Raw genomic sequence first — 230686 nt, forward strand, 5'->3', positions numbered from 1 at the left:
TCATAAAAGAATTAAGGCAAAATTAAAGGGTATGAGCCCAGTACAATACCGGGCTCATACCCTAGAGGCTGCCTAATGAAACGACCTGTCTAACTTTCGGGGGTCACTTCAATTTAACTCCTTAATCTTTTTCGGCTTCTTTTTCCTATCTCTGGATCACGACCAATATTAATAAAGATACGGTACTTATTTCCTCTTTTTCGAATATGTCCTTCCGCTTAAAACACTCCTTCATTTTATTTTGAGCCATGGTGTATAAGTCTTGTTTTAATTTTACTGCTATGAAAATTACATAGTTGGACATATGAGAGATGGATATATTTTACCATATTTAGATTGTTATTAAGGAATAAAAAAAGAGCCATAAGGCCTCTTTTTTGCTGTGTTCATGGAAAAAATTGAAAACGTTTGATAAATAGCTGCAAAAGTACAACATGTGGTTGCTAAAACACTAGCTAACCATCTTGAAGCATGAGTTTTTAACAGTAAGATATAAACTAATCCAAAAGTAACCAAGCGGAGGTTTGTTGATTCTTATTAGGATTAATTTGTTTTTTTGAGATTGATTGTTGTGGTGTTAAATTTGGGACACTCCCCATTTTAAAACCTCCATTACTTATGTATAGAATTTAAATTGTTTAAAAGTATTATATATGCTAAATAGATAATTTTAAACCTATCTGGATAAAGAGAGGTTTTATAAAATTTAAATAAAATTCTTATTTGAACAGAAAAAAAGCGTCCGGGAAAGCGCTCTTTGACTAAGACTCAGATCAAGTGAAAATGTAGCAGTAATTTATTTTATATATGTTTCTAGGATATGCGCAAATTTCAAATGATATAGTTATTTTACTATAGAAAAATAAGTGACTCAGTAATTGTGTCAGCCGAGTCACCCAGTACTATCGATCCAGATAATATTCTTTTTTATATGTAGTTATAGCGAGTTCTTAGAGGCTAACTCAAAACCGCAGTTAAAGAACAAAGAAATTTATTTTAGAGAGTTTTAGAATTTGTTATGTTAATGCTACAACAGCAAGAGTTAAGCCCAACGTATTTAATGTATTAGAATATGGTCCTACATTAACAGTAAGAGTACTTGTTATACCTAAAGGTGTAGTGAAAATAGCGGGTGCTGATACAGAAGTGAATCCTGCAGTATATCCCAGAGAAGTACCAGAGCCAATAATTGGGTTATTATTAAGATACATAGTGATACCTGCCGAATTACCTCCTGGTTGAATGATAACTTGCACTTCATAGATTGCCAAATAGGTTCTTCCACCTTCAAGTAAAACAGTTGTTGGTGGTGTGAATGAGATTGCCGTACCATTAGAATTTACCACGGTATCTAATGGAATCGCAGAATTTACAGAGACTATTGATGGGGTAGTCTGAACAACATTTAAACTGTTAGCCGTGGGGGATGGACAAGTGCAAGATTTGTGAATGTTTGAGTTATTATCATTTTGGTAATTCACAAATAATCAAGCTCCTTTGCGTAAGATAATTTTTTATCCTATATAAAACGTAGCTTTTTTGTATCTAAGTTATTTTTAATAAGTCTTTAAAGATAAGTCAAATATTGGTGGTCAGTCAACTCTTAAAAGTATTTGATATTCTGGGATTTCAAAGTGTATCTGATAAATATATATGAAATTTTTTTAAGGACATTACCTTAAGTTCGGAAACATAATAAAATAGTTATTTTGTTAAATAAAAAAACATGCACAAAAATTGTGCATGTTTAAAAAAAGTTATGTCTTGTCTATGTAAATATATGCTTAACTAATATATACCGTATGTATGTTTGAGCAAAATGGTTATTTATTAACAAATATAAAGAGCGCTTTTTAAGGTGCTCCATGAACAAGCCTAATATTGAAAAAGAATCTCACATGATATTTTATGTATGTTCTTAATACATGTGCAGATTTTTCTTTTGTGCAACGAAGCAGCCAGTTAATAAAACTAACTGCTTGTTGTACAAAAGAAACGTTGCGCTTACAGAAATAGTTTGTAACATTAAGTTACAAAAATAGTATGAACAGAGTTAAAAATGTTATTCAGAAGTGAAAGAAAAAAATAAAAAAGAGCACCATGCATTGAAGTGCTCTATAAGATAGGCGGTAACACTTTGAGCTGGATGTTTAGGTTAAAATTATATGTCGTAGAAATAAGACCTAAAATTTATTTTCAACTCAATAGAAAAGAGCAGCTAGCAAAGGCTAACTGCATTGAGAACATTATAACCATTAATTTAAGGAGTACATATAGTGTGGACAAAAACATCAAGTTTATGTAACAAAAATTAAAATCGAACAGTTATTGCAAATAACTGTTTGATTTGATACAACCTGGGTAAGAAGCAGATTGTATTTTGATTAGTATTAGGGAAAGTATTAAATTTTATTTAGTTCGTTAACAAAATCCTTATTTAAAAATTAAAGAGCGCCTTGGGAGAAAGGCGCTCCATGACCAAGATGTTTAAATGATTAATAATAAGATGATCATGATTATTGTATGTACATTTCTAATGAATGTGAAGTCTTTAAATGCATTCAAAAAGAGCACGTATATACATGCTCTTTGACAAGAAAGGTAGATTTTTTATGAGTGGATTCCCCCATCCAATAACATATGCTTGTCCAGTTAAAAGATGAAAGGGTTTAATGAAATCTTTAATTGGTAGAAAGGGATTAGTTTAGTTTTGATTCTGCTAATCCCCAACTAATTATAAAAAGTAAGCCGAATATGAGAGCGTAAATAATACAGGAAATTATTAAACTAGCTATAGCGACTTTTTTGTGATGAGCCTTTTGGAGCAAAAACAGCTAAAACAATTGAGACAGGTATTAAAAAGAGTATATAAATGTTTGAAAGCATTGATAATAAACCAAAAAATACGATTAAAGTTAATAAAAATGAAGTGATTCCAAAGTATTTCCTCATTACTTTAGCCTTTCTTGGAAAAAATAAATAATACAGATTATACCATAAATGAATAAGATTGAAGTGAAATTTTAACAAAAACGCTATTTTAATAAGAGTTGGTTCTCACTCAAAAGCAAGGGTTGCATAGGGAGTTCCAAAATGTTCTTTTTAGATGTATTAATGGTTAGGGAAACATAAATCTGGGAATAAAACTTGATATTCTGGGATTAATCGAAGGTCAACAGTTGTACTTGCAAAGAATTTATATTTTGTTTCTAATTCAGCTAGTGTAACTAGGTGATGCGTACCTAAGCCCTTCTGTATGCTATGTTTAGAAAGGGTTGGGCCAATTTGTAATTTTCGATTTTTCATAGCTGTGTTCCATGGACTGTAAAAGAATTTTAAAACGAAAGCAGGGTACATGTAAACGATAAATGAATGATTTGACCAATGCCTTCCGGCTATATAGTTACCATGCGAATAATTGTGGATTAGTCTACCTCCGTAGTAAGGGGCAGGTGGAGTAGGATCGAGTATTCTCCCATGATAACGCTGTTTGACAAGGGGAATTCCGTATCTCGGATTGGAATAACCATGAGTAGGGTCATCTACCATCAGAATAGTCCTAATAGCATACATGTTTTTCCTTAAAGTGACGAGAGATGAGAAAAAGGCTTCCTTATCAAAACAGCAAAGAAATTCAGTAGTATTTAAAACCATTTTCCACCCCTTAATTTCTTTTTCTATTTCCATTATCTCTTTATCAACTAATATAGCATCAAACTCTAATACTTTTGAATCTCGGATTTCCCAATGAGGCGCAAATAATTTACATATTTCTACTGAACGATCAGTAGAGCCTCGATTAATAAGAATACCGTGATCAAATAGTTTTGTGTGGTGCATTAGCCACCATGGGAGTAGATACTCTTCATTGTAAAAATGGGAAATTAAAGTTGTCTTAATAAAAACCCCTCCTTATAAACATGGATAAAATAATTCTTGCTCTAGTATAATGCTTATCCTAGTAAATACATATGTCTTGAGTATATTTGAGCAAAATGTTTATTTACAAATAAAAAGAGCGCTTTGGGAGGAAGGTGCTTTATAACCAAGTCTTTTTTTTGAAAAAAGGTTCACATCATATTGTATGTATGTTTCTTAGATAGGTGTAGTTTTATACAAAAATCTTTATTTTATAACAAGAAAAAAGAGTACATGTTTATATGTGCTCTAAGATATTCTTTTTAATATCTGTACAAGTGTTTCATTAGCGCAACAATATTAGTAAAGCTACGGTCAAAAAAGATGGATTTAAATGAAAACGTTATTTTGGGGAAGTTGAGCAATGGAGTTAAAGGAGTATGCCATTTATAAGGGAAATCTAAATGGCTAATATGTACTAAAACAATACAGGAGTGCGCTCAACATTTGAGCGTACTTCCTAAGAAAATCCTCTTTTATAAAATAACGGATAATAGAAAGAAAGTGACTAGTAGAAAGCAAGCTCATAATTATTTAACTGTTATGCTGTTAGGCGAGGTCTAATATGAAAATTTTATTTGCATCTAATTTGTTTCCCGGCTCATAAGATATTAATAGGCAAAAAACGAAATAAAGGATGAAAGGGGAAATAACAGTAAATGAGTTTACAAGAGCTGCTAATATCAAGAACAAATACAGCGGTGGTCATGAAATCAGGAAATGATTCAACAGCATTTATTGGAGGGAACCCTTTTAAAACAATTAATGGTGCGATTACAGCGATTAATACTACAGGAGCTACAGGGATTACAATTTTTGTGTTTCCTGGAATTTATGACGAAAAGGTAGTTATCCCTAATGGAAATTCATTACGAGGAATTAGTCTATGGACAGTAATAATTCGTCAACAGAATGCAACATCAAATACTACTGTACTCACAATGGGAGAAAATACAAGAGTAGAAGATATTACGGTATTAGGAACCTCTTCTATCCATGTGGATTTAACAGGGATTGCTTTTCCTGGAACAACATCACAAACTTCTAGATTAAGAACAGCAGTTATAACTGTGGATAATTCTACAGCATCAACAAGTGGGACTTCAAATGTTTATGGAATTCATTCTTTTGGAACAGGAATTCCAGATGAAAGTATAAGTACTGTAAGAGCAACAACGATAACAGTAAAATCAGCCGGTTTAGGGAATAAAAGAGCCATATTGGTTAATACAAATTCACATAATTTTCATTGCCGTGATGTTAATTTAACCACTACTAGTTCAGTTGGAGCAGGATCTTATATTGGGGCAGAAGTAAATCGAATAGGAGCACAATTAAGTTTGCGTTTAGCGTCGATTCAAGGCACTACAGCGGATATATCACAATCAGCTGGAACATTGATTTTAAGTTCAGCGAATCTTATAAATTCTAACGCTAATAATTTGGGCTTTTCTACAGTTTTACAGCCTACTACAATTATTTGGGCAGATCCGTCGGGTCTACCAACTGGAGGGACTCGTTTTTATAGACCAGGAACAGCGGCTGTTTCAAATACAGAAGTATTTATCCGATTAAGTCAAAAATCTGTTATAAAATCACTATCGGTACGTGCTCGAGTTGGCCCTGGAGGGACAAATATTGATACTTGGACTATTCGAAAAAATGGTGTGGATACACCTCTTGTAGTTTCATTAACTGGTGCCCAGACTTCTAATATAACTAATAATATTTCAACAACATTCCAAGCGGGGGATAGTATCTCGTTAAAAGTAACAGTTTCTACGCTAAGCGCGATAGCAGATACAGTAATACAAGTTGATATTTTCTGAAAGTTAACAAATGAATTGTTGTGTTAATGCAAGGGTAAGTAATGAAACTTATTTCTTTTAAAAATACATCTATATAAGTGAAGCGTTTAAGAGGAATTCTATAAGTTGATAATCTTTGTATCACAATGTAAAAGAAATTTATTTAAACATGAAAAATTAATAAAAATTTCATTTTGTAGAGAAATGGGGTGATTAAGGATGGGCATTGAATACGGAATGTTTGTATTAAAAAAGAGTAGACTTTAACCTACATATAAAAGTACTGGAATTTTTCTAAAGGAAGGAATATCTGAAATATAAATATAATTGAGGGGAGTGAAATAATAATGGAAACTAGTACTTTTTTAGGGCTGTTCTGGGGATGGATGACGGTTATCGTATTAGGAATACTTTTCGTCCGTCCATCGGTGCTACGTGATTTGAAAAAATTAGTGGTTGAAGACAGAGGGTTTGGTATTATGTATGGTTTTCTATCAATTTTCCTAGGATTAGGTACTGTAATTCTACATAATGTATGGGTATTCAACTGGAAGGGATTCCTAACGGTTATTGCATGGCTTGCATTATTAAAGGGAATTTATATAATTGCATATCCTGAACCTTCCAAGAAAACAGACTTTGAAGTAAGGATACTTTCAACACGTATAGTACTCGCTATCATTGGTGCTTTGGCTTTATGGATGCTTATAGTAATCTATATAAAATAATCTTTTTTTAATAAATAAAAGAGCCTGATGTGAGAGAAAAGGCCTTTTCAAAAATTGTATATGAGGAAAATCAATGTCAATAGTTTAACACCAATAAATTAGAATTAATTCCAGGTATTAAGTATTGAGAAATAAAATTGAACGCAACAAATTGGTTAACTTTATGAGCTAACCAATTGTTACACAAAAGAAAATTAGGCCCTATAAGTAATAGATGTGTAACTTAAAGTTACAGTTATAGTGTAAGCGAGATTGAAAATGTTATACGAAAGTAATTCTGTTTAAAAGTTTTATTTTGTCATAAATAAAAGAGCAGTTAGCCCAGCCTAACTGCTCGATACAGAGGTAATAGTCTAGCTACATAGATATTATATGCTGAGTTATTGATTTTATTTGTGTAAAACACAAAAAAGAGCAGCTAGCAAAACCTAGCCGCTCTAAACAGTGATGTGTCTCTAGATGTAGTTGTAGTATAAACAGAACGTTGAGTTTTATTCATGGGGAGATAGAAATTGGCTTGAAAATAGAATATAGTCCGGCTAGGAAACTAGAGGACACAAATAAAAACCTTTAACTTCCGCTAAAGATAATTATGTTAATGATCTAGTGATTGCGGTTCTGGTAAGGGCAAGAAGAGGACCGTGTAAAAATAGAGTTGTAGAAATAGAAAGAGTGGATTCCTTGTGAGAGAGTAAGGATCCACTTTTTTCTTGCAACTGATAAAGAGACACTATATCTGACTTATATAAATATCCTATTTGTTCAAATTTGTACTTGCTAATGGTACAATTATATTCATGGAGGGATATTATGGTAAGTTTTTATGTAACACTGTTTCTTATATTTGGTACTGCGATATTTTTATTTTTCTTGTCTGGTTCATCAAAAATTAAGGCTAAAAATCTATCATTGATAATGATCTGTTTAAGGATAAATCTACTCACAAGTCCAATGGCTTTATTTATAGGTGTGATGGCAACAGACTCTCCATATAGCACTACGCTTGATTTTTTTGGAGGATGTCTCTTTATTCAGGGAATACCGCTCCTCCTCCTACTTGCAGCTTTTTTGAAGTTTGCAATAGCAAAGAAAACAAAACAAGTATAGTATAAACTCTATATTTCTTTTAATAATTTAAGGTTATATATTTTCTGTATTAGCCGCTTTTAACCACGCTTCGTAGAATTCTATAACTGATGCATACCGTTCTGCCCGATTGTCACTTACAGCACGATACGCTACCTCATATAATTCCTTACTTGCTTCCCATTTTATAAAGGAACGATCTTTTTCACCGCCTAAAAGTGAGAAAGCCATTGCTCCCATATTAAATACATTTGTTCTTTCATCAATTATAGCGTTTAGTTCAAATTCCTCTGGTGACATAAAACGGGAGGAACCCCATAGCCGGCCCATTTTATTTATGTAAGGTTTCTTACTGTATAAATCTATATCACAAATTTTTGTCTCGTTTGTATTAAAATTATATAGAATACTACCGTCATAAAAATCTATTGCTACATAGTTTTTCTTTTCTACATAAGTATGGAAAGAAAAAATGGAATGTAAGGAATGAATTCGTTCTATAGCAGATAAATGTCTAAATTTATAAAATGGAGAGTTTGGATTTTTATATTTCTCAGGAGGTGGGAAACTCCAATGCGAATGAAGACATTCACCATCAAACCAATCGAAAATTAATACATATCCAGATTGAACTGGAAAATGATCAATTAGTCTTATGAGCGATTCATGCTTTAAATCTTCATAGATAGTAACTGAATTTTTTAGCCTTTTAATAGCGTGACCCGTTGTTCCTTCAAATGCAATTGTTTGTGCTCCTGCGTATTTAATAAATTTCTTATGCCCATCTTTTTCTACACCAAAACTTATATTACCTGAGTCTTGCTGGTCAAAAACTGCAAATACGGTCCCTAATTTAATAAGCCAATCAAAATTATGATATTCTTTTAATTGGAATGTTACGTTATTTAACTGAATTTCCACGGAATTTTCTTTCATATATTACCTCACATTTAATATAATTAAGTTGTACATTCCACTATTCGACATATTTTATGGAAATCCTATGCTAATAATATAAAATTTTATAAATATAATGATAAACACTTATAAAGAGGTGAATACAATGGATCAACAAATTGTTATTAAAGCATATCAAAAAGACTGGGTTGAAGAGTATATAAAAGAAAAAGAGAAATTCTGTTCCTTGTTAGGACAAGAAATAATTGCCGTTGAACATATAGGAAGCTCAGCAGTAGAAGGATTAGGAGCTAAACCTCTTATTGATATGATGATTGGCGTAACAGACTTACAAATTACTGAAAACTGGATTGAAGTTCTATCGGAAATTGGATATGAGTATGTTCCAAAAGATGCAACGAATTGGCGTTTTTTTAGAAAGGGAAAATGGAGAGCGGGTACTCATCATTTGCATATTTATATTTATAATAGTGATGAGTGGAGAAACAATATTTTATTTCGTGACTTTCTAATAAGCCATGAATGGGCACGTAAAGAATATAGAGAATTAAAAGAGAGGCTTGCTATTACATATGCTTTTGATCGTGTTTCATATACAAAGGCAAAAGCGCCGTTTATTCGAAAAATATTAGAATTGGCTAGAACTCAATGAATTTATAGATTCCTATCTAACTAGTTTTGAAACCCCTTCCTATACTTTTTATAGGGAGGGGGATTTTTTTATGTCAAAATATATAATTTCTAATTATTGGAGGCAAACTATTTTATTTATTTTGATATTTCTAGTACATTGGAAATATTAAGGGGGAATTAAGCAATGAAAGCTATTGTACATCAATATGAAAAAGGATTAGAGGGATTAGAATGTAAATTTCTACCTGAGATAAGTCCTAATGCAGGTGAAGTAAAAGTCAAGTTAAAAGCTGCAGGATTAAATCATAGGGATTTATTTATTATAAATAATAGAAAAGAAATGGATCTACCATTAGTAATAGGGTCAGATGGATCAGGAATTGTTACAGAAATAGGAGAAGGAGTTTCAAATATTACACTACATACAGAAGTTATTATTAATCCTAGTATTGGATGGGAACATGCTACTGAAGTACCAGAGTTACCGGAAGTGCTAGGTGGACCGAAAGGTGGAACGTTTGCTGAATATGTAATTGTACCGGCTGAAAATGTAGTAGAAAAGCTGGCATATCTTACTTGGGAAGAATCAGGTGTTTTATCTTTATCCGCACTAACTGCATATAGAGCACTTTTTACAAAGGGTAGATTGAAGTGCGGTGAACATGTTTTAATTCCGGGAATAGGCGGTGGTGTTGCTACATTTGCCATGTTATTCGCGAAAGCAATTGGTGCTAAAGTGAGTGTTACCTCAAGGGTAGAGAATAAAAGGGAACATGCTGAAAAATATGGTGCAGATATTTCTTTTAATAGTACCGGAAATTGGGAAGAGAGCTTACAAGGTGAAAAAGTAGATTTAATAATAGATAGTATAGGCCCGGCAACTTTCTTGAAATATTTTGATGTATTAAAACCAAATGGAAGAATCGTGAATTTTGGTGCAAGCTCAGGAGATACAATTGAATTACCATTACGCGCATTATTTTATAATCAAATTGATATTATGGGAACATCCATGGGTAGCCGTGAGGAATTTAATGAGATGATAAAGTTTATTGAAAAATATCAAATTAAACCAATTATTGATAAGGTTTACTCGTTAGAAGAAGCAATTCGAGCACTAAGCCGTATGGAACATGGGGAACAATTCGGAAATATTGTACTTCAAATGAATTAAAAAATATGATTTTACAATTAGTATATTTAAATGAATATGTTATGTATTTCAAACATGAAAAAAATACGAACCGCCTTATTATAAAGGCTTACCGGTTTTATACATAAATAGCGTATAAAATTTGTTTTATAATTGTCGCATGAGTAATAGTAAAATGAGAATTAGATGAAAAAAGTTTAAGCCTATTTTCATAATGGTATTGTATACTGTGTAAATCAAGAACACTTGTATGTAAGGAGAGAGTTTAATGAATTACACAGTATTTCAGTGGTTTAATAATTTTGCTGATTCATCCAAACTATTAGATACGTTAATGATTGCTATTACAAATAGCGCTGCATACGTAGCCGTTCTATTTATGTTTATCTTATGGTTTAATAATGGAAAGAAAGAGAAGGCAATTAGAAAACAATATACAGTTTTATATACGACGCTTTCGGTTATTATTGCATTAGTAGTAAATGTTCTTATACACGCGGTATATTACCATCCGCGCCCGTTCGTATCACATGATGTACACCAATTAGTACCACACGCAGCAGATTCATCATTCGTTAGTGATCATTCTGTACTTGTATTTTCAATCGCCTTCGTATTTATTCTTAGAGGAGAAAAACTGAAATATATCGCGCTATTATGGGCAGTACTAGTCGGTATATCACGTATGTACGTAGGTGTTCATTATCCTTTAGATATACTTGGTGCAGCATTCTTAACACTTATTACGAGCGCTTTAGTAATGCAAAGTACACGTATGTTTGAACCAATAGCGAAACTTGTATTCAAAATGTATGCATTAGTAGCGAGACGAATTCCTTTCTTAGCGAAATATAACCATATCGCATAATTTTCCTATAAAAAGTTCCCCTTTGGACATCCAGAGGGGAATTTTTTATAGGAAATACGAAAAGAGTTTAGAGTGCTCTGTAATCAAGTTGTACTAATTAATATTCTGAAATTTCACGCACCATATTTACAATATATAAAATAATGACGCAAAATAACAACAGTTAGTTTTGCATTGTTTTAAAGGAATTAAAAAGAAAACTTCGAAACATATAGTATCGCAAACAAAAACTACAAATTTTAAAACGGATCTTCGTACGAATCCATTCCAAAAGAGAGGAGATAAGTATGCAAAAACTCCAAACGAATAAAGGCGCTCGATATATGATGATTGCTTTTATTGTTTTGTTTCTTATTATGATTTTGCGTATATTCTATATTCAGGCAGTAGGAGTCGTGCATAATGTGAATGTAAAGGATCTCGCGAATGAACAACATAATAAAAAAGGTGTTTTAGAAGCGAATCGTGGCACTATCTATGATCAAACCGGAAAGGTGTTAGTACAAGATTCTACAACGTATCGAGTTGTTGTGAATTTAAAAGGAAAAGATAAAGTGAAAAATAAAGATGAAACCGCACAACAATTAGCCAATGCGCTTGAAATTGATAAAGAAGAAGTATTAAAAAACTTTCATGAAGGGCGTACGCAAGTTGAAATTGGGAAAATTGGTCGGAACTTATCTAGGGAAAAGAAGGAAAAAATTAATGATTTAAAAATACCAGGTGTATCTTTTATGTCGGAAAAAGCAAGAGTGTATCCGAATGAAGACTTTGCATCCTATATACTTGGTTTTGCTAGACCAGATGATAAAGGGAATACGGAAGGGAAGTTTGGGCTTGAAAAGAGTTTGGATAAATATTTGCGCTCTACAAACGGGAATATAGAATATGTGGGTACACGAAGGGGAATTCCGCTTACAAATGATATAGGTAAAGTAGAACCAGCTAAAAATGGGAATAACGTATATTTAACGCTTGATAAACAAATTAATAGTTTTTTAGAAGAAGCGATGAACAAAGCGCAAGAACATTATGATCCTTCTATGTTAATTGGCATTATTGCTGATCCAAAAACAGGAAAGGTTTTAGCGATGTCTAGTAAACCTAGTTACAATCCTAATGTAGGTGATATCGAATACTTTTTAAATGACCCGATTGCAAATGCATATGAACCAGGTTCAACAATGAAAGTTTTTACGTTAGCAGCTGCCATTAATGAAGGTGTATATAACGGAAAAGAATATTTTCAATCTGGAAAATATTCCGTTGGTTCCTCTGATATAAAAGACCATAATGGTGGATTTGGATGGGGATCAATTACATTTGATGAAGGTTTTGAAAGGTCATCAAACGTAGCTTTTTCTATTTTAGAAGATCAGTTACTGAAACCAAATAAATTTAAGCAATATATGAATAAATTTGGTTTCAATCAAAAAACAGGTATAGATTTACCTGGAGAAAGTAAAAATACTTTATTATTAAATACACAAATTCAACAGGTTACAACTTCTTTCGGTCAAGGTTCTACAGTAACTCCGATTCAATTAATCCAAGCGGCTACTGCTATAGCAAATGACGGGAAAATAATGCAACCATATATCGTTGATAAAGTTGTAAATCCAACAAACAAAGAAGTTATTATGGAAAATCAACCGAAAGAAATTGGGAATCCGATAAAAAAAGAAACAGCGGACAAGGTTAGAAGCTTAATGGAGCGTGTTATAACATCTTCAAAAGGAACTGGTACAATGTATAAAGTGGATGGTTATCCAATTGGAGGTAAGACAGGAACAGCACAAATCCCGAATCCTGAAAACGGCCGATATATGGAAGGGAAAGAGAATTACATTTTCTCCTTTTTAGGAATGGCTCCAATTGATGATCCGGAGTTAATCGTATACTTAGCTATTAAGCAGCCAAAGTTAAAAGGAGATGAGTATGGAGCTCAGCCTCTTGCTGAAATATTTAAACCTGTTATAAAAAACAGCCTTGAATATTTAAAGGTGAAACCGTATACCGAAAAACAAATAGCTGATGCAGCGAAACAATCTCAATTAAAAGTACAAAATTATGTAAATCAATCGATGGGTACAGCAGAGAAAAGTGTAGAAAAAGAGAAGCTACAGCCGGTAATTTTAGGAGAAGGAAAAATAATAAAACAATATCCACAGTCTGGCGAGGTAATGAGTGAAGGTGATCGTATATTTTTATTAGGGAATAACGCACAAATGCCAAATGTAAAAGGTTGGTCCATGCGTGATGTTATGTATTTCTCTAAGCTTTTGAAATTAGATTTGAAAACTTCTGGTACAGGTTATGTAACGAGCCAAAGTATTGAAAAAGGACAAGATTTACAAGAAGGAGATACACTAGAACTAGAATTAGAACCGCCGTTACAACCGTTAACAGAGGCGAATACGAATTAATTCAAACTTGTTGAAGAACCTATATCCAATAGGTTCTTTTTTAAAAATTTATGAGTAATTTCACGCACCGTATTTTTTAAGAAAATAATAAATAAGATTTTTAACAGTTACTAAAACAAAAAAACTTACATATATTGAAATTAGAACGATTGTTCAATTTTTTTATATTAAACGACAGAAGGAGTCTACATTGAATAAAAGACGATACGATAGCGATTTAGCCAAAGAAATAATAGCAGAGAAAGCGATAGAGTTATTTTCCTTAAAAGGGTATACAAGGACCTCAATTGATAACATTGCGAAATCCTCTGGTTATAGTAAAGGACATATATATTATCATTATAAAAATAAAGAAGAATTATTTGTTTATTTAGCTAAAGACAGTATGAGAAACTGGCACGATAAATGGAAAATAGTAGAAAAAAAGTATGCAAATGCTACTGGGAAATTATATGGAATGGCTAAATTTGTACTTTATAATTACAAAACGCCGTTATTAAGGGCAGGGCAAGAGCTTGCCTCTGATCCGAGCACGAATCCTTCTACAGTAAGACAGCTTTATGGTTTAGCTGCTATCCCTTTAAAGGCATATCATAAAATTTTGGATGAAGGTATACAAAGTGGCGAATTTTATATAGAAAATGTTGAGGACTCCAGTCTTTTATTAGCTTCATGGCTTGGTGGTTTATGTCAATTCATTCATTCAATTGAAACAGAGAAATTAGAAGCTTTATTTGATAAAACCATTACAATTTTTTTACTCTCTATTACAAACAAACATGTGTAGCGTTACAAGCGAATTAGAACGATTGTTCAAATTCTTACACTCGTCCGTTTTCATTATATGTATAAACAACAGGAGGTTATTTATATGGATGAGCAAAGAGTCGCAATTATAACTGGCGGCGCTTCTGGTATTGGTAAAGCTTTAGCCATTCAATTAGCAAATAAAGATATATTCGTAATTATCGCTGATATTAATGAAGTCTGTGGCCAGAACCTTGTGAATAATATAAAAAATAATAATCAACTAGCTAGGTTCGAATATTTAGATGTTACTAACGCTGAATCCGTAGAAAAACTTATTATAAAAATAGTTAATGAGTTTGGTAGAATTGATTATATGTTTAATAATGCAGGAATTGCTATGTATGGAGAAGTATACGATATGTCTTTGGGTGATTGGAAACATATTATTGAAATAAATTTATTAGGAGTAATTTACGGAACACAATTGGCTTACCAATTCATGAAAAAACAAGGATTTGGTCATATCATTAATACTGCTTCTGCAACTGGTTTAGGACCAGCCCCCCTTTGTACCGCGTATGCAACAACCAAACATGCTATCGTAGGTTTAACAACTTCATTACATTATGAGGCGGAAGAATACGGTGTAAATGTAAGTGTGCTTTGTCCAACTTTTGTAGATACACCCATATTTGAAAAATCAATTGCAATTAATATGAATAAGAATCAAATTATAAAACAACTAAAAACAAATAAGCCAATTTCAGCTGACAAGTTTGCTGAAATTGCACTGAAAGCTATTCATAAAAATAAATTAGTAATTTGTCCAATGCCATTAAAAAAAACGATGGACGTATTCTTTACTTTATTTCCTTATCTTCATAAAAAGCTAATGCGTTTCGTATGTCGAATTGGTCGTAAAGCAAAAATGACGAAAATATAAATATCTGATTATTTTTTATTTACAGTTAAAAATATTTGTGATAATATGGAAAAAATTAAATGCAGTGAAGAGAAGAGTAAATAAAATGATTTTTTCACAGAGAGCTCCATTTAGCTGAAAAGGAGTAAAAATTCTTTATTGAACCAAGCCTCTGAGCAGCGCATCGGAACCTATTATTAGGGGATGGTGTGACGGGAGCTCCCGTTATAGAGCTATGGTATAAGCATGAGTTAGAATGCAGTACCTGATAAGGTTAATATGGTGACATATTAACAAACTAGGGTGGCACCGCGATGATAAATCTCGTCCCTAAGATTAAAAGTCTTGGGGGTGGGATTTTTTTATTGTTTTAAAACAATTTGGAAAGCGGGGGCCAAAAATGAAAAACTTTCTTAAAGATTGGAAATATCCTTTATTACTACTGTCCGGTGTTGGTATTGCGAATTTAGGGGCATGGATTTACTTAATAGCATTGAATGTACTTGTCTATCATATGGGCGGCTCAGCCTTAGCTGTTGCTACTTTATATGTAATAAAACCATTAGCCACTTTATTTACAAACGCTTGGTCTGGGAGTATGATTGATCGTTTAAATAAACGGAAATTAATGATTCACCTCGATATATATCGTGCGTTATTTATCGCTATTTTACCTTTACTTCCGTCACTTTGGATTGTTTATGTATTTGTATTCTTTATAAGTATGGCCAGTGCAATTTATGAGCCAACTGCTATGACGTATATGACGAAATTAATTCCGGTAGAACAAAGACAACGTTTCAACTCATTACGTAGTTTAATAGGATCTGGTGCATTTTTAATTGGTCCGGCGATAGCAGGGGTTTTATTAATTGCGAGTACACCAGAGTTTGCTATATATATAAATGCTATAGCATTTCTCTTATCAGGATTCATTACATTACTTTTACCTAATCTTGATAAGAAAAAAGATTCGGATACAACTAGTAATACATTATCCCTTACAGTATTAATAAAAGATTGGAACACTGTTATAAATTTTAGTAGAAAACATGTGTATGTCGTATGTGTGTATTTCTTATTTCAAAGTATGTTCGTATTAGCGACTGCTACTGATTCACTTGAACTATCGTTTGCGAAAGAGGTATTACTACTAACAGATAGTGAATACGGTTTTCTAGTTAGTATAGCTGGTGCAGGATTTATTTTAGGTGCCATAACAAATACAATTTTATCAAAGAAATTAGCACCTTCATTTCTAATTGGAATAGGATCATTATTTATTGCAATTGGTTATTTAATTTATGCTTTTTCAAATGTATTTTTAATAGCTGCTATTGGATTCTTTATTTTATCTTTTTCAATGGCATATGCAAATACAGGATTTTATACATTTTACCAAAATAATATCCCTGTTCATATGATGGGACGGATTGGGAGTATATATGGACTTGTTATTGCGATAGTAACAATCTTTATTACAATATTATCTGGTGTTGCGACTCAGTTCATTTCTATACAACTTGTAATTATTGTAGGTTCATTGATTATGTTATTTATTACTGTCGTCTTGTGTGTGTTTACTTTATTCCCATCACAATCTAAGTTGTATTCTACTGAATCAATAAAGTGAAACTTTAATCAGGCGGGCATCCCCCACTGATTATCAGCCCTCACCAATCGGGCTTTTACGGGCAGCAGGGTCCCCACTTAACTTCTTTGCTTTCGCTGAATTTTGAGATGGGGGTCTTACTGCCCACAAATAGCGGGATAAATTCGAAATGAACTTTGTGTTCTCATTAACAATTTATCGTATTTAATAAAAGGGTTCTTTCCCCTTTATATGGAAAAATCAATAAGGGGAAAGAACAATACCGAAAGATAAGGGTGGTTGTCGTGATAAAAACAAAAGATGAAATTGATAAAATTGTAAAAGAAATACAAAAGAAAATAAATTTCTCAGGGGTAGTTTTAGTACAAAAAGAAAAAGACTTAGTCTATGAAAAAGCTTTGGGTTACGCAAACCAAAGTGAATGTATAAACAATACGATACAAACAAGATTTGGCATTGCCTCAGGATGTAAAATTTTCACTGCAATTGGCATCTGTCAACTTGTTGAAAAAGGTTTTATTTCTTTTCATACAAAATTAAAAGATTGTCTAGAGATAAAATTTTCAAACTTCGATGAAGATATTACAATACATCAACTACTAACGCATAGCGCTGGTATACCAGATTATTTTGATGAAAGTATTATGGATAACTTCGAAGATCTTTGGAAACAAACACCTATGTATCTATTAAAGAGCTTAAAAGACTTTTTACCATTATTCCAAAAAAGTAATATGATGTTTGCACCTGGAACTAAGTTTCACTACAACAATGCAGGTTTTATCATACTTGGATTAATAATAGAAGAACAGACGGGACTTAAATTTACGGAGTATATAGAAAAGAACATTTTTAATTCGATTGGCATGAATGATTCTGGCTATTTTTCGTTAGATAGATTACCAAGACATACAGCTCTAGGATATATAAAGGACGAAACCAACCAAAATTGGAGAACAAACGCCTACTCTATACCGATAAAAGGAGGAGCTGATGGAGGTGCATATGTTACTGCACCAGAAATGCTGAAATTTTGGGCGGCCCTATTTAATAATGAAATTTTAGGAAAGGAATATACAAAATTACTTTTAACTCCCCACATTCAAGTAAATGATAAACAGTCGTACGGATATGGAATATGGATTGAAACACAAGAAAACAACATTTTTAAATACCATGTTATGGGTTATGACCCAGGCGTGAGTTTTCGCTCGGCTGTATATCCAGACTTAGGCATTACATTGGTTATTGTTTCAAATAAATGTTCAGGGCCTGAAAAATTATTGACAGAAATCGAAAGAGCTTTTTAATTATATGGATATAAAAGAAGAGATACGAAAACAATTTAAACGGGTTTATGACTGTTTCTGTTTTGAAAAGTATTTTAGTTAATGAGTAACCCTTTATTTAGTAAATAAAGGGTTTTTGTAATTCTGCACAATTACATATGATTATATGGATTTTTAAATTAAAAAACATTACTATATAGTTGTAAATTATAACTATTAATTTATATGAAAGGATGTGTTAGTAATTTGTATATGATCAACGGTAGTTTGTTTATTATTTTAGGGGTTATTTGCTATTTAATTGTACGTGGAATATTAATTGTTACCAAAAATAAAAAACATGTGATTTGGTGGAAAGAAATAATAAGTTTTTTATTCGTGGTCTACATTTGCATGGTTGTTGCAGTAACTTTATTCCCTTTACCAATCGGTTTTCCTTCTAATCTTGAAAATTTGAATCGCTCGGTCAATATAATACCATTTGCATCAATTATTAAAGACATCAATCAAATTGGTAGTGCTTATGATGGAGATGCCCTATTTATGATTGGTCTAATTGTAAGAAATGTAGGCGGAAATATTTTATTATTAATGCCTTTAGGATTTTTAGCACCAATCCTATGGGATAAATATAAGAAATTCAAAAATACAATTTTATTAGGATTTTCTATATCAGCTAGTATTGAATTGTTACAATTAATTCAGTCTTTATTTAGTGGAGTGGGACGTATTACTGATATTGATGATGTGATCTGTAATGTTCTAGGTTCTATTGTTGGATATTGTATTTATAAAATACTTTTTTAAAACTATCTACTAAATTCAATATTCGAAAGTCAGAAAAAAATGATGGTAGTAATCTGGAATTTATTAATAAATGACATTGAAAATAAATTCATCCTGTGTTTAACGACACTGTGAACGGTAATACTAATTAACATTGAACTTTTACAACAAGGGATGATAATATGATATACATTTACACAGATTTTGGTGGAACACATACTACCTCACTAGCTGCAGCGTATCATTTAAATAAACTACCAACGGATCGCAAATTAACGAAAGAAGAAATTTTGAATGTAGATTACTTTAATAAATTGAAAACAGAAGATATGGGAAAAATTATTTTTCATGGGATCGATGAACATGGTCATCCTGTATATACGATTGGATGCGGCGCATCAAAAGTTGTTGTACCTGCGATGAAGCATTTAGGAGAAATCTTGCAAAAACATTATCAAAGTCATGAAAAAATTATTTTTTCTAATACATCACCAACCGTACCTTTACCAATGACTTTCGGTGGTCTGTTTTCTAGAAGGTTCCATATCGACTTTATTGGTGTACCGTTACTCGTATGGGGAGCAAAAATTTGCTGTGATAATATACAAAGGCTTGTTAGTTATACTAAAGAAGCTGGCCGATTAACGAATGATTATGTTGTAATTTTAGATAATGAAACCTTTAAATAGTATATGATAAGAAGAAAATCGAGCAAATTCCTTGATTTTCTTTTTTATTTGTGAAATAGACAAGAAATAGTCACAATTAATATGCATCTACTATAGCCAAAACAATAAAGTCCTGTTACTATTACAGGGATATTCTCTTTTCGTAACATAAATATATAGAAAAGTCAGAAAAGAGGAATTGAATTAAGGGAGGAACAACATGAAGCGTGTTGCTTGGATTACTGATAGTACAACTGCGAGTTTTAAAACAGAAGGAGATAACTTTGTTATCCCAATTGAAGTTATTATTGATGGTGTGTCGTACAAAGATTGTGAAGAAGGTGTGCGTGAGCGCGTTTATAACGCTTTGAACGAAGGTAAAACTGTCACTACATCACAGCCTAACATAGGGGAAATGGTAGAGTTATTTTCGAAATGCAAAGAAGAATATGAAGAGGGATTTGCAGTTGCTATTAGCGGAAAAGTAAGTGGAACCTATCAAAATATGAAGTTAGCTGCAGAAATGGCAGGTTTTCCGTTGACGGTATTAGACAGTGAAACAACAAGTTATCCAATGGATGAACTAATTAGAAAAGCGAAATCGTTATACAATGATGGTATGACTTTACAAGATATACACAAAACATTAGTAGATGAAAAAAGAAGACCTTTTCATGTATTTCCAAAGAGTTTAAAAGGTCTATATGCAAGTGGCCGTGTAAAGGGTATTCAATTTTTACTTGGAAGTTTATTAAGTGTCAACTTAATATTAGAAGTAAAAGGTGGAGAGCTTTTACTTGAAAAAAAAGTTCGTAAAATCCAAAAATGTCGAGAATATATTAAAAATGAACTTGAAAAAGAATTACCAAAAGTACTTCACATGTTCCATGCTAACGATAAAGCTGGAGCTGAAGAATGGATTGCAGATATTAGACAAGCATTCCCTGAAATGGATTTCAAATTATATCCATTACCAATTTCATTTGCGGTTCATGCAGGTGAAGGTACAATTGCAATTAGTTATTAAAGTAAAACCCGTGAATAATTCACGGGTTTTTTCATAGTATCGGGAAAGACCTTATTATACTATAAGGTCTTTTGTACCTCTTAAAATGGCTTGAATAGCATTTATTTGAGATCATTAGGTAGTTAGAGATTGATGACTATCTTTAACGAAAAAAGTTGAAGTCATATTTTTTAATGTCAATAAATCAGAATCTTCTTTCTTTTATTTCTACAGTTACAATCTATTTACATATAAGATTATTAGGATTATATTGACACTGAAAGAGAAAACAATAGATGGAAGGGGATGTTTTTTATGTTTAAAAAAGCAGCACTAGGGATTTCATCGTTAGCAATCACAGCGTTCGTCGGATTAGGAATGGCAACAGAAGCTTCAGCTGGACCAGCAGCACCACTTACTTCACTAAACGTCGTACAAGTAGAGTCTGAGCTAGGCGGGGTAGAAACAATTAATCAGAACAGCTTCAGCACATCGCGTAACCACGGGGGAAAATATTTATATATTACAACGAAAGAAATGGGCTATGGCCAAAACCCATTTGCTAAAATGAATGGTTCTAATGTAAAAAGCATTGATTCCACTATAATTGGGGGAAGACCAATCGTTGGCTGGTATTATAAATGGGATGCTTCTGGACACCAACAAGGAACCTTTGAGTACCAAAAGACATCTATAAATGCACCATTTAATACAATGCGTACGTCAATTTATATCCAATAATTTTGAAAGCGTTCGCACATATAGAATAGTGAAAAAGGTACTTCTAGGAGTACCTTTTTTTGATTTGAATCACGTTCATCTATATTTATAATCCCGATTCCACAGCAAGAATGCTTCCCATAAAACAGATTGTATTTTTTATTTTGAATAAAATTTTAGCAAATAAGTTAAATTTAGAAATTCATTCAAAAGGGTATAGTGTTGAACATAATTAAATAATATCGAAATAGCGCAGGATGATGATCCTGCGCTTATCTATCGTAATTCAGCTGTTTTTCTAATGACAATTTTATCAATTTCATCTTCTTCATCACCGATAAATAACCCGCGTTCTTTTAAATATGCCTCAAAATATAAATCTGCTTCAGCGCGTTCGTCATATGGCTTTACAGAGAGAACGAAACCTAATTTGTTTTGTTCTTCTAAATGAGCAGTGGAGATGTAAGCCGGTACATTATGGCGTAAAAACAGTTCTTTAACCGGAATAATCATATCTTTCATTAATTTCGTTAGCATACCCATTTCAAAATCGAAATTAAAGCGATCTATACTAGATAAATCAGCGAATACTACACCGATAAAACCTGTATTAAATACTTCTTGATATTCTACATCTTTGTCATGGCCGCCGTAAAAATTCTTTTCGATCAAATAATTTACAAAATAAGCAACGCCATCACTTTGTTCAAATGGTTTCGTTGAAAGAACAAAGCCAATTTTCTTTTGTTTATGTAAATACACACATGACATGTATGCTGAAATGTTATGTTCTTTAAACAAAGCGCTTGTTGCTCCAGAGAGACCATCTAATACGTGATGAACAATTTGAAGTTTTTTACGAGCGAAATAATAGGATTTCTTTTGTAACTCCAACGTATCAATAAAGACAGAGCCGATAAAGCCTGTATTTGAAATAATAGGTGCTTGCTTTTTTCTTCCTCTGCGCTTTAATGAAGCCATTGTTAAAATCATCCCTTCATGTACGTTTAAAATAAAAAAGAACGTTTGTTCGTATATTTATATTTTACTATTAAAACGCTATAAAGTAAAGGGTTTTTAATGAAAATATAACAAAAAAGACACCTTATAAAAGGTGTCTTAAACACTGTAGGGAATAGGATTTACCCTAACTATTTATATTATGATACAGAAACAATCTCTTCTGTATCTTCTACATCTAAATGACAGTCCATAGTACGAACATCTTGATCTTCATGACTTCCGAAATAAATAGTAATTTTCATATGTATCGCTCCTTTATTCTAGGAATACCTAAAATAATTACTAGTAATGTTAATATTTATTATATACCACTTTTTTCATTCCGACAACGTTATATCATTTTTAATTATTTTAAACTATAGAGCACAATTTAAAGAGGTACTTTTTATAGAAAAAGGTAAATTTCTAATATGTTATATTTAATATAGAAGAATTCGAGTATTACTTTTTATGAAAAGGAGAACTATTGATGAATTATAAACAACTACTAATAGATAACTTTGCATATAAAACTTCATATGTTGCGCAATTTGTGACCGGAACGAGTATAAAAGAAACGAAAGATTATATTGCTGTTGATTGCGGATTACCTGCCGATACATTTAATATCATCACTCTACTAAACAATAATTTAACGGTAGGGATAGAGAAATTATATAAGGAGGTAGACTACTATAATCAAAAGAAATTTCCAATGAGTGTTTGGTTATGGGATGAGGAGCAAGAGCGGGATATAAAAAGCGAGTTAATTAAAATCGGTTTAAAAGAAGCGGAGCAAAATATCGCGATGGTAGCAGATTTAAAAACAATTTCTCCAACAATAAACATGCCAGTAAGTTTTACAATTCAACAAGCATCATCACCTGGACTAATAAAAAAATTTGGAAAAACGTTAGCTAATCTATTTGGCACATCAGAGGAAGGTATACATGTACAAGCATTCTATAATCAAATTTCTACTCTTGATTTATGGAACAGTGAGAATATGAAACTATTTTTAGGATTTTATGAAGGCGAAGTCGTAACTGTTGGTTCATTGATATGTTCAAAAGATAGTATTGGTATTTATGACATAGCAACGAAAGAAGAAATGAGAGGACGAGGATTCGGATCTATTATGTTCAATTTCCTTCTGCAAGAAGCACAAAAATTTAAAAATACGTATTGTGTATTACAAGCTTCACCCGATGGAATCAATATTTATAAAAAATCGGGATTTCAAGCTATCGGCAAAATGACTGTATTCGAAAATCGACATTTAATTAAGTAAATCATTCAAGTTAAATCGTCTTTATATAGGAGCTTATAAATCGTTATGAAAAAGATATATCTCGTTACAATAATTTGTGCCTTTATAGTAATAAGTATCTTTGTTTTTCAGAAAACAAATGAATATAAGTATACTAAGGCTATTAACCAATCAAATCATATAAAAAATATCGCACATAGAGGCGCTTCTGCGTATGCACCTGAACATACAATAGCAGCATATCAATTAGGACAACAAATGAATGGAGATTATATAGAAATTGATCTCCAAATGACAAAAGATGGACATTTAGTGGCTATGCATGATGAAACATTAAACCGTACAACGAATGGTACTGGGCTGGTGAAAGAGCATACATTAGAAGAAATAAAGCAACTAAATGCTGGCTCTTTTTTCAATGGAAAATATCCGAACTTAGCAAAGAAAGAATTTGAAAATGTTAAAGTCCCAACATTAACAGAAATTCTTGAAACGTTTGGGCATAACGCGAACTATTATATCGAAACAAAATCACCTGATGAATATCCAGGAATGGAAGAAAAATTATTAGAAATTATTAATCACTACGAAATACATGATAAAGTTATTATTCAATCGTTTAGTGAAGAAAGTGTACAAAAGATTCATAGCTTAAATAGTAATATATCCATAGTACAATTATTACCTTATAAAAAAGTAGTTCAATTAACAAAATTAGAGATAGAAAAGTATAAAATGTACTGCATAGGTCTTGGTATGAATTACAAATATATTGATTCAGATTATGTAAAGAAAATAAAGAAAAGCGGATTAGAAGTTCATCCATTTACAGTAGATAATGAAAATGATATGAAAAAGTTGCTTGCATGGGGAGTCGATGGAATGTTTACTAATTATCCAGATCATTTACATTCAATATTGGATTTGAAAAATCATGAATAAGTAGTGTTATTCATAAAGGAAAAATTTACACAACCTGTATACTAGGATTATCAATGCAAGAAGGCAGGTAGCATATAAAAAGAAAATACCAAAAACCGCAACTGGAAGACTTAGGTTGTGGTTTTTTTATTGCTTCCATTTCAGTTTACAAAGTTTGAAGCTAGAAGTGAAAACCTTTTTAGATGAATTGGCTTCTTATGTATTTGTACTTCGTGTCGTTCTAGGTATATGTACAACCCATGAGATGAATTTTGCATAGGATAATAGAAAAGGAGATGTTGCATATTGAAATACCACAATAGAAATGTAAGTAATCTGAATAAATTAGCGGATAATACGAAAGCTGCAGCTTTTAAGTGGTATCAGTACTGCATTAACAATGGTATTGAAGTGTTAATTTATGAAACAATCCGTACGGTCGAGCAACAACGTGAATATGTTCGTAAAGGAGCATCACAAACGATGCGCTCATATCACTTAGTAGGACAGGCATTAGATTTTGTTCCAATTCAGTCGAATGGTACAGAAGATTGGAATGGCTATAATAAAGAACCGTGGGCATCAGCAATTCGTTATGCTAAACAAATTGGCTTTGAATGGGGCGGTGACTGGAAAGGATTCGTGGATAGCCCGCATTTGCAATATAACTACAAAGGATATGGAACGGATACTTTTGGGAAAGGTGCTCAAAACGTAGTGACTTCTCCTCCATCGAATGATAGTGTAGGGGTTGCGTATATTAACGGTAGTAATGTAAATTTACGAAAAGGACCTGGTACTGGATACGGCGTTATTCGTCAATTAGGGAAAGGAGAGTCCTACAAAGTATTTGGAAAATCAAATGGCTGGTTAAATTTAGGTGGCGATCAGTGGATTTATAACGATCCATCATATATTCGTTATACGGGAGGGAATGTACCAACATCTTCACAATCATCAAACGATGGTGTAGGTGTAGTTACTATAATCGCTGATGTATTGCGTGTTCGTACCGGCCCAGGAACAAATTACGGCATTGTGAAAAACGTGTATCAAGGTGAAAAATATCAATCGTTTGGATATAAAGATGGTTGGTATAATGTTGGTGGAAATCAATGGGTTTCTGGTGAATATGTTACGTTTATAAAGTAAATATAAGAGCCGTCCTGTTGGGCGGCATTTTATTTTAAATATTCATAGGGCGAGCACTCATAATATCATTCGTGATACATAGAGTATAATTTTTCATTCTAATAATCAGAAAGTAATCAAAATGTAATTAATTTCAACTACGCTTTTTATATTTTTTTGATACACTGGCTACGAGGGGAATACCAATTAAGGTGGGTAAAAACCAAAACCATATTGGCGGAAGTAAATTTATAATAGGAATATGGATGCCGACATTTACTAAAAGTGCGGTGACTGCACCTATATAAGAACCTAACATACCTCTGATGTGGTGATGGAGCCAATTTTTCCAACGTTTTTTTCGTGCAAGGTATCCATAAATCGCAAATGAATAAGAGAAGATTGCTACATAAAATAAATATGCGACTTTATCCCAGTTGATAATGGATAATATTATTGCCGTAAGGGTAATGACAACATAGGATGCATGATATATTTCGCCCCATTCGGTATGTTTTCCTTTCTTCTTTTGAGCAACCATCGCTACAATACCAGTGATTAAGCATATTGTTCCAAATAGGATGTGTATGGTTAAAAGAATGTTAAAAATGCTCATAATAATTCCTCCTTTTTTATTTTTATAGTATTGCAGTATAGGAGAAAAGTTGAAAAATATAGTTAGTTCGGCTTAATATATTGAAATAAAGGTACTCCTAGAACAAAATCCAATGATTGAAATGTTTTCTTAAATTTAGTGAGATGATTATTACGTTAAGTGAAGGAGAGACTTCTATGTTTACATCTATTACATATTTACAATCGGGCAATGACAAGCAACAAAAAATATATGATGTTTTGAATAACCTAAACATCATGGAGGATTTAGCTTTATATAATCCCGTTCTTTGTGGGACAATCCCGATAAGAATTGATACTCCTCAATCTGACTTAGATATTGTAATGGAAGTATATAACTTTGATGTTTTTGAGCAGGAAATGAGATCTTTATATGGTTCTTATGGAGGGTTCAACATTAAAAAGAAAAAAATTAAAGGTACTGAATCGATAAAGGTGAATTTTGAATTCGAAGGTTTTGAATTTGAATTATTTGCTCAACCTAAGCCAGTGCGTAATCAAAATGCATATAGACATATGATAGTGGAGCACATGTTATTAATGCAGCATCCCCATATAAGGGAAGAAGTTATTCACTTAAAGGAACAAGGTTTAAAAACAGAACCTGCATTTGCTCAAGTATTAAATATTGACGGAGATCCTTATGAAAAACTTATTTTATTAGGGCAGGAAATGAAATTGTGGTAAATAAGATACGTAAAAAAATCCTCCAAAAACAAAAGAGGATTTTTTTATGCCGTTAACTTTCGAATTAATTCACTGAGCAATTTAACCCCGTAAGTCATTTGTTCTGGAGAAGCATATCCATATGATAAACGAATGTACTGATCTGATTCTTCTTCATAAATACGTCCCGGGTTTAAAAGAATTCCTTTTGATAGTGCCTCTGAAAATAGTTTTTTCATCGGAATGTTATGCACAACCTTTAGCCATATAAAAAATCCACCACTAGGAATATCCCACGATGCAACATCTGCACAATACTTATTTAAAGCTCGTATCATTATTTGTCTTCGTTCTTTCAGGTGAATTCTTACGTTTGCTACATGGTCTTCATAAAAACCTTCATTTATCCATTCAGCAGCTACTCTTTGAGATAAAGAGCTGGATCCATAGTCTGTTTGCATTTTTATATCTGACAATCTATCAATAACAGGTTCTGGTCCGATTATCCATCCAATTCTAAGTCCTGGGGTAAGTGTTTTAGAGAGACTACCAATATATAATACATGTCCATGTTTATCCATTGACTTTAAAGGAGCTGGTGGTGATTTATCAAGCCATAACTCTCGGTAAATATCATCCTCGATGATAGGCAATTGCTCTTTTTCACATATTTTTAATATTTCTTTTCTTCGCTCTTTGGACATCAATATCCCCGTTGGATTTTGAAAACAAGGGATTGAATATAAAATATTATTTTTTTGACTATACTTAATTCGTTTTAATAAGTCGTTAGGTAAAATACCTTGATTATCCATTGATATACCGGATAAATTTATATTTGCTGATTGAAAAACATGAAGTGAATATAAGTAAGAAGGTTGTTCAAGTAAAACAGTTGATTTTCTATGTAAAAGACCAATTGATATTAATTGTAATGCTTGGAGTGCACCAGAGACTATTAATATAGAACCCGGTGATGCATGTATTCCAAATGATTTTACGTATTTGCTTATTGCTTCACGTAACGGATAAAAACCTTTTTGTTCTTCGTATCCGAAATAATCTAATTCCTCACTGACGTTTTTTATTATAGATTGCATAGTTTCAAGCGGGAAAAGATGAGGTGCAAGTTCACCTTTACTAAGATGAATAAGCGTTTTATTTGCTTCCGCTTCATTTATTTCTCGCACCATTAACTTACTTGGTTTATGAATACCGGCCTTTACATATTCACTCCAATCGGGCGGGGGATTAGTTGCTAATAATGACCATGTATTATTTGTTACAATTGTTCCTGCTCCGATTTGTCCTTGAATTAAACCATCTGCCATAAGTTCATCTAGCGCAGTTATTACAGTACTTCGATTTACATGAAATAATTTTGCTAACTGCCGCTGACTAGGGATTTTACTTCCAATTGGCCATTCTCCGTTTTCAATTTTTTCTTTTATATAGTCTATTATCTGCCAATATTTAGGCACTTTTTTATCGGTTGTCATATAAAAAACTCCCTCGTTTATTTAAAAGATTCAAAGTGGTTGGTTTTTCCGATAAATAACTGGTTGAAGACATTGTATCAACTATTAAATATGATGAAAAGAAATAATTGGTAATTTAAAAATGGTTGGTTTTTTAGGGAAGGAGAGAAAACATGCATAATAAAAAATGGGATTTACGCATTATATGTGCTCACGCTTTTACAATTCTTATATGGGGAACTGCTTTTCCAGCAATTCGTATGGGGCTTGAATCTTATACGCCTGAACACCTTACTTTACTACGTTTATTAATCGCCTCATTTATACTTTTGTTATTTTCATTTATATACAAACTACGACTACCGGATTTAAAGGATATCCCAGCATTTTTTATATTTGGTGCTTTAGGGTTTACTATTTATCACATCGCATTAAACTACGGCGAAAAAACAGTAAATGCTGGATCTGCAAGTTTAATTATTTCAGTCACTCCAATAGTGACGGCAATTCTTGCTTCTGTTTTTTTGAATGAAAAAATGAAATTAAATGGCTGGATTGGTGGTGTAATGAGTTTTGCAGGAATTGTCTTAATTTCACTTAGCCAAGGCGACGCTATTCAATTAAATAGCGGGGGATTATTTATATTATTAGCGGCGATTTCAGAAAGTCTATTTTTCGTTTTCCAAACATCTTACTTAAAAAAATATGGCTTCTTACCATTTACCATATATACAATTTTGTCTAGTACTGTATGTATGCTTATTTTCTTACCCGGAGTTTATCAAGAAATACTAGCAGCCCCTCTTGAAGTTAACTTGAGCGTTATATATTTAGGTGTCTTTCCAACAGTACTCCCGTATATTACATTGGCCTATATTATATCTCGTACTGGTGCTTCTGAAGCAACAAGTTCTCTATATTTAACGCCAATAACTGCGTGTTTCATTGCTTGGATATGGTTAGGAGAAGTGCCAACTTTAGTTTCAATAATTGGCGGAGGAATTACTATACTTGGAATTGTGATTGCTCATATACCAGTATTAAGAAAAGAAAAACATAGGAATTTAGCAAATAATCAATCCGTATAATGTAATTCAATAATGATTTTATAATACTTTTTTATATAGTTTCTTTCTTATGTTGATAAATATAATATTTTGTATTTCAGTTAAATATTGTATGTTACATTTTATGTAGTAAGCATTTTAAAAGGAGATGACAACATAATGAATGGAAAAAGAAAAATTTTCACATGTATTTCTATTATAGGAATCGGACTAGCTAGTTTTTCTAATTCTAGTTTCGCAGCAAATGTAACGGACAATTCAGTACAAAATTTTATTCCCATAGTTAATCAACAAGTAGCTGCTGTAAAGGAAATGAAACCATTTCCCCAGCAAGTTAATTATGCAGGCGTTATAAAACCGAATCATATTACACAAGAAAGCTTAAATGCTTCTGTAAGAAGCTACTACGATAATTGGAAAAAGAAATATTTGAAAAATGATTTATCTTCTTTACCTGGTGGTTATTATGTAAAAGGAGAGATTACAGGTGATGCGGATGGATTTAAGCCACTTGGAACTTCAGAAGGTCAAGGGTATGGGATGATAATTACAGTATTAATGGCTGGTTATGATTCGAATGCTCAAAAAATCTATGACGGTTTATTTAAAACAGCAAGAACTTTTAAAAGTTCTCAAAATCCTAATTTAATGGGATGGGTTGTCGCAGATAGTAAAAAAGCACAAGGTCATTTTGATTCTGCTACTGATGGGGATTTAGATATTGCGTATTCTCTTCTTCTTGCTCATAAGCAGTGGGGATCTAATGGAACAGTTAATTATTTGAAAGAAGCACAAGACATGATTACAAAAGGTATTAAAGCTAGTAATGTTACAAATAATAACCGACTAAATTTAGGAGATTGGGATTCTAAAAGTTCACTTGATACGAGACCATCTGATTGGATGATGTCACACCTTAGAGCATTTTATGAATTTACAGGTGATAAAACTTGGCTTACTGTTATTAATAATTTGTACGATGTTTATACGCAATTTAGTAATAAGTACTCTCCAAATACAGGACTTATTTCAGATTTCGTTGTAAAAAACCCACCACAACCCGCACCTAAAGACTTCTTAGATGAGTCAGAATATACAAATGCATATTATTACAATGCTAGTCGGGTACCATTGAGAATTGTAATGGACTATGCGATGTACGGCGAGAAAAGAAGTAAAGTCATTTCTGATAAAGTTTCTTCGTGGATTCAAAATAAAACGAATGGAAATCCTTCTAAAATTGTGGATGGTTATCAATTAAATGGATCTAATATTGGTAGTTATTCAACTGCTGTATTTGTTTCACCGTTTATTGCTGCAAGTATAACGAGTAGCAATAATCAAAAGTGGGTAAATAGTGGATGGGATTGGATGAAGAATAAGAGAGAAAGCTATTTTAGTGATAGTTACAATCTATTAACTATGCTTTTTATTACGGGAAATTGGTGGAAGCCTGTACCCGATGATAAAAAAACACAAAATCTAATAAATGATGAAATCTATGAAGGATACGATAAATAATCAAATTTGAGAATATTTACCTAAGAAAAGGAATTAGCATACGCTAGTTCCTTTTTATATCTTGTAAAACATTATCCATTTTAAACTTTGCATATGTATACTTGCTTTTTTCATATAAATAGCTATTGATGACTCAATTTTTTTATGAGGGGAGAGTATTTCTTGGAAAAAGTATTATTTTTCGGAGACCCAGGTATTGATGACTCATTTGCCATTATGTATGGTTTACTGCATCCCGAAATTGAAATTGTCGGTATTGTAACTGGATACGGAAATGTTGAGCATATACATGCTGCACATAATGCAGCGTATATTTTACAGTTAGCAAATAGACAAGGCATTCCTGTCATTAGTGGTACAACAAAACCACTTACAGAAGAAATTACTACGTACTACCCTGAAATTCACGGAGCAGAAGGATTAGGTACTATCCATGTTCCAGAAAGCGTATTATCTATTCCAATATACAATTTTGGCAGTATTGCTGCGATTCTTATAAAGTATGGAAAAGATTTAACGATTGTTGCTGTAGGAAGATTTACCTCGTTAGCAATTGCTTTTAATTTATGGAATGATTTAATGCTAAATGTAAAAGCAATATATTTCATGGGTGGTGTTTTTTTAGAAGTAGGAAACGTTACGCCGTTAGCAGAGGCAAATGTGTATGGAGATCCTATAGCAAGTAAAATTGTTTTCCATCAAGCAAAGAATTTATTAATATTCCCTTTAAATGTAACAAACAAAGCTGTGTTAACACCAAATGTATTTAGCTATATTCAAGCTAATACAAAGAATCCATTTCATATGATAATGAAACCAATGTATGATTACTATTTATCTGCATACCAAAAACTTAATCCATCTATCGAAGGACCTTTGCTACATGATGTGGTTGCAATAAGTGGATTAGTAAATCCAAGTTTTTTTGAATTTGTGCATCGTACAGTAAATGTAGATACATACGGAGATACGAAAGGACAAGCATTTGCTGATTTCCGCCCTAGCTCTATATCTGAAGGGGCCCATATAGCATTAGAAATAGATGAACAAAAATTCATTCAAGATTTTATAAAAATCATGTTATAAGTTGTTGTCGAAAAAGGGAATTATTTCAATGCGTTGAATATAAAAATACATCCCTCTAGATAAAGGAGCTTACAATATTGAATGTCCAGTTAAAGGTTGTTACGAGAGAAAATTGGGAAGAAGCATTAAAGCTACAAGTTAAAGAAAATCAGTTGAAATTTGTTCCATCCGTAGCAGTTTCGCTTGCTAAAGTATATATAAAACCAGATGGTGACAATGTAGAGTACATACCATTCGCTATATACGATGGTGACCTTATGGTTGGTTTTGTAATACATGCAGTTGTAAGAGAGACATCGGATATGTATTGGATTAACGGATTTATTATTGATCAATCGCAGCAAGGTAATGGTTATGGAAAAGCAGCCTTACAAGAAAGTATTAATATAATAAAAAATACGTTTAAGGCGTGTAAAGAAATTAGATTAACCGTACATAAAGATAATATCTCTGCAAAGAAACTATATGAACGATACAGTTTCAAATCATTAGAACAGGAGTATGATGGCGAGCAAGTATATCGTTTATTCGTTTAACTATTAGGAAGTAAAGGCGTGAAATGAAATATGCAATTTACTGAAGTGAAAATTGAAGTGTTCATTCCTGAAGAATATATTGAAACATTAAGGGATGAATTAAATAAAATTGGAGCATGTAAAACGGGCGAATATGACCATTGTTTTTCCTATAGTTCAGTGAAAGGATATTGGAGACCTTTAGACGAGGCATCTCCTTTTAATGGAGAAATTGGTCGAATATGCGAAGGGCAAGAATGTAAAGTTGAAATAAAGTGTAAACGAGAACTTGTAAAAGATGCTCTTGAAGTTATTAATGATATTCATCCGTATGAAACACCTATGATTTATATTATACCAATACTAAATGACTATTTTGAGCAACTATACATTGAATAATTAGGAGGAATATCAATTAAAAAGTAAATTTCATCATATTGTACGAGCAGTCATGATAAAAGATGAAAAATTATTAGTTGCTGAATATATTGGCCATCATTATTTTTTACCTGGTGGCCATGTTGAGATTGGAGAATCAGCAGAGAATGCATTAATAAGAGAGTTAAGAGAAGAACTTGGAGTAAACTGTAGTATACAACAATTTTTAGGAGTCATAGAAAATCAATGGCAAGATAAAGAAGTGCTTCATCATGAAATTAACCACATTTTTGAAGTAGAGTCACAAGATTTACATACGGACTTACCACCGAAATCTAGCGAGTCTCATTTAGCATTTCACTGGATAGATTATAATAAAGAATCCTTAAATGATTATGAAATCATGCCAATGCCTTTAGTGAAGGAATTACTTGAAAGAAAGTTAAGTGATGAACTACTAAATTGTTGGATTAGTAATTTTTAAATCACTTTATTTATAGTAAATACGTCCATCGAATGAATATAAAGAAAATAGGCTCAAAAACAAGGTACATCACCTAGTGTAAGTTCATATTTTGTTGATGTACGTATTTAGTCTATAGCCTTGTTTCAATCTTGTTTACAAAAATATATAAACTTTAACGTTTGGGCGGAATTTAAATTTATAAATGGAGGGGTTCGTAATGAATCAATTTCAACATGAACTACAAACATTAAACCTTAATGATTATCAAACTGGTAATGTTGTGTATTGGGATCAACAACAAAGTCAATATCCATACTATTACATTCAAGACGATGCACGTCGTTGCGGAGGATGCGGAGGTTGCGGAGGTTGTGGTGGACGCTGTGGCGGTTGTGGCGGCGGTAGATGTGGTGGCTGTGGTGGACGTTGCGTAGGTTGCGCTGGTTGTTTTGGTTGCTTTAATTGCTGGAACTGGTGGATTATTTAAATATATTACATCATTAATATTTTATATGAAAGAAAGGTGTAAACATTGTTTATACTTTTCTTTCATGCTGTAATTTTCGAACGTATTAAGGGGGATTTATTTGTATACATACGATAAGTTGATTTCTTGGGTAGAAAATATTAAAGAAAAAAATCATAGTTCTGCTACAGCACTTTGTATTATAAAAAATAATAAAATCGTACTAGAGCATTATAGTGGTTACCACTCAAATATCTCTACAAGTAAAAAAGTAACCGCGTCATCACAATTCAACGTTGCTTCTGCGAGAAAAAGTTATTTAGGTTTAATGGTAGCATACGCACTTTACGAGGGGAAAATAAACTCTATTGATGATGAAGCGACAAAGTATTTTAAAGACTTTGATTCTGCATTGCTTGGTAAAACAACGATAAGACATTTAGTAACACATTCGCACGGATTAGAAGAAACGAATGACGGGACAATTTTTCGTGAATTTGAACCGGGACAATCATGGGCATATAGAGATATTAATGTAAGAATGATGACACGTCTTATTTACCAGCTATATAACAAAAGTGTTCCTGAATTGTTAAAGGAGCGTGTGTTTAAACCTGCTAATTTTCAAGAAACAGGTTGGAGAGTTCAGCGAGATGAAAATTTAGTTGACGTTGTTAATAATCCAAATGAAGACGCAATTAGTGAAATTGGTACAGTAGATGACGGTACTGAAAAAAATCTGTTTGTCTCAGCTAGAGAATTTGCTTATTGGGGTAATCTTCATTTAAATCAAGGTGTGATAAACGGTAAACAAATTGTTCCAAAAGAAGTTATAAAAATCGCTACGAGTTTGCAGAGTCCAACATTTATAAACAAAGAGCTACCACAAAATGGGGTGTTTTGGTTCGTCCAAAATGAACCTGCACAATTAAGTGAGCTTGGTGAACGTATTCCAAAAGGGTCGTATCAAATATTAGGGATTACTGGACCGACTATTTTAGTAATACCTGAATATAATGTAGTTGTTGCAAAAATGTATAACAAAAGATATAACTACGGCGGTGATAATTACTTATATTATTTACGTGAATTTAGCAATTTAGTCACTGATACATTTAGTAGCGGTAATAGGGCATAATTAATCCTATAACAAAAAGGAGTGATTGAAAGTGAAAGATAAAGTGAGCAAAAATAAAAAACAAAATATAAAAGATGTAAATACAGAGCAAAATGCAATTTACAGCGATCCTAAAGATGCAGCAAATATGCAAACTGTACCGCAGCCGAAGGATTTTGATGAAATCGAATATTAATTTTTCATCCAACTATATGATGAATGAAAAATACGTCTTAAGTCCCATCACATATAATAAATTATTTGATAACATATATACATAAGCATTTGAAAATGTCTTATCTTAACAAAGCTTTCTTTAGAAACATTCGATATAACCTGCAAAAAGGCACTTCTTTATGAAGTGTCTTTTTGTGTATATGAACTTAATTACCATTTTCCGTACAGTATCTTACAATTTATGATGGATATACTAACTGTGAAAATTCATGTCAAGATAAAAGAAGGGGACAGTTAGTATGAAACAAACTTCTATAAATCCGTTACTAATTGTTCTAGGTACAATCATTGTTCAAATTGGCCTTGGAACAATTTATACATGGAGTTTATTTAATCAACCCCTTGTAAGTAAGTTTGGATGGAATCTTAATTCAGTAGCGATAACTTTCTCCATAACAAGTTTTTCTTTATCATTCTCAACTTTATTTGCAGCAAAATTGCAGAAAAAATTAGGACTTCGGAAACTTATTGCTACTGCAGGAATTGTTTTAGGACTCGGCTTAATACTTAGTTCACAAGTTTCTTCCTTACCACTATTATATTTATTAGCTGGTGTCGTTGTTGGTTATGCGGATGGAACGGCTTATATTACATCACTATCTAATTTAATTAAATGGTTTCCAAATCGGAAAGGGCTTATTTCAGGTATATCTGTATCAGCATATGGAATGGGCAGCTTAATCTTTAGGTATATAAACGGAAATCTTATCGATAACCTTGGTGTATCACAAGCATTCTTATATTGGGGTATTATCGTGTTACTTTTAGTATTAATCGGATCGTTCTTCTTACGAGAGGCAATTGTAAGTAATGCTGTAACTGAAACATTACACAATGACTATACTCCGCGTGAAATGATGCGAACGAAACAAGTATATCTCCTATTTTTTATGTTATTCACCTCGTGTATGGGTGGTTTGTATTTAATAAGTATGGTAAAAGATATCGGCGTACAACTCGTTGGACTTAGCGCAGCAACCGCTGCAAACGCCGTTGCTATGATTGCAATCTTTAATACAGTAGGTAGAATCATTCTTGGGACGTTATCAGATAAAATCGGCCGCATGAAAATTGTCTCTGCAACGTTTATTATTATAGGTTTGTCAGTCTTTACTTTAAGTTTTATTCCGCTAAATTACGGAATCTATTTTGCTTGTGTAGCAAGTGTCGCCTTTTGCTTCGGCGGTAATATAACTATATTCCCAGCTATTGTCGGAGATTTCTTTGGATTAAAAAACCATAGTACAAATTATGGGATTGTCTACCAAGGTTTCGGATTTGGTGCGCTTGCAGGATCATTTATTGGAGCGATACTCGGGGGATTTCAACCAACTTTCATTATAATCGGTGTTTTAAGTGTTATTTCCTTTATTATTTCAATATTAATTCGTCCACCAAATGCAGAAAAGAAAAAGGAACTAAAACATTTACATCGGAAAGTAGCTTAATACTAAAAAGAGTCCTAATATAGGTCTCTTTTTTTGTGTAGAGAGAATAGAGTTATTTAATTTAAAATGAAATGATTTGAGAAGCAATAAAGTTGTTTATTTCTTAATGAACTAAGTAGCAGATACGTAGAATATTCATATTGTTTTATAAAGGAACTAACATGTTGTTAAAAAACATTTAGAAAATTACAGTTAACCAACTTTGTGATGGAACGTGCACTTCATTCATAGACCATTATTTTCTTATAAGTTTACAATGAAAGTAGTTGGCTTATATTGATTACAACCATAATTTCTTCTGTTGTGGCATTCGCTACAACAAATATTGATGACATTTTTATACTGCTTGTTTTATTTTCACAAGTAAGAACAGAAGTAATTAGGAAAGAAGGTAGAGCTGTCCGCGAAAAAGTTATGAGAAAAAAACTTTATATTGTTATTGGACAATATTTTGGGTTTAGTATGATTGTTTTTCTAAGTATCGTTGGGTCTTTAAGCTCTTTTTTCATTCCTGTTTCGTGGATTGGGTTATTAGGATTCGTGCCAATTTATATGGGGGTTAAAGGACTGTTGTCACTTCGTTCTTATAAAAGTAATGAAGTTATCGATAACGTTACTGGTTCATTATTTAAAGTAGCTTCAATTACATTAGCTAATGGAGCTGACAATATTTCGATTTATATACCAATGTTTGCTAGTCAAACTCTTGAAACAAATATCGTTACATTAGTTATCTTTTTTTTCATGATAGCGATATGGTGTTTTATTAGCTACAAATTGCTAAAAGCTCCTATACTAGCTAAAGTACTTGAGAAAAACTGTTATATTATTGTTCCAATTGTTCTAATTGGTTTAGGAATGTTCATTCTTTTTCGCAGTGATACAATTGGACTATTCTCCTAAGGTGTTGAAATAACGGAAGTTTTCATAAAAAAGAATTGAACAATTTTAATATTTTTTTGAGCAATTACATTCATTGAGATTAATTGGATTCTACACAACGTATATAAGTCTTATTACAGATGAAATGTAGTAGGGCTTTTTTATTTTAGTGAAATGAAACAATTGTATTAGTCATCTACGACTATTATTTAGACAGGACATTAGAATTATGAAGTTGAATAGCTATCGTAAAAGGAGTGTGACACTTAAAATGAAAATAGTACAGCAGTGGGTACAAGAAGATAGTGATTACATAAGAGAGAAAGTGATTGAATACAATCAAAAATATCTTGCAGATGAAGAAAAAACCCCTTCAGAGAAGGTTAGTTTCATAGTAAGAAATGAAAAAGAAGAAATCGTAGGTGGGGTAACAGCAATAATTTTTTGGCACCATGTACACGTTGACTTTCTATGGGTTTCTGAAGAATATAGGCATGAAGGCTACGGAAGCAAGTTAATAAAACTTATTGAAGAATTTGCAATTGAAAAAGGATGTAGGTTAATTAATTTAGATACTTTTAGTTTCCAAGCTCCTGATTTTTATAAGAAACATGGATATAAAGTAATTGGAGTAAGTGAAGATCATCCGAAAGGACATAATCATTATTATTTAGAAAAACGGTTAAAAAGTATATAGAATTTGTTAACGTTAGTATTTGAAATACAAATGCAATAAGGGCGAGGTTAATATTAATTTCAGTATTAATTGAATCAATTTTTATACTAAAACTGCAAGAACGTACTTTGGATAATCTTCCTAAGGTACGTTCTTTTTTTATATCAGTAGCCTATTCTTATTAACTCCAACAATAGTGGTAAAGGCAAGACTTAACTAACTTATATATATTAAAAGGAGTTAATGGTAGAATGAATAGAAGACAGAAAATTCCTTTTATTTAAAATAGAGGAGGTACATATGAAAAAAGTTAATGTTACATACGCGATTTTGTACGATAAAACTAATGAAAAGATCTTAATGGTAAAAAACAAAGGGGAAAATGGTTCTTATTATACATTACCAGGTGGCGCAGTTAAACTAGGAGAAACATTAGAAGAAGCAGTAATTCGAGAAGTAAAAGAAGAAACAGGGTTACATATAAATGTAAACGGGATTTGTTCTATCAGCGAAGCCTTTTTTGAGGAAAGAGATCATCATGCAATTTTCTTTAATTTTCTAGGCGAAATAATCGGCGGAGAGACATATATATCAAGGCCAAAAGAAATCGAAGAGATTACTTGGATGGAATTACATATAGCAGCTCCATATTTACGCATACCAGAACATTTACTAGATTTATTACAAAAGAAAGAAACAGTACCTTATTTTTTTAACGGAACAATCGTTCATCAATCTTCATAAAAATATTATCTTATGTAAGGCGGGGAAAACATGGAGTTTATCGTTAATCACAAACAATTCACTCAATCACTTTCAGAAGTCAACAAAGCAATATCAACAAAATCTTTAATTCCTATATTATCTGGTATAAAAATAACTGCAGATCAATCTGGAATTACTTTAATTGCAAGTAACTCGAATATTTTTATTAAAAAATTCATTCCTGTTTCAATTGAAGACGAAAAAATTGCAACTATTTTAAAGGCAGGAACTATTGTTGTACCTGCAAAGTATTTCATTGAAATAATAAAGAAAATGCCAAGTGATATAGCAATAAAAAGTAAGAATGAGCAAATTATTAAGATACAATCAGAAGAAATCACATTAAGTTTAAATGGATTTCCTGCAGATGAGTTTCCGAATGTACCGCTTATAGATAATCATGCAGAAATCAAAGTAGAGACAGAGCAATTGATTGAAGTATTTAAACAAACAGTCTTTGCAGTAGCAAAAAATGAATCTAGACCTGTTCTTACTGGGGTGCATATAGAGTTATCTAATAATAAGTTCATTTGTGCTGCAACTGACTCACATAGACTAGCTATACGCGAAACATTGCTTTCCTCAGATGTAAAAGCAAATTGTATTGTACCAAGCTCAACCATTAGTGAACTTCTAAAATTAATGAACGGCAATTCGGAATTCGTATATATCTACCTTTCAGAGAGTCATATTATATTTACGCTCGGAACAACTACATTATATTCAAGACTAATTGAAGGGAAATATCCTAATATTTCTAACCTTATTCCAAATGACTTTAAAACGATTATTAACATAGATAGAAAAAAGATATTACAAGGTGTAGATCGATCAAGTTTATTAGCAAGTGAATGGGCCAATAACAATGTTAACTTAGAAATCATAAACGAATCTACAATTAAAATTTCTTCAAACGCTTCTCAAATTGGGCAAATATCCGAAACGCAACAGATAGATGCGATTCAAGGTGAAAAACAATTAAATATATCTTTCGATGGGCGTTTTATGGTTGATGCTTTAAGAGCAATAAAAGAAGAAACGATTACTTTAAGCTTTGGCGGTTCTATGAGACCGATATTGATTGAAGCAGGAGAGCAATCTGCAGCAGTACATCTTATATCACCAGTAAGAGCTTATTAGGGATAGAGGAAGTGATTACATTATGTACAAGCAGACTTTTGTTTTATGAAATCATAAATTAATACATTATAAGAATGATGTATTAGTATAGCAAACAGTTTACTAAATCCTACATAATATAATTCAATCATAGACAAAGCAGCAATGGTAATCTGAAATACAAAGCAAAATAATAATAACCTAAATATAAAAGCCATAGATTAATCGATATGGGGTGAGTACGATGAAGAAAATAATTGTTTTACTCATTGGTATAGTTTTAATTATTTTTGCTTTTTATCAATACAACAAAAAAGATTATGCAGCTAAAAGTACTAACTTGTATGTAGAAAACTTTAAAGGGGAAAATGATTCAATAAAAATACAATCTGCTATTAATAAAGCAGAGTCTAGTAAAATTAAAACTGTATTGCTTGATGATAAAAAGTATAAAATCACGTCACCAATCATTGTTAAAAAAGGTGTGAAATTATTATTTGGTTATGGATCCCAATTTGTAGTTGAGGGAAACTTTAGAGTTTTAGAACTAGAGAAAAACGCATCCATTGAAGGAGCGTATATAGCTATTGACGATCCTAAATTTAACTCTGAAGTTATTTATTTAGACGGTAAAAATAAATATTATAACACTTGGAACAAAACACAAATAAAAGATATAAATATTATCAATTGGACGGAAACGAATAAAGGTACCGGAATTTCTTTATACTCTGCTGGAAAAGAAAATGAAATTTCGTTTGTTAACTTCGAAAATATTAAAGTTGTAGGAATGGAAACTGGACTGAAATTAGTAGCGAAAAAACCGAGCACCGGACAAGCTTGGATAAATGCCAATCGTTTTATGAACTTTTCTTTAGAAGACTGTGTAAATATGATTTATATGGATAGTCAAGTAACTACGCCAAATGAAATTAGTGGGAATCAATTTACAAACCTTCAAATACAGCCTTCAAATAAAACAAAAAGCGTTATACAGGTAAGTGGTCAACATAATGAATTTCATGGGATGGTGTGGGATTTAAATAAAATAAAACATGAAAACGAACTCATTGAACTGACTGATAAGAGTATGAATACAGTGGTTGAAATGTCCAGTGTACCAGCAAATAGAGTATTAGATAGTGGGAGATCCAATATAGTAAAATAAGTTTAAATACAGAAAAAAGAGCGAATTCTTTATAAGAGGATTCGCTCTTTTTATGTTTTAAAATTAAATTTCCTTCCACCAAGCTGATAAAGGATAGTCTGTAGATTTTAACGTAATAGATTCGCCAATTTGTGGTGTTGTAATTTTCACTCCTAAACGGTTGGCTTCTTGTGTAACACGTTCTATCGGGTCACTCCATTCGTGTAATGCTAACGTAAAAGCACCCCAATGAATCGGAAGAAGTAATTCTCCTTTAACATCAATATGGGCTTGTACCGTTTCTTCAGGCAACATATGAATAGCAGACCACCTCGGATCATATTGTCCGCATTCCATTAATGTAAGATCGAATGGACCGTATTTATCACCAATTTCCTTAAAGTGAGGGGCATAACCGCTATCACCACTAAAGAAAATTTTAGTCTTTTGACCAAGAATAAGCCATGAACACCATAATGAACAATCTCTATCTGTCATACCACGTCCAGAGAAATGCCTTGCAGGCGCACATACTAACTTAATATTATCAAACGTAATTTCGTCCCACCAATTATGCTCACTAATTTTACTAGGTGAAACACCCCATTTAATAAGATATTGTGCAACTCCAGTTGGAACATAAAAGTGCTTTGCGCGATCTTTTAACTGCATAATACTTTTGTAATTCAAATGATCATAGTGATTATGAGAAATGATAATCGCATCAATTTCTTGAAGGTCATCACGTTCTAAAGAAAAAGCACCACTATAGCGTTTACTATTAAACAAAGGAAATGGGGAAGAGGCATCTCCAAACATAGGGTCTAATAATAGTTTTTTACCTTCTATTTTCAAAAGAGAAGCAGAATGGCCAAACCATGTAACACTCTCAAACGATTCATTATCTTTATTTGATAAAACGATAGGCAAATCCTTTATAGGACGCAGCTTTGATTTCATTTTAAAGTAATCCGTCATTAAACTTATAATATCTTTCGGTTTAAAACTCATATCAGTATGAATTTGATTTGTATATTTCTTATTCATCAGTTCTCCTTTTTACGATTAACAATTTACGTATGTGGTTATTGTAGCTATTTGTAGTTTAAACTATATCATTTTACCTTTCATCATAAATTCGTCAAATTCATTATTCGTATCTATAAAGTACAAATCGCAAAGTGGCAGCTAAAACAAATATTAAGTACATGTTGTAAATTGTTTTTATTTAGTAAATTCCTTCTTATACGCAACAAAGAACATACGTTTCGTTGTTTGTTATAGAAGAAAATATGTCTCTAATAAAAGAAAGGAAGGAGAGGATGTAAGTGCACATAGAGCGAAAAAAGAAATCAAAATGTAAACTATCAAAAGCTGAAATCATTCATATGTATGCAGAAGGGGAAAGTACTTCAGAAATCGCGATGCTTACTAATGTTTCTGCAAGGTATATTCGTATGGTTCTAACAGACAACAACGTTCCAAGGCGCGCTATAGGGAGCTGGAAGAGAAAGTATGACATAAAAGAAGATTATTTTAAAACTTGGTCAAATAATATGGCTTATATTTTAGGATTTATAGCAGCAGATGGTGTTATACAGAAAGAAAATCAATACAACTATTTTCAAATTGGATTTATAAAGACAAAGATATTTATTTGCATAGAAAATATGAAGTGTTTCAGAAAGAAAGTCTGAGTTTAGATCAATTACAAGATTGAAAATTAAAACAAACTCAAACTGCCGTTAAGCAAAGAAAACAAAATTTCCTTGAAGAATATATGAAAAATAAATGTAATGCTACAACTTGTTCAAATTTAGAAATAAGCGAATCGGCTTTCAAACGTTGGCTAAAAAATGATAATTAATTTAAAAGAGATTATGAAAAGATTAAGTTAATTAAAGATAACTTATTAATTGAAATTGAAGCAATTGCTGTAGCAAACTAATTTTAAGAACTTATTCGTAATCATATCAATGCAATTCGTTTAATGCGTTCAGTTAAAACGAATTGCATTTTTTATTGTCTTAAATATAATTTATATCTGGAGACATTATCATCAACAACTCATAAAACAACAACAAATAAGCACACAATCGATTACACAGAATGAATCCGATGAAAAGGGAAGCGTAACAATCTAAACTAACATATAATAAGTTTATTACTTTTATCCAGTTAACATAATATATATTATAGGAAGTTATAGAAACAAATCGATTACAGGTATCAAAAACCAAGTAAACTATACTTAATGAGACGTAACAGAGATTTTTAGTGAGATTCACATGAAATCTTATCTAAACAAATTTCTTCAGTTTTTATCGTTTTTATTTGTTATAAATTCATCACAGCAAATCTTAATCAATAATCGCTTGAGATTTAACGAATCCAAATCATTTTTGATCGGCAAGAAATTTTTATACAGAAAAATTATTTCTATACAAAATATAAATTAGTGATTTTATTTTATGTTTTACTTAATGAATTGATTGCTATTTGCACACATTTTACAACTTTACATTATTTGTTGTTATTTCTGTTATTTAGGCTTGACTTTCATTACACTCATTGTTTTTTATTCTAGTTAACATAACGTTTATTTTTAATATAAAAAAATCTTCCCTTACCTTCAGGAAGATTTTTTGTTTGCTATTATTTTATTTATATCTTCTAGTAACAATCCCAATTGTAAATGACATTGGAAAAATCTAGATTTAACAGCTCTTCCTTACGTATAAAGAAATTAGCAACACCAGAATCTCCCCACATAATATTTAATGAATCGTCTGTATCGATTTGCAGCAATAATATGTCATGCTGTTGGTATTTTTCTTCCCATTCTCTCGGATCTGTCTGTGTGAAAAATGGATATCCGCCAATTTTATGTCCTTGATCTTTACATAAATCATCATACAGTTCGCCTAATTCTATATTATTTTCTTCATCAACAATTTCTTCCCAATCAATGTTATCACTAAAAATCATTTCAAATCGATAATCTCTTGGTGTTACTGGTTGATATGCCAACTCAAACTTTAGTTTTGCTGCTTCGGGTATGATAAAATTCTCTAAATCTAAAGTGTTTAAATAACTAAAATCAGTAATCACCTTAGTTAAATCCGCTGTGATTGTAGAATGATAAACAATTCGAAAGTCTTTTTGGCTTGTGGGATGATCAAAATCTGCTCCAAAAAGATCTTCTTCAGCACTTATGAAAAACTGTAACATTCCATGTTGAGGCATATGTTCAATGTTTGGTATTTCTTCAAGGTTTAACTGCGCAAGTAGCATCATAGGTTGTCCGTTTGAGTCTTTAGGATGCTCTTGATCTATAGGTAAATACGGATAACCACCAAACTTACTTTCAAAAAGGGTTGTCTCTGCTAATGTTCCAGACACTTTAACATACGGTTTCACACTTTCTTCTAAAATACTACGATACTGTTCTAGTTCTTTCGGAATTTGAAGTTGATACGTATTCTTCACTACATTTGCCTCCCTTTAGTAATGAATTGAAAATGCCTAACTTAATTATATAGCAAGCGATAGCTTAATTGAAAATCGTTAAAAATCCATTTTCACCCTCATTTTTTGCGCGCTTGGTGGACAAAGTAAATTATGCTCTAAAACCTTTTTATTGATAGTTCGAATTAATTCCGCTGCTTCTGCCGTATTTGTATTTTCTTTTAGCTTTTCTTTTAAATCATCAATTTCCTTTGAAAGCTCAATCCACCTAGGTAATACATGATTATTTTTCAAAGTTCTATACAGTTGCTTTTCAGGATTGTACGAAAGATCTTTATCTAGATTTAGAGGTTTCTCCTTACCAGGTAAATTATCAAAAGACCCTTTCTTTTTTGCTTCTTTTACGATAGAACTAATATGGTCCTCATACGTAAATGTCCAAACTTTCTCATCTTTTACTAAAATCTCTTGCTTTTTTAGTTTTTTATCTAGTTCTTCTTGATTCATAGAATCTCTCCTCTTTACATTTTATAGTAGCGTTTTTGTACGTTTCAATGCTTTCAATCCATCAAATAACTTTTCTCGCCACCAAATACCGTCATATCCGCCTTGAAACTCTTCATAAGTAATCTGGATACTCTTTTTCTTTTAAAGCTTTATACAGGCGTCTATTAGCCGTTAAAAGAGGTTTGTTTTCGAGTTCTCCTGCTGCAATATAAAAATGAGGTTGAGTCGCATTTAAATCTATAGATGAAATTTGATTTTCATAACCATCCTTTTTCCAATGCACGGATCCAGACATTGACAACACGTTTCCGAAAACATGTGGATTTTAAAGCGCTGCATAAAAAGCTGCTAGGTCACCAAGACTGAAACCAGCAATTGTTGTATGATTCCTTTCTTGATAAACGTGATACTTAGATTGAATCCACGGAAGTAATTCCTTCGTTAAAAATGCATTCATTTTATCGTTATAAGTTAGCTCTTCTAATCGATCGACAGGATCTATAGCAACAGCAATACACGATGGGATTTCTTTTTCGTAAATTAAATAATTAAGTGTTTTTGTGATTGAAAGGTCATTAATGAATGAATTCCCATCAAATACAATGAGAAGTTCTTGAAGATGTGAAGTGTGAGAATAATCATGAGGCGTATAAATATGAATTTTGCGTGTGTTATTTAAAATCGAACTATAAAAAGAATATGTTTCAATCTTTCCGGATGGATAATCATTTGAAGGAAAACGACTGCTATATTGCACCTCCATTCCTATGTTTAACACAGACGCTTTATTGGTACCTTCTCCAAATGTATTTCGATTAAATTGGTCTATTTCGTACTGTTCACTACGCTTTATCCAATCATTTTCGAAAACATCGTTTACTGAAAAATAGTACGTTGAAATAAAACTCTTATCCGTCCTAAACGTTACATACCAAATATCTGTCTGTAACAATCGTTGTAATTGATTTACAGACAAATCCCAACCAGGAAAACTACCGAATACATAAACGTTTTCAGTGTTTTGATCCCCTAACCATATATACGTTATAAGCTTATACTGATTATCTGCAGGGCATTGTTCTATTAGTGGCGTGTGATTTGACTTTATTTCATGCAAAAAAGTATAAAGAGCTTTTTCGTTTCCATTCTTTAATTGATTTTTAAGCTTCTCTAACTTAGGACTGATTATTGTAGTCACCTCTCTTCCTCCTTTGTAGTATTCTATATGTAGTTTTTTTCATTAGAATCCCTATATAAAAGTAGTCGTAAGTTATTTGTTTAGCGAAGTTATTTATTAGAAAAGTAATCAATTGCCTGAATAGAAAGTTCTAATGATTTTATTCTTCTTTCTAAAAGCGTTCTTTGAGGACTCCCAAGCTTTGACTTAACGTAAATCTTTTCAATTGATGGAAGCAAACCAATTAGAACATTACGAGCTTCTGCTAAATCTTCCTGAGTATAATGATGAGTTTCTTGCTTCCAAACACTTTCTAACATAGCTAAGCCGATACTAGCTGCTTTGAGTCTTTTTTTCACTAAAGTAGTATTTGATCCTTTTTGAGTCATCTGTGATAAGGCATTTTCAAGTTTACTAATTGTTGACTGTAAAGATTTTATTGATTCTACTTTATCTATATTTGATACGTTTTTCATGTTAATGTTATCCCTTCTATGTTGCTAACTTGTTTTGTTTAATGTTTAATGAAATCCTTAAAAGCTTGATTTCACTCGAAATATTTTAACATAAATAACTAACTGTATTCGAGTTGGACAATAACTTAAAGTAAAACAGCTATTCCTCTCTCCTCCCCTGCATCATTCTATTATATGTACTTCTTTCTTCTCATTAGAATTCCTATATAAACTAGTTGTTAATATTGAATGTTTTATGAACAAAAAAACGTACAAGTAATGTAACCTGTACGTTTTCGCTTTTATTCAGTAAGGTAATAAAGTAATAGCTTTCTGGTCTTCTCATAACTTATGAAATCTCTATACAAAATGGGATAATTCACAATTTCTGTTTCTAGAAAACGATATTGCGGAAACCACTCGAAAAACGATTTTCTTAACCACTTTATTTGTTGAAACGTAATGTTCTGTTCGTTTCCATTTAGTACAGAATTTAAAGTAGCTGCTGTATGCATCCAATAATGATTAAAATCAGCGTTTATACAGTCATCTTCGGTAAATTTACTTTTTAAATCTCGCTGCAATTTTGCTGTAGCACGATAAGGAAACGGTTTATGAAGTGGACTATGCATTTTCTGCAATTCCTTAAAAATAATTCGTTTTCCTAACTTCAACTTTCCACCCCTTTATTTCTCTATCCAATTTAATAAGTTTTCATAATGATATTGAGCATCGATATACCCAAGATTATATAGATTAACGAGCTTTTCCTTATTTCTTTCTATTCCGCTTATGGGAAGCTGTACACTTGGTTGAATTACATAAAAATTATCTTTTTGTTCTTCTCGATTCATATAAGATATCGTCTCATTATAAAAACGATAATGGTCTACTAAATTCTCTGCGATTTTCGGATATTTTCTATATAAAATTTTAGCCAGGCCTGAAAATTTATTTCGCTGCTTCTCATATCCTTCTGGCTTTGTCATAATGACAACGTTCTTTTCATAACCATCCTTTTGGGCTTTCAAAACTGGTATAGGGTCTATAATCCCTCCATCTAATAATTTTCGATTATTATATTCTACAGCAGGTGCTATAAACGGCACAGAGCTTGAGGCGCGAATGATTTTTAAAATATCATTTCCGTGTTCTGCTTTATTATAATAAATGGCTTGTCCTGATTCGCAATCAGTCGTCCCTATGACAAACTGTTCATTACAGTTTAAGAAAGTTTGAAAATCAAATGGTACAATTTTATTAGGTACTTCATCAAATAAAAAATCCATTCCGAATAATTCGCGTTTTCGAATCAAATTTCGATAAGATATATAACGGTGATCTGCTACTAGCTCTGTATTTACTTTCTTATTTCTCCCTTTTTGACGTGATAAATAAGTTGCTCCCATACAGGCTCCTGCTGATACGCCGACTACATACGGAAAGAATAAGTTCTTTTCCATGAAATATTCGAGTACACCTGCAGTATATAAACCTTTCATTCCTCCGCCTTCTAATACTAAACCTATATTCTTCATGCTATATCCCTCTGCTTCTTTTTTCTTAATTCCATATTAGCATAAGATTTTAAGATGAGGTTATATAAACTAATTACAACAATAACCAGAAACTACTAAAGTAAAGTCATAATATCTTTGAGAGTAACATGTTACAATATAAGTAATTCATTCCACATATATTAAAGGAGGAATTTAATATGGGGTTATTTAGCGGTATTTTAGGAAATGCATCAAATACGAGTTCTGAAAGTGTAGAACGTGATTTAGAGAAGATTATGCTAGACGATGAAAAAGTAGAGCATGCTTATAAATTAATTCGTTATCTAATCGTATTTACAAATCGTCGTCTTATTTTAGTAGATAAACAAGGAGTAACTGGCAAAAAAACAGAATACCATTCTATTCCTTATAAAAGTATTACACAATATAGCATCGAAACGGCTGGGCATTTTGATTTAGATGCAGAACTTAAAATTTGGGTGTCTAGTATGGAGGATCCAATTACGAAAGAATTTAAAGGTGACGATAGTATTTTAAGCATTCAAAAAGCGTTAGTAACCTTTACGACAAAGTAGTGGTTTTTGTATTTTTATTCATTTCAAAAATTACTAACCCGAGTATTTTGGAAGAATATACATTATTTTTGTATATTTAATCTTAAATAATGTAGAAAGGTAAAGCGTATTTTGTATGCTTTACCTTTCTTTTTTGTAATAAACAAGTGTAGTTTTATCATTTAATTCCTTTTTAGCTTCTGTTCTTTTATACTCCATCTTTTCATACAAAAAACAATTTTTCTCTTCTTCTAAAATAGTAGCAAGTTCCCAGCTCGTTGCTTCAGGAAACATTTCCTCAATTAATGTAAGTACCTTTTGGGCAATTCCTTTTCCTTGATAACTCGGGTGAATAAACATTGGACTGATCCAAAATTTAGAGGGTGTTTCTTTTTGTGAAATGCATATCGCTCCAACAAGATTCATAGCCACTATTATTTTATAGAAGCCACCGTCTACATGATTTATTCTACAAATAGTTTTTTCGATAGTTTCATTTGCTGGATTTGTTTCATAGTCTTTATATTTATGTAATAAAGAGCTAAATGAGTCTATTTGCATTTGAAATATAACTTCTGCATCAGTTTCTGTCGCCTTCTCTAATATAATCTCCATGTTACCAATTTAGACGCTTTCTTAAAGAAGTAATATGAGCGGTATGGTGACGACCATGCCATGCGTATAGTCCTATTGCAACAGCAAGTTTTGTTTCACCAGTTTCAGGATGGTTAAATGTCTTTTCTAAATCTTCAATTTTTAGAGAATATAACAGGTTAACCCATCTTTTATGTAATGAATCTAGCATTACTAGTGAAACATCTACCGGTAATTTTGAATCGGGTAACTCTGCCCACTTCTCTTCTTTATACGGCTTAATAGTTGGATTCTTTTCTGTCAGTGCTAATTTAAAGCGTATGTAGCTATTCATATGGCTATCAACGACGTGATGAACTACTTGACGTACAGTCCAACCTCCAATGCGATATGGTGTATCTAACTGCTTCTGATCTAAATCTTTAATTGCCTTTGTTAGTTCATTAGGTAAATCTTCAATTTCTTGAATCCATGTATCAATCATTTCTGCAGTTATAGGACGTTTGTATGTAAATTGGCCAATTGGATAACGTAAATCATTCATGAATAAGTCCTCCTTATTATAAGCGCGAAGTATTTCTCCAAATATAGTGTACAAACTTCACATGTTCTCCATGTAATTCTACAGATGTTACATCTGATTCGTTTTGATAAGAAGAAAATCCGCTTTTTTCTAGTACAATTTGTGATGCGAGATTATTAGTCGTTGTTTTAGCATGAACTTCAGTAATTTCATTATTTTTCGCTACATCTAAAATTAATTTTACGGCTGCTGTTGCAACTCCTTTTTTAGTAAATTTTTCTCCGACCCGATACCCTAGCGAACTAATTCGAGTTTCTGTATCTATATCTACTAAATTGATTCGTCCTACAATTTCTTTTTCTTCATTACGAATTAAATAAAAATAAGAATTTCCATCCACCTGTTCTATTAATAAATCGTCTAGTAGTTTTTGGAAATATTCAAATTCAAAATATTTTGAGCCACGATTTGGTACCATTGTTTCAAAAAAAGATTTATTCGTAAGTTCAAACGTATATAAATCCTTAGCATCTTGTTTCTTTAGTTGCTCTATGTATATTTCCATCCCGTATTCTCCTTCTTGATTTACTAAATGTTATACATTCTTTTTTAATCAATTATATTCCTGCTATTTCTTTCGATTAAGTAATACAGCTAGTAGCACTTTCGGATGAAAAAGATGAAATGGACTACGAATTAAATTCATCACTCGTACTAACCGAATATAAACATCAGAATTACTTGCAGATAGTCGATATATTTGTTTCGTATACCATAGCTGAAATTTTTGTTTTGTAGTTAATTCTCTCTTTAGTTGCGGGTGACGTGAAATTTCTGTTGTTGTCATATCCCAAGCGGTTTCTATTATAGTAGCTGCCTTTTTATAAAATTGTTGTGTAAATGTTTTATCAAGTTGTTTTCTATCTTGCAAAAGTAATTGCAATTGGTGAGCCTCCATAGCAGCAACTGAAATACCTTGGCCGAAAACGGGATCAAAACGACATTGCGCATCTCCAACAACTAATAATCCTTCTGGTACATTATTCACTAAATCAAATCGCCGGCGTACTTGATAAGGAATTTTGTATGTCTTTATATCAGTAATTCCCTCAGCCTTATTTAGGAAATCTGTAACATTAGAAATTGATAGGTTTTCAGCAAAATCATAAAACTCATCATCTGTTTGTGGTGCTTTCTCATTTGCGTATCCACTAAAAGTAACAAAATAACGATTATCTTCTATCGTTTGAATAAGAACACCATAAGGGTTATCAGGGAAACTCGGAGACATTAGCATGTTACAACAGTCTAACTCCTCATTTTCTTTAAGTTTGAACATTTTCGTTGCGTAAAATAAATCAATACGAACTTTCTCTTCTTTTACTTCAATTTCGTATTCTCGTAGCCACTCTATACTTTTCGAGCCAAATCCACTCGCATCAACTACAAGATCCGCATGAACTTCTTCTTGTGTGTCTGTCTCTAAATATTTAACTTTTACTCCACACACTTTGTTAAGCTTTGCATCTACCAATAACCCTTTAACCAATGTTCCATATTTAATAGTAATATTTGAAATTTGATGTATTCGTTTTTGAATATGCCATTCTAGCAAAGGACGACTTTGTTGAATCATATGTATTTCCCCTATGAACGGTTGTTTCCATAGACCGAATTGATTCCATTTCAAATCACGCGTAAAGTTGTTTATAATACTACCCGCTTCTATTAATTCATTCGTAATATTAGGAAACAATTCCTCAATTGCGATTTCTCCACCTTTTAATAACACATGAGGATGATTACTTTGTGGAACTCTTTTTATCGAAGACTTTCCATCCCATCTTTCACCAGCTTCTATAATGATTACTTCTTTAAAAGAAGTTGATAATGCTTTTGCTGCAAACTTTCCTGCCATGCTTCCACCAATAACGATAGCCTTATTAAACATATTTTCCCCCTTAATAAAAAGAGATCCTGCCTTGTATGAATGAAACAGGATCTTAAACTAATTAACTTCTTTATCATTATACTTAAAATACATCAGTAAATTGCAACATTAAAATTAAAATACCTAATCCCCATACGTAATACGCGAATACTTTTAAGGAGTGACGTTTTAAATATTGAATCATCCATGAAACAGCTATATATCCAAAAAACGCTGCTGATAACGTTCCGACAATTAAAGATGTACTAGAAATAGATTCTGCTTTCCCTTGAAAAACGTCTACAAATTGCAAAATGATAGCTCCGACAATCGCTGGCGTTGATAATAAGAAAGAAAAGTAAGCAGCAGTTTCGCGGTCCAACTTCCTCCATAATGCAGCGACGATTGTCATTCCAGAACGAGAAATTGCCGGAAAAATAGCAGCCGCTTGAAATGAACCGATAATAAATGCATCTTTATATGTAATGTCGTCCATTTTTTTACGACCATTCTTTTGTTTATCCGCCAAGTAGAGAAAGAATCCTGTCACTAAAAACTCCCAACCAATTGTAATACCTGTTTTTGAAATATCCTCAAAAAAATCTTTAAACAACAATCCGATTACAACTGCGGGTATCGTTCCGACAATAAGTAGCAGCATTAATTTTGAAAATGGATTTTTAATTAAATATATAAATTCTTTTTTGTAATAAATAAACACCGCAAGTAAAGTCCCAATATGCAGCATCGTATCTAAAAATAAGCCAGCCTCATCTAATCGGAACAAATGCCTTCCTAAATAAAGATGTCCGGTACTACTGATTGGTAAAAATTCTGTTAAACCTTGAATTATACCTAGTATGAAAGCTTCTAACCAATTCATGATGGTCTCCTTTCTCTTTTGCTTGTACCAATATATGAGGGTTAAATTTTCGATATGAAAAAAACTATATTTCTCTATGAATTTACTTTTCATTTATGGATATATATGTAAAGAGGATTAAGGAGGGTTATTATGTGGAAGCACAAAAAATTCGGTAATGTATTACTTTGGGTGGGCCCTATCCTTGTATTTTTAGGATTATGTATGACAAATGTTATTTCAGATATTCCTTTCTTTGAGGGAAAACATAAAACGGTTGGTATTGTACTTATATTTATAGGTGTAATCTGTTTTGTTGCTGCTAATCATTTGAAAAAAGGAGAAAGATATGAAGAATAAATCTAAATAAAAAACAATCCTGGCATATTAACTAGGATTGCTTTTTATTAATGTTGATTATTTGTAGAATACTTTATCAACGTTATATTTCGCTTTGTATTCATTAATGATATATGTTTCGTAAATTTCTCTTTCTGTTGGATCTTCTACGATACATGCATCAATGCGGTATACTTCATCACGGTGGTTTTTAATTGGTGAAACATTATCTTCAAAATGCTTCTTAATACGTTGTCTAATTTTACGAGCTTTACCTACGAAAAGAAGTTCGTCATTAATATTGTAAAACATAAAAATGCCGCCTTTATCTCTAGGGAACAAGTGGAAATCGATAAATCCATTAATTGGAGTAATGATTGGCTCGTCTCCTTTAATAACTTGTTTACGTTCAGTAATTGAAACATCAGCTTCAGGAATATTAATTTTAATCAAGTTCATTCACGTCCTCTTTTATTATAAAGATAAATAATAGCATACATAAGTAAGAAAAGCTATGCTCAAAGGCATATTTCATTTTATAATTCAAATATTATAGGTGTATCATGTAAACTTTTCTTCCAAATCATATGATCACTGGATTCTCCCCAGTAATCTTTCAATACATAGCTAGGTTTTCCAAACTTTTTTATCCATATACTTTGCGCATTTTTATATCCACTATCTAAACAATATTCTGTTATCCCTCTGCTAAGTAATGTAAGAAACATTGTATGTAGTAATAAACTCCCTATTCCCTTTCTTTGATACTCCGGAAGTATGAATACAGTTCCTATTTCATACAAATTTTTAAGTACACCACCTGTACAACTATTAATCAATGTACTTGCTGGACCGATTTCGATTGTTCCAATGATTTTATCGTTACTTGTATCAATTGCTAATAAAAAGTAACGACTTTCTCCGTTACTATCAAAATCACTTTTCAAATACTGCTTTTTTGAGTTAATTTCATTTTCTATGTCATCCAATAATTGTGACAATCCTTCATTTTTGTATGTATTCGTAATAACTATACGGAAAAATAAATATAGTTCATCTACATCATTCAAATTCGGTCTTCTAACTGCAACGTTAGTCATAAATTCAATCTCCAATCCTCATTATGCCATTATCAATACAACACTTTATATAATCTATTCATCATTATTCTGCAAAAACCTGCATAAATCCAACAGTATAGAAAGCTCATTATAAATATTGATAAAATAATTTTTATATCCATAGTTGTATGAACAGCAGGACCAAGTACCGGAAAGTGGAAAACATCGAGAACGATCATAATACCTATAAGTAGACAAGTTGCTGAAAAAGAAACAATCCAAATTCTCCTCTTTAATTTTAAAAAGGATACTCCTAAGGATAGACCTAATAAGCCTGTAGTAAAAGGAAAGACAATTAGTTCACTGGGCTCAATAATAAATAATAGAAAAATAGTAAGAACATAAGAAAGTATTCCCTCACGAATAGAATAGAAAATAGCAAAAAAAATCGGTAATGTCGAAAATGGGCTAATGAGCAAACCTATACCAGGAACTAAGTTCCCAGCTGCTTGAAACATGGTGGCCAATGCACTCATCAAAGCTGTAAGTACTAACTTATTCGCAAGGGACAATTTTCTTTTATGAACAAAGCTCGTATCATGTTCTATCATCAGTTGATACCAATAACGTACAAACCAATTCATTAAAATACCCCCTAAAGATACCACATTCATTACTTTCTATATTATTCATACACTTATGGTTTATGAGTTGCTTTCTACTAGTTATAAATCACTATATAATAGATACTTATAGATTGAAGATTTTTAGGGGGACAAGTCAAGTTGTGCGTTTTGGAAGCAGAATAAACTCTTTATGTTTTTAAACTGAGAATTTATATCGTATCAAGGAATAATTTCAAAAATGGTACCTTTGTTAAAATCAGTTACTTTCATAGAACTGTAAACTCCTAAATATAATTTAGTTTGATCCGAATTTGTTCCTAAACTCATATAATAAGCTGGTTGCGTACCAAAATCATAATTGGTTTCAATAGCATGAAAGTCAGCATGTTTACCATCTGTACCTGCTCTAGTATAAGCTAAAACACCCTTAACTGGTGGTCGAAAATCTTCTTTCTTAGCAAGGTCAGTAAAAACAACGCTACCTGTTAAATTTGGAATTGCATTTCCCATATATGGCTGAACTCCTGTAAGTGAAGTTCCTCCAAACTTATCTGTTCTAGAATCTTTATGAAAATAACTAAGTAGAGGCAGAATACGCTTCACTGAAGTTTGTATTGTTTCATCATAATAAACCATTGTTCTCTCATCCAAAGCCTGATTTTCGGAACAATGTCGTATAAAAGAAGTAGGTAAATTCCCTTCCCATCCTCGCCACCCAAAATTGATAAAACCATCTTGATTGGGAGTTAACCTCATAAAATGCATTTGAACAAGTTCTGTAACTGGTATAGGTTTATATTGAACAAATGAAAAAACAGACTCTACAATATCCTGTCCGACATTTCCGGCGTATTTGATATATTGATTATAAAACCTTTGAAATGAAATGCCGGTTATATTACGTACTCCTTTTGCAACTACTGTAAGTGTTTCTTGTATAGATAAAGGAAGTTCATTAAAACGTGTAACTACAGGAGGGTTATTTATAAATGTATTTTTATTTACATCGATTTCAATTATTTTTCCTGCTATTTCCAAATCATCTTGACTTAAATTAAATGGATCATAACCTGATCCGCCATCTCCATTTGTAAAAACAAGTTTTCCAGTCTCAGGTGAAAAGTTTAAGCTATTGACTCCGTTATGATTAAAAAACGGGCGTTTTATATTAAGTAATGTTCTACGTTTTTGAGGTTGACCGTTTGATTGAAAAATCCATTCTTCAATTGTATCAATATGATCATATTGAGTATCTCTATTTACCCACTTTAAATTTAAAGTTTTAGGGTCACAAGGATTCGGTTTAAATTGTTTAGAAAGTGCACCTGGACCTTGAGTTCCAGCTACTGAATAATGAAGATAAAATAACCCATTTTGAAAAAAGTGTGGATGGAACGCAAGTCCAAGCAATCCGCGTTCATCATAACCGCTACTAGAAACACCTTCTTCAAATGTACCTAATTTAATAATTAGGTGACGAATATCTAAAAATGTCTTTATAACTCCGTCCCCTATGTAAAAAATCTCTCCTAATTGAGTTGCGATAAATAGTCTTTCGGTCGATTCACCTGGAAGTATCGTTGTTTTCAATACAGTTGGTAAATTTACGTTATGAACAATGGGTCGTAAACTAACTTTAACTTTTGTCAATTAACTGTACACCCCTTTTTACTCTTTTTTATAGAAGAATATGATTAGAGTAGTTCTGTTAGTATCAAATAAGTCGCATTCCTTTTTATTACAATTTTGTATATAATATAATTATCGATATATTAGGGGGATTAATTATGACACTCTTATTACAAATCATCGTACCACTTATATGTGCATTATACTTATTTACCCTCTATCATAACGGGAAGTATGGATCAGCTTCATTCATTTTAGCAGTCATGATAGGAATTTTCGGCTTAGAGAATTTCTTTCAATATGCTAGTCTAACAGATCATGCTATTTATCCATATTGGGGCAGTTTGAAGGCCGTTGTTATCGTTTTATCAGTCGTATTTCTATTTAAAAAAGGTGGTTTAACAGGAAAATATTGATTTTTAATGCGGTACCTATTTTCTTGTTAAATTGCTTTTATTTTATAAAAGAAGAAATATTTATGTAAAAACAAGAAGGGATGTGTTACATATGTCTATAAATATTATTTCAATAGTCTCTATCATAATATGGATTGTGTTAATTACAGAACTTATAAAACCTTCAAAAGAACAGAATGGACGAAAGATAGTAACTTTAGTAACTGCTGGTTCCGCATCAACACTTATTTTGACGGTTTCATTTATTCAAAATGTCCCATTTTGGAATTGATAGTGATATAACTAACAAAAATATGTATAAATAAAAAGATTAGGATTCATTCCTAATCTTTTTATATTTTGAGGTAGCACCATATCCCTAGCAAGCTAAGGTCTTGAAGTATCCCCTAAACAAAATTTAAAGTTTTTCTAAAGTTATTTATGTGAATTCAAATCGTTTTCAGGAACATATGTGGTTCTTTTATAATTTAAATTTCTTTTTAAACTTCTTATATTTTCTGTACGAACGTCTAACAATGTTTAACATAAAATACGGTATTTTAACAGTGAAAGGCAATTTATAAATGAAAGGAAAATAAAAAGTGAAATATGCCTTTTCTAGATCCCTCCACTTACTATCTTCTTTTGTTTTTAAGAAATCAGATACATCTACTACATATCCCCTTCCTTTTTCCATCATCACATTTTTCCCGTGAACATCACAAGGAGTTAATCCTTGTTCCCTCGCATACTCTAAAGCCTCATTGATATCAAGTATTACCTGCTTAGGAATTTTAATCCCCTTATGAATAGCATCGTATAAGGTAATTTCTTTTAAACGTTTCAATACTATGAAATTTTCTCCTTTATATATAAGCTTTGAATAAGAAGGATGATCTCCAATTCTTCGGTATACTTCTGACTCTTTTTCAATTCCTTCTCCTTCTCGCACGTAAACTTTCACTACCCAATCTTTGTATTCTCTGTGCATGAATACTGCGGCATAATTACCTGTTCCTAAACACTTCCAAAGTCTAGGAATATCTTTAACTACTACAGGCTCGAATTCATCCACACTTCTTATTCTTACCTCTTTTAATAATTCGTCCTTTATCAATCCCACAAAACTATTTATACTCATCATTCCCACTCCGGTTTTGCTAAAAGGGGCCCACCCACATTTTAACGAAAATATTACACTAAGCGAATTTTAGCATAAAACGAGTCATCTTTCTTCTTAAAATAAAAAGCTGAATCGTTCTATTTGAACTGTTGAATACTTAATATTTATTCTGTTATTCATAGCCAAAAACCGTACGACATAAAAATGTTTTTAACTATTTTCATTTTATCAAAGTCAACTGTATAGGTTTTTTCTTAGTGCAAGTTCTCTTAGTTCATTAACCATGCCAAATCTATATTACTCTATTTTATAATCTAAAACATTGTTTAGAAGTGTAGCAAGGTTTTTTTAATTGTTCAATTCTTGTTCCACTAATATCTTTGTTAGCAAAAACTTTTATTGTTTTAATAGTCTTTTGTTTAATTCCCACAATGCTGTTTTGTTGCTATCCCATTTCAAAAGCGTTACTGCTTCCTCGAAGCATAACCATTTATAATTGAAGTGTTCTTTAGATAATGATATGTTTTTTGTAGGGACTTTAACTGCAAAAGAAAATTCTTTTATTACATAAACCTCTTCGCCCCAAAGGAATCCTCCAACTACATCCTCTACTGGTAGTGAAGACACAGAATCTAATTGTATATATGGACATTCTCTTGTAATACCAGCCTCTTCAAACGCTTCCCGTTTTGCTGATTCAATAGGAATCTCACCGTCTTCTCCGCCACCAGCTATTCCTTGCCAATAACCATAATCACTTCGTTTGAAAATAGCATATTGAATGGAATCGGCAGTTTTTATATAAGGAAATATCAATACTTGATATGGTGCTCTCATTGCTTAAGCTCCTCTCGAAAATAAGTTTTAAATAAATATAAATAAAGAGCCGACATCACAATTCTACATTATTAATGCAGGTTTATAATGTCAGCCCTCTATTTTTAAAGAATTTTATTTTTCATAAACAGGCTTACTCTTAACAGAGGAAAAACTGCTTATTCCCTGTCGAATATGTTTGGCATGGTTTTTTCTAAATGTTAGCAGTACCCTATATTATTCAATTGCGCCAGCAACATCATAATCATTTAAATCTAATTCAATCGTTTGTCCGAGCGCTAGTTTAGCAAGTTCCGCTCCTAGGTATGGACCAGCTGTTAAACCCGAAGCGCCTAATCCATTCGCAACGAGAATTCCTTCAAAGTTAGGTAGTGGTCCGATAACAGGTAAGAATCCTGGTGTGAATGGTCTGAATCCAACTCTCGTTTCAAGCATTGTAGCATTTTCTAAGCCAGGTGCAACTGCTAATGCCTTATGGAATACTTCATGTAAACCACCTGCTGTTACACGATGATCGAAACCAGTATCATTCTCATGTGTTGCACCAATTACGACATGCCCATTGTCAAACGTTAAAATATATTGATCGTTCGGTGGCATAACAACTGGCATATTTTCTGTTGCTGTATTTTCGATTTGCAGATGAACAATTTGTCCTTTTTGGAATGTAACTAAGAAATTAATTCCTAATGGGTTCAAGATTTCGTTCGCCCATGCGCCTGCAGTTACAATAACCTTTTCTGCTAAAAGTGTTTCATCGTTTACTGTAACTCCAGTAATATGATTTCCTTCACGGACTAATACTGCATCGCCTTTTATAAAAGTTGCACCATGTTTTTTCGCAGCACTTATTAATGCATTTCGTAATAATCTTCCATTTACTCGTGCAGCACCACTAATATGAACAGAACTATATTCTTCTGATAATGCCGGGAATAATTTTTTTGTTTCTTCAGCTGATAAGCGAGTGATTTCACCAATCTCTGGGGCATCTTCACGTCGTTTATAAGCTCGCTCTTCCATTTGATCTAACTTTTTCTCGTCAGTATGTAAACTAATTGCACCTACACGATTATATCCTGTGTCAGTTTCACCGTCTTCTTCTAATTGCTGAATTAACGAAGAATAGTAACGTGCACCGCCTTTAACAATTTTATACCATGCTTTATTACGACGCTGTGATAGCCATGGACATACAATACCTGCTCCTGCATCAGTTGCTTGCCCTAATTGTTGGCGATCCACGATAGTAACATTCGCACCTGCCTTAGCAAGATGATAAGCAGTAGACGCTCCTAAAATTCCAGATCCAACTACAATATACGATTTCATTTCAAACACCTTTTCTCTTTTTGCTAATTATATAAATATAAGAACATTCCTTAGTATAATGGAAGGAATACTTTTTTCAATGTACTCATCACAATTAATTGTTGCAGCATTGTGACTTTCTTAGTCATTATTTTTTCTTTTTACGGAATAATTCAATTGTTTTATAGCCTTGTGAAAGGATTTCTATCATTTTCTCTAGACGTTTTTCACGTGTTTTTTCTTGTTTCACAGAAAAAAGATTACGTGCCCAATCTTTTTGGTATCCAGGCGTTAAACTTTGATAAAACTTAAGTTCATTCGGATGATTAGCTAATAATGCTTCAACATCTTTAATTCGATCTGCATAATCGGCAACACATTGACTCATAGCAGATGTTTTCGTTGTTTTTTTCTTCTCGCGTTTTAAACCTACAACAGTAAAGACTTCATCCATACTTACCATTCGTGCAAATTTAATATCGCTTTCTCCCACATAACCATCTTCTCCAACGTTTAATGCCGGAAACATCTCATCACGGTGAATAAACGTACTATAACGAGCATTACCTTTTTTCGGATATGCGAAGAACACGTAACCTTTTTCAATTAGTAATTCTTCATTACTAATAATAAAATTCGTTTGTTTCACCATTTCATCAAGCGTTTCTACAAATATAAAGATAGCATCGTGTTTTTTTGAGAATGCAGTTTCTTTACCTGTAAAAATGTCATAATCACTTGGTTCGTTAATAACGACCATATTTGTATACTTATTAAGTTTCAATTTATCAATAACTGACATATTAATCTTCCTTTACATTCAAAATTCATTGTACATACTTTTTCGTACTGTTCTAGTGTATTATATGTATTAAGAAAATCAAATTTTAAATCATATTATCCTGCTGCAAAAAAGCCAGTTTTTCATACATATGAAGAAGCTACGGAAATATTAAAAACATTAACTATACCGCAGTTTCCGAAACATATTAGACGAAAACCATTTACACCAAAAATAATAAAGATAGCCGCTTCTGAATAAGTACCGGCTATCTTTATTATTCATAACTTAATAGCAAATAAAGTATATAAAAACTCTCTATATTGATCTTCTGTAATTTCACGCTTAGTTTTTTCCCCATGAATCATTTCAGTTAAACTTGTATTCGTTAATGAAATATGGCCGGAGTTCGTCAACTTTACTGCAATTGGTCCTTTATTAAAAATAGACTTCTCATCTTCTATCACTCTTCTTTGAACATCGTTTACTACTATCTCATCAATAATATGTTTATAAAAAGCATGACAAACTTTCCATTCTCCATCAGTATCTATTCTTTCTAAAACATAATTTCCTTTACTCGTATCTTTCCGTCTCACCCGGTACGAACCATTTTTTGAAGAAACAGACTCGCCAGTAAAAGGTACAGGAACTAGAGGTACTAACGAAGCTATACCTACATCAATTAAATACTGTACATTTTCATAAGTTAAAATAATTGTTATATGGCCATCCTCAAGTGCCCATGCACTTATATCATTTTTATAAACCGTACCCAATGCCAGTTGTACATCATAGCCACAGTCTTTTAAGAAATAGTAAAAAAGAGTATTTAATTCGTAGCAAAGTCCACCACGGGAACTAGTTAAAATTTTCTCCCGTAAGTTTTCCAGAGAGATTTGATTCGTATTTCGTGCTATAACATCTAAATTCTCAAATGGTATAGTGTGCGCAAACGAAAAGAGTATAGTAGGTAATTCTTCAAACTTTACTTCATTACGTTTTTTTAGATTTAATCTTGTGAAAATCTGATCTTGTAAACTTGTCATAATTAGCACCCCTTAAAAATTTATAAGTTTAAATAATATATGCTGATTGTAAATTTTAAGGGGCACTGTAACAATGTACATTTCATTTAACTGTACCGGTACAAAAATTACGATTCACGAGTTAAATTAATAGAAGGCGTCATTACAAATATCTTTTCTGTAATTACTTCTTTTCGGGGCAAACCAAAAGCTACGAATATAAATTTAATAGTTTATCTATAGGCAAATTATTACTATCACTTAAATCAACAAAATATTGACGTTGCCACGTTTGGCTCTTTTTAGCTTGATTGCTAACGGTGGTATCCCAAACAGGATAAATTCTCATTGCCATTTTCCCTGTTTGATTTTGTGTTCTCAATATTTTTTCTTTAAGAAGAATCTCTTTAGGAAAAATAAATTGTCCTACTTTATTATCAGCAATACAAGTGATTACTAATAAATCAGGAGCAGCTTCATAAGAGAAAGCTCTATTTCGCATATTTTCATCTTTCTCCCAAAATGAAACAAATTGCCCAATTTTATTAGGAGTCAATTTTGATTTTCTAAAACGAATGGTTTTGTTATTTAAGTGGAATAAACATCCTGCATATTCTGCGTTTTGCTTTTCTTCTTTTAGATTCGTAATCATTAAATTGTTAGGTTTGTAAACTATATTGTTTAAATTTCGGATCGTATCATTAAAATTGTTCAAAAAAACTCCCCCTTTATTCATCTCTTAGTTTACCACAAACATCAGTTCTTCTATATCGTATATAATCATTAACTAAGTGAAATGGGGGAATTTAGCAGGATATAATTATTACTTTAATGTACTTAGTTTTTCAATTGCTTGTTGTTCAGTTGCTAAGTAAAAAATGTCATTCCCTTTATTACATTCATAAATAAAATCCTTTAAGCTTTTACTAGTATATATAGAGAAATCTCCAACAATAGCAATCTTTACCTTGTAGTTTATAAACTGTTGAAGGATATCGCCCGCAAGCCGTGTTTTTAGATCAAAGAAATCTTCACTTATTAAAGATTTATGGATAATAATATGTTTCGCATCTACCTCATATTGAACTGTTGCCATAGTATCTAATGCAGACTGAACATTCGATATTAATACCAATAACCGCAATATTGATTCCATCGATTACTACTTTCTTTATTTCCATAGTCTCACCCCTTTATAATTTACACAGTATGAGTAAAATTGTTTTACAAAACTTCGTATTAATCATAGATTAAATTAGCCTCAGCTATTAAAATGGCCTCTATTTTTTGTTGTAAATATATATTTTTTTATTACTAATACGGTCAATGAAATTAATGATAGTTCCTTTTTTTTTATATTTTTGAATATATATATGGAATTACTTTTACTTGTTATAAAAATATTGTGGAGTAACATAACTTAACAAACTATCCAAAGTGTTAATCTCGGCATATGGTTGTATTTTGGTAGTATTCTTGATTTTCTGAGGGTTAAACCACACACCTTTTATATTTGCATTTTGAGGACCAGCAATATCCTTTTCTAAGTCATCTCCAACAAATAAAGTATTTTCCGGTTGTAAATTTAGCTTATTTAATGCTAGTTCGAATATACGTTTATCAGGTTTACTAAATCCCACTTCTTCAGAAATAATGATTGTTTCAAAATACCTATTTAAATTCGTGTTAAATATTTTAGCTTTTTGCCTCTGAGTTGAGCCATTTGTTATAATTCCAACTTTAAAGTGCTTCTTTATTTGATTTAAGAAATGAACAGTATTTTGGTCTATTGAAAAACATCTAGGGAAATTATTATTCCAAAAATCTTGGATGTAATTGCGTGGCAATCTATACTTCGGCGGGAATTCATCAAACAACGATTCTAAAACTATTGTTTTATCACACATGCCGTATTCCCTTTTATCGTATTCTTTGAAATTCTGTAACATGTTGCTTTTAGCCGCACCATCTACATTTTCATAACACTTTTCTAAAACAATTAAAAATAATGCCTCTACTGCTTTATCCCTATCAAGTAATGTATCATCTAAATCAAACAGCATCGCTTTATAACCCATCAAATAATTTCACAACCTTTCTCGCATGATTTAAATAATCCTTAGTTCACACCTTAAGCGTTTACTAAATTAGCAAAAAAACTCTAAAGTTTGTGACGTACACTCTATAATTTCGCTAACTTTTTTTATATTGAAATTCATTTTCGTTTCCCCTTCTAGTAAGTAGCGAAAGTATATGTTCACACAGTTTAAGAAATCACATACAGTTCCCAATATTATACATTAGTTTTTTAGAAATATAAATCGTTCAGCTTTTCATACGATAAGTTTTTTCAAGCATACAATTATTTTTTCATAAAAAGGAATATGGCTAATAATATTTTTTTGGAGAATACACATTCTTGAAAATGAAGCTAATACGTTAAACGTCCTATGAAGTTCCTATTGTATCTCCACATAAACTCCAGATAGTGCGGCTATAATGACTACCAGAGGTGATATTATGAAAAACTATCATATTCTCGTGGTAGAGGACGATCAAGAAATTCAGGAATTAATTAAACAATTTTTAATGACACAGCATTATACAGTGGTAGTCGCTTCAGATGGACTAGAGGGTATGACACAATTTAATAAGCAATCGTTTGATTTAATTCTTCTAGATGTCATGATGCCCAATCTTAATGGGTTTGAAGTTTCTAAAATGATTCGAAGTCAGTCAAACGTACCAATTATTATGCTAACTGCGTTGGAAGAAGAGGAAGATCAAATGAAAGGATTCGACCTTGGGATCGATGATTATATAACAAAGCCCTTTTCATTTCATGTTTTGATTAGACGAGTCGAAGCGGTACTTAGAAGAAGTTATGATAAAAATGTAAATAATCATTTGATATTTAAAGAAGTGCGTATTGATGTGGATGCATATAGAGTATATGTAAATGACGTTGAAATTATATTAACGACAAAAGAGTTTGAAATTCTACAACTACTATTTCAAAATGAGAGAAAAGTACTCACAAGAGAAAATATCGTTGAAAAGGTTTGGGGTTACGATTATTTTGGAGAAACACGAATAATTGATACACATATTAAAAACCTACGCAAAAAATTAGCTATCCCTTATATTAAAACAATAAAGGGTATTGGATATAAAATTGATGAATAGTATTGTGAAACTCATGAAAATGAAGCAAATTACTTATAAACTCTTTATGACTACATCTCTCATTTTATTATCCTTTGCAGTATTGATTTATTTAACTTTATACTTCTTTCTCCCTACATTTTATGAGCAATATAAAACAGATCAACTTCAAACAGGGATAAACGAAATCATTGATAAGTCTAAAAATCTTACGTTTCAAGATGCGATACCACTTTTTGATGAATACGCCAAAAAAAATAATGCGATGCTTTATCTTCAAAATAAAGAAGGAGTAATTATTTACTCTCCTTCATTTTCTTTTATTCAAAGTGGTACGCAAAAAACAGTAGTTACTAAAGCAACACGATTCGAGAATACAAGTACCCTTAGCAATTCATATAACGTTACGAAACCAATTCAATTCCAAGATGGTAGTTTAACGCTTATAGTCTTTGCTACATTTCAACCGATTGATGAAGCTTCACAAGTTTTAGTACGCTTTCTCCCCTATATTAGTATCATTGTGCTCGTTATTGGTATAGGAAGTGCTTATTTTTATTCCAGGTTTATTACAAAGCCACTTATTTATATTAATGAAGGTGCACAAAAGATGGCAAATTTAGATTTCTCCGAAAAAATTGAGGTTCGCTCTACAGATGAGTTAGGAGAATTATCTAATAGTTTGAATGACATGTCTATTAACTTGCAACAAGCTATGTTTGATTTAAAAAAAGCAAATGAACAATTAAAAAATGATATTGAAAAAGAAAGAGAAATAGAAACAAAACGAAGAGAGTTTTTTGCGATTGTAGCACATGAATTAAAGTCTCCTCTTACTGTAATGAAAGGATACTTAGAAGGAATGATATACAATATTGGCCCTTATCAAAATCGCGATCAATATTTAAAGAAAAATCATCAAATTATTGAAAGTATGGAACAATTAGTTCGTGAAATTTTAAGCGTATCGAAATTAGAACAACACACCTTCAAACTAAAAGTAGAGGAAGTTAATCCTTCAAAGTTAATAGGTACAATCACAAAAGATCTCGAATTTTTTGCTTCTCAAAAAAGCATCGAAATAATAAAAGAAATTGATTCTGACCTTTCTATTTATACCGATTGTGCTCTTTTAGAAAAAGCATGTAAAAATATTATTCACAATGCGGTTATGTATTCACCACATAATGAAAAAGTCTATATAAAGTTAATTGAGGATTCTAAACAAGGTCAAATCGAAATGAAAATTATAAATACAGGTGTCAATATTAAAGATGAAGAGATACAACAAATTTTCAAACCATTTTATCGAATTGAAAAATCAAGGAATCGAAATACTGGAGGAAATGGTTTAGGGCTATATATTGTTAAACAAATTCTTGAAACGCTAGATATAAAGTATTCAATAAAAAATATGGAACATAGTGTACAATTTTGCATGAGTATTCCATTATCTAAACATAAAAACAAACAAACTCTCCTTTAAATAGGACGAGTTTGTTTGTTTTTGTAGTAAGTATAAATTTATTAACAGGTTTTTCACGTAATGGACAAATGCTGCTTCTTAAATGGCGATTATCATAAGTAGTGACAAACTGTATTCAATTTACATATTTATCTTCTACTATAACAGCAAAAAAAAACGAAATTCTGCTTAGCAGCAAATTAGATTCTCTTATTTGAGATGCATTTCATCTATGAAACTGAAAAGGAAGATGAAAAATGCACATTTCCCTCCATTTTTCAGATTAATTTAGAATTTTTTTATGGTAAGCTATATGTAAAGATTAAACATAAAACATAAAGGATGATTCGTATGCAAATAAGACCACAAGTAAGTGAATATAACTCCTATTATGCAACGTATACCAACTTGGTATCAGACGGAAATATCATACATATTCTAGAACAACAAATGAAGGAAACGAATCTTTTATTAAAGGGAATTTCTGATAGTGAGGGACTTTTCCGGTATGCTCCTACTAAATGGAGTATAAAAGAAGTAATGGGTCATATAGCAGATACAGAACGGATTATGGCGTATCGATTACTATCAATCGCTCGAGGCGAGACAGCAGAACTTCCAGGCTATAATGATGATATGTATGTTCTTAGAGCTGCTTTTGATAAGCAATCTATGCAAGATCTTCTTGAGAATTTAATAGTTGTTCGCCAATCTACCCTGCATTTACTTAGAAGCTTAGATAAAGAAGCTTGGTTACAAAGAGGAAATGCGAATAATTCTGAAGTTACAGTTCGTGCATTAGCATACATCATTGCTGGTCATGAGCTTCATCATCTTCAAATTATAAAAGAACGTTACCTTGGTTCTGATTTATATCCAGCAACTTAATATATTTCAAGAAAAAGAGTCCTATTTATGTAGGGCTCTTTTTCAGTATTTATAACGGATTAGCGCTTAGAACCATGGCAATATTATTAAAACGGGAACGACAAACTATTTTAACATTCAGTACAGGGAGACCATTTTGATTATGGTTTGATATTATTATAAATCAAATATAAAATTTTGAAAATTATGTTAATTAAATAACTACGATATTTATATTAGATTTCATTTACGACCAACTTCATCTTACTTAAATACACTGCACGATCTGATTTTTTAGCAACCTCCTGTGAGTGCGTCACAACAATAATGCATTTATTCTCTTTATGTGCAAGTTCTTGAAACAGTTCTATAATATCCATTGCGGTTTCCTCGTCGAGGTTTCCTGTCGGCTCATCTGCAATCAGTAAATCAACATTACAAGATAGTGCTCGAGCAATTGCTACACGCTGTTGTTGACCACCACTTAGTTGCAGGACGTTTCGTTTCGCTTCAACTTCTGTGAGTCCTACCCTCTCTAATAATTGTAATGCTCTTGCTGTTTTATTTTGCACTTTAACACCTGTAATTTCCATTGCTGTTAAGACATTTTGAAGAGCTGTCATATAGGTTATCAAATTATAAGATTGGAAAATTACAGATACATTTTGATTACGGTATCGATCCAAACCAATTTTTCTAATATCTTTGCCATTATACAGTACATAACCATTTTTAGGGACATCCAGTCCACAACCTAAGCTCAGGGTTGTGGTTTTGCCAGATCCGGATGGTCCTAAAATCGTGTAGAAATGACCTTTTTGAAAAGAAAAGTTAACATTATCTAGTATCGCTACATTTTTTCCATTACTTTCATAATAATAATCCAAATTTTTAAACTGTAAAATCGTCTCCATATCGAGCCTCCTCATTCATCTTTTAAAAGAATTTGTTTTGGGTTTAAACGTAGAATAGATAATGCTGGAAGAAGTGTTGCTATTATAGCAATAGCTAGTCCAATTCCACCCATTTTCCCTACATCTTCTCCTGTTACACTTACATCAATTTTATCAATTGGATCTTCTTTTTGATTTTGTAGAGTACCACCAGGTCCAGCCATCATTACAGTACCATTTTGCGAGGTATTTGTTTCTTCGCCTGCAGTAGCAATTTCATTCGACAGTAAATTATCCCCGATATATTGAGAAACTTTAGCTCCTGTTGTTATGGATAATCCAAATGCTAAAATAGCGACACACACTACTTCTACTACGAATTGCGCCATTAGTTTCCACTTTTTCTCTCCAATAGACAATAGAATTCCCATTTCTTTACGACGTCCTTTAATTGATAGCATAATGATTAATCCTAAAATAATTGCACCTGCAATCGATACAATATAAATAATCATTTGAGAAGTCGAAGAGATATTTTCGATAGGACCAATCATTTGCTTGTACAATGAATCATGCGCATCTAATTTATAATAATTAAAATCAATATTAGATTTTTTTGCTTCTTTTTTAAATGCATCAATATATTGTGGATCATTCAAGAAATACACGACTTGAACACTACTTATACCTGGGTCTACTTCTAATTTTTTCATAGTTGAATGCGGCATATATAGTTTATTAGCTGGATCCATAATAGGAGGAGCCTGTTGCCCCATTGCTTGCTCATTTGTTTCGTAAATACCGATAATTTCAACCTCAAGGGTTTCCTTCTTATCCCCTGATTGCACTTTAACTTTGTCTCCTGCTTTCAAATTGTTTAATTCCGCTAATCGTTTTTCCATTAAAGCTACATTCTGATCCTTCATTTGCTCTGTAATTGGTTTTCCATCAATGATTTTACTTTTTCCGTTTTTAAAGCTTTCTTGTAATGCAGTCTTGCGAACTCCCTCAATCATAAAAGAAGCATTCATATCTATTTCTGTACCAGAGCTTGAACCGCCTCGCGCAGCCGCCATTCCCACTTTACCTTTTCCTTCTTCTTCTCCTTCTGAAGCTCCTACTAGTTTAAGCCCATCAGAAATACCGAAAGTGTTAGCTATGTAATTATAATCTTTTACATACTTGGACTTCGCTAATTGATCTGTTTCTTTTGCATCGAGCTGAGGCGGATTTGGCATTTCTCCAGTTTCCTTAGCTTTTTGACCTAATTTGTCGAAATCAAGACCTAAAGTAACATCTACACCAAGTTTTTTTCTTGCAGCATCCGCTGCTTTTTTTGATGCATTTTGAATTGTGAAACCTGAAAGAACCAAATTTGTAACAATTAGAAAAACTGCCATCAAAATTAATGATGTTCCTATCCTTTTTTTCATACTGAGAATTGCTCGTTTCATAAAATTCATTTTTTCTTACCTCCTTGATATCTTGTATTCTACATAGGTTATCTAGAGTTTATATGGAGCTAATCGGTAGTTTAACGAGAGATATAAGGAGTTTATGTGTAGTTATTCATTTACCTGTTCAAGAAAAACTAGAACACAAATTCAAAAACGCAGTCGTTGTTGAACATTGGTAAGAAGTAGTCAATTTAAGAGAATTATAGAAAAAGAGGCTAAGGCTTGATTTAATGTATGTAACATGAAAGATATATTTATTATATAATTTCTATACAATAAATATATAGAAGCTGATTGTGAATATCTATATGGGAATTGTAAGGTTCCTCATAGAAATTACATCTTTTAATAAGAAAAGAAGCAAGTAAACATTCTTTTATATGGATAAGAATATTAACTTGCTTCTTACATTTTAGTATAAATTATCTATTGTAAGCTTTATAATATAATATACAAATTCATCACCTATTTTTATAATTCAAGCACCTACTAGTAGGAAAAGAAAATATTTCCTACTTAATTTAAAACATAAATTTTGTTTATGTTTTAAACAATATGTATTTTGGAGGAGGTTAATTTGATTTTTTCAAAACTCATTGATCGGTACGCCTTATATGATTTACACAAAAAAAGAAGTGTAGCATTTCAGTTTACTTCCCTTTCTAACACTTCATTAAATATAAAGAACATAGAATCTTTTTATAAAGTAAAACCATCACATTTTCATTTTGACATTAAGCATTCAAAGCAGGAAAATGAATACATGGTTGGGCAATTCAACTATAAAAGTTCGGTTCAATCCGGTGATTCACGCAACGACTCTGTAACTGGGGAATTATTCTTACATAAAAATGAAAATGCACCTCATGTTATCTTTGTTCACGGTTGGAGAATGGATTCTAACGAACGTGTGAAAAACATATTCCACGATCATATGACCAGCCTGAAGTGGAATATGTATTATTTCACTCTACCCTATCATTTTGAAAGAAAACCCGATCAATCCTTATTCAGTGGAGAGTATATGGTAAGTGCAAATATTGAACGAACAGTACAAGCAACTAGACAAGCGGTAGCTGATTTACGAGCTTTGATTAAATGGATTAAAGCAAATAAAAAGGGGCCCCTGATTCTAATAGGAATTAGTTTAGGCGGATTTATTACTAACTTAACCTCTCTTGTTGAAGAAGAAATTGATATGTTAGCATCCATTTTCTATGCAAATCGACTTTCTTATTCTATTTGGAATACAACTCCAGGTAAATTTATTAGAGAAGACTTGGAACATCATGGTGTTACGTATGATGATTTAATAGATTATTGGAAAATCACTGAACCGAGTCAAGCATTGCCAAAAGTAAAAAAAGAAAATATTTTATTAATTTCAGGTAAGCATGATCTATATGTGCATTCTGAGGATACAGACTACTTGTGGGAATCTTGGGAAAGACCTCCACGATATATTTATAAATGTGGGCATACCGGGATCGTTCTTAAACGTAAAAAAATTGCAACTGATACTATTGATTTTATTCAAAATCGATTGAACTCCCCGCCCTTATCCAATGTCATGCCTTAAATCGCGAGATTACTAAGTACAAAATCTTATACTTATATTGTTATATTTTTTACTAGTCACCTTTGTAAATCTTCGTCCCCTAGCCTTACACGATTGAAAATGAAATAAAATAAATAACTAAGGAACTAATTTACCATATAGAAAAACAATGCTCAGCATTTTCACCAGTGATCGCTGTATATGCAATATTACATACAAAAATCTTTATTTGTTACGTTATTAATTTAAAAATAAATTATTCATCCATTAATCTATACCCTCCGTATTTACAGTTATGGATACCCTAATTACATATGAAAAGGGAGAAGAAACATTGGTTAGTTCTTCTCTCTTTGTTTATTTTTAAGATAACTATCTATAAAATTTTTCTAATGTACATAATTACAACGACATTAAAACACTTTGCTCTTAAATCCACTACTTGTATTACTGATTGCATGAAACTCCTTCTTGAGAAAGGTTTTAATTTCTGAATGTTCTGTTGACTGTTATAACATATCCAATTTACAATTTAATTGTGGTGTTCTTTCACAATTAAACTACTTAGAATACACTTCATTTATTTGAAAACAATTACAAATAGAGGTGCTAAAATGAAAACTAGAGTAAATCCAGAATTATTACAAGGGTTAGAGATGTTTCCGGATCTCGATTTACGCCCAGAAAATTTGCAATCAATCAGAGAAGGAATAGCTCAAATGAGACCACCTACCGTTGTTGATGACTCTCTTTCTTTAACAGATAAAGTCATTGTTGGGCCTGATGATAATCCGTTACCATTACGAATTTATCGTCCAAAATCAAATCATGAATCTTTACCTGTCTTATTATGGATACATGGTGGAGGTTATATCTTAGGGTCTATAGATGATAACGATGATACTTGTATGAGGTTTGCAAAAGAAGCTAGCTGTGTGGTCGTGTCTGTAGACTACCGCTTAGCGCCTGAATACCCTTACCCAGCACCAATTGAGGATTGTTATTCAGCTTTAAAATGGATTGCTGATAATGCAAAGTCATTAAACATTGATTCGAATCGAATTGGGGTTGCAGGAGTAAGCGCTGGCGGTGGACTAACAGCAGCATTATCATTATTAGCCCGAGATCGAAAATATCCTTCAATTTGTTTACAAATGCCACTATATCCAATGATTGATGACAGAAATGATACACCTTCAGCGAATGAAATTAAAGAGGGATTTGTTTGGAACCAAAAGGCAAATGAAGCTGGCTGGAAAATGTATTTAGGAGAAATGTATGGAACGGATCAAATCCCTGCCTATGCAGCACCTTCTCGAGCTGAGGATTATAGTGACTTACCGTATACTTACACATTTGTTGGTCAATTAGATCCATTCCGCAGCGAAACATTAACCTATGTAAGCAAACTAGCACAAGCTGGTGTTGATGTGGAGTTTCATTTATATCCAAATGCCTATCACTGGTTTGAAGGGTTAAATCCAAATGCCGATGTATCTATTTATGCTGTGAACGAAATAGTACAAGCAATAAAAACTGGTTTCAAACGAGTATCCAAGGTTGAGGCTTAATCCCATTACAAGAGAAACACTTATAAATAGTATATATGTATTTATCATTTAAATATAATAGCCGATTCTAAATAAGAATCGGCTATTATATTTAAAATCCGCCTAATATATCAAGGTTGAGAAACAGATATAAGATGTTTAGGCGATGTGTTTATTTCCTCTGCTAATGCTTTTATGTTCATCATGATTTGAAGTATTTCTTCTTTTGTTGTCCTTGGGTTGATAGAGCAAAGTCGAATTACTACTTTTTCTTTTAATTTAGTCGTACTTAGCATAGCAAATCCTCTTTGATTAATTTCTTCCACCAATTTTTTGTTTATTTCATGAATTGTATCTGTAGATGTTAGCTCACATGGAATATAACGAAAAGTAACAATTCCTAATTGGGCAGGTGTTACTACTTCCCAATCTTTTTCTTTCCTTAAAAACTCTTCAACTTGTTCAGCTAGCATAATGCCATGATCAATTGCCTCACGAAAAGCTGTAACTCCGAATGCTTTAAAAGAAAGCCATACCTTTAATGCTCTAAATCTACGGGAAAGTTCAATTCCACGCTCTCCAAAATTCACTTTTTCTTCTATATTAGTTTCCGTATCCCTAATATACTCTGGGATCATACGAAACGTTTCGCTTAAATATTGACTATTTCGAATGAGTACACAACCAACATCATAAGGCTGAAAAAGCCATTTGTGCGGGTCTAACGTTAAAGAATCGGCACGATGAATTCCACTTAATAACTCCCTTCCTTTTTCACTGAGAATTGCTGCAGCCCCATAAGCCCCATCCACGTGTAGCCATATATCTTCATCACCACATAGATCAGCCAATTCATCGAGGGAGTCCACCGCTCCGCAATTCGTTGTCCCTGCATTAGCAATAACACAGAATGGTTTTTTCCCTTTTAATCGATCTTCTTTTATTTGTTTTCTTAAAGTACTAACTGAAATTTTTAAATCTTCATCTGTCTCAATTCGGCAAATTTGGTGCTGTTTAAAACCTAATACTTTAAGTGCTCGATCTACAGAAAAATGAGTTTGGTTAGAAAAATAAACAATCGCATTTTCTATGTCATTATTCAGCTTGACCTGTCTCGCTACAGTAAGTGCAGTCAAATTAGCCATGGAACCGCCACTGACAAATAGTCCTTCAGCTGAATCAGGGAATCCTAGCATTGATTTTAACCAGTTAATTGTCGTTAATTCAATTTGTTCGGCACCTGCACCTACTATCCAAGCTGTAGGAAATACATTAAACCCACTTGCTAAAAAATCTGCTAATACACCAACATAATTATTAGGACCTGGCACAAAAGCCATAAAATGAGGATGATCCACATGAGTAATTTGATTAAACACATTGTTATTAAGAAAATGAAGTAATTCTTTTGGATTAGATCCGTTTTCCGGAATCGTTTCAATTAGCTTGTCTCTAAAAATATTACTATCAATCGTTTCTGAAACTGGTTTACTTTTTAAATGATTCATATGATCAACAATCAAGTCAACCGCTTGATATCCTAACTGACGCATCTCTTCGGCTGATAACTGCAAGTTTTTTGTCATTTGGTTTACTCCTATTCTATTTAAAAAGGCGAGTTCTTGCTCGCCTTTTCATTTTTTATAATTTGTAATCACCAATTGCTTGTATTGGATTTTGAAGAATCATGTTGATTAATCCATGGATGTGATTTAATATTCCCTGTATTTTCTCTGCTTCATATACGGTTTGATCAAATCCAAACTTTATTGTAAGCTTTTCTTCAGGGAAGCACATAATTCCATACTTTACATGTGGCTCATCAACAACTTCGTAATCCGTGATAGCAAAATTTCTGTTTTCATTTGAAGAAAAGATTGCTGGATTAGTTGGATAGTTTTCAAAAACCCAAAGATGGTCAGTCAACTCAGTTTTTAATTCACTTTGCTTTTGTATATCAACAAATGAATAGTATGCATACTCATTACATTTCAATGTCTCTAGTTGTACCTTTTGCAGGAAATCCACAAAAGATTGCGTTTCTGTCCATGCCAATCGGATAGGCAAAACATTTGTGAACAGACCGAACATATTTTCAATTCCTTCTACTTCGGGAGGTCTGACTGATACTAGATTAGGCAATACTACTTCTCTCGTTCCGTTGAATTTGCCAAGCAATATTCCCCATACAGCTAGTAATGCCGTATTCATAGTTATATTATTTTTAGTTACAAATGTCTGTAACTGATCAGTCAAATCCTTGTCTAATGTTAAATCCATAAAAGTGAAGTTTAACCCTTCACTTTTAGATGGGACTTTCTTTTTAGGAATACTAATTTTCTGATTGTATCCTGATAAATAATCTTGCCAAAAATGACGTGCTTTCTCATGATCTTGTGCCAAAGTCCAGTCTATGAATGTTTCAAAAGGTTTTACCATAGGTAACTCCGCCATAGTTCCCGCATTTGTAGTTTCGTAGAGCTGGAATAATTCGTCTATCAAAATGCTGACGCTCCACCCATCACATAATAGATGATGGGAACTCCAAATTACCTTATGCTCATTATTACCTAGTTGGAATATACAGAGACGTGTCATAGGTTCATCATTTTTGAATCCTCGACTTAAATTTTCATTCATCCACTGTTTTAGGAATTCTTTCTGTTCTTGTTTCGTCATCTCAATCAAGTTTTTTATTTCTGAATTTATTTGAACATCATATAGAACAGCTTGCCAAGGTTTTGCTTGTTCATCTTGCACAATTATTGTTCTTAAAGAATCATGACGATCAACTAATTGTTTGAAACACTGAATAAAGAGTTTAATATCCAACTCCCCCTCAAGTGCCCAAATTGTTTGTTCAAAATATGCATTTGTATCAGGTTCATTCGTAGCATGTTCATAAATAACTTCTTGGAAAGGTGCTAACGGGTAAATACGTTCTATTTTTATATCCGGCATTTTTTCTTGTATTTTGGTAAGTGTTTGTTGATTAAGTTGTTTATCTTTAATATTTAGTAATGTAGCTTTATTATCGTTCATTATGTTTACATCATTTGTTTGTGAACTTGAAAAATGGTCTAGCTTTTTAACAAATTGAACCATATCCCTTAATATAGGAAATGAAAATAGATTTTTTGGTTCAAGCTCAAATCCTTGTCGATACAGTCTGACGGACACTTGAATCGCTTTTATCGAATCTCCACCTAAGGCGAAGAAATGATCATTTACTCCAACTTGATCTATTTTGAGTACTTCTTGCCAAATACTAGTTAATATTTTTTCCATTTCAGTTTTTGGAGCAATAAATACTTCATTTGTTTGTTTCTCGGGAGCAGGGAGCGCTTTCCTATCTAATTTACCGTTTGGAGTCAAGGGTAATTGGTCCAAATAAACAAAATAAGAAGGAATCATGTAATCTGGCAAGTGATCTCGCAAATGCTTTCGTAGTTCTGTTGTACTAATATTTTGCTTAGTTACCACATATGCAACTAAAAATTTTATTCCGTTCTCATCTGTTTGATCAATTACGACAGCATGTTCGACTTGTTTATAAGTTAGAAGACAATGAGCGATTTCTTCTAACTCTACTCGATACCCTTGAATTTTTACTTGGTAATCTTGGCGGCCTAAAAATTCAATATACCCCTCAGAATGCATTTTTCCACAATCTCCTGTTTTGTATATAAGACCAAAATCAGGATGTGACACAAACGCTTCATTTGTTTTCTTTTCATCATTTAAATATCCTTTAGCAAGGCCCACTCCCCCGATATATAAATCTCCAATTACACCAACAGGGCACATTTTCTTTTCATAGTTCAACACATAATACGTTTGGTTTGCCAAGGGCATCCCGTATGGAATACTATTCCAATGTGATTCCACCTGTTTGACCGGATAATAAATTGACCAAATCGATGCTTCTGTTGCCCCTCCTAGTGAAACTACTTCTGCAATCGGAAAATGTCGTTTTATTTTTTCTGGTAAAGAAAGCGGAATCCAATCTCCACTATGTAAAACTAAACGTAAAGAAGAATGTTCAAAATGAGAACCTACTTGATCCAATGCCAAATCCATGATTGCAGGCACTGTATTCCAAATTGTAATCCCTCTACGTTCGACAGTGCGGATTAATTCTTGCATGTCTCTCGGATCACGAATCATTACTAACATTGCACCTGTGCTTAAAGCTCCGAAAATATCGTATACAGATAGGTCAAAACACATGGAAGAGATACCAATAATACGATCATCTTCATTTACCTCATATTTTTGATTTATGTCTTGAATAGTATTTGTAACCGCTTGGTGAGTAATAATTACTCCTTTTGGTTTTCCTGTACTTCCTGAAGTGTATATAATATAGGCAATATCTTCTGGACCAGCAATAGAGGGCATATCTTCTGTTGTATAAAATGACAAATCATTTTCTTCATAAAGACTAGGTTCTAATAAAAGCTTGCATGAGCTATTTTTTAAAATATATGTTTGGCGATCTAAAGGATGATCGGGATCAATCGGAACATAAGCAGCACCTGCTTTTAAAATACCTAGCATATTAACAATTGTGTCAACTCGTCTTTTGGCTAAAAGACCCACTTTGTCACCAAGACCAATGCCCTGCTCTTTTAAGAATTGGGCAATTTGATTGGAGCGTTTATGAAGTTCCGAGTATGTTAACCATTTTTGCTCAAATACCACCGCTACTTCATTCGGTGTACGTTTTACTTGGTCTGTAAATAATTGATACAGAGTAGTTGAAGGTATTTTTTCTGTTGTTTCATTGTATTGTTCAATTAAAGTTTGATCCGATTCTTTCATCTGCAAAGATGTTATATCGCTTTGTTTCACCAATTGTTCCAATAAGTTAACAAATTGGGAAAACATTGCTTCTATCACATCAATATCAAACAACTCTTCAACATAATTCCAGCTAATTAATAACTCTCCATTTTTTTCAATTACTACATTATCCAAATACACTTGTGGAGTCCGAGCATGAATATAGCGAAGAGAACCAAGTTGTTCCCAAGAGAAAGCACCTGCACCTGCTAACATCGAGGTGAAAACGATTGGCATAACTGCTTTTGGCGTCATTTGATGATATCGAGTAAAATCTCGAATAAAGTTAACTCCATCGTAATGACGATGTTCAAGGCCATCTAATAAAGTAGCTTGCGTTTCTTTTACTCTAGTAAAGAAAGTTTGCTCTGGTTTTACATCAACATCCAACAAAATAAGCGATGTGAAATCTCCTACAATCTGTTCTACTTCATCATGAACAGGATAACGGTTAAATACAGTCAAATTAATTGCTAATCGACGTTGATTACTCCAATATGCCAACACATCACCATATATTGTACAAAGTAGAGCGGAAGGCGTTACCTCTTTCTCTTGTGCTAACTTTCGTAGCTTTGTCCATTTTTCATTGTCCAGGATTTTTGTAAGTGATTGGAATTTAGGAGTAGCAATCTCTGCTGGATCCTTTTTTAACAGCAAAGAAGGTGCAAACGGAAAGTCAGGCAGCTTACTTGTCCAATAATCTTTTGCTGTTTTATATTCTTCGCTTTGTTCCATTTCATCATAGATAAACATATAATCTTGAAAATCAAAAGATAAAGATTCTAATTTTTGATTTGGTTTATAATAATAATGCAACAAATCCTGTCCAACAATGTTCATGCTTGCTCCGTCCATTAATAAAGCATCGTATCGAAAACATAATAAATACGTGTCTTCTTTTAAAAGAAAAGCTTTCAATTCAAACAAAGGCCATTTTCCCAAAGGGAATACATGGTTAGTCATTCGAGAACGCTCTTCTTGCAAGCGAGCATTTTGATTCCTATCATCTAAATCTATGAGACTCACTATTTCAATCTCGTAATCAGGAACGCTTTGTAATATTTGCTGTTTTCCCTCTGGTAAAATTACAGCTCGCAACATTGGATGACGATGGATTACCTTTTGAAAACTTTTTGAAAGACGATTGATATCCAATGTTGTTTCATATTCAAAATATGTTTGAGGTGAAATACCACTTAATTCAAACTGTGAATTCCTTCCTAACATATACGCTGTCTGAACTTCTGTTAAGGAAAATGGATTAGATAAATCTTTAACATGAGTTGGTCTACTTTCAAAGTTTTCCTCTTTATGCTCTAACTTTACACAAGAACTCAGTTGAGCGATTGTGGGGTGTTTAAAAAAATCTGTTGTACTTATTTTTAAGCCGTCTTTTCTTAATAAATTAATTACCTGAAGTGCTTTAATAGATTCTCCTTTTAATGCAAAAAAATTATCATGAATTCCGATTCGCTCAATCTCCATAACTTTTTCCCATGCACGCACTAATTTTTGTTCAATTTCATTGCGCGGAGCAACGTATGGAATTGATACATAATCCGTTTGTGTTATATCCAACAATCTTTTTCTATCCACTTTTCCATTTGGATTCAATGGAATCTCTTCTACCTGAATCATTTTTTCAGGAATCATAAACTCCGGTAATTTATCACTTAAATATTTTCTGATTTCACCAAAAGACACCTTGTTATCCGATACATAGTAGGCAGCTAATAATTTCCTATTTCCATACACTTGATCAACAACGATAGCCTGATTTATTTCTGGATATTCCCTTAATTGAGTTTCGATTTCTCTTAATTCAATCCGATACCCCCGAATTTTCACTTGATGATCCATTCTACCTAAATATTCAAGTTCTCCATTAGGCAACCAACGAACGAGATCACCTGTATGATACATCATTTCCCCTGCCGCAAAAGGACTCGGTACAAACTTTTCATCTGTCAGTTTATTTTTACCAAGATACCCTCGTGCTACCGCTACGCCAGCAATGCAGAGTTCACCGGGAATTCCAAATGGTTTTAATTGGCCATACTTATTCAATATATAGGAATGATAATTCCGGTTAGGTTTGCCAATCGTAACTTCTTTGGAAGTGCTCAAGTCTTTTACTGTTGCGCAAATGGTTGTTTCTGTGGGACCATAAATATTTAAAATTGTTGCTTCACTGATACAACGAATTTTTTCAACCAAATCAATGGAAAATGATTCTCCTGCTAATAAAATAGATTTTAAATCTTTTAGAAAAATCGCCCCTTCTGGATCACTCAAAATCACTTCCATTCGCGATGGCGTTGATTCCCATAAATCCACCTTATGTTTTTTGACCAAATGAGCCAATTCTTTTGTTGCAAACTGGTCCTCTGTAGCAATTACTACTTTTGAACCTTGCGTTAAAGGAAGACATATTTCTAACAAGGAAATATCAAAAGATACACTAGCAAGAAACAAGAATGATTGATTAGCTATTACTTTTTCTCTCATTACATTTAAAAAATGAACTAGCGATTTTTGTTCTATCATTACCCCTTTTGGATTTCCTGTCGATCCTGATGTGTAAATAACATAAGCTAAATCATTAGGATTATGTTCTCGTACTAAATTACTTTCTTCACCTTGAAAAAGATATTCTTTATCAAGATACAGTACTTCACCTGCAAATTGTGGCAATACTTCCTCTGTTCGCTTACTAAGTAAATATTTTGCTTGACTATCTTGTAACATATATTCAATTCGTTCAGTTGGGTAGTTAGGGTCGATTGGTAAATACGCTGCTCCTGCTTTTAAAATCCCCATCATACCAATAATCATTTCTAATGACCGATCTACCATAACACCAATAATACTTTCTTTTGAAACACCTTTACTTTGAAGAATAGAAGCCAATTGATTCGCTTTCTTATTCAATTCTCTATATGTCAAAGATTGATCATTACAAACAACAGCAATTTGATCTGGAGTTTTTAATACTTGCGCTTCAAACAAATCTTGAAATGATTGAAACAAGTCTATGCCTGTTTGAAAAGTATTCAATCCTTCTAACAACTCTTTTTCTCCTTCTGCAATAATACAAATATCTTTCAATGCCAAATTCGGATTTTGTGAAACTTGCTTTAAAACATAACAATACGAATTGGCAAACTGTTGCAAAGAAGAGAATGAACGGGACTTGCAAGAAATTTGAAATTCAAATTCATTATGTATTTCATTCCATTTTCTTCGTATCCATAAGACTAAATTATTCTCTGCGTATTCTTCTAGTGAATTTTCATTATGTAATCCTTCCATCCCGATTACAATTTGAAAAGGAGTTAAATTGTGTTTAACTAATAATTCAGAGAGCGGATACTCCTGATTTTCATACCCGAATAAAGTCGTTTGTTCAATCTCATTTACTAACTGTTTAAAGGTGTGATGCGGATGGATTTCACTTCCTAAAGGAATCAACTTATTAAGATTCTCACTTTGTTCAAGATTCTTTTCAATTATAGGAATACCAATAGTAATTCTTTCTTGATCTGTATAATGTGCCAAACAAACTCTTAAAGCGGCTTGAAACCAGCTAAATAATAATAAATCTTGAGACTTACTTATTTTTTGTATATTTTTACTAATTTCTACATTCACTATGACTTGAACGTACTCACAAGGTGTTTCTTTATTTAGTTGGTAATCGCTATTAAATACAGAAAAATCGAGAATCTCGGAAGATAATTGCTCCTTCCAAAACGCTTCTACTTCTTTATTTTCATGAATCGAACTTCGATCTTTAATGTGCATTTTTATCTTTATCCCCCTAATATTCATTTCTTCTACTCGTTAATTTTCAAGCCAACTTCAAGCCCATGGAGAAACACTTGATGGTTATCCAAACATAAAAATTGCTGAATCTCTTCAAATTTCATATGACCAACTGAACAAACCCCTAAATTTAATGTCTCAGCAACCATATTTAAGGTAGCAGTGATAATGCCTGACTCAATACAAGCAAATAAATATCCATCTGAACCGTATTTCGGAATGGAAGCGTTCGCATTATAAACCAAATAAACTGAGAATGCAGATTGAGTAAATAAATCTTGATTAATTAACTCATGATCACTTTTGATCACTTGATCAATGTTGTTTACAATCACAAGACTATTTTTTGATGGGTTATAATAATAAAATCCAGCTTTCATACCCTCTATACGTTTTGGTTTTATATAAACAAAGATATCAATGGGATAGAGCCCGCCTGCACTTGCGTAATGATAGTATATTTTTTCTTCCTTAACCTGTTTTAGAGTTGATAAGAATTGGGAAAATTCCGAAAAACCAATGTGTTTTTCCATTTCAAATTGACGACAAGACCTACGTTCCTTGATTATAGTGGGTAGCTCATCTGTTGTTTCAAGTTGAATTTCGGTTGACCGTGCAGCAACGTGCGTGCGATTTAATTGTTCACTCATATACTTATCTAACTCTTCTTTAGAAAAGCGAATCTGGTTGCTATATGGATTTGGAAAAATCTTTTCTTGTGAAGAAAATACTTCTCTTGGGTGTAATATGTTACTTACTAACACACGATTTTTTATCATGAGTTCTATGTTTTTTTGTGTCTCTTCTACATTTCCTAACGAAAAGCGCTCTACTAGTTCACTAATTTTCACACCTTTTTGAGCCATAAAATAAAAATCAGGAAACCACTCAGACAGAATACCTGTAAATCTCATTTCCCCTATCAAAACTTCATTATGCAACTTCTCCCAATGCTTAATCGGAGACCAGTAATAAATTTTCTCGCTCATATAACCCTCCATAAACGTTTAACTTATTTTGAGATGCAATTTTCTAATTTACAAAAATTTTTTCGGATTCTGCTCCTTGTCTCATAGTGATTATAAATACATGCACTTTAACGAAACTTGAAAATAATGAAATAACTTTTTCTTCATTAAAATTTTTTATTTCATCATAAAAAATGATTTCTTTTTGGATATTTCACATCCTTTCCCATAGTAATCCTATAAGGTATAAACCATTTATAACATTGAGAATATTCATGTATTTCCAATGTGAAATTATTGTAATGGATTGGAGAGCAGTTGAATATAGTTATTAAATCAAATAATGTTGAGAAAGTTTTATTTATTATATCGATAAAATTTTATGATTCATTTTATTACAAATAGATTAAGAAAAGAGCTTTAAATTTTTCTTAAAAAGTTAGTGTAAAAATACAACATATTATTACATACAAAGAAGTTACTTACATATCATCTTCAAAATAGAGAAAAGACACCTTGAAGGGTGTCTTTTCTCTATTTTGATTCCATATACTTTTGGCGCCTTCGTTATTTTTAAGCGGTTTATAGGAATTAATACAATTCGAACATCTAGCTCGTTATATGTTCGAGTATGTAATAAAAATTATATAAATTACGAATGGATTTCAGATAATTTTATCGATAAACGCAAAGATATATTCTACTCCTACGGTTACAATAGCAATAACCTATTGCTTATTTTTTATTAAATTGTAATATAATTACAGTATGTGAAATTATATTACATTAACTTTAAAAGCGAAGTGAGAATAATCTTCACTTCGCTTTTAAAGTTTGCAATCCTTATTAAATTTGCTCAATTCAGTATTTATTTCCACACTCTTCGCTTTTATTTAATCGGTTTTTCTGATTTTAAAACAATGGAACTTAGTGCAGGAACTTTAATTTTATTGTCATGTACAACATAAAGTGGTTTACTTCCCGCCTGCTTCCCGTCTACTAGTACTTTCCAAGGACCTTTAAATGGAAGTGTTATTTCAACAGCTTCTCTATTTGCATTGTGAGCCACTGTAAAGTATTCATGTTTATTCCCCTCTATTGTATAAGTTACAGTATTTTTCGGAGCATCAATAAATGATACGTGTGTTTTTATTTGATCTGCAGATGTCATTCGAAAAGCTGAGTACTTTTTGCGTAATTCTATTAAACCCTTCATATAATCTACTTCATTATTAAACGTTGCACGGCGCAACCAATCCATCTGGTTAATTGAATCTGGAGATTTGTAACTATTATGATCACCGTATTTCGTCCGCATAAACTCTTGCCCTGCATGTAAGAATGGAATTCCTTGTGATGTTAATAAAATCGAAGAAGACAATTTGTGCATTTGTTTTCGCACTTCATCGCTATCATCTGAATTAGTTAACTCAAGTTTATCCCATAATGTATGATTGTCATGTGCTTCCACATAAGTTAATACCTGTTCCGAATCTTGATAGGTAGATGAATTTTTATCGTAGTCAATACCTGCCGTAATCCCTTTTTTAATACGATCTTCCATGTTTTCCTTCCCATTTATAAAACCATTTTCCTTCTCCTCAAATACACTACCCTTCAATCCATCACGTATATTATCATTAAAATGAGCAATCCCTTTCATTTTCCCTGCATTTTTTTGATTTGCTTTCAGCTCAGCTGCAAGAGGTGTATTTAAATCCCATCCTTCTCCATGTAGTATAATAGAAGGGTCAATTTGATTAACAGCTTTACGTATTTCATTCATCGTTTCATAATCATGAATACCCATTAAATCAAAACGGAATCCATCTAAATTGTATTCTTTTGCCCAATATGTGACGGAATCTATCATAAATTTCCTCATCATTTTTCTTTCTGAAGCAGTATCATTTCCTACTCCAGTTCCATTTGCAAATGTTCCATCTTCATTGTAACGATAATAATAACCTGGAACTAACTTATGAAAATTAGATTCAGCAGCGTTATACATATGGTTATATACGACATCCATCACTACTCGAAGATTATTATCATGTAGTGTTTGAACCATTTGCTTTAATTCAGTTATTCGAACAATTGGCTCATAAGGATTTGTAGAATAGGAGCCTTCTGGAACGTTGAAATTTTTAGGATCATATCCCCAGTTATATTGCGGTTCATTTAAAGTCTCTTCATTTACAGAAGCATAATCAAATATCGGTAAAAACTGAACGTGAGTAACACCAAGATCCTTTATATGATCAAGTCCTGTTTTTACACCTTCTGGCCCTTTTGTTCCTTTTTCTGTTACACCTAAATACTTCCCTTTCTGTTTAATACCACTTTCAGGTTGAATGGAAAGATCGCGTACATGTAACTCATAAATAATAGCATCTTCCGGATTTTTAAATTTTGGCTTTTTGTTTGCTTTCCATTTTTTCGGATTTGTTTCTTCTAAATCAACAACTGCACCTTTATCTCCATTTACAGAAGCAGCACGTGCATATGGATCAACTGCTTCAGTCCACTTATCACCAATTTTGACTTTATACGTATAAAAGAGCCCTTTTTGATTCCCCTTTAGTTCTGCAGTCCAAGTTCCTTTTTCACCTTTTTGCATGTTTATTTCAGTACCTATTTTATCACTCCATTTTTTATATGTAACCAACTTCGCTTCACTTGCAGTAGGAGCCCATACACGGAACTTTGTATATTGCGGAGTATATATATTTCCCAAATCATTACCACCATAATAAAATAAATTGTCGAATTCCTCGCTACGAATGACTTTACCGATTTCAGTATTCGTATCATCTAAGTTTTCAATTTTAACTTTGTATGTTTGTTTTAAATCAATTTTCTGTTCCATAATTATTTTAACCTTATTAGTAACATCTCCACTGTTTATATCATAAGGAGTAATATTCTTAATTTTAATGCCTTCAATTTCAATTTTCTTTTCCTTAATATTAAACGGGACATTAGTCGTTACAGTAATTTCATGGAAACTATCAATAGTTGCTTTTTGAATTGAGAGATCCGATGAAGGCTTAGAGTTATATACTTTTTCATCACCCGAAAGAATCCATACTTCAGCACGACCGTCCTTTATATTTTCAATCCAACGATCTCCACCATCTTTTTCCCATTCATTTGTTCGAACTATAAATCCTACACGATTATAGTCACCTTCTATTTTTATCTTAGCGTATTTTCCAAATTCATCTTCACCAGTAAATTCATAAGATGTACCATTCGCATTTTCTCCCCATAACCAAAGATTCCAGTCTTTTGTATTTCCAAGCTTTTCTTTGTAATGAATGATAATTTCAGTTGTTTTTGAATTTGAAATTGCCTTCACACTCTGAAAGGAGAAAACAGATGATAACATAACGATTAAAGTAAGTAATAAAACTGTTTTGTTAATTAATCTTTTTATAATTTGCACCACATACACCCTTTCTTCAAATATTACTCTCGATTTAATATGTTTACACTACATAACACTGCTTAAATTAATCTAGAAATCTCTTTTACTTCACCTCCATATTGGCTATTTTCACGTATGTATTTCAATGACCTTTTAATACGAAAGCGTTTGCATTAATGGTTAAAAAAATAGATTTGTTTATACCTTCATATATTTGTAAATACTAAAAGATCAGGGAAATCATTTTAAAGCAATCGTTTGTTATCGCTTTCATTTTATAGACTTTCTATCAAGAGGTCAATATATTATTAATTTTCTGTTTTTATACACTTTAAACCTTATTTATATGTCGCTACTTCTTAAAGGTAAAGCGCCTCATTATTGCTTAGTCAGTTTATTTTCAACAATACATTGCTACGTAAAAAACAGCTAATATCCTTAAAATGATATTAGCTGTTTTTCATAATGTTTTAATATACGAATGAGAACTATATTTCTAAATTACTTAATTTTTGCTGCATCAAATGCTTTTTGAACTGCTTGAACTTCAGCTGTATTTGCACCATATTTATTAGTTGCCACTCGAATACATGCTGATCTCAATTCTTTGAAATTAGAAGTCATGTTTAACTCATCTGTATTTGCATAATAGAAAATATCAAACATTTTATCTTCACCAATTCCTTTAACAGTTACTCCGTTATGAGTTCCGCCTTTTGCAATGAGATACGCAACTTTATTAATAATACTTGAATTAAAATGAACACCGCCTTGATCCCATCCATTAAAATCGTTAAATTCACTGTAATCATCTGGATAAGGTACTCCTAGTGAAGATGGAACAGAAGCTGGGTTTTCCATATCACGGAAAATAGATCCCGTTTGTTCTCCCATTGTCCAGTTAAAGTTTCCATTATTTACGTATTTCTCAATAGATGTTCCCATAATATCAGATAGCGCCTCATTAATCGCACCAGATTCCCCGAAATATTCAAGATTAGATTCGCTAGAAGTAACAGCATGTGTAAATTCATGTCCAGCTACGTCATATGCTTTAACAATAGGATCGCCATATACAAGCATACTTCCATTATTAGCACTTAATGCATTCTGCCAATTTTTCGGATCATTCGTCTCTTCAGAATCCCAAGCGTGTACAACTGAAACTACTTTTTGTCCTTTATTATCAAAGCTATTACGCTTGTATTTATCTTTATAAAAATCAAATACTTTTGTTGCTAAGTAATGAGCACTTACTGCTTTTGGATCGTTAAATGTTGCCGAAGTACTAGTCGCTAATGTACCAGGATAATAGCTTTCTTCTTTAGTAATATCTCTGTAATTCACATCATATGTTTCAATGCCTTGCCCTCTTGTATAATCAGCAAGAGCATATTTGCCATTACTTTGTTTAGAGATACCAAATGAACGAGAAATACCTAAATCATCTTTTCCTGTTCCAGTTAATGATGTAAGACTGCTTTGTTTACTTTTCTTTAAAGCGCCAACTAGTTTGTCACTGGCTTTTAAGTTAGATTCTTGTACCATATTTTTTAACATATCACCATTTTGTGCATTTACTAAATAAGTACCAGAAATATAGTTTGGTGTTGCAGCTTCAAACGTAACTTGGTATGCATTTTTAGCTTGTCCATTATTTTCATCAACAAAAATAACCTCTTTAACTTCTGGCTCAGAAATAAACTTGATATCGTTCCCGTACTTCGTATAAATAAATTGTTTTGCTTCATCTTTTGATAGATTAATAGGTTTTTTCAATTCTTCTTGTTTTAGATTTTGCGCGCTATCACCTGAAACACTTTTAATAACACCCTTATTATCTACGTGCGCAGTTAATTGATGGCCATATACTTCTTTTCCTTCGTATGTTTGCTGCATACGCACAAGTGTAGTTCCATCATACGAACCACGTTTTTGAAGGACTTTATAATCTACTCCAGTTTCTCCATTGACTTGTTTTTGGGACAGAGCTTGTTCTGTTTTCTCCTTAAGTGCATCCTTTACTACATTTTCTGGTGCCTTTTGTGACGGCTGTGTAAGTTCACCCGAACGGAACGATTCCTCCTGAATTTGAACTTGTAGTTGATCTGTTTCCTCTGCATGACCTACCCCATATGGTGCCACAGCTGTTAAAGCCAATCCTGTTGTTAATGCTACCTTAGTTAATGTCTTTTTGTTTTTCATTATTTCACCTCGTATAATTTTTGAAATAGAAAGCTTGTACAAAGTATACTGTCTATTTCTGTCGGAAAAAAGAGAAAATACACAATTTATGTAACATTATGCAAAATTACATAAATTGTGGTCAATATTATAAATAATGAATGGAACACATATGAACATTAATTTGAATAAAAGAGAGTCCTTATAGGCGCTCATCCAATTGGTTAGTTATTAATTATCTATATTCATTCTAATAAAAGTATACTTAAATCTAAATAACAACATAAAAACCCACTCTTTACTACTGTAAGAGTGGGTTTCATGCTATTAAAATAACAATTACTATAAGAAACCTTTTAATTTATATTTTTTTAGTAATCCTACTAAGTTTTTTGTAAAATTCACCTTTTGTCTTTGCATGAATAAACTCATTTGGACTAATATTTACTTTTTGTGAGAGTGCTACAATCTCTTCTTTTGAAATTGAGTCTCTCGTATTTATAGATGCTATATTTGTGTATTTTCCGTCTTCTGTTTTTGGAATTTCTAAAATCCCTTTATTCACGAGATCAACTACAGCCTTATGCTCTGAAGAATGTAAATCTACACCAGTAATTTTCCAATTACGCATAACTTCTGGCGTGTATACACCATTCTTTACCTCTTTTAAATATGTAATAGCAAGGTTACGAATGGTTCCACCTGTTTCTCCAAATGCATTCTCTTGTTTAGATGACCAAATTTGTTCAAACTTACGCCCCTCTAAAGCTCCTCCTTTTGCCTGAAGAGCCTCCATTCTATATGCATTCATTCCCAGCGTCATAACATCGCTCATTTTGATTGGTTTGTTTGTACGAATAGAGCGTAAATTTGTAATTCTGCTTCCGTATGGTTTTGTTAAGTCAATTTCGTATTTTACTCCTCCAAAGAAATCGTTCGTACTGTATTTAGATGCACGGCGGGTTTTATCAAAACTAACGGTTACATCTCCGACACGAGATGAGTTAAAATATCCTGCTGCCCATTCCATATAGTCTTTTAAATCTTTTCCAGAAATCTTATATACTGTAATTTCTCCCAAGGCATATTGGTAATTGTACGCAATATCCTTTTTCTTAATAGGACCTGTATCTAAACGGGTATAATCATTATCAATTTGATGGGCTACTACACCTGCTTTACTGTAGTAGAGCATGACTTCATGAAAGAAATCTGATAAAGGTGTTTCTTGAATCTGAACACTTGGAATACCCTTTATTTCATTTTCAGGAACAAGATTTCTACCCTTTAATTGAGCGACTACAACATTTGCATCTCCTCTCGCATATTCGTGAAAAGGTGTTAATGTTTCTTCAAGTGTAGGATCAGATAATATCGTTGTTCCATCAGCATTTTTTACAGGTATAGCGGTAGCGGTTTTATCTTTTAAAACCAATTTCCCATCTTGCTTTGTAAAAGTAAGGTCAATACGTGAAATATGTGTTCCATATTTATCTGGTTCCGTAATAATTACGCCATTTACAACTTCTTTTTTTACAAGTTTATGCATATGAGCTGCAAAAATAGCGCTTAATTCCGGACAAGCATTTGCAATATCTTGAACACCAGTACCAGGGATACCATTCTCATTTTCTAATCCCATATGCATAACTCCTACCATTACATCTACTTTACCTTCTAATTCCTTAATTGCCTTTTTCGTCTCTTCTACCGGATTTTTCACCACTAAACCATCTAAGTGATCTGTCCCTTTTTCAAAATCACTAATCATTGGTGTATTCATACCAATAATCCCAACTTTAATTCCACCTTTTTCTACAATTGTATATGCAGGAAGAAAGCGCTCTCCATTTTCCTTATAAATATTTCCCGCTAACGTTTTTCCCTTATATTGCTCACTAACTTTTTTCAATGTATCTAATCCAAAATTGAATTCATGATTTCCAAATGCCCAGGCGTCATATCCCATTGTATTCATCGCTACCATCATTGGCGATTGTGGTTTATCGTTGAATAATTCTACTGAGTTTCCTTGAATTGTATCCCCAGCATCTACTAATATGGTATTTGGATTTTCTTGACGGACCTTCTTTATAACCGTATAAAGCTGCGTCAAACTTCCACTCATATTTGCTCCATCAAGCGCATAATCCCAAGGCATAAATCTACCATGAATATCTGCAGTACCTAACAATGTAATATTAACTTCAGATTCCTCAGCCTTAGAGATAGGTGGTTTGACTATTACTGCTGTTCCAAGCAGTAATAGAATTACAAAGTAACATACATAGTTCTTCCATTTCATTTTTTGCATAATAATAATATTTCTCCCCTTTTTGTACTTTCATAAAGTTGCTTGAACTTTAAAAATGTAACTTATTATTCAGGAAACTTCAACTACAAAAGATAATTTTGAAGGGGGTTCTGTTGCAAAAATAAAGAGAATAAATTGCATACATCCCCTGACAGAATACCCCTTCCTTAAGCGTGTGAAGAGTACTTTCAAAATAAGGACATATCATTCATCATCATAAAATCATTATTTCAATTTACTAAAATTCGCATATAAAATATGTTATGATGATTATTTTTTGAATTTCATTGTCGAAGTATTTCCTTCTCAATGAAAATACTTCCAAAAAAATAACCCCGCTCTTCATTTAAGACAGGGTTACACTTATACAGAAAATCGGATAGTTTCATATTTTCTTAAGCTTATTGGTTACTTTCAACTAATTTCATTCTATTTTTGTTTTCTTCTGAATCAATATGAATCAACCGTTTTCCCTGTTTATAATACGCATCAATAAATAGGGAATGATTTTTACTTTTCAATTTCACAAAGCAATTTTATCTCTTTTATTTGTGAAATATGACGCTGTTCATGTAAATAAATCAGTTCTATCCACTGATCAAGGGATAATTCTCCAAGAGCTGGATGCATCACTGCTTTTTTTGCTAATATAGACTCATCTTCTATTGTACTCAGGAAACGCATCAATTCTTTTCTCGATTCGTTTAGCATATTGAGCATTTGCTCCACTTCAAATGGTTCTATACTTGGTTCAATCATTTCTGGAGCTATAAACTTTTTCGTTCTATCTAATAAAATAGTGTGAATTTCTTTACGCTCATTTTGGGTACTATCTAACTTTTTTAATCCTGATGAAATAACTGTTATAACTCTCTCATCTAATAAAACTAAATGATGACAAACTTGTGCAATACTCCATTTATCCTTATCTGGTTTCCTATTAAATTGAGCATCACTCAACAAATTAATTTCCTCAACTAATTGATCTCTCGTTTCATAAAACTTGTCATTTACAAATGTATCCATGTGGATTCTCCTTCATTGCAACCTACATACTTAAATTCCTACGCTAGAAATATTATCTTCAAAAAAAGTTTTTCTTTCACTACTATTCCAATTTCATTTTAAAGCTACAAATGAAATTATTTGTTTTTTATATCTTTTTAATTGGCACAAATAAATTAACCTTTAACTTTCCGTCTAGATCTTCAGCAACATTATTTAAGCAAAACTCTAAATTATCTCTATCATAATCTGCATCATACTCACTATTTGGTAGCCACTCTGCATACATGTATTGATACGCTTCACTTAATTTATGAGGTTCATCATAGAACTGGTATAGACCATATGTACCTCCATCTAATCTTTTAAATTGCACATCATGATGCTTTTCTTTATCGAAGTTTTCAGGAATCGTAACACATGCATCATGCCGGCACTTATGACTTGCAACAAGTTCAGGATTATCCAATGATATTCCGATAAATGATTGCTCTGGTGGATACAGTTTATTTTCAATTGACCAATTCAGTAACTTTCCCCAGTGATCTTGCGGTTCAAAGTAGCTACCAGTTCGTCTTATATACGCTACTTCTAATGGTGGTAATTTTTTTATAACAACTTTCATTTATATCTTCTCCCCTATAAATATGTACACTGTTTAATTAGCTTTCTTTAACATTTATTCCTTCTTAAATAAAAAGAATTCTCTAATCATATAAAGTGAAACTTTAATCAGCGGGAGATGAATTTGAATTGAAATATAATTGATTACTATTACTACTAAAGTAGTATGTACTTTCATACTTTTATTTGATTTTACATTCTTTTTAAATCGATATATTAATTGTAAGAAAATAAAAAGGTGGAGGATTTTAATTGATTAAAGGAATATACGAAGCGCATTTACCAGTGAGTAATTTACAACAATCTATCGAATTTTATGAAAAACTAGGGTTGAAGTTAGCCTGGAGCGATGAATCAACAGCATTCTTTTGGATTGAGGATGGGAAAAGTTGGCTAGGATTATGGGCGGGCTCTGAATACGAAACAAAATATCATCCTTCTTTACGTCATATTGCATTTAGAGTTTCCTATGAGGATTTAAAAGAATCATTACATTGGTTACACTCACTTCAAATTAAAGCTGTTCCGTTTGGGAGTAATGAATCTATTGAACCATTTGTCCGTCCACATCAAGGTAATGCATCTGTTTATTTTATTGATCCAGATGGTAATAGCTTAGAACTTATTTGTCATATTTTTGTACCTAACGCACTAAAACATATAAATGATAAATTATCCTTGAAAGATTGGGAGACACTATTAGCTGACACATTTGAATGAATATTAGTTATAAATCATAATGGCTCACCTTTATTTTTATAACATGTATAACAATCTTGAATAATAATGTCCTATCAATTTATCATTAAATAAATGTAAAAAATGACCCTATTTATTCATTTTTAATGCGTATGTATGTACATTTGTTAATTTATTCGATATATTATGGGTATTGAATGATTACGTGAAGTGTATAGGTCGCTTATATAACACCTTATATTTTTATATCCGTGAAAACTACAAAGTGTATGAAAATCCATTTGTCAAATGAATTTAGTGCGGAAGGAGGTTTGTGGTTACTTCATAGGGTATAATAATCAGTTTTTTACTGATAAAAATATAGGAGGCGACATAATGTTTCGTACGATTTCAAATTTCATGAGAGTAGCTGAGATAAGAAGGAAAATCCTTTTTACACTAGCGATGTTAATCGTTTTTCGAATTGGCACGTTTATTCCAGTTCCTCATACTAACGCAGAGGTATTAAAAGTACAAGATCAAGCTAACGTTCTAGGTATGTTAAACGTATTTGGCGGAGGAGCATTGCAACACTTCTCAATCTTTGCTGTAGGTATTACACCATATATTACAGCTTCCATCATAGTACAGTTACTACAAATGGATGTTATACCTAAATTTTCGGAATGGGCAAAGCAAGGAGAAATGGGCCGTAAGAAATCAGCTCAATTCACTCGATACTTTACAATCATTCTCGCATTCATACAGGCCATCGGAATGTCTTATGGCTTTAATAATATAGCAGGTGGACAATTAATAACAGATCAAAGCTGGACTACATACTTATTTATTGCGACAGTTTTAACTGCAGGTACTGCATTTTTACTTTGGTTAGGCGAACAAATTACCGCTAACGGAGTTGGTAATGGTATTTCGATGATTATCTTCGCAGGTCTCGTTGCCGCCATTCCAAATGTTGCAAATCAAATTTATTTACAACAATTCCAAAATGCTGGCGATCAGCTATTTATGCACATAATAAAAATTGTTTTAATTGGACTCGTAATTTTAGCGATAGTTGTTGGTGTTATTTACATTCAACAAGCTGTACGTAAAATACCGATCCAATATGCAAAAGCTGTTTCAGGAAACAATCAATATCAAGGAGCAAAAAACACTCATTTACCGCTTAAAGTAAATAGTGCTGGTGTTATACCAGTTATCTTTGCTTCTGCATTTTTAATGACGCCGCGTACAATTGCGCAGCTCTTCCCTGATTCAAGCGTATCAAAATGGTTAGTTGCAAATCTTGATTTCGCACATCCAATTGGAATGACACTTTATGTCGGTCTTATTGTTGCTTTCACATACTTCTACGCATTTATTCAAGTAAATCCTGAACAAATGGCTGAGAATTTGAAAAAGCAAAATGGATATGTTCCTGGTATTCGTCCTGGTAAAGCAACTGAACAATATGTAACTAAAATTCTATACCGTTTAACATTTATCGGTGCAATTTTCTTAGGTGCTATTTCTATATTACCGCTCGTATTTACGAAAATTGCTACGTTACCACCTTCTGCTCAAATTGGTGGTACAAGCTTACTTATCATTGTCGGTGTAGCACTAGAAACTATGAAGACGTTAGAAAGCCAGCTTGTAAAACGTCATTATAAAGGCTTTATTAAAAAAGTGAATTAATTATAAAAAACACAGTTGGTTATTTTTCCAACTGTGTTTTTTATTTTATCAGTTCTGTAATTAATATACAGGGCTGTTGCTTTATTAAACTACATCTCCTTCTCTAATAACCGCCCTTTTTTGAAATAAGTCCGTAGTGTTGAACGATTGGCCAAAAATACACCAATCAATATAAGACAAGCCCCCATTCCCATTGTAGGATTTAAAGGTTCTCCTAAAATGATATATCCCACAATTATTGCAATCAATGGTGATACATATAACCACGTCGATGGAAATACTGGATTTGTTTTTGATAAGAGCCAGTAATATAATCCGTGGCCACCAATCGATCCGATAAATATGAGATATAAAATAGGCCATTGCACACTCCATGAAGTTAATACGGTTACATTGGGTTGTTCTACAATAATAGATGCGATTAATAGTAAAATCCCTCCATAAAACATTTGAATACCGTTAATAAGAAATGGTGATACATTTGATAAATCTGAAAGTATTTCTTTCGAACGAATAGAGCCTATTCCGTAAAATAACTCCCCTATAACTAAAACAATACAAGCAATACTCCATATGAAACTTACTTGTTGATGCATTCCTGGTAAAGAAACAAATATAACACCTATTAGTGCAATAACTAAAGCAACGAGTTGTTCCTTTTGTAGCTTCTCCCTATTCCTCTTTGCTTGTATTAACAAGATCATCATTGGTCCCGTAGCAGAAAGAACAGCAGCTAATCCTGAAGAAATATACTGTTCTGACCAATATAAACTTGCGAATGTCATGAATGTTAAACAAAATCCAGCATACATAATGCGTTTTGAAAATATATGTGGCATAATTTCTTTTCGCTTGAATTTAAAAATAATCATAAGGATTATGCCTGCTAAAAAGAAGCGAATTCCTGCTGAAAACAACGGTGGCGCCCCTGCTTCAATTCCAATTTTTATCGTTAAAAATGTTGTCCCGAAAATAATACATACTAAAATGTAATTAAAAATGACCATTTTGCTTCCTCCTTTTTACTCTTAAAATGAGTATAGAGGGTATGGTGTATAACAGTGTATCGGTACATATAACAGTTACTTCAAGTTGTAGTTGATTCCCTATATATTTTTCGCTTTAATTAAGTTAAAAAGAAAAATAGGTGAACCTATGAAAATTGTATTGCGTAAAGAAACAAACATACCGTATTACAAGCAAATATATATGCAAATTGTTGACAGAATACAAAGTGGTATGCTTTCACATGGTGAATCTCTTCCTTCTTTACGTTGTATGGCCACAGATTTACAAATCAATGTATTAACAGTTCGCAAAGCGTATAAACAATTAGAAACCAAAGGGTATATACGCATCGAACAAGGAAAAGGTGCTTACATATATAAACGGGTAAAGAAAGATTTCAAACCAATTCCGTATAAATGGCAACAAACGAAAACGATTAATGTTATGCGTTCTCAATATGCAATGAATAAACACCGTAAATATTATGATTTTTCACAAGCAATTCTGTATCCTCGTCTATTACCAAATCCATTTTTGGCAGACGAAATGCATAAATTGCTGGATAAAAATCCAATGTTGTTAGCAACTTACGGGCCAGTTCAAGGCGATTATGAACTGCGAGTTGAAATAGCAAATTACTTACATGAACACCAGAAATTAGTGACAGACCCATCTCAATTATTAATTACAAGCGGAGCACAACAAGGAATTGATTTAATTGCTCAAACATTATTAAAACCTGGAGATATTGTATTAGTAGAAAGTCCGTGTTACAGTGCTGCGCTTGATGTTTTCATCAATAAAAGTGTTCAAATCATTCCCGTTTCTCTTGATAATCATGGAGTTCGCGCCGACTTAATTGATGATATTTGTCAAAGTAAAAATCCCGTTTTATTGTATACGAATCCAACCTTCCAAAACCCGACAGGTACAGTAATGAGTAAAGAACGAAGAGTGGAACTTATTGAACTAGCGGAGTTATATCAATTTTTTATCATTGAAGATGATTCTTTCGGGGAAATATATTTTGAGGATGCTATAGTCCCGCCTCCAATCAAAAGTTTTGATAAAGATGGCCACGTAATATATATAAAAGGATTTAGTAAAACGTTAGCACCAGGACTGCGTATCGCAGCACTTATTGCCGATGGTCCTATTTTTGAATGGCTATATGCAGTGAAAGGTTCAATGGATATCGGTAGTCCCTTATTAACACAAAAGGCACTTCTGCCGTTTTTACGTGCGGAACGTATGAAAAACCATTTAGAAAAATTACGTACAGCTTTACAAATGAGACGTGATTTAACAATTAATATATTATCGCCATTAAAAGAACTAAACTTTGAAATACCAAATGGAGGTTTTAATTTATGGGTGACACTGCCTGATTCGATAGATCCCTTTACCTTATTACAAAAAGCAAATGAAGTAGATGTCTCTTTTTTACCAAGAACAGCTTGTCTATTAAATTACGAAACAAATGATAACCAATTAAGAATTAGCTATTCAATGTTAAACGAGAAAGATATGGAAATTGGATTAGAGAAATTACATGATACAATACGAAAAAGTATTTGTTAGAAGCAATCTCACATTAGCCAACAATAAATAATACCCGAAAATGAAAATGTATAGTATGGGATATTATTTATTGTTGAGCTTTTTCGTTATTCTTAACAATCGGTTTTAAAACTTGTCTTTCTTTTAATTCTTCAACACTGCCATATTGATCAATAACAATTGCTTTCATTTCCTTTCCTCTCCTCCTTGCTGTTTATTTTAATAACATACAATTATTTCTCAAAATTTTTTGTCTTGAATTAACATATAATTATTTTTGGGGGTAATTATGTAAGAAGCATTATAAAGTGAAACTTTAATCAACCCTCGTCAATCGGTCTTTTTCAGGAAGTTGGTCCCCTCCCAACTTCTTTACTTTCCCTGAATTTTGAGATGAGACTCTTACCGCCCGGCAAATGGCAAATAGCGGGATGAATTACAATACGAATCTTACACACATCTTAGAATCATCCAAAACTGTTTTATTAATTAAATTCAAAAGAAATGGGGCTAACTATATGAGTGAAAAGATATTTAAAATAAATGGAATTGATATATGTACAGAAAGCTTTGGAAACCCTAAGAACCCTGCTATTTTATTAATTATGGGCGCTACATGTTCCATGGTTTATTGGGACGAAGAGTTTTGTGAGCTGTTGGCTAGTACGGGGAAGTTTGTTATTCGCTTTGATAACCGTGATGTTGGACGCTCTGTTGCCTATGAACCTAGAACTTCCAATTATACAGTAACAGATATGGCTGAAGATGCAATTGGAGTACTAGATGCTTATCATATTGATAAAGCTCACCTATTTGGTATGTCATTAGGTGGTATGATTGCTCAAATTGCCGCTGTAAAACATCCCGAAAGAATTTTGACGCTAACTTTACTAGCGACTAGTGTAATAGGATCTGATGACAATACTCGCGATTTACCTCCAATGGATGAAAGAATTTTAACACATCATGTAAATGGCACAAGTATAGATTGGGCAAATAAAAATGATGTGGCAGAGTATTTAGTTTCAGGATCTCGTCTATTATGTGGATCAGAACGAATATTTGATGAAAATAGAGTTTATAAACAAGTAAAACAAGAAATAGAACGCGCAAACAATTTATTAAGTATGTTTAATCACGCTTTACTTCAAGGTGATGATGCATATGAAGGTGTACTTCAATCCATACAAGCACCTACATTAGTTATTCACGGAACAGACGATACAGCACTCCCATTTGAACATGGCCTCGCACTAATTGGTGAAATTCCAAACTCAGTACTATTAACTCTTAAAGGAGCAGGCCATGAAAACCATCCAGATGACTGGGAAAGCATAATTAATGCTGTTTCTAAACATACATCTAAAATTTAGATAAATAACTAATGGAAGGGGCACAAATTGTATTGTGCCTCCTTCTAGTTACAAACAAAAACCCATCACTGTATTCGTATGTATAGTGATGGGGACTTTTTATACTTTTCTATGTTTAAAAAAATGGACAATCTAATTGATCAACAGATTCCCATAATTTTTTTTTTGCATTTTCGGTGGATGTATTTGTGTCTAGTGTCATGTTTTTAAAAGGGTTTACTTCGACTTTTAATAAGGATGAAGGCTCCACATATAATGAGAAAACATGGCTGTTTGGTAAAGCTTTTGAAACGTCAATATCTCCTACTTGTTTAAATAGTTGCTGTGCAGCAAAAAAGAAGAAAGTAGTTGGATTTGATTGTTTATTCAGCCACGCAAGCATTTCAGGTGATACCGATTTATGAATATTGATTTTTACTCGATCACCACGTTTATATCGCCTAGATCGCATACTTCCACCAACTAACTTATCGTTAAGTTTGTAAATCCTAACTCTTTTTGCTTATGCTCTCTATATTTTGGTGAACAAGTATATACTAATAATCCTCGTGCATTTGTAAATAACGGATTATCTACAAAGATTACATTTTTGAGTCGTCCTTTTTGCTTTAAAATCATTTTTAAACTGTTTTTAATAATTACTGCACCCCCGCCATAAATAAACACGTATGGATCGTCTTTCATATCATCAATTTTGTTTATAATATCCGTTGCAACGCGCGCTGCTAAACCTAATAATGCTGGTTGTGATTCCTCAACTAATAATGCATTTCTAGGGTGTTTATCATTTAAATAAATTTGATTGAACTCTGTAATACTATCAATTGTCTTTGTTGGATACTTCCGGTTCCATCTCGTAATAATTTGTAGTAACGTTTCTTTCACACCATACGATAAACCCTTACTTAGTTGTGGTCTAAAGTTTACGCCTAGTGATACTACTTCTTCTGTCGTCCCTGCGCCAATATCAAAAGATAATAGTGTTTTATCAACAAAATCAATTTCTGACACTTTATTTTGTTCACATTCTATTTTATGTTTCACAACATTTCCTTCTTCATCGTATACAATGCCCCACGTCCCAGAAGCACCCTCAGGCAGGCATTTACAATACTCAATTGAAACATTAATTGTCACATCACGTCCGTTCGGATAATGGAAAATAACCTTATGATTTCCCATATAACGTTTTGCATTTTCAGCAGCTATTTCTTGTGTAATAAGCTGCATAGGAAGAGCGACAGATAAATCATAACGAATATTAATATGACTAGAAGTTGGACTTTGACGCATAGCGCTTACAGCTAAACCTGATAGAATTGTAATAACCATTAACTCATCAGTCGACTTATTCGATTTCTTCTCAACCTCAGTACCTTTTAATTGATCTTGGATGACTTTTTCTCCAACGATGTATCGTACATTATTTAACATTAACGATGGCGAACTTATAGTCACATCAATGTGGTTTTCTAATTCAGATAATGAGACATCTACCTCATCTAAGAGTCCTGTAGGCTCACCTATATATAAAGAATAAATACTCGGAATAAAAATAGGGTCTTGCCCTTTCACCATTAACTTCAAACCGTTGTTTCCTGCATCTGCACCAGCCTTTAAAAGTATAGACATAACTACCCCCTAAATTAATCTGACATCCCTTCCAAATATATGCGAGCCCATTCTTTTACATTCAAATGTATTGTAATTTTTTACTCATTACAAAAACAAGATATTACATAATTACGCATTGCGTGTAAAAAACATTTGACACAAAACTTCCCAAATTTTATACTATAGTTGTAAATAGTTTTTTACAATAGTGGAGGTGTTGTTCTAATATGAATCGTAATAAATTCATTTTAATAACAATCGTTTTATCATTAGTCGCAGTCCTTATACATGGTACCTATAAATACATCAATGAAGGTGTAATTTTAGGTGGAACCATTTTCTCAAGCGCTTTAATACTTAGCTACCTCCTTAATCATATTACATGGGGAGATCCCCGCGGTGTGTCAGAAGAAAGTCAAGATGAGATGGGACAACAAATTACATATAAAAGCTTTAAAATCGCATATTTTGTGCTTGTAGTTGTAATGTTCCTTTTATTAATCTTCTCCGAAGGATTTTCTATGGGAGCTAATTTAGATGGAGTAAAAAACCTCCCTCTGTTCATCGCAATTTGCTCTTCATTCTTTATTTATCCTATTGTCGAACTCATAGTTGCAAAACAATATAAGTAAAAAGATGAGGTTTTCTACATGTAGAAAACCTCATCTTTTTATATTTACATACTCTCTACAATTGCTTTTAATTTATTCACAGTCCGCCAATTCCTAACTGTAGCTGGTGTATGTAACTTCTGAAACTGGTTCATTAATTTAGAATTTCGAATGCTATTTTTGAAAAATAAATAAACGACCTTCTCATCTATATAGCAATCTTCAAGTTCACTTTTAAATGTAAGCAATTGACTACTCTCTTCTTCAGAAAGTACATTAGCTAAAAAAGCAATATGAACACTTTCTCCTTCTAACAATGAATGAACTTCATATGGACATTGTTTAATAATATTTATAAATTCATCATGTGTTCTTAGCATGACTGGAACATCGAAATCAAATTCTTTTTTTATTTCAGATTGTATTCGGTCCTTTAGAAAGTTTATACCTTCCTCAGATTCGAACACAATATTACCACTTTGTATATATGTTTTCACTTGTTTTAACCCTATTGATTCAAACACTCGTTTTAAATCAGCCATTTTGATTACTTTATGGCCACCGACATTGATTCCTCTTAGTAATGCAATATAAAGTGTCATATTATCCCCCCCACAGTAAAATGAACTTATCAATTGAATCGGTTTTCCCACTCATATTTCTCGGATATTTATTTTAATTCTTCTAACATATCATGAATAGATAATACCTCAAATAAAATAATAGATTCACTTGAAAAATGGTGATGATAATGATTTGGTTTATAATCTTTTAAATCATTTTTATAACTCCAAGTTGGGATGTTAAAAAAATCACAAACTAACACTGTAAGAAAAACTGCAATCCCAGTTTTAATCACTCTTCCCCCAACAATATACCATTTTCTATCTTGATTCATTTTTTATATCCTTCATTTCTGTTTCATTTTATATACATATATTATATATTGTTAAAATAAAAAAACCTACTACATGAATATTCAAGAGTAAGTTTTTTATCTCGTTATTCCATTATAGGTAAATGCATTATTATTTGTTGGCCAATTGGCCCCATTCTCCTAAAACCTTTATCTTGGAAGCCGACTTTTGCATATAAATTTTGTGCAGGAATATTTCTTTCATTCACAGCAAGTACAACTTCATTTTTTATTGGAAAATAACGTTTTACAAACTCTTCTAATAATAACAATGAATTTTTAGCGTATCCTTTTCTTTGTCTATTGTGATTAATAGAAAATGATGTTAAAAGTAAAGCATCCTCATTATCAGTGAACTTCTTTACTCTATCTCCTGTTTGCAATGCGAAAAGACCAACAGGTAACCCGTTGTAATCTAAAATAACAATCACGTTTTTTGTACGATCACTTTTTGCTTTCTCCAGTAATGCGCTTGGATCTGATGTAAACTGGACTTGTTCACTTGGTAAAGTAAATGTTTGTATAACTTCTTTATATTTCTCCTTATACGGAACTAATTGAATTTCCCCTGTGTGTATGTTCATGCTAAACTCTCCCATTTTTTAGCTTATTAACTTATACCTTGCTGTGCTTTTGAATGCACTCTTCCATCTAAAAAGGTAATTTCAACAAATGAATTTGGATCGTTTCCTTTCCAAGCAAAAATTTGTTTAATTTGTGTAGAATGTTCTACCCCTTCTTCTATAAGTAAATCCCCTTCAAAACCAATTAAATCTTTCACTTCTGTATAAGTCATTCCTTCATTTATGTTCGAGAAATGATTTATATTAATAGAATCTTTCTGTTGCCTTTCCATCACAGTAGAAGAAGTTGCTGTTTGATTTTTCACTTCTTTTCTCTGTTCACACGCTGTCATACTGAAACCTAAGCATAAACTAAACAATATACATGCGCTTTTTTTCATCATAACAGTTGTCCCTCCCATCATAATTAAACCATATATTCCCTTGAAAATAAACTGAATATTTAATATTACATTCAAAAACCTCGTACAATTAAGTACGAGGTTAATTTCATTTATTCAAATGATTATTTGATTGATCATCCTGTTCTTTTCTTAACTCTTGTTCTTCATCTTTTGGTAATTGTTTATCATTATCTTTAATTGGATTCGTTTCTCTATTTTCAATCATATCATTTGGAACTTGTGGCATTACTCGGCCCACAATAGCCGCTAATTCATCTAGTATACCTTCACCTGTTTTTCCTTTTTTAATTTGCTTTCCAATTTGTTTTAGGCGTTCATACGTATCAACATCTGCTACAACGACTGCATTAGCACCGTCAGGGTCATTTTTTAAACTTTCTGCAACAGAGTATTTAATTGATTCAACACGAGTTCGATCAAGTTTTGCTTTTACGTCTATACCTACAATAGCATATTTTCCAAAAACGACCGCTGTTGCATCATTCACACCTGGCAAACTTGCTGCTAAAGATGCTAAATGATCTGCTGCTTTTTCATTTGGCTTATTTGATTTATTCGTATAATTAACATTTTTCATTGAAACATTTTTTTGTTCCGACTTTTCGTTTGGATTGTCTTTTTTTCCAATACTGCATCCAGTTATAACGAAGCAAAGCATCAATATATATATTAGAGTTTTCATTATTTTCACCACTTCACTATTAAGGTTTAATCATAAATTTTTTCAACAGCTTGCATTTTCTTTACCTTTTCCTCGGCCCCGCTATTAGCATTAATGAATATTTGATACGTATCTTTTCCTAAAGTACCTATAAATTCATAGCAAAGTACTTCATTATGCAAATCATTGACTACTAAAGCTTTACGTTCTTCCATAACTTTTACATCCGGATTGATTTTCTTTCTTGCTTCTGCTGCAGTTAGCTTTGCCGATGGAACTGTTCGCTTTTGATGTGACGCTAAGTATTCTTTTGCGGAGAACCCAACGATAGAACCATCATCTAAAGCAATTTTCATTTGGATTGCTTCTGGATAAATTCGTACTCCATTTTCATTTACTACATACGTAAATACACCAACATTATCATATTGAGAGCTATCATAAAGCTCCATATTATTAAACTTATGGTCCTTTAAAAATTTCAAACCTTTACTACCTGCATCGTTTAAACTAACTTTCTGTTCTTTAATTTCGCGGTTATTCATAACCCAAATTGGATATCCGCCTTTTCCGGTAATATCCATATAGAACTCATTGTTCGTTGCTTCATCTTTAATTTTCACACTATAGAAGGATTCTTTCGCACCTTTTCCGCTTTTCTCAACATCTACTTTTTCATTTCCTTTTAAATTCAAAAACGATTTGGCAATTTTCGCCGCTTCATCTTTAGAAATTGCCTTTCCTTCCGCTTCAAATCCACCTTTTTTATTTTTTTGCGCACTTGTAAAGGTCGGTCCGAAGTTTGTAGAAGAATATGATGTTACGTTTTTCTCTACAGTTTTCAATCCATCAATAATTGTGTTATCTGCTGGATCGCGATTTGATGCAAGTGCCATTTCTACATCCATCCAGCGTAAATTATTTTTCAAAACAAGATGTTGTACTTTTCTTAGTTCATCTTGTATATTTCCTGCATTTGAATATAAAGTTTGCAACGTTTTATATTCTTGCTCATTTAACGGTTCTTTTTCTAAATCACGAATGGCTGCACGGTAACTAAAATCACCGATATTCGCTAAAAATTCTTCCGTTTTATTAAATGGCATTAATGTTAAAGGAAGTTGCCCTACATCCGAGCGAGCTTCAGATGTTAAACGCCATACATCCGCTAGTGCAGGTGATAAAGATGATCGTGAATTCATCGCAAGTGTTGTACCAATTTTATCGTGCAATAAATCGACTTCGTATGCTAAATCATGGAATGCACGTTGATAACTATTTTCCGCTCGAATTAAAACCGCATTTTTCTCTTGGTGCTCTTTATAGCCCCAGTATCCTGTTCCTACTACACCGACTGTTAATAATACAATGATAATACCTCTTAACATTGTCCCACCTCCACTCTATTTACAGAAAATATGTTTACCGATTTTTTTAATTTGTGGACGAGTCCAAATCCATTTACTAGTCGCAGTATCTGGATTGAAATAATATAAAGCATTTCCTGTTGGATCCCATCCGTTAATCGCATCTAAAACTGCTTTTTTTGCTGTTTCATTTGGCGTTAAATATATTTGTCCATCGGCTACCGCTGTAAATGCTCTAGGCTCAAAGATTACACCTGAAACAGTATTTGGGAACGACGCACTTGTAACACGATTTAAAATAACAGCAGCTACTGCAACTTGTCCTAAATACGGTTCACCACGTGATTCCCCGTATACTGCGTTTGCCATAAGCTGAATATCATTTTGAGAATAACCGTTCGGAACATTTGTCCCTTTATTTTGAGGTGGTTTATTCTCCTGTGCAGTGCCACCACTATTTCCTTTATTCGTTGTCGTCCCTTTATTAGCAGTTGACTTGTCATACTTCGTTGCCTTCACGAGCATTTGCTTCGTTTTAGCTCCAGCTAAACCATCAACGGGTAATCCGAATTTCTCTTGAAAATTCCGAAGTGCCCAGTATGTACCCCATCCGAAAACACCATCCACTTTTCCCGTATAAAATCCGTTATATTTCAAACGAGATTGCAGTTCAATGACATCTTCGCCAGATGCCCCTCTTTGAATGACTTGATTAGAAAAAGCTTCTACATTCTTTAGTTGTATACTACTGACCATTAAAGACAGCCCTATGAACGCAAGTAAAACTGCTATTTTAAAAATAGCCTTTTGGCGCATAATTTTTCCTCCTTAATTACGGAAATGATTTCTTGGTTATGTTTTGTAAAAGCCTCGCTTTTATGTAAAGAAGACAAAAAAATCCAAACTAATATCGTTGAAAAAATATGTAAACAATATACAAAAAAGATAAAAGGAGTTCATCATGAAGAAATTGTTAAAGCGTGTCGCACTTGTCATTCTGTTCCTAACAACATGTTCAAATATATATACAGGCTCATCAATTGTTCATGCGCAGCCGCCGTATGCCAAATGGGGTAAGCTAGCCGTAGAAAAGACGAAAGAACAATACCCAAAAGCAGAAATTATTGACTATCTTCATATAGGTAGAAAACCCAAAACAGTTCAAATAACTGTTGAAAAATTTAAATTGTGGTTACGTGAAGATGGAAAAGAATATGGTGTTTTTGTTGATGTAGAATTTGAAACAAAGACGGAGAAATTTATAAAGATGTCGTTTCAGAAGACGAGTAGATAAAGTGAAACCCCCACTGTTAAAAACAGACACAGTGGGGGTTCTTGCATTTCTAAAATTCTTTTCTAAAGTTTCGATTCCCTAAAAATCTTACCAATATACAAATAGCGCCAATTACAACTGCTATCCCTATACTGTATAAAAGTACTTTACCATACCCACCTATTCTTGGATCTAAAAACGGATATGGATACCAATTCACGATTGGACCACGTACTAAGCTATATACCACATAAAAAAACGGGAATAAGAGCCAACTTGCAGATTGTTTCCAAGTGATTTTCTTAATAGGTGGATTTAAAATCCAATCTAAAAGCATTGTAATCGGCATGATATAATGTAGCACAGTATTTACCCATGGTATTGCCGTTTGAAGTGATTCTTCTAACCCTCTTAATAATAAAAAATAAATGAGTCCAGTCGTAAGTATGTATACCGTTGCTGCACCACGAAGTATACCAAACTGCTCTGAGCGACCAAATGTAGCTGTTACGATACTACTTAAAAGGAGAATACATGCAACTAAAATGTTACTTTCGATAGTGAAGAAACTAAAAAAGTTAACTGGATTAAACGGCTTCACTTGTGCCCTAATTATGAATTGCGTAATAATGGCGCTACATACTAGAAGACTTAAACAGAATCTAAATAAAGATAAAGTTTTTTCATCCCTCATACATTCCCTCCTTTTCTTATATATAATTGGAGTTTCCCTGTACATGCTCAATAAATAGTTTTAATGGAACGAGCCCACGTTTTGGCATATGACTACTTATAATAGCTACTACTTCTAATTGAGGAATGATAACAATGTATTGTCCGCCATATCCCATAGCAAAATATATACAATACGGTATGTGAAATCTTTCGTTATGTAATACCCACCAGTGATAGCCATATGCGCCGACATGTTCATATGTTTCAAATTGCGCCCTGCTTGACTCTTCTAACCATTGCGCTGATACAATTTCTTTCCCATTCCAAAATCCATTTTGTAAACATAATTTTCCTAATTTTAATAAATCGGTAGATTTCATTTTCATACCGAAGCCACCTACATATATACCCTGCGGATCTTGTTGCCACTCGTATTCGTTAATTTTTAATGGATCAAATAAATATTTCTTTGCAAACCGCTCTGTCGAAATTCCAGTAGCTTCTTGAATAATATAGCTCAGTAAATGAGAAGAACCTGAATTATAATTCATTTTTGTAGCAGGTTCTTCAATTATTGGCTTTTCTAATATGTACTGTACCCAGTTCTCTGATTCTACAAAGTCATTTGGGAATACTACTCCATTCCCAAACTCTTTCCAGTCCTCACCAGTAGTCATTGTTAATAAGTGATATAGCGTTAAATCATGTTTTTCCCCAGGTACATTTTCAATCCACTCTGTAATTGATGTATGTATATCATTTATATAGCCCTTATCAATTGCAATACCAATTAATAAAGATACGATACTTTTTGTAATCGAATTTATTTTATATAAGTTATTTGCACATTCGGGTGTTTTATAATACTCAGTTGTTAATTCCCCTTTTTGATAAACAAGAAATGTATTCACTTTTTTCTTTTCGAATTTATTTTCTAGTTGCTTGAAATCCAAAAACTTTACCTCCATTTAAATAGTTACTCCATTTATTATATCTTGTTCCTTCATTTTAAACATAATTGTGCTCAAATAAAAATAAACCTGTCAGCCATAATGAACTGACAGGTTTATTTTTATAATTTCGTACGAACATTCCAAAGCTCTGGGAAGAATTGTTGATCAAGTACTCGCTTTAAATAAGAAACACCGGAGGATCCACCTGTACCCATTTTATGCCCAATAATTCTTTCTACTGTTTTCATATGACGGAAACGCCATTGTTGTAGCCAGTCTTCAATATCAATCAATTTTTCAGCAAGCTGATATAAATTCCAATATTTTTTCACATCCGCATACACTTCCAACCATGCTGCTTCTACTGTTGCATCTTCTTCATAAGGCTGCGTAATATCACGGTTTAACACATCTTTATGAATAGGGAATCCTTCTTTTACTAATGCTTGAATCGCGACATCATATAGACTTGGTTCATGTAGCGCTTTATGAAGTCGTGCATGTAATTCTGGATCCTTTTCATAAATTTTTAATGCGTGTGGCGTTTTATAGCCAAGTGCATACTCAATCATACGATATTGATACGATTGAAAACCTGAAGCTTGACCGAGTGAATCACGAAACTCAATATATTCTGATGGTGTTAATGTCGCAAGAATATCCCAAGATTGAATAATTTGAGACTGAATTTTTGATACACGTGCTAACATTTTAAAAGCTGGTTGTAATTTATCTTGTTTAATAGATTCAACCGCCGCATTTAGCTCATGTAAAATGAGCTTCATCCAAAGCTCACTTGCTTGGTGAATAACGATAAATAACATTTCATCATGATGGTCCGATAATCTTTTTTGAGAAGATAGTAAACTATCTAATTGTAAATACTCCCCATACGTCATATTCTCTTTAAAATCCGTATGAATCCCTTTTTCCATAATTACTTTTTCATTTTCTTTCATATTAGCCAAACGCCCCTTTTATATGATTCTACTTATATTGGTCTAATAACGGCTCGAACTGGACTTCCATCTGCATCAGTTAATGCAAGTGGTAATGCAATAAGTTCATAATCACCGTCTGCTACATGATCTAGTACGACATTTTCTAAAATATGAATTCCATGTTTAAATAATTGATGATGCGCTGCTAATTCTTTATCATCTAGCGGATCAACTGATGGTACATCTACTCCGATTAAACGAATACCTTTCTCTGAAAGAAACGACGCTATGTCTGCACGTAAATGAGGGATCACCTCTGGAAATTCTTCAGCTTTTCCATGTGAAGATGTACGTAATAATAATCGTTCTACACCTTCTAAATGAAAGCTTTCTAATTCCTTTTTCCCGATGCTTTCAAGATTAGAAACGTCAATAATCCGTGCTGGGCCAACATAAACTTGAACATCTAAATCCAATACTTTCTTTCCATCATTATCAAAATGAAATGGTGCATCAATATGAGTGCCTGTATGAATACTCATCGTTAACTTTCCGACATTTACTGAGCCACTTTCTTCTTTTGACCATGAAACTTCATACGAGAACGGTGTGTCTCCTGGCCACGTTGCAATATTATTATTTAGCGGTTGTGAAATATCAATCCACTCTGATGTTTTCATATTTATGCCACAACCTCTCGCTTATTTTCAAACTGCTTATACTCTTCATTTTTCATAATTTTCTTTAATATTTGTACAGATTTCCACACTTCTTCGTATGTGTTATATAAAGCGACCGGCGCAAGTCTCACCCCATTTGGCGCTCTAAAATCTGGAATTACTCCATTTGCTTTTAGTGCTTTACATATACGTGCTGCTTCTGCATGCTCTAAATAAATGTGCCCGCCTCGTTTTTCATCCTCTAATGGATTTCCAATTGTAAATTCGAAATCTTTTAATTCATGTCCAATTAAATTCAGCATGTATCTCGTAATATGTAAAGATTTCTCACGTAAACGTTCAATACCAGCATCTTTGAAAATTTCAAGTGAACCAATTAATGGTGCTGTACTTAATACGTGCGGTGTACCAATTTGATAAGCACCTGCATGATCAGCAGCTGTTAATGTATGCTCCATATCAAACTGTTTATCTTTTCTAGAACTAAACCATCCAGACAATCCTGGCAGTCTATTAAAATGTTTACTATTTACATAAAGGCCTGCAACACTACCCGGTCCTGCATTTAAATATTTATAATTGCACCAAACAGCAAAATCGACATCCCAATCTTTGAAATGATGCGGAATAGATCCTATTGAATGGCATAAATCAAATCCAATGTGAATGCCGCATTTATGAGCTTCCGTTGTTAAACGTTTCATATCAAGAATTTGACCACTTCTATATAAAACAGAAGGTAATAAAATTAAAGCGATATCATCTTCCATCGCATGGATAATATCTTCTTCAGAAAGTGTTCTACCATCTCTGCTTTTCACTCTTACTAAATGCTCATCTGGATCTAATCCTTTTAAACGAATTTGACTTTGAAGTGCATATATATCTGATGGGAATGTTAATTCATCCGCAAGAATTTTTGTACGTATTCCTTTCGGCTCATAAAATGTGGCAATCACTTGGTGTATATTCGTCGTCGTAGAACCGGTTACAATGGTTTCTTCTGGTAAAGCTCCAATAAGAGGTGCAGTCAACTCACCTAATTTCTCCGAGAGAAAAAACCACGGATGCTCACCCTCTGTCCAGCCGTCAATGCCATACTCTTTCCATGAATCTAGCAAAATAAGTAACGATTTCTCTGCTCTTTTTGAAAGTAGTCCTAATGAGTTTCCATCTAAATATATCGTTCCTTCTTTTTTATAGAATTCAGTTTGAAAATCTTTCAGTTCATCATGTTTATCACATTCAAGCGCATATTCATAATTCGGTTGAAATGGTTCTTTATACATGGTGTCACCTTCTCTTAATTTTCTTTTTATTCTAACTAATTGAAATATATCACCTCAATTGATACGACGTCAATGATATTATGTCAGTTGACTTTATATATGAATTTCTTTTACAATACAGTTATATTTTCAGATATTTCAGTATAAAGAGGTGATTCTTTGAAAAACAGTACCCTTTCATCAAGAAAACACCGCTCCTTAGAAACGAAGAAGAAACTATTACACTCTGGTTACACTATTTTTATACGTAACGGATTTCAAAAAACGACAATTACACAAATTATTAAACATGCAGAAACTGGTTACGGAACAGCATATGTATACTTCAAAAACAAAGATGATCTCCTAATTAGTTTAATGGAAGATGTTATGAATCGTTTTTATAATATCGCTGAACGCTCTTTTTCTCCACAAACAAAAGAAGAAGCACGTATAATGATCCAAAATCAAGTTAGAGCATTCCTGCAATTAGCAAATGAAGAACGCGCTATTTTGCAAGTTGTAGAGGAAGCGATAGGATTATCAAGAGAAATACGGCAAAAATGGGATGAGATTCGGGAACGTTTTATAAAAAGCATTAAACAGGATATTACATACTCTCAAGAAAGTGGATTGGCACAACCTAATTTAAATAAAGAGATTGTAGCACGCGGTTGGTTCGCGATGAATGAATCGTTTCTTTGGACTATTATGCAAAACGACAAAAAGATTAACTTAGAGGAAATTGTGTATTCGTTGACGGAGATGTATACGACGGGGTTATATAAATAGCACACCTGCAATAAATACGGTGTGCTATTTTACAACTATAAAAATATTTTATCTGGGTAAGGCAATGCTAAAAGGGGCTTTTCAGATAAAGAGAAATATTTTAGTTTTAACGATTCACCATCTATCGATTTCAACTCGCCACTAGTAACTTCACACTCAAACACAACAACAATATATTCTACTTCATCACCATTCGGATATATATGGCGGTACTTTTCTCCTCCAAATACTCCTTTTTGTTTTTTTACTTGTACTTCCAATCCTGTTTCTTCCCAAACTTCCCGAATTACTGCTTCTTCTGGAGTTTCCCCAAGTTCAATTGCTCCAGCTGGCAAACTCCAGTATTCCCCGCCAGGATATTGAAACAAAATATCTCCCTGCCCATTTTTTATAACAGCAGCTACACTTGGCATGAATATTAGTTCATGTCCTAATTGCTCACGGATTTTTTTATAATATAGCGACATAGACATAAAATTCTCCCCCACTTCATTAGTAAATACCTTTATTTCCTGACATCTATTGTATAATAATACCAATAACAATTCCTATATAGAAAGGACAAGAAAATGTCTCAAGAACAACTAATAAATAGTTTTCTATCATTTTTAGGTGCTACAAAACAGCATACTAGCTTAAGGTTTTTAAATGAACTTATTAAAGCTCATCAAGAAAAAGTAAAGTGGGAAACTCTTACTAAAATAATTGACTGGGAAAAAGGTAATAAAACAGGTCATTTTTTTCCTTCCATTGAGACATACATATACCGTATTACAACAAAAGGTCTCGGGGGTACTTGTTGGACGCACTCAATTGGATTTCATTGGTTATTATCAAATCTTGGTTTTAATGTTCATTATATGTATATGGATCCCGGACATTTATGCTTACGGGTTAACTTAGACCAACCTTATTATGTTGATATTGGTTATTGTGCACCTTTATTCCAATCTTACCCACTTTATGAATCATTTCAAGTAAGTAATGTAAGAGAAACTTTCACTTATGAAGTCTCAAATAATAAGATTGAAATTACTAGAAATCCAGGTCCCACAAAAACCTTACACATAGAACCAATACACTTATCAAATATGAAAGAACTTATTTCAAGGTCTAACGATTGGCGTACATCTCCTGTATTAAAGAAAATTCAGATTTTCGGTTATATCGATGGTATTCCAACTTCTATTAATGATAATGTTTTAAAACGATATTTCCAAGGTAAGAAAAGAGAACAAATCATTACATCTTCTGAACTTAATTATTGGATAACAGAAAGATTTTGTGTTGATAAAGAAATATATGAAAGAGCTATTGAGATTTTCAATGAAAAAATTTTCAAACAGTAAAAGCGTTACTCATGAGATTGAGTAACGCTTTTACCTTAATATATTTTTAATATTAATCTTCTTTATGATAAGCAGCTTCTACACATTCTGCTAGACGTTCCATTTGTTCTATAGTTAAACCTCGTGAAATCCAGCCTGTTAACTTATACATCATTTTATAATAAAAATTACTAGGTTCATATTCTGAAATTAATGTTAGTGCTGTACCTTCCTCATCTTCTTCTAACATATAAGTCATTGCTGAATATCCTTGCTTCATTTCACTACCTAGTGAAATAATATGGGGTGTATCGTATTCAAGAATTTCTACTTCTGCCTCAAATGTTTTCTTACCTACTTTTTGAACAGAAATATATTTATCTCCTACACGTGGATTCTCTTTATCCATATTTGAAGGATAGCGATTTTCTATTATAAACGTATTCCATTCTTTTATTTTTTCATCTTCTATTATATAGTCACATACAATATCCATTGGTGCTTTTATTACTATTTCAATTGCAAAACTCATTATACTGCCCCTCTCAAATACCCTATCCATTTCTATTTAACTAAATCATTATGCCATATTTTATATAGTGAAATACAAGTGGAATTTTAACTTTTATTGCGAGAATATTTTTCGTAATAAGAAAATCATGAATAAATAATTTAAATACTTATTCATGCAAAATGTTTTACTAACAATACAACAATTAAATATAACGCAACGAGTAGTCAAGCGATGCCCATACTTTTATTTTCTTTATTTTTAAAATTTTGCACTCCTAAGCTAACTAACATAATCCCTATAAGCGTTTGTAAAATTAGCATACTCTGTTCCGAAACATCATTCCAACTATAAATAGAATACCCCCTTACAATAATTGCAAGTACAATCGTTAAGATCCTATTCATATGAAAATCCTTCCTATAAAAAAAGAAGCCACTAAGTTTCCTTAGTGGTTTTATTAACAATTTATATTTAGTAAAATTACTTTTTATGAGTTTGATATAAGTCAATAGAATTTCCTGTCCAATATAACTACGCATGTTAGCCCACTTTTTCTTTATTCAGTCTACTTACAATTCCAACAATAAATTTATATTCAACCCTTCTCTTCTTATCTTTCTTAAAACCCTCTTTCGTATCAAAAATAAAACAAGTTTTCCGAAACCAAATACGTACGTATAAAGACTCAAAATAAATAGGTTTTATAATACCTCGTTCTTCAAATTCAGTCCCATCTTTATTTTCAGTTTCCGTTCGAACAAACCACCTATTCCCGATGCCAATTTCAATATACTTCACATAAGTCCCCCTTCCGGAAATTAATTTCTAACAATTCTATTATTTCCCCGGTAAGCGCACATTCCGACAGAACATGAGCCCACAAAGAAAAAGTAGATTGCAAAAATCTACTTTATAACTTATATTTTTGCATTCGTTTATAAAATGTACTACGGGGTACATTTAATAGTTTTGCAGCTAACGAAACATTTCCATTTGTCTTTTGTAATGCTTCAATCATGCTATCACGCTGTATTTTTTCGCGAAAATGTAATGTATGTTCTGTTTTATTTTCAACTTGTAACTCAAGTTGTTGTTGATTTCCCCTCATTGTTTGTAACAAAAAAACTACTTGTTTTTCGCATATTTCCCGTCCTTGCGACAAAATGTAAATGCGTTCTAATACATTTACTAGTTCCCGAATATTTCCGGGCCATGTATGTTGTAAAAATTGATTGTATATACTCTTTGGAAATACAACATTCCAATTCTTCTGTTCGCAAAAGTGTTGTATAAAATATGGGATATCCTCTTTTCTTTCTATTAACGATGGAACATATAACGGATAAACGTGCAAACGATAATATAAATCTTGACGGAATTTCCCTTCTTCTACTAACCGTAGTAAATCTTTATGTGTGGCAGTAATAATACGAATATTTACTGGTACCAATTTTGAACTCCCAATTGGAGTTATTGTGCGTTCTTGTAAAACACGCAATAATGCTACTTGCATCTCTGGTGGTACTTCACCAATTTCATCTAAAAATAATGTTCCTCCGTTTGCTTGTTCAAATTTCCCTTTATATCCTTGACGTCGCGCACCTGTAAATGCACCTTCATCATAACCGAACAATTCACTTTCCATTAATTCTTTAGGCAAAGAACCGCAGTTTACAGCTATAAAGGGCCCGTCTTTTCTTGGACTATTTTCATGAATCGCTCTCGCGACATATTCCTTTCCTACTCCTGTCTCACCACATACATACACACTAGCATCAGTCGGTGAAACAAGCTTAATTTCTTCTAGTGTGTGTTGAAATGCTTTACTTGTCCCGGTAACTCCTGGAAAAGTAATTCCTTTTATAAATGTGAAAGTAGAATATGTATTCATTTGTTTGTTTTCCTTTAAATACATACATTTCCCGATCATTCTTTCATTACTATATACCGGTATCTCTAATTTAGTTTCCAATCCATGGTGCACTAACTCTTCAAGTTTCATTCTTGACCAATTAGTTACTCGTTCCCGAACGCTCTTACTCGCAGAAACGATAACATCACGATGATTACAAATAACTACTTGTTCATCACTATCAATGACATCTAAAAAACGATGGATTAAGTGTAATTCATTTTGATGAACTCTTATGCTACATTCACGCTCTATCGCATGTGCAATTGAAGTTACCATACCGAGCATATATGGATGCGAAAATTCAATTGGACAGGAGAAATCTAGAACACCAATTAATTTCCCGTCATCATTATGAATGGGAGCAGCCGCACAACTCCAGCTATGAGATACCACGGAGTAATGTTCAGTACCACTTATCATAATAGCTTCTTCAATTTCTAGCGCTGTTCCTATTGCGTTTGTCCCCACAGCTGCTTCCGTCCATTTTACACCTTCAATAAAATTAATATGTTTCGCTCGCTTTAACGTTTGTTTATTTCCACTTAACGATAGAACATAACCGTCTGGATCGATTAATAATGCCATCATTTGTAGTTCATCAATGGTTTTTCTCATATTTTGTATTTGAGGTAATGCTATATCAAGGAAAATTTCACTCTTTTTCTTTTGATCTTGAAAAATATTAGAAGACAAAATTTTCTGACCTTTATTCATGTGAGGATTCACATTTGCTTGTTTACATCGGTACCATGATTCTGAAATTCTTTCGTTTATACGGTTCGAATCAAGGACTCCTTCATTAATAAACTTTTTCCATGTATGTAAGTAAAACGGTGAAGCTAACATTGTATCATCTCCCTTTTAATTGTTTTGGAGATTTATAAAACATACTTTTATTATAAAACTGAATAAAAGCGTTTTCAATAAAACTAGAAAGACGACACAAATATGTTAATAATTTGAATATCCTAATGCATTTCTTTATTCTTTTTTAGTAGCACTATATTTTGTATAATGGACGCAAAGAAAATACATAACCAAAACCACTTTTGTGGATTACCATTTATAAAGAAAACAATCACGGCTATTGCAAATAAAATAGTGGATGCTAAACTAAAATATAATTTTGTTTTCATTCCTATTATCCCTCACCCCTCTATTACTTTACAGTACATACTAACTCTTCATTTTTCATCTCTACTATGTACTCCTGTAAAACATATTCTTTCCCACCATGTTTTTCATACCGTTCATGTATTCTTTTAATATGCCTCTCGTCACTTCTAATTTTCGATTCTATTTCTTTATACTGTTCATAACTATCATATTCCCATATGGCAAATACTTCATACGTACCATTCTTATTATCTTTCATCCAGCGTCCTATTAGCCTAGAACCATGCTTTAACTGATTAGGTAAGTTTGTGTGATTGAAATGATCATTAAATACTTCTATGAATTCATTTTTCACTACATAGTACTTCCTTCTGTAAAACATACTTCTTCACCTCTTTCATGAAAAGTATTAGTAAATCTTCCCATCACTACCGTATTATAATACTTTCCATCCGATAGTCTTTTGTCATTTTTCAAAATGCCTTCTACTTCAAAACCTAATTTTTTATAAAGATGAATAGCTTTCTCGTTTGTCTCTAATACTTGTAAAGATATTTTATTTACTGCATTTTCTTCAGCCCATTTAATAGATTGTTGCAATAGACTCTTACCCATTCTATATCCCCAAAACTCTTTTAAAATGCAAACACCAAACTCCACTTTATGAGATAATCTCTTAAAATTTGATCCTTCACATCTTGAAAATCCAACGATTCGATTGTGCACTTCTACAACTAAAAAGAGATTCTTCGTTTCTTCACTATCTGTTTTTATTATTTTTTGAAACCCTAGGTCATCTATAAATCCCTCTCCAGCATCTCTATCCATATTTTCAGTTTCTCCATCAATCTGAACTCTAATTTTCGATAACTGCTCAGCATCTTTTTCAGCTGCAGAACGAATTGTATAAGTTAATCCATTTATATGATACTCTTGCTCTTTTACAATCATGTCAAACTCCTTTCAAATCAATATAATGGCGCTATTACAACTTGTTTACCTTGTTTCTCAAAGTCCTGAACAGTTTCTTTACTCGCCTCTTCGTCAGTTATAATAAGATCAATTTCTTTTAAAGACTCTCCTCTTATAAAACAATCTATTCCAAGTTTATTATGCGGAGCTAAACAAATATTTCTTCTAGCAATTTCACTTACTCTTTTACTAAAATAAGCAACTTCAGGTGTTGCAGTACTAATACCTTGTAATGAAATGCCTCCACCTGTAGAGAAATAAAGATCAATAGAAAATCTACTTATCAATTCAGAGGCAAGTGTATCAGTAATATTCTCTGAAGGTTTTACTTTTCCGCCAATTAAATACGTATCAATATTCTTATATTCTCGTAGATAACCAGCTATTTCTATAGAATTCGTAATAACCGTAAATGATACTTCCGGTAAATATTTCAGCATCGCACTATGAACGGGAGCCCCGCCAATAAAAATTGAATCACCTTCTTGTATATAAGATACCGCAACTCTTGCAATTGTGTCCTCATATATTGAGCTATCACTATAACGTTTAGCTGGTTCCGCGGCTAAATTTCTCACTCGCGTAAGTTCAATTGCACCTCCGTGCGTTCTTTTTAATAAACCATCCTTTTCCATAATAGACAAATCTCTTCTTATAGAATCAATAGACATATCAAATCTTTCCGCAAGATCCTTTGCGATTACTCTTCCAGCTGTATTAAGTAGTTCTAAAATTTTCTCTCGACGCTCTTCAGTAAACATGTTATCACCACCGTTATTGAAGATTCAGAAACTTAAACTTTATTTTAATTATATGCATGTCTCTTCTGTTTTACAATATTTTCAATTCTTATTTATTCCGTTTTATACAGTCTTCTCCCTCTTTCTATCCTGTTAACTTGACAACCAAATAAATATATATCTGTATATTACGCAAAAATACTTCCATTCACCTTTCTATTGATGTAAAATTATTCCTATGTTTTACTTTTTAATACAGAAAGGGATTACTATGAAATCATTAATCAAAACGACATGTACAGCATTATTATTTACTGGAATATTGACAGGATGTAATAGCAATACTACATCAAAACAAGAAAAGAGTGCTCTCGAAAAGAATGCAATGCACTATGGAGAAATAGTTAAAAACGAATACTATAGAGCGACAGTTGAAAATGCAAAGTTTGAAAAAATAGACAAAGAGCGGCGCCTTACTACTCGTGTTATGATTAATAATGTTCGGGACGATGGACAAACTATTGATCTTTCGGAAATAAAATATTTCATACAAGATGAAAAAACTGGTCAGAAATATGAAGGTGAAGCTCATCCGGTAGATGACGAGCACTATAAAAATGTTCCACACGAATTCTCTTTAACTACTGACGTTGTGTTTGAACTGAAAACTTCACCAAAAGATTTAAATAATATGTATTTATACATAGATAGCAAAGCTGCGCCGTTAACAAATACATATTGGAAGCTTGATAATTTAGTATCTAAATAGAAAGACCAGTCTTACATGACTGGCCTTTTTACATTCATACATTTATCTTTCATTAACACTTATATTCATTTTCTAATAACAACTTGAATAACATCAGCTAAACCAGTGTGCCCCTTCCCTTCAACTCGCTCTTGTTCTCCATTAAAGAAATGAATTACCTTATGTTCTTCACACCAAGTAAGAATATTAATTGGATCATACAGCATATCAACATCTTTTGGTCCACCAGTACTATAGTTTATTTGTTTTTTTGAGTAAACTTCAAACATAATTAAACCACCAGGCTTTATCGTTTGTATCATTTTACCTAATATCATTTTTTTATAATCATCATGAAAATGTCCAAATACCATAATTGCTGCATCATATTCATTTTCTGGCAAACTATCAGCTAATAAATCTACTTTTTTTGTATGCACGTTTACGTTATGCTTCTCTGCCAATTTTTTTGTCTTCTCTAATCCATCTTCCGAATAATCAATAGCTGTTACTTCGTTCCCTTGTCTTGCTAGAAATACAGCATTTCTACCTTCTCCCTCCGCGAAAGCTATTACTTTATTGTGATTTGCTAAACGAAATGCTTGTTCTTTAATAAATGTATTAGGTTCTTCCCCGTAAAAATATTCATCTGATTTATATCGATCATTCCAAAATTTAGTCATCATCTTCTCTCCTTCTTCATATCATTTTCTAACTACAATTAAAGATATCAAAGAGTCTTTTTATCCTTAATTAATTTAAAAATAAAAGCAGATTAAAAATCCACTTTTATTTTTTTCGCAAGATCTACGATTTTTTGATTTCGTAACTCTTCTTCCATTTTCTCTTCTGCTGCAAGCATTACTTCATTAATTAAACATCCAGGTTTGTCATGTAAACAACATTCAAACAATGATGTTTTACCTTCAATTGCATGTATAATATCTAAAAATGAAATATCTTCCCAATTCTTACTAAGCGAGTAACCGCCCTTTGGACCAGATGATGAATGTATCATCCCTTCCTTCGTCAACTTAGTTAGTATTTTAGACAAGTACGTTGGTGACACATGTTGCATTTCTGCTAATTGGTGAACACTAACTAACTTATTTGGTGTAGCCTTTGCCAGAAAAAGCATTGTATGAAGAGCATAATTTGTAGCTTTAGAATATTTCATAATACAGCTCCTATTGTAGACTTCATGTATCTACAATAACTTTATTTTTTTATTATGTCAAACGTTTGTAATACTCCATACAACATTATTTCTTCACAAGTAATACATCTGCCGCGCAAATCGTCACTTCTCTAAATGGAGAGTCAAATCAAACACCTAGTTCAAAACCATCTTCAGTAAGAGCTATTTCATGATATAACCACCAAGCATTTTCAAAGTTTTCCGGCATAGAACACTTTGTTACTCCTATAAAGTGAAACTTTAATCAGTGGGGGTTTTGTTCATTTCCCACTGATTATTAGCTCTAACCAATCGGGCTTTTACGGGCAGTTAATTCCCACCTAACTTCTTTGCTTTCGCTGCATTTTGAGGTGGGTGTCTTACTGCCCGTTAATGCGGGATAAAAGTTATTTCAAGTTTATCAAATTCACTAAAAGTACCAATGCAATCTAATATGATAGACAAAATATCTTCTGACTTTCTCTTTACTACTTTAATTACACTATCTTGTAGTGATGTCTTGTGTAACTGAGCAACATTTGACGGAAGTTTTTTCTCAATGGAATTAAAATATTCTACGTATGATTGATCTAATTATTCCACTCTTTTCTCATAATCTGTTGACCACTCTCGCATACGTTTTTTCAATTCACCTGATGGGTACTCTGAATTAATTGTGATGTTTTGTATAATTGAGTATATCGATTCAGGAAGGAATTTTAATAAATCTATTTTCCTTTCCTCTATTTCTTCCTTTAAACTTTGTATATCCATTTCCGACCATTCTTTTATAGACTCTATAAAACTTAAAAATTCTAAAAATTTATTTTTTTATACCAATCTCTTGTAAAATATTTCAATGACACCTCTCCTAAAACATCTTTACATCCAGTAAAAACAATATATCCACTTATTATATCATTCCAATAACTATTTTTTCTAAAGAAAAAATGTAAAACTGTAAATATTCCGCCTATTATTTCTAAAACTTCAGAATATTTACAAAAGTATAAAATTATAATACATTTTAGCTGTACAAGATTCACCTGTACAAAAATCCAAACAAAAAGGGATGGTTATATGTTGAAGAAATTAGTAGCAGGTACATTAGTAGCGGGATTTGCATTAACTGGAGGACTAGGAGTAGCAAGTGCTGAAGAAAAAAGTAACACAATTAAGTCTTTTGATTATTTAAAAGTGGATGAACAGAACGTTAATTCACTTACAAAATTAAGTGATCAAGATAAAAAAGACATCCAAATTACTATGGTATTACCAGAGCAAAATGAAAATGGAGATTGGTTAGCTTACGGTTTTACTAGTAGAGAAACATTGGATGCTTATATTGAAAAGGATAAAAAAGCACTTAAAAATAAAATTAATCCTTTAGGTAGCGGCGCTGGTAGTACTGATTTTTATGAACATATAAATAAAGGTGGACAATACATTTACTGGAGCAGTGGCTTTAAAAACTTACCTTCTAGCTGGAACGACAGAATTTCTTCTGTAAGTACGGCTTCACCTTCTGCAAGTTATTCAACGACACTTTGGGAGCATACTTCTACACAAGGATATGGAAAAGGTGTTGTATTTAAACACGCTGATTGGTATGGTAAAACTGCTAATTTAGCTCCTGAATGGAACGATAAAACTTCAGCTATTGACGTAAAAAAATAATAGGATATTCAATTTCTTCCGTAAAAACTCAAACCACTATTCTCTTATTCATTTAGAGAATAGTGGTTTATTATAATTCCATTTAAGCATGTACAGCATGCCCTACTGCTTGCGATAGCGCTTCATGAATCGCTTCAGATAAAGTCGGATGCGCTGCAATATAATCTCTCATAATATCGGCAGTAACTTCCGTATGAATCATTACAGTTCCTTGACCAATTAGTTCGGTTGCACGTGGACCGATAATAGAAATCCCAACAATTTCTTGATATTTAGGTTCCACAATAACTTTTATTTTCCCCGTTTGTTCTCCAATAATAAGCGCTTTTCCGTTCGCTGTAAAAGGAAATTCTCCAATTTGTATGTCACCGTACTGCTCTTTTGCATCTTTTTCTGTTAGACCAACGCTAGCAATTTCTGGAGCGGTATACATACAACGAGGTACAGCATGATAGTTAACTTTTACATCTTCTCCGCTCGCGTGTAATGCTGCCGTCGTTCCTTCATGGAAGGCAACGTGAGCAAGCTGGATGCCACCAATTACATCACCAGCTGCGTAAATATGTAATACATTGGTTTGCATATGTTCATTTACAGAAATTCCTTTATTTGAATATTGAATGCCTGCTTTTTCTAAATCTAATTGTTGTATACGTGGTTTTCGGCCGACTGAAACGAGAACAAATTCTGGATTAACTTCTTGGATACTTCCTTCATATTCAAATAAAGCCTGCTTCTTATAACTATTTAATCCTTTTAAAGCTGCCCCTGTACATATTTTTACGCCATCAGTTTCTAGTTTTCCTCTTAAAATATGTGCGATATCTTCATCTTCACCAGGTAATAATTGTGGTGCCATTTCAATAATTGTAACTTTTGTTCCAAGACGACTATAAATACTTGCAAACTCGCACCCTATTACACCACCGCCAACGATTAATAATGATTTCGGTATATGATCTATGGACATTGCATGGCTACTATTTAAAACCCACTTTCCATCAAATGGAGCAAAGGGTAATTCAGTCGGTTCTGAACCTGCCGCTATAATGAACTGTTCTCCATCTACTACATCTTCTTTATCACCGTATGTAACTCGCACACGATGATCCGTTTCGAATTTCGCTTTTCCTTTTACAACTTTAATTTTATTTTTCTTCATTAAATATTGTATTCCTTGGACGAGTTGCATTACGATTTGTGATTTCCTTGCCTGTATTTGATCCCAATCAATTGATATACTTCCTGTATTAAGCGTAACCCCATAATCATTCGCTTTTCTCACAATGTCATGCACTTCTGCACTTTCTAACAATGATTTCGTCGGCATACACCCAACATTCAAACACGTTCCGCCAAGGTCAGCTTCATCAATAAGAGTGACCTCTTTTCCATTTTGAGCCGCGGTAATTGCCGCTACATATCCAGCTGGTCCGCCTCCAATTACAACTAATTTACTCATTCTCTCACCTTCTCTTTATAAAAGAATTGTTATAGGTTCTTCTAAATAATATTTAATTGTGCGTAAAAATGCAGCTGCTGGTGCACCGTCTAGTACACGATGATCGAATGTTAAACTTAAAGGTAACATACTACCTTTTTTTAATTTTTTCCCTTTATATACAGGAACATATTCAATTGCGCCAATACCTAAAATACCAGTCTCAGGTGTATTTAATACAGGTGTGAAATATTCAATACCAAAGCTACCTAAATTACTAATTGTAAATGTCGTTCCGTGCATATCATCACTACTTAAGCTACCTGCTCGCGCCTTTTGTGCCATATCCTTAATCTCTTTAGACAACTCTACTAAAGATAAATTATTTGCAAAGCGAATAGCTGGAACGACTAATCCTTTTTCTAATGCGACTGCCATACCTAAATGAACATGTTCAAATTGATGAATTGCATCATCTATATAAGCGCTGTTCATTTCTTTATGATCCCCAAGCGCTAATATAACAGCTCGAGAAACGAAATCCGTAATGGTTAATTTGTTATCGTATCGTTTTTGTACAACTTCCGCTATTTCTTTATGTAAAGCAACTAAATCTGTAACATCTACTTTCATCGTTAAGGTTAATTGCGCACTATTTTGTAAGCTTGCTTGCATACGGTTTGCGATTGCTTTCCGCATACCAGTAACAGGAATTACTTTACTTTCTTCTTGTTCAAGTACTTCTGGGATTGCTACTCTTTCTTCAAGCGCCTTTAATACATCTACCTTTGTAATTCTTCCGCCGGGGCCTGTACCAACTAATGCCTTGAAATCCAGATTTTCAGACTTTGCAATTTTCTTCGCTACAGGTGAAATTTTAATTCTTTGCTTCGATACTTCTTTCCCATTTGGTTCTTGATTTTGTACATTTTGTACTTCTATATTAGATGTTTTTTCTTCTACAACATGTGTGCTTTCCTGCATTTCTACTTTTTCATTCGGTTTACCGATGTAGCAAATTACAGTACCAGGCGGCACTCCTTCATCTTCACTTACAGCTATATCAAGTACCGTACCATCAACTGGCGCTTCAATTTCCGTTTCAATTTTTTCTGAATTAATACTAGCAATCAGTTCTCCTTTTGCTACATTATCGCCTGCTTTAATATTCCAGCTCGTAATAATACCTTCTTTCATCGCCATACCTAACTTCGGCATTACAACTTCTACAGCCATGTTTCTCTCTCCCTTCACATCGTTTTATTACACATGTAATAAAGATTGGTCTCCAATCATTTCTGATACAGTTTCAATTACTTTTTCTGGCGTTGGCAAATACAATTTTTCAAGTGGTGGTGAAAACGGAACCGGCGTATGTGGTGCTGTAATTCGTTTAATGGGTGCATCTAACAAATCAAAACCTTTATCCGCTACAATTGCCGCAATATCTGTTGCGATACTACATCTTGGATTCGCTTCGTCAATAACGATAAGACGATTTGTTTTTTCAACAGATGATAAAATCGTATCTTCATCAAGCGGTGATAAAGATCGTGGATCGATTACTTCTACTTCAAGCCCCTTTTTCGATAATTGCTTTGCAGCTGCAAGCGCTGTATGAACTTGCTTTCCGATTGCGACAATTGTTACGTCAGAACCTTCCCGTTTAATATCTGCTTTTCCTAATGGAATTGTATAGTATCCTTCTGGCACTTCACCTTTCATATTGTAAAGTGTTTTATCCTCAAAGAAGATTACTGGATCATCATCTTCAATTGCTGCTAATAATAAGCCTTTTGCATCATACGGCGTGGAAGGAACAACAACTTTAATACCTGGTATGCTCGTAAATAATGCGTACAAACTTTGTGAATGCTGAGCTGCTGCACTAAAACCAGCGCCATGCATCGTACGTACTGTAACGGGTACTTTTGCTTTACCTCCAAACATATAACGGAATTTCGCACCTTGGTTTAATACTTGGTCAAGACAACTACCGATAAAATCATTAAACATTAACTCAGCTATCGGACGTAACCCAGTTGCAGCAGCTGCCATCGCAGCTCCCATATAACCTGCTTCAGAAATTGGTGTATCTAAAATACGATTCCGGCCAAATTCTTGTACTAGCCCTTTTGTAACACCAAGAACACCACCCCAAGCTTCATCATCTTGCAGATGATCAACTTGTGCACCGCCTGCAACGTCTTCACCTATTAAAATTACATTTTCATCACGACGCATTGAGATTTTCATTGCTTCATTAATTGCAGTTGACATACTTACTGTTCTAGTCATATTTTTTCACCCTCCTCTTATTTGTAAGAAACGTATACATCTTTTAATAATTCTTCATCGTCTGGGTATGGACTATTTTCACTAAATTCAATGGATCTTTGTACTGCATCATCTACTGCTTTTTCCATATCAACAAGTTCAGATTCCGTTAATAAACCCTCTTGAATTAAATGCTTACGGAAATTCACAATCGCATCTTTTTCATTTAAATGTTCTTCTTTTTCTTCTGATGTTTTATATGTTTGCGCTTCACCTTCAAAATGACCGTAATTACGATATGTCATACATTCAATAATTGTTGGACCATCACCATTACGCGCACGTTCCACTGCTTCTGCAGCAGCTTTATATACAGCTAGAAGATCTTTTCCATCTACTTGAACGCCTGGAATATTATAAGCTTTTGCACGATCCGCAATAGAATCACAACTTGAAGCATATTCAAAGGTAGTTGCTTCACCGTAACCGTTATTTTCTGCAATAAAAATAACTGGTAACTTCCAAATCGCCGCTAAATTAACCCCTTCATGGAATGTTCCTTCATTATTTGCTCCGTCACCGAAGAAGCAAACACTTACATCTTTCGTTCCTTTATATTTAGCTGTCAATGCTGAACCGCAAGCAAGTGGGAAACCCCCGCCTACAATGCCGTTAGCACCAAGCATTCCTTTATCTAAATCAGCAATATGCATGGAACCGCCTTTACCTTTACATAATCCTGTCGCTTTCCCGAAAAGTTCAGCCATCATACCATTTAAATCACAACCTTTTGCGATACAATGTCCATGACCTCTATGTGTACTTGTAATACTGTCACTATCCGTTAAGTGGGCACATACACCAACTGCTACCGCTTCTTCACCTGCGTATAAATGAACGAAACCTGGCAAAACGCCTTGCGCGAACAATTCATGCACCTTATCTTCAAACTTACGAATCTCTAACATTTTTTCGTACATCCAACGAGCTTGTTCTTTCGTAATTTCATTCCCTTTACTTTCAGTTGTTTTTAACATGTCCAGCCTCCTATTTTCTTGTTCGTCTTTTATATTGCAAGTACCGTGCCAAATTCTAATCCTTGCTTTAATAGGTTTTCTCTTTTCTTTCATAATAAAAAAGTGGACAAAATGAGACATTTGTCTCGTTTTGTCCACTTTTGTTCACCTAATTTGAGAACTATTATCTTATTCATTATCAAAGCTCTGCTGTAATTTTCGGATGTAAATAATTTGCCCAATATGATATGCATTATGAGTTGTTACATTCGCTAACACTTCCCACCACTTTGCAGAAACAGGAAGTCCTACTACATCACTTTCAACCTTTTCTTCATTTATAAGATTTTGCCATTGTAACAGTTTTTCTAGTAGTTTTTCCCGTAATTCATCGAAAGTTTGATTATTTGAAAGCATAAAACTTTTGTTATTATCACCAATAGCGGGCACAGCATTCACATTCGATTCTTTATATCTAGTTTGCCACGTAGAATTCCAATACAATAAATGTTGTACAATTTCAGCTATACTGTTACTCTCTTCATTCGGTTTCCAGAAAGCTTCCCTCTCAGATAGATCTTTCACTGCATCTGAAAATGGGATATACCAACTAGGATCGTTTGCATTCGCCAACAATTGATCTGCTAATACATCCTTCACATGGACCATTTTTCTTCCCTCATTTCATTATCATATTAATATACACTACTCTATATACGCTCATTCCCTATAATCCCCTTTTTTACATACAAATTGATTTCATACTGAATGTAAGAATAATAGATTTTCTTATCATAACTCGTTATGATAAAAGAAAAAGAAAGCTGGCGGAAAATGAATAAAAAAATCGCAATAATTACAGGAGCCTCAAGTGGATTTGGACTATTAACTACACTCGAACTCGCAAAAAAAGATTATTTAGTTATCGCTACAATGCGGAACCTTGAAAAACAAGTGAACTTACTATCTCAAGCTACTCAACTCAACTTACAACAAAACATAAAAATTCAACAATTAGATGTAACCGATCAAAACTCTATACATAACTTCCAATTATTTTTAAAAGAAATACAAAAAGTAGACCTACTTGTTAATAATGCAGGATATGCAAATGGCGGCTTTGTAGAAGAAATTCCAGTAGAGGAATACCGTAAACAATTTGAAACGAACCTATTTGGAGCTATATCAATTACCCAGCTTGTCTTACCGTATATGAGAAAACAAAGAAGTGGAAAAATCATTAATATAAGCAGCATTAGCGGCCAAGTTGGATTCCCTGGTTTATCTCCTTATGTATCTTCAAAATATGCATTAGAAGGCTGGAGTGAATCGCTTCGCTTAGAAGTAAAACCTTTCGGAATAGATGTTGCTTTAATTGAACCAGGTTCTTATAACACAAACATATGGGAGGTTGGGAAACAACTAGCTGAAAACCAATCTGATACAACATCTCCTTACAAAGAGTATATGGATAAAATACAAAAACATATTAATAGCGGTAGTGATACATTTGGTAATCCGATAGATGTTGCTAATAAAATTGTAGAAATTGCTGAATCTAAGCGTACAAATTTACGATATCCAATCGGTAAAGGTGTGAAATTTATGATCTTTGCGAAGAAGATTCTTCCTTGGAGATTGTGGGAATATCTTGTTTTGAGGAGCTTTAGGAAGTTATAAATAAAAAGAGTAACTATCAAGATAAATAATGGTAGCTACTCTTTTTAAATATTCATCATAAAAAAACAAAACGATATTAATATGTAGAAAGAGGATCAAAATAAAGTAACATTGAAACCATAAAAACAAATGCAAAGAATCCAATTATAGAAAGAATATATTCCTTTGTTTCTCTGTTATACTTCCATTCCATCCATACGCGTAATAAGGAAATTGCTCCAAAATAAGTAAGTGCAGCAATTCCTATATTAGCATTTTCTACTTTGAACAGATAAATAAAACTTACTATAAGATATATGATAAAAAGACCTATTTCTAATTTTACATGTAAACCATTTACATGTTTATATATCCAAACATTTCCCTTTGTCATATTTAATTTTTTCCTTAAAAACTTTTCTAAAAAATATCCTCCAATTATCATACTAATAACTATAATCCAAATAGTAGAGTTGCCCATTGCATTCCCTCCTATTAAATTAATTATGTTTTCGTAACAAAGTGGACTATATAATTTTTTAATGTTTCGATAATATCTTCATTTTCTTTATGCTTACTTCTTTAGTAGTAGTTTTATCAAGACATGTTTTATGTATTGTACAACAACAATCTATTTCCCATCCTTTTCTTCGGGATGTATAACCTTTTTCTTGCTATTTTTTCAAAATGAATGTAGATAGTACTCATAAAATTAATAGAGTTATTTTTCTAATTGACAAAAAAACCTATCCTTTTATTTTCTTACTTTCATTTTCTCCGGCTGATCACTCGGATACGTAACATTCTCTTTATTTTCAACGTCCCAACTAATTATAGTCGCACTATCACGTCCCAACTGATGATGCACGTGTTCTAAAACATTGTGAATATTTTCTTTAAGTGTTTTATCATTTCTGTTAATAGTATTATACAAATTTACAGGTATTTCATATCGGCGTTCCCCGCATTCTAATACTCCATCTGTCACCATTACAATTCGGTTCTTTCCAGTACGTAATTCACGAATACCTGATGAATAGCAAGGAACAGGTAAATCAAATGTGTTTACATTTCCAATCCATTCGTAAAAATGACGTTGATTTAATGCATATTGTCCTAACTTATGTAACTCTTCATGAAATACATACACTAAACAATCACCGATAGAAAGCCACCACATATAATTTTCTTTCCTTACACATAGTAAGCAAGCTGTTTCACCTTTAATTTTTTTGCACTTTTCCTTAAATGAAGATGACTGAAAAATTGTAAGTATATGATTTTCAACAGACTGAAATACTGAATTAATTGGTTCATTCAAAATTACTTTTATATTTTCATATTCTTTTTGGATTGTATTTACTACTAACTCAACACTTTCTGCACTATTATGTCCATCTAGAATAGCTGCAAATTCCCATTCACCATTTGACCAAACTAATGCACCATCTTCATTCTTTTTCGCTCCAGCACTTTTATTCCCGCCATATTTACCAAGTACAATATCACCATATTGTTTAACTGAAATTTCTCCTAAACACATTTCTATATTTCCAACCCATGAATATTCTGTATTATTTGTTGTATGCATACTCATTTACCATATACTTTCGTATTCTTTCACATAGTTTTTTTATTTTCTCTTCGTCACCATATGGTGCGCCAGTCCATTTCGCTACTTCAGTCGGTGACCAAAACTCTTTTGGTGTATTCGGATAACGCGGAATAATGTGCATATGCATATGTGGTACACCATTTCCTGAAACAAAAGTGTAAATATGTTCTGCTCCCTCACTTTCTTTTAACGCTTTACTTACTCTACTTGTTATAAGTCCGAACGCTTTCGCTTCTTCATCTGTTAATTCAGCAAGGCCAAGTACATGTCTTTTTATATCTATCATTACATAACCCAGGTATGTTTCTTCACTATCCCAGTGGACATGTCCAACGTAAACGAGTTCATCTTCGTAAATAGCTCCACCTGGAACTATAATATTTCCTATATGTTTTTTGCAAATGAAACAGTTTTGTTCTATTTGATTGTTTGTTGACATATCCATCACCTTCCTTTTCATATATAATATCACAATAAAAGGAAAAACAGGTTTCGTATTCCGAATTTTCATTCTTTTGATACAACAATTTTTGAAATGAATTTACATCTCATTATTTCTTCAAAAACGCAATCCCAATTATAATCCCAATCACAATTCCGATTACTAAATTATTTGTAAAGTGCCCTTGAAATACACCAATTACAACTCCTATACCGACACCTATTGCCAAAGCATCATTCCTTTTTTTATTTTTAGCCAAAATTACATCTCCTCCCATCATTTCTCCCTAAATAACATACATTTACTTTAATGTATTAATATACGCACTATCTCGCTTAAATATTTCCAAAAAATGTACTGTAACTTCACATATAATATTTTCCATTTTCTGTACATACTCCTTTTATATTGGAAAATTTTCAAGTAACTATTAATTATACATAGGCATTTACTATAAGAAAGCTTCGTAATTTATTGAAGGAGGAACGATTCAAATGTATCCTCATTGGAATCCAAATATAAATCAACAGTATGTTTATTCCCCTCATCCCGCAAGGAATACATTGCATCATGATTCACAATATATGATGCAGCGTATTGCAAGTCTTGAAAATCAATTAACTAAATTAATCTCATTAATCGAGGAAAATAATCAATTAATTAAATCAATGGAACAACAAAAAAACCAAGTTTGTGCACCAGCTGGAGGTTCTGTTATCGTTCGTATGTGATCTGGATGCAATAAAAAACACACTTTGTATTATAAAAGTGTGTTTTTTATTCATTATTTTCTTTTCGTATGGAACCCTTGTGTAATTCGATCTAATATAATTGCGATTACTACGATAGCTAATCCAGCTTCAAATCCCATTCCGATATTAACTTGTGTTACAGAGCGATATACATCAACTCCAAGTCCTGGAGCTCCTACAAGTGATGCTGTTACAACCATCGATAACGAAAGCATAATGCTTTGGTTCACACCAGCCATAATCGTTCCGGTTGCAAGTGGTAATTGTACTTTAAATAGTTTTTGTGATGCCGTGGATCCAAACGCATTCGCTGCTTCAATTAAATCTTCTGGAACTTGTCTAATTCCTAAGTCAGTAAAACGAATTGTCGGTGGCATTGCAAAGATTACTGATGCAATAATTCCAGGTACTACACCTACTCCGAAAAATGTAATCGCTGGAATAAGGTATACGAATGCAGGCATTGTTTGCATAAAATCTAATGTTGGTTTTAAAAATTTTGAGAAACGTTCATTTTGAGATGCTAATATACCAATTGGAATTCCGACAATAATTGAAATAATAACAGACGTAAGTACGAGTGCTAATGTTTGCATCGTCTGTGCCCAGTAGTTAATATTTAAAATAAATAATAAACCGATCAGTGTAAAAATAATTAAAGATACCTTTCTCGTTGTGTACCAAATGAGGAAACAAAGGATGATAATCATCAATATGGCCGGTATTATTGTTAAAAAATTAGTGAGTAAATCAACGAATCCGCCGATAATGTAAGAGAATCCTCGGAATAAGCCTTCAAGGTGCTCATATAAACTTGCAACAAATGAGTCGACCCATTCCCCTAATGGAATCCGCGGTATACTATTCATCGTCTTTCACCTCTTCCTCAATGTTTCCTGCAAGAGCTTGAATGACACTTTCACGTTTAATAATTCCTCTTAGCCTTTTCTTCTCATCGATTACTGGTAACGGATATTTCATCTCTGCCATTTTTGCATATGTCTCTTCCAGTAAAGTATCCAAATACACATGCGGAATATCATTAAGTAATAAATCAGCAATCGGCCACTGTTTTTGTACTGCTTTACTCGCATCATCCGCAGTTAATATACCTAAAAACTCATACTTTTTGTTTACAACATATACAGTTGAGACACCTGCATTCCTCATAATTTGAAGGGCTACACGAGGTCCACGATCAATTAATAAAGTTTCTGGTCGTTTTAAAATAGACTCAGCCGTAATTACTTTTCCTAAATTCACGTCCGCAACAAACTTTTCTACAAATTCATTAGCGGGGCTCATCATAATTTCTTCTGGTGTTCCAATTTGGACAATTTCTCCATCTTTCATTAATGCGATACGATCTCCAATTCGAAGCGCTTCATCTAAATCATGCGTAATAAATATAATCGTTTTTTCCATTTTATCTTGTAACTCTAACAATTCATCTTGCATTTCTTTTCGAATAAGTGGATCTAATGCACTGAATGACTCGTCCATTAGTAATACATCTGGATTATTCGTTAGTGCCCTAGCGATTCCAACGCGCTGCTGCATACCACCACTAAGTTGACTTGGGTAATTATCTTTATGATGATCGAGTCCTACTAACTGTAGCGATTCTAACGCTTTTTTCTCTCGCTCTTCAACCGGAACTCCTTGAATTTCTAAACCATATGCAACATTTTGTATAACTGTACGATGCGGAAATAGAGCGAATTTCTGAAATACCATACTCATTTTCGTTCTTCTTACTCTCCGTAACTCTTCTTTTCCCATCGTTGCGATGTCTTCACCATCTATGTATATATGACCTGCAGTTGGTTTAATCAATTGATTTAACATACGAACTAGCGTAGATTTCCCGCTACCAGACAAACCCATAATAACGAAAATCTCTCCAGAGTAAACTTCAAACGTTGCTTTTTTCACCCCAACGTTCATTCCTGTCTCTTTTAAAATTTCCGATTTACTTTTTCCTTCTTTTAATAAGGAAAGGGCTCTTTGCGGATGTTTCCCGAATACTTTTGTTACGTTTTCAACACGCACCTTTGTATTATCCATGTCACTACTCCTTTTCTACCCATCTATTCACATAGTGTTGCGATTTTACAAAGAAATATTACATAAAAATGACATTCATAAGATTTCTTTAAAATTCTCGTTTCCGTTCATAATAAGAATGCTTACTTATACATTTATTTTATAAGGCAAACGTTACTTAGGAGGTTTTCGATGCGAAAGAAAATTTGGTTTATATGCCTTGCATTATTTATTACTATGATTTTCACTTCATGTAATGCAACAAATGCAAATTCGAAAGGAAAAATTAAACTTGGTGTAACAAGTTGGAAAGAAAATATTGCAACCGCAAACATGTGGAAAGTTTTATTAGAAGAAAAAGGCTACAAAGTTGAACTTATGTATTTAGAAAAAGCCGCAATTTGGACTGGTGTCGCTCGCGGTGATGTTGATGCTAATTTAGAAGTGTGGCTACCCGTTACGGATAAACCGCTAAACGATCGTTATAAAGATGATATTGTTTTAAAATCAAAATGGTATGAAGGTACTGGCCTTGGCCTAGTCGTCCCTTCTTATATGAAAAACATTAACAGTATCGAAGATTTAAATGCACATAAAGGTGAGATAGATAATAAAATTGTCGGAATCGAACCCGGTAGTAGTCTTATGAATTTAACGAACAAAGCAATGAAGGAATATGATATTAAACTAAAACTTGTCCAATCTTCTGAGGCTGCGATGATGAGTGAATTAAAGAAAGCATATACGAAAAAGAAACCAATCGCTGTTACGCTTTGGAATCCACATTGGGGCTTTTCGGAATTTGACTTGAAATATTTAAAAGACCCTAAGAAAGTATATGGTGAAAAAGATGACATTTATTACTCTGTTCGTAAAGGTTTCGAAAAAGATCATCCGGATATCATAAAATACTTTGACAAATGGAAAATGAACGATGAACAGCTTGGTACATTAATGGTCGAGTTAAATAAAACGAAAGATCCTGAAGAAGCGGCGCGAAAATGGATTAAAAAGAATCAAGCGCTAGTTGATGAATGGGTAAGTGATTAATAAAATAGGCTAGAGGATTAACATATCCGCTAGCCTGTTTTATCTTATTTTTTCGTAACAACATCATCTACTATCCCATATGCCTTCGCTTCTTCTGCAGTCATAAAATAATCTCTTTCTGTATCATGTGCTACTCTTTCAATTGGTTGCCCTGTTTTTTCTGCAATCATTTTATTAATATCATGCTTTAACTTTAATATTCTTTTTGCTGTGATTTCAATTTCTGTTGCCTGACCTTGTGCACCACCAAGCGGTTGATGAATCATAATTTCACTGTTAGGGAGTGCAAACCGTTTTCCTTTTGCACCTGATAATAATAACAATGCACCAAATGATGCTGCAAATCCCATGCATAACGTTTGCACATCTGGTTTAATGAGATTCATCGTATCTAATATGGCAAAACCAGCTGTCGTTGAGCCGCCTGGGCTATTGATGTATAAAAATATATCTTTCTCGGCATCTTCCGCTTCTAAAAATAATAATTGGGCTACGACACTACTCGCTACTTGATCATTAATTTCTGAGCCGATAATAATAATGCGATCTTTTAATAACCTTGAATATATATCATAGGAACGTTCTCCTAATTTTGTTTGTTCTACTACATATGGAATTGCATTCATTTTAAATCCCTCCAATACTTGTTATGCTGCGTAAAGCATATAACTGTAGGAAGAAGGGTTTTTCACATTAAATAATAAGACTGGCTGTTTAGATGGTAACTTAGTAAAATCTATTGTCGGAAGAAGCTTCGTTAATAATTCCGGTCTTTCCTCACGAATAGATGTTACAACAACTTCAATATCCTCTGTGAATTCGACTATCTCAATCCCTTCTTCACTTACAGTTTTCAGCCTATTTCTACTCCGAAATAAAGAAGCTTTCACTGCACCTTCTGATACAGAACACACTTTAGCAATATCAGCGATACTATATTGAAAAACATCTTTTAATAATAAAATTGCGGATTGCTGTACATTTAATGAAGACAATACTTTCCCTACCATTTCATGCAAATCTGCAATGTTCTCATGTGGTTCTTCAAAAGTAATTTGTTCCTTTATTTTTTCATGAACTGATTTTGATTTCATCTGGTCTATCCAACGATTTCGAGCTATTTTATATACAAGCGTCATACAAATATCTTTATTACTATATTTTTGAAGAACTTTACAAATTGTTTCTTGGGCAAGATCTTCGCCGTCCCATTTGTTTTTCGTTAAAAATGTACAATACCTTTTCAACTCTCCATATTGCTCAATTAAAAAGTCTATATTTGAATGATTCATATCGATATGATTCTTTAAAACATGAGTTACTTTTGTGCACAAAATAACCACTCCTTTTCAGCGCTTACTTAATAAACGATTCAACATAAAAAAAAGTTACGGGGATATAAAAAAATAATGTTTATGTTCAATAATTCGCGGTCATAAATATGTTATGTACAATTTTACGTGAGGAGGAACAAATTTGCCAAAATTAACAATTGAAGGTGCGGGAACTTTTGATGTGAAAGAAGGAACAAAGTTAGTATTAGCAATTGAAGATAGCGGTGTCAACATTCTTCATCGTTGCGGCGGGAATGCACGTTGCACAACTTGTAGAGTAGAAATACTAGCAGGTGATTTCTGTGAAGCAAGTGCGAATGAGAAACATGCAATGACGGAAAAAGGGATTGAAGATCATTTACGATTATCTTGTCAAATGCGCGTACATAAAGATATAGTCGTTCGTCCGGTACTTACAGTTGAAAATTCAGCTCTTGATGCCGGGCCGCGTCCGGCGGAATAAAGAGATGAATTTAAAACAGCTCGCTGGCGAATATGCCGCTAACTTTGTAAATGATGGCATGAAGATTGGGCTTGGTACAGGTTCTACTGTATATTGGACAATACAAAAATTAGGTGAGCGTGTAAAAGAAGGATTATCATTTCAAGCTGTACCAACATCAAAGGAAACTGAAGCATTAGCACATCAACTAAATATCCCCCTACTTTCGTTAAACGACGTACAAAGTCTTGATCTTACAATTGATGGAGCGGATGAAATTGATTCAAATTTACAGCTTATAAAAGGCGGTGGCGGTGCATTACTTCGTGAAAAAATCGTTGCCTCTTCCTCTAAAGAACTAATTATCATTGCTGATGAATCGAAACTTGTAACACATTTAGGTAATTTTCCATTACCTGTTGAAATCATCCCTTTTTCATGGAAACAAACCGAAAATAAAATTCAGTCTTTAGGGTGTCAAACAACGTTACGTTTAAAAAATAATGAAACCTATATAACCGATAACAATAACATGATTATCGATTGTATATTCCCTAATCATATTTCTAATCCTGCCCATTTACACACCCAATTAAAAATGATTACTGGTGTAGTTGAAACAGGGTTGTTTATAAGTATGACGAGTACAGCAATTATTGGCACTAAAAATGGGATAAAGAAATTGTAATAAAAGCTAACTTTTTAAAGTTGGCTTTTTAGTATGTTCTTCTTCTCTTAATAGTGCTTTATTATGATATACTAGGAAAACGCAAACTGATTACATTAGAAAGGACTGAACATTTTGCAATCCAAACTTATAACAGAACTTACTGATTTAGAAACTGCCTTTCATATTCGAAAAGAAGTATTTGTAAAAGAACAAGGTGTTCCTCTTACAGATGAATTCGATACATTCGATGAAATCGGAGAGCAATGTAAACATATTTTAGTTTATTATCATGATCTTCCTGTAGGCACAGGGCGTATACGATTTGTTGATGGTGTCGGAAAATTAGAACGTATTTGTATTTTAAAAGATTATCGTACATACGGATTAGGTAAAGTCATCATTCAAACGTTAGAAGAAATTGCTCGTAACGAACAAGCTACAAAAGTGAAGCTACACGGTCAAACACAAGCTGAAGGATTTTATAAAAAATTAGACTATCAAACTTCTTCTGATATATTTATGGAAGATGGCATTCCGCACATACTTATGACGAAAGTGTTATCATAATAAAAAGGGTAGTATATGAATCTTATGTATTCATACACTACCCTTTTTTATTAATAGAAAAGCGAATTCTCAAGATTCCCTTTTGCATCAAAGCCCATCATCTCTTAGTTCATGCCTAGGTAAAGCTTACACTGTTTTCCATAATGATAATGCATAAATCCAGTTTGGATCACCATTTCCTTGATAACTCTGGACTGCTTCATATACTTTTCCTTCGTGTAGAACTCTATCTCCCTTTTTATATGCTTTTTTTGCATCCCACGCTTCATATGAAGCGCTTTCAGCTTTTGTAGTAATTGTGAATATATCACTCTGTACGGATTCATTTCCAGCTACATCAACAGCTTTCACTACATATTTATAAGTAGTATTAGCAAGCAGATTTTTATCCATATAAGAAGTTGTATTGGATGTTGCAATCTTTTTCATTAATCCTTCTATTTCTCTATAAATATCATAATGGTCTACACCAATGTTATCGTCAGATGGACTCCACATTAAATCCACACTTGATGCTGTCGTTCCCATACTATGTAATCCTTTTGGTTGTGTTGGTGCTTCTGTATCAGGAGTCGCAACTGTCGTTTTTACTGTAAGCGCTGTACTTTCTTTCGATACATTTCCAGCTGCGTCAATTGCTTTTACAGTATAAGAGTGTTCTGTGCTTGGTTGTAACTTCTTATCAATAAAATGAGTGCCTAGTATTGTATCGATCATCTCTCCGTTACGGAAGATTTGATATCCTTTTACCCCTACATTATCCGTAGAAGAGTTCCATGTTAGTTCTACACTATTCGCTGTTACTTTTTTCGTCTGAAGTCCATTTGGAATACTTGGCGCTTCTATGTCTGGTTTCACATCATTAATAAGATTAACATCAATTACATTATAGAATGCATTTGCTGTATCAGCTACATCCCATACTGCTAAAATCACATGATATCCACTACGATCAGTAGGTACATTAATTTTATGAGTTAAATTATTTGAAGCTGCAGAACCATCGTGTTGCACAGTTCCAATTGGTTCAAAATCTGCTCTTGTTAGCGCTTTATTTGGATTCCATCCTTTTTTAGTAATATAGTAATGCCACTTACTCGTTAAGTGAGGCGCAGTATACTTCCAAGTAAATGTATTTTCCCCACCAGTGATTGTATTTTTAAACCAACGATTTGCTGTTTGTTGATCTAAAATACCACCAAATTTTCCGCCTGCTGAAGCAATTTGTCCATCTACTGGACCACCTTGTGGGAACCCTTTTGGAGCTTCTAAACTTTGTGGTTCATACATAACACTTCCGCAGTTTACATTTAGCGCACCATAAGTTGGACTACATAAAGCGGATCGGCTACCGGGCTTTTCAACAAAACCGTGCGCATAAGCATTTTGAGGAATAAGTGTCGTACTAATAATTCCAGCTGTTAATGCTACAGCTCCTAAACTTTTTTTGTTCATTTTCATGTTTTGTAGTTGTTTTAAAAATCGATTATTCATGTTCATGTCTCCTTCTTGTTATACTTTGTAGTGGAATGTGGGCTTTGATGTAAAAGAATAACAAGAGACAAACTTGTACCGATGTATGTATTAATTATGCATACACCGCAGTGAAAATATATTTTTTCCTTGTGAAATATTTCACTTTATGAATATATCATGACATAGAACTCGCCTAAGCATGTGCAGAAGTTGTGCAGAAACAGTGAAATTATTACTAACATATAAAACCACATCCTGAAATCATAAAGTAAAACTTTAATTAGTTGGGGTTTTACGGTCGGTTAATACGGGATAAAATAAAAGTGTGCAGCAGAAATTGTAGACTTAGTTCTCAAAATTCACATTTAGTATTTTCATTTTTTCCATTTAAACAATTCTTCTCTTCTTACAACAGAAAAGTGTCTATATCATTTAATATAGACACTTTTTTCATGTATAACTTTATATTTATTACTGACCTACAAATGTAAAAAATAGAATAATATTCTTTTAATCCCGCTTTTTTTTGAAAGTACATTACAAAACGCAATGGCATCGTTCTATGAAATATTGACAACTGGTTTATGATTTTTATCAAAATTATTTAATGGACTATTTGTAATAGCATCATATAGTTTGATTGTTACAGCATACTTCGCAAGAAGAAATGGTTGAATTTGCACTAGCCATTCTTTTTTTATTCGATCATCTCTTAATACTACCTCTCCAGCTGGAATATTTACCATTAATGAATCGATTGTTTGAATTAAATCATTAGTCATTTTCTATTCCTCCAAACGTTCATTTTATATGAATTTATAGTCATATACTCATTACAAAATACAATTTTCAAAAAGCGTTAAATTTTTCATAATAAAAAACGATTAGTTTAATTAAACTAATCGGTAAGATCCAAAAAGAATTGTTGTGTCACATTCTATTATTATATGTGCTCTAAAAATTTCCGAACCTCATTTGGAGATTTTAAAACAATAACCTTTTTCTCTTCGGACAATTGCTCTAACCCTTTTAAAATTGTAGGTCGTTTAGCATTAGGATATTTCTATATCCATTTAAAAAATTGCAAATCAAATCTTTCTTCACATCCCGCGCCCATATCTGGTCTTGTTTTATTCCGGTATTTTACAATTCTTTTAAACGCACGATAAATACAAATTGTTCTATGAATATCAAGGAAGATAATTGTATCAGCTGCATTCAGTCTGATATCCATCGTCCCGCCATAATTCCCATCAATAATCCACTTCTCATCTTTAATTAAGTTATTTTGAACTGCTATTTGTTCTTCTCTCGGAATACCTTCCCAATTCGGTTTCCAAAATAATGCATCAAGATGATGCACCTTAATATTTAATTTATTTCCTAACTGCCTTGCTAATGTAGATTTTCCTGAACCACCAGAACCAATTAATATTATTTTTTTCATACCTTTACGATACCTTCTATAACTTCTTCAATAACTTCCTTATTAGCAAAAATCCAGAAGAACATTTCTTCATTTAACTTTAATAAATCTGGTAACTGGACAAAATAAGCAATAAAGATAATTTGAATTGAAAGCATAACATACCAAATGGCTTTTCGTTCTTCTTTCGTTAAATCATTTTGTTTATAATAACCTTCAAAGACTTTGCTAACGATATGTAACCATTTCCCTCTTAATCTTTCATCACTAAATAGCTCGCTTAATATACTTGTACAGCAATAACATAAATCAAATATTTTTACATTATTTTCTAAAATCTCAAAATCTATAAACCCTTCCAGTTTATCATCTTTAAAGATGACATTTGATAGATGCATATCACGATGAATAATTTGTCTCGGTAATGAATGGACCGTTTCCTTGAAAGCTGCGTGCATTCGCTCCATCTTTTGAATTACCTCTCGATGAACATACTCATTCTTTTCTAAAATCGGTATAGCCCATTCAAATACCATCTTATATAAATCTCTTTTTATTAACTCATGGTCACTATTCACCGAATGTAATGCTTTGTGCAGATTAGCTATTTCTTCTCCAATTGTACTTGCTAGCCTTTCCAGCTTATCCGTATCTTTAATTTCTAAAACACTTCCGGCAACATACTCATATAAGCAATAACATTTTTCTTTATATAATACATATTGTTCATCATTTTCTGTCTTTACTACTCTCTGTACTTTAATTCCCTTTTCATACAGTTGCTTCAAAACATCGAATTCAACTAGAAGTTGCTTTATCGATCCCGTTCTCTTTAAAATGTACTCTTTATTCTTGCATAAAACCTTCGCTACTTTTGGTTGCATTACAGTAGCTGTGACATGTTCATTTCGAAACCAAAGCTTTGCAATTTCCAGTGCTTGTTCCATTTACAAATACCCCTTTTACAATTCTTATTTCTTCCGAAAAATAACCTCACACAGTATTCCCACTCCAACACCAATTGTATAAGCCACTACATCACTCCACAAAAAAACGTATCCCAACACGAGTCCGCCCAAAGTCGTTGCACGAATGCTATCTATCCATTCCGCATGATACAATTGGCTCGCTTCAATCCCGTAGCAAAACATTAAACTAATAAAAGCCAACTTCTTCGTCTCTGTTTTAGGAAACAAAAATCCAAAGCCAGTGAAAATCATTAATGCCCATAATGCATCACCTAAATAATCATTTAATAGATGTGGTAGTGCAAAAGCAAACTTTCTTGAGCTAAGACCTAAAATAATAACAACTATAGTAAATAGTGCATATACTACTCTATTTCGTTTCGTATTCATTTTAAAGTCTCCTAATATGTAATGTAAAACTGTAAATAGCTAGTAAAACAAAGTTATTTTACTAGCTATTTATTGATTGCTTTTATGATAAGAAAATGTGGATTCATATTTAAATAATAATATGATTTTTCGCTTACTTCTTTCATTTTTTCAATTGCCTTCGGTTCCACTATCTCTTCTAATACAAAATAATTTGTAGTTTCATTTAGTATGTCTTGTAATGATCTTCTAAAAAACTTGACTTCAATAGTAATATTCGGTTTAACCCAAGTATCTATTAATAACTGTTTTTCAAAATAATTTTCACATGGAAACTTTGTGAAATCCATAAAAGGATGATGAATAGAATAAATAAGTTCTCCACCTGGCTTCAATACACGACGAAATTCTTGAAATACTTGATTCCAATTTTCTATATAATGAAGAGTTAATGAACTTACAATCACATCATACGTATTATCTTCAAATGGCAATGTTTCTTGCAGATCATGACAAAGGAACGTCGCTTCTTCTCCTATATTTTCTTTTGCTGCTTTTACCATTTCAGGACTTACATCAATTGCTGTAACATTTGCTCCTCTTCCTATGAATTGAGAAGTATACCATCCAGCTGCACATCCAGCATCTAATATCTTTTTTCCTTCTAGTTCCTTTGGAATAAGCTCCATCATCGCCGGTCTTTCATAATAACTGTTATATGGATTTGCGAAATCTAGATTTTCTTTATATGTACTCGCTAATTTATCATACGTATCTTTAATCGAATCTTTCATTACACACACTCCTAATACATATTAATCCATTAACTCCTGCTGCTTTTTCTTTGAAAATGATTGTAGTACTAAATCATACGACCAATCAATCATTTTATTAATTTGCTCCTGCTCTATATCCTTATGAATATAAACGGTATTCCAATGTTTTTTATTTATATGATACCCTGGAATAATTGTTTCTGGATAATCTTCTCTTATTCTTAATGCGACTTCTGGATCACACTTCAATGTAATCGCAGCTTTTTCGCCTTCTTCATGATTTACTATCGCAAATATTTTATTATTAAGCCTCATACATGTTGCACTCCAGCCACCTGGAGAATCTTCTGTCGCTTTTCTTTTCGATAAACAGTACGCTCTTGTTGCATTCATTTTAATTGGCACCTCTTAAACATTTTTTCAATATCGACTTCTTTTCTTTCTGACCACCAACCGACAGAATCATAAAGCTTCTTTATTTTTTCTGCACAGATTGGTTGTTCTTGTTGCAATTTATACGTGTACATATGCTTTCTCCCATCAATCAGTATACATAATATTATTATAATCTTTTTTCAAAAAAGTGCTGACTATGACCTTTCGGATGATCTTCAACGATACCATACTCTCGGTAACCGTGCTTTTTATAAAATTCTGGCGCTTGAAAACTAAATGAATCTAGCAATATTAATCTGCACCCTTTTTCCTTCGCAATTTCTTCAATTTTATGTAACAGTTGACTACCATAACCGTCATGACGAACTGATTTATCAACCCATAAAAAGTCGATATGAAGATGATAAAAATACATCGTACCTGTTACACCACCAAATATTTTTCCTTCTTCATTTTTTACTACGAGACTTACTTCTTCCATCGGCTGTTTTACTTCATCTGTTAAGATGGACATATTATATTGAATGACTTTATTTTTAATGTATTCTCCTTCAATACGTGTACCGTTCTCTATATGTTTCATATACATTGCTTCCTTTCAACTTAGTAAGCTACATTTTATTTTTCCCCTTTAAAATACTAATCAAAACGAATCCACCATATGTAACAAAGCATGAAAAGCCAATTATCCCTGGTACAGAGACATAGCCTACCCTTATGTAACTTATAACTGCAAAACAAGCGATAGACAATAAAATAGATGGCCAAAATATAACAGCTATTTTTCTTCGCCCTCGTTTCGATGTACTTTCTTTCTCTTCAGAAACACGTGTGCCAAAAAGCAATACAATACAAATAAGGATCGCTGCAAAGTAAATTGTATCTAATGACAAATTGTGATCATATAGGGCGATTCCAACTTCAAGAGCAATAATCGTTAAAATTAAAATAATGATTGTTAAAGTCTTTAAGTTTCTTTTCAATCGCTCACTCCTAGCATGCTTTCACTATATTCTTTGTATATGTACTTTAAAACTACTGCAAAAGCTTCATCTACCTCTTTATTTTCACGGCGATTCGGTAAATCTTTTCCCCCAATCACATAAAGAAGTGGAAATTCGTTAAACATTCCTATTATACCAATAAATTCAATATCGAATATAAAAAACCTTTTCAGCAGCTCATATGAGCTATTAAAATAAGAAAAAGGTAGCATGAATTTTTTCTTGCTACCAAAAAATATTTATTCTTCTATAGGATTTTCAGGACCGTTAAGTTCCAGCTGATAAAAAGCTAAATCTAGCCATTTATTAAACTTATAACCAGCTTTTTTTATTGTTCCTGCATGAACAAATCCATAGTTTTCATGTAAGGCAATACTTTTCTCATTTTCTGCATCAATTCCAGCAATTAAGGTCATATACCCTCTTTCCTTTGCAATTTTGATTAATTCTTTCATTAATGAAGACCCAATGCCATTTTTTCTATATGCCTTATCTACATACACAGAATGTTCAACTGAATATTTATAAGCAGGCCACGCTCTAAATGGACCGAATGTCGCAAATCCTACTACTTTATTATCTAATTCATATACGAAAATTGGATACCCTTCAGCCTTTTTTTGTTCATACCAATCTATTCTATTTTCAAGGGTTACAGGTTTATACGCATATACAGCTGTTGTATAAAGTATCGCATCGTTATAAATACCTAAAATGTATGCTAAATCTCTTTTCGTTGCTTCCCTTATCATTGTTTTCTTCCTTTCATCATGTTCATCTTATTTCACTACCTTTTTAATAGTTTTATTTTATCGAAAATTCCGATTTTTATCTACATACGAATACTAGCTTTTCGGAAACCATCAAATATATTTATTGCAGCAGATAACATGTAGAAGAAAATTCCTCCCCCAATGAGCCACGTTTTAAACTCATCTGGGGAAATAGTAAATGCATTTGCCAAATACGTAATAAACCCTGCGTTCAATACATGTGGATTTACTACAATTACAATGAATACTATCGTCCCAGCTACTTGAAGAATAGCATTCCCAATCGCCAATCTTTGCGTCCATTGTCCCTGCACTAATTTATAAAGGGATATACATATTTCAAAAACGATCATAATTACAACGATTGGCCAGTACTGCAATAAAACATCTTGATTAAAAGTTGGCGAGACAAACTTCAGTCCATTTGCCGTACCGTTATATACGCCAACAAGATGATTCGCATAAAAATAAAGTGTAGCCCAAACTGCTGTCCACATTAAACCTCCAAAAACTTCAAACTTCGAGATTGCTTTTTTCTTTGGGATATACGAGATGGTTTTCAAATCATCTGGTGTCCATTTTTTTAAACTTGTTGTCAATGGTTGTGGGTCTTTTTCTTTATCTGTTCTTTCTAAAACAGCAAAAACAAGTGTAATCCAAAAAAATACTTGGAGACCTACTTCAAATGTTTTTGCAATTCCTTCACCCATCAATTTTAAAATAACATTTACTACTGCCTGCTCACCACTATAACTACTAAAACTTTCTGCAGCCATTGAAATAAGTGCAATAACAACTGCAATTGGTATAATCATTTTTAATAATGTCATATATACATCAAAATAACGTGGTCCAATTAAATGCATCGGTCTATCCATGTATCCATTAGCCAATGAAACTGGACTTCCCAATTTTTCAAGAACGCTCTTTACATCATCTTCATTATAATTATCAGGTAACATATCCTCTATTGTTGACCGTATTTCAAGTGTAATATCTTCACGATTTTTTTCAGGTAATCTTTTTGCAACTTCATGGACGTAGATATCAATTAGACTCATTATCGTCCTCCTCCTTTAATAAGTTATACAGTTCTTTTGAATCCTTTATCCATTCTTTTTTCAACTGCAAAAATATTTCTAATCCATATTCACTTAAAACATAATACTTACGAGGTCTACTCTCCGTTTTATCCCAACTACTCGTCACTAATTCCTGCTTTTCTAATCGGCGAAGTAGCGGATATAAAGTACTTTGATCAATTGTAATTCCTGATTGCTCCAATAACTGGACAAGTGAATATCCGTACTGCGGCGTTGTTAATTGACTTAAAACGGCTAACGTTAATGTCCCTCTTCTTAACTCAGTAATTAACGAGTTTAATAAAGTATCCATTCACTCACCTCATTTCCATTACTATATGTCATACAGTATGTGTTTTATACTATGTATCGTACAGTATTAGTGTGACAAAAACTATAATTTTTTACCAAAAAACGGATAATGAAAAGCGCAAATTATATGATTTGTGCTTTTTTAGCTAAGTTATATATATCACTCTAAAAGGTAGCAACCTTAACTACTAATTTTGCAGTTCCAGTAATACTATATTAAGCTACAAATATCGTATACATATGATGTGAACATAACACCTCACTATAGGAAGCTAATAAAACGGAAAATTACCATAGTTGAATGATTCCTGTTTTATTCTTTAGGCACTGTTAATTTCACACTGTTTTCAGCACCTAATCAACGTTATTTCCTTCATAAACTTCATCTTGTTCAAAATCTTTATTTTTGTTTGGTTTATTAGAGAAAAATAAAAAAACAATTAAATTAGGTTAATTGTTTTTCAAATACAAAATCTTTATTTTTTTAAATAACCTATGATATTCGAAAAGACAAATTCTCCAAATGCAAGTGGTATATAAATAAACCATAACTTTAATATTGCCTTTGTTTCTTTGTGATCAGAATCCCCCATTAAAACCAACCCTATCCTTTATTTTCAAATATTTTGATTTTAATTCCAATAACAAGGGAATTATACCATTTACCAATGTTGTAGTCTATGTTTTCTAAAAAATTAAATAAATAAAACTCTTGTATTCCTTCAATATTCAGATAAAAACAATAACTTTTTTACGTTTCATCTTCAAAGTCTATAATGAGTCCTGTTAGAACCGCTGCATTACCTATCGATTGGATCCCGTGACCATCTTAAATTCTTCCCACTCTAACTGCTCTTTTGTGATTCATCGTCACATTATGATGAATCACTCATACATTATCTAGAAGTAAAAAACCCTAATTCACTTTTCTCTTAAAGAGCACAATTCAAATGTGCTCTTTTTAAGTCCGTTCGAATAAAATTCAAAATCCTACTGATAAACAAAAAAACCTCGTTTATCAATAGGATTCATTAGCTATATATAGCGATTATAGCGAACTCCATCACCTATTACTAAAGTCGAACTGATTTAAGTAATATAAATTCCCCTTTTTCTTTAGAAAATTGAACAACCTCTACAATCGCCTCAACATTAATTACTCCGTAAACATGCGGATATTCTTGACCGTTAGAAGCAAGTTCATATTTTACTTCTGCTTTTAATAGAGCTGGATCAATTGTAAGTAATAAAACATCTTCTTCATGCTTGAAATATTTTTCTGCAACTTTTAAAGCTTGATCTAATAATGAACAATGGATAAATCCCTCTTCTATAAGTGATTCTTCATTAATTTCTCCAGTTGTTTTTGCGATTTCCCAATTACTTTTCGTAATTACTTTTGTAATCATAGTGACTCTCCCTTTTTAATTTATGTAATGATATAATAACACTAAATTTTCAACACGTGCTTAATAGATTGGGGACTTATAATGGATAAACCTCTCACTGCATTACAAACTATTATTATACATATGAATAAAAATGAGCATTGGCATGATTTTATTTGTTACTGTCAGCATCGCGAAGCGGGACTTCGAAAATTAGCTTTTAAACATTTAGAGACATTTATTTCAAATGCAAAGAAATGGGAATCAAAAGATCAAGAAGAGTTTGCCATTTCGCTGTTTACTATTTTAGATGCATTAAACGAAAAAGATGGGATCTTAACTTTCTCACTAAATAGTTTTCTAATTGACATTCTATATAGATGGACAGAAAACAACCCATTTGATTCAAGACCTTTTAGATGGATAGGAATTTATATGGACTCTAGCAATAAAGAAGACGATTTAGAAAAATTCCTTCGAAAAGCGATTGAATTAGGTGGTGATACCGAACAAAAAGCCATGATATACCTAGTTTCTAATTACATCAATACTTTAGAATTTGGTACAAATGAATTCCCTTCAGGTTATTGCGGAGATTTAAGCGAATGTATAGAAAAACTTCCCTATATGCTGCAATTAATTAATAGAATTCAGAATAAGAACATAAAGGAGCAAAACATTGGGCAAATACAAGAACAACTACACCTTATTCTAGATTGGTTAAAACATACACAAACTCCAGTAGATGCCGTTCGTGTACGGGAAAAAAGAACAAACTAAGGAATTAGAAAAGGTCATTGTATATTATTTATACAACAGCTCAAGTCGTTAATTCATCGTGTACAGAGATAATAAAGTTGTTTAAAAAACGCCAGTCATGTTATTCAACAATCGGGCTATATAACGGAATAAATCCTTGTGAAAATTAAAAACATTTGAAATAATCGTCATTAAGTTGAAGCAGAGCGATTGCAGCAAAAGGTGATACGACTTTTTCTTACTTAATAATCGTACGATATATATTCCGAAAGGGTGTGTGTAGTATCTTATCAACTAATGTTTTTACTTATAAATCTAAGGATGGAAAAACAGTAATAATTAGAGAAGCTAAAGAACAGGATGCAGAAAGAATACTAGATTCTGCTTCAAAAGCTTTAATAAACGCTCCATACATGCTAAGTACGGTTGAGGATGTAAAAAAGGTGCGTATCGATGCTATTCAAAAAACGTTAAAAGCTTATCTTGAAAATCCAAATTATGTACAGTTTATTGCTGAAGTTGATGGTAAGTTAGTCGGTGCAATAGATTTTAAGAACGGAAACAAAGAAAAAATTAGTCATCAAGGGGCTTTTGCGATGACCATACTACCTGAATATCGAAATTATGGTATTGGAAGAGCTCTTCTAGAAACGTTAATCAATTGGGCTAAAAATAACAGTAAGATTGAAAAAGTTTGTCTTGAGGTAATGGAAGATAATCTAGGTGCAATCCAGTTATATAAGAATCTAGGCTTCTTTGAAGAGGGTAGAAAAGCAAAGGGTGTAAAATTGGATGATAGCTATCAAAATTTAATATTAATGGCTTTATTCGTTTAAAATCGAACACTAATTTCAATATAAAAAGAGGATCTTCATAGTCATCTCCCTGTTAAGTAGACAGTAATAGAAATCCTCTTTTTATATTTATCTCACATTAGCTTGCAGTAAAAATCCCCACTGATTATAGTTTCACTTTATTTTAATCCTTTAATTAAAGGTGACGCTTCTCCACTATAGAAAATCCATAAGTCATGAAGTGATCTCGTACATCCGACATATAGTAATTTTGCATCATGCTTTGTGTTTTTGTAATGTTCCTCATCCACATCAATTAAAAGCACCGCATCAAATTCTAAACCTTTCGCTAAATAGACAGGTACTACTGATATACCACCTTCATATTTACTTTGGTTTGCTTCAATTACGTTTACCGTTAATCCTGCATTTGTTAATTTCACATATATATCACGGCATTCATCTTCTGTTCTTCCGATTACCGCAATTGTTTTCACATCTGCATTTTGCAAATGTTTTACCGTCTTCACAATTTCAGTAAATTGATTTTCTGTATGAATTACTTTCACATCTTCTCCACTGCGGAAGACTGGTGTTGCGAGTCCTACTGGGATTTCTGCATTTTTAATTATTTCATTTGCAAATTCAATAATTTCTTTTGTAGAACGATAACTTCTTGTCAATTCATAATAACCGGTTTCTTGGAATACTTCCTTAAAAGCATTCCAATCTTCAATTCCTTGGTAATCATAAATCGCTTGCGATAAATCACCTAATATAGTGAAAGAATTACCTAATGTAATTTCTTTTAATACATAAACTTGGAAAGGCGAAAAATCTTGCGCTTCATCAATAACAACGTGATGAAACTTCTGCCCGATTTCAATCCCTGTTATACGATGATGTATGTATATTAAAGCTGGTAAATCTTCTACATACACTTCTTTTTTACGACAACTCTTTTCTGTTTCTTTAACAAGTTCTTCAGGTAATACCTCGAGTATTTCTTTACTTTTTACTATTGAACTATACAGTGAAAGAGCACTCATTTTCGGCCAAAACTTCATATATGCGTTCAGTCTCTTAGTCGCTTCTTTTTTAAGTAATTTTTTCTCGTTTGTTTCCCCGAATTTTTTAAGTTCAATTTCAATCCAGCGCTTCATTCGTCCTACTAATCGTTCTCTTCTTTTCTGTAAAGGATAATGTTTATATTCAACTTGCATCCATTTTTTAATATCTTCTACTGGAATAATCGCTCTATCCCACGCCTCAAAATCTTTTGTCGGAACTAACTCATTTTCAAATTGGATCATTCTCTCTTCAATAAACGTCTTAAATTCCAACGTACCCTTTAATTTACCTAGCATTACCTTCTTTTCATCACGATTAATTGAAAATGCTTCTTTCAATTTTTCTTCTGTCTGCTTTAGTTTCACTGAATCATCTAACGTACGTAATGCCCAATCCAGAAACGTTGTTTGACTAATATTCCCTACACCTAATTCAGGAAGTACACTCGAAATGTAGTCTAAAAACAGACTATTCGGCGCAAATACGATCATTCTTTCTGCTTCTAGTTGTTCACGATATTCATAAATTAAAAAAGCAAGGCGATGTAAAGCAATTGTTGTCTTTCCGCTCCCTGCAACCCCTTGAATAAGTAATGGTAAATTTCTTTCCGCTCGAATAATATCATTTTGTTCCGATTGAATCGTTGAAACAATATCCTTTAGCTTATTATCTTTATTCTCACCTAATCGATATAGAAGAAAATCATCGGCATGCGATACATCTTCATTTCCTTTTACATATGTATCAACAACACGTTCAAGTTCTCTTTTTCGAATGGAAATGTTTCGTTTTAAATACACATCACCTTCTACTAACCCATCTGGTGATTGATAAAATGCTAATTCTTCTCCACCGGTAAATGAATAAAACATACTTGCGACAGGCGCCCGCCAATCAATAATGATTGGCTTCATCGTGTCCATATCCGAAACCCCTACTTTTCCGATATAAATCGGCATAACTTCTTCTTTTCCATCTTCCTGAAAATCTAACCTTCCAAAGTACGGCTCTTGCACACCAATACGTAAGTTTTGTCTATTAGACTCCCTCATACTTTCAAGAATTTGCTCTTTAAAATCTTCTCCATAATAAACCGGGGTTTTTTCAAGCTTATCCAATTGCTCATCCATCGTATGTAAAGTATCCTTCATTTTTTGTAACTCACCTTCAAATATGTTGCTCATTTCGACGATTCCCTCCTGTCCGTTCTAATTTTTCAGTCGAAGTATCATTGTATTAAAAACCCAATCATAAAGTCAATAGTTTCCGTTTAAATTTTCCGAAAAAACTTATTTTTCATCTTTCTAATTTAAAAAGAATATGCAACATCTAAATCACACAAATACACATATAGTATAGTGATGCATACAAAAGATACTACTTTCTATTTGTCTCCTATTTAATTTATCTATTAACAAATATTGTAAAAATTAAAGACTTTAATCAATGGGCGTTTTACTGCCAACAAATAGTAGGATAAATAAAAGTAAAGGAGGCTCTTCAAATGAATATTTTGAATCTATCTCAAGATTAAATATGCTTCTATCTGGCTGTATCCTTATGGTTTGTTGGTCAATTATGTATGTTGAAATATATAGACTTACAAAATCCGTCTGGTCATGTGTTATCATGCATGCAATCGAGGATGCTGTTCCTACTGTTTTAGTTACAATAACAGGGATTATTACTCTTACAAACAGTAGTGATTTTTGGTTAAATCCTACTAGCGGGGTCGCTGCTACTGTTTTATTTCTCGGAATTGGAATCGTACTAAGAACTATAAGAATAAAAAGAGAACGACAATTATTCACACAATAAAAAGCAGATAATGAATTCGTCATTATCTGCTTTCCAATTTTTAAAACTACCTTATTATATTTTTTGATACATAAGCCAGTCTCCAGATTCTATCACTTTCTTTAACATCTTTTTATCCTGAGCGATATACACATATGCCTCAATTTCCCTATAAGCAACATATACTGTTTGCGTGATTCGATTATATAAATCAGTCTCCGCATTGCCTTTATATTCTTCTAGTTCATCTAACTTACACAATATCTCATCATTTACTACATAAATTTCTCCATACACCTGTTCTTCAATCGAATAAGTCATGGCCGGATATCCTTCGTTCGTATCAAATAATTTTCCATATGTCCAAGCTCTGTCTGCGATGCATGTTGCACCTAGCATATAATGAGCATTCGTTTGTCCTCTTCTTAACGTTCCATAAACGAAAACATGATACATAAATTCTTATCCCCTTTATATGCCTCTACTTTCTTATTTGTAAATAAGCACGAATCATAAAGTAACTCACTTCATTCGGAAGCTGTTCTTTAATAGATTTCAGACCACCATCTGCATTTTGAACGGCAGTTTCAATAAGAGATTCATACTCTGCTGGAACAAAGCTTTGCCAATCTACTTCCATTCCATCCTCATAGCAGCGAATTAAATGGTTTTCGATTGTTTGTCTTGATAAGTTACGTTCTTTTGCAATCTCATTCAAATCAATACCTTGTTTATACATTTCATACGTTTCTAAATGAGAATTTGCGGACGCTTTTCCTGACTTTTTACGCTCTGAAACTACTTCTGTCTTAATCGTTTCAGCATAATTTGGATTTTCCTTAATAAAATGCTGAACTGCTTGTAAGAAGTGCGAGCCATATTTCACAAGTTTGTGTTCTCCGATACCTTTTACCGTCAACAATTCGGAATCACTTTGCGGCATTTTCACACACATATCTTTTAATGTTTGGTCAGAGAAAATAACGAATGGCGGTACACCTTCTCCTTGTGCAATTTCTTTACGTACTTCACGAAGCACTTCAAATAAAGGATGGTCTTGAACAATTTGTCTTGTCTCTACTCGTTCTTTTCGTAAAACATTCTCTTTACCAAGTAATACTTCTTTCCCTTTTTCAGTTACTTTTAACGTCGGATAAGTGCCATGTTCAACTGCAATTAACTCGTCTGAAATTAAAAACTCAATAAACTCACTGACCTCTTTTACACTACGGTTCGATAAAAGCCCATACGTTGGTAAAGTATGAAAATTAAATTCAATAACTTTCTTATTCTTCGACCCAGTTAATACTTGCGCTATCATTTGCTTTCCAAAGCGTTGGTTCGTTCTAATCATGCATGATAAAACCATTTGTGATTCTCTTGTCACATCGATGCTCTCGCGATTGTCTGTACAATTACCACAGCGTCCACAATCTTCTTTCGGTTCTTCTCCAAAGTATTGCAAAATGAATGATTGTAAACATTGTTCTGTATGACAGTAATCGGTCATATTTTGCAATTTTTCAAGTTCATTTGAAAAACGTGATTCTCCAGTTGATTGATCAATTAAAAAACGCTGTACTTGTACATCTTGAGAAGAATATAACAATATACATGTACTATCTAATCCGTCACGACCAGCACGTCCTGCTTCTTGATAGTAACTTTCCATATTTTTTGGAAGCTGATAATGAATTACGTAACGAATATTCGATTTATCAATACCCATCCCGAATGCAGATGTTGCTACCATTACACTTACTTCATCTCGTAAAAAGAGTTCTTGTTGCTCATTTCGATCAATATCACTCATACCAGCGTGATATTTTGATACAGAAACTCCTGCCTTCATTAAATCTTCATATAACTGATCGACTACTTTTCTAGTAGCTGCATATATAATCCCAGATTCCTTTTGATTTTGACGAATATAATCCGCCAAATATGCATTTCGATCTTGCCCTTTAATAACAGAAAACGATAAGTTTTCACGCTCAAACGTTGTCATAATTGTATTTTCTTGATTAATTTCAAGTGTATTACAAATATCATCACGTACTTGCGGTGTTGCTGTTGCTGTTAATGCTAATACGAGCGGCTTTTCTGGAAGATAATCTAATATGCGATGTATATGTAAATAACTTGGACGGAAATCATGTCCCCACTGTGAAATACAGTGTGCTTCATCAATCGCAATCATAGGGATTTTCATATCGATAAGTTGGTCAACAAACTCCATCGAATCAAGACGCTCAGGCGCCACATAAAGTAACTTGTAATGTCCTTGTTTCGCTAATTGAATTCGCTGATTTGCTTCTGCAATAGATATAGAACTATTAATATATGTAGCTGAAATGCCATTCTGTACCAATGTATCTACTTGATCCTTCATAAGTGATATTAGAGGCGATATAACCAACGTCGTTCCTTCAAATACTAATGCCGGAATTTGATAACAAATCGACTTACCGCCACCGGTTGGCATAATACAAACCGTATCTTTCCCATCTAGTACATTTTTAATTGTTTCATCTTGTCCTCTTCGAAACGAAGAATAACCAAAGTAGGACGCTAAAAGTTCTTGTGCTTTAGTAAACAAAAAAGAGTCACCTGCTTTTCTTTATCTTTCATCTACTTCTATTATATCAATCACTTATGCGACTTGAAAGGGATGATTAGATGCTTATTGTTTTTTCATTATTCTATGTTTCTTCACTTATTTAATATGAATTAGCATCATTATTTTATATGTTTTACAGCATTTATAACGTAAATCCAGTACACAAGAAGAAAGATTTTCAATTTAAATGTTCATTTTATTTCCCTTTCTTGAATACTACTAATCGTATACATATAAATTCAGGAGGTTACTATATGAATCATCGTAATATGAGTTCCATCAAGGCAAAAACGAAAACACAAAAGCCCCAATTCTCTAATAATGATGCGTGGAAATATGAATCATACTATAAGTATCAGGCATTATTCTCTTATAAAAAGCTTTTTAATTTTCTTTCTCAACTTTTTAGACGTTAATATATGCACAAAAAATATATTATTCACAGAAGTTTTCTCAATATTAAACGTATAGACTTACTACAATTGAATTGTTAACATATATAATAATCTGTTGGATAAACCCCTTAAGTTGACCTGCTTATATTAGCAGGTCTTTTTCATAATTACATACTTCTGTGCACCTCAATCTCACTTCCACTTCTTTTCTCCATTTTATAACCATATTTAAATCCCAACAATTAATGATAATCATAAATTGTTGGGATTTAAATTGTTCACATATAATTATGCAATTCTTCTTTCTCAATACACAAAAGTCATTTTACTTGTTACTATAAAAGTACTCCAGATGAGTTTTTGCTCATCGACATTATCTAGTTATTGGGACCTGCCGCGGGAAGCAGGTCCCTTTGACTGTATTAAGGTACCAATTTCATTTGGACACATTTACCAGGTTTTTTCAAAAGAATTTTATGATAACATTACGTAGTCGAGTCCGACATCTCGGCAATACCCTTTTGAGGGTCTGCAACTTCCCTTGCAGACCCTATTTTACTTTATATTCACTTTATTCATATATACCACAACATCATTCACCTAATTTCTCCATTTCAAATTCCCTAAAAATAATCTAGGACACGTAACTAAAAATAAATGTTTATCATACTTTGAGTTATACATGTTCAAAGGAGTGTTACTATTTATGTATTCTTATTGGCAATCGTATTACTCCCCCTACCATAACCCTTATGTAAACTATGATTTATCCGTACGGAACTACCGAATTAGTAAAAATGAGAATTTTTTAAAAGGGTATATGCGTTCTTTATGGGAACAACACGTCGCTTGGACGAGATTGGCTATTGTAAGTATAGTATTTAATTTACCAGATGTTAACGTTACTGTTGGGCGACTTCTACAAAACGCAACACATATGGGACTATCACTTGAACCATTTTACGGTGAAGATGCAGTGAAAAAATATAGTGCATTAATTAAAGATCACTTAGTAATTGCAGCGGATCTTGTTAAAGCTGCAAAAGCTGGTAATCAAAATGCAGCGGCCGCTATAGAGAAAAAATGGTACGCTAATGGTGACGCAATTATTGAATTTCTTAACAGTATCAACCCATATATAGATAAAGAAGAATTTAGAAAAATGTTTTATGAACATTTAGCACTAACGAAAGCAGAAGCACTTGCCTTCCTAAATAAAGATTATGAAGCAGGAGTAGAACTTTACGATAAAATTGAAAAAGAAGCATTAGAAATGGCCGACATGATAACAAACGCAATCGTAAAACAATTCCCGCAAGTATTTCAATAAAGTGAAACTTTAATCAGAGTAGGTATTACTACTAAGTAATACTTGATAAAAATAAGTCGATTTCCCAACATAAATCGGCTTATTTAGTTTTCTCTCCATGATATTTCACCTCTCCTCTTTACATTTAGCTTATATCGATATATTTTATTAATATCCGTTTTTTATAGGAGGAAATAGTTTGATTAACGCGATTGGTCTAGTTTTTATACTTACAAATAAACACGAGAAAAAAAAGAAAGTTTACTTAAATGAAAAATTTGCACTAATAGATATTATTGATTCTAAAGAAGTATTTGATGATAAAGGGAATCCTTTAGTAGAACTAACATGTAAATACAGTATATATTTAGATGAAAAATATTATTGTAAATCTCTCGATGATTATACTGGACAAGTATTTCCTTTCTTAAGTGCAAAAATAGGAAAAGGTCTTCTAAGAAACTTAAACTACTACTTTTCTTACGTTGATGCCTATGATAAGAAACCACCAGTTAAAGAAATAAGACCACTTATGAAACAAGTAACTAACAGATAGCCAAAAATACAAAAAAGAAAGCATCTAACTCTGGATGTTTTCTTTTTTATTGAAAATTCATTAACTTTCATACTCTTCTAAAAGTCTGTATCCAAGCATATTTTAAATTAAAAACATTGGAGGATTAGAGTGAATGAAATACTCAGAAACAATTATAAGCAAACGACTTCGAATACTTAAAATGACGGGTATGTTTTTCATACTAGTGTTAATAGCATGGATTGGCTATACAAAATTACTTTATGAAAACGGCTTTCTTCAAGAAAAAAAGAATTCAGTAGAAGTAATGAACACTAGCATTACAGGAGAAATAGAGCAGCTTTTTCATATAAACTTGCAAGGTTATCGAAAAACAAGCCTTGATGCTGTTATAGAAGCCAGTAAAACCGATCCAAGTGAACTATCCTTAATTGAACTAGTCAACAAATCCTGTTCGCGAGATTGCATAGGTGAACCAGTTACATATGTAAACTCAAACAATGGATATATCTTTTATAAGGAATCTAATGGAACTAATGTAGCTATAACGGTTAAAAAGAAAGACACATGGGTAATTGTAAAGAAATCTGTTCAAGATGGAATATAATCACCCCAAAAAAGAGTACGCATCGTACTCTTTTTTATTATTAATACCCTTCCTCTTCATGCCTACAATGGCATTTCGCTTTTGTTTTACAATGACATTTTTCACACTCACACTTCGGTTTCTCTTTGCAACAACACTCGTGAAAATCATTGCGCTTACATCTACATCTCCCAAACATTAAATCATCCCAAAATTTATTACAATCTTGAAAATGTCCACAATGACAAGTATTTCTCATAAATATGCTTCCTCCTTGATAGAATTCATCATATTCTATGTTTGAAAGTATACAAAGGCTTGTTTATTAGTCTATTTTCTCCATATTATAAGTAGAGTTAAAAGATTAAATAAAAATAAAAACCGTCACATGACGGCTCTTATTTTTATTTAGCAAACTACTCTTTTGTATAAAAATATTTAATTCCTTTCATATCTAACCAAGCAGTTGCTTTGTCCAGTTCGTTCCCTTGACGATAATCTGTTTCGAAATACACAAGCCCTTGGTTATCTCCACGAGATATTATTTTAGAAGTATATCCAAGCTTATCCATCATTTGAATCATGTCAGAAATTAAATTTACACCAAATTCATAAGTAACTACTTTGTTATATTTATTCACTATAATTCCAACCCCTTCTTGTTTTTTTATCGGCTCAACAATTTGATTTGTAAACCAAGCTAACGGCTTATTTCCAATCAGCTTATTTAAATCACACTTGCCGATACCAGCCACATTGCCTGTCTCTGTGTATTGCCAAATATCACATGGATACGCCGGTTTGTTACCACCATAACGAGGAATCCATACAAAATCACAATTGACATTTGCCATTCCAAATGGAGCATACATATGATGAGCAATATATAAACCGACTTTCTTAGCTCCTAATCTGCGTAATTCATCAATAAAAGCTTGTGCACCCGCTCTCATATCGTTCATTGTTCTTACTTCTACGTCAGCTACCCAAACTGTTGCATTTTTATCACCACGGTTCCAAAAGTCTCTTGCTTCTATCCGTGCATCCTCTACTGAAACGAAACGACAGAACGCATAATTACCAAACGGAATATTCCTTGCTTTCATTGCTTGTACATAATTTTTATATAAAGGATCTACATAGTTTGAACCATCTTGCACACGTACAATTACGAAATCTAATTGTGGTGCTGCGATATCCCAGTTAATGTCGCCATTCCATTTCGAAATATCTACAATATAACCCATTATTTAACATCTCCTTTTTCATTATTATATTCAAAGCTTGTTTTTTTGTTATTATCAACTAATAAATAGTATGAGAGGTATTATATTATTGGGTAATAATTTAAAATTCGGCTTATGTATTGAGAAAACAAAATATTATTACGGGTTTAATAAGTAAAGATTTACAAAACTCTAAACTATATAAAGTGAAACGATAATTAGTAGGAGGCTACGAGCAGTGTAATTCCCACCTAATTTCTTAGCTTCATCCGAATTTTGAGGTGAGAATTTTACCGCCCACAAATAGCTTGATAAATAAAACCACCTTTCTGACAGGTGGTTTTGTGTACTAATTTACATATAAATTGTCCATATTTTTATAGTTACTTAATATACTTGTTAACTAAAAATAAGACAATTTTTAGTTTTTAATCAAACCAATTTTCGTTTTATCTCACGTACTCATAGTACCATTTACGTGCATCTAACCAAGCTGTAAATTTATCGATATTCCCGGACGGATAGCCATTCGTTATAGCATAACCAATGCCATCTTTTTGAACGACAATTTGTCCATCAATACCCGCATCAACCATAGCTTGAGCCAAAGCTTGTAAATTACTAAATGCTACACCACCAGTTTTTACTTTGAGCAAATTCGCTGCACCTCCTCCAGTTTGTCCTGTAAGAGCAAATACAATAGAATTAGCGATTTTATCAACATTCCATTTTGCCATGTCGGATTCATTATCAATAAACCCTAATTCAATAAGAATAGCCGGTGCCTTCGTTCCATTTAATACTGCTAAATCTGTACGTTGTTTCGCACCTCGATCACGCCATCCAATATCTTTTGCTAGTTGAGCTGAGATTTTAGCCGCCAAATCTTTCTGATCATAATATAAAACCTCAACACCCTGTCCATTTCCATCACTTGCATTAAGATGAAAAGAAATAACTAAATCCACAGCATGGGAATTGCTATTCCGAATGATATTATTTAAATTTTGTGATTGAGTTGCCCCTACCTCGTCCGTATCGTCATAAACCGTGTGTCCTAGGGCTCTTAACTTAGCCGCCACGGCATCTTTAACTTGCCTATCTAGAACGTGTTCTTTCCGATTCCCGAAATTAGCACCTTGAACAATACTATTGTGTCCTCCGTGCAAACTATATCTAGCCATTATTCATCAACATCTCCTTTCTTAATATCTTATTCAAAACTTGTCTTATTGCTATTCCCACTTACAATCTTAACTGTGCCCATATGTCCTATATTTTCTAAAAGTGACGCAATTTGTTTTCGATATAAAAAAGCTATCGCTTCATAAATCGAATGATTTATTCTCTAAATTACTTTTACATGAATGACGACACGAACAAAAAAGCATCACCCTTTCGGCGATGCCTAAAAACTCTATTTTACTTTTCAGCTCCCTAAATAAATAGAGTTTAAAATCACTGAAACTACACCTATATTTCCTCCCCTTCCTTCACAGCTTCTTTCAACCTCTGCAACATATACCCAATTCCTTTACACCCCTCTAGCGGATATGTAATCATTTCTTCTGGATATAACTTTGTCACTACTTTTTTATGCTTCTTCCCTGCTAGTAAGACGATTTCGTCAAACTGTAGTAAACTTTTATCTACCATCTGTTTTTGTAATTGCTCTATACTTATTACCTCATCGCTTTTTGAATCAAATGCAAGATCATAGTTTTCTAATACAATATCACTTGGTCTTAAAAATCCATGTTTCGCTGATAATATAACCCAGTTTTCGAAAAACATAGTTGCGTACGCCTGACATGCTTTTCCGAACGGACTAATATATACATCTTTTGCTTCCATCGGTCCGTAGTCTGAATGTTTATCCCAAATTTTCTTTTTTCCGCATGGAATTATACATAGCCTTTTCATATATATTTCTACTCCCTTTACTTTGGTAAATAAAATTCGTTATTTTGTACATTTTTTTCTCGAAATACTATATAATAATTCTGAAAGTTAAAATTACACATTTTACCATATGCGTACTATAGAATACTCTCATTGCAAATATTATAATACCATAAAAAATTTTTCATTTTTTCTTCAAAATAATGAAACTAAATTATAATACAAGTATGTATTAATAAAACAATAAGGGAGGTTCATAAAAATGAAAAATATTATCCCTGCACTATTAGTCTATTTTATCGTTTGCGTTATTTCCGTTATCATCCCAGCATCTGAAGGCTATAATTATGTCGGCTGGAAGTTATTTGTTGGGCAAGTGTATGCGATACCTATTTTCTTCATTACTACGATAATCACATTTTATATAAACAAGAAAAAATCTTACGAATAAACGATTATAAGGATAGCTAACGCTATCCTTATAATCGTTTATTCGTTAATCAAAACTTTATATCCTTTCTTCTAAAAAGTTAAACGCAACATCTGTATTTCAGCGTTTAAACGCAGTTCCTCCGAAATCCAGCTCTCTAATTTTGAAACAGATGCAATATTTTTTCAAAAAGCCCCTGTAATTTACTTTTCAATACTTCCATATCATTAAGCATACACAATGCGACTGTTTAAAAGTTAAAAATTTCTGCTTATTATAAATAAAAAAGGACAAGTAGCCAATCTGACTACTTGTCCTTACTGTTCATCTGTACGCAATACGATTAAGCTTGGAATGCTTCTGTTAATACTGGTACGATTTGTTTTTTACGAGATACAACACCTTTTAAAGTAGCTGTATTGTTTTCTAGTGATACGTTGTATGCTTTCTCAACAACGTTTGCTGCTTTACCGATCGCAAGACCGACAGAATCGTTAGTTAAGATATCAGTTACAACGAATAAGAATAGGTCTAAACCTTTTTCTTCTACTACTGCAGAAATTACTTTTTCAAGTTCCGCTTGGTGTACAAGAACGTCGTTTGTATCAACAGCGTTTACTTGTGCGATTTCAACTTTCGCATTACCCATTTGGAATTCTTTAGCATCAAGAGAGATTAATTGCTCCATTGTTTTTCCGCTTAAGTCAGCACCAGCTTTTAACATTTCTAAGCCGTAGTTATCTGCATCTACACCAGCGATTTCCGCTAATTCACGAGCAGCTGCTACATCTTGTTCTGTGCAAGTTGGAGATTTGAATAGTAAAGAATCTGAAATGATTGCAGATAACATTAAACCTGCAACTTCTTTACGAATTGTTACGCCATTTTCTTTGTACATTTTGTTTAAGATTGTAGCTGTACAGCCAACTGGCTCACAACGATAGTATATAGGATCGCTTGTTTCAAAGTTAGCAATACGGTGATGGTCAATAACTTCTAACACACGAACTGATTCGATATCGTTAGCACTTTGTTGACGCTCGTTATGGTCAACTAAAATAACGTTGTCCACTTCGCTTGCTACTGTCTCAACAAAACGCGGTCCTTCTACTTTAAAATAGTCTAACGCAAATTGAGTTTCACCGCTGATTTCGCCTAAACGTACAGGCTCAGCATTCATTCCTAATTCTTTTTTCAATTCTGCATAAGCAATTGCAGAACAAATTGCATCTGTATCTGGGTTTTTATGCCCGAAAACTAGTACTTTTTCCATGTTTTCCACCTCTTCATGAAAAGGATATCTTAAAGAAGCAAATATGACAATATTTAAAGCATATTTTTTTATAAATAATTGCACTTTCTCCTATATTTTTCATCATTTTCATAAAAAAAATCATCTAAAATGAATTAGATGATCGAAATGTATGTTTCAATTAAAATAATGTAGGAGCTTGCACTACATTGTTAAAAGCGAATTTTGAGGATAAGCCATTATTCAAAAGGTTTACATCTATAACTTGATAAAACGCATTTCCAGTGTCTGCAATTTCCCAAACAGCTAAAATAAGATGGTATCCACTACGGTCAGTTGGTACATTCGCTTCGTGCGTAACTGTTGTCCCTGGTCTAGCTCCACCGTCATTTTTCACATAGAATGGCACTAAATCTAAATCTGATCGCGTCAAAGGTTTATTGGGATTCCAACCTTTTTTCGTAATATAGTATTTCCACTCTTTCGTACTATGAGGAGCCGTTAGTTTCCACTTGAATGTATTCGTCCCGCCATTTAACGTAACTTTCTTCCACCTATCTACAGTTTGAACATCTAAAGCGGGAAAATGACCAGCCCCTGCAATTTGTCCATCAGAAGGTCCTAGTTGCGGAAATCCACCTATTCCTTCTACGCTTTGAGGTTCATATTGAATCGGTCCACAATTTACATTTACCCCTTGCTTACATAAATAAGATCGGCTCGCTGGTGATTCTACATATCCATGAGCTGAAGCCTTTTCTGAAAATCCAAATGTTAATAATCCCGTAAGTAATACGCCACCACTTAAAATAACTTTCTTCATCTTTTGTAAACTATTCTTTTTCATTCTTTCATCCCCTTCCCATAATAAAGCGAAAATAACTATAGTTGGCTAGTCATCTTCTCTACATTTATTATAAGACAAGAATCATTACTAAAAGAACCCTCTAAAAACTTTCTCAAATTCATTTAGTGCGTTAATTAGATTATAATTAACTATTTTAACACCGCCAGAAAAATATAGACGGTGTTAAAAATAGTCGTTTATTATTCACTTACTAATAATTAAGCACTCTCCCCGTTTGATTATAACTTAAATGTTTTTATAATAAAGAACCGTAGCATCTAACTTTCCATTCGTAGAAATTGCATACCCTGGTATTGTTCCAACTTCTTGGTAGTCTAGTGATTTGTACAATTTATTGGAAGGATCTCCTTCTCTTGTATCTAATACTAAAAGAGACCTGTTTTCTTGCTTTGCTCGTTCCTCTGCTTTTTGCATAAGCGATCGTCCAATACCGTTTCGTCTAAAGTTTGGATGAGTCATTAATTTGCAAATCTCGGCTCTATGAATTCCGTTAGGCTTAGTAACTAATTGTAATTGAATACTCCCTGCTACTTCGTTGTTTATTTTAGCCACATACAATATCACTTCTGGCGCTAATACTGTTTGCCAATACTTTGTTGCATCTTTTTGTTCCAGTGGAGGCAAAAAACCAATTGATGCCCCATCATTTACAACCATTTTCAAAAGTTTCGAAAGTTCTTCTATATCATTTTCTAGTTTCTTAATTTCTTCAATTACTAAATTCCGCATTACTTTTCCCCCTTTTGTTTCATTGTAACAATTTTTAAAGAAGGAATAATGAAATAATAAGAGGAATTTATAGTTAAGATATGATTTTTTGTGAAAGGATAACGATATGAAATATATATTAGATAGAACGTACGCAAAAGAATTACTCGAATGGGCATATGAACAAAACCCGGGCCCTTGGTTTGAACATTCACTACATGTTGCTCATGCAACTGAAAACATAATTATAGAACTTATAAAAAAAGGGTACAAGCTAGATGCTGACATAGCATATAACGCTGCCCTTTTGCATGATATCGGAAGATACAAAGGTTTTACCAAATCGGTCATTCATTCCTATGATGGTTATATGTATATGAATGATTTAGGGTATACAGGAAACGCTGTTATTTGTGTGACACACTCATTCCCATGCAAAAATGAACATATAGATATCGCAGCGGAATGGAGTCTCGTTCCTGACCATATGAGAAGCCGGTTAGTTGAAATATTAAATGAACATTGTAACTACGACTTATACAATAAAGTAATTACTCTTTGTGACGCTCTTGCTGATGCGGATGGCTTTACTACGTTGGAAAGAAGATTAATTTCTGTTGGTTTGCGTCATGGTACAACATCTCATACATCTTTACATTGGAAAGGGTTTTATGCGATTAAGAAAGAATTAGAAGCTTTAATCGGTAAGAGTATATACACAGTTCTTCCTGATGTAGAAAAATCTATTTATGAAGATATAGAATATTAAAGTAAATACAAATTGAAAACGATAAACTTTGTATGTATGTTTCTAAAAGACTCTTTCAAAAATGGAGGGATTTCTTATTAGTAAAATAGGATTTGACTTGATAAACCTTGAGGGGAATTTTGAATTTGGATATGAAGATATAAAAAAGATTTCTATAAGATGTAAATTTTCTAACTGTTCACATACAAACGAACCAAACTGCGCGGTTAAAAGAGCTATCTCTGACGGTGCTCTTTCTGAAGAAGTAGTTAACAGTTACTATAGAGATTTTAATGAGGCACATTATGTTTCTAAACAGAAAAATAAAACAAAAGCCATTGATTATATGAAGCAATTGAAGCTTTTTACAAAACCTTAAAATTAAATAAATAGTTGTTATTTCTCATTCCTACTAAATTTAAAATTCTCCCATTATTGTATAACCATAAATTGAACCCATCCTAGATAATTTTTATACTCAAATTTAATTTCACATAAAAAACGTTTTAAACATAAAGTTTAAAACGTTTTTTTATTCAATGCTTTTGATTTTTCAATTCTGTTAAACACTCTTGCACTAAAGTTACCGCTTGACTCATCGCAGCTCCGCCAGCAAATGCTGCTGAAACACCACATGCTTCTAGAATCTCTTTATCCGAACATCCTTGATCAAGACAACCTTTTGTATGATAAATTGTACAATACTCATCTTGCGTTGCTAAACTAATTCCTAATGCAATAAGTTGTTTTTCTCTTTTTGTTAAAGAACCCTCTTGAAAACAAGCTTGCGTGAACGTATTATATGTCTCAGCGATTTCAGGAATTTGATTTGTAAAACTACCTATACCTTCTTTATAATGATGTAGAATATCATTTATCGAACTATGTTGCTCATGTTCCATCTTATTCCCTCCAGTCATATTATCCATACTTATTGTAGTATGTGATGAAATGGAGGCAATATACCTTCTTTTAAATTAAGAATTTTCAATTAATTTTAGTTATAATTTTAAATTATCATCGACAATAACTTTTTCTCTAGAACTTTTTCTTTCAACCTCTTTACTTCTTTCTTCCCAAAATGTTAATCCTTCAATCCCCACATTTTTAGGATTAAATACTGGATCTTTCCCTTCTTTTTTCTGCGTTTCATAATCTTTTAACACTTTTAATGCGGTTTTACTTAAAAGTAAGATTGCGATTAAGTTTAACCATGCCATACTACCGATTCCTAAATCTCCAAGATTCCATAAAAGCGACGCTGATTCAACGCTACCGATGTAAACCATAATTAAAAATCCAAATTTTAAAACTGGTTTTAACCAGCCATACTTCAGTTGACGATCTAAATAAGTAAGTGTCGTTTCAGCGATATAGTAATAAGCGAGTAACGTTGTAAATGCAAAAAAGAAAATCGCAATTGAAATAAATATTGGACCAAACCCTGTTATCACAGTTTCAACTGCTTGTTGTGTATAAATTGGACCAGCTTCCACATTTCCTATGTTTTGTACAATGGCGGTTTTCCCTTCAGGTATAACATTATACATACCTGTTATTAAAATCATAAGAGCTGTCGCTGTACATACGACAATTGTATCGATATATACGGAAAACGCTTGAACTAATCCTTGTTTTGCGGGATGCGATACTTCAGCAGCCGCCGAACTATACGTCGCTTCTCCGACACCAGCAACGTTTGAAAATACAGCGCGTTTTACGCCCCATGCAATAGCTGCACCAACAATTCCACCAAACATTTCATTTACACCAAATGCGCTAGAGAAAATTAAAGCAAACATACTTGGAATCTCCGTTACATTCGCAATTAATATGATACATGTAACAATTACATAACCAATTGCCATAAATGGAACAAGCATTTGAGAAACGCCAGCAATTCTCTTTACACCACCAAAAATAATTGCTGCTAGTAACACGACTAAAAATATACCAGTTATATATTTGCTAATACCATTAGAGTTTTCAAATCCAACTGCGATACTACTAGATTGAATACCTGGTAATAACACGCCATATGAAAGTGTTACAACTACTGCTACAATGACTGCAAACCATTTCATTTTCAAACCTTTCTCAATGAAATATGGAGTACCGCCGCGATATTCATTCCCTACTTTACTTTTGTATACTTGAGATAATGTTGATTCTACAAACGCGCTCGCTGCCCCTAACAAAGCCATTACCCACATCCAAAATACAGCTCCAGGACCGCCGAAAGCAATTGCTGTCGCTACCCCTGCAATATTACCAATTCCAACTCTTCCTGATAAGGCTAAACAAAATGCCTGAAAAGATGATATTCCCGTCTCTGAACTCTTTCCTTCAAATAATAGTTTAATCATCTCTTTAAAATAACGGATTTGCAAAAAGCGTGTTGCAATCGTGAAATATACGCCTGCCCCTAATGCAAAAACAACTAAACCGATACCCCACACTTGCCCTACTAACCATTCTACTAAATTCTCCATCCAAATCCCCCTTATCATTCTTTGGAAAAGCAATTTTGTATATAAAAAAAACGGACAACTATTATCAAACTTTCTAGTTGTCCGCATCTTTCATTATTTCATCCCTCAATTTTTATCAGTAAAACGCCCTATTACTTTATATTTACCCAAACACTTTTCACTTCTGTATAATTATCAAGCGCATATGAACCTAATTCGCGGCCGATACCAGATTGTTTATATCCACCAAATGGTGTAGCTGCATTTTCTAAGTTATAATCATTAATCCACACTGTTCCTGCTTTTAATTTATTTGCTACTTGATGACCCGTTTTGATATTTTGCGTCCATACACCCGCAGCAAGGCCATAGGATGAGTTGTTCGCTCGTTCAATTACTTCTTCTGTCGAATCAAATGGAAGTACGACAACAACTGGTCCAAATATTTCTTCCTTAACGATTGTCATATTGTCTGTAACATCTGTGAATATAGTTGGCTTAACGAAATAACCTTTTTCAAGCGCACGTTCGCCACCAGCCGCAACTGTAGCACCTTCTTTCTTCCCTTGCTCAATATAATTTAACACACGCTCTTGTTGTTTCTTAGATACGAGTGGACCCATTTCCGTTCCTTTCTCCATACCTGCTCCAAGTTTTACGTTGTTCGCCATTTTCACAAGTGCATCTACTACAGTTTCATAATGTTTACGATGAACAAATACACGTGATCCTGCGCTACAATTTTGACCGTGGTTATACATAATACCTTGGAATGCACCATTTATCGCTTCTTCCAAGTCCGCATCTTCTAAAATGATATTTGGTGATTTTCCGCCAAGCTCTAACGTTACATGCTTAATCATTTCTGCAGATTGACGCATAATATACTTTCCTGTAACAGTAGATCCTGTAAAAGCAACTTTATCAATGTCATGATGATTTACAATTGCAGCCCCTGCTTCAGGACCAAAGCCTGATACAAAGTTTACAACGCCGTTTGGAAATCCAGCCTCTTTAAAGAGTTTCGCTGTATATAGTAAAGATAAAGGCGTTTGCTCTGCTGGCTTTAATACAATCGTACAACCTGTCGCCAGTGCAGCTCCCATTTTCCAAGAAGACATAACAAGCGGAAAATTCCACGGAATAATTTGTCCTACAACACCAACAGGTTCATGTCTCGTATAATTCAAGTAATCTTTTGAAATCGGGATTGTTTGCCCAATAATTTTTGTAGCCCATCCTGCGTAATAACGATAATTTTCTACAGTCGCTGAAATATCATCATCAAGTGCTACTTGATATGGCTTTCCATTATCTAAAGCTTCTAGTTGCGCTAATTCTTCTCTATGTTCTTCAATTAAATCTGCTAATTTATAAATAAGATGCGCTCTTTCAGCAGTAGTCATTTCTGCCCACGGGCCAGATTCAAATGCAGATCTTGCCGCTTTTACTGCAGCATCAATATCCTCTTCTTGCGCTTCACATACGACTGCTAGAACCTCTTCTGTTGCTGGATTGTACGTTTCAAACGTCTTTCCGCCAATAGCAGAAACAAATTCGCCATTAATAAACATTTTAATTTCTTCATTTAAAAACGCTTCCACTTTTGGTTTCAGCTCAATATTTGTCTTTAACATTATGTTCTCCTCCTTATTTAAACAGCTGCATGAGCTGCAATATTTGATAAAATCGTTTGAAGCTTTTGATCTTCTTCTACAGTTAACCCTAGTCTTGGATAGCGAGAAGGTCCTCCCGCTTGCCCATGTAATTCCATAGAACGTTTAACGATTTGAACATATTTCCCTGATCCTTCAAGAAACTCGCAAAGTGGTAAAATAGCATCGTTTATTTCCCACGCCTTTTCTAATTCACCATTTTGAAAATGCTCATACATTTTTGTAACGAGACCGGGAACGATATTTCCTGCTACTGAAACCCATCCCGAGGCACCAACTAAATATGATTCCATAACTAAATCTTCAGAACCACAGAAGACTTGGAAAGCCCCTTCACTTTGTCTTACTAAATCTCTCGCTTTTCGAATATCTCCGCTAGATTCTTTAATATGTGTAACATTTTCACACTCTTTTCCAATACGGAGCATTAGCTCTGTACTCATATCAACACCAGAAGTAAATGGATTATTGTATAACATAATTGGTATATTTACAGAGTTTGAGATTTCTTTAAAATGAAAATAAATCTCCTCTTCCTTCGGTTTACAATAGTAAGAGTTTATAATTAATACACAATCCGCTCCGTGCGCTTCTGCATGTTTCGTATATTCAATTGTTTCTTTCGTCGTCTCTGCTGCAGTTCCAACAATAACTGGAATACGGCCATCAATTTCTTTCAACACGGTTGCTACCATTTTAAATCGTTCTTCTTTTGATAAACTTACAAATTCTCCTGTACTTCCATTAATGATGATACCTGCAACGTTTTGTTCGATAAAGTAATTTACATTTTGCTTTACCCCATCCCAATTAATTTCCTGAAATTCATCCATCGGTGTTATTAATACTGGAAATGCCCCTTTAATTTTTTGCATATTTATCTCTCCCTATCACATTTTATTTTAATAAGAAACCTGCCGGAAACGGATCCGTAGGGTCTAATAGAAACGTCTGCATCCCTGTAATAAACCCTCTACTTTCAAAACGGAAAATGTATCCTAGTTCCTCCTTCTTCACTTTCTCCACAGTTATAAAACTATTAAATATACTTTCATTTTTAAAAGGTTTATCCGCCATATAATCATTTTTAAATAACGCATGAACATAGGAAACAATAGTAGAAACAAAACCTGGCGAACGTACGATAAAGTTATCTTCATGAAATGTAATCGATTTTATATGGTTCTTTTCTTTTTGCGAAGGATCTACTAAAATAAGCCTTTTTATTAGCGACTGTTTTTGTATAGCCTGCAGTGTAGCTTCTCCCCATCTTTTCAATTCAGAAATGTTTTCCATGCGAATTTCTGGCGAATACGCACCTTTTTCTACAACTGCATATACTTTATCTGCTTGTATAAGAGAATAACTTACATTACCAACCTGTAAATTTTTCTCAATCATATAGCATAGTTTGCTTTCAAACGAAACCGATATAACTTCATCATTCTCTACATACGCATGAACTAAAAATATTCCACATAACGTTTCAATTTTGTATTGATTGGACTCTCTCTTTTTTAAATACCCACTTTCGAGTAACATCGTTATTACTGCAACAATGCCTCCATAATGAAGCGGAATCGAACCTTCATGATTAAAAAATAATACAGCTGCATCCACTTCATTATAGATAGATGGAACGACAATACACCCATTCAAACCGATAAAACCACGTGGTTCATTTAATAAAAGCTTCATCTCTTCTGCTAATTCACCTGAAAATTGTTCATTTAATTGCTCCAAACTGTAGTAGTATTTGCATGGTACGTCTTTCATTACACGAAATGCCTCGCCATTTACATGTACGTCTACTGCTGTATACATTTTTTGAATGTTCATTTTATATCCTCCGTTTCATGTTCCATCGGCGGAATTAGCAAAAATCCTTCTTTAAGTGGATCCATTTCATTGTAAAAAAATCTATGCATACCCATAAGCCAAGCTGATCCCGTAATTTTCGTTATGACAGCTTCAATATTTTCAACATGTGTCGTATTCATGACATATCCTTTAAATAAAGAACCAACGATACTCTCATGAATGAACTCTTCACCAATTTCGATTTCTTTCTGAGCGTATAATACAGCTAGCTTCGCAGATGTTCCTGTACCGCATGGAGATCGATCTATTCCGCCTGGTGGTACAACAACTGTATTTTTCACATGCGCACATTCATGAGTAGGATCTGTATAAAATTCAACATGTGTTAATCCTCTTATAAACGAATACTCTGGATGAGTGATTTCAAACTTCTCATTAATTGTGTTCCTTATATGAATCGCCTTATCGATGATTGTAGATGCATTTTCTGGTACTAATTCTAGATCTACTGATTTCGCATCAATAATGGCATAAAAATTCCCTCCATACGCAATATCAGCCTCTATAGTTCCAATGTCTTTCACTTGTACAGTAATATTTTTCAATAAAAAAGCTGGTATGTTACAGAAAGATACTTCTTTTGCTTTTCCATCTTGAACAGCAATATCTACTTCAACTAAGCCAGCCGGTGTATCTAGTTTTAAAGAAGTAATCGGTTCAACTACCGGAATTAAACCTGATTCAACTAACGCTGTACATACACCGATTGTATCGTGACCACACATCGGTAAATATCCACCTGTCTCTATGTATATAACACCTATATCAGCCTCAGGATGACACGGGTCTGTTAATAATGCTCCTGACATTACATCATGACCACGCGGTTCATTCATTAACAATTTTCGAATCCAATCATACTCCTTTTTCATATGTAACATCTTCTCTACCATCGTCTCTCCAATCAACTTTGGAAGTCCACTAATTAATGTCCTCGTTGGATTCCCACCTGTGTGTGTATCAATCGTCGTAAAGGCTCTTTGTGACCTCATCCGTTTAACACCCTTTCTGTAAAACGACTCAAACGAAGTGGTTCAATAGGAATAATTGTCTCTTTTTCATTTAATAACTCTTCAATTACTTTTCCAGTAACTGCTGCAAGACTAATCCCATCACCTTCATGTCCAGCGGCAATGAAATAATTCGGAATATGTTCCACTCGTGAAATAATCGGTAAATGATCTTCCGTCCACGGACGTAAACCAGCGTAAGAACGAATTACCATCATATCTGCCATTTTCGGATAAAAACGAATTGCTCTATTTGCGATACATTTAATGACTTCATTATTTATCCTCGTATGAAATCCTACAAATTCACGACTACTACCAATTAAGAAATTTTGACTTTCAGTAGGCTCAAATACGAGCGCAACCCCGTATTTTTCAGTTAAAGCATCCACTTTTCGTTTTCCGCCAAATTTAGAAATTAAATAACCGAATTCCATTACTTTACGGCATCCTACGTGTTGTTGCCTTGAAGCTACAATAATATGCCCTTTTCTCGGTTCAATTGGTATATTTATATTTAACATCTGACCAATCTTAGGAGCCCACACACCGGCTGCATTTACAACTTGTTGTGCTGTAAAAGTTCCATTCGTAGTTTCTACAACAAATGAACCATCCGTCTCTATTTCCATACTCTTTACTTCCGTCTGCTTAAAAGCTTTTGCGCCAAACTTTTGTGCCTCTGACACAAGCGAGAAAGCAAGGAGATATGGATTCACAGTTGAATCCGTCGCACATTCTAAACCACCTAATAAATCATCAGCAAAAAAAGGCGACTCTTCCCTTATATCTTGCCTATCAAGCATTCGAAACGGTAATCCAGCTTCTTTTTGCCGATTTACCCATTGCTGCGCAGCTTCCATCTCTTCGTCTGACTCACATACGAGAATACTTCCTGGTGCCCTATATTCAAATGAATGCTCTAATTCTTCACTTAAATCAGTTACTAATTTTTGACTTACTAAAGACATTTGACTATCAAATCCCGGGTCTTTATCAATGGCCAAAATATTCCCATCACACCGTGAAGACGTCCCGCTGACAAATTCCCCTTTTTCAATGATTGTTACGTCTCTTCCGTATTTTGAAGTGTAATAAGCGATAGAACACCCTATTATTCCACCACCTATAATTAAAACGTCGCAGTGCCTCACAATATACTCCTCCTTTCCTAGCCCTCTCACTTTCTTTTCATGCAATTGACGTGCCAATTCTGTACATATACAATTTTTATAAATAATATTTTTATTTGTAAAAATATTTTAAATTTATAGTAAATAGGTGTATTATTTTTTTATCACTGTCAAAATTTTTATACATAACAGGAGGACATTATGGAATTTTCATTTCCGACTATACAAGAATTTTTGGAAAGCGTTTTAATCAATCATACATGTTGCCTTGATCGCATTAAGAAAATAAACGAAAGGTTTTATTATCTCCCTTCTACTACAGAAGAATATAATTGCGCAATTATTTATGTAGATGACTCATTCACTGCATTAATTGACGCTTTTTCTTATGAATTAGCTGTTATCATCCTTAACGAAAACGATGAGCCGATATGCTGTATAACTTCTCAGCAAATGATTCCATTTCTTTATAAGTCCTACAATGAACTACAGTCATTTTATGACACTGTAATACAAACAACTGACTCTTCTGTTACAGTAATTGATAGTAAAGAATGCGTTCGAACTTGGACAGATGGTGCTGAAAAAATATTTTCAGTCAACCATAATGAGATTATTGGGCAACCGATTACTCGTTTTTTTGATTATAAAGACTTGGAAATTTTACAATCTTTACATGATGGAAAAAGCATAGTCGCTCAGTTCCATCAGCCTCGCCCCGATTTATTCGTATTAATTAATTCAAATCCAGTTTATTGTAATGATGAAATTATAGGAGCAGTCGTTTCAGAAACAGATGTTACAAATCAAGTCGCTTTAAATGAAAAACTATTTAATATGTCACATGAAATGCACCGTTTAGAACAAGAAGTGGCAAAGTATAAAGATGAATCCGATCCATTCCTTGCGATGAATGGAAAAAGTCCTGTTATACAAAGAACGATACAATTAGCTAGAAAAGTTTGTTCGGTGAAATCAACTGTTTTAATACTTGGGGAAAGCGGAGTTGGAAAAGAAGTATTTGCGAAAGCAATTCATGAAGCAAGTGAAGCAGCGAAGGCGCCTTTCATTTCGATTAACTGCGGGGCAATTCCAGAAGCATTATTTGAAAGTGAATTATTCGGTTACGAGCGTGGGGCGTTTTCTGGAGCAAATAGTAAAGGAAAAAAAGGTAAAATTGAACTCGCGCAAGGCGGTACTTTATTTCTTGATGAAATAGGTGAAATGCCACTTGATATGCAAGTAAAACTGTTACGTGTACTGCAAGAGCGAAAGTATTACCGAGTTGGTGGTGAAAAAGAAATTAATATTGATTTCCGTATTATCGCTGCTACAAATCGTGATTTACAAGAAGAAATGATAAAAGGAACTTTCCGAGAAGATTTATATTACCGCTTAAATGTAGTTAGCTTGCAGATTCCACCGCTGCGCGAAAGACGCGAGGATATTATTGAATTAACCTATTCTTTCTTAAACGATTTTTCAATCAACTATAACAGACCAATTCGTGACTTACCTTCAAGCATTATGCATGAACTGCTTCATTACAATTGGCCAGGTAATATTCGCGAACTTCGAAACGTTGTTGAGCGGCTTGTGGTATTCGCAACAGACGGAATTATAAAACAAGAATATTTACCATTTCATACGACTGAAACTTTAGACAACCATACAGCCCATTCCCTATTACTCAGCAACAATAATACAATCCTTTCTTTACAAGAAGAGATGGATGAGCATGAGAAAAAAGTTATTGAAAGGGCTTTACGAATTTTAAATGGGAATAAATTAGAATGCGCAAAACAACTTGGTGTAACAAGGGCTACTTTATATAACCGTTTAAAGAAACTTGGACTTCAATAAAGAATCAGTATGCACCGATCAGGCGTTTACAGGTAGCCCTCTCTCCCTCCTCTATATTGGCATGATTTTTGCATATATAATTTATGAAAACCGAACTAGAGGAGGAATACATATGACAAATAAAAACAACTTAATCGTTTGTCGTTGTGAAGAGGTTACATATGGGCAACTTCAATCGACAATTGCTGAATATAACTGCTCGGCAAGAGAATTAAAACTAAGAACACGTGCTGGCATGGGATTTTGCGGTGGTCGCACATGCAGAATAATGATAGATCGAATGATTGAAAATGCGAATCCTGACGTAACTCTTAATGAACTACCGTTAAAATATCAACCACCAATACGTGCAGTTACTTTTGGATCGGTAGGTGAAAGTAAATGAGTAGAATTACACATCACCCTATTTTAGGTACTTTACAAAGTAGTGAGCGTATTACCTTTCAATTTAACGGTCATCAATACGGAGCATATGAACATGAAACGATAGCTGCTGCCCTGTTAGCAAATGGAATAAGGACATTAAGAGTTCATGAAGATAGCGGAACACCGCGAGGTATTTATTGTAATATCGGGCACTGTTCCGAATGCCGCATGACAGTAAATAATCAAACAAATGTACGCGCATGCTTAACTGTTGTAGAAGAAAACATGGTTGTTGAAAGCGGGAAACAGCATCCGAATATCGTGAGAGAGATGGTGAAAAAACGATGAGTGATGTAATTATTATTGGTGCAGGGCCAGCGGGATTATCTGCTTCTATTTCTTGTGCTCGTTTCGGACTAAAAGTGCTCGTTATTGATGAATTTATGAAGCCGGGCGGGAGATTGTTAGGACAGTTGCATCAAGAGCCTACTGGAGAATGGTGGAACGGAATAAAAGAATCGAAGCGACTTCATGAAGAAGCAGAATCACTTTCAGTACATATCAGGTGCGGTGTTTCGGTCTATAATTTAGATAGAGATGAAAACAATTGGTTTGTACATACTAATATCGGTACGTTAGAAGCACCTTTCGTACTACTTGCTACTGGAGCTGCGGAATATTCTATTCCCCTTCCTGGCTGGACACTTCCAGGAGTGATGTCAATTGGAGCAGCTCAAGTTATGACAAATGTTCATCGCGTGCAAGTTGGAAAAAAAGGAATTATTATTGGTGCTAACATTTTGTCTTTCGCCATTTTAAGTGAATTGCAATTAGCGGGAATTACAGTAGATCATATTGTACTCCCTGAGAAAAGCGAGTTAAGTCAAAAAGCTGGTGAACCTGAAGAAGTTTTAAACTCTCTTTTAAATGTAGCTCACCTCGCTCCTTCTGCTTTCTTACGAATAGGTAGTCACTTTATGAAATTTGATTGGATTCGAAAAGCTGGATTAACATTCTATCCAAACAACGGAATGAAAATAAACGGAACGCCACTTCACCTTCGGAAAGCAGCTCTTGAAATTATCGGAACAGATCAAGTTGAAGGTGTACGTATTGCTAATATTGACTCTAAAGGAAAGGTTATCAATGGAACAGAGAAAATATATGAAGCAGATTTTGTATGTATTGCCGGGGGATTATACCCACTTGCCGAACTTGCAGCTGTAGCTGGTTGTCCCTTCCATTACATTTCAGAATTAGGCGGACACGTTCCTCTCCATTCCGAAACAATGGAAACCCCTCTTCCCGGTTTATTAGTAGCCGGCAATATTACAGGCATTGAAAGCGGAAAAATTGCGATGGCGCAAGGAACAGTTGCAGGTCTATCTATTGCTAAATATGCAAGCAAAAAACGTGATATAGTCGACCAACAATTATCTCACGCCATTCAAAACGTTCACTTTGTTCGTCAGAAATCTGCAATTCAGTTTAATCCGATGGTAGATATCGGTAGACGAAAAATGAATGAAATTTGGCGTGATTACTCATCTACATATGCACATACTAAAAAGAGCTGCTGAGATTATTCTCAACAGCTCTCTTCTCTACTCATCTGAGTTATTAAATTTCGCTAATGCGTAAATACCTTCTTCGTCATCTAATTCAAGTTGTAATCTCGCTGCGAATGAATTGACATTATATTCTCTGTCAAGCAATAAGCGTAAAGCTTCGATTAAGTTTGCTTGAATTAAAATTTGCTGGCGACCATTTACCTCTACTTCCGCAGAGAAACCGTAGTCGTCATCATACATGAGTTCAACTAATACTTCTTCTGGACCCACTTGTCTTTTTTCAGCGATATATATACAAAGCGCATTTATAAGCTCTTGTTCAGAAATTTTTATTGTTTCCATGCTACTTCATCTGCCTTCTTCTTACATTGGTCTTTGAAGTATTTAAATGCACGAACTGCTAACATTACGATACCAGCCATTACTAACATATTTACCATAAACGCTAATACAGAACCAAGAGCTCCCATATTTGCAAATAAGCTACCCATTAGTAAACCACCAAGACCACCTAGTAATAAACCTTTCATAAAGCTTCCTTTATTACTTTTTGGTGCCGTGTTTGTTGCTTTCGTTTTTGAATCTGGAGTCATTTTTTGGGAATTTACATTTGAGTCTTTTTTGTTTAAATCAACTTTTGACTTTTGACCTGAACTTGGTGTAAATGATTTTTTACCAGATTTGTAACTTTTCGCTGCTGCATGATCTACGAACATAAAGCTGCTAGCCCCAAAGATAACCATGAATGCTGTCATTACTGCTACAAGTTTTTTCAACATATTATATCCATTCTCCTTTTATATAGATATATGTGAAATCTATCTTTCTAGTAAATTCAGAATGATAGATTTGTTTTTAAGAACATTTTAAAGGTTCTTATGAACTTATTATATGAACTTTTGTCGAAATATGCAAGTATTATTTACTTTCAACAGTTTGGTCACAAAGGAAAAATTAAGCAAAACAGAATTGACTTTAAATGAAACAAAACATATTATAAGTTCATAAGAACTTTTTATTATTTTGGAGGTGAAAAGATGGAAACATTTCATCTCACACGAAACGAAATGGCTACCCTTCTTCTATCACTAAGAGGATGGAATACGAAAAAGCCTCTCGGTATTTTACAAGAAGCTTGGGCAAAGTCACATAAAAAAGATATTGAAAGCGGACAAAGCGTTACAGCTTTTATTACTACCGCACTTTCACCTATTTTTGAAAAGCTGATTAAAATTGACGATACTGATGTCGGTTTTTCTTTAAATGAAATAGTTGCGCTTGGCAATCAGATTGAAAACACAAGTTTCTCTGTAACTGCTATGCAAAACTGGGTGAAACGAGATATAAAAGAAATGATTGGCTCTCCTCAAAAAGGGAAAAAATATTCAATTGAACAAGCAGCCTTACTATTTATTGTCGAAGATTTAAAAACAGCACTTGATTTTGAATCCATTCGTAAGCTATTACGCCTTATTGTAAATGATCCAGCTGATCGAAGTGATGATTTAATCAATCCTGTTCATTTATATGTAGCATACTCTTCTTTATTTGAAGAACTCAATCAAGGGAATTGCTTACAATTAAATGCAACAGATACCGTTCATACAATTGAAAACATCGTAAAAGAAAAAGCTGATAAAATCGCAAGTAAGTTCGATCAAATTAATAACGAACAACGCGAAGCAATTCGTAACGCTATTATTATTGCGACCCTTTCTGTACATACCGCTTATGTACAAATGTTAGCAAAGCGTTACGTAACAGCAACTTTATTTTTACAGAACTTAGATGTGAAGCCTTAAAAAATAGGAGCAGAAATGCTTCTATTTTTTTACAACGAAAACAAGCAACCATCTGTTCCAAATATACAACAAATGCTTGCTTGATTTATTTAAATTTAAGTTTCATATAAAACCGTAGTATTACGCATATCTATAAGTAGTGTCATTTAAGGTTCCATATATCCCCCTAACCCTCATTACATTCAGAATTAACTGTTTTTTACCGTGCTATTTTCTCATTCTTAATTCTATGCATATCATACACTTTCACTTCATTCTCTATATATGATTTTACTTTTTTAAATCCAGCTTTCTCATAACAACGAATTGCCCTTTTGTTGTCTTCTCTTACCTGTAATACAACTGCTTGTATATCGGAATCTAAAAACGATTTACTTATGAAATACTTTGTAATTTCTGTTCCAAGTCCTTTTGAATATAAATTCGAAACGCCAATAAGAATAGAGTATTCCATCACATAGGTATCATCATATTTCGTCTTTTTTAATCCGACTCTTCCTATTACTTCATCTCTCACTATTATTACATGATAACTTGCATAAGACCGCGCTAATTTTTCAGTCCAATACTCCCGAAGTTCTTCTATTGTATATCGCTTAAATGGTTTCACATCTGCTATGTTATGTAATTCTTCATCGTTATACCATTCTAATATAATTGATAAATCATCTAATTCTAGAAGACGTTCTTTCCAGTTCACATTTCCACCCCATCTATTTTATGTTTTCAAACCACTTTAAAAAGAATAGGCATATTCTTTTTTAGGCAATTTTACTATCTTTTGAATGAAATTTGATTTCTCTAAAATATCCTCTAACTGCCCCTCACTATAAACGTAAATACTCCCTACATATGAACTGTACGCCTTTTTCTCAGTTATTATCGTTAAATTGTTATTTTCCTTTTTAAAATCACCCTCCACTCCTTTTTGAAATGATAAACTTTTGGTTGCTGAAACATACAGTTGAATTAAAGATCCTATTTCAACATCACCTGATTTTGCAAAGCACTGTATTTCATTTAAAATCATTTCATCTTGTAACGGAAGAAAGTCTTCTACTTCTAACTTCTCTCCTTTATGAAAGAAGTTTTGAAGTTCAGGAGTATAGAACGAAAGATTTTTCTCCTCTATCATTTTAAAAATTGTTTGCAGCAATATGTCTTTTCCTATCACAAACGGGTGGCCAAATCCATTATTGTAAAGCCCTTCTTTCATTTTCATTAATTGTTCGATGAAGGGGATTCCCGATTCTTCAATAACAAGTTTACCGTCAATTAAACGCATGTTAGCAATCAATTCTTCTATCTGTAAACCTTCTAATTCAAGCGACGAGTAATATAAATCTCTATTCCAAAAATCTAATTGATCCATTCCTAATGAATTAAATAAGAGCTCATCTATAATTGGAAAAACTCCATCTTCTGTTAAAGCTTTCGTTACATCATCTAATAATCTAGGTGTTTGATTTAAAATCGTACGTATTTCTTCGTCCTCTTGAATGATTCGTACCGTCCACTCACTATGATCTTCACCCGATATTTGCTGAAAACAATGTGAATATGGCCCATGTCCAACATCATGTAGAAGGGCTACAGTAGATACTAGCTTTCGTTCATATTTCGATAAATGTATGTCACCAATCTCAGTAAGATGTTCTATCACTTTATTTACTAGCACATATACACCTATCGAATGTTCTTTCCTCGTATGTATTGCGTTCTCATGTAAAAAATAAGTATGTCCTTGTTGTTTAATATTCGCCAACCTTTGAAATGCTTTTGTATCTATCAATCGAAGGATATCTCTATCACGAATAGAGATTGGTCCATAAATCGGATCTGTAATATACATACGTTCTCCTCCTATTTTTGTAAATGAAAGACCTATATCATTATACTTAATTTTCAGTCTATTATCATTGATATATGAGAAATTTTTAATAATCTTTTCATTAACCCTTCATGAAAACGTAGCTTATATACTTTACTATAATACTTATGAGAGACATAAAAGAATTGAAATAGCAATCCCCTATGTAAATAAGGTATAATCTACATATAGTGAACCTTTTACGTAATTAAATAAAAGGTTCTTATACTCAAAAATTCATAAACTAGAAGGTGCAACAATGTTAAGTAGTTTTATTCATTCAGTATTAACGTTTTTTGAAGGATTAGGTTATTGGGGCATTATGCTTGGACTTATGATTGAAATTATCCCAAGTGAAATTGTCCTTGCTTATGCAGGATACTTAGTATTCAATGGAAGTATCTCATTTATAGGCGCAGTTGTATTCGGTACAATTGGCGGTGTTATTGCCCAAATCTTTATTTATTGGCTTGGACGATACGGCGGACGCCCTATATTAGAACGTTATGGAAAATATATTTTCATACATAAAAAACAAATAGATGCTGCAGAAGATTGGTTTAATCGTTACGGAACTGGCGTCATTTTTACAGCACGCTTCATTCCAGTAGTGCGTCATGCGATTTCAATTCCTGCTGGTATTACAAAAATGCCTTTACTACGTTTCACTACATTAACAGCACTTGCGATTATCCCTTGGTCTATTATTTTCATTTATTTAGGTGAAAAACTAGGTGAAAATTGGGAAAATATTAACGATATTGCTGGTCCTTATGTGAAATCATTCGCAATTGGTGGCGTCGTACTTATACTTTTATACTTCGTTATAAAAAAATGGACAAAAAAGCGTAAAAATCTTGCTTAAGAATATAACAAAAACCGCTATAAATTCATTCGGAGTTATAGCGGTTTTTTATTTATTTATATATGAATTAATCTTCAAGAATTATATAACACCTTTCCATCTACATTTACATGGATAAGCAACCGTTTGATCATTTCTTTCGTATATTATCTCAAAAAGGAGTGATTCCCCTATGCATTGGCAGCAAAAAATACTATACTTAATCGGACGCCCTATCGGTATTTCCTTCATAAATGGGCAAGGAACTTCTGGTGTATTATGTTCAGCTCATGATGGTCAATTATATGTGTATGAATACCTTTATCAAGCCCAGTTCGCAATGAAACATTATGATTATAGACAGATTCAAGATATACATGCATTCCCAAATTGTCCTCACCAAAATCCTCTATACTAAAAAAATCGGAACGGCTCATAGCCATTCCGATTTCTATACTTTATTTCTCAGAATTAAATTTCTGCACTGCTTCATCAAAATAAATCCAACCTTTCCAGCCCAAATGAATCGTATCTTTTAAGAAATACTTATCATATTCATGACCAGAGAAATCAACTACTGGATATCCTGCTTTCTCAACCTGTTCTCGAACTTTTTTATAATACACTTCACGGCGTTCTTTCGGGAATCCAGTATAATCATACCAAGGCCCATTGACAGGTACAGAAATAAAGAGTGGTTTGACATTTTTCTCTTTAAATAAATCTAAAATAATTTGTAAATCATCGTATTCTGGTGATTCATCATATGTTTCATTTGCTCTAAAGTTTTTTAAACCTTTTAGTTTTTTCTTCAGATTATTCTTATGATAATACGGATTTTCAATTCCGAATGTATTTGTAGTAGACTCTGCTTTCCCTTCTTGTTCTGCGTGTTTACGTGCGTCTTCCCAAGAAATTGAACGAAGTCCGATATTTGTTTTCTCTTTCATCGGTTCGATTTTAAATAAAGAGTTAAATAAATCTCTATGATCTAAAATATTTCGATGCATATAAGCAAGTGGTTTAACTAAACCTGCTTTTATGTTATGTTTCGTATCATTATATACAATACCTTCTAATGAATTTTTTAATATATCATCTTCTTGAACAACTTTATAATCTAATAGCCGTTTCGCGATTTGCTTCTTCATTTCTGGATTTATCTCATCATTAAAAATAAAATGATATGCTTGTTGTTTGGAGAAATTATTAGTGAAATCCCCTTGTGATACACCAGTCTTTGTAAACCATTGTGGTGAAAGAACAAAGACTACTTTTTTACCTTCTAATTCATCCATAGTAGATGTCATATTTAAAATATGAGCTAAACTTTGTGTACCGCCAGTTCCAATTAAAAACGGTGTAAAACCAGCTGGATTTACTTTGAAATAATTAGACGGATGATATGCATCCATTCGTAAAAATTCTGATGAACCGTACATCGGTAAATACTGTGAATTCTCTAACATTTTTTGCTGTAAGAAAACACTTTGTAATTTCTCTTTTTGTAAAGAAGTAGCCGCATCTTCTACCTTCTTATCACTAATAAGCGATACTAAACTTTTCGATGGGATTAGAATGATAATGAAAAAAAGCACACACGCTAAAATTATAGGACCAAAAGCATGCTTCATTTTCATCTTCTGTCCCTCTTTCTATCGTTATTAACTTGTAACCCTTGTCTTTGACACGCCATCTTTTCTCTCCTTTTTCTCTATACATGTTCCATTCTATTTGTCTATTATATACATGTATGTATTTCCTTCCTTGTTCTATTAAATCCTATAGAAATAGCGCAAGAAAATGTTTCCATAGAAACACGTTAATTATACAAGATTCTACATAAATTTCACACTGGAATTTTAGTAATAATTTTATTTTTAAGTCGTAAAAAAACATATGAAATGTCTATATTTCATTCGGAACTGTACAAAAAAACAGACTATCACATACGTGAAGTCTGTTTCCCCATTCTTTTATTTTTGTACATCTGCCCATTTTAAACTTGTAGCTGGACCAAATTGATGTACATATAAATCTTTCACATATGGTTTTTGTAAGTAAGATAATCCGCGCTGGAATACCGGTGCAATTACTGCATCATCAAGTAGCATTTTTTCAGCATCTTGCATTGCTTTCCAGCGAGCCTTTTCATCATTACCTAATTCTGTTTTAATCTTCTTAATTAACGCATCATATTCTGGGTTTGCATATTCTGTATTATTAACACTGCTTCCAGAAAGAAATACTTCTAAATAAGTCATTGGATCTGGATAATCCGGTAACCAGCGTGATAACGACATTTCATATTCTTTCTTCTTCTCAAGTGCTAATTTTTGCGTATGTGGCTGTAATTTCACATTCACTTTTAAGCCTGGTAAGTTTTTCTCAAGCTGCTCTTTAATGTACTCTCCAACTTTTTTAAAGTTTTCTAAGTCATAATTTAATAGTTCTAACGTCACTTCATTTGTACCTGTCTCTTGTTTTGCTTTCTCCCAATATTCTTTCGCTTTTTTTACATCAGTTTTATTAAACTCACCTGCCGTACTTCTAAAATCTTTCTTATCTGGGCCCTTTAAGAATCCTTTTGGTACGTAATAGTTTGCTGCAACCGACCCATCATTTAAAAATGAATCTGCGAGTCCCTTCTTATCAAAAACTGTACTTAGCGCAAGACGTGCATTTTTATTTTTAAGAATCGGTACATTTTCATTAAATCGGAAGAAGTACATAACTGGATCTGTATATTGTTTTAGCTCTTTATTATTTTTATATTTATCTACGAATTCTGTAGAAATAACAGCTCTATCAACTTTATCTGTTTCATATAAATTTACCGCAGTTGAAATTTCTTTTACAATTTGATAGTTTACTTCATCTAACTTCACTTCTTTTTTATCCCAATACTTATCGTTTTTCTTCATTGTAAAGCTAGCTTCATGCTTCCACTCTGATAATGTAAACGGTCCATTATATACCGCTTTATTTGCTTCTAATCCATATTTATCACCTTGCTCTTTCGCATATTTTTCGTTAATTGGATAGAAGGATGGTAAAATTAATAATTTCGTAAAATAAGGTACAGGATGTTCTAGCTCTACGACGAATGTTTTATCATCCTTCGCTTTTACTCCTAATTCATCTAGACCTAGTTGTTTTTTATTTATCTTCTCAGCATTTTTTACATCGTACGCAATGTATGCATATTGAGAAGCTGTATCTGGATTAATCAATTGCTTCCAAGCGTATACGTAATCATGGGCGGTTACTGGATCTCCGTTAGACCATTTCGCATCACGCAATTGGAATGTATATGTCTTTCCATCTTTACTCACTTCATATTTTTGTGCGCCTGCCTCAATTACTTCATCATTTTTCGATAGACGGAATAGTCCTTCCATTACGTTATTCAAAACGTTAAACGAGATTGCATCTGTGACTTTCACTGAGTTTAACGACGGAATTTCACCCGTTTCTAGTAACTGTAATACTTTCTTGTCATCTTTCGGCTTTGTCGTTGTTTTTTCTTTTTCGCAACCAACTAAAAATGAAGAAACGAATAGAATACTAACTAATGAGTAACGAACAACTTTTTTCATTTAAAAACCCCCTCTATTTTTAAGGTAAGTAACGACGAGCACCAGCGTATTCTTCTATATATCCTGGTGTATTTAGCGGTATAATCTCTACCGATCTTTCAGCTCTTGGTGAGTGAATCATATTGCCATCACCAATATACATTGCGACGTGATGGACACTACCTTTCCCTTGATCATGTGCAAAGAAAATTAAATCTCCTTTTTGTAGATTTTCTTTATCAACTGCAACTCCTGCTCTTGATTGTGGTCCAGAATCTCGCGGAATTGTAATGCCGTGCGATTTATAGATCGTATGCGTGAAGCCAGAGCAATCAAATCCAAAACCACTTGTACCAGCCCATATATACGGTAAACCTAAAAACATTTTCCCTGTGTTTATTAAATCATCGGCCGCCGGGGTTGGAATATCATTTTGAGAACGGTAAACCGTTCCATCATTTTTTCGTAGCCAAGCTTTCTGACCATTTGGCAACAATACACGGTATGAAATTGTGTCTTCACTTAATAGCGGCAGTCTTGTATTATAACTGACTTCAAGTGATTTATGTTTTTCAGAAGGATTTATATATAAAATCGCTGTTGGCTTTGTTATTAACACAAAAGGTTCATTTGTTTTATCTGCAAATTCTTGATTATATGTTAATTGCTTTTCAGGCATCCAGCCCGGATAACCTTCTTCATTTCGTGGCGTTGGCTGTCCATGCACTAATACCTTCACCCATTCACCTTTCTTATCAATAACAGTTACTTCTTGACCGAGTAACGCTTGTGTTTCTAATTTATTTGCATTTGTTAACCATAGTTTCTCGTCAAGTGTCATTGATTTCGTCCATTTCCATAGATCCACTGGATTTGTTGCACTCGGTGTATCGATTGGCCTTAATGAATCAGGTACTGTCCATAACGTTGCAGCAGATACATCTATAAATGCTTTATTATCCTTCTTTTCTTCAGCATTTGCCGATGTAAACGATGAAAATATAAATAAAGTTGTTAAAAATGCAGTTCCTACTTTTTTCATATTTATCCCCCTTAAAAGATAGTTTACTAGTCTCTTCTCCTAAAACTTACTATTCACTGTCGATTGAAGGTTTATCTTTGATCCAGAATACGTCATTCCTTCTGGCTCTTCCATTAACCAAAGCGGTGCATCAAGATCAAAATAATGAATATTAGGATGCGCTGCCGCTAAATGCGCAACAGCACTAACGGAAAGTGAAGACTCCATCATGCTGCCCACCATACACTTCACACCAGCTGTTTCTGCGATATCTGCAATACGCCATGCTTCACGTATGCCACCACATTTCATTAATTTAATATTAATGAAGTCTGCATATCTTCCTTGAACGAGCTTTAATGCGTCACTTGCTGAAAATATACTTTCATCGGCCATAATTGGCGTTTGCACACGATCTTTGACGTACTTTAACCCATCCCAATCTTTCGCGTGTACTGGTTGTTCAATAAATTCTATATTTAAATTACGATTTTCCATCTCTTGAATGATAGAGACCGCTTCTTTTGGACTCCAACCTTGATTCGCATCTAAACGTAATGTCGTATTTCTTGGTACCACATTTCGAATTGCCTCAATACGTTCCAAATCTAAATGCGCCTCTTTACCCACTTTAATCTTCAATGTTTGAAATCCTTTTTCTATATGTTTCTTCGCTTCTTTTGCCATTAATACAGGCTCATCTACACTCACTGTAATATCGGTATGAATTTCTTTCTTCCCGCCTAACAATGCATATAACGGCACATTTTGATATTGGCAATATACATCATATAAAGCGATATCTACCGCTGCTTTCGAACTTGAATTTCCAATACAACTCATTTGAATGCCCTGTAGTAACTGCTGAAACTGAATGATATTTTGACCAATTAAACATGAACGCATCGGTCCTAAAATCGCTTCTTCCATTCCGCTGGTGAAATCCCCCGTAATAACTGGCGTTGCGGCTGCAGCCCCCTTACCAATCACTCCTTCATCTGTATGAATATAAACATCTATACTTTCAATTTCTGTTACAGTACGAAGTGCGGTTTTAAACGGTGTATGCAGTTTTACACGTCTACGATTTACTTTTACATCTGTAATTTTCATTTTGTTCATCCTTTCGTTCCCCAATGAAGTGAAATCTTAATCCACCGGAGATTTATACCCACGAATTATTAGGTAAACCCATTGGACATTTACTCTTCTATCACTCTACTTTGTTTTCGTTTACTTTTGATGTAGAACGATAATGTGAAATAAAAAAATCCAGCCATAAGAATGATTCTTACGGCTGGATTTTGTCTATGATTGAGTAGACAAAGCAGCAATCTGATTATATTTTTTCTGTGCATCTTTTAGCGCTACAAGTAACGCTTTTTGAGAAGAACCGAAATATCGGTTCTTTACTTCCATTACTAATGCCGGGTCATTTATATTTTTATGTAGAAATAAATATTTAACAAATTGAGATGTTAATGCAATTGTCGCTGAGCAGTCTGCATCTACAATTTCCCCTGTATCCTTAACAAGTACAAATGCTACGAAATAGCTTTTAAACTTTTCAGTAATGGGATTATTTTGAGGTGCTTTCGCATCCCCTACGATATAAATTGTATTTGAAGCGTACACAGCTATCTTCCTTTCGTATACGAGGATAACGGGTTTCTTAATAGTCGTATGAGCGAGGAACTCAACGTTGATTAAAAAATGTATCCACTTACCTTGTATTATAATATAATTGACAGAATTTTAACAACATTTATTTTAGTGCATATTCCATATCTATGAAAATAGCTTAAACTCTTCATTTTTACAATATGTGATTATTCCTTGTACCATTACATTCATACATAAAAAAACAGTTAGCGACGGCTAACTATTTTTTTCATTACTTGGGCATCACAAATATAGTTTCATTTGACTTAGAAAATTGATACTCTTTTCTCGCAAACTTCAAAATTTCTTCCTCATCGTCTGTTAAATTTTCTATGTTAGTCTTTAAAGAATCTTTATCTTTCTTTAAAGATACTAATTGTTCCTTTTGATCCGTAATCGTACCTTTCTTCTTATCAATTACTTCTTGTTGTTTCGTTAAAATATATTGAACGTACAGAGTAGTTGCTGCAATAAAAAGGACCATTAAAATAAGTCGCCTTAACTTCTTTTTATTTATCCTACGCTTGTCACTAGGTTGTGATAACTGCTCTGGTATATTAGGAACATTTACTCGTTTGAGTTTCCTCATTCAAATCCCCCTAACCCATATTTTTCACTACCATCGGCACGTTTTCTTACTAAACTAAATTCTATTCTTATAAAATAAACTCCTTCACAAAAATATCCCATAAATTAACCAATTAAAGATAGCATTCGACGACATTTCCATATTTACACCGATTTTTTTTATACATGCTGCTATAAAATAGTAGTTTCTGTAATTCTTTTTCTACTATTGTAGAAGAGTTTTTTCACACACAAAATTCCTTCCCTACATATCCATGTTATAACATGCTTACAAGGAGGGGAAATATGCATTACCGCACATTAGGTAACACTGGAATAACTGTTTCTGAAATAGGTTTTGGGGCATGGGCAATCGGTGGTGATGAATGGGGACCTGTTAACGATAAACAATCTATAACTGCTATAAAAAAAGCCATTGAGTGTGGTGTGAATTTTATTGATACTGCGGATGTGTATGGTTTAGGACATAGTGAAAAGTTGGTGGCTACCGCGATTAAAGGACATCGTAATGATATTATACTATCAACGAAAGGTGGTTTAATCGGACATCACTACGACCCTAATGGAATTCCTGTATATGATACTCCCGAAAAAATCATCGCCGTATTCGAAACAAGTTTACAACGTCTTCAAACAGATTATATTGATCTTTATTTTTGTCATATTTGGTGGCATAATCGTAGAGAAACAGAAGCATTTCTACGTGCATTTGACATATTAAAACGTGATGGCAAAGTAAGAGCAGTCGGTGTTTCGACTCATGATTTACAATACATTCATCATTTCAATAACAACAACGAAATTGATATCGTACAACTTGATTACAATATATTAAATCGAAAACCGGAAAAAGATATATTACCATTCTTACAAGAGAAAAATCTAGGAGCTGTTATTCGTGGTCCATTAAAAATGGGCATTTTAACTGGAAAATTCACAAATAAAACAATTTTTCCAGATGGAGATTTACGCAAAGATTGGCCAAATGAAACTTGGTTTCAAGAAGACTTACAAACCGTAGAGAAACTTCGGTTGCTCTCAAATAAAAATCAGACCCTAGGGCAACTTGCACTTCGCTATGTACTCTCTCATCCGGCAGTAAGTGTTGTAATTCCTGGTGCAAAAACAGGAACACAAACACAAGAAAATGCAAATGCATCTGTTCGCCCTATTTTGAGTGATGAAGAGCTTAACTATATTCATTCAATATAAAAAGCCCAATCCGGGCTTTTTAATTTGGCAAACTAATATCATACTCCATTCGCTTCGCTGTGTCCTCCGCAACATGCACACCTAACAAGTTTTTCACAATATGAAATGCCATATTAATTCCAGCTGAAATTCCGGCAGATGTTATAATATGTCCTTCATCTACAAACTTTACATTTTCTATAACTTCAACATTTTGAAACTCATTTTTAAACTTTTCAATACTAGCCCAATGTGTTGTTGCTTTTAAACCTTCCAGTAAACCTGCTTTCGCCAGTAATAGCGCTCCTGTACAAACTGAAGTCATCAGCTTTACTTCTTTCATTTGTTGGCGAATCCATTTTATTACTATTTCATTTTTTATTTCATATTTTCTAGCACCTAGCCCACCCGGAATTATTAAAATATCCACTGGTGGTAAATTTTCAATACTATAATCTGGCTGTACCTTCAATCCATTCCTTGCTGTAATCATTTCCCCATTCTCGCTAACTGTATAAACAGTAAATGTTTTTTCTTCATTCACCTCAGTTACAGAAAAAACTTCAAATGGCCCTGCAAAGTCTAACACTTCTACTTCATTAAATAAAAATATACCAACACTCCATTTATTCATCATAAGTTCACTTCCTGTTTCAGATGATGTAAAAGGTGATTATATCCTTTTTCTAATGCAATATCATACGCTGTTTTCCCATCATTTTTCTTAATCATCTTATTAGCTCCATTTTTAAGGAGCAACATAATTATTTCTTCATTTCCTAATAATGCTGCTTCGTGGAGTCCTGTCCAGCCACCACTTTGCATAATATTTACATCTGATCCTTTTTCAATTAAGAAAGCGACAAGTTCACTTTGCTTGTTCGCAATTGCCGCTTGCAAAGGTGTATTTTCATTTTCGTTTTTCGCTCTACTATGTATATCTGCACCGCTTTCTACAAGAAAACTCGTTATTTCTTTCTGTCCAAAATAAGCTGCTAAATGAAGTGGTGTCCAGCCATCTTCACTACATTCGTTAACAATACTTGGACTCGCCTTTATAAACTTCACTACTTTTTCCTTATTACCACTTATAACAGCTTGTGCTATTGATTGTAAATGCTCCATAATAATCTCCCATCCTTCAAAATATTTAAGCATCTCCTTCTACATGTTCTATTAATTATTATATTTTCCTTTTAAAACCTTAAGTTTACATAATAATATTATATATCACCTTTTGTGCTTAATGCTGAATAGCAATAATGTTAAAAATACTGCCTTTAAACAATGAAGACCATGATTTCATTAGAGTTACTGAAAAAGCAAGCAAAAAACTATACACATAGTTTTCATCATATTTGTTCAGTTGCATGAACTAAAACAGGTAATGTTTATTCTGCTATTTATGCTTTCAACATATCAAATAATATTATTCCAATAAAAAAACAATCCATTTTTAAAATGGATTGTTTTTTTATTTCTGTTTTATGCGGTTTATTTTATTTTTGTATTTTCAATGATGGAATAATTACATTTACAAAAATGAAACGCTACTATCTTAGCCCCTCTTATAGTAAGTTTTTTCGTTTGAAAACAAAAATACAATTTCACCTTACAATTGAAAAAACATACGTAAAAGTTTCTAAAACAGCTGCCTTATCATACTAATCTATAGCAATTCTGTCTTCTTCCCTTACCTGTTTCCTTTAACACATACGATTTTAAAACTAGCGCCGTTAATGAATCTGTTAATGTTTTATATGATAAATTTGATAATGCCAATAGATCGTTTGTATATAACATTCTATGCTTCTCTAATAATAATAGTACTAATCGTTCAGACGGTTTTAATGCCTCGTCACTTTCTAGTATAAAGTCTATATTTTTCATTTCTCTAATTACTACTCCTTATAAAAAAATACTTTAGGTGCTAATTTAATATAAAAATAATACATAACAAAACTATAGATATATTAAAATAGCACCATCTAAAAACACTATTATACTATAACATAGAAGTAGTGTTTCCCCAAATAGGAAATGCTTTTTTATATCGCTGTAAGATTCTTGCAAACGTACATAATATTTTGTACCATTACCCGCCAAGTTTTCTTCTAATTTCGCTGCTCATCCTGATGTATTTGTAATCAATGAAGTTCTTCTAAATTTATAAACAAATAAAAAACGGTTCGTCTATCATGCCCTAAACATGAATGACAACCGTTTTCCAGCTTCTTCTTAATTAACATGTTCTATCTTAAATATTTCTTGCAATATGCGGCTTACTGTAATGACTTGTTCCACCGCCACCAACTACTACTTTACCACCTTTTTCGAAAATTAATAATTTACTTGAACCATCTGCAAGAAGCACTATTACTTCAGCATTATTACTTGTTGCTACATAAATTACATAAGCACTCTTTGATATACAAGTTTCCCAATTCGAATCAAATTCTGATCTTACTACACGATTTGAATACACTTGATTTTCAATTCTATCTTGTTCTACGTTTTCCAAATTGATTCCTCCCACTTCACTAAAATAGCATTTATAGGAAAATAACAGCCCTATATTAAATAGTAGCCGACTTTAACATAAATAGTATATGTAATTAGTAGGAGAATGCTTGGACAACGAAAACGAAATAGACTTCAAAAATTTCACAATTGAAACTTCTCTTTAATCATTTCCGCCACTTCTTTTGCACTCAAATACGTGTTATTAATTTTTATATACTCTTCTTTTTCAATTTCACCATGAAGAGAGTTTAATCTATGCTTTTTCATCGTTTCTTTCAAATTATTTTCAGACCACTCAATATCTATTTTTTTCGGTTTATGTTCTAATCTATTCGGGCTTTTATTTCGTTCTAATCTTTCATCTAATTCCGCTTCCAGCTCTACAAAATACACTGTCCCACCTTTTGATTCAAAAATACTTTCTACATTATGTATATAATCCCAATCCGCTTGGAGGTCAAATGCCCATATATACGTAAAAATCATTCCAGATAAATCACTTTTAGATACTTCTTCAAATATTTCATTACGAAATAAACTTACTAGTCTTTTTGCTTCTTTCGTACTGTAATCAAAAATTGGACTTACTAAATCAATTGTCATGTGGTTATGAAAAAGTTTTAAACCGGTTAATGTTGCTAATTATTGCCCCACTGTCATTTTTCCAACTGCTTGTGGGCCAAATATTAATATAAGTTTCATTTATTTCCCTCCAATCTTTCTCTATAAACCATTACATAAAATTAAAAATAAGGCAGCCGATTTTAAATCGATTGCCTTATTTTTTATTCATATTTTTAGTTCTATTCTTTTCGCATAGCTTCAAAAGTAATCATTTGATTTGCATTTGACGGTTCTTTTTCATAATCATATTCAGCAGAGCAAGTAATGTTAGAGAAACCTATACTTTCTAACAGAAGTTTAAACTCTTCTATTCCATACCAACGCAGTGCAAAGCGTTGTAGTTCTGTTTGTACTAACTGTCCTTTACTCCACTTTTCATATTTCAAATATGATACAGTAACTTGGTTCAGCCAATCTATTTCAATTGATTTATTTTCTAATGTGATTCCGTCTCCACTCGGCAAAGAGAAAGTCGATGTATGAATTTCCCCAGTCTTCCAGTCATGCGGAAGCATAATATCTACGATTAATCGTCCATCTGGATTAAGATGTTCATAAAAACATTTCAATGCATTTATAGAATCCACACGATTTTCAATTAAACAAAAAGATCCAGTAGGAATGATAATTGCGTCATATTTATACGGAAGTGAAAATTGTTGCAAGCTTCCTTCATATAAATTAGGATGTAAGCCTCTCTCTTTACAGCGCTTACGACAAGAATCTAGCATTTCAGGTGAATAATCTATCCCATCCACTTTAAAACCAGCCTCTAGAAGCGGAATGATGACACGCCCTGAACCTACTGCGGCTTCGAGGATTCTTCCTCTACAATCTTTTAAACGTTCTTTGTAATACTCAATATCACCATTTAAAGAATAACCGACTGGTTTTGTGTAATCATATAGTTCCGTACAAAGTGTACTATAAAAGCTAAACATTTATTTTCTCCTCCGTTTTTACGTACGGAAGATTTCAATTCAACTAATCTTCCTGTACCTCTAATTTTAATGAGATTTCGAAAGAGCTGACTGTCATAATATATCACTCACTTTCCATAGAATATAATGATATTGTATTACATAACCTTCCAATTTGAAATATAAAAATTAAAAATTCAGACTACAAATTAAAGAGCTTACTTTAGTAGGCTCTTCAGAAAAAGTATTTATTTCACAATCGGCAATGTCACTTCACTTAATTTCACTGTAAGTTTCGTGCCAGCTTTCGGTCTAATTGTATAATCATAATCACTTGCAATTAAAACAACTCCGATTTGATGCCCCGCTTTAAATACATAATCATCTGGCTGCATGTCCCATGTAAATGTATAATCTTTGCCCGGTTGAATCGCTGTTGAATTTTCTATACTCTTTAAGTTTTGTGGATCCATCCAGCCTCTCGTTACGATTTCCGGCTTCGCTCCTCCATAGTCAACAAGTAATGCTGTTAAATTTGATACAGATCGATCAATATTTCCTGTAATTGAAATCTTTGGTGTACCACTTATACGCGTATCTTTTTGCAGTACAGGCATTGTATATACTAATCGATTTGCTACTTCTAATTCTGGATTTGCTACTAATTGGTTTGATTTCATTTGTGCATCATCTAAGAATGAGAAAACTTTATTAGCCGATCCCATACTTAATGGTAAATTGACTGATTTATTACTTAAATACATACGGATTTTTGAAGGTACAGCTGATGGATCTGGCCAATTTTTTATCTTTTGCCACGTTTTATTTTCTCTTTGCACATCAACCATTGGTTCATCCATAATTCCATTTTCAATTCCGTACAACCAATAATCTAACCATTTATTTTGTGTTTGCTGCCAGTTATTACTTGATGTTCATTATATCAATAGCTACAAAAATTAAATATCAAAAGTATATTCTATATCTAGCTTCCCATCTTGATAAAACACTATTTTTTTTATTAGTTTCTGAAAAGCTTTATGTAAGTCCTGTTCCTCCTGCAACAGCATAAAAGCATCCTGTATATCCTTTGTTTCCCTGTTTTGAATATCTTTATCTTTTAATTTAAGTAATTGAAGTTCCTGAGCTGTCATCTCATCTTCTAATTTCCTGTTTCGATTAACGAAAGTTTCTTTATCAATGAACGAGTCCATGTAAAGTTCTAATAGTTTTTCTTTTTTACTCTCCAGCTGTTTAATCGTCTTTTTTGATTTTGCTATTTTTCCTTGCAGCTTGTCCTTAATTTGTGCAACTAATCTAGTTTCAATATACTCCTGCTTTTGTTTTAATCGTTCTAAGATTAAATTACGAAAATCTTCGTATCGGACTGGTATATGATTTACACAGGTTCCGTACGCCTTATACGTCGAACATTTCATATACACGCGCTCATATTTACTGCGTACTCCAGCATAAATTGCTCTTACTCTTTTACCACAGTGTGCACACCATACTATTCCCCGAAACTCATTACGAAAATCTGATTTTGTTTTTTTATCCTTCACGTCACTTACCGGATTTATACGTTCCCATTGTTCTTTTGAAATTATAGCATCATGGTGATTTTCAAATACTAACCACTTCTCTTTAGGATTTTTAACGGTTTTCTTTTTACCATCAACTTTTACTGTTTTATATTTGTGCATTACATGTTCACCAGTATATAAAGAGTTAGTGACTATTGTTTTTACAGATGCCTCAGACCATAAGTTTCCGAATCTTGTCCTGCATCCCTTTTTATTTAAGTTATTAGCAATCATACGATATCCTCGCCCGTCTTCGTACCAGTCAAACATTTCCTTAACAAGGAGCGCTTCCTCGTCATTAATTATCAATTTTTTATCAATACGATCATAACCAAAAGGAATGGTTCCTGTATGCTCCCCACGTCTTACTTTAGCACTTAATGCTGCTGAGATGGATGTTGATAATGTCTTAGGAAGTTGCGCAGCAAACATCGCATATATTTCGAATTTCATATCATTATTACCCTCATAGTAACTATCGTAACCTTCCTCAATTGTTACTAAACGCACCCCATGACCAAGTAATATTTCTTTAATCTCTAGCGCATCTTTAAGGTCGCGGGCTAAGCGGTGTATCGATTTAAAAACTACCGTATCTAATTCATTTTTCCTAACTTTCTGTAATATAAGCTGCATCGCATGGCGCTCAAGCCATGCGGTACCCGAAATACCATCGTCAAAATACACAGCATTCTGATCCCATTCATAACCATTCTTCTCAATCCAGTATCGGCAAATATCAACCTGGTTCTCAACTGATGACACTTGTTCGTCCTTATCAGTTGATACACGTACATACACAGCATACCGCAATTTTACACACCCTCTCTTGTTTGTTGCTAAGAATAATCATGATTAAATTATATGATTAACCGCGAAAACTGACAATCTATTACCAATGTAAAAAGACGACTTTCTACAGTCGTCGAAATAAAAATATATAAATCTCAAAAATTCAGGAGGGGGTAAACAATACACAACAACATCTAATAAAAACAAAAACAAAAAAGAACCCCCTCTATAAAAAATATACCTTATATATATAATATAAATATATAACTTATAAATATATATTATATATAGAGTATATTATTAGTAATAATATATAAGTATTATTACTGTTGGGGGTCGAAGCTTTTTAGCTGTAGGTTTACTTGATTAAGTGCCAGTAATTATTAACTACACCATTTAGTTCATCCGCTAGCAAATCTAACTGTTCCATTATCTCCTGACCAAGCTCTTCTAAATAATTATCACGGTAATCTTCTGTCATTCTTTCAAGTGTTAGATACAACCAATAAGCAAGTTGAGGTCCGCTTACCTCATACTTACGTAAAATTGCATTCAATTCTTTTGTCGATTCATTCATGATAGACCACCTCAATTTTAAGAATTAAACACATGGAACCACATAAACTTTCGCATACACATCGTATTTAGCTGCAAGTTGCTCCAGCTTTTTTTGTCTGTATTCTGTCATAGTAAAGAAATGAATAAGAGGTATTTTTCCGTTGTATTTGTTTTTGTAGTATAACGAAAATTCCCTATACCTGCTCATCTTTTCAGCGTTCACAATCATCATTTGCGTACGATCTATTTCAACAGCATTTAGTGTACCTTCTTCATCCCTGAACTTCACATCAGGAATAATTGTCTTCTTTTTATCATCTACTTTATAACGTATAGGTGTTTCTATCTGCCAGTCGTCGGGACAAAACAGATAGAGCCATGCTTCATTTCTCATTAAGCTGTGTGCTAGTCGACTATTTGGTACAATCTTCTCTGTATCGTCGAACAGTTCACGGCCCTTTTTATTTAAATAATACACGTACTCTTTTTGGTACACTGTGTTATTTACATAAGGACTGAGGTCTTTTAAAATACGATTTGCGTTGCGAATCCCTCCCATATCGTGCACCGCCATTAGATGCCTACGTGTTGCGAATTTCAGCTTTCTAATCGAGGTCAGAATCGTCATCTGACGGTTTATTTTGATATGTGTCTGGATGTTCATCTTTTTTCACCTCGTATTGTTTTAGATGTTCCCACATCATTTCATCGCTAATAAACGGTACCTGCAGCTCAGTTAGTCGATCAGTTTTATAAATAGCTCTACCAGGTAAGGACGGCAATGTTTCTAGTCCCGATTCATCAAGAACAACCTCAGATGCCTTATATGTTGGTAGCCGAAAACCTAACTTCGCATCAGACATCTGCTTTACTACTGATGGAATTGATGTGACTGTAGGATACTGTGTAGCTAAAATCAATCGAAATCCTAAGCCGCCCGATACAGTCGCTATATAACTAAGCATGTACTGACACTCTTCTCGGATCTTATTAACATGACGTGGTAATCCTTTGGCCGGAGCAAGCACGGCACCTTCGTCAACAATAACGAAATACCGATCTTTTTCTTTTGTTTCAACAATATTTTTGTAACCATTTTCCTTCATGAATTTTCCACGCTCTTCGATTTTTTTCATTATTTGTTTTAATACATGATGTGCTTTTTCTACAGAGTCAGCCACTTCCACCACCTGCTTTAAGCCGCTAAACTCACTAAATTCTAATCCCTTTTCCTTTAAATCAATTAAATATACGTGAGCATTTTCAGGGTTCGCCTCAATCAAAGTAGTAAGTAGTACTTTCATAAATACTGTTTTCCCCATTCGTGTAAGACCACCTAGTACCATATGAGGAGTTTTATCAAAGTCATGATAAATTAACTTCTCGAGGCTTTGCCCCATCGGTACTTGCCATTCACCTTTTTTTATTAGCCCCTCATTCCAACACCACTTTTTCGGGATACGTTTACTGAATACCCGAATCATTATCTTGTAGTTATCGTATTTGATACGTACAGGCTTATTTAATCCTTCACTTACAACATCCTCAACCTTTTGTATTAATTTAGATGGCATCCCTAACGGAAGTTTATATACATAAGTCGTACTACGATCACCTTCTTTTCTTTCGAGAAAAACCGGATAATGTAATTTTTCATCCTTCCTAATTGCAATCCCACTTACTTCAAAGAATACTTGTATCTTCTTTCTATCATCCTCTTTACCTTTTAAACTATCATTTAGCAAAGCGTACCCGAGCGAAACTGCAGGTATTAATAACAATTCAAGCATAGGGGTTCACTCCTTATATATCCTTAAAGGATATAGTTGCTCTTTACTGGAAGATTTACATACAAGTTGTTTTTCTTATATAACAAAGTGTCCCATGATTCTAGGTTCCATTCCTTCAAAGAAACACCATTAGCACATAACGTAGAAGATACAAAAACGAGCCGGTAAGAGTTGTATACATCGTCATACGTGGAAGCCAATGTGGAACACTCATCCCCATTTTCTCAGCTGCCTTCATCGCCACTACAGACAATCCTGTCGCTGTCCAAATTACTACAACTTCCCCAGCAAGTGTCATATCGAATCCCTCTTTCTTTTTAGTTGTAATCCTTTTGACGTGAGAATCGGTTGATACTGATTAACCATTTCATCCCATTCAAGAATTTCTTCCTCTTCCCCGTATAGATCTTCCATAATATCATTAGATAAGCTGTAGTAACCGCGGTACTCTTTGTTGTTAGATACCTCGTGTCTTTCCATATGTTTTAGAATAGAGTTTACTTCACCTTTACCCATGGACTCTTTATACATGCTTCTCAGCTCTTTAGAAGGATACAGGTACGGCGTGTCATTCAAGTAATCATATTGCCACCTCATCGCTCATCTCTCCACTGTTTACAGTCCTCTAAGTATGCATCAATCCTTTTTTGAATCCCTATTTCGTTATACGGACCATACGGCTCTTCTTCTCCTAATAAGTCAACGATATCAACGTAGTTTGGATTTAGTAACATATTGTGATTTGCGATGTGATTGTACAAACATCGTACTTCACCATAGTCATTTGCATCTGCGTACATGTTGTAAAGTGTTTGGGATGGATACAGTTGCATGCGATTTAAATACTTATATCCAGGTCTCATTGTTCCTCACCTTTCCCTTCTTGGTGTCCTTTTTTCCACGAGGAATACCAAGTGGTCTTGATATAGGTATATGACCTGGAGAATTATTTTTGCACGTCCACGCCAATTTTTTTCTTTCTAGCTTGTACTATTTATAAAGGAGTTTATTTTTGTATATAGAAAGTAAATCCTTGAGGTGAACGTATATGAAGTTTAAATGTAAACTCAAAGTAATCTTTGCAGAGCTTGATATTAAGCAGAGTGATTTTGCAAAACGTATTGGAGTTGACGATTCTACTCTTAGTGCAATTGTTCGTAATCGTACTAAACCTCGTTTTGATACGGCCTATCTAATTTGCAAAGAACTCGGTAAACCAATAGAGGAGATCTGGACCATCGAGGAGTAATTCCTCCCCCTCCAGCCTTAATAAGTTTTTATCTTTATTTTTACACTTGACTTTTGTGTTCGGCAGACAATCATGGGATGAGGGTACAGGACAACGGCTAGGGCAGAGAATGACTACCTTACAACGCTTCAAAAATAAAAAGCGTCGTAAAGTAGACGTTCTGTCAATCATGGTCTATCGGGTTAAGGAATCCGTATAGTAACACCCTGTTTAAACGCTGTAATCTCTTACACAGCTGACTTTTTACAGATAAAGCTTGTCCTATCTGCAGAAAGAACCAGGAAAGGAAATGCACTACTGGCGTATCCTTCATTACTCGTAACCTATAATTCTTTCATTATCAGCTGCTACCCGTGCCATAACACGCCAAGCAACCGCCGTACCATTAATGGCCGTACTCGCCTAGACTCCTAACAACGCAAACAAGGAAACGTTATTCGTTAGGACGCTTAACTTTCTGACGTTGGCTTAGCTAACCTGTTCAAGTTTAACGAGTGTTAGGTCATTCCTCGTGTGGATCCTCCTCTTAGTTACCTAAAAAAGACAATAAGAAACTAGACCTCGTGTATATCTGTTTTTTCGAATAAGGATATTCACGAGGCTGGAGGTTGTCCGATATTTAGTTAAAGAAAGAGCTTATAGCACGTGAGCTATAAGCATATTAATAACGAATAAAACCGAAGCCACAGTATAAAAACCATAAAACCAAATACAATCAGATTTTGTTTCTAAACCGAAGTAATCGCTTATTTTTTGCATCTATACTGTTCCACCCTTCTCATTTATATAAAAGTATGACTCTAGAAGTAAAACTTTATTAGTATTAATATATAACTCTAGGAGTCATACGTCAATAGTATCCCTAAAAAAGTTTTACTTTGATATGTAAATTGTGTAAAATGTAAAGTAATAAATGATCGGAATGAACGGAGGTATTACCATGAGTTCTATGGTATTCACTTTAGGAGAAACGATGGAGGAAATCGGGATTACCAAAAACAAATTAGCAGTGGAATCAAAAGTTCGTCCAGCAACTATTAGTAATCTAGTTAATGGTGAGGTTGGTCTTGTACGTTTCGATACATTAAAGTCAATCTTGGACGCTTTAAACCAATTAGCTGAAGAAAACGGTGTCGATAAAACCTACCGTATTGAGGACGTTGTACAGTACATAAAATAAATGTACTGTTTTTGTTTATAGAAATATTTCTTAATACTCTGATATACTTATTTAAAAATGGTAAAGGAGGAGAAATATGGAGATAAAAACAACCGCAGACGGTAATACTTACATCATTGAGATTGAGCAAAAAAAGAGTTCCACAAAAGAAAAATTTGGCCGTAAAGCTTCATTAGTTTCCGGAATTTTAGGCATCCTGCTTTCTGTTATCTTAGGTATCACAATAGTTGGGTTATTTTTTGCGGTTCCACTGTTTCTTTTTTCGTTAGGCTTTATATATGCAGCGTTTGAAAAACAAGAAATACACTGTCCTAACTGTAATCATACGCGGAGAATTTCTAAAGGAACCGGCTCTTTTGATTGTGGGAGTTGTAAGAAACGTACTTTAATAGAATGGAGATAGTGTAATAACGAAAAAAAAAAAAAAAAAAAAGAATCGGTACTTTTGCACCGATTCTTTTTACATTCAATATTAAAAAAGATTTTCTACCCATTCAACTACGTTTTTCCAAAAAGAGAAAAGTAGAATAAATCCCACCACAAATGAGACTAAGACAGATATAAGTATAGGATGTTTTTCAGCAAATGATTTTTTCTCAGGTGTTTGTATAGCTATGTTTTGGTTATTGTGCCCAATGACAGAGTTTTTGATATTATTTTTATCACCCATTTGTATGCTCATCTTAGCCCTCCATGACCTAATCTAGATCCTTCAACTTTATTTCTATCCCCCATTTTTATGGATTCATCAAAAATTATATTTTCTATATTAATAATAACTTGTTCCTTTTTACGCGTATCTTTTTCGACTTGGGATTTTATATCTAATTCATCGAGGTCATCATATTGGTTTTCAAGTTCCATAATAACTTCTACCAGTTTAGATTTAACATTTGAAATAATTTTACTTAGTATATTTTGTGGACATTCCACACGCATTTGTAGTATTTGAATCTGTATATTGGAAATCCCGTGACAATAAGATGCAGGAACAACTGATGCGTATGTTTCTTTTCCTTCGTTATTTATTACCCTTTCAAGCGTCTTAAAACTATCTAAAATTGGAATATTAATTAACTTCTTTATTTCATCATCAGATATCAGGTGGTGTAAAGGTACAGATTGATTCGTGAGCTGCACCCTATTATTTAATACATAAGTTCCCATAACAAGACCTTCTGTCATCCTGTAATTAGGTAATTCAGCTTTATCCTCGTATCCCGTGAGTTCACCTTCAATCCATTGCATTATCAAGTCATTTTCAAGGTCTGATAATATAATTTTTAACCGTAGAAGAACATTTTCAATAGTTTCTTGTCCGCTCACTGTGTCTTTTAGTAGTTGACTTCTTGCCATGATGTCACTCCGTTTCTAATAATTTACTTTTAAGTCTAATAGATTCAAATTTTATATGCAATATGTCAGATGTAAAAAGTCAAATTTCATAGCATTTGGATTGCAATAATTCTACGCTTCAATAAGAACACTTGTTCGTGTATAATAAACATAAACTATACGAATTGGGGGATCATCATGGAAAAGCATAACTGGGGAACACCAAAATTACGTGGGAGAGGTATGGTGAAGTGGCAGCCTTTTGCCAGTATGCCGGAGCAATACGAGGTGATACGAGAAATAATTAGCGATTTGAATAAAGTGCCGAAACCAATTCTTACACAAGATACAAAAGAGCGGATTGAACGTGCTTTAATTGATTCTGCACAGAGGCAGGAAGATATCCTTATTTCTTTTTATAGAGACGGATTTATCAGCAATATGTACATAACTGTCACACGAATTGATTTACACACTAATACAGTGCATTGTACAGATGCATTTAATTTAAATACAGAATTTAAATTTGATGAAATTATTGATGTGGCTGACTAATTATTGTCAGCCTTTTTACATTTTTTAAGGTTATTGTAAGGTAAATGAAAGTTTAGAGAAAGATTGAAGTTGTACGATGAATTTGTGTTAATAAATAGGAGGTGTATTAAAAATGAAGAAAGTACTAAAAAGTTTAACTGTTACATCATTAGTTTTAAGTGGCGGCTTCCTTTTTGGTTTTAGTGAACAAGCAAGTGCTGCTAGTCCTCAAACAAGTAAATCTGAGTTTTCTACAGAAACTAGAAGTATTGCATCATATGAATTCTCCTTCTATGACTTAAGTGATCTGAGGGGAACGGAATTTTTCACTCTAACTCCTGGTAGTTCCAAAAACTTTGTAGGAAATGCTGGCATATCATCTATAAAAATGCCTCCATCCTCCTCTATGACTCTCTACAGAGATCAAGATTATGAAGGGAAGAAAATAACAATTAAGAATACAGATGAATCAAGTTACTTAACTGTTAATTTGAATGAGTACTATATTGATGGAACTGATAAGAAATGGAATAATAAAGTTGGATCAATAAAAACAAAACGTATATAGTGATTGATAAAAGTGAAAAAAAGAGCCACCCAATAGGACGGCTCTTTTTTTAATCAAACTATTATTTTATTAAGCTTGCACTTGATAAACTTCGCAATACCAATCTTTATAATCTTTGAAATACCATGTGATAGCACCTAATTTATTACGGTCATCAACAGGTTCACATTGTAGATAGAAAATACCGTCTCCTTCATAAACTAAATTACCTTTCACTTTGAATTCAGCAAGTTTATTCATAATTTCTTGAGCTAAATTAATTCCTAATCCGCCTGATTTCATTGTCCATTTCATATTATTACCTCCTGTCGACACTGATGGTCCTGATTGAATTGTTTTACCTACAATCGCTTCAGCTACAGCTTTAGCAGCCTTATCAAAGTTGGCACGGTATTTTTGCATATCAACCTCATTATCAATAAAGCAAATTTCAGGTAATAGACCAGTCTTTGTTTTATTAATCCATCCTAAATCTGTTGTTAATTTAATGCCTCGGTCTCTCAAACCAAATGCATTAGCCATTGCCTTTGAAATCTTTGCTGCTAATTCTCTATTTCCGTATGAAGGGTGCAACCAAACTTCACAGCCTGTACCACCTGGAGAAGCATTTAAATGAAACTGTAAATCTACATCACTATCTTTCACTCGTAAATGGTTATTTGCCGCATTGCTCCAAACTGCAGTTTGTGTTGTTCCAACTTCATCCGAACAATTCACATACTTCCATCCAGCTGCTTGTACATATTTAGCAACTGCATCGAGGAACTTTCTATCCTCTACATGTTCTTTCCCATAAACACTATTTGCACCTTGTACAATACTATTGTGGCCACCTGAACCTGCAAAACAACCCATTATTCAACATCTCCTTTTAGTGTAAGTTATTTTTTTCTAATACATCTTTTTGTTGTAATCCTTTGTTGCTCAAATAGTTGTTTTTCCACGCCATATACAAAGTGAATGCCCCTGTAATAACGGCTACTAAACCATTTGTGATATTGTCATCAATCGTTTGGTATCCGACAAGGTTTAATACACTATTAATTACAGCAATTACTAATACGACATAACGGCTAATTGAAGCTGTATCAAAGTTCCTCATCCTCTCACCTCCCTTCATTTCATGTAATTTAAGATGTTAAATAATAAAAGGACTGCCAATGACAGTCCTGAAATCCACATAGATATATGAGCTTTTTTGTTACTTTCCAACTTTTCTTGCGCTAGTTTTAAGTCTCGTATTTCTCGATCACGGAATTTGAACATTTCATCAACTTCAGTCCTTTGCATATAATTTTTTTGATTGTAGTCTAGCTTTTCCTCAATTCGTTTAACTGCGGCGTTCATTGTTTGAAGATGCACTTCTAATTTCGCAATACGTTCGTACTCTTTTTGCTCCACCGCCATCCCCCCTTTTTAGACAATAAAAAAAGACCAGCTTATGGCTGCTCCGTTTCCTTTATATTTTCAGTTGTTTGAGTTTCTTGAGATGGATAATTCCCTGTAAGTGATGTATAACACTCTAAACAAATGTTCTTTTTCGCAAACCCCATATCTAGTGGGTACAAACGCGCGCCACGTTTACATATTTCGCATCTTGTTGCAATACGAAAATATATCGTTCCGTCCGTTTCCCCCCACACCTCTACTTTATTCACACCATATAAACCGGCATTGTTTAGCATATCAAAAGGTATTCGCACAAATACTCCGTTTTCGTTTCTTTCTGAATCTACTAACCTACCAGCAAACGGAGCACCTTCCCCTGCTTGTAAGGGATAACCTTGTAAATCTTTGTAATCATCCATATATTTCCCTCCTAAACGTTAGGTAGCTTGTACCATTGTCCTGCCATTCCCATAAAATAAAACCCATAGCCTTGACCACCATCAAAGAAACGAGCGGATCCAGCTTGGCCCATTCTATTACGCCCTAAATTTATTCCCTGCGTTAGAATAGGTTGATTTATGAATACATCCTTTTCTGTACTTATATCAAAGGTCTGCCCGTTATCAGATGGACCTATGTTGTTATTTACACCGCCTATAGCAATTCTATTAAACGGTTGAAGACCATCTGCTCTTTCTGCTGCTGCTCGATCCCAGTTATACATAGATGCATATTTACCACTGTATAGCGTTACACCCGATACACAAACCGCTGTCCCTTGTCTCATGTCAGCATTTCCAGAACAAACCTTAATAATTAATGCGTGCTGTTGCGGAATATAGTTTGTCGGCACTTTGAAAGTGAAAGAGTATCTTCTGATTTCTCCATAATAGGTAGATGGTTCAGGAAAATCCATTTTTTGTTCATGCCATGTATCGTAACTTACATTGTCTCGGAATGTAACGCAGCACACTTGTAAACGCGGCTTCCCTGTTTTTCGTACCCCATTTATCATTGCTGCTCTAAAATGAGCAGATAATGTGTATTCGTTACCAGGATGTATTCCATTATTCACGATTGCTTCTGGATAGTTGTACATATCTACCCTCGCGGCATTCACCATTTGTTCATAATCGAATACATGTGTATTTTTTTCTATTACTACATTGCCCCACGACTTCCAAGTAAGACCATATCCACCTTCAAATCCATAATAATCTGCATTCCCAATATTTTTCTTTGTAACACTAGAAAAGTCAGGATCTGCTATTAGATTTCGTCTTGATACTGCGGTTGTTTTTGTTCCCCATTCATCTTCAAAGAGAAAGTCTAGCATCTTAACAGTTACACCGTTTTTATCGATGAGTATCTTATCACCACGAACGGAGATAAAGTTTGTATCAATGCCTTTTGCAGTTAGCCACTTCACCATTGTATCGGCATTAATATTCAGTTTCTCAGCATCGATTGTAATCTTACCAGGTGACATATTGATAGAAGTAATGATACCGTCTTTTAAAATTTGTGCTAAGATCCCTTCATCTAATACTTCTAACCTAGATTCTGTTTTCGTTACATAAGCTTTATAAGTCTCATTTATAAACGTTTCTTGTTTTCCAGAGATGATTGAAACGCCTTTTTCAGTAGCACTAATACTTCTTTCTAATTCTGTAACTTTTTTAGTGTAATCTTCAGTTGCTATCTTATCGGCCAACTCTTCCATGATTTTATCTTTATCTACAATATCAACAGGATTCTCCTGAAATGAAGAAGGTTTATCGCCAATCTGCAACATAGGTTGAGCTGCCCACAGCCTTCCATTTCTACGCAGCCAGTATTGTACTTGTACTTTTTTTGTTCCTTCTACAAGTAGACCAAACACATGATGTCTTACCCACATTCCTTGTGTTAACGTAATCTCTTGCCCGTATTGCTTTAACACATTTCCATTTGCATCTAAACATTTCAGCTCCATTTTCGCGCCATTATCAATGCTAGACTTATTATCTGTATAAAAGTATGCAGAAAAAACGTAATTCCAACCAGGTCCGGCATTTATAAATTCATGTGTAGCGCCCCTGTATACATCTGCTGTATTTCCTGTCGATATTGTACGAAGTGTATTATACCCCTTATATAAAACGGTTGTATCCCTTGTTGTGCCTGATTGAAGAACCCAATATTTTGTGTCATTCTTCCAAAGAACATTCCGTAATACAGTTTGATTACCGATTCCACCAACATAATCTTCAACATCTTTTATTTCAACTTTTCCTTCCAAAGCTTTTGCAGTAGTTTCCCAACCTGCTTTAGCTTCTTGTAACTGCGTACCTTGTTTGGTTTGTATTTCTTGTAAACTAGTAACATTTTCTTTAATACCGTCTGCTGTTTTCTCTACAGTAGTAACACGCTCGCTAAAATCGCCTTGTGTTTTTTCTACTGTTTTAATACTTTCTTTAAGTCCTGTCACACTTTGCTCAATCTCAGTTGTTTTTTTCGTAAATGTTTCTTTAGAAGTAACTTCATCATTAGCAGGTTGCCATGTAGTTCGAATGTTACCTTCTTCAAATTTTGCATGATGGGAATTCAAATTACCATCAATATTGCGTCCAGAGTAGTAGAACTTAATCTGAGTGATATCTTTATCTTTCGTTTTAAACGTGACGTATAATGGCTCATCTTTGTATTCAATATTAAGTGATAATATACTATCGGCTCGTACAGACTTCCATTCTTGCTCATCACCTGCATACGTTATCGCTGCTTCTACACCAAACCAAGGATTTGCATTAAGTTTTGTCATCTTTCCAGTGAATAAAAAGGAGATGGTAATTGTTTTGTTTCTATAATTAATCTTATCGGAAAGAGTCATTTGTTCCGTTGTTCTTTGTACAGCACCTTTCATGGCATCAATACCATTAATCCAACCTTTCATCATATTGACACCAATGAAATCCCTGAACCAACGACTCGGTGAGTGAATCGATAACAGACCAGAAATTTTATCTTTGATTCCATTTCCAATGTCCGTAATTTTGTCCCAAATAGCCCCAGCCATAGAGCTTATACCATTTAAGAGCCCTTGCATCATATTTCTTCCTATGCTCCCTAAGTCAATTCCGCTCAAGAAAGACTTCACGTTATTAAAAATTTGAGTCACTGTGTTATAGATAGCATTTAAGATACTAGATGTCGCCGACTTTGCTGCATTCCAAATTGAAGAAATGATGCTACCTACTGCGTTCATAACAGATGAAATGACTGAACCTATACCTGAAAAAATTGAACTTACTAGAGAACCTATCGCTGATAAAACACTAGAAAAAATAGATTTCACTAGATTTAGCCCACCAGTCACGACTGCTGAAATTAAATTTATCGCCCCTTGGATGATATTTCCGATTAATGACATTATACTCGACGTAATGCCTTTCACCGCGTTCCACGCTCCACTCCAATCTCCTTTTAAAACTGAAGTGAAAAGCTTTATTATGTTGGTGATTATCCCAATAGCAGAGGTTATTACGCCCATAATTGCGGGAAAGACTGCCTGGACAATCGACAGAATAAATTGAATGGCTGGGATCACTACGCCTTTTATTATTGTTGCCAGACCTTCAAGTATCGCAGTGGCTACGGGAATCGCCGCTTGAATTATCGAAACTATTACCGGGAAAACCGCCTGAACGATTTGTAAAATTAAAGGGATAACTGTAGTCGCTATGATAGAGATTACCTGGCCTAATAATTGAATAATCGGAATCGCAACGGAAATCGCAGCAGCAATAATCCCAGCTATTACTGGGAAGACCGCCTGTACCGCCTGCAGAATGATCGGAATCACTGACGTTGCTATGATTGATAGGACCTCTCCAAATCCTTGAATTAACATTCCTGCTATGCTAAATGCCGCCTGGATTACTTGTAATATAATAGGGAATGCCGTTTGGAAAGCTTGAAGGAATATCGGTAAGACAGTAGTCGCAAACTCTGTAAACATTTGAGATAAAAATTGAATACCTTCACTGATTAACGGCATAATTTCTATAGTTGTATCAGCAAACATACGAATAAGCTCAGTAACCATAGGCATGACTTGTTGCATGACTTGACCAAACCCAGTAAACAATTCAGCTGCTAACGGTACTACAGTTTGTACAATTTCACCAAAAAGGCTTGCAATTGTTGCACCTAGCTCACCAAAAGCCGCACCTAGCTCTGCAAATGCAGGACCTAATGTGGCAAAACTTTCAGCTATAACTTGACCTGTTTTTTGAAACTCTGGTGCTAGAGGAGCAAATGCCTGCATAATCCCCTGCGCTATTGACTGCACAACCGGTAAAATAGCCGAGATCACAGTAGAAAAAATCTGCTGTATCGATTGCCACGCTGACATAAATGCTGATTTTACCTGGTCGTTTGTGTTTATTAATTTAAAAATTGTAGCCCCTAATGATGCTACAATCGCTATTACCCAACCGACAGGTCCTGAAACTCCTAAAAATGTTAACCCTAATCGTACGATCAAAGGTGTTAAAGTTGCTATCGTGTTTCCAATAGAAGAAAATGACATTTTTATAAATTCAATCACTGGTGAAATAGCGGAACCTATCCCAGAAAAAGCCGAGCTTAAGCCGGAAACCACAGAAGAAAAAGCTCCACTAATACTTTGACCAATTGACATGAATTTTGACAGTATAACAGCAATTGCTACATCAAAGGCTGTACCTAGAGCGCTACCCATCGCCGAAAATTTTGCAGGTACCGTACCAAGGTAAGTTCCTAAAGAATCTAGCGCTGACCTCATAGCCTCAACAGCTGATACGGTTCCACTTTTTATTGATTCCCAGGCATTATTCACCGCATTTCGGAAAGTCTCGTTATGTTTATAAAGTTGAACTAGTGCTACTCCCACTAAAGTGAGAATTGCAATAACTGCACCAACCGGTCCTAACATTAACGCAAATCCGGCTCTTAATGCTGATAAAGCAGTCCGAAGCATTACTGCTGCTTTTGATGTTCCTGACATCCAAAGCATTAGTTGGCCGATAGTAATTATTGCTCCTCCAATTGCGTTAATAACAATACCAGCCACCGTTGCTACAACTAAAAAAGCCGTAGTAAATGCTACTACGGAAGCGATCACCGTCTGCACGGGAGCTGGTAATTTTGTAAATGCGTTTGCCAGCGTTTCAACTACTCCAGCTACAGCCATTAATGCTGGAGCCAATGCGTCAGTAAATGCACGTGCCGCAACATCAAGAGAGGCTTCCATTTTCGTCAGTGCTCCGGCCCATCCTTCAAGCATGGAGTCCGCAGCTTTTTTAGAAGCACCGTCCGAGTTCACTAAGGATTGTGTTAAAGCATCAATCTTTTCAGGTCCTGCTGCTACAAGTGCCATCATACCTGATACAGCTTCTGTACCAAATATTGTTGCTAACGCCGCACCTTTTTGTGCACTTGTCATACCTTCCATTCCTGATTTCAACTCACCAATAATTTGAGACAATGGTTTCATATTACCTTGTTGATCCGTAATAGATACGCCAAGTCGTTTTAACTCATTCGCCGCTGCTTTTGGCGGTTTAACTAAACGTAGTAAAGATGCACGTAATGCTGTACCAGCGGTCTCCCCTTTAATACCGCTATTTGACATAATACCAACAGAAGCCGCTAGTTCTTCCATCGATATGCCTAATTGAGCTGCAGGACCCGCCGCATATTTAAAAGCGTATTGCATATCCCCTACACCCGCAGCTGTTGCGTTTGCGGCTGTTGCTAGAACATCAGCAACATGTGTACTTTGACTTGCCTCCATACCAAATGAGTTTAAAGCTGACGTAATCGTATCAGCAACCATCCCCAGGTCTTCGCCTGATGCGGCCGCTGCACTCAACACACCAGGTAATGCGGACGTTGCTTGAGCCGAATCGAAACCTTTCGCACCCATTTCAGCAAAAGCCGCTGCTACCTGCCCTGTTGAATACACAGAATCCTTTGCCATATCAAGAATCGCTTTCTTTACTTGACCGTAGTCACCTGCAGTTAAAACTGCCGCTTTACGAGTTTGTGATTCAAATTCTCGTGACTTTTGAATCATACTTCCTAAAGCAAAAGCCGACGCTGCAGCTGCAGGACCAAATGCATTTTGCATTGTTTGTCCTGTTTGCTGTACACGTCGGCCCATTTCAATTGCTTGATTACCTACTTCTTGAAATCTAGCACGCCACCCTGAATAATCAGGAGGCGGTGGTGCTGGTGGTGCTGGCGGTAATGGTGGAGGTGACGGCGGTTGTGGAGCCGGTGGGATAGGAGGTGGTCTACTAATCTGCTGAAAAAACGTATTCCATGCTTGTGTAGCTTGTCCAAGGTTACTTATTAAATTAGATATATCCGCAATCACCTGAGTTTCTACCTTGTTCTGGCTCATTCACCTCACCTACCCTTCCTCTTCTTGTATTTGACTTCTAATCATTGATTCTATTTGATCAAAGAACGATTCGTTCCTTTGAATTTTTTCAACTACTTCTTTCCGTTCATTTGCTTGTTTTTCAATATCACGAACACTTTCTGGACGTGTATATATATCCGCTAATGACTTGATTTTGTCACTTTGAGCATTTCGATTAAACAAAGCTTGTACACTTGCAAACTCGTACTTATCAAGTAGTTGTTCCTTATATCCGTTCAACATAAGGTGATATTCCTTGAGACTAATACGCCAAGATTGCAAGGTGGTCATATTAAAAAAACGAAAACACTCACCTTGCAATTCATCAATATTTATGCGTACAGGTTCTCGAACGATTTCTGTTGTTCCGCTGTCATTGTCCCTAGAAGTTTCTTCACTGTCTTCTGGAAGAAAAAACTATTTAACACAACAGCTTTGTTGTACTTTAGAATTTCATCAAGGTCTAGTTTTTCTGCATTAAACATATTTTCAATCTCTTTCTGTACTGCCTCATACGTGATTCCCTCATTTGTATGAATCAGTGCGTAATAAACCACATCCGTGAAATTAGTAATTCCGCCCTGCATGGTTTGAGAAACGAATTGCATCGGCCCACCGTTTTCATCTAATAATCTCAGTGCTTGTAAACAGAATTTCAGTTCTTGTTCTTTACCATTAATTACGAAACGCGTATATGATTTTTCAGCCATAATAATTACCTCCAATTTTTTGTTCAAAATAAAAAAGCGTTTATATGAACGCTTATTCAAATCTCAATTATTTATTTATTTATTTATTTATTTTCCAGGAATTCATCCACTGCTTTACCAAGCAAACTTCAAAATCAGCAATTATTTCTGTTATAGATTCCATCTCTCATCCTCCTCAAAACATCCTTATTCAGTTCCTGGTGTAGCTACATCACCAGAAGGTGCACCTTCTGGTACTTTATTAAGCGTCCCTTTAGAAATTTTCCCGTTTAATTTTAAGCCGATAGAATACTTTGAGTACTCCTCATTTTCATGAGAAAGTTCCAAACTATTCAACATGTATGTTCCTGATTTAACTTTAAACTCAGAAGCGGTTGCACTACGTAGGTTAACTTCATGAATTCTTACTAAAACTTTATTAAGAATTGCTTCTTCTACATAATCAAGTCCCTCGTCACCTTCAGTACAAATCCCTTCAATACTAGCTGATTGTGTTACGTCACCGTAATCAGATCCACTCTTATCTTTCGTTTTTAACTCGATTTCTCCAGCCTCAATTGATCGTGAACCTGACGTTTGGTTAAAAAATCGAACTGTTTTTGTAGTTTTCCCATCAGGTTGCCGAATGTCAATCAAGTAAAGCGTTTCGGCACCCTTAAACTCAGGTGCATTACTTTTTTTCAATTCTGCCATTTTTAGTCCCCCTCTAATTTCTGATTGTTATAGTAATAAAACTCAAATGTTTCGCTGTTAAAATCTCAACGTCTTTTTGAGACAGTGGTTCAAAATCCTTTACTTTTGCATTAAAAAAACCGATTCGTTCTGGTTTCTTTTTACTTGTATCGTACAAGTCAATTGAACCCTTTTCGAATCGGTTAATTATTCTATCTTGCAAATCGTTCCTATCAAAAACTTTATCTGCATACACACCAACTTGAATCAGGTGATTACGCGAGAAATTCTCCTTTGAATACCTGCTAATTGTTCCTGACAAATCCTCAATGGTAATGAAGGGTTTGTCTTTTCCTGATACAGAAACACCATCGTATATCCATGTAGTAGGCGCAAAAACATCCAGCAATTTTTTTAATGAATACATTACATCATTCAACATAATTAATGCCCCTTTGCTACACGTTGAACAGTTTTGTTTATATCCTCAACAAATGGTTGCTCACCTTCAAATGCTGTTTTACGCATAAAACCTTTTTTGGTTTTGTGCGTAAATTCTTGTACCGCCGCGTAAATAAGAGGAGATCCATACGTACCAATAATTCTCGCACCGACTACCATCTTTACACTTGCAGGAATACTTTCAGATAAAGGACCGTGTAATATCGGTGCTCGATTAGAGGCTTGATTAGCTTGTAAGCGTGTATGTTTTTCTACCGTTTGTTCAATTGGTGTTTTGTATCTACTGGGATTATGTGCTTTTAACACATTTGATTTTCCTTTAACAACAACTCTGATTCTCATCAAATCACCCTCTTTACAATGACCTCACGACGATTTACGCCACCAAGCCCTCGTTCATCGATAAGTTCGATAACGTAAAAAGCACCTTTACGTTCAATTTTTTCAATGTTCTCTAAGTCCACATTAAGAGGAAATGTAACAAGCGCCTCTCCTTTTTTAACATCGAGATCAGCGAACTTCGTCTTTTCCACTGACGTGAATTTCTTCCAAACTAATTGAACAGTTTCTTTTCGGGGGTCACCTTGGATTTCTTCTCCTGTAATTGGATCCTTTTCAGAAACCCCTTTAATGTATAAAATCACCGGTTCTCTACGTCCCTGCTCAATCATTTCACGATTTTCGCGAATCTCTTTAATATCATCTTCAGTAAGCAATTGCTACACCTCCTCGCTTATTAAGTAGTTCAGCCGTGACGAACATTGTGGATGTGGGCTTATTAATTGATTCATAAGGCTTTCCGGAATATTTTTCGGATACTTTCCAGCCCCTAAACCGTACGCATCGCGTCTTGCTAGCTTGTAACACGTGTGCTTTGAATGATATCTGTGACGGTGACCATTATCAATAATTTGATAACCTGTCACAATTTCACTTTCTAAGCCATTCTGTATAGTAGCTGCTCGGTATGTGTTAGTACTCTCAGAAACTGCTACACGCTCAACCTTCCATTTCTCATTGTCGTGTACTTCCTTTATCTTTTGAGAAATCATTGCAATGCTCTCGCCCCTTAATACAGATGGACGAATGACACTACTTAATCGATCTCTCATATCTCCAGATAAATTCCATACACGATCAGACAGAACTAAGCCATCTTCACCAGGTCTTTTTATAACCCCTTGAATAATTTGCTTATTTACTGCAGTTATAGATTTCACGTCCAAACCTGCTTCTGATAATTTTGATGTGGTCCATTTCGACGTGTTTTCAATCAATGTATGGAATGACCGCTCTGCTTGTTTACGAAATTCTTTTTCGTATAAAGTAAGGTCTCGTAATAACGCATTTAACCTACTACGCTTTACGATTCCATCCTTTTGATAGTCATTCAATAAATCAACTAAAAACAAACGTATTAGGATAATGGCCTTTACAGTATCAGAAACTTGTTTTTCGTGCTCCTCTTTAAATTCTTCGGAAATGGTATCGAGCACCGCATCCATCTCTTGTTGAGAATCGCTCATGTAATCATCTCCCATCTGCCCGCTTAGCAAATGTTTGGTGAGTACCTTTTCCCCGTCGATACTTCCTGTACTTTTTAAGCGCGTCCGCTGATAACTTCTTATAGTTTGCAAAGATCATCGATTTATCAACCGATTCTTCACCATCTGTATAAGAAAAATAGCGCGCTGCGTCTGCTGCAATCGATTCATAAGCAAATGACAGAGCAAGATAAAAAACAGCATTTGCGTTTAACTCTTCGGTTAATTCTGACTCAGTTTCGGCTTCAGCTAGCCAATTTCCGATGTCTTCCGGAGTTACTTTTGGAACTTTTGCTAACCGACTCTCCAGTCTTTCCGACACCTTCATTTGGCGTCACCTCCGTCACTGTATTTTGTTAAGTCGTCATGATTCCTGCAGCTTTTAACTTTGCAATAAGTGCATTTAAGTCTTTCACTACACCCGCTACGTCAGTGGCTGTACTATCTGGTTGTTTATCAACCTTTTTGGGTATTAGAGCTACTTTTTCTTCAAGCCCTTTAATAATAGTGCCAAGCGATGTGTCTTTCGCAATCGGCATCGATTTATTTAACCGTTGAGCTTGATTTTCAGAAATAGACATTTATAACACTCCTTTCAAAATGAAAAAAGGTAGCATAGACGCTACCTTTTAAGCCATTGTTTTAGAGATATTTTCAAGAACAGCGATAGACTCTTTCGCATTCTTAACTTCAAATCCAAATTCCCCACGAATGACACGAGAGAAGTAGTCAGCGCCATTTGGTGTAGCATCTTGATCATAAATTGGAGTTAAGTAGCGCGCCTTAACTTTTTCCGTATCAAGAAGTAACGCACGATCTTTAGGCATATTTAAATCAACTACAACACTAGAAATCGCTCCACCTGGTAAATCCGATACAAACGATAAGATTTGGTAACCTGCCGCAGTATCTTGACGCGTAGTACGAATTGTATCGCCACCAAGCTTTGTAATTTGTCGCGCGATATTTGGTCCACATAAAATTGTGTTTGCTGAACCGCCTCGCGTAAACACTTGCTCTACAGCGTCATTCAGTGGTTTAGCCGCGATTTCGTTCCCTTTAAAATCTTGCTTATGAGAACCTTCAATACCTGTAAATGCAAATAAACCACCTGTAGTACGTGGTTGTGTCGGAGAACCGCCATTTCTACGACCATAAATTAAAGACGTGTTCGCTTCACGAATCATCTCTTGTAAACGCAGATTTACTTGATAATCTAATTCGTTTGATACGCCGTATGTGTTCACTTGTTGTTGTGTACGTGAAACAGATGCGTATCTTGAAAAGATTTGTGAGAAGTTATGTGACACTAAACGGTCATTGATCTCATTCTTACGGAAAGCATCTTCACCTTCTGGTCTCGGTCTTGCGATGACTTTTAATTCACCACCAGCTGTAATTGCCTCCGCTTTCGTACTATCGTAACCACGTTGCACAGTGATTTTATCGGCGTTTTCATCGACACTTACTACACGTAGCACTTCTAAGCCGTTTTGTACCAGAGCATTTTCAGTAAACTTACGAGCCTCGCCTTTTTCTAAAGCTAGGTCCGTATCCCCAACAGCCGCGGCTGTTTTCACAATACCTGTATCAGAGTTTAAATAGTCGTTCTGCCATTCAAATTTAGTTTGTGTTAAAGCGTCTCCTACACCAATTAATCCGAAAAGAACAGGTGCTTTCGTAAGAATTAAATCCACATTCGCTTGCATTTGTCTTACTTGTTGTTGAAATTCGTACGTAGTTGGTACTGGCATACTTGTAGCCCCCTCAAATTTTTTAAATTAAAAAATCGCTGACTTTTAATCAACGATCCGTTATTTCTTCGATTTTGCTTCTAACAACTTGTTATAAATACGAGTTACCTCGCCCGCATACTTTGAATCTTTTAACGCCTTTGTTTTCGCCTCTTCTAGCTCTTTTTCTAAAGCAAGAATTTCATTCGCTCTCGGATTTGTTCCTGGATTCGCGCCACCAGCTGCATCTGCTCCCACAACTTTCTTAAACATCCAAGGTTTACTTTCTTTTAATGCATTAACAGCCTCTTCAACTCCTTGATAATTCCCGTCCTCATCGAGTTTAATGGACGACTTATCTAAAAGAGCCAATACATCCCCTGGATCATTCGCATCAAAAGCACGTGCAACGCTCTTAATTTCAGTGTTTAAAATACGAGTATTGGCTTTTTCTTGTGCTTTTTGCGCCGCTTCGGAAGCCTCTAATGCCTTTTTATCAGCTTCTTCTTTTTCAGCCTGCAAACGTTCAATTTCCGTCATTTCTTGCTTTTTACGCTCTTCTTCAGCTTTTTCGTATTCTGCTAACTTTGCTTTTACGTCATCGTAGTCGCCATATTGTTCTGCTGACTTGTTACGCTCACGCTCTAAGCGTTTCTTAACGATTTCATCTAACTCCTCTTGCGTAAAAGTTTTTGGTGGGTCATCAGTACCAACAGGCTTTTTGTCAGGATCATCACCCGAACCACCATCAGAGAAAAACTGAAGGTCTAACCGAAGTGGGAACTTAGGTGTTTTTTGTACTTTTTCTACAAAATACTTTAATGCTGTAGCTTGTTTTGCGTATTCCATTAGCAAATCCTCCATTTTGAGCCTGTCGGCTATAATTTCCGAAAGTTTATAGCGCCATTTCGTAAGGCAAGTATTACTTTTCGTTATACGGATCCTGAGACTGTCTTTTCAACATCCGCTCTTGCATAATCTCCATGAACTTTTGTTCCGCATTTTCTTTACCACTTCTCGTAATCGCACCTTTAATTGATTCGATTTCGTTTGAAATTTCATCGCCTAACTGTTCGATAAGTGCTTTTTGATCTTGCGGTAACGGTAAACCGAAAATAATCTTACTAGCATAATAGTTATCTACTTTTGCTAACATTTCTTTATCGTATTTGAATTTGGAGTCATCCTTCCTAGCTTTCATATAACGTAAAATATACTCATTTAAGGTTTGTAGACGGGACTGCCATATCACCCATGAGCGTTGTGTTTTTGAAATGATATTACTAAATAAAAGCTGTACGGCCATGTCATTTATACCACCTGTATTCATATCAGCCGTATTCACCATTGGTACTTCTGCTTTTTCATGTAGGCGTTTTTGCAATCGGTCCAGATACGCTTCAATGGTTTCTTTAAATCGGAATCCACTTTCTAGCTTTTTAGCGCTTGGTTCACCTGCATCTTCCGCACCATCACCTAAATCCCATTTCGCACCTGGTGCAACTTGAAGTGGATTCTTTGGATCCTCGTCTACATTCGTTAGTAACGTAATGGCGAACATTTCAAAACGTAGCGCATCCGAGTAATCAGACATCTTTTTGTCGATTTCGTCAGAAAGCTTAATCGTTTTTTCAAGCTCACTATAACCTGTAGTTCGCTTACTGAGCTTTTCAGTCGGCACTGGTACAACGGGAATAAAATCGATGCCCATTGATGAGCGCTCAACCCTATCCTCTTGTTTTTCTAAGTCACCGTTGTATACAGCCTCTTCAATTTCACAGTCGTACTCACCAGCTTCTTCATGCCAAACTAAGTAATACGATAATTTCCACATTTTCGTTTGTTCTTCATCAAGCCATGCAATAAAATGAATCTCTTCCAGTTGGTCTATATCCCAGTCGTTATACTTTGCGATAACTTCTGTTGATGGATGCCAAATAATCTTGAATTCACCGCGACGTTTATCATAGTGAATACGAGCATACACACCAGTTTTGGAAATGGCGCGGTCCTTTGCTGCTGCTAATAACTTCTCATGCATTCGGTTATCATCCCAAACCCATGTTAATAACCTTTCCTTCGCCTTCGCTCTACTGTTTTCGCGTTGTTGCTCTTCACTAGGCTCATATCCTGATTGAATCATAAGCGCTGGGTCATCTATCACATTAGGAGGAACTGTGACTTTCGGTTCTTTTTCAAATTGCCACGCTGCAATCATGTTTACGATTTTTTGAGGATAATCAAGTTGTATTTTCGTAGGTTCGTAGTCGAGATTGTCTGGTTTTTTATAATCAGTCCATACGTTTAAGTCTCCTTCATAACGCTCATACAAGCGAACCTCGGACATAATGCGTGTCCACTCACAATCGCCGAGTGCGGTACGAACTGGCATTACAATTTCTACTGGATTCATAAAATTACGATCACCTTGTACTCTCATTCAAGCCCCTCCTTTCTCAATATCTTGAATTTCCTGTAGTTCCCGCTTTACGCCTTGCACGTTTATATGCAATAGAAAAAGCCATTTGAACTGCATCCGGACCATTATCATGTGGATGCATCGGATACATTTCAAATTGCTCCAATAAAGCACGTAAATGTTTCATAAAACGTAATTTACCACTCTGTATATCAGGTAATAATGACTCAATACGTAGTGCTTTTCGTGTACGTTGCTTAATTTGTTTTAAGCGAGTCGATGAAGGATACCCTTTCTTTTGCAACGCTTCAGCAACCTTCTCAGCAAACCACTCCTGCGCTTGTTGCGCCTCTACCGCAAGTGCTTCGTATTGATATTCCAGCGTGTATTCTACAGCCTTTTCTAACAACGTATTTGGATGCACACGCTCCATAAAAATATCGATAACGTAACAAGTTCCTGTTTCAACGTTTTTCGCAAGTGTAACAACTACACTGTAGTCACCTTTTTCTTTCCCCATTGCAAAATCGACAGCGCCGTAATATAAAAGTTTTTTATCTTTTAGATCACTTTCAGTACAGTACGTGAAATATTTAGGTTTAAATATCTGCCTTTCCTCGTCAGTCGGGTTACATAGATACTCCTGGTTAAACGCTTTGGTACCGTCATCTTCCCTAATTTCCATCAGATCGATGTATGGGAAATGAGATGGCCATAACGTTTTTGTACCACGGAGCATTTCTTCTTTGTTTTGTTCGTAAAATTCACGAGCTTTATCAGAAGCGCCCTCTTCATCCACTTGACGAATCTCACGCCATTCTTGCCATAAGTCTTCGCGCTCTGACCATTTCAAAATTGCCGGGAATGATCTTGATACAAAGTCACGACGGTTTTTAATAACATGGTGTAATAAGCTGTCGTAACAAACGATAGTACCCATATAAATACAGGCACCTTCTTGTCGACTTAAACCTGGAAGCAATTCTTCCTTGAACCAACGCTTATTTTTCGCGATTAAATCAACTGTCGCGGTATTTTCTTTACTCTCCAAATCATCCAAAATATAGAGCTGAACCCTTTTGGAACCGTGACGTAACCCACGTACCTGTGTCCCTATACCTTTCGCTTCGACTTTCGTGTTTGTTAAAGTCACGAACTCTTTATCGTTATCTACTTCATTTCGATTTTTTTGTTCGTGAAGTAAGATACCGAAATCTTGACGCAATTTTTCGTTATACTTTAACTGATCACGTGCCCAAGATATAAAGTCACCGGCTACATCGGAAGTTTCAGAAATCAAAACAATGTACTGCTTTAATCGATACACGACTTGATGACACAAATAACCGTTACTCAGGTATGCCGTTTTCGCATGGCCACGCCCTACACTCCAGGCCACTTTTTTCTTTTTCTCCCTACCTGTTGTGATGTCATCTAAAAGCCCACATAACGTTTGGTGAAATTCAGCTGCATCATCCATCGTTACTCCAGCCGGAATTAAGTTATCAGGATTCCCGGGATTTCCTTCTTCCGAAAAATACTCATACATGAAGTACAACATGTCATGTTCTCCACGATGCACCCTTTTTAACTTTTCTAGCTCATCGATGTCAGCAAGTAGTGTATCCATGTAATATTCTGTAGCCTCACCAGTTTCGTACAGCTCCTGTAATTTCTTCGCCCTTTCTGCTACAAGATTAATACGTTCCTGACGTTCTTGACGGGCTAACCATTTACCGTCTATATATGCCATGTAGCCCGCCCTCCTTTTACTCGCCTGTCAATTTTTTTAATTTCTGAAGCTGTTCTTCGATTTCCGCATTTGTACGGGTCGCATTTCCTAGATCACCCTCGATTACTTTCTTATCAGTCAGTAAACCGAATCGCTGCATATACAATTGCATAGCTTTTACACTCGGTTGTGGCCCTAAAATTAACTGCATTAACTTGCTGTACACCTGCTCACGCTTCTCTGCAAGAAAACTATCTGCCACTTCACTCTTAAATGCGATGAAGTCCTGGTTCTTAGTTCGCCACTCCCAAAGCGTTGTTCGATTTATACCTAGCTCGTTGGCCATTTCGTCCTGAGTCCTTTTTTCTTCGTTGTTCGATTCCATCAACTCGTTTTCTACAAGTAAGTACGCTGCTTGAATTTGTTTAGCCGTGAGTTTCTGCTTTAATTCGTCTAACTTAGCCATTCTTTCGCTCCCCTTTCTTCGTGAAATAGAAAAAGGCAACCGATTTAGTATCGATTGCCTTGAAATTCGTATGTTTTGTATAGCCCCCCGAGTTTAAAAATTCTGGCGGAACGTTACGAGCACCTGCCAGCCCCTCATCAGATCTGACCTCCCCCGGGGGATTGAATATGTTCTCGAGCAAAAAAGAAAAAGCCGAAGTTATTTTTCCGACTCTTTTTTCTTTTTTGCTCGTATTAGTGTACTTTTACTGATTCCAGTCATTTCTTCTACTTGCTTATATGAATGCTTATTAGCTAATAAGCCTAGCGCATGTTCAATTTGTTTCTTACTGTACTTATTCGGTCTACCTTCCCTAAAGCCTTCACGCTGCTTAGCAATTGCTTTACCTTCTTGTGTCCGCTCAACAATCATGTCACGTTCAAACTCCGCAAACGCGCTCATAACATTGAAGACTAAGCGCCCAGTCGGTGTATCCTCTATTAGTCCCATGTTCAATACATGTACCTTCACACCTTTTTCAAACAGTTCTCTTACTGTCTGTATAGCATCGACTGTCGAACGAGCAAAGCGATCCAGCTTTGTAACTACCAGTGTGTCACCTGACTCTAGTATCGAAAGTAGTTCCTTAAACTTAGGACGATCAGCTTTTGTACCAGTGAACTTCTCTGAATAAATTATACTACAGCTTTCCTTCTCCAGTGTTTGAATCTGTGCCTCTAAGTCCTGGTGAATCGTACTTACCCTCGCATATCCGTACTTCATTCATATCAGCTCCATTTCGGCCCTAACTAATGACACTAAGTTATGACACCATTTGATACCTTGATACTATCACACCCATAACAAAGTGTCAAAACCTTTTAAGTTATGATACCGATATAAATGATTATGACCCCCTGAGTTTCAAAGACCCTTCTCTCTCAGCGAGCTCGGCTGATAAAAACACCCATTGGTTTCACCTTTCGTGTTGCCGACAGTTAGAAAACTACTACAGTCGTCACCTTAGTTTCTACCTACTATATACGCCACAGTCCAATCCAATCCAACGGGTATAGAAAAAGCCAGGTACCCATGTGCTAGGTTCCTGGCTTTTGACATAATGAAAATATGGAGGATATGTACACAAAATACCTATCCTAGCATAAATTGTACCTAGAAAAACCCTACTTTGTCAAGCCTTGCTCAACTTTTTTTATTAGCTGGTTCATACCAACCATGTCACCATTGATTATCAGATAGAGCGTATCTACAGCTTTATCACAGTACTTATAATACTCATTGGCATTAATACTCAGCGTATGCAGTATTCGTTTCCGCGGAACCTTAACCACGTACCGCGCAAGTACGACATACCGCATATTCTTCGGTAATTGTTTAATCGCCTGATCCAGCACAATCTTATTCAACCGCCCATCACCTTTCCCGTCCTGTGCACCAGGTCCAGTAAAGCTAGGCGGGGCATCAGGGAACCGATCACCTACAGCCAACGATTCGTAATTCTCCAGCCATAGTCGTATCGTCTTCTTTGAAACATAGCCATCAATTCTGGTCATCTCCGAACCTCCTGACTCAGAAAATCAACCCCCTAAAACAAACACCTTAAACCATTAATAGTATTACATACTATATAACTATTAATAAATAATACTATATATATAATATATAATTATTAGTTTTATATTTATATTATATATATAAGGTATATTTTTTTAAGGGGGGTTCTTTTTTATTTTCTTTTTCTTTTTTAAGTACTGTAGTGTATTAGACCCCCTCCTAAAAACTTTTCTTTTATATATTTTTATTTTCGTGTGAACAGCTGTGAATCTCCGAATCTCAAAACACGTGCCACGCCGCTGCTTTCTCATAACCACGTAGCACCGACTTTCCAGCTAGGAGAAGCCGATTTCAATTCTATATATCCCTATAGCATCTCTTGAATATCTGATGTATTGGTTTTAATATCAATTATTGTTCGTGAATACAAAAAGTTATGCTTTATTTTCGCAGAATTTTTATGATGATAAATAGCTATATCAGGATTCTCAAATTCTTTAGGATCAATTGGATTGTCCGCATACGGGTTTAAGAAAAGACTTGTCCCATCTAATAATGACTCCCGATATTTTGTATGTGGTTCAGAATTTATAGTCGCCACTGTATCGTAATCATTATATTTATACGTGTTTACTATAATATCTTTACTTTTATTTAATGATAATGCCCGCAATTTACCTACTGTAGCTATTGGGTTAAAAATCACACCACTTATAAAGCTATGCTTATCATCATTAAATAATCCGATTGGAATTTTACCACCTGTACTTTTTTTAATAATATGATCTGAGAACTCCATATATGGCATATCACCTCTATACTCAGCCTTTGTTAAACCGTACAGAACTCTTTGTATAGCTCCTATTCCTTGTAAATAAAACAGTGGTTGCTCAAAGCTACCGATTGCTAATATGAACGGTTTCCCTTTTACATGCTCCATCTTTGAATACCGGTTTTCGTACTTACCACATTTAGTACTTATGCTATTAGCTATTCTTTCTGTTGCTAAATGAACAATCTCACTGTGTATTTCCTCATCAGATTTACCACTTTTATATAAGCGATTCAATTCTTCAATTCTTTCATGTTCAGGCGTTCCATTATCAGGATTCTTTGTTGCAACTGCTTCAACTAAAAATTCTTTTTTTGTTTTTCTAGATTTCAAATGAAAATCTGGCGCATCATGAGAGTAGTCCGTCTTAAAACCTAGATTTTTAAAAGAAGCGTGTAAATATATCTCCCAAAATGATGAATTAAAAGTGTTTTGAAATTCTTTTACAAATTTATTATCACGATCTTCAAAACCTATACACCAATTATTAATAACTTTTCTTAGATCAGCATTATCTTTTATATTTTTGAAATTCGAATGTAATGCACTTTCTGCGACTTCTAATTTAAATAAATCCATGTAAAATTCTCCCTTTCAAATAAACTTAGACATTAGAGTACCAATATCGTTATAATACCATATTCAGAGAGTTTTTATTGATATCCTCCATATGAATAGCTTAAAACTCGCTCACACTATCCATAAGCATGTAATAACAGACTATTTCATTTCCATTCAAGATTTATCACAAAAACTCTCAATTATCGATTGGTAAGATACGAATTTCCCCAGAAGTCATGTTCCTCCCTCGCTTTCTTTGTTGTGTCTTCTATTTGCGTGATTCGTTGTTTGAATCAGAGCATTAAGTCATTTATCTTCACCTTAAAAATTAAAATGAGATACACTAGTTTTTTAAAATCTTTAAATTCATATAACCAAAATATGCATTTTTTGTTATGATTATATAAATAATATTCATGGAGGTTTTCGCATATATGGTCATTTCAACTGAAGAGAAGTTAGCAGATTATATACAAGACAATTTAGAAAGTTATTTAGAGGAGTATAACTGCGTTTTAAATAAACGAATTTTGAAATTTTATACAGATATCCCTACCCCTTTAAATGAACTTTTTGCTTTTTTTCATGACACTTTTAATAACCTGCTTGATTTTTTCAACACAAAATTACATAAAGGTAGACATTATAATGCTAAGGAAAGCCTAGCATTATACACTTTAATAGCAGATTTGCAAAAAATACAGGACAATTTAATTGATACGTCATTCAATTTTGAAATAGATCCTTACTACAGTGAGATTTTTAGAAGCTTTAAAGCATTTTTACAGACTAGTGGCGGTACTGCAATCCCGCTCTACATTCAGCGTGTTAATGTACAAGAGCTCAATCCTATTTTCACATTAAAAACCGGACTAAAAGTCGAACGACCTACCGGTGTCCTTACATTTCCTACGGAGGAAATTGGTGTAGGATCTTACGCGACTGTATATAAGTTTACAGATCCACTTTATAACAAAGAGTTTGCTTACAAAAAAGCGCATACTACTTTAAAAACAGAAGAGAAAGTGCGTTTTTATAGAGAATTCGAGGTAATGAAAGATTTAAAATCACCTTTTATTCTCGAAGTCTACGCCATAAATAAAGAGCAGAATTATTACATAATGGAATACGCTGATGAAACCCTTGAAGAGTATATCAAACGACATCCAGGTCTTGAAAATGTTAATGAAAAGCTTATGTTTATTCGTCAAATTTGCAAAGCATTCCAACAAATACATAGTCAAGATATTCTTCATAGAGACATTTCACCCAATAATATACTCATAAAACATTTTGATAGTACAAAGTTAACTAAAGTCGCGGACTTCGGTTTAGTGAAAATCCCAGAAAGTCAGCTTACGCGTTTCCCTACAGATCCAAAAGGCTCTCTCAATGATCCGCAGCTATGGTATATCGGTTTTAAATATTATGAAATGCATCATGAAACATACGCGTTTACAAGGCTTATTTATTACATGTTTACAGGTAGAATCGATGATGGGGTATTTAATAATCCTGTTTTTGAAGAGTTTTTCAAAAAAGGGACTAATTTTAAAACCGCTCAAAGATACCATAATATAAAAGAATTAGAGACAGCTTTTTTTAATAACGTTGTTCCATCATTAAAAGAATTAGGTATTTAAATAACACCCTTCTTTGCTAAAAACTGTCTTGCGTTATCCGTAAGCCGGTAATAATAAACATGCTTATCATCTTTCGTGACTTGCTCCAGTAGACCTAACTGAGAGAGTTGTCCCAGCCACATATCGAACTGCGTAGCTGGGATTTCTCCTCCTGCCTGGTGCATTGCTCGTAATATTGCTTCTGAGCCTTTCACTCTATACCCCGTGATTTTACGATTTCCAATGCTTGTTGCTCCGTAAAACCTTCCGAAACAAGTGCATCGAAACGTGCTTTATACAACTTTGACATTTCACGCTGCATACGCATCTGCATCAGTAACGCTTTTACAAAGTTATCCAAAATAATTTCCAGTTCGATATTTGTATATTGCTTATTAGGTTCGCTCATTTTATCACCCCTTCAAATGTGCTTCAATTTCCGCTAATACCTGATCAACCCCTTCAGGACTCAGTACGAGTTTCCCACCAGCTAATTCTATATTTTGGTCAGAAACCTCACCTGTAATTTGGCAAGAACCATTAGGGTTATATTTTTGTAGAATAATAGATTCACCATCTACAAAAATCTCCATTGGATCTTTTTCCTGGATACCTAATGTACGGCGTAATTCCATTGGAACTACAATTCGTCCTAGTGGGTCTATGTTACGAATGATACCTGTTGATTTCATTTCTTTTCAGCTCCTTTTCCTTACTTCTTAATCGTTTCTATAATGCTAGCTAAACCAAAGAATATTACACAGATGAACCATGTTGTCCAAATCGGATATTCGTATACAAGTTCCATCCAATCACCCCTAGTCTTTATTTAGAAGTATTACTGCCGGACCCTCAACCGTAATACCGGCTACTTCAATCTTTTCATGGGGACTTACTTGCACTGTTGTGACACCTTCACGTGTTTCTAGCTCTTCACTTAAGTTTTTTGTAGATATATTCTTCATCTTTACTCACCATCCAAAATAACGCTGTATTCTTCATTAGCTACGTAAAAATTACCGAATGCATCGCGTTCAGGGAATCCATTTTTCGTCGCCTGTACTATCTTGAGTTTCGCGTTACATTTGTGGCATTTCGTAAATTTATTCCCCTCATATTCATATTGATTTCCACGATTCCCGCACATGCAGCACTCGTAACGTGTACGATATCTCGGTGTACCTTCTTCGTCATACTTAATACCTGTTTTCCAATGAATGGGATCTGCTTCTTCTTTTTTCGTGATTTTTGCTATCTCTTCCATAGGAAACGAGCTACGATTTACTTCTACGATCGGTAGTTTACGAGTCGGCTTATCTTCGGTCGGCTTAATAGCCGATTCACGTAGTTGTTTATACGTATCCCCTAGATCTAAAGCCTTATGAACTTCCGCTTCAGGTGGTTGTTGATTAATCATTTTCACAAGTTCTGTTGCTGTATTGATAAATGAAAGCCCTCGCTGCTCTTCTTTCTTTACTTTTTTCTCAGGAGACGTAAGCACTAAGTATTCATGACTTACAAAGCTGGAGATACCACCACGAATATTGTTTTTAATAAAGTCGAAAAAGACTGTAGTTAGTGCATTTACGTTCGCTTCTTTATTTAAACGATCAAATCCATACTCATATAGCATCGCGTGAATCGCTTCATGAAGTACGTTTTTCATTTGCCCTTCATGCCTTGATACGTTGTCCGAAATCTTGATCTGCTGTTCGTGATACGTTACTTCAGCAATTCTTACTTCTCCGTTTTCTCTTTCTTCAAGCCATCCTTTTATGACTTCCACATCGTACGGTACACTACCAATCATCAATTGTTTAGGTATATTCATATAACTTCAGCCCCTTTATTTTGGTAAATTTTTTTCAATTTCCGTTCGTAATTTATCTCGTAACCACTTAAACTCTAAATCCTTTTTATCGATTTTTGCCTGAATCACTTCTGCCTGTTCTTTCGAATAACATTTACGGAAACCGTTGTATAATTTCGAAATTTCTCTCTGCAGCTGTCTCATTTCACGGTTCGAATAATAACTTACAAATTCTGTTTTACAGCTTGGACAAATGAAATAGTGTTTGTCCACACGGTTTGATAATCGCGCTACGAGCATCTGGACACGAAACACATGCTCACATAATTCACATTTCGCTTTTACAGGTTTCATAGTATTGGATACTCCTTTCTTTCAAAGGATTTTTTGTTTGGTTTCTAACAAACTTCATTTTTAAATTTTCTGGTTCTAATGAACCTCTAGACGAATACACCATATACTAATTTATATACGTTCTAGGAAAGCAGGTGTATACTATGCCTTCTGTCGTTGGAAATCTTGTCGTTCAAAACAGTAATGGTGCTTTTAATTTAGGGGATTTTTATAACGTATCTCCAAAAGAGAATACAAAATCTTATAATGGTTCAGGGGCATCAAATGTTTCTTTTGTTGTTAATACCTTTAACGGTGTTAGTGCAACGAATACATTTGATTCTGATGTTGCTGATCAAGATCAAGTTGTATCAAGTTAAAATTATTTTTTCCCTCTCCCCCTTGAATAAAACTCGATATTCCGTCAATACTGTGCATAGGCGATAGCCAAAACTCATATTAATGAACCTCTATCAGCAGTAGTTCCCTGACCCGAGCAGTTAGCTTTTGCTAGCTGCTTTTTTATTAAAGCGAATAAAATTCGATATTCTAACAATACTAATCACAGTGCAAACTGCTTCTTACTCAGGTTGTACTTCACATCATCGAGCGGTTATTATAAATAGCTGCTCTTTTTTATTTTTTACTTAAACTTGAAATTTCTGTCCATACTATACATAACTCACGAAAAATTTATACTCCTTAAATTCGTGGATGTAATGTTCTGATGGCAGTTAGCTTTTGCTAGCTGCCATTTATATGGGTTTTATTAAGTAATTCAACTTTTCATTTCCCCGAATAAAATCCGACATTCTGGTAACACTAAGAACAAGCTGCTTTCCCCAAAGTAGTTCCTTTTAACAGTGCTTGTGAGAGCGGTTAGCTTTTGCTAACTGCTCTTTTTTATTTTGTCCGAATAAAATTCTAAAATTTGTCCAATACTATAAATGGGCTGATACAGCTTGAATTCACAGTGACCTCTGTAATTTTCTTTTTCCCTTTCTCTGAGCGCTAAGCAGTTAGCTTTTGCTAGCTGCTTTTTTATATTGATTTAATAATAAAATTTAGGTCTTATTTCTATTTTTACACCATATACTTCTAACCTAGACTCAGCTCAAAGTGTTACCTCCTATCTTAAAGAGCACTTATGCATGGTGCTCTTTTTTAGTTTCCTTATTTCTACAAAATGAAATTTTTATTAAGCTTTCCCCGCATACCATTTTCAATTTTGTTTATACTATAACTGTAACTTCTAAGTTACAAAGCATTGTGGTGATGCTCTTGTTGGACAACGAAGCAGTTAGCTTTTGCTAGCTGCTCTTTTATTTGTAAAAATGCACTTAATTGACTGGGCACACATATAATATTCTGAGTTCCTTTCTCTATAAAATAATCATTATAGAATTGATCTCGTCACGAGGGCACTTTACTAAGTGCCCTTTTTATGTTCCAACTTAATACAAAATGAAATTTTTGTTTAGTTTTCTTTGTTTAAATGCATTTCTAAAACTCGTTTTTCATTCCGTACCATTTCTAATGCTGATTCTAGGTTGTGTTCCAATATTTTTAAATCATCAATTCTTTTTTCAACCTGAACAGTCGACACAAAGTCATATACATTTGCACCCATAGTACCAAAGGATAATTTTACTTTTGCTTTCGGATAGAAACCGCTCATATAATCCATCCTTTCTAATAAAATGAAGTTTTTGTCCAAGTTTTTCACCATTTGATAAAATAAACATATAATAGTTATTGAATAGGCATTTATATTCAACTTCCTAAAGAGCACTTTAATTAGGTGCTCTTTTTTGCATATACAACTTAGATATTAAATAGCGTTTTTGTTCAGTTTTTATCTTCCAGTGTCCATAACACTTCAGTAGCTTTATCAATAATACTTTCATCTAAAACTGATACCAATAAAGGAATATTTTCACCTGCAAATGTTCCAAATACAAAGGACAAATCTTCATTATCTCTAACTAGGTAAACTGGTATTTCAAATCCATAGATAACATGTGTAATTTGAAGTGTTCCATCTGGTTTGTTCTCTTGTTCTGATACATCAATTACATCTATCTTTGAAACTTTATATTTCTCACCTTCTAAAACAATTACTGCATCTGTAAAACCTTCTGTGTATATGCTCATTTTTTATCCTCTTTTCTACTCAAATAACGATTTTGTTTAAACAACTCTCACCCTGAGAAAAAACACATATATTATCATGTACTCTTTTACAATAAGAGTCTTGGTCAGAGAGCACTTTTAAAAGTGTTCTTTTAATTTATTTAGATGTGTCACGTTTTACATACAATAAACATAGAATGCAGTGAGCCGATAAGACATAGTATCTATATAATCGTGTACAATTTTTGTACGCGATTTTTTTATTAAATAAAGTTTTTATTAAATACATAAAATTTTTTCAACCTTCAACATACAGGATTTATGAATTAAATCTAGTAATATATAATGTATCTCCATGTAAAACTTTACCCTTAATTTTTTTAAAAGGCCTACCCTCACAACAGGCCTTTTAAAAAGGGGGTTGTTATATTAAAATAGCGTTTTAATTAAGAAATCTTTTCTAATTCACGTTCGTCAAACCATGTTCCTGGATGCTCTACAATGTTGTATTGTGCTGTAAAAATCCTTACATCTACATTTGGTTTCGCAAACCACCAATGATCAACTGTAACTACTTCGCCAGTTTCTTTAATTCGTACCGTTTCTCCATCTTCAAAAAGATGTGATCTATTTTCCATTTTCGCAAATTTCTTTCATTATAAAATCCGTATAAATAGTTTAAATTCCGAACAACTTCGTGTTATAATGCTTGAGGGAATTTAATATAATTTCTTCATACAATCTCATGAGAGTTCGTTAATCACAGCCCCTTGACGCGCACTGTTAGGGGCTGAACTCGTTCAAATAAAGATTTTATATAAAAACTGCACATATATTAGAAACATACATACAATAATCATCTCAGGATTAGCCATTGAGCATCTTTTAAGGTGCTCTTTGCTTTTTCGAAGATACTCACCATTTTCATAAAACAAACATATATTTACATAGACAAGACATAAATTTTATATAGACATGTACAATCTTTGTGCATGTTTTTTTATTTCAGTACAAAATAAGAATTTTGTTTAGTTATCATTTGATTAATCATATTTAGATTTTATTAACATACCTTAATATTAATCAGGAATTACACTACCCCCAGTAGATTTGTAGTTCCTATAATTGAGCCTATGGCTCTGATTAGAACCTGTTATAAACAACAGGTTCTTTTTATTGTCATTCTTCATTTCCGTCAAATAACTATTTTGTTATATTCCTTGCACTTTTAAATTAGGCAAGCATATGTTGTAGCGTTATGTTTCACCACTTTCCTTTTTTTCAAGAGTACATATCGAATATGTACTCTTTTTTCACCCTTCACGAGAAAATACATATGCTAATGTGGGCGCACATATATTCAGTTCATCAACTGGGCATTGAGAGCTGACACTTTTAAGGGGCTCTTCTAATTTGCACATAATTTCCAAAGTAAAATCCATACTATCTTTAGGTCTTAACATCCAAAATCCCCATTTCGGCCCAAGACCTAATCAATTACCCATCTCCCTTCCTTGGGGCGAAGCAGTTAGCGAAAGCTAACTGCTTTTTTTCACAAATTAATTAGATTAGACATATGTTAATACTGGTTATGATTAGTATTACGCCTACCTTTCAAGAGCACTTATATACAGTGCTCTCTTCTCACATAATTTTCAAACTCACATTAATATTGCTTACATACCAACTAAAAAGTTTTTGGTTTTACTACCCACTTCTTACACATATCTTAATATTGAAGGGTGTTTACCTACCGAGTTACCTCCTTATCGAAGAGCACTCTTTTAGGTGCTCTTTTTTCACGTTGCATAATTCTTTTACACTTGTATAAACTACAGATAGTTTCATTTTTGAGACTCACATACTCTGTCTTAACAAGCTTCAATGGCGCAGTTAGTCCTTTGTTAACTGTTCTTTCGGTATTGTTGTCACCTTATAATTAGGTGCTCATATATTAATATTGAACGACAACTCATAGGACATTGAACTACCTCTTCAAGGGCACTTTTCGCAGTGCTCTTTTTGATTTAATATCAAATAACGCTTTTGTATTAATCTGCTGCTAACTTATCGATTATAGAATTTAACCTTTTAATTTCTTTCTTTAAATTACGATTTTCGTTATCAAGCTTTTCGATTTCGTCATCGTAGAAGTAATATGGCTGATTTCCTGTCCAAATTGCATACTCGTTTTCCTCAGGTTTAAAATTTACTGAAAGACAAGCAGGATCTTCTAATGTACCGATGAAAAACACCATTTCATTCCATGTTTTCTTTGTTGTATGCATTGACATATCAATAGCCCTCTTTCTGTACAAAATTCAAATTTGATCGCTATCAAAATCTTCAATATCATGTAAAGTTTACGTAAAGATTGCTGTGATTCAGCTTA

242 protein-coding genes, 18 pseudogenes, 1 riboswitch and 1 other annotated feature are annotated in these 230686 nt (G+C 33.6%); of the genes and pseudogenes, 87 read left to right on the forward strand and 173 right to left on the reverse strand.

Features of this window, described 5'->3' with window-relative positions; genetic code table 11:
• Window positions 1-128 precede the first annotated feature (128 nt).
• From MR143_RS33690 to MR143_RS10075, 4 genes and pseudogenes are all read right to left on the reverse strand, one after another.
• Window positions 129-206, reverse strand: a pseudogene (locus tag MR143_RS33690) (Arm DNA-binding domain-containing protein); the annotation flags it as partial.
• Window positions 207-518: 312 nt separating this feature from the next.
• Window positions 519-599: pseudogene (locus tag MR143_RS33150) on the reverse strand (septum formation initiator family protein); the annotation flags it as partial.
• A 417-nt stretch (window positions 600-1016) separates the two neighbouring features.
• A complete protein-coding gene (locus MR143_RS10070) occupies window positions 1017-1481 on the reverse strand; it encodes a hypothetical protein (RefSeq protein WP_001109250.1) in 465 nt (154 codons plus the stop codon).
• 1630 nt (window positions 1482-3111) lie between these two features.
• Window positions 3112-3840, reverse strand: a complete 729-nt coding sequence (locus tag MR143_RS10075) for a hypothetical protein (RefSeq protein WP_000546535.1) — start codon at window positions 3838-3840, stop codon at window positions 3112-3114.
• A 737-nt stretch (window positions 3841-4577) separates the two neighbouring features.
• On the opposite strand from MR143_RS10075, the gene MR143_RS10085 reads away from it, so the two are divergent.
• From MR143_RS10085 to MR143_RS10095, 3 genes are all read left to right on the forward strand, one after another.
• The gene (locus MR143_RS10085) at window positions 4578-5747 is read left to right on the forward strand and encodes a pectinesterase (protein ID WP_000058013.1); all 1170 of its coding nucleotides are present in this window, start codon (window positions 4578-4580) and stop codon (window positions 5745-5747) included.
• Between the two features lie 326 nt (window positions 5748-6073).
• Window positions 6074-6454, forward strand: coding sequence for a hypothetical protein (locus MR143_RS10090; RefSeq protein WP_202822758.1), 381 nt, complete (start codon window positions 6074-6076; stop codon window positions 6452-6454).
• Between the two features lie 810 nt (window positions 6455-7264).
• Window positions 7265-7561, forward strand: coding sequence for a hypothetical protein (locus tag MR143_RS10095; RefSeq protein WP_000253419.1), 297 nt, complete (start codon window positions 7265-7267; stop codon window positions 7559-7561).
• 33 nt (window positions 7562-7594) lie between these two features.
• Here the strand turns inward: MR143_RS10095 and MR143_RS10100 are convergent, their stop codons facing one another.
• The gene (locus tag MR143_RS10100; RefSeq protein WP_000662484.1) at window positions 7595-8476 is read right to left on the reverse strand and encodes a protein kinase domain-containing protein; all 882 of its coding nucleotides are present in this window, start codon (window positions 8474-8476) and stop codon (window positions 7595-7597) included.
• A gap of 127 nt (window positions 8477-8603) precedes the next feature.
• Here MR143_RS10100 and MR143_RS10105 point away from each other — a divergent pair, with 127 nt between their 5' ends.
• From MR143_RS10105 to MR143_RS33425, 14 genes and pseudogenes are all read left to right on the forward strand, one after another.
• The gene (locus tag MR143_RS10105) at window positions 8604-9110 is read left to right on the forward strand and encodes a GrpB family protein (protein WP_000372676.1); all 507 of its coding nucleotides are present in this window, start codon (window positions 8604-8606) and stop codon (window positions 9108-9110) included.
• A gap of 165 nt (window positions 9111-9275) precedes the next feature.
• Window positions 9276-10265 carry a zinc-binding dehydrogenase gene (locus MR143_RS10110; RefSeq protein ID WP_242280729.1) on the forward strand — a complete coding sequence of 330 codons (990 nt, stop codon included), beginning with the start codon at window positions 9276-9278 and terminating at the stop codon, window positions 10263-10265.
• Between the two features lie 247 nt (window positions 10266-10512).
• Window positions 10513-11112 carry an undecaprenyl-diphosphatase gene (locus MR143_RS10115; protein ID WP_001110128.1) on the forward strand — a complete coding sequence of 200 codons (600 nt, stop codon included), beginning with the start codon at window positions 10513-10515 and terminating at the stop codon, window positions 11110-11112.
• 287 nt (window positions 11113-11399) lie between these two features.
• Entirely contained in the window at window positions 11400-13538 is a 2139-nt protein-coding gene (locus MR143_RS10120) for a penicillin-binding protein (protein WP_001170954.1), read from the forward strand.
• 190 nt (window positions 13539-13728) lie between these two features.
• Window positions 13729-14325: a TetR/AcrR family transcriptional regulator gene (locus MR143_RS10125; RefSeq protein WP_199717744.1), complete on the forward strand. Its 597-nt coding sequence runs from the start codon at window positions 13729-13731 to the stop codon at window positions 14323-14325.
• 84 nt (window positions 14326-14409) lie between these two features.
• Complete coding sequence (locus MR143_RS10130) at window positions 14410-15231, forward strand: SDR family NAD(P)-dependent oxidoreductase (RefSeq protein WP_046945053.1); 822 nt, start codon at window positions 14410-14412, stop codon at window positions 15229-15231.
• 55 nt (window positions 15232-15286) lie between these two features.
• Window positions 15287-15545 (forward strand) — a binding site (T-box leader).
• A 65-nt stretch (window positions 15546-15610) separates the two neighbouring features.
• The gene (locus MR143_RS10135) at window positions 15611-16843 is read left to right on the forward strand and encodes an MFS transporter (RefSeq protein ID WP_199717745.1); all 1233 of its coding nucleotides are present in this window, start codon (window positions 15611-15613) and stop codon (window positions 16841-16843) included.
• Between the two features lie 263 nt (window positions 16844-17106).
• The gene (locus MR143_RS10140) at window positions 17107-18132 is read left to right on the forward strand and encodes a serine hydrolase domain-containing protein (protein WP_131250863.1); all 1026 of its coding nucleotides are present in this window, start codon (window positions 17107-17109) and stop codon (window positions 18130-18132) included.
• Window positions 18133-18145: 13 nt separating this feature from the next.
• Window positions 18146-18214, forward strand: a pseudogene (locus tag MR143_RS33420) (GNAT family N-acetyltransferase); the annotation flags it as partial.
• Window positions 18215-18357: 143 nt separating this feature from the next.
• A pseudogene (locus MR143_RS10145) lies at window positions 18358-18992 on the forward strand (VanZ family protein).
• A gap of 87 nt (window positions 18993-19079) precedes the next feature.
• Window positions 19080-19586: a DUF3189 family protein gene (locus MR143_RS10150; RefSeq protein WP_000639421.1), complete on the forward strand. Its 507-nt coding sequence runs from the start codon at window positions 19080-19082 to the stop codon at window positions 19584-19586.
• A gap of 199 nt (window positions 19587-19785) precedes the next feature.
• The gene (locus MR143_RS10155) at window positions 19786-20592 is read left to right on the forward strand and encodes a DegV family protein (RefSeq protein ID WP_000831930.1); all 807 of its coding nucleotides are present in this window, start codon (window positions 19786-19788) and stop codon (window positions 20590-20592) included.
• 294 nt (window positions 20593-20886) lie between these two features.
• Window positions 20887-21312: a DUF4879 domain-containing protein gene (locus MR143_RS10160; RefSeq protein ID WP_000472916.1), complete on the forward strand. Its 426-nt coding sequence runs from the start codon at window positions 20887-20889 to the stop codon at window positions 21310-21312.
• Window positions 21313-21416: 104 nt separating this feature from the next.
• Window positions 21417-21527: pseudogene (locus MR143_RS33425) on the forward strand (MFS transporter); the annotation flags it as partial.
• 40 nt (window positions 21528-21567) lie between these two features.
• On the opposite strand, the gene MR143_RS10165 reads toward MR143_RS33425, so the two are convergent.
• The gene (locus MR143_RS10165; RefSeq protein ID WP_199717747.1) at window positions 21568-22272 is read right to left on the reverse strand and encodes a hypothetical protein; all 705 of its coding nucleotides are present in this window, start codon (window positions 22270-22272) and stop codon (window positions 21568-21570) included.
• Window positions 22273-22783: 511 nt separating this feature from the next.
• On the opposite strand from MR143_RS10165, the gene MR143_RS10170 reads away from it, so the two are divergent.
• The 3 genes from MR143_RS10170 to MR143_RS10180 all read left to right on the forward strand — a co-directional run bounded on the left by MR143_RS10170 (window position 22784) and on the right by MR143_RS10180 (window position 25636).
• Window positions 22784-23584 carry a GNAT family N-acetyltransferase gene (locus MR143_RS10170; RefSeq protein ID WP_001107070.1) on the forward strand — a complete coding sequence of 267 codons (801 nt, stop codon included), beginning with the start codon at window positions 22784-22786 and terminating at the stop codon, window positions 23582-23584.
• Window positions 23585-23629: 45 nt separating this feature from the next.
• Entirely contained in the window at window positions 23630-24505 is an 876-nt protein-coding gene (locus MR143_RS10175) for a glycerophosphodiester phosphodiesterase (RefSeq protein WP_000725664.1), read from the forward strand.
• Window positions 24506-24790: 285 nt separating this feature from the next.
• Window positions 24791-25636, forward strand: a complete 846-nt coding sequence (locus MR143_RS10180) for an SH3 domain-containing protein (protein WP_000873745.1) — start codon at window positions 24791-24793, stop codon at window positions 25634-25636.
• A gap of 133 nt (window positions 25637-25769) precedes the next feature.
• Here MR143_RS10180 and MR143_RS10185 read toward each other — a convergent pair whose 3' ends face one another.
• The gene (locus tag MR143_RS10185) at window positions 25770-26231 is read right to left on the reverse strand and encodes a DUF2306 domain-containing protein (protein ID WP_000021746.1); all 462 of its coding nucleotides are present in this window, start codon (window positions 26229-26231) and stop codon (window positions 25770-25772) included.
• Window positions 26232-26407: 176 nt separating this feature from the next.
• Between MR143_RS10185 and MR143_RS10190 the strand changes: the two genes are divergently transcribed.
• Complete coding sequence (locus tag MR143_RS10190) at window positions 26408-26938, forward strand: DUF4269 domain-containing protein (RefSeq protein WP_000495165.1); 531 nt, start codon at window positions 26408-26410, stop codon at window positions 26936-26938.
• A 44-nt stretch (window positions 26939-26982) separates the two neighbouring features.
• On the opposite strand, the gene norG is transcribed toward MR143_RS10190, so the two are convergent.
• Window positions 26983-28416 (reverse strand): efflux pump transcription regulator NorG, encoded by a 1434-nt coding sequence (gene norG / locus MR143_RS10195; protein ID WP_000205604.1) that lies wholly within the window; start codon window positions 28414-28416, stop codon window positions 26983-26985.
• A gap of 152 nt (window positions 28417-28568) precedes the next feature.
• Here norG and MR143_RS10200 point away from each other — a divergent pair, with 152 nt between their 5' ends.
• From MR143_RS10200 to MR143_RS10270, 15 genes are all read left to right on the forward strand, one after another.
• Window positions 28569-29483 carry a DMT family transporter gene (locus tag MR143_RS10200; RefSeq protein WP_000551614.1) on the forward strand — a complete coding sequence of 305 codons (915 nt, stop codon included), beginning with the start codon at window positions 28569-28571 and terminating at the stop codon, window positions 29481-29483.
• Between the two features lie 138 nt (window positions 29484-29621).
• Window positions 29622-30983 carry a family 8 glycosyl hydrolase gene (locus MR143_RS10205; protein ID WP_242280730.1) on the forward strand — a complete coding sequence of 454 codons (1362 nt, stop codon included), beginning with the start codon at window positions 29622-29624 and terminating at the stop codon, window positions 30981-30983.
• Window positions 30984-31145: 162 nt separating this feature from the next.
• Entirely contained in the window at window positions 31146-32069 is a 924-nt protein-coding gene (locus tag MR143_RS10210; RefSeq protein ID WP_000416793.1) for a nucleoside hydrolase, read from the forward strand.
• A gap of 77 nt (window positions 32070-32146) precedes the next feature.
• A complete protein-coding gene (locus tag MR143_RS10215; RefSeq protein WP_089148784.1) occupies window positions 32147-32605 on the forward strand; it encodes a GNAT family N-acetyltransferase in 459 nt (152 codons plus the stop codon).
• A 30-nt stretch (window positions 32606-32635) separates the two neighbouring features.
• On the forward strand, window positions 32636-32983 hold the full coding sequence (gene cutA / locus MR143_RS10220; RefSeq protein WP_001160786.1) for a divalent cation tolerance protein CutA: 348 nt from the start codon (window positions 32636-32638) through the stop codon (window positions 32981-32983).
• Between the two features lie 37 nt (window positions 32984-33020).
• The gene (locus MR143_RS10225; RefSeq protein WP_225989210.1) at window positions 33021-33446 is read left to right on the forward strand and encodes an NUDIX domain-containing protein; all 426 of its coding nucleotides are present in this window, start codon (window positions 33021-33023) and stop codon (window positions 33444-33446) included.
• 199 nt (window positions 33447-33645) lie between these two features.
• Window positions 33646-33915, forward strand: coding sequence for a heterocycloanthracin/sonorensin family bacteriocin (locus tag MR143_RS10230; protein WP_001071341.1), 270 nt, complete (start codon window positions 33646-33648; stop codon window positions 33913-33915).
• A gap of 100 nt (window positions 33916-34015) precedes the next feature.
• On the forward strand, window positions 34016-35032 hold the full coding sequence (locus MR143_RS10235) for a serine hydrolase domain-containing protein (protein WP_046945046.1): 1017 nt from the start codon (window positions 34016-34018) through the stop codon (window positions 35030-35032).
• 31 nt (window positions 35033-35063) lie between these two features.
• On the forward strand, window positions 35064-35207 hold the full coding sequence (locus MR143_RS10240; protein WP_000653685.1) for a hypothetical protein: 144 nt from the start codon (window positions 35064-35066) through the stop codon (window positions 35205-35207).
• A 280-nt stretch (window positions 35208-35487) separates the two neighbouring features.
• Window positions 35488-36696 carry an L-lactate MFS transporter gene (locus MR143_RS10245; protein WP_000815134.1) on the forward strand — a complete coding sequence of 403 codons (1209 nt, stop codon included), beginning with the start codon at window positions 35488-35490 and terminating at the stop codon, window positions 36694-36696.
• 276 nt (window positions 36697-36972) lie between these two features.
• A complete protein-coding gene (locus MR143_RS10250) occupies window positions 36973-37599 on the forward strand; it encodes a cadmium resistance transporter (protein ID WP_000633412.1) in 627 nt (208 codons plus the stop codon).
• A 250-nt stretch (window positions 37600-37849) separates the two neighbouring features.
• A complete protein-coding gene (locus MR143_RS10255; protein ID WP_000706900.1) occupies window positions 37850-38275 on the forward strand; it encodes a GNAT family N-acetyltransferase in 426 nt (141 codons plus the stop codon).
• Window positions 38276-38554: 279 nt separating this feature from the next.
• Window positions 38555-38998, forward strand: a complete 444-nt coding sequence (locus MR143_RS10260) for an NUDIX hydrolase (protein ID WP_000757606.1) — start codon at window positions 38555-38557, stop codon at window positions 38996-38998.
• 30 nt (window positions 38999-39028) lie between these two features.
• Window positions 39029-40159 carry a DNA polymerase III subunit beta gene (dnaN, locus tag MR143_RS10265; protein WP_000394492.1) on the forward strand — a complete coding sequence of 377 codons (1131 nt, stop codon included), beginning with the start codon at window positions 39029-39031 and terminating at the stop codon, window positions 40157-40159.
• Between the two features lie 223 nt (window positions 40160-40382).
• Window positions 40383-41306, forward strand: a complete 924-nt coding sequence (locus MR143_RS10270) for a hypothetical protein (protein ID WP_000721072.1) — start codon at window positions 40383-40385, stop codon at window positions 41304-41306.
• 63 nt (window positions 41307-41369) lie between these two features.
• On the opposite strand, the gene MR143_RS10275 is transcribed toward MR143_RS10270, so the two are convergent.
• Window positions 41370-42332 carry an MBL fold metallo-hydrolase gene (locus MR143_RS10275; RefSeq protein ID WP_001037077.1) on the reverse strand — a complete coding sequence of 321 codons (963 nt, stop codon included), beginning with the start codon at window positions 42330-42332 and terminating at the stop codon, window positions 41370-41372.
• Between the two features lie 281 nt (window positions 42333-42613).
• Here MR143_RS10275 and MR143_RS10280 point away from each other — a divergent pair.
• Window positions 42614-43152, forward strand: a pseudogene (locus MR143_RS10280) (hypothetical protein).
• A gap of 806 nt (window positions 43153-43958) precedes the next feature.
• Here the strand turns inward: MR143_RS10280 and MR143_RS10285 are convergent.
• The 6 genes and pseudogenes from MR143_RS10285 to MR143_RS10310 form a co-directional block, all read right to left on the reverse strand.
• The gene (locus MR143_RS10285; protein ID WP_000799802.1) at window positions 43959-44774 is read right to left on the reverse strand and encodes a YwqG family protein; all 816 of its coding nucleotides are present in this window, start codon (window positions 44772-44774) and stop codon (window positions 43959-43961) included.
• Window positions 44775-44852: 78 nt separating this feature from the next.
• Window positions 44853-45260 (reverse strand): DnaJ family domain-containing protein, encoded by a 408-nt coding sequence (locus MR143_RS10290; RefSeq protein ID WP_001070929.1) that lies wholly within the window; start codon window positions 45258-45260, stop codon window positions 44853-44855.
• A 21-nt stretch (window positions 45261-45281) separates the two neighbouring features.
• Window positions 45282-46458: pseudogene (locus tag MR143_RS10295) on the reverse strand (alpha/beta hydrolase-fold protein).
• An 89-nt stretch (window positions 46459-46547) separates the two neighbouring features.
• On the reverse strand, window positions 46548-46913 hold the full coding sequence (locus MR143_RS10300) for a hypothetical protein (RefSeq protein WP_000800305.1): 366 nt from the start codon (window positions 46911-46913) through the stop codon (window positions 46548-46550).
• A 281-nt stretch (window positions 46914-47194) separates the two neighbouring features.
• Window positions 47195-47566, reverse strand: coding sequence for a YxiJ-like family protein (locus tag MR143_RS10305; RefSeq protein WP_000765936.1), 372 nt, complete (start codon window positions 47564-47566; stop codon window positions 47195-47197).
• A 12-nt stretch (window positions 47567-47578) separates the two neighbouring features.
• The gene (locus MR143_RS10310; protein ID WP_000789261.1) at window positions 47579-48430 is read right to left on the reverse strand and encodes a patatin-like phospholipase family protein; all 852 of its coding nucleotides are present in this window, start codon (window positions 48428-48430) and stop codon (window positions 47579-47581) included.
• Between the two features lie 179 nt (window positions 48431-48609).
• Here MR143_RS10310 and MR143_RS10315 point away from each other — a divergent pair, with 179 nt between their 5' ends.
• Window positions 48610-48987, forward strand: coding sequence for a PH domain-containing protein (locus MR143_RS10315; protein WP_242280731.1), 378 nt, complete (start codon window positions 48610-48612; stop codon window positions 48985-48987).
• Between the two features lie 120 nt (window positions 48988-49107).
• Here the strand turns inward: MR143_RS10315 and MR143_RS10320 are convergent, their stop codons facing one another.
• The 5 genes from MR143_RS10320 to MR143_RS10340 all read right to left on the reverse strand — a co-directional run bounded on the left by MR143_RS10320 (window position 49108) and on the right by MR143_RS10340 (window position 52896).
• Window positions 49108-49581 (reverse strand): GNAT family N-acetyltransferase, encoded by a 474-nt coding sequence (locus tag MR143_RS10320; protein ID WP_000402628.1) that lies wholly within the window; start codon window positions 49579-49581, stop codon window positions 49108-49110.
• A 1-nt stretch (window position 49582) separates the two neighbouring features.
• Window positions 49583-50104 carry a YfiT family bacillithiol transferase gene (locus tag MR143_RS10325; RefSeq protein ID WP_000999056.1) on the reverse strand — a complete coding sequence of 174 codons (522 nt, stop codon included), beginning with the start codon at window positions 50102-50104 and terminating at the stop codon, window positions 49583-49585.
• Window positions 50105-50120: 16 nt separating this feature from the next.
• Window positions 50121-50648: a GNAT family N-acetyltransferase gene (locus MR143_RS10330; protein WP_000409248.1), complete on the reverse strand. Its 528-nt coding sequence runs from the start codon at window positions 50646-50648 to the stop codon at window positions 50121-50123.
• A gap of 63 nt (window positions 50649-50711) precedes the next feature.
• Window positions 50712-52034: an FAD-dependent oxidoreductase gene (locus MR143_RS10335; RefSeq protein WP_000482046.1), complete on the reverse strand. Its 1323-nt coding sequence runs from the start codon at window positions 52032-52034 to the stop codon at window positions 50712-50714.
• 82 nt (window positions 52035-52116) lie between these two features.
• Window positions 52117-52896, reverse strand: a complete 780-nt coding sequence (locus tag MR143_RS10340) for an undecaprenyl-diphosphate phosphatase (RefSeq protein WP_001104297.1) — start codon at window positions 52894-52896, stop codon at window positions 52117-52119.
• 132 nt (window positions 52897-53028) lie between these two features.
• Here MR143_RS10340 and MR143_RS10345 point away from each other — a divergent pair, with 132 nt between their 5' ends.
• On the forward strand, window positions 53029-53235 hold the full coding sequence (locus tag MR143_RS10345) for a hypothetical protein (protein ID WP_000265461.1): 207 nt from the start codon (window positions 53029-53031) through the stop codon (window positions 53233-53235).
• A 57-nt stretch (window positions 53236-53292) separates the two neighbouring features.
• Here MR143_RS10345 and MR143_RS10350 read toward each other — a convergent pair whose 3' ends face one another.
• The 4 genes from MR143_RS10350 to MR143_RS10365 form a co-directional block, all read right to left on the reverse strand.
• A complete protein-coding gene (locus MR143_RS10350) occupies window positions 53293-53673 on the reverse strand; it encodes a nucleotide excision repair endonuclease (protein WP_001048941.1) in 381 nt (126 codons plus the stop codon).
• A gap of 77 nt (window positions 53674-53750) precedes the next feature.
• The gene (locus MR143_RS10355) at window positions 53751-54314 is read right to left on the reverse strand and encodes a GNAT family N-acetyltransferase (RefSeq protein WP_000185960.1); all 564 of its coding nucleotides are present in this window, start codon (window positions 54312-54314) and stop codon (window positions 53751-53753) included.
• Between the two features lie 32 nt (window positions 54315-54346).
• The gene (locus MR143_RS10360) at window positions 54347-54919 is read right to left on the reverse strand and encodes a YybS family protein (protein ID WP_001103996.1); all 573 of its coding nucleotides are present in this window, start codon (window positions 54917-54919) and stop codon (window positions 54347-54349) included.
• A gap of 201 nt (window positions 54920-55120) precedes the next feature.
• Window positions 55121-56551, reverse strand: a complete 1431-nt coding sequence (locus tag MR143_RS10365; RefSeq protein ID WP_000169997.1) for a PQQ-dependent sugar dehydrogenase — start codon at window positions 56549-56551, stop codon at window positions 55121-55123.
• A gap of 137 nt (window positions 56552-56688) precedes the next feature.
• Here MR143_RS10365 and MR143_RS10370 point away from each other — a divergent pair, with 137 nt between their 5' ends.
• Both MR143_RS10370 and MR143_RS10375 read left to right on the forward strand, forming a co-directional pair.
• Window positions 56689-56946: a hypothetical protein gene (locus MR143_RS10370; RefSeq protein ID WP_000173572.1), complete on the forward strand. Its 258-nt coding sequence runs from the start codon at window positions 56689-56691 to the stop codon at window positions 56944-56946.
• Window positions 56947-57037: 91 nt separating this feature from the next.
• On the forward strand, window positions 57038-57217 hold the full coding sequence (locus tag MR143_RS10375) for a hypothetical protein (RefSeq protein ID WP_000026326.1): 180 nt from the start codon (window positions 57038-57040) through the stop codon (window positions 57215-57217).
• A gap of 189 nt (window positions 57218-57406) precedes the next feature.
• On the opposite strand, the gene MR143_RS10380 is transcribed toward MR143_RS10375, so the two are convergent.
• The 8 genes and pseudogenes from MR143_RS10380 to MR143_RS10415 form a co-directional block, all read right to left on the reverse strand.
• Window positions 57407-58066 (reverse strand): protein kinase family protein, encoded by a 660-nt coding sequence (locus MR143_RS10380; RefSeq protein ID WP_000026516.1) that lies wholly within the window; start codon window positions 58064-58066, stop codon window positions 57407-57409.
• 378 nt (window positions 58067-58444) lie between these two features.
• Window positions 58445-58885, reverse strand: a complete 441-nt coding sequence (locus tag MR143_RS10385) for an NUDIX hydrolase (RefSeq protein WP_001202585.1) — start codon at window positions 58883-58885, stop codon at window positions 58445-58447.
• A 216-nt stretch (window positions 58886-59101) separates the two neighbouring features.
• A complete protein-coding gene (locus tag MR143_RS10390; RefSeq protein WP_000844392.1) occupies window positions 59102-60217 on the reverse strand; it encodes an NAD(P)/FAD-dependent oxidoreductase in 1116 nt (371 codons plus the stop codon).
• 127 nt (window positions 60218-60344) lie between these two features.
• Window positions 60345-60998, reverse strand: coding sequence for a YdeI/OmpD-associated family protein (locus MR143_RS10395; RefSeq protein WP_199717750.1), 654 nt, complete (start codon window positions 60996-60998; stop codon window positions 60345-60347).
• Window positions 60999-61258: 260 nt separating this feature from the next.
• Window positions 61259-62026 carry an arylamine N-acetyltransferase family protein gene (locus tag MR143_RS10400; RefSeq protein ID WP_000202737.1) on the reverse strand — a complete coding sequence of 256 codons (768 nt, stop codon included), beginning with the start codon at window positions 62024-62026 and terminating at the stop codon, window positions 61259-61261.
• 190 nt (window positions 62027-62216) lie between these two features.
• On the reverse strand, window positions 62217-62720 hold the full coding sequence (locus MR143_RS10405; RefSeq protein WP_001058783.1) for a MepB family protein: 504 nt from the start codon (window positions 62718-62720) through the stop codon (window positions 62217-62219).
• A gap of 108 nt (window positions 62721-62828) precedes the next feature.
• Window positions 62829-63186: pseudogene (locus tag MR143_RS10410) on the reverse strand (DUF4180 domain-containing protein).
• Between the two features lie 204 nt (window positions 63187-63390).
• The gene (locus tag MR143_RS10415) at window positions 63391-64083 is read right to left on the reverse strand and encodes an HAD family hydrolase (RefSeq protein WP_000540720.1); all 693 of its coding nucleotides are present in this window, start codon (window positions 64081-64083) and stop codon (window positions 63391-63393) included.
• A 442-nt stretch (window positions 64084-64525) separates the two neighbouring features.
• Between MR143_RS10415 and MR143_RS10420 the strand changes: the two genes are divergently transcribed.
• The 3 genes from MR143_RS10420 to MR143_RS10430 all read left to right on the forward strand — a co-directional run bounded on the left by MR143_RS10420 (window position 64526) and on the right by MR143_RS10430 (window position 67523).
• Complete coding sequence (locus tag MR143_RS10420) at window positions 64526-65191, forward strand: response regulator transcription factor (protein WP_000800727.1); 666 nt, start codon at window positions 64526-64528, stop codon at window positions 65189-65191.
• Window positions 65184-66656, forward strand: coding sequence for a sensor histidine kinase (locus MR143_RS10425; protein ID WP_001084902.1), 1473 nt, complete (start codon window positions 65184-65186; stop codon window positions 66654-66656). Before MR143_RS10420 ends, MR143_RS10425 begins: the two co-directional genes overlap by 8 nt.
• Before the next feature lie 330 nt (window positions 66657-66986).
• Window positions 66987-67523: a DinB family protein gene (locus tag MR143_RS10430; protein ID WP_199717751.1), complete on the forward strand. Its 537-nt coding sequence runs from the start codon at window positions 66987-66989 to the stop codon at window positions 67521-67523.
• Window positions 67524-67738: 215 nt separating this feature from the next.
• On the opposite strand, the gene MR143_RS10435 is transcribed toward MR143_RS10430, so the two are convergent.
• Window positions 67739-68416 carry an ABC transporter ATP-binding protein gene (locus MR143_RS10435; protein ID WP_000447859.1) on the reverse strand — a complete coding sequence of 226 codons (678 nt, stop codon included), beginning with the start codon at window positions 68414-68416 and terminating at the stop codon, window positions 67739-67741.
• Window positions 68417-68427: 11 nt separating this feature from the next.
• Window positions 68428-69858: an ABC transporter permease gene (locus MR143_RS10440; RefSeq protein WP_001010229.1), complete on the reverse strand. Its 1431-nt coding sequence runs from the start codon at window positions 69856-69858 to the stop codon at window positions 68428-68430.
• A 571-nt stretch (window positions 69859-70429) separates the two neighbouring features.
• On the opposite strand from MR143_RS10440, the gene MR143_RS10445 reads away from it, so the two are divergent.
• A complete protein-coding gene (locus MR143_RS10445; RefSeq protein ID WP_000577710.1) occupies window positions 70430-71431 on the forward strand; it encodes an alpha/beta hydrolase in 1002 nt (333 codons plus the stop codon).
• A gap of 593 nt (window positions 71432-72024) precedes the next feature.
• The gene (locus tag MR143_RS10450; protein ID WP_000857945.1) at window positions 72025-72981 is read left to right on the forward strand and encodes an alpha/beta hydrolase; all 957 of its coding nucleotides are present in this window, start codon (window positions 72025-72027) and stop codon (window positions 72979-72981) included.
• Window positions 72982-73091: 110 nt separating this feature from the next.
• Here the strand turns inward: MR143_RS10450 and MR143_RS10455 are convergent, their stop codons facing one another.
• The 8 genes from MR143_RS10455 to MR143_RS10490 all read right to left on the reverse strand — a co-directional run bounded on the left by MR143_RS10455 (window position 73092) and on the right by MR143_RS10490 (window position 92159).
• On the reverse strand, window positions 73092-74546 hold the full coding sequence (locus MR143_RS10455) for a pyridoxal phosphate-dependent decarboxylase family protein (protein ID WP_000164808.1): 1455 nt from the start codon (window positions 74544-74546) through the stop codon (window positions 73092-73094).
• A 55-nt stretch (window positions 74547-74601) separates the two neighbouring features.
• Complete coding sequence (locus tag MR143_RS10460) at window positions 74602-81612, reverse strand: non-ribosomal peptide synthetase (RefSeq protein ID WP_199717752.1); 7011 nt, start codon at window positions 81610-81612, stop codon at window positions 74602-74604.
• Window positions 81613-81644: 32 nt separating this feature from the next.
• Window positions 81645-82622 (reverse strand): SagB/ThcOx family dehydrogenase, encoded by a 978-nt coding sequence (locus MR143_RS10465; RefSeq protein WP_139032761.1) that lies wholly within the window; start codon window positions 82620-82622, stop codon window positions 81645-81647.
• An 868-nt stretch (window positions 82623-83490) separates the two neighbouring features.
• Window positions 83491-86049 (reverse strand): type I pullulanase, encoded by a 2559-nt coding sequence (gene pulA, locus MR143_RS10470; RefSeq protein ID WP_199717753.1) that lies wholly within the window; start codon window positions 86047-86049, stop codon window positions 83491-83493.
• 483 nt (window positions 86050-86532) lie between these two features.
• Window positions 86533-88236, reverse strand: a complete 1704-nt coding sequence (locus MR143_RS10475; protein WP_000791456.1) for a M4 family metallopeptidase — start codon at window positions 88234-88236, stop codon at window positions 86533-86535.
• A 340-nt stretch (window positions 88237-88576) separates the two neighbouring features.
• On the reverse strand, window positions 88577-90529 hold the full coding sequence (locus MR143_RS10480; protein WP_242280732.1) for a bifunctional metallophosphatase/5'-nucleotidase: 1953 nt from the start codon (window positions 90527-90529) through the stop codon (window positions 88577-88579).
• Window positions 90530-91039: 510 nt separating this feature from the next.
• Window positions 91040-91555, reverse strand: coding sequence for a DinB family protein (locus tag MR143_RS10485; protein WP_000379370.1), 516 nt, complete (start codon window positions 91553-91555; stop codon window positions 91040-91042).
• 127 nt (window positions 91556-91682) lie between these two features.
• The gene (locus tag MR143_RS10490) at window positions 91683-92159 is read right to left on the reverse strand and encodes an AraC family transcriptional regulator (RefSeq protein ID WP_000869610.1); all 477 of its coding nucleotides are present in this window, start codon (window positions 92157-92159) and stop codon (window positions 91683-91685) included.
• Between the two features lie 251 nt (window positions 92160-92410).
• Between MR143_RS10490 and MR143_RS10495 the strand changes: the two genes are divergently transcribed.
• A complete protein-coding gene (locus MR143_RS10495) occupies window positions 92411-92878 on the forward strand; it encodes a VOC family protein (RefSeq protein ID WP_097987264.1) in 468 nt (155 codons plus the stop codon).
• A 354-nt stretch (window positions 92879-93232) separates the two neighbouring features.
• The gene (gene secY / locus MR143_RS10500; protein WP_000490135.1) at window positions 93233-94537 is read left to right on the forward strand and encodes a preprotein translocase subunit SecY; all 1305 of its coding nucleotides are present in this window, start codon (window positions 93233-93235) and stop codon (window positions 94535-94537) included.
• Window positions 94538-94626: 89 nt separating this feature from the next.
• Here the strand turns inward: secY and MR143_RS10505 are convergent, their stop codons facing one another.
• Window positions 94627-95544: a DMT family transporter gene (locus MR143_RS10505; protein ID WP_000234327.1), complete on the reverse strand. Its 918-nt coding sequence runs from the start codon at window positions 95542-95544 to the stop codon at window positions 94627-94629.
• 148 nt (window positions 95545-95692) lie between these two features.
• Here MR143_RS10505 and pdxR point away from each other — a divergent pair, with 148 nt between their 5' ends.
• The gene (gene pdxR / locus MR143_RS10510; protein ID WP_242280733.1) at window positions 95693-97126 is read left to right on the forward strand and encodes a MocR-like pyridoxine biosynthesis transcription factor PdxR; all 1434 of its coding nucleotides are present in this window, start codon (window positions 95693-95695) and stop codon (window positions 97124-97126) included.
• A gap of 497 nt (window positions 97127-97623) precedes the next feature.
• Window positions 97624-98478, forward strand: a complete 855-nt coding sequence (mle, locus tag MR143_RS10515; protein ID WP_001290771.1) for a BCA family alpha/beta fold macrolide esterase — start codon at window positions 97624-97626, stop codon at window positions 98476-98478.
• A 115-nt stretch (window positions 98479-98593) separates the two neighbouring features.
• On the opposite strand, the gene MR143_RS10520 is transcribed toward mle, so the two are convergent.
• Window positions 98594-98929, reverse strand: coding sequence for a hypothetical protein (locus MR143_RS10520; RefSeq protein WP_001257767.1), 336 nt, complete (start codon window positions 98927-98929; stop codon window positions 98594-98596).
• Between the two features lie 11 nt (window positions 98930-98940).
• Window positions 98941-100110 (reverse strand): ParM/StbA family protein, encoded by a 1170-nt coding sequence (locus tag MR143_RS10525; protein WP_000025621.1) that lies wholly within the window; start codon window positions 100108-100110, stop codon window positions 98941-98943.
• Window positions 100111-100319: 209 nt separating this feature from the next.
• Here MR143_RS10525 and MR143_RS10530 point away from each other — a divergent pair, with 209 nt between their 5' ends.
• Window positions 100320-100724 carry a hypothetical protein gene (locus tag MR143_RS10530; protein WP_001081360.1) on the forward strand — a complete coding sequence of 135 codons (405 nt, stop codon included), beginning with the start codon at window positions 100320-100322 and terminating at the stop codon, window positions 100722-100724.
• A 44-nt stretch (window positions 100725-100768) separates the two neighbouring features.
• Here the strand turns inward: MR143_RS10530 and MR143_RS10535 are convergent, their stop codons facing one another.
• From MR143_RS10535 to sleB, 7 genes are all read right to left on the reverse strand, one after another.
• Entirely contained in the window at window positions 100769-101305 is a 537-nt protein-coding gene (locus MR143_RS10535; RefSeq protein ID WP_000177389.1) for a DUF1697 domain-containing protein, read from the reverse strand.
• Window positions 101306-101373: 68 nt separating this feature from the next.
• A complete protein-coding gene (locus tag MR143_RS33155; RefSeq protein WP_308218764.1) occupies window positions 101374-101601 on the reverse strand; it encodes an aromatic acid exporter family protein in 228 nt (75 codons plus the stop codon).
• Between the two features lie 104 nt (window positions 101602-101705).
• On the reverse strand, window positions 101706-102218 hold the full coding sequence (locus tag MR143_RS10545) for a GNAT family N-acetyltransferase (RefSeq protein WP_003301495.1): 513 nt from the start codon (window positions 102216-102218) through the stop codon (window positions 101706-101708).
• Between the two features lie 11 nt (window positions 102219-102229).
• Complete coding sequence (locus tag MR143_RS10550; RefSeq protein ID WP_000976443.1) at window positions 102230-102586, reverse strand: hypothetical protein; 357 nt, start codon at window positions 102584-102586, stop codon at window positions 102230-102232.
• A 106-nt stretch (window positions 102587-102692) separates the two neighbouring features.
• Entirely contained in the window at window positions 102693-103289 is a 597-nt protein-coding gene (locus MR143_RS10555) for a YhcN/YlaJ family sporulation lipoprotein (protein WP_000854058.1), read from the reverse strand.
• 26 nt (window positions 103290-103315) lie between these two features.
• Window positions 103316-104656, reverse strand: a complete 1341-nt coding sequence (gene ypeB, locus MR143_RS10560) for a germination protein YpeB (RefSeq protein WP_000943726.1) — start codon at window positions 104654-104656, stop codon at window positions 103316-103318.
• A 15-nt stretch (window positions 104657-104671) separates the two neighbouring features.
• Window positions 104672-105451 carry a spore cortex-lytic enzyme gene (gene sleB, locus MR143_RS10565; RefSeq protein WP_001249053.1) on the reverse strand — a complete coding sequence of 260 codons (780 nt, stop codon included), beginning with the start codon at window positions 105449-105451 and terminating at the stop codon, window positions 104672-104674.
• Window positions 105452-105596: 145 nt separating this feature from the next.
• Here sleB and MR143_RS10570 point away from each other — a divergent pair, with 145 nt between their 5' ends.
• Window positions 105597-105929, forward strand: a complete 333-nt coding sequence (locus MR143_RS10570; protein WP_000734902.1) for a DUF3889 domain-containing protein — start codon at window positions 105597-105599, stop codon at window positions 105927-105929.
• A gap of 49 nt (window positions 105930-105978) precedes the next feature.
• On the opposite strand, the gene MR143_RS10575 is transcribed toward MR143_RS10570, so the two are convergent.
• The 5 genes from MR143_RS10575 to kynU form a co-directional block, all read right to left on the reverse strand.
• Window positions 105979-106602 (reverse strand): Pr6Pr family membrane protein, encoded by a 624-nt coding sequence (locus MR143_RS10575; RefSeq protein WP_001204114.1) that lies wholly within the window; start codon window positions 106600-106602, stop codon window positions 105979-105981.
• Window positions 106603-106618: 16 nt separating this feature from the next.
• A complete protein-coding gene (locus MR143_RS10580) occupies window positions 106619-107536 on the reverse strand; it encodes a serine hydrolase domain-containing protein (RefSeq protein WP_199717754.1) in 918 nt (305 codons plus the stop codon).
• 119 nt (window positions 107537-107655) lie between these two features.
• Window positions 107656-108495, reverse strand: a complete 840-nt coding sequence (gene kynA, locus MR143_RS10585; protein ID WP_000661973.1) for a tryptophan 2,3-dioxygenase — start codon at window positions 108493-108495, stop codon at window positions 107656-107658.
• Between the two features lie 32 nt (window positions 108496-108527).
• Window positions 108528-109157 carry an arylformamidase gene (gene kynB, locus MR143_RS10590; RefSeq protein ID WP_000858074.1) on the reverse strand — a complete coding sequence of 210 codons (630 nt, stop codon included), beginning with the start codon at window positions 109155-109157 and terminating at the stop codon, window positions 108528-108530.
• Between the two features lie 2 nt (window positions 109158-109159).
• On the reverse strand, window positions 109160-110446 hold the full coding sequence (gene kynU / locus MR143_RS10595) for a kynureninase (RefSeq protein ID WP_000276257.1): 1287 nt from the start codon (window positions 110444-110446) through the stop codon (window positions 109160-109162).
• Window positions 110447-110605: 159 nt separating this feature from the next.
• On the opposite strand from kynU, the gene MR143_RS10600 reads away from it, so the two are divergent.
• Window positions 110606-111217, forward strand: a complete 612-nt coding sequence (locus tag MR143_RS10600; RefSeq protein WP_000798553.1) for a TetR/AcrR family transcriptional regulator — start codon at window positions 110606-110608, stop codon at window positions 111215-111217.
• 35 nt (window positions 111218-111252) lie between these two features.
• Here the strand turns inward: MR143_RS10600 and MR143_RS10605 are convergent, their stop codons facing one another.
• Window positions 111253-111690, reverse strand: a complete 438-nt coding sequence (locus tag MR143_RS10605) for an NUDIX hydrolase (RefSeq protein WP_089148768.1) — start codon at window positions 111688-111690, stop codon at window positions 111253-111255.
• Window positions 111691-111786: 96 nt separating this feature from the next.
• Between MR143_RS10605 and MR143_RS10610 the strand changes: the two are divergent.
• Window positions 111787-112591: pseudogene (locus MR143_RS10610) on the forward strand (arylamine N-acetyltransferase family protein).
• A gap of 27 nt (window positions 112592-112618) precedes the next feature.
• On the opposite strand, the gene MR143_RS10615 reads toward MR143_RS10610, so the two are convergent.
• From MR143_RS10615 to MR143_RS10645, 7 genes are all read right to left on the reverse strand, one after another.
• Window positions 112619-113077 carry an SRPBCC domain-containing protein gene (locus MR143_RS10615; protein WP_000006414.1) on the reverse strand — a complete coding sequence of 153 codons (459 nt, stop codon included), beginning with the start codon at window positions 113075-113077 and terminating at the stop codon, window positions 112619-112621.
• Between the two features lie 206 nt (window positions 113078-113283).
• On the reverse strand, window positions 113284-113463 hold the full coding sequence (locus MR143_RS10620) for a DUF3953 domain-containing protein (protein ID WP_002164057.1): 180 nt from the start codon (window positions 113461-113463) through the stop codon (window positions 113284-113286).
• 136 nt (window positions 113464-113599) lie between these two features.
• Window positions 113600-113857: a DUF3977 family protein gene (locus MR143_RS10625; RefSeq protein ID WP_000873842.1), complete on the reverse strand. Its 258-nt coding sequence runs from the start codon at window positions 113855-113857 to the stop codon at window positions 113600-113602.
• A 112-nt stretch (window positions 113858-113969) separates the two neighbouring features.
• Complete coding sequence (locus MR143_RS10630; protein WP_199717757.1) at window positions 113970-115820, reverse strand: sigma-54-dependent Fis family transcriptional regulator; 1851 nt, start codon at window positions 115818-115820, stop codon at window positions 113970-113972.
• 313 nt (window positions 115821-116133) lie between these two features.
• Window positions 116134-116472, reverse strand: coding sequence for an NIPSNAP family protein (locus MR143_RS10635; RefSeq protein WP_000499984.1), 339 nt, complete (start codon window positions 116470-116472; stop codon window positions 116134-116136).
• Window positions 116445-117041 carry a GNAT family N-acetyltransferase gene (locus MR143_RS10640; RefSeq protein WP_000635687.1) on the reverse strand — a complete coding sequence of 199 codons (597 nt, stop codon included), beginning with the start codon at window positions 117039-117041 and terminating at the stop codon, window positions 116445-116447. The genes MR143_RS10635 and MR143_RS10640 overlap by 28 nt, the downstream gene beginning before the upstream one ends.
• A 17-nt stretch (window positions 117042-117058) precedes the next feature.
• Window positions 117059-117823 (reverse strand): DeoR/GlpR family DNA-binding transcription regulator, encoded by a 765-nt coding sequence (locus MR143_RS10645; RefSeq protein WP_000493636.1) that lies wholly within the window; start codon window positions 117821-117823, stop codon window positions 117059-117061.
• Between the two features lie 250 nt (window positions 117824-118073).
• On the opposite strand from MR143_RS10645, the gene MR143_RS10650 reads away from it, so the two are divergent.
• A complete protein-coding gene (locus MR143_RS10650; protein WP_000838471.1) occupies window positions 118074-118571 on the forward strand; it encodes a hypothetical protein in 498 nt (165 codons plus the stop codon).
• Window positions 118572-118636: 65 nt separating this feature from the next.
• Here the strand turns inward: MR143_RS10650 and MR143_RS10655 are convergent, their stop codons facing one another.
• The 4 genes and pseudogenes from MR143_RS10655 to MR143_RS10670 form a co-directional block, all read right to left on the reverse strand.
• Window positions 118637-119236 (reverse strand): class I SAM-dependent methyltransferase, encoded by a 600-nt coding sequence (locus MR143_RS10655; protein WP_002181497.1) that lies wholly within the window; start codon window positions 119234-119236, stop codon window positions 118637-118639.
• 89 nt (window positions 119237-119325) lie between these two features.
• Complete coding sequence (locus MR143_RS10660; protein ID WP_000877645.1) at window positions 119326-119727, reverse strand: Rrf2 family transcriptional regulator; 402 nt, start codon at window positions 119725-119727, stop codon at window positions 119326-119328.
• An 85-nt stretch (window positions 119728-119812) separates the two neighbouring features.
• A pseudogene (locus MR143_RS10665) lies at window positions 119813-119980 on the reverse strand (DUF4085 family protein); the annotation flags it as partial.
• Between the two features lie 152 nt (window positions 119981-120132).
• Window positions 120133-120587: pseudogene (locus tag MR143_RS10670) on the reverse strand (DUF4085 family protein); the annotation flags it as partial.
• A gap of 220 nt (window positions 120588-120807) precedes the next feature.
• On the opposite strand from MR143_RS10670, the gene MR143_RS10675 reads away from it, so the two are divergent.
• Window positions 120808-121404, forward strand: coding sequence for a hypothetical protein (locus MR143_RS10675; RefSeq protein ID WP_000914454.1), 597 nt, complete (start codon window positions 120808-120810; stop codon window positions 121402-121404).
• A gap of 82 nt (window positions 121405-121486) precedes the next feature.
• Here the strand turns inward: MR143_RS10675 and lpdA are convergent, their stop codons facing one another.
• The 5 genes from lpdA to MR143_RS10700 form a co-directional block, all read right to left on the reverse strand.
• Complete coding sequence (lpdA, locus tag MR143_RS10680) at window positions 121487-122866, reverse strand: dihydrolipoyl dehydrogenase (RefSeq protein WP_242280734.1); 1380 nt, start codon at window positions 122864-122866, stop codon at window positions 121487-121489.
• 15 nt (window positions 122867-122881) lie between these two features.
• A complete protein-coding gene (locus tag MR143_RS10685; RefSeq protein ID WP_000257793.1) occupies window positions 122882-124081 on the reverse strand; it encodes a dihydrolipoamide acetyltransferase family protein in 1200 nt (399 codons plus the stop codon).
• A gap of 27 nt (window positions 124082-124108) precedes the next feature.
• Window positions 124109-125143 carry an acetoin:2,6-dichlorophenolindophenol oxidoreductase subunit beta gene (gene acoB, locus MR143_RS10690; RefSeq protein ID WP_000198898.1) on the reverse strand — a complete coding sequence of 345 codons (1035 nt, stop codon included), beginning with the start codon at window positions 125141-125143 and terminating at the stop codon, window positions 124109-124111.
• 17 nt (window positions 125144-125160) lie between these two features.
• Window positions 125161-126159, reverse strand: a complete 999-nt coding sequence (gene acoA, locus MR143_RS10695) for an acetoin:2,6-dichlorophenolindophenol oxidoreductase subunit alpha (protein WP_000921276.1) — start codon at window positions 126157-126159, stop codon at window positions 125161-125163.
• 168 nt (window positions 126160-126327) lie between these two features.
• Entirely contained in the window at window positions 126328-126807 is a 480-nt protein-coding gene (locus tag MR143_RS10700; protein WP_000233784.1) for a DinB family protein, read from the reverse strand.
• Window positions 126808-126972: 165 nt separating this feature from the next.
• Between MR143_RS10700 and MR143_RS10705 the strand changes: the two genes are divergently transcribed.
• Complete coding sequence (locus tag MR143_RS10705) at window positions 126973-127818, forward strand: oxidoreductase (RefSeq protein ID WP_046945016.1); 846 nt, start codon at window positions 126973-126975, stop codon at window positions 127816-127818.
• 76 nt (window positions 127819-127894) lie between these two features.
• Here the strand turns inward: MR143_RS10705 and MR143_RS10710 are convergent, their stop codons facing one another.
• The 4 genes from MR143_RS10710 to MR143_RS10725 form a co-directional block, all read right to left on the reverse strand.
• Window positions 127895-128278, reverse strand: coding sequence for a DUF4181 domain-containing protein (locus MR143_RS10710; RefSeq protein WP_000528451.1), 384 nt, complete (start codon window positions 128276-128278; stop codon window positions 127895-127897).
• A 273-nt stretch (window positions 128279-128551) separates the two neighbouring features.
• Window positions 128552-129388, reverse strand: a complete 837-nt coding sequence (locus MR143_RS10715; RefSeq protein WP_199717758.1) for a PP2C family serine/threonine-protein phosphatase — start codon at window positions 129386-129388, stop codon at window positions 128552-128554.
• On the reverse strand, window positions 129372-129872 hold the full coding sequence (locus tag MR143_RS10720; protein ID WP_198287955.1) for an HIT family protein: 501 nt from the start codon (window positions 129870-129872) through the stop codon (window positions 129372-129374). The genes MR143_RS10715 and MR143_RS10720 overlap by 17 nt, the downstream gene beginning before the upstream one ends.
• A 91-nt stretch (window positions 129873-129963) precedes the next feature.
• Window positions 129964-130131 (reverse strand): glycine zipper domain-containing protein, encoded by a 168-nt coding sequence (locus MR143_RS10725; RefSeq protein WP_000508470.1) that lies wholly within the window; start codon window positions 130129-130131, stop codon window positions 129964-129966.
• A gap of 217 nt (window positions 130132-130348) precedes the next feature.
• Here MR143_RS10725 and MR143_RS10730 point away from each other — a divergent pair, with 217 nt between their 5' ends.
• The gene (locus MR143_RS10730) at window positions 130349-130585 is read left to right on the forward strand and encodes a hypothetical protein (RefSeq protein WP_000283222.1); all 237 of its coding nucleotides are present in this window, start codon (window positions 130349-130351) and stop codon (window positions 130583-130585) included.
• A gap of 53 nt (window positions 130586-130638) precedes the next feature.
• Here the strand turns inward: MR143_RS10730 and MR143_RS10735 are convergent, their stop codons facing one another.
• Together MR143_RS10735 and MR143_RS10740 are read right to left on the reverse strand one after the other, a co-directional pair.
• The gene (locus tag MR143_RS10735) at window positions 130639-131475 is read right to left on the reverse strand and encodes an ABC transporter permease (RefSeq protein WP_001084769.1); all 837 of its coding nucleotides are present in this window, start codon (window positions 131473-131475) and stop codon (window positions 130639-130641) included.
• On the reverse strand, window positions 131468-132673 hold the full coding sequence (locus MR143_RS10740) for a quaternary amine ABC transporter ATP-binding protein (protein ID WP_000370606.1): 1206 nt from the start codon (window positions 132671-132673) through the stop codon (window positions 131468-131470). The genes MR143_RS10735 and MR143_RS10740 overlap by 8 nt, the downstream gene beginning before the upstream one ends.
• 171 nt (window positions 132674-132844) lie before the next feature.
• Between MR143_RS10740 and MR143_RS10745 the strand changes: the two genes are divergently transcribed.
• Window positions 132845-133702, forward strand: a complete 858-nt coding sequence (locus MR143_RS10745) for a glycine betaine ABC transporter substrate-binding protein (protein WP_001227623.1) — start codon at window positions 132845-132847, stop codon at window positions 133700-133702.
• A gap of 44 nt (window positions 133703-133746) precedes the next feature.
• Here MR143_RS10745 and clpP read toward each other — a convergent pair whose 3' ends face one another.
• Both clpP and MR143_RS10755 read right to left on the reverse strand, forming a co-directional pair.
• Entirely contained in the window at window positions 133747-134328 is a 582-nt protein-coding gene (gene clpP / locus MR143_RS10750) for an ATP-dependent Clp endopeptidase proteolytic subunit ClpP (protein WP_000991610.1), read from the reverse strand.
• Window positions 134329-134349: 21 nt separating this feature from the next.
• On the reverse strand, window positions 134350-135036 hold the full coding sequence (locus MR143_RS10755; RefSeq protein ID WP_000337504.1) for an RNA polymerase subunit sigma-70: 687 nt from the start codon (window positions 135034-135036) through the stop codon (window positions 134350-134352).
• 142 nt (window positions 135037-135178) lie between these two features.
• On the opposite strand from MR143_RS10755, the gene MR143_RS10760 reads away from it, so the two are divergent.
• The 3 genes from MR143_RS10760 (at window position 135179) to MR143_RS10770 (ending at window position 136715) form a co-directional block, all read left to right on the forward strand.
• Window positions 135179-135499, forward strand: a complete 321-nt coding sequence (locus tag MR143_RS10760; RefSeq protein ID WP_001125387.1) for a 2Fe-2S iron-sulfur cluster-binding protein — start codon at window positions 135179-135181, stop codon at window positions 135497-135499.
• Window positions 135500-135503: 4 nt separating this feature from the next.
• A complete protein-coding gene (rpiA, locus tag MR143_RS10765) occupies window positions 135504-136166 on the forward strand; it encodes a ribose 5-phosphate isomerase A (protein ID WP_001049985.1) in 663 nt (220 codons plus the stop codon).
• A 114-nt stretch (window positions 136167-136280) separates the two neighbouring features.
• On the forward strand, window positions 136281-136715 hold the full coding sequence (locus MR143_RS10770; protein WP_001190880.1) for a GNAT family N-acetyltransferase: 435 nt from the start codon (window positions 136281-136283) through the stop codon (window positions 136713-136715).
• 126 nt (window positions 136716-136841) lie between these two features.
• On the opposite strand, the gene MR143_RS10775 is transcribed toward MR143_RS10770, so the two are convergent.
• The 15 genes and pseudogenes from MR143_RS10775 to MR143_RS10845 all read right to left on the reverse strand — a co-directional run bounded on the left by MR143_RS10775 (window position 136842) and on the right by MR143_RS10845 (window position 146706).
• A complete protein-coding gene (locus MR143_RS10775) occupies window positions 136842-138209 on the reverse strand; it encodes a lytic polysaccharide monooxygenase (protein ID WP_001065140.1) in 1368 nt (455 codons plus the stop codon).
• 475 nt (window positions 138210-138684) lie between these two features.
• Window positions 138685-138973: pseudogene (locus MR143_RS10780) on the reverse strand (formylglycine-generating enzyme family protein); the annotation flags it as partial.
• Between the two features lie 161 nt (window positions 138974-139134).
• Window positions 139135-139638 (reverse strand): annotated as a pseudogene (locus tag MR143_RS10785) (DNA topology modulation protein).
• Window positions 139635-140564 (reverse strand): phosphotransferase enzyme family protein, encoded by a 930-nt coding sequence (locus tag MR143_RS10790; protein WP_000434096.1) that lies wholly within the window; start codon window positions 140562-140564, stop codon window positions 139635-139637. Before MR143_RS10790 ends, MR143_RS10785 begins: the two are co-directional and overlap by 4 nt.
• 24 nt (window positions 140565-140588) lie before the next feature.
• The gene (locus MR143_RS10795) at window positions 140589-140975 is read right to left on the reverse strand and encodes a ribosomal maturation YjgA family protein (RefSeq protein WP_199717759.1); all 387 of its coding nucleotides are present in this window, start codon (window positions 140973-140975) and stop codon (window positions 140589-140591) included.
• A gap of 65 nt (window positions 140976-141040) precedes the next feature.
• Window positions 141041-141748, reverse strand: a complete 708-nt coding sequence (locus tag MR143_RS10800) for a class I SAM-dependent methyltransferase (protein WP_000655257.1) — start codon at window positions 141746-141748, stop codon at window positions 141041-141043.
• Window positions 141749-141769: 21 nt separating this feature from the next.
• Window positions 141770-142123, reverse strand: a complete 354-nt coding sequence (locus tag MR143_RS10805) for an MmcQ/YjbR family DNA-binding protein (RefSeq protein ID WP_000994629.1) — start codon at window positions 142121-142123, stop codon at window positions 141770-141772.
• 14 nt (window positions 142124-142137) lie between these two features.
• Window positions 142138-142257, reverse strand: a pseudogene (locus MR143_RS10810) (acetyltransferase); the annotation flags it as partial.
• 35 nt (window positions 142258-142292) lie between these two features.
• Window positions 142293-142709: a GNAT family N-acetyltransferase gene (locus tag MR143_RS10815; RefSeq protein ID WP_000680417.1), complete on the reverse strand. Its 417-nt coding sequence runs from the start codon at window positions 142707-142709 to the stop codon at window positions 142293-142295.
• Between the two features lie 28 nt (window positions 142710-142737).
• Window positions 142738-143109, reverse strand: coding sequence for a hypothetical protein (locus tag MR143_RS10820; protein WP_000827982.1), 372 nt, complete (start codon window positions 143107-143109; stop codon window positions 142738-142740).
• Window positions 143106-143255 (reverse strand): hypothetical protein, encoded by a 150-nt coding sequence (locus MR143_RS10825; protein ID WP_000481400.1) that lies wholly within the window; start codon window positions 143253-143255, stop codon window positions 143106-143108. Before MR143_RS10825 ends, MR143_RS10820 begins: the two co-directional genes overlap by 4 nt.
• A gap of 114 nt (window positions 143256-143369) precedes the next feature.
• Window positions 143370-143882 carry a GNAT family N-acetyltransferase gene (locus MR143_RS10830; RefSeq protein WP_000617529.1) on the reverse strand — a complete coding sequence of 171 codons (513 nt, stop codon included), beginning with the start codon at window positions 143880-143882 and terminating at the stop codon, window positions 143370-143372.
• Window positions 143883-143962: 80 nt separating this feature from the next.
• Window positions 143963-144964 (reverse strand): HAAS signaling domain-containing protein, encoded by a 1002-nt coding sequence (locus MR143_RS10835; RefSeq protein WP_000052335.1) that lies wholly within the window; start codon window positions 144962-144964, stop codon window positions 143963-143965.
• The gene (locus tag MR143_RS10840) at window positions 144951-145298 is read right to left on the reverse strand and encodes a PadR family transcriptional regulator (protein WP_000380305.1); all 348 of its coding nucleotides are present in this window, start codon (window positions 145296-145298) and stop codon (window positions 144951-144953) included. Before MR143_RS10840 ends, MR143_RS10835 begins: the two co-directional genes overlap by 14 nt.
• 1014 nt (window positions 145299-146312) lie before the next feature.
• A riboswitch (Fluoride riboswitch) is annotated at window positions 146313-146374 on the reverse strand.
• Window positions 146371-146706, reverse strand: coding sequence for a DUF952 domain-containing protein (locus MR143_RS10845; protein WP_000629083.1), 336 nt, complete (start codon window positions 146704-146706; stop codon window positions 146371-146373). It overlaps the preceding riboswitch by 4 nt.
• A gap of 81 nt (window positions 146707-146787) precedes the next feature.
• Here MR143_RS10845 and MR143_RS10850 point away from each other — a divergent pair.
• Window positions 146788-147517, forward strand: a pseudogene (locus MR143_RS10850) (hypothetical protein).
• Window positions 147518-147719: 202 nt separating this feature from the next.
• The gene (locus MR143_RS10855) at window positions 147720-148280 is read left to right on the forward strand and encodes a GNAT family N-acetyltransferase (protein ID WP_000337119.1); all 561 of its coding nucleotides are present in this window, start codon (window positions 147720-147722) and stop codon (window positions 148278-148280) included.
• Window positions 148281-148417: 137 nt separating this feature from the next.
• Here MR143_RS10855 and MR143_RS10860 read toward each other — a convergent pair whose 3' ends face one another.
• Window positions 148418-150493, reverse strand: coding sequence for a HelD family protein (locus MR143_RS10860; RefSeq protein WP_151522641.1), 2076 nt, complete (start codon window positions 150491-150493; stop codon window positions 148418-148420).
• A gap of 319 nt (window positions 150494-150812) precedes the next feature.
• Here MR143_RS10860 and MR143_RS10865 point away from each other — a divergent pair.
• Window positions 150813-151127, forward strand: a pseudogene (locus MR143_RS10865) (CPBP family intramembrane glutamate endopeptidase); the annotation flags it as partial.
• A gap of 54 nt (window positions 151128-151181) precedes the next feature.
• Here MR143_RS10865 and MR143_RS10870 read toward each other — a convergent pair.
• Together MR143_RS10870 and recQ are read right to left on the reverse strand one after the other, a co-directional pair.
• Entirely contained in the window at window positions 151182-151562 is a 381-nt protein-coding gene (locus MR143_RS10870) for a gamma-glutamylcyclotransferase family protein (protein ID WP_000274903.1), read from the reverse strand.
• 25 nt (window positions 151563-151587) lie between these two features.
• A complete protein-coding gene (recQ, locus tag MR143_RS10875; RefSeq protein ID WP_000494267.1) occupies window positions 151588-153705 on the reverse strand; it encodes a DNA helicase RecQ in 2118 nt (705 codons plus the stop codon).
• Window positions 153706-153980: 275 nt separating this feature from the next.
• Between recQ and MR143_RS10880 the strand changes: the two genes are divergently transcribed.
• The 4 genes from MR143_RS10880 to MR143_RS10895 all read left to right on the forward strand — a co-directional run bounded on the left by MR143_RS10880 (window position 153981) and on the right by MR143_RS10895 (window position 156572).
• Window positions 153981-154142 (forward strand): hypothetical protein, encoded by a 162-nt coding sequence (locus MR143_RS10880; protein WP_001016536.1) that lies wholly within the window; start codon window positions 153981-153983, stop codon window positions 154140-154142.
• 685 nt (window positions 154143-154827) lie between these two features.
• Window positions 154828-155451 (forward strand): hypothetical protein, encoded by a 624-nt coding sequence (locus MR143_RS10885; protein WP_000287736.1) that lies wholly within the window; start codon window positions 154828-154830, stop codon window positions 155449-155451.
• Between the two features lie 178 nt (window positions 155452-155629).
• Complete coding sequence (locus MR143_RS10890; RefSeq protein ID WP_242280735.1) at window positions 155630-155986, forward strand: cytoplasmic protein; 357 nt, start codon at window positions 155630-155632, stop codon at window positions 155984-155986.
• Between the two features lie 133 nt (window positions 155987-156119).
• On the forward strand, window positions 156120-156572 hold the full coding sequence (locus MR143_RS10895) for a hypothetical protein (RefSeq protein ID WP_000877568.1): 453 nt from the start codon (window positions 156120-156122) through the stop codon (window positions 156570-156572).
• Here MR143_RS10895 and MR143_RS10900 read toward each other — a convergent pair whose 3' ends face one another.
• The 4 genes from MR143_RS10900 to MR143_RS10915 form a co-directional block, all read right to left on the reverse strand.
• A complete protein-coding gene (locus MR143_RS10900) occupies window positions 156573-156746 on the reverse strand; it encodes a hypothetical protein (protein WP_000503012.1) in 174 nt (57 codons plus the stop codon).
• A gap of 221 nt (window positions 156747-156967) precedes the next feature.
• The gene (locus MR143_RS10905) at window positions 156968-157798 is read right to left on the reverse strand and encodes a GH25 family lysozyme (protein WP_000540620.1); all 831 of its coding nucleotides are present in this window, start codon (window positions 157796-157798) and stop codon (window positions 156968-156970) included.
• A 428-nt stretch (window positions 157799-158226) separates the two neighbouring features.
• Entirely contained in the window at window positions 158227-158961 is a 735-nt protein-coding gene (locus MR143_RS10910; protein WP_000135279.1) for an N-acetylmuramoyl-L-alanine amidase, read from the reverse strand.
• Between the two features lie 289 nt (window positions 158962-159250).
• Window positions 159251-159700, reverse strand: a complete 450-nt coding sequence (locus MR143_RS10915) for a DUF6884 domain-containing protein (protein WP_000824872.1) — start codon at window positions 159698-159700, stop codon at window positions 159251-159253.
• A gap of 241 nt (window positions 159701-159941) precedes the next feature.
• Between MR143_RS10915 and MR143_RS10920 the strand changes: the two genes are divergently transcribed.
• A complete protein-coding gene (locus MR143_RS10920) occupies window positions 159942-160130 on the forward strand; it encodes a DUF4017 family protein (protein WP_000789486.1) in 189 nt (62 codons plus the stop codon).
• 322 nt (window positions 160131-160452) lie between these two features.
• Here the strand turns inward: MR143_RS10920 and ppaC are convergent, their stop codons facing one another.
• The 3 genes from ppaC to MR143_RS10935 form a co-directional block, all read right to left on the reverse strand.
• Complete coding sequence (gene ppaC, locus MR143_RS10925) at window positions 160453-161382, reverse strand: manganese-dependent inorganic pyrophosphatase (RefSeq protein ID WP_000416865.1); 930 nt, start codon at window positions 161380-161382, stop codon at window positions 160453-160455.
• Window positions 161383-161542: 160 nt separating this feature from the next.
• Window positions 161543-162208 carry a lytic polysaccharide monooxygenase gene (locus tag MR143_RS10930; protein ID WP_000742278.1) on the reverse strand — a complete coding sequence of 222 codons (666 nt, stop codon included), beginning with the start codon at window positions 162206-162208 and terminating at the stop codon, window positions 161543-161545.
• A gap of 246 nt (window positions 162209-162454) precedes the next feature.
• Window positions 162455-162958: a GNAT family N-acetyltransferase gene (locus MR143_RS10935; protein WP_001245253.1), complete on the reverse strand. Its 504-nt coding sequence runs from the start codon at window positions 162956-162958 to the stop codon at window positions 162455-162457.
• A 106-nt stretch (window positions 162959-163064) separates the two neighbouring features.
• On the opposite strand from MR143_RS10935, the gene MR143_RS10940 reads away from it, so the two are divergent.
• Together MR143_RS10940 and MR143_RS10945 are read left to right on the forward strand one after the other, a co-directional pair.
• A complete protein-coding gene (locus MR143_RS10940; RefSeq protein WP_000874109.1) occupies window positions 163065-163706 on the forward strand; it encodes an HD domain-containing protein in 642 nt (213 codons plus the stop codon).
• 61 nt (window positions 163707-163767) lie between these two features.
• A complete protein-coding gene (locus MR143_RS10945; protein ID WP_000398279.1) occupies window positions 163768-164064 on the forward strand; it encodes a P-loop NTPase family protein in 297 nt (98 codons plus the stop codon).
• Between the two features lie 157 nt (window positions 164065-164221).
• Here the strand turns inward: MR143_RS10945 and MR143_RS10950 are convergent, their stop codons facing one another.
• The 7 genes from MR143_RS10950 to MR143_RS10980 all read right to left on the reverse strand — a co-directional run bounded on the left by MR143_RS10950 (window position 164222) and on the right by MR143_RS10980 (window position 171877).
• Window positions 164222-164614, reverse strand: a complete 393-nt coding sequence (locus MR143_RS10950) for a carboxymuconolactone decarboxylase family protein (protein ID WP_192797065.1) — start codon at window positions 164612-164614, stop codon at window positions 164222-164224.
• Between the two features lie 72 nt (window positions 164615-164686).
• The gene (locus tag MR143_RS10955) at window positions 164687-166177 is read right to left on the reverse strand and encodes an alanine/glycine:cation symporter family protein (protein WP_000429510.1); all 1491 of its coding nucleotides are present in this window, start codon (window positions 166175-166177) and stop codon (window positions 164687-164689) included.
• 131 nt (window positions 166178-166308) lie between these two features.
• Window positions 166309-167793, reverse strand: a complete 1485-nt coding sequence (locus MR143_RS10960) for an aldehyde dehydrogenase family protein (RefSeq protein ID WP_000920987.1) — start codon at window positions 167791-167793, stop codon at window positions 166309-166311.
• Between the two features lie 17 nt (window positions 167794-167810).
• Complete coding sequence (dapA, locus tag MR143_RS10965) at window positions 167811-168707, reverse strand: 4-hydroxy-tetrahydrodipicolinate synthase (RefSeq protein ID WP_001169462.1); 897 nt, start codon at window positions 168705-168707, stop codon at window positions 167811-167813.
• Between the two features lie 22 nt (window positions 168708-168729).
• Entirely contained in the window at window positions 168730-169671 is a 942-nt protein-coding gene (locus tag MR143_RS10970; protein WP_001025571.1) for a proline racemase family protein, read from the reverse strand.
• Window positions 169668-170705, reverse strand: coding sequence for a proline racemase family protein (locus MR143_RS10975; RefSeq protein WP_001257517.1), 1038 nt, complete (start codon window positions 170703-170705; stop codon window positions 169668-169670). Before MR143_RS10975 ends, MR143_RS10970 begins: the two co-directional genes overlap by 4 nt.
• The gene (locus MR143_RS10980; RefSeq protein WP_001215263.1) at window positions 170702-171877 is read right to left on the reverse strand and encodes an NAD(P)/FAD-dependent oxidoreductase; all 1176 of its coding nucleotides are present in this window, start codon (window positions 171875-171877) and stop codon (window positions 170702-170704) included. Before MR143_RS10980 ends, MR143_RS10975 begins: the two co-directional genes overlap by 4 nt.
• Before the next feature lie 180 nt (window positions 171878-172057).
• Here MR143_RS10980 and MR143_RS10985 point away from each other — a divergent pair, with 180 nt between their 5' ends.
• The 4 genes from MR143_RS10985 to MR143_RS11000 all read left to right on the forward strand — a co-directional run bounded on the left by MR143_RS10985 (window position 172058) and on the right by MR143_RS11000 (window position 175665).
• Window positions 172058-173719 carry a sigma-54 interaction domain-containing protein gene (locus tag MR143_RS10985; RefSeq protein ID WP_000395821.1) on the forward strand — a complete coding sequence of 554 codons (1662 nt, stop codon included), beginning with the start codon at window positions 172058-172060 and terminating at the stop codon, window positions 173717-173719.
• Window positions 173720-173831: 112 nt separating this feature from the next.
• Entirely contained in the window at window positions 173832-174104 is a 273-nt protein-coding gene (locus tag MR143_RS10990; RefSeq protein WP_000182619.1) for a (2Fe-2S)-binding protein, read from the forward strand.
• Entirely contained in the window at window positions 174101-174433 is a 333-nt protein-coding gene (locus MR143_RS10995; protein WP_000087067.1) for a (2Fe-2S)-binding protein, read from the forward strand. The genes MR143_RS10990 and MR143_RS10995 overlap by 4 nt, the downstream gene beginning before the upstream one ends.
• Window positions 174430-175665, forward strand: a complete 1236-nt coding sequence (locus MR143_RS11000) for an NAD(P)/FAD-dependent oxidoreductase (RefSeq protein ID WP_001286107.1) — start codon at window positions 174430-174432, stop codon at window positions 175663-175665. Before MR143_RS10995 ends, MR143_RS11000 begins: the two co-directional genes overlap by 4 nt.
• Window positions 175666-175689: 24 nt before the next feature.
• On the opposite strand, the gene MR143_RS11005 is transcribed toward MR143_RS11000, so the two are convergent.
• Window positions 175690-175998 carry a YxcD family protein gene (locus tag MR143_RS11005; protein ID WP_000447750.1) on the reverse strand — a complete coding sequence of 103 codons (309 nt, stop codon included), beginning with the start codon at window positions 175996-175998 and terminating at the stop codon, window positions 175690-175692.
• Entirely contained in the window at window positions 175986-176435 is a 450-nt protein-coding gene (locus MR143_RS11010; RefSeq protein WP_242280736.1) for a hypothetical protein, read from the reverse strand. The genes MR143_RS11005 and MR143_RS11010 overlap by 13 nt, the downstream gene beginning before the upstream one ends.
• A 258-nt stretch (window positions 176436-176693) precedes the next feature.
• Here MR143_RS11010 and MR143_RS11015 point away from each other — a divergent pair, with 258 nt between their 5' ends.
• The gene (locus MR143_RS11015; protein ID WP_000447231.1) at window positions 176694-177458 is read left to right on the forward strand and encodes a DUF1836 domain-containing protein; all 765 of its coding nucleotides are present in this window, start codon (window positions 176694-176696) and stop codon (window positions 177456-177458) included.
• Window positions 177459-177657: 199 nt separating this feature from the next.
• Here MR143_RS11015 and MR143_RS11020 read toward each other — a convergent pair whose 3' ends face one another.
• Together MR143_RS11020 and MR143_RS11025 are read right to left on the reverse strand one after the other, a co-directional pair.
• Window positions 177658-178158, reverse strand: a complete 501-nt coding sequence (locus MR143_RS11020) for a GNAT family N-acetyltransferase (RefSeq protein WP_001104067.1) — start codon at window positions 178156-178158, stop codon at window positions 177658-177660.
• 36 nt (window positions 178159-178194) lie between these two features.
• Window positions 178195-179310 (reverse strand): HD domain-containing protein, encoded by a 1116-nt coding sequence (locus MR143_RS11025; RefSeq protein WP_000275989.1) that lies wholly within the window; start codon window positions 179308-179310, stop codon window positions 178195-178197.
• A 277-nt stretch (window positions 179311-179587) separates the two neighbouring features.
• Between MR143_RS11025 and uptA the strand changes: the two genes are divergently transcribed.
• Window positions 179588-180193 carry an undecaprenyl phosphate transporter UptA gene (uptA, locus tag MR143_RS11030; protein WP_000952913.1) on the forward strand — a complete coding sequence of 202 codons (606 nt, stop codon included), beginning with the start codon at window positions 179588-179590 and terminating at the stop codon, window positions 180191-180193.
• A 172-nt stretch (window positions 180194-180365) separates the two neighbouring features.
• Window positions 180366-180590 carry a hypothetical protein gene (locus MR143_RS11035; RefSeq protein ID WP_000558686.1) on the forward strand — a complete coding sequence of 75 codons (225 nt, stop codon included), beginning with the start codon at window positions 180366-180368 and terminating at the stop codon, window positions 180588-180590.
• 40 nt (window positions 180591-180630) lie between these two features.
• Here the strand turns inward: MR143_RS11035 and dltD are convergent, their stop codons facing one another.
• The 6 genes from dltD to MR143_RS11065 all read right to left on the reverse strand — a co-directional run bounded on the left by dltD (window position 180631) and on the right by MR143_RS11065 (window position 187022).
• A complete protein-coding gene (dltD, locus tag MR143_RS11040) occupies window positions 180631-181812 on the reverse strand; it encodes a D-alanyl-lipoteichoic acid biosynthesis protein DltD (RefSeq protein ID WP_000782300.1) in 1182 nt (393 codons plus the stop codon).
• A 336-nt stretch (window positions 181813-182148) separates the two neighbouring features.
• On the reverse strand, window positions 182149-183771 hold the full coding sequence (locus MR143_RS11045) for a peptide ABC transporter substrate-binding protein (RefSeq protein ID WP_000758240.1): 1623 nt from the start codon (window positions 183769-183771) through the stop codon (window positions 182149-182151).
• Between the two features lie 19 nt (window positions 183772-183790).
• On the reverse strand, window positions 183791-184792 hold the full coding sequence (locus MR143_RS11050) for a C40 family peptidase (protein WP_000755429.1): 1002 nt from the start codon (window positions 184790-184792) through the stop codon (window positions 183791-183793).
• 39 nt (window positions 184793-184831) lie between these two features.
• Window positions 184832-185893, reverse strand: a complete 1062-nt coding sequence (locus tag MR143_RS11055) for a dipeptide epimerase (protein ID WP_001038461.1) — start codon at window positions 185891-185893, stop codon at window positions 184832-184834.
• A 186-nt stretch (window positions 185894-186079) separates the two neighbouring features.
• Window positions 186080-186406: a DUF3870 domain-containing protein gene (locus tag MR143_RS11060; protein ID WP_000271314.1), complete on the reverse strand. Its 327-nt coding sequence runs from the start codon at window positions 186404-186406 to the stop codon at window positions 186080-186082.
• Between the two features lie 259 nt (window positions 186407-186665).
• A complete protein-coding gene (locus MR143_RS11065; RefSeq protein ID WP_001228728.1) occupies window positions 186666-187022 on the reverse strand; it encodes an FtsB family cell division protein in 357 nt (118 codons plus the stop codon).
• A gap of 284 nt (window positions 187023-187306) precedes the next feature.
• Between MR143_RS11065 and MR143_RS11070 the strand changes: the two genes are divergently transcribed.
• Window positions 187307-188233: an aldo/keto reductase gene (locus tag MR143_RS11070; RefSeq protein ID WP_000559369.1), complete on the forward strand. Its 927-nt coding sequence runs from the start codon at window positions 187307-187309 to the stop codon at window positions 188231-188233.
• 19 nt (window positions 188234-188252) lie between these two features.
• Here the strand turns inward: MR143_RS11070 and MR143_RS11075 are convergent, their stop codons facing one another.
• The 14 genes and pseudogenes from MR143_RS11075 to MR143_RS11140 form a co-directional block, all read right to left on the reverse strand.
• Entirely contained in the window at window positions 188253-188849 is a 597-nt protein-coding gene (locus MR143_RS11075) for a DJ-1/PfpI family protein (protein ID WP_000981432.1), read from the reverse strand.
• Window positions 188846-189337 carry an ankyrin repeat domain-containing protein gene (locus MR143_RS11080; RefSeq protein ID WP_000400685.1) on the reverse strand — a complete coding sequence of 164 codons (492 nt, stop codon included), beginning with the start codon at window positions 189335-189337 and terminating at the stop codon, window positions 188846-188848. The genes MR143_RS11075 and MR143_RS11080 overlap by 4 nt, the downstream gene beginning before the upstream one ends.
• Before the next feature lie 534 nt (window positions 189338-189871).
• The gene (locus MR143_RS11085; RefSeq protein ID WP_000789031.1) at window positions 189872-190102 is read right to left on the reverse strand and encodes a hypothetical protein; all 231 of its coding nucleotides are present in this window, start codon (window positions 190100-190102) and stop codon (window positions 189872-189874) included.
• 367 nt (window positions 190103-190469) lie between these two features.
• On the reverse strand, window positions 190470-190733 hold the full coding sequence (locus MR143_RS11090; protein ID WP_000432427.1) for a hypothetical protein: 264 nt from the start codon (window positions 190731-190733) through the stop codon (window positions 190470-190472).
• Between the two features lie 143 nt (window positions 190734-190876).
• Window positions 190877-191437: pseudogene (locus MR143_RS11095) on the reverse strand (AAA family ATPase).
• A 101-nt stretch (window positions 191438-191538) separates the two neighbouring features.
• Window positions 191539-192300, reverse strand: coding sequence for a class I SAM-dependent methyltransferase (locus MR143_RS11100; RefSeq protein ID WP_000490915.1), 762 nt, complete (start codon window positions 192298-192300; stop codon window positions 191539-191541).
• A gap of 227 nt (window positions 192301-192527) precedes the next feature.
• A pseudogene (locus MR143_RS11105) lies at window positions 192528-193214 on the reverse strand (CocE/NonD family hydrolase C-terminal non-catalytic domain-containing protein); the annotation flags it as partial.
• 24 nt (window positions 193215-193238) lie between these two features.
• The gene (locus tag MR143_RS11110; protein ID WP_131250930.1) at window positions 193239-194678 is read right to left on the reverse strand and encodes a recombinase family protein; all 1440 of its coding nucleotides are present in this window, start codon (window positions 194676-194678) and stop codon (window positions 193239-193241) included.
• Between the two features lie 337 nt (window positions 194679-195015).
• On the reverse strand, window positions 195016-195234 hold the full coding sequence (locus MR143_RS11115; protein ID WP_088362090.1) for a hypothetical protein: 219 nt from the start codon (window positions 195232-195234) through the stop codon (window positions 195016-195018).
• Between the two features lie 24 nt (window positions 195235-195258).
• Entirely contained in the window at window positions 195259-195879 is a 621-nt protein-coding gene (locus MR143_RS11120; RefSeq protein WP_242280737.1) for a replication-relaxation family protein, read from the reverse strand.
• Window positions 195821-197005, reverse strand: coding sequence for an FtsK/SpoIIIE domain-containing protein (locus MR143_RS11125; protein ID WP_242280738.1), 1185 nt, complete (start codon window positions 197003-197005; stop codon window positions 195821-195823). The genes MR143_RS11120 and MR143_RS11125 overlap by 59 nt, the downstream gene beginning before the upstream one ends.
• 115 nt (window positions 197006-197120) lie before the next feature.
• Window positions 197121-197303: a hypothetical protein gene (locus MR143_RS11130; protein ID WP_000170792.1), complete on the reverse strand. Its 183-nt coding sequence runs from the start codon at window positions 197301-197303 to the stop codon at window positions 197121-197123.
• Window positions 197300-197602: a hypothetical protein gene (locus MR143_RS11135; RefSeq protein ID WP_144591655.1), complete on the reverse strand. Its 303-nt coding sequence runs from the start codon at window positions 197600-197602 to the stop codon at window positions 197300-197302. The genes MR143_RS11130 and MR143_RS11135 overlap by 4 nt, the downstream gene beginning before the upstream one ends.
• Window positions 197599-197868 (reverse strand): hypothetical protein, encoded by a 270-nt coding sequence (locus MR143_RS11140; protein ID WP_242280739.1) that lies wholly within the window; start codon window positions 197866-197868, stop codon window positions 197599-197601. The genes MR143_RS11135 and MR143_RS11140 overlap by 4 nt, the downstream gene beginning before the upstream one ends.
• 185 nt (window positions 197869-198053) lie before the next feature.
• Between MR143_RS11140 and MR143_RS11145 the strand changes: the two genes are divergently transcribed.
• Complete coding sequence (locus MR143_RS11145) at window positions 198054-198254, forward strand: helix-turn-helix transcriptional regulator (RefSeq protein ID WP_000669088.1); 201 nt, start codon at window positions 198054-198056, stop codon at window positions 198252-198254.
• Between the two features lie 636 nt (window positions 198255-198890).
• Here MR143_RS11145 and MR143_RS11150 read toward each other — a convergent pair.
• On the reverse strand, window positions 198891-199013 hold the full coding sequence (locus tag MR143_RS11150) for a DUF3961 domain-containing protein (protein ID WP_001169625.1): 123 nt from the start codon (window positions 199011-199013) through the stop codon (window positions 198891-198893).
• Between the two features lie 181 nt (window positions 199014-199194).
• On the opposite strand from MR143_RS11150, the gene MR143_RS11155 reads away from it, so the two are divergent.
• Both MR143_RS11155 and MR143_RS11160 read left to right on the forward strand, forming a co-directional pair.
• Window positions 199195-199434, forward strand: coding sequence for a helix-turn-helix domain-containing protein (locus MR143_RS11155; protein WP_000097410.1), 240 nt, complete (start codon window positions 199195-199197; stop codon window positions 199432-199434).
• A gap of 76 nt (window positions 199435-199510) precedes the next feature.
• Window positions 199511-199837, forward strand: a complete 327-nt coding sequence (locus MR143_RS11160) for a hypothetical protein (protein WP_242280740.1) — start codon at window positions 199511-199513, stop codon at window positions 199835-199837.
• Window positions 199838-199906: 69 nt separating this feature from the next.
• Here the strand turns inward: MR143_RS11160 and MR143_RS11165 are convergent, their stop codons facing one another.
• On the reverse strand, window positions 199907-200116 hold the full coding sequence (locus tag MR143_RS11165; RefSeq protein ID WP_242280741.1) for a hypothetical protein: 210 nt from the start codon (window positions 200114-200116) through the stop codon (window positions 199907-199909).
• Window positions 200113-200790, reverse strand: a complete 678-nt coding sequence (locus MR143_RS11170) for an AbiTii domain-containing protein (protein WP_242280742.1) — start codon at window positions 200788-200790, stop codon at window positions 200113-200115. The genes MR143_RS11165 and MR143_RS11170 overlap by 4 nt, the downstream gene beginning before the upstream one ends.
• A gap of 177 nt (window positions 200791-200967) precedes the next feature.
• Here MR143_RS11170 and MR143_RS11175 point away from each other — a divergent pair, with 177 nt between their 5' ends.
• Window positions 200968-201324: a YolD-like family protein gene (locus MR143_RS11175; protein ID WP_242280743.1), complete on the forward strand. Its 357-nt coding sequence runs from the start codon at window positions 200968-200970 to the stop codon at window positions 201322-201324.
• Window positions 201325-201436: 112 nt separating this feature from the next.
• The gene (locus MR143_RS11180; RefSeq protein ID WP_242280744.1) at window positions 201437-201871 is read left to right on the forward strand and encodes a hypothetical protein; all 435 of its coding nucleotides are present in this window, start codon (window positions 201437-201439) and stop codon (window positions 201869-201871) included.
• Between the two features lie 69 nt (window positions 201872-201940).
• On the opposite strand, the gene MR143_RS11185 is transcribed toward MR143_RS11180, so the two are convergent.
• From MR143_RS11185 to MR143_RS11290, 22 genes are all read right to left on the reverse strand, one after another.
• Window positions 201941-202726: an N-acetylmuramoyl-L-alanine amidase gene (locus MR143_RS11185; protein ID WP_242280745.1), complete on the reverse strand. Its 786-nt coding sequence runs from the start codon at window positions 202724-202726 to the stop codon at window positions 201941-201943.
• A gap of 16 nt (window positions 202727-202742) precedes the next feature.
• Window positions 202743-202973, reverse strand: a complete 231-nt coding sequence (locus MR143_RS11190; protein ID WP_242280746.1) for a phage holin — start codon at window positions 202971-202973, stop codon at window positions 202743-202745.
• A gap of 14 nt (window positions 202974-202987) precedes the next feature.
• Window positions 202988-203278, reverse strand: a complete 291-nt coding sequence (locus MR143_RS11195; protein ID WP_242280747.1) for a hypothetical protein — start codon at window positions 203276-203278, stop codon at window positions 202988-202990.
• Window positions 203279-203310: 32 nt separating this feature from the next.
• Window positions 203311-203679 carry a hypothetical protein gene (locus tag MR143_RS11200; RefSeq protein WP_242280748.1) on the reverse strand — a complete coding sequence of 123 codons (369 nt, stop codon included), beginning with the start codon at window positions 203677-203679 and terminating at the stop codon, window positions 203311-203313.
• 11 nt (window positions 203680-203690) lie between these two features.
• On the reverse strand, window positions 203691-209663 hold the full coding sequence (locus MR143_RS11205; RefSeq protein ID WP_374265465.1) for a phage tail tape measure protein: 5973 nt from the start codon (window positions 209661-209663) through the stop codon (window positions 203691-203693).
• Between the two features lie 36 nt (window positions 209664-209699).
• Window positions 209700-209954, reverse strand: coding sequence for a hypothetical protein (locus MR143_RS11210; protein WP_000931847.1), 255 nt, complete (start codon window positions 209952-209954; stop codon window positions 209700-209702).
• A gap of 89 nt (window positions 209955-210043) precedes the next feature.
• Window positions 210044-210421 carry a tail assembly chaperone gene (locus tag MR143_RS11215; RefSeq protein WP_000818630.1) on the reverse strand — a complete coding sequence of 126 codons (378 nt, stop codon included), beginning with the start codon at window positions 210419-210421 and terminating at the stop codon, window positions 210044-210046.
• A gap of 186 nt (window positions 210422-210607) precedes the next feature.
• Entirely contained in the window at window positions 210608-211114 is a 507-nt protein-coding gene (locus MR143_RS11220; RefSeq protein WP_242280750.1) for a phage major tail protein, TP901-1 family, read from the reverse strand.
• Window positions 211115-211127: 13 nt separating this feature from the next.
• Window positions 211128-211535 carry a hypothetical protein gene (locus MR143_RS11225; RefSeq protein WP_103623634.1) on the reverse strand — a complete coding sequence of 136 codons (408 nt, stop codon included), beginning with the start codon at window positions 211533-211535 and terminating at the stop codon, window positions 211128-211130.
• Window positions 211536-211537: 2 nt separating this feature from the next.
• A complete protein-coding gene (locus MR143_RS11230) occupies window positions 211538-211897 on the reverse strand; it encodes a hypothetical protein (protein ID WP_098297708.1) in 360 nt (119 codons plus the stop codon).
• A complete protein-coding gene (locus MR143_RS11235) occupies window positions 211897-212271 on the reverse strand; it encodes a hypothetical protein (RefSeq protein ID WP_242280751.1) in 375 nt (124 codons plus the stop codon). Before MR143_RS11235 ends, MR143_RS11230 begins: the two co-directional genes overlap by 1 nt.
• A 3-nt stretch (window positions 212272-212274) precedes the next feature.
• Window positions 212275-213081, reverse strand: coding sequence for a hypothetical protein (locus tag MR143_RS11240; protein ID WP_242280752.1), 807 nt, complete (start codon window positions 213079-213081; stop codon window positions 212275-212277).
• Window positions 213082-213085: 4 nt separating this feature from the next.
• Complete coding sequence (locus MR143_RS11245; RefSeq protein WP_000868476.1) at window positions 213086-213427, reverse strand: hypothetical protein; 342 nt, start codon at window positions 213425-213427, stop codon at window positions 213086-213088.
• Between the two features lie 28 nt (window positions 213428-213455).
• Window positions 213456-213680, reverse strand: a complete 225-nt coding sequence (locus MR143_RS11250) for a head fiber protein (RefSeq protein ID WP_053513176.1) — start codon at window positions 213678-213680, stop codon at window positions 213456-213458.
• 48 nt (window positions 213681-213728) lie between these two features.
• On the reverse strand, window positions 213729-214853 hold the full coding sequence (locus tag MR143_RS11255; protein WP_162280677.1) for an SU10 major capsid protein: 1125 nt from the start codon (window positions 214851-214853) through the stop codon (window positions 213729-213731).
• A gap of 60 nt (window positions 214854-214913) precedes the next feature.
• Window positions 214914-215681, reverse strand: coding sequence for a phage scaffolding protein (locus tag MR143_RS11260; RefSeq protein WP_242280753.1), 768 nt, complete (start codon window positions 215679-215681; stop codon window positions 214914-214916).
• Window positions 215682-215754: 73 nt separating this feature from the next.
• On the reverse strand, window positions 215755-217272 hold the full coding sequence (locus MR143_RS11265; RefSeq protein WP_242280754.1) for a phage portal protein: 1518 nt from the start codon (window positions 217270-217272) through the stop codon (window positions 215755-215757).
• A 16-nt stretch (window positions 217273-217288) separates the two neighbouring features.
• Window positions 217289-219004 (reverse strand): phage terminase large subunit, encoded by a 1716-nt coding sequence (terL, locus tag MR143_RS11270; RefSeq protein WP_242280755.1) that lies wholly within the window; start codon window positions 219002-219004, stop codon window positions 217289-217291.
• A gap of 16 nt (window positions 219005-219020) precedes the next feature.
• Entirely contained in the window at window positions 219021-219449 is a 429-nt protein-coding gene (locus tag MR143_RS11275; RefSeq protein WP_001086032.1) for a phBC6A51 family helix-turn-helix protein, read from the reverse strand.
• Between the two features lie 198 nt (window positions 219450-219647).
• On the reverse strand, window positions 219648-220211 hold the full coding sequence (locus tag MR143_RS11280; protein WP_242280756.1) for a recombinase family protein: 564 nt from the start codon (window positions 220209-220211) through the stop codon (window positions 219648-219650).
• Window positions 220212-220612: 401 nt separating this feature from the next.
• Entirely contained in the window at window positions 220613-221002 is a 390-nt protein-coding gene (locus tag MR143_RS11285; RefSeq protein ID WP_000196742.1) for a hypothetical protein, read from the reverse strand.
• 368 nt (window positions 221003-221370) lie between these two features.
• Window positions 221371-222414, reverse strand: a complete 1044-nt coding sequence (locus MR143_RS11290) for a hypothetical protein (protein ID WP_240379886.1) — start codon at window positions 222412-222414, stop codon at window positions 221371-221373.
• 416 nt (window positions 222415-222830) lie between these two features.
• Between MR143_RS11290 and MR143_RS11295 the strand changes: the two genes are divergently transcribed.
• Window positions 222831-224039: a protein kinase family protein gene (locus MR143_RS11295; protein WP_242280757.1), complete on the forward strand. Its 1209-nt coding sequence runs from the start codon at window positions 222831-222833 to the stop codon at window positions 224037-224039.
• Here the strand turns inward: MR143_RS11295 and MR143_RS11300 are convergent.
• The 6 genes from MR143_RS11300 to MR143_RS11325 all read right to left on the reverse strand — a co-directional run bounded on the left by MR143_RS11300 (window position 224036) and on the right by MR143_RS11325 (window position 226182).
• Window positions 224036-224203 (reverse strand): hypothetical protein, encoded by a 168-nt coding sequence (locus tag MR143_RS11300; protein WP_242280758.1) that lies wholly within the window; start codon window positions 224201-224203, stop codon window positions 224036-224038. The two genes, MR143_RS11295 and MR143_RS11300, sit on opposite strands and share 4 nt — an antisense overlap.
• A 26-nt stretch (window positions 224204-224229) precedes the next feature.
• Complete coding sequence (locus MR143_RS11305) at window positions 224230-224427, reverse strand: hypothetical protein (RefSeq protein ID WP_242280759.1); 198 nt, start codon at window positions 224425-224427, stop codon at window positions 224230-224232.
• A 4-nt stretch (window positions 224428-224431) separates the two neighbouring features.
• A complete protein-coding gene (locus MR143_RS11310) occupies window positions 224432-224710 on the reverse strand; it encodes an AbrB/MazE/SpoVT family DNA-binding domain-containing protein (RefSeq protein WP_242280760.1) in 279 nt (92 codons plus the stop codon).
• A 126-nt stretch (window positions 224711-224836) separates the two neighbouring features.
• Entirely contained in the window at window positions 224837-224983 is a 147-nt protein-coding gene (locus tag MR143_RS11315; protein WP_242280761.1) for a BC1881 family protein, read from the reverse strand.
• Between the two features lie 2 nt (window positions 224984-224985).
• Window positions 224986-225849 carry a hypothetical protein gene (locus MR143_RS11320; protein WP_242280762.1) on the reverse strand — a complete coding sequence of 288 codons (864 nt, stop codon included), beginning with the start codon at window positions 225847-225849 and terminating at the stop codon, window positions 224986-224988.
• A gap of 15 nt (window positions 225850-225864) precedes the next feature.
• Complete coding sequence (locus tag MR143_RS11325; protein WP_242280763.1) at window positions 225865-226182, reverse strand: transglycosylase; 318 nt, start codon at window positions 226180-226182, stop codon at window positions 225865-225867.
• A gap of 143 nt (window positions 226183-226325) precedes the next feature.
• On the opposite strand from MR143_RS11325, the gene gerPF reads away from it, so the two are divergent.
• On the forward strand, window positions 226326-226541 hold the full coding sequence (gene gerPF, locus MR143_RS11330; protein WP_061884034.1) for a spore germination protein GerPF: 216 nt from the start codon (window positions 226326-226328) through the stop codon (window positions 226539-226541).
• 1097 nt (window positions 226542-227638) lie between these two features.
• Here gerPF and MR143_RS11335 read toward each other — a convergent pair.
• The 4 genes from MR143_RS11335 to MR143_RS11350 form a co-directional block, all read right to left on the reverse strand.
• Window positions 227639-227839 (reverse strand): hypothetical protein, encoded by a 201-nt coding sequence (locus MR143_RS11335; RefSeq protein WP_098875096.1) that lies wholly within the window; start codon window positions 227837-227839, stop codon window positions 227639-227641.
• Window positions 227840-228009: 170 nt separating this feature from the next.
• Window positions 228010-228315, reverse strand: coding sequence for a hypothetical protein (locus MR143_RS11340; RefSeq protein ID WP_242280764.1), 306 nt, complete (start codon window positions 228313-228315; stop codon window positions 228010-228012).
• A 425-nt stretch (window positions 228316-228740) separates the two neighbouring features.
• The gene (locus MR143_RS11345; RefSeq protein ID WP_242280765.1) at window positions 228741-228932 is read right to left on the reverse strand and encodes a hypothetical protein; all 192 of its coding nucleotides are present in this window, start codon (window positions 228930-228932) and stop codon (window positions 228741-228743) included.
• Window positions 228933-230345: 1413 nt separating this feature from the next.
• Window positions 230346-230588 (reverse strand): hypothetical protein, encoded by a 243-nt coding sequence (locus MR143_RS11350; RefSeq protein ID WP_242280766.1) that lies wholly within the window; start codon window positions 230586-230588, stop codon window positions 230346-230348.
• Window positions 230589-230686: the final 98 nt, after the last annotated feature.

The organism is Bacillus cereus group sp. BfR-BA-01347 (assembly GCF_022663835.1).
Lineage (GTDB): Bacteria > Bacillota > Bacilli > Bacillales > Bacillaceae_G > Bacillus_A > Bacillus_A thuringiensis_K.

What these genes read in the sequence shown, in the direction of transcription:
- MR143_RS10075 (WP_000546535.1), bottom strand. Translation starts at nt 3,840, where the DNA reads ATGCACCACACAAAACTATTTGATCACGGTATTCTTATTAATCGAGGC.
- MR143_RS10085 (WP_000058013.1), top strand. Translation starts at nt 4,578, where the DNA reads ATGAGTTTACAAGAGCTGCTAATATCAAGAACAAATACAGCGGTGGTC.
- MR143_RS10090 (WP_202822758.1), top strand. Translation starts at nt 6,074, where the DNA reads ATGGAAACTAGTACTTTTTTAGGGCTGTTCTGGGGATGGATGACGGTT.
- MR143_RS10095 (WP_000253419.1), top strand. Translation starts at nt 7,265, where the DNA reads ATGGTAAGTTTTTATGTAACACTGTTTCTTATATTTGGTACTGCGATA.
- MR143_RS10100 (WP_000662484.1), bottom strand. Translation starts at nt 8,476, where the DNA reads ATGAAAGAAAATTCCGTGGAAATTCAGTTAAATAACGTAACATTCCAA.
- MR143_RS10105 (WP_000372676.1), top strand. Translation starts at nt 8,604, where the DNA reads ATGGATCAACAAATTGTTATTAAAGCATATCAAAAAGACTGGGTTGAA.
- MR143_RS10110 (WP_242280729.1), top strand. Translation starts at nt 9,276, where the DNA reads ATGAAAGCTATTGTACATCAATATGAAAAAGGATTAGAGGGATTAGAA.
- MR143_RS10115 (WP_001110128.1), top strand. Translation starts at nt 10,513, where the DNA reads ATGAATTACACAGTATTTCAGTGGTTTAATAATTTTGCTGATTCATCC.
- MR143_RS10120 (WP_001170954.1), top strand. Translation starts at nt 11,400, where the DNA reads ATGCAAAAACTCCAAACGAATAAAGGCGCTCGATATATGATGATTGCT.
- MR143_RS10130 (WP_046945053.1), top strand. Translation starts at nt 14,410, where the DNA reads ATGGATGAGCAAAGAGTCGCAATTATAACTGGCGGCGCTTCTGGTATT.
- MR143_RS10135 (WP_199717745.1), top strand. Translation starts at nt 15,611, where the DNA reads ATGAAAAACTTTCTTAAAGATTGGAAATATCCTTTATTACTACTGTCC.
- MR143_RS10150 (WP_000639421.1), top strand. Translation starts at nt 19,080, where the DNA reads ATGATATACATTTACACAGATTTTGGTGGAACACATACTACCTCACTA.
- MR143_RS10155 (WP_000831930.1), top strand. Translation starts at nt 19,786, where the DNA reads ATGAAGCGTGTTGCTTGGATTACTGATAGTACAACTGCGAGTTTTAAA.
- MR143_RS10160 (WP_000472916.1), top strand. Translation starts at nt 20,887, where the DNA reads ATGTTTAAAAAAGCAGCACTAGGGATTTCATCGTTAGCAATCACAGCG.
- MR143_RS10165 (WP_199717747.1), bottom strand. Translation starts at nt 22,272, where the DNA reads ATGGCTTCATTAAAGCGCAGAGGAAGAAAAAAGCAAGCACCTATTATT.
- MR143_RS10170 (WP_001107070.1), top strand. Translation starts at nt 22,784, where the DNA reads ATGAATTATAAACAACTACTAATAGATAACTTTGCATATAAAACTTCA.
- MR143_RS10175 (WP_000725664.1), top strand. Translation starts at nt 23,630, where the DNA reads ATGAAAAAGATATATCTCGTTACAATAATTTGTGCCTTTATAGTAATA.
- MR143_RS10185 (WP_000021746.1), bottom strand. Translation starts at nt 26,231, where the DNA reads ATGAGCATTTTTAACATTCTTTTAACCATACACATCCTATTTGGAACA.
- MR143_RS10190 (WP_000495165.1), top strand. Translation starts at nt 26,408, where the DNA reads ATGTTTACATCTATTACATATTTACAATCGGGCAATGACAAGCAACAA.
- norG (WP_000205604.1), bottom strand. Translation starts at nt 28,416, where the DNA reads ATGACAACCGATAAAAAAGTGCCTAAATATTGGCAGATAATAGACTAT.
- MR143_RS10200 (WP_000551614.1), top strand. Translation starts at nt 28,569, where the DNA reads ATGCATAATAAAAAATGGGATTTACGCATTATATGTGCTCACGCTTTT.
- MR143_RS10205 (WP_242280730.1), top strand. Translation starts at nt 29,622, where the DNA reads ATGAATGGAAAAAGAAAAATTTTCACATGTATTTCTATTATAGGAATC.
- cutA (WP_001160786.1), top strand. Translation starts at nt 32,636, where the DNA reads ATGCAATTTACTGAAGTGAAAATTGAAGTGTTCATTCCTGAAGAATAT.
- MR143_RS10230 (WP_001071341.1), top strand. Translation starts at nt 33,646, where the DNA reads ATGAATCAATTTCAACATGAACTACAAACATTAAACCTTAATGATTAT.
- MR143_RS10245 (WP_000815134.1), top strand. Translation starts at nt 35,488, where the DNA reads ATGAAACAAACTTCTATAAATCCGTTACTAATTGTTCTAGGTACAATC.
- MR143_RS10255 (WP_000706900.1), top strand. Translation starts at nt 37,850, where the DNA reads ATGAAAATAGTACAGCAGTGGGTACAAGAAGATAGTGATTACATAAGA.
- MR143_RS10260 (WP_000757606.1), top strand. Translation starts at nt 38,555, where the DNA reads ATGAAAAAAGTTAATGTTACATACGCGATTTTGTACGATAAAACTAAT.
- dnaN (WP_000394492.1), top strand. Translation starts at nt 39,029, where the DNA reads ATGGAGTTTATCGTTAATCACAAACAATTCACTCAATCACTTTCAGAA.
- MR143_RS10270 (WP_000721072.1), top strand. Translation starts at nt 40,383, where the DNA reads ATGAAGAAAATAATTGTTTTACTCATTGGTATAGTTTTAATTATTTTT.
- MR143_RS10275 (WP_001037077.1), bottom strand. Translation starts at nt 42,332, where the DNA reads ATGAATAAGAAATATACAAATCAAATTCATACTGATATGAGTTTTAAA.
- MR143_RS10290 (WP_001070929.1), bottom strand. Translation starts at nt 45,260, where the DNA reads ATGAATCAAGAAGAACTAGATAAAAAACTAAAAAAGCAAGAGATTTTA.
- MR143_RS10300 (WP_000800305.1), bottom strand. Translation starts at nt 46,913, where the DNA reads ATGAAAAACGTATCAAATATAGATAAAGTAGAATCAATAAAATCTTTA.
- MR143_RS10310 (WP_000789261.1), bottom strand. Translation starts at nt 48,430, where the DNA reads ATGAAGAATATAGGTTTAGTATTAGAAGGCGGAGGAATGAAAGGTTTA.
- MR143_RS10315 (WP_242280731.1), top strand. Translation starts at nt 48,610, where the DNA reads ATGGGGTTATTTAGCGGTATTTTAGGAAATGCATCAAATACGAGTTCT.
- MR143_RS10320 (WP_000402628.1), bottom strand. Translation starts at nt 49,581, where the DNA reads ATGGAGATTATATTAGAGAAGGCGACAGAAACTGATGCAGAAGTTATA.
- MR143_RS10325 (WP_000999056.1), bottom strand. Translation starts at nt 50,104, where the DNA reads ATGAATGATTTACGTTATCCAATTGGCCAATTTACATACAAACGTCCT.
- MR143_RS10330 (WP_000409248.1), bottom strand. Translation starts at nt 50,648, where the DNA reads ATGGAAATATACATAGAGCAACTAAAGAAACAAGATGCTAAGGATTTA.
- MR143_RS10335 (WP_000482046.1), bottom strand. Translation starts at nt 52,034, where the DNA reads ATGTTTAATAAGGCTATCGTTATTGGTGGAAGCATGGCAGGAAAGTTT.
- MR143_RS10340 (WP_001104297.1), bottom strand. Translation starts at nt 52,896, where the DNA reads ATGAATTGGTTAGAAGCTTTCATACTAGGTATAATTCAAGGTTTAACA.
- MR143_RS10345 (WP_000265461.1), top strand. Translation starts at nt 53,029, where the DNA reads ATGTGGAAGCACAAAAAATTCGGTAATGTATTACTTTGGGTGGGCCCT.
- MR143_RS10350 (WP_001048941.1), bottom strand. Translation starts at nt 53,673, where the DNA reads ATGAACTTGATTAAAATTAATATTCCTGAAGCTGATGTTTCAATTACT.
- MR143_RS10355 (WP_000185960.1), bottom strand. Translation starts at nt 54,314, where the DNA reads ATGACTAACGTTGCAGTTAGAAGACCGAATTTGAATGATGTAGATGAA.
- MR143_RS10360 (WP_001103996.1), bottom strand. Translation starts at nt 54,919, where the DNA reads ATGAATTGGTTTGTACGTTATTGGTATCAACTGATGATAGAACATGAT.
- MR143_RS10370 (WP_000173572.1), top strand. Translation starts at nt 56,689, where the DNA reads ATGACACTCTTATTACAAATCATCGTACCACTTATATGTGCATTATAC.
- MR143_RS10375 (WP_000026326.1), top strand. Translation starts at nt 57,038, where the DNA reads ATGTCTATAAATATTATTTCAATAGTCTCTATCATAATATGGATTGTG.
- MR143_RS10380 (WP_000026516.1), bottom strand. Translation starts at nt 58,066, where the DNA reads ATGAGTATAAATAGTTTTGTGGGATTGATAAAGGACGAATTATTAAAA.
- MR143_RS10385 (WP_001202585.1), bottom strand. Translation starts at nt 58,885, where the DNA reads ATGAGAGCACCATATCAAGTATTGATATTTCCTTATATAAAAACTGCC.
- MR143_RS10390 (WP_000844392.1), bottom strand. Translation starts at nt 60,217, where the DNA reads ATGAAATCGTATATTGTAGTTGGATCTGGAATTTTAGGAGCGTCTACT.
- MR143_RS10395 (WP_199717750.1), bottom strand. Translation starts at nt 60,998, where the DNA reads ATGTCAGTTATTGATAAATTGAAACTTAATAAGTATACAAATATGGTC.
- MR143_RS10400 (WP_000202737.1), bottom strand. Translation starts at nt 62,026, where the DNA reads ATGACAAGTTTACAAGATCAGATTTTCACAAGATTAAATCTAAAAAAA.
- MR143_RS10415 (WP_000540720.1), bottom strand. Translation starts at nt 64,083, where the DNA reads ATGGGTTATAAAGCGATGCTGTTTGATTTAGATGATACATTACTTGAT.
- MR143_RS10420 (WP_000800727.1), top strand. Translation starts at nt 64,526, where the DNA reads ATGAAAAACTATCATATTCTCGTGGTAGAGGACGATCAAGAAATTCAG.
- MR143_RS10425 (WP_001084902.1), top strand. Translation starts at nt 65,184, where the DNA reads ATGAATAGTATTGTGAAACTCATGAAAATGAAGCAAATTACTTATAAA.
- MR143_RS10430 (WP_199717751.1), top strand. Translation starts at nt 66,987, where the DNA reads ATGCAAATAAGACCACAAGTAAGTGAATATAACTCCTATTATGCAACG.
- MR143_RS10435 (WP_000447859.1), bottom strand. Translation starts at nt 68,416, where the DNA reads ATGGAGACGATTTTACAGTTTAAAAATTTGGATTATTATTATGAAAGT.
- MR143_RS10440 (WP_001010229.1), bottom strand. Translation starts at nt 69,858, where the DNA reads ATGAATTTTATGAAACGAGCAATTCTCAGTATGAAAAAAAGGATAGGA.
- MR143_RS10450 (WP_000857945.1), top strand. Translation starts at nt 72,025, where the DNA reads ATGAAAACTAGAGTAAATCCAGAATTATTACAAGGGTTAGAGATGTTT.
- MR143_RS10455 (WP_000164808.1), bottom strand. Translation starts at nt 74,546, where the DNA reads ATGACAAAAAACTTGCAGTTATCAGCCGAAGAGATGCGTCAGTTAGGA.
- MR143_RS10460 (WP_199717752.1), bottom strand. Translation starts at nt 81,612, where the DNA reads ATGCACATTAAAGATCGAAGTTCGATTCATGAAAATAAAGAAGTAGAA.
- MR143_RS10465 (WP_139032761.1), bottom strand. Translation starts at nt 82,622, where the DNA reads ATGAGCGAGAAAATTTATTACTGGTCTCCGATTAAGCATTGGGAGAAG.
- MR143_RS10475 (WP_000791456.1), bottom strand. Translation starts at nt 88,236, where the DNA reads ATGAAAAACAAAAAGACATTAACTAAGGTAGCATTAACAACAGGATTG.
- MR143_RS10480 (WP_242280732.1), bottom strand. Translation starts at nt 90,529, where the DNA reads ATGCAAAAAATGAAATGGAAGAACTATGTATGTTACTTTGTAATTCTA.
- MR143_RS10485 (WP_000379370.1), bottom strand. Translation starts at nt 91,555, where the DNA reads ATGGATACATTTGTAAATGACAAGTTTTATGAAACGAGAGATCAATTA.
- MR143_RS10490 (WP_000869610.1), bottom strand. Translation starts at nt 92,159, where the DNA reads ATGAAAGTTGTTATAAAAAAATTACCACCATTAGAAGTAGCGTATATA.
- secY (WP_000490135.1), top strand. Translation starts at nt 93,233, where the DNA reads ATGTTTCGTACGATTTCAAATTTCATGAGAGTAGCTGAGATAAGAAGG.
- MR143_RS10505 (WP_000234327.1), bottom strand. Translation starts at nt 95,544, where the DNA reads ATGGTCATTTTTAATTACATTTTAGTATGTATTATTTTCGGGACAACA.
- pdxR (WP_242280733.1), top strand. Translation starts at nt 95,693, where the DNA reads ATGAAAATTGTATTGCGTAAAGAAACAAACATACCGTATTACAAGCAA.
- mle (WP_001290771.1), top strand. Translation starts at nt 97,624, where the DNA reads ATGAGTGAAAAGATATTTAAAATAAATGGAATTGATATATGTACAGAA.
- MR143_RS10520 (WP_001257767.1), bottom strand. Translation starts at nt 98,929, where the DNA reads ATGCGATCTAGGCGATATAAACGTGGTGATCGAGTAAAAATCAATATT.
- MR143_RS10525 (WP_000025621.1), bottom strand. Translation starts at nt 100,110, where the DNA reads ATGTCTATACTTTTAAAGGCTGGTGCAGATGCAGGAAACAACGGTTTG.
- MR143_RS10530 (WP_001081360.1), top strand. Translation starts at nt 100,320, where the DNA reads ATGAATCGTAATAAATTCATTTTAATAACAATCGTTTTATCATTAGTC.
- MR143_RS10535 (WP_000177389.1), bottom strand. Translation starts at nt 101,305, where the DNA reads ATGACACTTTATATTGCATTACTAAGAGGAATCAATGTCGGTGGCCAT.
- MR143_RS33155 (WP_308218764.1), bottom strand. Translation starts at nt 101,601, where the DNA reads ATGAATCAAGATAGAAAATGGTATATTGTTGGGGGAAGAGTGATTAAA.
- MR143_RS10545 (WP_003301495.1), bottom strand. Translation starts at nt 102,218, where the DNA reads ATGGGAGAGTTTAGCATGAACATACACACAGGGGAAATTCAATTAGTT.
- MR143_RS10550 (WP_000976443.1), bottom strand. Translation starts at nt 102,586, where the DNA reads ATGATGAAAAAAAGCGCATGTATATTGTTTAGTTTATGCTTAGGTTTC.
- MR143_RS10555 (WP_000854058.1), bottom strand. Translation starts at nt 103,289, where the DNA reads ATGAAAACTCTAATATATATATTGATGCTTTGCTTCGTTATAACTGGA.
- ypeB (WP_000943726.1), bottom strand. Translation starts at nt 104,656, where the DNA reads ATGTTAAGAGGTATTATCATTGTATTATTAACAGTCGGTGTAGTAGGA.
- sleB (WP_001249053.1), bottom strand. Translation starts at nt 105,451, where the DNA reads ATGCGCCAAAAGGCTATTTTTAAAATAGCAGTTTTACTTGCGTTCATA.
- MR143_RS10570 (WP_000734902.1), top strand. Translation starts at nt 105,597, where the DNA reads ATGAAGAAATTGTTAAAGCGTGTCGCACTTGTCATTCTGTTCCTAACA.
- MR143_RS10575 (WP_001204114.1), bottom strand. Translation starts at nt 106,602, where the DNA reads ATGAGGGATGAAAAAACTTTATCTTTATTTAGATTCTGTTTAAGTCTT.
- kynA (WP_000661973.1), bottom strand. Translation starts at nt 108,495, where the DNA reads ATGAAAGAAAATGAAAAAGTAATTATGGAAAAAGGGATTCATACGGAT.
- kynB (WP_000858074.1), bottom strand. Translation starts at nt 109,157, where the DNA reads ATGAAAACATCAGAGTGGATTGATATTTCACAACCGCTAAATAATAAT.
- kynU (WP_000276257.1), bottom strand. Translation starts at nt 110,446, where the DNA reads ATGTATAAAGAACCATTTCAACCGAATTATGAATATGCGCTTGAATGT.
- MR143_RS10605 (WP_089148768.1), bottom strand. Translation starts at nt 111,690, where the DNA reads ATGTCTATGTCGCTATATTATAAAAAAATCCGTGAGCAATTAGGACAT.
- MR143_RS10615 (WP_000006414.1), bottom strand. Translation starts at nt 113,077, where the DNA reads ATGAGTTTTGCAATTGAAATAGTAATAAAAGCACCAATGGATATTGTA.
- MR143_RS10620 (WP_002164057.1), bottom strand. Translation starts at nt 113,463, where the DNA reads ATGAATAGGATCTTAACGATTGTACTTGCAATTATTGTAAGGGGGTAT.
- MR143_RS10630 (WP_199717757.1), bottom strand. Translation starts at nt 115,820, where the DNA reads ATGTTAGCTTCACCGTTTTACTTACATACATGGAAAAAGTTTATTAAT.
- MR143_RS10635 (WP_000499984.1), bottom strand. Translation starts at nt 116,472, where the DNA reads ATGTTTTACAGAAGGAAGTACTATGTAGTGAAAAATGAATTCATAGAA.
- MR143_RS10640 (WP_000635687.1), bottom strand. Translation starts at nt 117,041, where the DNA reads ATGATTGTAAAAGAGCAAGAGTATCATATAAATGGATTAACTTATACA.
- MR143_RS10645 (WP_000493636.1), bottom strand. Translation starts at nt 117,823, where the DNA reads ATGTTTACTGAAGAGCGTCGAGAGAAAATTTTAGAACTACTTAATACA.
- MR143_RS10650 (WP_000838471.1), top strand. Translation starts at nt 118,074, where the DNA reads ATGAAATCATTAATCAAAACGACATGTACAGCATTATTATTTACTGGA.
- MR143_RS10655 (WP_002181497.1), bottom strand. Translation starts at nt 119,236, where the DNA reads ATGATGACTAAATTTTGGAATGATCGATATAAATCAGATGAATATTTT.
- MR143_RS10660 (WP_000877645.1), bottom strand. Translation starts at nt 119,727, where the DNA reads ATGAAATATTCTAAAGCTACAAATTATGCTCTTCATACAATGCTTTTT.
- MR143_RS10675 (WP_000914454.1), top strand. Translation starts at nt 120,808, where the DNA reads ATGTTGAAGAAATTAGTAGCAGGTACATTAGTAGCGGGATTTGCATTA.
- lpdA (WP_242280734.1), bottom strand. Translation starts at nt 122,866, where the DNA reads ATGAGTAAATTAGTTGTAATTGGAGGCGGACCAGCTGGATATGTAGCG.
- MR143_RS10685 (WP_000257793.1), bottom strand. Translation starts at nt 124,081, where the DNA reads ATGGCTGTAGAAGTTGTAATGCCGAAGTTAGGTATGGCGATGAAAGAA.
- acoB (WP_000198898.1), bottom strand. Translation starts at nt 125,143, where the DNA reads ATGACTAGAACAGTAAGTATGTCAACTGCAATTAATGAAGCAATGAAA.
- acoA (WP_000921276.1), bottom strand. Translation starts at nt 126,159, where the DNA reads ATGTTAAAAACAACTGAAAGTAAAGGGAATGAAATTACGAAAGAACAA.
- MR143_RS10700 (WP_000233784.1), bottom strand. Translation starts at nt 126,807, where the DNA reads ATGGTCCATGTGAAGGATGTATTAGCAGATCAATTGTTGGCGAATGCA.
- MR143_RS10705 (WP_046945016.1), top strand. Translation starts at nt 126,973, where the DNA reads ATGAATAAAAAAATCGCAATAATTACAGGAGCCTCAAGTGGATTTGGA.
- MR143_RS10710 (WP_000528451.1), bottom strand. Translation starts at nt 128,278, where the DNA reads ATGGGCAACTCTACTATTTGGATTATAGTTATTAGTATGATAATTGGA.
- MR143_RS10715 (WP_199717758.1), bottom strand. Translation starts at nt 129,388, where the DNA reads ATGCATACAACAAATAATACAGAATATTCATGGGTTGGAAATATAGAA.
- MR143_RS10720 (WP_198287955.1), bottom strand. Translation starts at nt 129,872, where the DNA reads ATGAAAAGGAAGGTGATGGATATGTCAACAAACAATCAAATAGAACAA.
- MR143_RS10725 (WP_000508470.1), bottom strand. Translation starts at nt 130,131, where the DNA reads ATGGGAGGAGATGTAATTTTGGCTAAAAATAAAAAAAGGAATGATGCT.
- MR143_RS10730 (WP_000283222.1), top strand. Translation starts at nt 130,349, where the DNA reads ATGTATCCTCATTGGAATCCAAATATAAATCAACAGTATGTTTATTCC.
- MR143_RS10735 (WP_001084769.1), bottom strand. Translation starts at nt 131,475, where the DNA reads ATGAATAGTATACCGCGGATTCCATTAGGGGAATGGGTCGACTCATTT.
- MR143_RS10740 (WP_000370606.1), bottom strand. Translation starts at nt 132,673, where the DNA reads ATGGATAATACAAAGGTGCGTGTTGAAAACGTAACAAAAGTATTCGGG.
- MR143_RS10745 (WP_001227623.1), top strand. Translation starts at nt 132,845, where the DNA reads ATGCGAAAGAAAATTTGGTTTATATGCCTTGCATTATTTATTACTATG.
- clpP (WP_000991610.1), bottom strand. Translation starts at nt 134,328, where the DNA reads ATGAATGCAATTCCATATGTAGTAGAACAAACAAAATTAGGAGAACGT.
- rpiA (WP_001049985.1), top strand. Translation starts at nt 135,504, where the DNA reads ATGAATTTAAAACAGCTCGCTGGCGAATATGCCGCTAACTTTGTAAAT.
- MR143_RS10775 (WP_001065140.1), bottom strand. Translation starts at nt 138,209, where the DNA reads ATGAATAATCGATTTTTAAAACAACTACAAAACATGAAAATGAACAAA.
- MR143_RS10790 (WP_000434096.1), bottom strand. Translation starts at nt 140,564, where the DNA reads ATGGAACAAGCACTGGAAATTGCAAAGCTTTGGTTTCGAAATGAACAT.
- MR143_RS10795 (WP_199717759.1), bottom strand. Translation starts at nt 140,975, where the DNA reads ATGAATACGAAACGAAATAGAGTAGTATATGCACTATTTACTATAGTT.
- MR143_RS10800 (WP_000655257.1), bottom strand. Translation starts at nt 141,748, where the DNA reads ATGAAAGATTCGATTAAAGATACGTATGATAAATTAGCGAGTACATAT.
- MR143_RS10805 (WP_000994629.1), bottom strand. Translation starts at nt 142,123, where the DNA reads ATGAATGCAACAAGAGCGTACTGTTTATCGAAAAGAAAAGCGACAGAA.
- MR143_RS10815 (WP_000680417.1), bottom strand. Translation starts at nt 142,709, where the DNA reads ATGAAACATATAGAGAACGGTACACGTATTGAAGGAGAATACATTAAA.
- MR143_RS10825 (WP_000481400.1), bottom strand. Translation starts at nt 143,255, where the DNA reads ATGTTTAACGAATTTCCACTTCTTTATGTGATTGGGGGAAAAGATTTA.
- MR143_RS10830 (WP_000617529.1), bottom strand. Translation starts at nt 143,882, where the DNA reads ATGATAAGGGAAGCAACGAAAAGAGATTTAGCATACATTTTAGGTATT.
- MR143_RS10835 (WP_000052335.1), bottom strand. Translation starts at nt 144,964, where the DNA reads ATGAGTCTAATTGATATCTACGTCCATGAAGTTGCAAAAAGATTACCT.
- MR143_RS10840 (WP_000380305.1), bottom strand. Translation starts at nt 145,298, where the DNA reads ATGGATACTTTATTAAACTCGTTAATTACTGAGTTAAGAAGAGGGACA.
- MR143_RS10845 (WP_000629083.1), bottom strand. Translation starts at nt 146,706, where the DNA reads ATGATTACAAAAGTAATTACGAAAAGTAATTGGGAAATCGCAAAAACA.
- MR143_RS10860 (WP_151522641.1), bottom strand. Translation starts at nt 150,493, where the DNA reads ATGAGCAACATATTTGAAGGTGAGTTACAAAAAATGAAGGATACTTTA.
- MR143_RS10870 (WP_000274903.1), bottom strand. Translation starts at nt 151,562, where the DNA reads ATGTATCATGTTTTCGTTTATGGAACGTTAAGAAGAGGACAAACGAAT.
- MR143_RS10880 (WP_001016536.1), top strand. Translation starts at nt 153,981, where the DNA reads ATGAATCATCGTAATATGAGTTCCATCAAGGCAAAAACGAAAACACAA.
- MR143_RS10885 (WP_000287736.1), top strand. Translation starts at nt 154,828, where the DNA reads ATGTATTCTTATTGGCAATCGTATTACTCCCCCTACCATAACCCTTAT.
- MR143_RS10895 (WP_000877568.1), top strand. Translation starts at nt 156,120, where the DNA reads ATGAAATACTCAGAAACAATTATAAGCAAACGACTTCGAATACTTAAA.
- MR143_RS10905 (WP_000540620.1), bottom strand. Translation starts at nt 157,798, where the DNA reads ATGGGTTATATTGTAGATATTTCGAAATGGAATGGCGACATTAACTGG.
- MR143_RS10910 (WP_000135279.1), bottom strand. Translation starts at nt 158,961, where the DNA reads ATGGCTAGATATAGTTTGCACGGAGGACACAATAGTATTGTTCAAGGT.
- MR143_RS10915 (WP_000824872.1), bottom strand. Translation starts at nt 159,700, where the DNA reads ATGAAAAGGCTATGTATAATTCCATGCGGAAAAAAGAAAATTTGGGAT.
- MR143_RS10920 (WP_000789486.1), top strand. Translation starts at nt 159,942, where the DNA reads ATGAAAAATATTATCCCTGCACTATTAGTCTATTTTATCGTTTGCGTT.
- ppaC (WP_000416865.1), bottom strand. Translation starts at nt 161,382, where the DNA reads ATGGAAAAAGTACTAGTTTTCGGGCATAAAAACCCAGATACAGATGCA.
- MR143_RS10930 (WP_000742278.1), bottom strand. Translation starts at nt 162,208, where the DNA reads ATGAAAAAGAATAGTTTACAAAAGATGAAGAAAGTTATTTTAAGTGGT.
- MR143_RS10935 (WP_001245253.1), bottom strand. Translation starts at nt 162,958, where the DNA reads ATGCGGAATTTAGTAATTGAAGAAATTAAGAAACTAGAAAATGATATA.
- MR143_RS10940 (WP_000874109.1), top strand. Translation starts at nt 163,065, where the DNA reads ATGAAATATATATTAGATAGAACGTACGCAAAAGAATTACTCGAATGG.
- MR143_RS10945 (WP_000398279.1), top strand. Translation starts at nt 163,768, where the DNA reads ATGGAGGGATTTCTTATTAGTAAAATAGGATTTGACTTGATAAACCTT.
- MR143_RS10950 (WP_192797065.1), bottom strand. Translation starts at nt 164,614, where the DNA reads ATGGATAATATGACTGGAGGGAATAAGATGGAACATGAGCAACATAGT.
- MR143_RS10955 (WP_000429510.1), bottom strand. Translation starts at nt 166,177, where the DNA reads ATGGAGAATTTAGTAGAATGGTTAGTAGGGCAAGTGTGGGGTATCGGT.
- MR143_RS10960 (WP_000920987.1), bottom strand. Translation starts at nt 167,793, where the DNA reads ATGTTAAAGACAAATATTGAGCTGAAACCAAAAGTGGAAGCGTTTTTA.
- dapA (WP_001169462.1), bottom strand. Translation starts at nt 168,707, where the DNA reads ATGCAAAAAATTAAAGGGGCATTTCCAGTATTAATAACACCGATGGAT.
- MR143_RS10970 (WP_001025571.1), bottom strand. Translation starts at nt 169,671, where the DNA reads ATGAACATTCAAAAAATGTATACAGCAGTAGACGTACATGTAAATGGC.
- MR143_RS10975 (WP_001257517.1), bottom strand. Translation starts at nt 170,705, where the DNA reads ATGAGGTCACAAAGAGCCTTTACGACGATTGATACACACACAGGTGGG.
- MR143_RS10985 (WP_000395821.1), top strand. Translation starts at nt 172,058, where the DNA reads ATGGAATTTTCATTTCCGACTATACAAGAATTTTTGGAAAGCGTTTTA.
- MR143_RS10990 (WP_000182619.1), top strand. Translation starts at nt 173,832, where the DNA reads ATGACAAATAAAAACAACTTAATCGTTTGTCGTTGTGAAGAGGTTACA.
- MR143_RS10995 (WP_000087067.1), top strand. Translation starts at nt 174,101, where the DNA reads ATGAGTAGAATTACACATCACCCTATTTTAGGTACTTTACAAAGTAGT.
- MR143_RS11000 (WP_001286107.1), top strand. Translation starts at nt 174,430, where the DNA reads ATGAGTGATGTAATTATTATTGGTGCAGGGCCAGCGGGATTATCTGCT.
- MR143_RS11005 (WP_000447750.1), bottom strand. Translation starts at nt 175,998, where the DNA reads ATGGAAACAATAAAAATTTCTGAACAAGAGCTTATAAATGCGCTTTGT.
- MR143_RS11010 (WP_242280736.1), bottom strand. Translation starts at nt 176,435, where the DNA reads ATGTTGAAAAAACTTGTAGCAGTAATGACAGCATTCATGGTTATCTTT.
- MR143_RS11015 (WP_000447231.1), top strand. Translation starts at nt 176,694, where the DNA reads ATGGAAACATTTCATCTCACACGAAACGAAATGGCTACCCTTCTTCTA.
- MR143_RS11025 (WP_000275989.1), bottom strand. Translation starts at nt 179,310, where the DNA reads ATGTATATTACAGATCCGATTTATGGACCAATCTCTATTCGTGATAGA.
- uptA (WP_000952913.1), top strand. Translation starts at nt 179,588, where the DNA reads ATGTTAAGTAGTTTTATTCATTCAGTATTAACGTTTTTTGAAGGATTA.
- MR143_RS11035 (WP_000558686.1), top strand. Translation starts at nt 180,366, where the DNA reads ATGCATTGGCAGCAAAAAATACTATACTTAATCGGACGCCCTATCGGT.
- dltD (WP_000782300.1), bottom strand. Translation starts at nt 181,812, where the DNA reads ATGAAAATGAAGCATGCTTTTGGTCCTATAATTTTAGCGTGTGTGCTT.
- MR143_RS11045 (WP_000758240.1), bottom strand. Translation starts at nt 183,771, where the DNA reads ATGAAAAAAGTTGTTCGTTACTCATTAGTTAGTATTCTATTCGTTTCT.
- MR143_RS11050 (WP_000755429.1), bottom strand. Translation starts at nt 184,792, where the DNA reads ATGAAAAAAGTAGGAACTGCATTTTTAACAACTTTATTTATATTTTCA.
- MR143_RS11055 (WP_001038461.1), bottom strand. Translation starts at nt 185,893, where the DNA reads ATGAACAAAATGAAAATTACAGATGTAAAAGTAAATCGTAGACGTGTA.
- MR143_RS11065 (WP_001228728.1), bottom strand. Translation starts at nt 187,022, where the DNA reads ATGAGGAAACTCAAACGAGTAAATGTTCCTAATATACCAGAGCAGTTA.
- MR143_RS11070 (WP_000559369.1), top strand. Translation starts at nt 187,307, where the DNA reads ATGCATTACCGCACATTAGGTAACACTGGAATAACTGTTTCTGAAATA.
- MR143_RS11075 (WP_000981432.1), bottom strand. Translation starts at nt 188,849, where the DNA reads ATGATGAATAAATGGAGTGTTGGTATATTTTTATTTAATGAAGTAGAA.
- MR143_RS11080 (WP_000400685.1), bottom strand. Translation starts at nt 189,337, where the DNA reads ATGGAGCATTTACAATCAATAGCACAAGCTGTTATAAGTGGTAATAAG.
- MR143_RS11085 (WP_000789031.1), bottom strand. Translation starts at nt 190,102, where the DNA reads ATGAAAAATATAGACTTTATACTAGAAAGTGACGAGGCATTAAAACCG.
- MR143_RS11100 (WP_000490915.1), bottom strand. Translation starts at nt 192,300, where the DNA reads ATGTTTAGCTTTTATAGTACACTTTGTACGGAACTATATGATTACACA.
- MR143_RS11115 (WP_088362090.1), bottom strand. Translation starts at nt 195,234, where the DNA reads ATGAATGAATCGACAAAAGAATTGAATGCAATTTTACGTAAGTATGAG.
- MR143_RS11120 (WP_242280737.1), bottom strand. Translation starts at nt 195,879, where the DNA reads ATGAACATCCAGACACATATCAAAATAAACCGTCAGATGACGATTCTG.
- MR143_RS11125 (WP_242280738.1), bottom strand. Translation starts at nt 197,005, where the DNA reads ATGCTTGAATTGTTATTAATACCTGCAGTTTCGCTCGGGTACGCTTTG.
- MR143_RS11130 (WP_000170792.1), bottom strand. Translation starts at nt 197,303, where the DNA reads ATGACACTTGCTGGGGAAGTTGTAGTAATTTGGACAGCGACAGGATTG.
- MR143_RS11135 (WP_144591655.1), bottom strand. Translation starts at nt 197,602, where the DNA reads ATGAGGTGGCAATATGATTACTTGAATGACACGCCGTACCTGTATCCT.
- MR143_RS11140 (WP_242280739.1), bottom strand. Translation starts at nt 197,868, where the DNA reads ATGAGACCTGGATATAAGTATTTAAATCGCATGCAACTGTATCCATCC.
- MR143_RS11145 (WP_000669088.1), top strand. Translation starts at nt 198,054, where the DNA reads ATGAAGTTTAAATGTAAACTCAAAGTAATCTTTGCAGAGCTTGATATT.
- MR143_RS11150 (WP_001169625.1), bottom strand. Translation starts at nt 199,013, where the DNA reads ATGCAAAAAATAAGCGATTACTTCGGTTTAGAAACAAAATCTGATTGT.
- MR143_RS11155 (WP_000097410.1), top strand. Translation starts at nt 199,195, where the DNA reads ATGAGTTCTATGGTATTCACTTTAGGAGAAACGATGGAGGAAATCGGG.
- MR143_RS11160 (WP_242280740.1), top strand. Translation starts at nt 199,511, where the DNA reads ATGGAGATAAAAACAACCGCAGACGGTAATACTTACATCATTGAGATT.
- MR143_RS11165 (WP_242280741.1), bottom strand. Translation starts at nt 200,116, where the DNA reads ATGAGCATACAAATGGGTGATAAAAATAATATCAAAAACTCTGTCATT.
- MR143_RS11170 (WP_242280742.1), bottom strand. Translation starts at nt 200,790, where the DNA reads ATGGCAAGAAGTCAACTACTAAAAGACACAGTGAGCGGACAAGAAACT.
- MR143_RS11175 (WP_242280743.1), top strand. Translation starts at nt 200,968, where the DNA reads ATGGAAAAGCATAACTGGGGAACACCAAAATTACGTGGGAGAGGTATG.
- MR143_RS11180 (WP_242280744.1), top strand. Translation starts at nt 201,437, where the DNA reads ATGAAGAAAGTACTAAAAAGTTTAACTGTTACATCATTAGTTTTAAGT.
- MR143_RS11185 (WP_242280745.1), bottom strand. Translation starts at nt 202,726, where the DNA reads ATGGGTTGTTTTGCAGGTTCAGGTGGCCACAATAGTATTGTACAAGGT.
- MR143_RS11190 (WP_242280746.1), bottom strand. Translation starts at nt 202,973, where the DNA reads ATGAGGAACTTTGATACAGCTTCAATTAGCCGTTATGTCGTATTAGTA.
- MR143_RS11195 (WP_242280747.1), bottom strand. Translation starts at nt 203,278, where the DNA reads ATGGCGGTGGAGCAAAAAGAGTACGAACGTATTGCGAAATTAGAAGTG.
- MR143_RS11200 (WP_242280748.1), bottom strand. Translation starts at nt 203,679, where the DNA reads ATGGATGATTACAAAGATTTACAAGGTTATCCCTTACAAGCAGGGGAA.
- MR143_RS11210 (WP_000931847.1), bottom strand. Translation starts at nt 209,954, where the DNA reads ATGTTGAACGGATATAAGGAACAACTACTTGATAAGTACGAGTTTGCA.
- MR143_RS11215 (WP_000818630.1), bottom strand. Translation starts at nt 210,421, where the DNA reads ATGGCTGAAAAATCATATACGCGTTTCGTAATTAATGGTAAAGAACAA.
- MR143_RS11220 (WP_242280750.1), bottom strand. Translation starts at nt 211,114, where the DNA reads ATGGCAGAATTGAAAAAAAGTAATGCACCTGAGTTTAAGGGTGCCGAA.
- MR143_RS11225 (WP_103623634.1), bottom strand. Translation starts at nt 211,535, where the DNA reads ATGTTGAATGATGTAATGTATTCATTAAAAAAATTGCTGGATGTTTTT.
- MR143_RS11230 (WP_098297708.1), bottom strand. Translation starts at nt 211,897, where the DNA reads ATGAGAATCAGAGTTGTTGTTAAAGGAAAATCAAATGTGTTAAAAGCA.
- MR143_RS11240 (WP_242280752.1), bottom strand. Translation starts at nt 213,081, where the DNA reads ATGAGCGATTCTCAACAAGAGATGGATGCGGTGCTCGATACCATTTCC.
- MR143_RS11245 (WP_000868476.1), bottom strand. Translation starts at nt 213,427, where the DNA reads ATGAAGGTGTCGGAAAGACTGGAGAGTCGGTTAGCAAAAGTTCCAAAA.
- MR143_RS11250 (WP_053513176.1), bottom strand. Translation starts at nt 213,680, where the DNA reads ATGTCTATTTCTGAAAATCAAGCTCAACGGTTAAATAAATCGATGCCG.
- MR143_RS11255 (WP_162280677.1), bottom strand. Translation starts at nt 214,853, where the DNA reads ATGCCAGTACCAACTACGTACGAATTTCAACAACAAGTAAGACAAATG.
- MR143_RS11260 (WP_242280753.1), bottom strand. Translation starts at nt 215,681, where the DNA reads ATGGAATACGCAAAACAAGCTACAGCATTAAAGTATTTTGTAGAAAAA.
- MR143_RS11265 (WP_242280754.1), bottom strand. Translation starts at nt 217,272, where the DNA reads ATGAGAGTACAAGGTGATCGTAATTTTATGAATCCAGTAGAAATTGTA.
- terL (WP_242280755.1), bottom strand. Translation starts at nt 219,004, where the DNA reads ATGGCATATATAGACGGTAAATGGTTAGCCCGTCAAGAACGTCAGGAA.
- MR143_RS11275 (WP_001086032.1), bottom strand. Translation starts at nt 219,449, where the DNA reads ATGGCTAAGTTAGACGAATTAAAGCAGAAACTCACGGCTAAACAAATT.
- MR143_RS11280 (WP_242280756.1), bottom strand. Translation starts at nt 220,211, where the DNA reads ATGAAGTACGGATATGCGAGGGTAAGTACGATTCACCAGGACTTAGAG.
- MR143_RS11285 (WP_000196742.1), bottom strand. Translation starts at nt 221,002, where the DNA reads ATGACCAGAATTGATGGCTATGTTTCAAAGAAGACGATACGACTATGG.
- MR143_RS11290 (WP_240379886.1), bottom strand. Translation starts at nt 222,414, where the DNA reads ATGGATTTATTTAAATTAGAAGTCGCAGAAAGTGCATTACATTCGAAT.
- MR143_RS11295 (WP_242280757.1), top strand. Translation starts at nt 222,831, where the DNA reads ATGGTCATTTCAACTGAAGAGAAGTTAGCAGATTATATACAAGACAAT.
- MR143_RS11300 (WP_242280758.1), bottom strand. Translation starts at nt 224,203, where the DNA reads ATGCACCAGGCAGGAGGAGAAATCCCAGCTACGCAGTTCGATATGTGG.
- MR143_RS11305 (WP_242280759.1), bottom strand. Translation starts at nt 224,427, where the DNA reads ATGAGCGAACCTAATAAGCAATATACAAATATCGAACTGGAAATTATT.
- MR143_RS11310 (WP_242280760.1), bottom strand. Translation starts at nt 224,710, where the DNA reads ATGAAATCAACAGGTATCATTCGTAACATAGACCCACTAGGACGAATT.
- MR143_RS11315 (WP_242280761.1), bottom strand. Translation starts at nt 224,983, where the DNA reads ATGAAGAATATATCTACAAAAAACTTAAGTGAAGAGCTAGAAACACGT.
- MR143_RS11320 (WP_242280762.1), bottom strand. Translation starts at nt 225,849, where the DNA reads ATGAATATACCTAAACAATTGATGATTGGTAGTGTACCGTACGATGTG.
- MR143_RS11325 (WP_242280763.1), bottom strand. Translation starts at nt 226,182, where the DNA reads ATGAAACCTGTAAAAGCGAAATGTGAATTATGTGAGCATGTGTTTCGT.
- gerPF (WP_061884034.1), top strand. Translation starts at nt 226,326, where the DNA reads ATGCCTTCTGTCGTTGGAAATCTTGTCGTTCAAAACAGTAATGGTGCT.
- MR143_RS11335 (WP_098875096.1), bottom strand. Translation starts at nt 227,839, where the DNA reads ATGAGCGGTTTCTATCCGAAAGCAAAAGTAAAATTATCCTTTGGTACT.
- MR143_RS11340 (WP_242280764.1), bottom strand. Translation starts at nt 228,315, where the DNA reads ATGAGCATATACACAGAAGGTTTTACAGATGCAGTAATTGTTTTAGAA.
- MR143_RS11345 (WP_242280765.1), bottom strand. Translation starts at nt 228,932, where the DNA reads ATGGAAAATAGATCACATCTTTTTGAAGATGGAGAAACGGTACGAATT.
- MR143_RS11350 (WP_242280766.1), bottom strand. Translation starts at nt 230,588, where the DNA reads ATGTCAATGCATACAACAAAGAAAACATGGAATGAAATGGTGTTTTTC.